We start from the raw sequence: 230,686 nt of genomic DNA, 5'->3' as shown, positions 1-230,686 counted from the left end.
GGCTTCCTCTCGCTGTTGTCCCGGTCCGGTCGTTCCGCCTACCAAGCCGCTATCCACGAAATCCCCCATCGCGTAGAAACGCGGCTTCCTCGCGCGTCGTCTCGCGCCCCAGCATCGGGTTGCGGTGCGGGAAGCGACCGAAGCGGCGGATGATGTCGCGATGTCCCTCGGCATGGGAGAGCCACCGTTCGCCAAGCTTCCCATTCAGCATTACCGATATGTCCTGATCGGCAATCTCTTCCGAATGGGCGTAGGGCAGGCAGAAGAACAGCCGAAGGTCGTGTTCGACGCGCTCCATATGTCCGGCCGCCTGCGCCAGCCTGGCATAGTGCCGGGCAAGCGGATCCGTCGCGTACATGTGGCCAGTGCCGCGAAAGGCGTTGCGCGGGAACTGGTCCGTCAGGATCAGGAGCGCCAGTGCACCATCCGGCGTTTCAGTCCAGCCGTCATGCAGTCGCGCCGCGACCTCCAGATGCAGATCGAGAAACCGGTTGCGAAAGCGCCTGTCGAAATCCTTGTCCTTGGCGAACCATCGACCTTTCCTCCCCGCGTCCTTCCAGAAGCCGATGACGGCATCGATCCGCTCCGTACCGGCAGCCACGGCATCCATCCCGAGCAGAGGCTGCATCATGGCGACGGCTCCGGACGAGGCGCTTTGACGAACAGCATGGGCATGAAGCACCTTTCCAATCTCGCTCGCATTCCATTGGGCCCGCCGCCGGGTGTCGACGGCGGGCCGGGAGCACAATCCAGCGTGCCGCAACTACTTGGTTGTGTACCCGCCATTTACGAGGATCGTCTGGCCCGTCATCCACCAGCCGTCCGTGACGAGGAAGCGGATATAGGGAACGATGTCTTCGATATCGGTTAGGCCGGTCTTGGAGAACTTCGACAGCGCGGCAGCCGTCTTGTGATAGGCAACCGCGTCCTCGCCTTCCGCCGGATAGAAGAAGGAGGTATCCATCGGCCCGGGACCGATGGCCGTCACCGAGATGCCACGCTGCCCGAACTCTTTCGAGGCCGCCCGCGTGAAATGCTCCACCGGTGCCTTGGTGCCGGCATAGGCCGCATAGAAGGGCGTGTAGGCACCGAGCAGCGAGGTGACAAGCGTGCAGATCTTGCCGTTGTCGTTGAGATGCTTGCCGGCTTCCTTGAGGAAGAAGAAGGCGGACTTCGCGTTCACATCCGTCATCTCGTCGTATTCAGCTTCGCTGATCTCGGCGATCGGCTTCTTCAGCACCTTGCCAACGGTGTTGATGGCGATATCAGGCCTGCCGACCGCCGCCACCGCGTCCGCGAAAAGTTTCTCCATCGCGCCAGCCGTGGTGAGGTCGGCCTGGAAGACGGCTGCTTCCGCCCCGCTAGCCCTGACGGCAGCGGCAGTCGCGTCCGCATCCGCCTTCGTGGAGGCGCTGTTGTAGTGGATTGCGATCGCCTTGGCGCCGTGCTCGGCGAGATCGCGTGCGATCAATCCGCCGAGGTTCTTCGCACCGCCGGCGATGATGACGGTTTTTCCCTTGATGCTGTGAGCGGTCATGGCGTCAGCCTCCTTGTTCTTCCACGGCCACGCTATGCAACCGCTTTCGAGAATGGAGGATATCGTCTATGATTAACCTATAAAGGCGATCATTCTGACATCACCTGTCGCAAATTCTGGACAATGAAGGCATCCACCCGCTTGGACCGTATTGATCTCTTCCGCATCTTTGTCCGCGTCGTCGAATGCGCGAGTTTCACCCGCGCGGCGGATACGCTCGGCATGCCGCGCTCGTCGGTATCCGCGGCAGTGCAGGAACTGGAGGGCCGTGTCAGAGCAAGGCTCCTGCACCGGACCACGAGGGTGGTATCGCCGACACACGACGGCACGGCTTTCTATGAGCGCTGCCTGCGGCTGATCGCGGATGTCGAGGAAGCCGAGAACATCTTCCACCAATCCGCGATGCCCTCGGGCAGGCTGCGGATGGATGTTCCGGGCCGCATCGGGCGCCTGATTGTCGCACCGGCTTTGCCGGCCTTTCTCGACGCCTACCCAGAGATCGACATCGATCTCGGCGTCACCGACCGCGCCGTGAACCTCGTCGAGGAAAGCGTGGACTGCGTCCTGCGGGTCGGGCCACTGGCCGATTCCGGCATGATCGCGCGTTCAATCGGTGAGCTTCGGCTGATCAATGTCGCAAGCCCTGCCTATCTGGAGCGCCATGGCCTGCCCCAGTCGCCTGACGATCTGCAAAACCACCTGGCGGTCAACTACGCCTCACCGTCGAGCGGGCGCGTTGAGGCCTGGGAATGGGTCGAGAACGGGGTGTTGCGATCGATGCCGATGCGCGGCCGCGTCGCGGTCAACAGCGCTGAAGCCTATATTGCCTGCTGTCTGGCTGGCATCGGCCTGATCCAGATTCCAGCCTATGACGTCAGACGCCATCTCAAAGCCGGCGAACTCGTCGAGGTGATGCCGTCATACCGCGCGGAGCCGATGCCGATGACGCTGCTCTACCCGCATCGCCACCATCTTTCTCGCCGGGTTCATGTCCTCGCCGACTGGCTGGAGAGTCTTCTGAAGCGCGAGGCTCAATGACCCCTGTATCGGCGGCGAACGCCTTCAGGCAAGGGCTGCAATGTAGCCAGCCGATTGGAAAGCTGCCTGACGCCACTCCTGCCACGGCTATGCCGTACGGGATCGGGAAGGATGGCTCTCTTCGGCCGAGCACGCCTCGAAATCCACGCATTCACTGCTAGATTGCCCCTATGGACAAGTCGGGCCTCATCTTTGTAGCTCTGCTCGGCGCGCTGATTGCCCTCGTGCTCAGCGTGGCTCTGTTCGAGGTCGAGCAACCGAGTACACCGTCCGACGACGGATCGTTGATCCCTCCAGCCATCGGTGAGCCAACTCCCTAGCCCATCAAACCACTGCGCGCTTCCCCGGCTAGTGTTGCCGACCGACACTTAAAGTCCGGCAGGGAACAAACACGGCGCGACCAGGTTGAAGCAGCACCGGCGGGCCTGCACTGAACGGGGGGCCCAGCCGGGCGGCATTCATTCCCAGATCGCATCATCGGAGGATGAAATCGGGAGGTCGTCATGTTCGACTACGACTATGCTCGATACGAGATGATCGAGCTCCACCTTGCACGCCGTGGCATCAAGGACACGCGGGTGCTGAAGGCGATGTGGCTGGTGCCGCGGGAAGCCTTCGTCGAGCACGGCTTCGAGGCGTTTGCCTACGAGGACTCGGCCCTGCCCATCGCCGAAGGGCAAACCATCTCCCAGCCCTATATCGTCGCCCGGATGGCGGAAGCCGTCGAGATCGAAGGGACGGACAGCGTCCTGGAAGTGGGCGCCGGTTCGGGTTATGCCTGCGCGGTGCTGAGCCATCTCGCAGGGCAGGTCTCTGGCATCGAGCGTCATGCCGCGCTTGCCGCCAGAGCCACGGAGCGGCTCTCCGCGCTCGGCCGGCGCAATGTCGAAATCCTCACGGGTGATGGCACAAAGGGATGGCCGGAAAAGGCTCCGTTCGACGCCATCATCGTTTCCGCCGGGGTGCCGGCGGTCCCGACGTCACTGAAAGACCAGCTGAAAGTTGGCGGGCGCCTCGTCATTCCGGTCGAGCATGAAGAGCGATCACAACGGCTGATCCGCGTTACGCGGGTCGCCGCGAACCGCTATGAAGAAGAGGATCTCGGCGGCGTCCTGTTCGTGCCGCTGATCGGCGAAGAGGGGTGGAGCGAGGACCCTGGCCATACCAACCTCTACATCCGCAAAGCCTTCCCGAGCTGATCTGCCCATGGTGCCCTTGCTTCGCCGAGTGGCTCATCATCAGGAATGGCGGGGTGGAGACGCGCCGGCCGACGAGGACCGAAATCAATCGACATCCGCCGAGAAGGCTACGTCTCGCTGGGCCTCGAGCGCCTGGAGCCGCCCGGTGAGCGCAACGCGTATGGACGCATAGGCCGTGCTGCCGAGGGTCAGGCGGAACGGCGGAGTATCGGCAATTGCTGCGGCAATCACCGCCTCGACCGTCCTGCCGGCGTCGCCCTTTACCGCGAACGTGCCTTCGCGGAACGCCCGGCGCACCGCGCCGGCGGGCGTATCGGCATAGGCCTGCATCTCTTCGCCTTGCACAAGCCCTGCGGCAAAGCCTGTCGCTGTCGGGCCGGGTTCGGCAAGGATGAAGTCGATGCCGAAGGGGGCTACTTCCTGTGCGACGCTCTCGATAAAGCCTTCGATCCCCCATTTGGTGGCGTGATAGAGCGAAAAGCCCGGATAGGCGATTTGCCCACCTTCCGAAGAGACCTGGAGGATACGCCCGCCACCCTGACGGCGCAGATGTGGCAACACTGCGCGGATGACCTGGATGGAGCCGGTGAGATTGGTCGCGATCTGATGGTCGATCTGCGCATCGCTGACCTCTTCGGCTGCGCCGAACAGCCCATACCCCGCATTGGACACAACAATGTCGATCCGGCCCGCGCCGGAGAACGCGTCGTCCACAGCCCTGCGGATCGCCGGAATATCCGTCAAATCCAGCTTCAGCACTGTTAGGCGCTCAGCGTGCGTTTTCTGCAGGTCCTGGAGGGCGCCATCGCGTCGCAGCGTTGCGATGACGCGGTCGCCGCATTCCAGCAGTCGTTCCGTCAACAGCCGCCCGAGGCCCGACGATGCGCCGGTGATGAACCATGTCTTGCTCATGAGGGTTCTCCTTTCCTGAGACCCCGGTATCGAGGGTTTCTATTGGAAAGAGAAGTGCGCCATTGTAGTATGACTTGGTGAGAAAGATTCACCAGTCATGAAACCGACCCTTGCCGACCTCGAAGCTTTCACCGTGGTTTCCGCCGAGCGCAGTTTCCGGCGCGCCGCCGATCTTCTCGGCGTGTCCCGCTCCGCGCTCAGCCATCGCATGCGAAAGCTTGAGGAGCAGCTGGGCCTGCGGCTGCTCCATCGCACGACGCGTAGCGTTTCACCCACGGAGGCCGGCAGCAGGTTGCTTGCGAGGATTACACCGACCTTGCGGGACCTCGACATCGCGCTTGATGCTCTGGCGGACGATCGGGGCGTCCCGAACGGTTCGTTGCGGATCACCGCCAGCAAGGGGGCTGCCCGGCTTCTGCTTCGCCACGTCGTGCCCGCCTACACGCAAAAATATCCCGAGGTGGAACTCGATCTCGTCAGCGACGGGCGGTTTGTCGATATCGTGGAGAGCGGCTTTGACGCGGGCGTTCGGCTCGGCGAGGCTGTGCCACAGGATATGATTGCGGCGCGGATTGGCAACGATCACCGCTTCCTCGCCGTCGCCGCACCGGGCTATCTGGACCGTTTCGGTAGACCTGCCGTTCCCGATGACCTGCACCGTCATCGCTGTATTCGCCAGCGCCTGCCGAGCGGCACACGCTATCGCTGGGAGTTCCAGAAACACGGGCAGGAAATCGCCGTAGATGTGCCGGGCGCACTGACCCTCGATGACAACGACCTGATGGTGGAAGCGGCGGTCGATGGTCTCGGCATCGCCTATGTGTCGGAAAATGCGGCAAGCGACCTGCTCGTCTCCGGCCGCCTGGTCACGGTGCTTGAGGATTGGTGCCCGTCCTATCCGGGCCTGATGCTGTACTATCCCGGCCACCGCCATGTGCCATCGCCGCTGCGCGCCTTCATCGACCTGTTGAAGGAACCGCACGTTAGGGATGCTCTTGGGGGTGGATATGGCAGATGAGAAGTGGCTGCAGGCCGCATAAGCAGTGCCCCGCACAAGCCTGGAGAAACGCGATAGCCTCTTGCAACGATAGTTCCGTGTGCAACGACACTTCGCCCTTGACCACGCCTCTCAACCCTCGATAAGCTTTGTTCACGTAACAGGTTCCGTCAGTACGACGGATGAAAAGGGAACGCGGTGAGGATTACCCATCAGGGGCCGAGACCGCGACTGCCCCCGCAACTGTAACCGCCGAGCTTGCCTCATATGCCACTGCGCGAAAGCGTGGGAAGGCGGGGAGAGCGATGACGCGGAAGTCAGGAGACCTGCCTGTTTCGGTCACCCATGCCAGGATACGGGGAGTGTCCGGGCGCGGCCGTCCGTAGCGGTGACATTGTCGAAGATGTCGCCGCGTCGCTGGACGGTTGATGGAAACCTGCGTTCCCGGAAAACCTTGCAAGCCCGCGGTGGAAAACCGTGCAGGCGCGTCCTGCCGTGGGGGAAACATGAAAAACCAACTGGCAGGGGCTTCCCTGCTTGCCATCGTGTTGTGCCAACCTGCTTTCGCACAGGACCCAGCGCCAACCGACCTCGACGAGATCGTCATCACCGACGGCCTGACCGCGGTGGAATTGAAAAAATCCGGCCGCGCCGTCACCGTCATCACGGGCGAAGACATCGAGAAGAACCAGGTCCGGTATGTAGCGGACGCATTGCGGCTCGTGCCAGGCTTTGCCGTTTCCCGAACGGGGTCGGCAGGCGGCTTGACGCAGGTGCGTGTGCGCGGCGCGGAAGGCAACCATGTGCTTGTGGTCATCGACGGCATCGAGGTCAACGACAACGGCCAGGGCGAGTTCGATTTCGGCAGCCTGATCGCGGACGATATCGAGCGCATCGAAATCCTGCGCGGTCCGCAGAGCACTTTCTGGGGATCGAACGCCATGTCCGGCGTCATCAATATCGTCACCAGGAAAGGTGAGCGGAATTCGTCCAGCTCGACGGCCCGCACCGAGTTTGGGACGGACGGCACGGTGATGGGCGCGCTTTCCACCCGCGGCGGCGGCGAGAATTTCGATTATTCGCTGAACGGCACGCTCCGCCGTTCGGAAGGGTACAACATTTCCAGTATCGGCAAGGAGGATGACGGCGACCGCAACGGCACGCTGAACGGCAGGTTCACGGTGGACTTGTCGCCTGAGACGGTCATCGACGGCACGCTGCGATACGTCAATCGCCGCAGCGACCTCGACCCGCAGGACTACAACACCGCGATGACCTATGACGCGGACGACTACACGAAGAGCCGCGAGTTCTTCGGCTCGATCGGTCTCACCAATACCGCACTCGATGGCGCACTGACCCAGAAGGCCCGCATTTCCGGCAACGACATCTACCGCTTCAATCATTCCGGCGCCTTCGGCGACAGCTGGAGTGACGGCAACCGCTACAACGCCACCTACCAGGCCTCCTACCGCTACGATGATCTGGACAACCAGGTTCATCAGTTCACCGCCGGCTACGAATGGCAGCGTGAGGCCTTTTCGCCATCCCACCTCACGGAGACTTTCAGCCGGAGCACCCATTCGCTGATCGGTGAATATCGCGGCGAATTCTTCGACCAGTTGTACCTGACCGGCGGCGTGCGGCAGGATTGGAACGATGCCTTCGCCGATGCCGGGACCTGGACGCTGAGCGCCGCCTGGCAAATCCCGGATGCGGAAACGCGGCTGCACGCCTCCATCGGCACCGCCGTGACCAATCCGACATTCTACGAGCAGTTCGGCTATATTCCCGGCACGTTCAGGGGCAGCCCGAACCTGAAGCCGGAGGAAAGCATCGGCTGGGATATCGGCGTGGAGAAGAGCTTCTTCGACGGCAGCCTCGTTGTCGACGTTACCTATTTCAACCAGAACCTCGAGAACGAGATCGCCACCGTCTACAATGCGGATTTCACCTCGTCGCCGATCAATCGCAGCGGCGAAAGCCGCAGGCACGGCGTCGAGGTTTCCGCGACCGTCGATTTCTTCAACGGCCTAACCATGACCGGCACCTACACATACACCAATGCAAGCGAGCAGATGGTGGCTGGCGGACCGCGCCTTGCGGAAGTGCGCCGGCCGCGCCACACCGGCTCGCTGAACACCGCCTATGTGTTTCACGACGACCGGGCGCGAATCTTCGCCGAGGCGGTGTTCAACGGCAGCATGGTGGACAACGTATTCGCCACACTCGTTCCCCCGCGGGTGACGCTCGGCGGTTACACGGTGGTCAATGTCGGCGGCAGCTACAAGATGAACGAGACAGTCGAGATCTTCGGCCGCATCGACAACCTGTTCGACCGCGATTACCAGGAAGTCTACGGCTTCAACACGCCGGGCCTGACGGCCTTTGCCGGCATGAAGGCGACCTTCTGATGCGCGGCAGGTATTGGCGCGCGATGATCCTCACCGGCCTGCTCTGGCCGGCAGCGGCTGCGGGCGCCGATACCTTTCCACAACGGGTCGTCTCCATGAATGTTTGCACGGACCAGCTGGCCATGCTCGTCGCACGGCCTGGCCAACTGCATTCGGTTTCCTATCTGGCCCGTGACGCCGGCACGTCGGCGATGGCGCGGGAGGCGCGCGCCTTTGTCGTCAATCACGGGCTGGCGGAAGAAATCTTCCTCATGCAGCCGGACCTCGTTCTCGCCGGAACCTATACGACGCGCACCACCGTCTCGCTGCTGCGCCGGCTCGGTTTCCGCGTCGAAGAATTCCATTCCGAGGCTTCCTTCAACGAAGTGCGCTCGAACCTTCGGCGCATGGGCGACCTGCTCGGCAATCCGGAACGGGCAAGAGAGCTGATAGCCGGCATGGACGCGGAAATCGCCATGCTCGAAAGCGCAAGGACGCCGCGGCTGCGCACCGCGCTCTATTTCGCAAACAGCTATACGTCCGGTTCCGGAACGCTTGTCGCTGAAGTGGTGAAACGCGCCGGGCTCGAAAATATCGCCGAAACGCTTGGTATGGCGGGAATTGTCCGCCTGCCGCTTGAACTGCTCGTCCTTTCCAATCCCGATCTGCTGGTGGGCGGCCGTTCGCAGGTCGAAGGACCGGCCCTCGCCGAGCAAAATTTCGCTCATCCCGCCTATCGCGCCCTTGCAGCTGCCTCCGCCGAAGTGTCGCTCGAAAACCGGCTGACCGTCTGCGGCGGTCCATTCACGCTGGAAGGAGCCCGCGTCCTGCAGGACGCAGCGCGCCGGAAAGACGGGGCTGCACCATGACGATCCGCGACCACTATCACGCCACCCTCACCGTCCTTGCGGCGGTGACGCTCGTGCTCTTTCTCCTCTCGCTCACCATCGGCCCGGCCGATGTCGGCTTTTTCGACACCCTTCAGGCATTGTTTGGCGGCGGCGAGGATCTGCTGGTCCTGGTGATGCAGGAAATCCGCCTGCCCCGCGCCCTGCTCGGTCTTCTGGTCGGCGCGACGCTCGGCCTTTCGGGGGCGGCGCTGCAGGGATATCTGCGCAATCCGCTGGCCGAGCCGGGGCTGATTGGCGTCAGCGCCTCGGCCTCGCTCGGCGCGGTCATCGCCATCTATACCGGCCTTTCGGCACTCTTCATGCTCGCCCTGCCGCTCATGGCGCTGGCTGGCGCCATGCTGGCCGTGCTTATCCTCAAAGCGATGGCAAGCGTGGACGGACGACCGCTTACCGTCATTCTCGCCGGCGTTGCAATTTCCAGCCTCGCCGGCGCGATGACCTCGCTGGTTCTGAATCTGTCGCCCAACCCCTTTGCGGCGATGGAAATCATGTTCTGGATGCTCGGCTCGCTCACCGACCGCTCCATGCCGCATGTCTGGCTGATCCTGCCGTTCACGGTGGCCGGCTGGTTCCTGCTGCTACGGCTCGGAAGGGCGCTGGATGCATTGAGCCTCGGCCCCGATGCGGCCGCCAGTATGGGCATCGACCTCAGGCGGGTGCAGTGGCTTGCGGTGCTCGGCACGGCGCTCTCGGTCGGTGCGGCCACCGCCGTCACCGGTGCCATCGGCTTTGTCGGCCTCGTCGTGCCGCATGTGCTGCGCCCCTTCGTCGGCGCGCAGCCCTCGCGGCTGCTTCCGGCCAGCGCCCTCGGCGGCTCGGCGCTGCTGCTTGGCGCGGATATTCTCGTGCGCGTCATCGCCCCGGATCGCGACATCAAGCTCGGCGTCCTGACGGCGATCGTCGGCGCCCCCTTCTTCTTCTGGCTCGTCTGGTCGCACAGGAGGACAGGGCTATGAGTGTGCTCGCCATCGAAAATCTGTCGGCCTCGCTTTCCGGCAGGAGGGTCGTGGACGGTGTATCGCTAACCGTCGGCAAGGGCAGTTTCACCGGCCTCATCGGCCCGAATGGCGCTGGCAAGTCGACTTTCCTGCGTGCCTGCCTCGGCCTGGTTCCTGCAAGCGGCAGGATTCACCTCGACGGCGTTGATCTTGCCGGGCTGCGCGCCGCCGATCGCGCCCGCCACATCGCCTACCTGCCGCAGGAGCGCGAGACTGCCTGGGCGATGAGCGTGGAGGCCGTGGTGGCACTCGGCCGGTTGCCGCATCATGCGCGCTTCGCCGCCCCATCGGACCGCGACCGGGCCGCGGTCGAAGCGGCGCTCGCACGCATGGATCTTTCAGCTTTCCGCAAGCGTGCCGTTACCAGCCTTTCCGGCGGTGAACGGGCACGCGTCCTCATCGCCCGGGCGCTTGCGCAGGAAACGCCGGTGCTGCTTGCAGACGAGCCGCTGGCAGGCCTCGACCCGCAACACCAGATCGCACTCATGCGCCTGTTCAGGGAGTTGGCGGAGGAAGGCAGGATCGTTGTCGCTTCGATGCATGACCTGACACTGGCCGCTCGCTGGTGTGACCGCCTGCTGCTGCTGAATGGCGGCCGCCCGCATGCCGAGGGCCGGCCGGAGGCCGTGCTGACAGCCCAAACCATTGAAGACGTCTACAAGGTCGAAGCGTTCATCGGCACCGCCACCGGCGGCCTCGTCGTTCAGCCGGTCGACCTGTCGCAGAAGAGGAAGGAAGAAGACCATGGCTGATCTGCGGGATATTCTGCAAAGCCACCTCACCGACGAGAAAGCCAGCTGGAGCATGGGCTCCTTCGGCGCCGTCGTGGAATTTCATCAGGACCGGGGCGAATATCTCGAGGCCGACGCGCCGGCCCTCTACGTGCGGGCGACCCGCCGCGGCGCGATCAGGCTCAATGCCGCGACGGTGGACAGCATCGAGCCCGTCGCCTACGAGACGCTAAGCCCCAGGCCGCACCGCTGGAGCCATGCCGTGGCGCTCTGCCTGCCGGTCCAGGATGCCGCCGGAAACAGGCGCGACGCCCTCACCGAACTCGGCCCGGACGAAGAAGCCGTTCGTCCTGCCGACCGCGGTTCGATCCTCTTCGACATGGGCCTTACCCTTGCCCAATGCGATTTTTGCATCCGCACACAGGATGCCGACCTTATCGCGCTCCTGCGTGAAAATGTCGGGCGCAGCCTGTTCGATCCCGCCAATCCGGCTGGCGGCGCTATCCTCAAGGCCCATCCGCACCGCATCGCACTGACGCGCATCGGCCGCGTTGAAGTCTTCCAGAAGATCGGTGGGCCTGATACCGGCGGCGTCTCCCCGCCCGGCCCGCACTCCCACCTCCTGCCGCAGCTCCTGAAGTCGGGCCGCACCCATTCGGCCAATACGCCGATCCCCGACCATCTGGTGCCGCTCGGCTATCTCCACCCGGCCAATCCGGTCACCGACGGCATGGGCGCGGATACGGAGTTCGACCTCGACGATCATGCCCGTTTCCAGGGGCTCTACGAGCAATTTGCTCGCCCAGACCTGCTTCTTCTGCGCAGGGCTGTGCTGGAGGCACTGGGCAGGAAGATCGAGCCGGGCGGGTTCTGCGCGCCGACGGATCGATTCGGCCGTGCGGCGCTGCGTCTCACCCTCCGCCAGCAACATCGTCTCGCCGAGAAATTCCCCAGCGGCACCTATGGCGATCTGGTAGCGCGCTGGCGCGAAGCATTCGACAAGGCTTCCGACACTGCGGCGACCGATGACGACGCACCCGGCCATTGAGCAATCCGGACCACAGACCACATGCACGCCTTTTCGACCCGCCAAGCTTGCCCCTTCCTCATTGCGGAATTTGCCGAACCGCAGAACATGCTGAGCTGGTCGCTGACCCGGCCCGGCTTCGTGGTGGCCCGTTCCGTCGTCTGGCTCGAAGTCCGCGACGGGGACTTGCCTTTGGAGGTCGATCCCGTCGAACTCTTGCATACGCGCATGGACATCGCTGGCCACAGCGAGGCAGTGCATCTCATGACATCGCGCAGCCTCGCCCATTACGATCTAGCGAGCGCCACCGCCGGTGCCATTACTTCCTCTTGCCTTGCCACCGTCGGCCTCTCCAACGCCGGCCGGGTCGGCGAGCCCTTCGACGGAACCGCTCGTCTCGGCACGATCAACCTTCTGGTCCATGTCGGGGCTTCGTTGTCAGAGGCCGCGCGCCTGGAAGCGCTTTCGATTGCCACCGAAGCCCGCACCGCCGCCATCATGGATCTTGGCCTCACCCGCAATGGCCGTGTCGTGACCGGCACGGGAACGGATTGCATCGTTGTTGCATCACCCCGGCTTTGCCCGGAATTGCCCTTCGCCGGACTTCATACTGACGTCGGCGTTTCACTGGGACGAGCGGTCTACGATGCGGTCATGAAAGGCGGCATGCGCTGGGTCGCGGAATGGCATGGAAAAATCTCCCGGGCCTTGTAAGCCGGACATTTCCATCGCACCGCCCAAGAGCGAAAACTGGTCAACCAATTATTGGTTGACCAATTTTCAGCTGAGTGTTAGAACGCACCATCGAAGGGGTGTTTCATACCCTGCCTGGGTTCGGAGGGACGCAAATGCAACGCTTGAAGGGGCTCAACAAGATTGAGGTCACCAGCCCGTCCGACCAGATCATCCAGCAATTGCGCGCCCTCATCGCCCAGGGAGCGATAAACCCCGGCGACCGCCTGCCTTCCGAGCGGGCGCTTGCGGAACAATTCGGCGTCGGACGCAGCGTCGTGCGGGAAGCCCTCCTCAAGCTGGAGTTCTTCGGCATCCTCAAGACCCGGCCGCAGAGCGGAACGACCGTCGAGGACATGACCTCCACTGGCCTTTCGGCACTCATTTCCAATATGCTTTCGCTTGCCGACCCCAAGCCCGCGGACATGGTCGAGGCGCGTCGGGTTCTGGAGGTAGAGACCGCCCGCCTGGCCGCCGAACGCGCCGACCGCGCGGCAATCGCCGCGATCCGCGCTGCGCATGAAAGCCATGTCGCCTCGGTCGCCAACGGCGAAGTGTCGATCGAGTCCGACGTGCTTTTCCACCTGCAGATCGCCGAGGCGGCCGGCAACGACGTGCTGCATTCCATGGTCAGCGTATTCGCGCCGCGCATCATTTCCAGCGCCAAGGAAAGCCGCACCTGCGAGGACGGCCGCGCAGGCCGGGCGGTGGAGGAACATGCAGCCATCCTGCGGGCGATTGAACGGGGCGACCCGGAGGCGGCGGGGCACGCAATGCACCGCCATCTTGTCATGACGGGCACGCGCTACAGCGAGCTCGATACCGAAAGCTAACTCACCGCATTCCGCGGGGAGGCGATCTACCACACTGGGAGGATAAAATGAGGACTGCCACTTTCGTTGGCGGCGCGGGCATCGCGTTGCTTTTGAGTCTGCCGGCCAGCGCCGTTGAACTCAAGCTTGCACATTCGCATCAGGATTCGATGGAATCCGAAATCCACGTAGCGTCCTGGCTTTTCCAGAAATATGCGCAGGATTTCGGCACCAATTTCTCGGTCACGATCCATCCGAACAACCAGCTCGGCCAGGAGCGCGAAGTCTACGAGGCCATGCAGCTCGGCTCCGGCGCGGACTGCATCATCTCCGGAACGGCCATCCTCGGCAATTTCGAGAAGAAGATCGGCGTTCTCGATCTGCCGTTCCTCTGGAAGGACTACGACCATGTCCATCGCGTCCTCGATGGCGAGGTCGGCACGGAACTGGCGACGGAATTGCGCGAGGGCGGCTTCGAGGTCATCGCCTGGCTGGACAGCTGGGGCTACCGAAACGTCGCCACGACCAGCAAGGCGGTGAACACCGCCGAAGACCTGCACGGCCTGAAAATCCGCACGATCCCCACCGACACCTACGTCAAGGCGCTCAACGCCATGGGCGCCAACGCAACGCCGATGGCATTCGGCGAGATCTACACGGCGATGGAAACCGGCGTTCTGGACGGGCTGGAGCACAATGCGTCCATCATCCTGGCCAACAAGTTCAACGAAGTCGCGCACAACTACGCGCTGACCCGCCACCTGTTCGGCCCGCTGGCCTTCGTCTGCTCGAGCACCTTCGTCAGCTCCCTGTCGGAGGCCGACCGGGCGACGCTCGACAAGGCGGCACGGTTTGCGCGCGACGCCCAGCGCGCACTGGCGCCGCTGCGTGAAGGCGAAGCACTGGCGGCGCTTGCCGCTGCCGGCGTCAACGTGACGACGGTCGACACCGCACCGTTCCAGGCAGCGGCAAACGGCGTGCAGGATGAACTCGCCAAATCCTTTGATGCGACGGCGACCCTGGAGAAGATCCGCGCCGCGGCTGCAAACTGACCCCTACCGCGGCGCCCTCCGGGCGCCGCTCCATTCCGGAGCCTACAATGTCCTTTCATATCAGCGCGCACGACAACCAGAACCGCGCCATCGCCGTACCGGGGAAGCATCTTTCCCTTATCTACTTCAATCTGATCCGACTGGAACCGGGCGCGCGCTATCTGCTTGATCAAACCGGCCTCGAAACGCACATCGTGCCGATGCACGGCATGATCGATATCCACGCGGGCGACCATTCCTTCCATCGCGTCGGCGGCCGCGACAGCGTGTGGGCCGGGCGCGCGGACAGCGTCTATGCGGGCAGCGGCGGCGAAGTCGTCATCGAGGCGATCAGCGCCTGCGAAGTGGCTATCGCCGGTGCGGTCTGCGAGGAGACATACCTGCCGTTCCGCGTCACGCCCGACGAGGTCGATCCCGTCGTCGTCGGTTCGAGCGACACGCATTCGAAGCGCGAGATATTCCATCTGCTCGGCCAGAACGGCGAAGGACGCAGCGGTCGTCTGCTCGTCAGCGAGCTCTACTGCGAGCCAGGCTGCTGGTCCGGCTACCCGCCCCACAAGCACGACACCGACCGCGACGGCGAGACCGACCACGAGGAACTGTATCACTACCGGTTCCAGCCCGAGACGGGTTTCGGCGGACAGTTCCTGTACCGCGAGGGCGAGGCGCGGAAAGTCGTCATGACCGAGCATGGAGACACGGTGCTGGTTGCCGAGGGCTACCACCCGACCGTCACTTCGCCGGGGCACGCCGAGTACATCTTTACTATTCTTGCCGGCAGAACGACGCGCGGGCTTCTCCAGCACTTCGAAGAACGTCACGCCCACCTCAAGGACGAGATCCCCGGCATCAAGGACATGCAGGCGAAGTTCCGCTGATCCGCTGACTGCACTGCCTTCGGCCGTTTCGTCCGAAGGAGAATGGCTTCAATTCAACATATCGGAACGGCGCCTGATGCGCGGGTACGCCCGGCATTCCCGCCGTATCCGTGGCACGGGAGGGCCGCGATGCAAACGTCGTCAGAATTCGACGCAATTGGAGAGGAGGTCGCCAGGAAACCGATGACGGTCCTGCGCGGGCCGCTCGGCACGGTATTCTCATCGATACACCGGCTGTTTGAAATCGCCGTGATCGCGCTGTTTGCCGCAATGGTTTTCGTTGCGCTGTGGCAGGTAGTCAACCGCTTCCTGTTGGGCAGTTCGCTCAGCTGGTCGGAAGAATTCCAGCGCTACGCCCATATCTGGCTGATCTTCTTCGCAGTGCCCATCGGCTATCGTCGCGGCGCCCATATCGGCGTCGATATCCTTCAGAACGCGCTCGGTCCCCGCAAGGCGCTCTTCCTCGACTGGATCATCGATCTCGCCTGGCTGCTCCTCGGGGCCGCAATCGTCGTCTCGACCTGGGCGCTGATGTCGGTTGCCTGGCGGCAGACGAGCGCCGGGATCGGCATCACGATGGACAAGGTCTATTTCGGGCTCGTTGTCGGGGGGATATACCTGATATTCACCGCCCTCGACCGGCTCCTGCAGAAAACACTGGGAGCATCGGCAGCATGACAATCTTCCTTCTCTTCGGTGCGCTTCTCGCGCTGGTCGGCTTCGGGTTTCCGGTTCTGCTCGCCATCGGCCTCACCAGTGCTGCCGGCATCTTCCTGATGCCGGGCGTGAACTTCGCGCTCTTTGCCCAGCGCACCTTCGCCATGCTGGATTCGTTCAGCCTGCTCGCCCTGCCCTATTTCATCCTGGCGGGCGCGCTGATGTCCAAGGGCGGGCTTTCCCGCGCTCTCGTCACATTCGCCCAGACGCTGGTCGGGCACCTGCGCGGCAGCCTCGGCCACACCAGCGTGGTGGCCTGCACGGCGATGGCAAACGTATCCGGTTCGTCGGCCGCCGAGGCCGCGTCGATCGGCTCGATCATGATCCCGTCGATGAAACGGCAGGGATACCAGCCGGGCCTGGCGGCAAGCATCGTCGCCGTCGCCTCCATCATCGGCCCGATCATCCCACCTTCGATGACGATGATCGTCTATGGTGCCATGACCGGCGTATCGATCGGCGGCCTGTTCGTCGCCGGCGTCGTGCCGGGCCTGCTTCTGGCCCTGCTGCTGTCGAGTTTCATCCGCGTCCTCGCGATGCTTCCACAATATCCCGCCTTGCGCCACCATACCAAGCGGGCGAGCCTGCGGCAGATCCTCTCCGCCATCCGCGGCGCATGGGTGGCACTTCTGGCCCCCTTCATCATCCTCGGCGGCATCTTTGCCGGCGTGTTCACCGCCACCGAGGCGGGCGTTGCGGCATGCCTTTATTCGATCGTCGTCAGCATGCTGGTCTACCGCGAAATCCGTCCGAAGGATCTGCCGGCGATCTTCCTCGACGCCGCCGTCACCACGGCGATGGTGGTGGGGATCATCGCGGTGGCAGGCGCGCTCGGATGGCTGCTCTCCTTCGTCAACTTCAACCAGAGCGTCCTCGGCCTGCTGCAATCCGTATCGGACGACCGGCATGTCGTGCTTCTGACCCTGCTCGCGATCATCCTCGTGCTGACGATGTTCCTCGAGAGCCTCGCCGTCCTGATCGTCTTCGTCCCGGTCGCGGCATATGTCGGACAGGCGTTCGGCTTCGACCCGCTGCATCTCGGCATCCTGATGATCGTGACGACGCAGCTTGGCGCCGTCACTCCGCCGGTTGCCGTGCTGCTGTTCATCACCAGCGCCATTGCCGAGGCGCGCTTCGTCGATGTGGTCAAGCATGCCCTGCCCTTCATCGGCATCCTGATCGTCTACCTGCTGATCCTCGCCTTCGTGCCGCAGATCAGCACCTCGTTGCCGCGCCTTCTCGGGCACTGAGCAAATGCCGCGCCTGTCTCCGCCCGCCTCGTCCGGCCGGCGGGGACAGACGCTTCAATCCTGTGGAGTGAGCCATGAGCACACATTCGTTATTCACCCTTTCGGGCCGGCGCGCCCTTGTCACCGGATCGAGCCAGGGCATCGGGCTTGCGCTGGCGCGCGGTCTGGCGGAGCACGGCGCTGACGTCATCCTGAACGGCCGCAACCGCGCCACAGTCGACACGGCGGTAGCAGCCCTTCAGAGCGAAGGGCACACGGCCCATGCCTCGATCTTCGACGTCACCGTTTCGGGTGCGGCGCAATCGGAAGTGCGGCGCATCGAGGACGAGATCGGGGCGATCGATATTCTCGTCAACAATGCCGGCATGCAGTTTCGCACGCCGCTGGAAGACTTCCCAGCGGACCGCTGGGAGCAGCTCCTCAAGACCAACATTTCGAGCGTTTTCTACGTCGGCCAGGCGGTCGCCCGCCATATGATCGGCCGTGGCGAGGGCAAGATCATCAACATCGCCTCCGTGCAGAGCGAGCTCGCCCGTCCGGGCATCGCGCCCTACACCGCAACCAAGGGCGCAGTCAAAAACCTCACCCGCGGCATGTGCGCCGACTGGGCGCGGCACGGGCTGCAAGTCAACGCCATCGCCCCCGGTTACTTCAAGACCCCGCTAAACCAGGCGCTGGTCGACGATCCGGAATTCTCCGGCTGGCTGGAGAAGCGCACACCGGCCACCCGCTGGGGCAACGTCGAGGAACTGATCGGCGCCGCCGTCTTCCTGTCAAGCAAGGCCTCCTCTTTCGTGAACGGACACACGCTCTATGTCGATGGCGGCATCACCACCTGTCTCTAAGCCCGCAATGGCCTTCGGAACCATCATCGTGATGGGCGTCTCGGGGTGCGGAAAATCTTCCCTCGGGGCGGCGCTGGCCCATCGATTGGATTGCTCCTTCATTGAAGGCGATGATCTGCATCCGCAGTGCAATGTTGAGAAGATGTCGCGTGGCGTGGCGCTGGAGGATGCGGATCGCTGGCCGTGGCTCGACGCGCTGGGGGAGCGAATTTCCTCTCATGCAGGCGGTTTCGTCGTGCTCTCGTGTTCGGCGCTGCGCCGCGCCTACCGCGACCGTCTTCGCCGCTCCGCAAAAGGCCCCGTCATATTCGTGTTTCTGCAAGGATCCCGAAGTGCGTTGCAGGCGCGACTGGAGCAACGACGCGGCCACTATATGCCGGCGCAGCTCCTCGATAGCCAGCTCGCGACGCTTGAACCACCGACGTGCGAGCCAGACGTCGTTACCATCGACATCGAACAGTCGATTGAATGTGTGGTGACAAATGTGCTCTCGACGCTGGCCAACCGCTCGATATAGGTCGAGCCAGCTTCGCCCCTGCCCCGCAATGACCGCCTCAAGCCAGGATGTCGTACAGAAAGCGCAGGCATACGGTCATGAGAAAGAGACCGAACAGCAGTTCCAGCTGCCGCTTCCCCAGTCCATGGGCCGCCCGGACACCGAAACGTGTGGTGAGGAAGGACGTGGGCAGCATGAGCAGGAAACCGAGAAGCGATACATAGCCGAAAGCATCCGGCGGCAACCCTGCCTTGCCCCAACCTGCAAAGACATATCCGATGGCCCCGGGTATCGATATCAGCACACCGACACCGGCGGACGTGGCGACGGCACGGTGGATCGGCGTGCCGAAGAGCGAAAGGATCAGGTTCGAGATCGCCCCGCCGCCAATGCCCATGAGCGAGGAGAGAAAGCCGATCGCCGCCCCGAAAAGGCGCATGATACCGGCGCCGGGAAGGGCGCTGGCAACGGTCCAGCCCGAGCCACGCAGCATGCGCACCGAAACCACGCCGGCAACACCGATGAAGACGAGCTTGAAAACCCAGGGATCGGAATAGCGCGCTATCACGGAACCGGCGATCACCCCGAACAGGATCGGGAACGCCCATAGCCGAAGCGTCGGCATGTCGATCGCACCGCGCAGATAGTGGCCGCGTGCCGATTGCAGGGACGTCGGCACGATCAAGGCAAGCGAGGTGCCCACCGCAAGCGGCATCCGCACGGAATCGTCGATACCCAGAAGGCCGAATGCCTCGTAGAGCACCGGCACGGACACCGCTCCCCCGCCCACACCGAAAAGCCCGGCCAGGAAGCCGACCGCGGCGCCAGCGACGAGAAGCAGGCCGGCAAGGGCCAAAACAGTTTCCATATCGAACGGCATATAGGGGATCTTCTTGAAATGGAGGGGTCAGTCGCTTGACATTGTTTCTTCGTAGATCGTCAGCGTCATGAGGTATTGGCCTTGAAGGGCTTCCACCGCTCGTTTCGTGTCACCGGCCAGGGCGGCGTCGACGATCGCCTGGTGTTCATCGACGCTGCGGCGGCGAGGATAGCTGTTGGCCATGGAGATGAAACGATACCGCTCGCCGAGCAGCATGAGCTCGTCGGCGAAGCGCAAGAGGTGCCGAGACCCGCAATTGGCAATGAGGGCGCGGTGGAAGGTGCGATGACGCTCCTCCCAATGCGTGTTGTCCGGCGGCGGCATGCCGGGTTCGGTGTGTTCGTAATAGTGGATCGGCGTATTGCGCAGATGATGCGTGGCGAGGATGATAGCATCCTCCCAGTCTTCGGTTCGCGCGCGGATGGATTCTTCCAGCGCCTTCCCCTCGACCCAGCAACGTGTACGCACTATGTCACGGAAGTCCTCGAGCGAGATCGGCGGCACGAAGAAGCCACGCAGGTCCTCACGGTCCACCAGACGCTCGGAAGAGAGCCGATTGAGCGCTTCCCGCACCGGATTTGTGCCGGCCGAATAGCGTTCAGCGATCTGGTCGATCAGGAGCTTGTGACCAGGTTCGAGAACACCGCGAACAATATCCCGTTTCAGGGCGTGGTAGACTGTTGTTGCCGCGGTCTCTTTCTCGGTCCGTCGCGGATTAGCGCGACGGGGTGCAATCGGGCGGGTCGTCATTGGCTTCGACTTCTTCTCAAAACAGATCCCTCAAGGCTAGCGCCGATCATCGATACCGGTGACCGAGCTGCGATGCCAGAAGACCAGTCTGCGCTCGATCAGAACTACAGTCCAGAACACCAGAAAACCGAGCACGCTGAGATAGAGGATCAGGGAGAACACGCGGGGCGTCTGGAGCTGGCTCGCCGCAACGCGGATCAATTCGCCGAAACCCTTGCCGCCGCCCAGAAATTCGGCGGTTATTGCGCCCGCCATGACGCCGACCGCAGCGATCTTGAGGCCCGTGAAGATCTGCGGCAGGCCTGTGGGAATCTTCATGCGGATCAGGGTCTGCCAACGGCTGGCGCCGAGCGTGCGAAAGAGCATCCGGGCGTTCTCGTCCGCGACATGCAGGCCCGCTGCGGTACCGACCACGATCGGGAATGTTGCGATGAAGGCAGCCAGCGCCACCTTGGACGCAATGCCGAAACCGAGCCAGGCAAGAAAGAGCGGCGCGAAGGCCACCTTGGGCATGGTGTCGATTGCCACCAGGTAAGGCAGGACCGCACGTTCGCCGAACGATGTTTCCCCGACCAGGACGCCGAGGGAAAAGCCGATCGCAATGGCAAAAAAGAACCCCCAGAGCACTTCCTTCGTGGTCATCCAGAGTGCCGACAACATGTAGCCGCCAGAGAGCATGTTCTTCCCCACGACGATGATGTCGCCAGCCACTTCCGCCGGGGAAGGCAGGATGATGCGCGAGACCACCTCGAAATAGTGAACGGCCCACCACAGGGAAAGGACGGCGAGCAAAAGCGCCGCCATGGCAATGACACGGGGGACGCGATCGATCCAGGCGACCTGCTCGCTCCAGACCGTTTCGGGGAAGGTACCGGGCTCGACTGTTATCGCCCGCCCCAGCGCCGGGACGGTGGTATCAACGGCTGTAGGTCTCATGCGGTAACGGCCCCTTCGTCCAGGCGGCTGCGGATATAGCGGACATATTTGCCGAATTCCGGTGTCGTCATCATTTCAAGCGTCCGCGGACGCGGCAATTCGATGGGCACCGCCTCGAGGAACCTGCCAGGTCGCGCCGACATGATGTAGACCACGTCCGAAAGCAGCACGGCTTCCGAAATCGAATGCGTGATCAGGAACGCAGTGGCATTGCGCGACAGGCAGATCCGCTGCAGCTCGATATTCATGAAATCGCGCGCAAGCTCGTCGAGGGCCGAGAAAGGCTCGTCCAGCAGCAAGACCTGCGGTTCGGTGATCAGCATCCGGCAGATCGACGTGCGCTGCGCCATGCCTCCGGACAGCTGTCGCGGATAGACCTTGTCGAAACCCTTGAGGCCGACCAGCTCGAGCAGGTCTTGCGCTTCCCTGCGACGGGCTTTCGCCGCCGCCTTGCCGTCACGGATGCTGATCGGCAGCAGCACGTTGTCGATCGCGGTCAACCAGGGAAACAGCGTCGCCTGCTGATACATCATGCCGATCTCGCGCCGCGCGCCGAGAACGGGTTTTCCATCCAGAATGACGCTGCCCGTGCTGGGCGGCGTCACCCCGGCCATGATCTTCAAGAGCGTGGACTTGCCACAGCCCGAAGGGCCGATCACCGAGGAAAAGGAGCCTTCCCGCAGATCGAGATCGACGGGATCAAGCGCTTGTATCTTGCCGAAACCGTAGGATTTGGAAACGTTGCGGAGTTGATAGACAGGCCGGGCGAGAGATCGCCCGGCCGTTTGCTCCGCCACGGGAATGGCGCTCTGCATCATTTACTTGGTCCCGTTCCAAGCTTCGACGAACTGGTTGGTGTAGGCAGCCTCGATATTGTCCAGCGGCTTTTCAAGATCACCGCTCGCGACAAGGCTGTCCTGCCACTTCACCCAGGCGCCCGGCGGCATGTAGCCGAACGGATCCTTGGCATCGACCGGAAGGGTCCGGCCCTGGATTGCGCTGAGCAGCGCATCGGCGAAGGCAGGGTCCTCGCTTTCCTGCGGATTGCCGGTGGCGACATGCTTCAGCGTCGCTTCCCGGTTGGCCGGATCGAGGCCGAATTTCGTACCCTTGACCAGGGCGCGACCGAACCCGGTGACCGTTTCGGGGTTGGCGTCGAGGAATGCCCGCGTGACCGCCCAGCCGTTGCCGAAGTAGTCCAGATAGGGTTCCGGCGTGATCTCGCGCAACGGAATGCCGCGCGACGAGATGATGGCGGCGTCCGCCACCGCAGCCGCATAGCCGCCGACTTCCTTGTTGAGGAATGCCGCTACGGCCGTGCCGCCGTCACCGATAGCCAGAAACTGATAGTCTGTACCGTCCTTCAGCCCCAGATCGTTCATGATACCGCGCGTGAAGCCCACTTCGGCGCCATCTGCCGTACCGACGCCGATCGTCGCTCCCTTGAGATCGGCCGGGACCTTGGCAGGCGAGTCTTCCGGCACGACAAGGCCGAAGACCGAGCGGCTGAAATGATTGTAGATGAAGACGATATCCTCGCCGCGAGCACGTGCGGCCAGAAGCGGCGCCGGGCCCGGCTGGCCGACATGTCCCTGGCCAGAGGCGAGCAACTGCAGCACGGAAGCTGAGCCGTTGACGGCCTCCACCTTCACGTTCAGACCTTCCTCGGCGAAATACCCCTCCCCGATTGCAACATGCAATGGATAGACGTTGATAGCCGAAGGGTTGGGCACGACGATGGTCAGATCCTTGACCTCGGCGGACGCCGGCGCGAATGCGCTCATCGCCACCAGCAGTGCCGCGCCCATGCGCTTTATTCCAATCATATCTTCCTCCCTGAAGGGCTGCACACCCGTAACAATTCTCCAAACCCGCGCAGATTTCGACCGCCGGTCGATCATCAGACCGGCTCCTCTTCCGGCTGACGCGTGAAATCTGGCGCATACCTTATTTGCTGTCAATCGACAAATAATGTATGATTACGATTGATTGCGAAATCATACATGCTACGCTTCGAACCCGGCGCCCGAGGGAGGAAGCCCGGGAGCAAGAACGCCTGAACAGGCACGCAGGAGGAGACCACACCGCATGAGCAATCACGTCATCGATCTACCGAAAGCCGCCGCGATCCCGGTCGTCGGCAGCGACAAGACGTTCCCGGTGCGCCGCATCTATTGCATCGGCCGCAATTACGTCGCCCATGTCGAGGAGATGGGCGGAGACGCGGACCGTGATCCGCCCTTGTTTTTCCAGAAGCCTACGGATGCCGTCGTCACCAGCGGCGCGACGATCCCCTACCCCACGAAGACCTCGAACTATCATCACGAAGTCGAACTGGTCCTGGCAATCGGCAAGGGTGGCCGCAACATTCCCGAGGCCGAGGCTGAATCGCACATCTGGGGCTACGCCGTCGGTCTCGACATGACGCGCCGCGATATCCAGGGCGGTGGACTCCCGTGGGAAATTGCAAAATCCTTTGACCATTCCTTTCCGGTCGGTGCAATCACGCCGATCTCCGAGACCGGCAGGATCGACAAAGGCCGCATCGAACTGAAGGTAAACGGGAAAGTCACGCAGGAATCCGACATCTCGCTGCTGATCTGGCGCATCCCTGAGATCATCTCCCGCCTGTCGGAGTTTTTCGAACTTCAGCCCGGCGATGTCATCCTGACCGGCACGCCGCATGGCGTCGGCCCAGTTGTGCAGGGCGATACGCTGGCAGCGACATTTGCGGGCCTCGCACCGCTCCATGTCACCGTCGGCCCCGCGGCCTGAACCGATGAGGGAGGCCGCCGATCCAGTTCAGATTTCACCGGACCTCCTGGAGGAAGTAGCCGGCTTCGGCACCGCAACCCTCCACGAGGCGGCGGGCAGGATCGGCGCCTTGCCCGGCGCCATCGCCCCCCTTGATCGCGCAATGAGGCTACGAGGAAGGGTGTTGCCGGTCTTTTCGCCGGCCGGCGACAATCTTGCAGTGCATCGTGCAATCGCTCTGGCCCGGCACGGGGACGTGCTGGTGGTCAGCGGCGGCGGCACGCTATCGCATGGGCCCTTTGGCGACATTCTCGCCCTCGCGGCACGAATGCGCGGCATCGCGGGCCTTGTCATGGACGGCGCCGTTCGCGACAGCGATAGCCTCATCGCAATGGACTTCCCTGTCTTCGCACGCGGTTGCTCGATCCAGGGCACGGTCAAGTGCAATCCCGGCACGGTCGGAATGCCGATCCAGATTGGAGACGTCACCGTTCACCCCGGCGACGTGGTGATCGGCGACGCTGACGGCGTCGTCGTCCTGCCGCCCGAGCGGTTGACCGAAATCCACGCCGCCGCCCTCGACCGTCTGGCCGCTGAAGCCGATATGCGCGCGCGGATCGCCAAGGGCGAACTGACCCTCGACCTGCTCGGATTGCGCGGCATGATACCGGCAGACCGATAGCCTGTTTCTTATGGCCTTTTTGTTCTTCGGCTTGCCATGCCCGGCCTCATTCGGCGACCATGAAGTCGAACGGTTTCTCAGAGACGAACTGGCTCGATGCCTCACCGGTAAGGACGCGGCTCATGTCCACCCCGAGATCCAGTTTGCGCACACGCGCGCCTTCAGAGAAGTCGAGCTTCTTCAAATCCACCCAGAAAACGTTGGGTGACGTCGCCGATTCGCCATAGAAAAGCATGCCCTTCTGATCCGCCACCACACGCCAGCGGGTCGTGGAAAGGTTCGGCGCTTCCGGAATGCTCACGCCATAGGGTGCCGAAGCGTTGCGGATAACACTGAACACAGCGGCGGCTGCAATCCGGGGGTCGTCGCTTTGGGTCACCGCGTTGATGTAGAAGCCAGCCCGCACGAAGCGGTCTTCGGAGCGGCCACTGCCGGGCAGAAATTTGAGGGAGTCGACCGCGCTCCAGTATCTCTGGTTGGCGAGCTGGTCGCCATAGGGCGGGTCGTTCGTCACCACCTGGTATGTGCGATCATGATGAATGCTCAGCTGTCCGCCGATCCACTCGAGAACGGCACTGTCGCCGGTGGCATCGGAAAGTGTCAGATGCAGCGGTGCGAGACTGCCTGGGCGGCCGGGCACTTCACCGCTTACCACGTCCACGGGATGACTGCGCGTATACTCGACTGCCTCTGCGACCGATGCGAATTGATCGAGGTAGAACTGCGCCCAGATCGAGAGCGACATGCGAGGTGTCACACCGTCGTCCTCCGGGAACGTTGTGGCGTTGAGCCAAAGCAGGCTGGCGTTGAGGCCGACTTCGTTCATGCCATCGACCGTAGAGATGTCATAACCGGAGACAGCCAGGCTGCCATATTTCGATGTCCATTCCAGCGAACGCGAACCGGCGGCTCCATTGCGCTTCATGCCGCGAGGAAAGACCCAGAAATTGCTGACCATCGGATCCTTGAAATCCATGTTGCGGCCCGTGATGTTCCGCCCGTCAGGCCCTTGATAGACGACCCTTGTGCAGGCTTGGGCTTCGGCGGCCAGCAGCGCCGCGGCGGCAGTCAAGGTGACGAGGAAGCGTGTGAATCGAGACATATTGAACACCAATCCAAAAGAAGACTGCAAGAAACAGATGCGCATCAAAACCGACAGGTCATTCCCACAACCGGGCCGCTGAGGCGCGCGACATAGACGTGACCGTTGTGGTCTCAATCGACCTCGAACACCTTGTAGCCTACGAAGGCGGGAAGGCGAATGCTGAATGCGTATTTGTCGGTAGCCGGCGGCCAGATCGCCTCCGGGTGAACGGGACACATACGCTGTTCACATGGTGTGGGGGCTAGGACGGGAGAATTGCCCGCCCTCTCTGGATGGAACTCAAGCCTTGGGAGCGGCTTTGTCGTATCACGGCTCCTTCCGGTGCCAATTTTCCAGGACCCGACCTAGGTCCTTAGGCTCCCCGGCGCTCGAGCGCCTCACTCACCCGCTCGGCGCAATAGGCTACATATTTGGCCAGAGACTGTATGTCCTCCTCGCCGACGCCGATGTCGAGACAGGATATGCCTATTCCCGCGACCGTCTCACGATGCGGACCATTCGCTGCTACGCGGATGGGGGCCGCAATACCAAGCACACCGCGACGCCAGGAGCCGTTGGTCTTGGCGTAACCGCGCTCGCGTGCCTTTTCCACCAGTTCCATCACCTCGGCAAAAGTCGCCGGGCTGCGCTCGGTCGGGCGGTCGAGGGGGCGGTTCCAGCGTTGCAGGCTCTCATCGTCCAGCGTGCTCATCATGGCGACACCTGTGGCGACGCACTGGGCTGGCGCCCGCCCGCCTATGTCGACCCTCGGCTCCAATATGGTGGGCGCTTCGATACGATCGATATAGACCGCCTCCATGCCCTCCAGCACGGCGAGATGCACTGTCTTCTTGACGACCTCGGCCAGCGCCGCCAGATGGGGCTGCGCGGCGACGCGGACAGGAAAGCCCTCGGTCACATGCATGCCGATCTCCCAGATCTTCAGCGTCGGCACATACTTGGTCGAACCGGAATCAAGACGAACGAAACCGAGCTCGACCAGGGTCTGCAGATGCGAGTGCACGTTGCTCTTGGTGAGATCGAGCTCACGCGCCAGCTCGCTTATGCCCCATGGCCGCGGACGCCGCGCCATAGTTTCCAGCAAGGCGAAAGCCTTGGTGACGCTTGTCGAAACCTTTGCCATTTCAAAATCTCGTATTGACCGCCACTCGGCTACTAGGACCGCTCCTGTGGTAACCCGCAAAACGTCCCTGAGGAAGGGCCCTTCGCGGAGGCGGGATGTTTGCATGCCATATAGTCTGGCCGGAGAACGAAAACGCAAAGGTTGCCTGCCGGACAGCCTGTTGCGGGACGTATCCCTGCACGTTGACGCATATAAATGGTGGTGGGCCAGCCCGAAAAGGGCAAGCCCTGTCTTGCTGGCGGAGGCAAGGGGCCCGGCCGAAGCCGGGTTTCATTTCCTCCGGGCAGAGCCCTTTAGCGGGCTGTCGACGCGGGGCCGACCACCATCGGATTTTCCGGATGCGTGCACCATTCACTCCATGAGCCGGAGTAAATGCGCGATCCTGAAAGTCCTGCATGTTCCATGGCAAGGACATTGTGGCAGCCGGTAACGCCCGAACCACAATGATGGACGACGTCATGGGGCTCACGCCCGTTCAGAAGCTCCAACCATTCCCGCCGCAGCGCATCCGGTGACTTGAAACGACCGTCCGGGGCCATGTTGGCCGGGAACGGCCGGTTGAGCGCACCGGGGATATGACCGGCCACCGCATCCATAGGTTCGACCTCGCCTCTGTAGCGTTCGGCGCCGCGCGCATCGACGACCAGGAAGCCTGGCGTCTCGATATTGGCCCGCACCTGCGCCATGGTTATGACCGGGGACAACGGCTCTCCAGCCGCCGCCATTGCGCTCGCCGCCAGCCTTGCCTGCTCCGGTATTTCTGCGCTTTCCAACTGCAGGCAGGCCTGCTTCCAGGCAGCCATGCCACCATCTAGCAGGGCTGCGCAGTCGAGGCCGAGCCATTTGTTGAGCATCCACCACAGTCGCGCGGCAAAGCCTCCGACATCCTGATCGTAGACGACCACTTGCCGGCTGCCGTCGATGCCAAGCCCTGCGATGAACTGCCGGAACGCCTCGCGCCCAGGAAGCGGATGGCGACCGTTGCTCCCCGTCACCGGCCCCGAAAGGTCGCGGTCGAGATGCACGAACAAAGCGCCTGGAAGATGCCCTTCACGATAGGCCGCCTCTCCCCAGGCCGGGTCGGAAAGCTGGTGGCGGACATCGAGCACGATCAGATCGCCGAGCCGCTCACGCACAAATTCCACATCCACAAGCGTGTTTCGAAGCCCGGTGGCTTTCGACGCCGTTTCCGCCATCTTCATGCCTCCCCGCCGCGATAGCCCAGATAGACCGTCCGCTTCTTCAGATAGGCCTCGAAGCCATAGGGGCCGTCGTCGCCGCCGATGCCGCTCTTGCGGTATCCGCCGTGATAACCATGCACGGATTCCGGCCCGGTCCGGTTGACGAAGATCTCGCCGAAATCGATCTCGTCCATTGCCCGCATGATCCGGTCGAAGTCTTGCGTGTAGAGATAGGCGGACAGCCCGAAATCGCTGTCATTGGCAAAAGCGACCGCCTCGTCGAAGGAAGCAACCTTGACCACTGGCAAGACAGGTCCGAAGATTTCCTCCTGCGTCAGCGATCCGCCATGTGACACGCCGGAAAGCACGGTCGGGCTGAACCAGTGGCCTTGGGCAAAGGCGTCACCTGCCGGCCGGTCGCCGCCGCAGACCACGGAAGCGCCATCCTTTCTGGCCGCCGCGACGACGGCGCGCAACTTTTCCACCTGCGCGGAGGAAATGACCGGCCCCATGTCCGGCGATGTCAACGGATCGCCGAGCTTCAGCGCTGCAGCCAGTTCGGCCACCTTCTTCACGAAAGCGCCGTGAACGGCCTCATGCACATAGACGCGCTCGGCGCAGGTGCAAATCTGCCCGGCATTCTTGAACCGCGCGAAGATGACATCGCGTGCCGCCTGCTCCACATCGGCATCCTCCATGACGATGAAGGGCGCCTTGCCGCCTAGTTCGAGCGATACCACGGTCAGGTTTTCCGCCGCAGCCCGCATCACCGACTGGCCGGCGCCGACCGATCCGGTCAGCGTGACGAGCTGGGTGATCGGGTGAGCGACCAGCGCCCCACCGACTTCCGGCCCCGTGCCGTTCACGATATTGAGGACACCGTCCGGCAAACCGGCATCCTTCAGGACCTCGGCCACGCGGAAGGCTGAAAATGGCGTCATTTCTGATGGCTTGACGACGACGGCGTTGCCCGCCATCAGCGCAGGCGCGATCTTGCGGCACAGGACCGCGACCGGGAAGTTCCACGGCACGATCGCGACCACCACGCCATAGGGATGCTTGGTCGTGAGGATGCGGTTGTTGGGCCGGTCGCTGGGCATGACCGAGCCGGTCATCCGGCGCGCCCACTCCGAATGATATTGCAGGTGTCCGGCACCGCCCTTCACCTCCATTGTGGCATGGTCGAGCGGCTTGCCTTGCTCGAGCGTGATGATGCGCCCGATCTCCGCGGCTCGCTCGACGAGCAATGCCGCCGCCTTCTGCAATACGCCACCGCGCTCGACCGGCGTCTTGCGCGCCCATGCCTTCTGCGCCGCTCTTGCCACGTCGAGCGCCTCGGCCGCGTCAGCGGCCGTGCCCGCCGTCACGCGTCCGACCGGCAAGCCTGTAGCCGGATTTTCCACCGTGATGACTTGCGCGCCGAGTGCGCGCCGTTCGCCACCTATCAGATGACCGTGATCTTGAAGTTCCATTTTATTCACCCTCAGAAGAACGGCCCGTCGAACCAGACTTCGATGCCTTCCTTGTAATTGGTCGTCTCGCCCCATGTGAGCTGGCCATCCGCGGTGCGCACCAGCTCGTCCAGGATCTTGTGCCCAATCTCGACGAGGCCCTTCGGGTTGGCGAGAACGGACGAGCTGTCAAAATCGACCCCGATATCGAGCTTAGCGGCGAGATTGGGGTTGCCGGTCATGAAGAAAAGTGGAGCCACGATGCCAGGATCGATCGCCGGGACTGGCGGATCATCCGGCATGTCGCCGCCGCCGGACTGGAAGATGGTGATCTGCGATCCCGCTGCGGCCAGTCCAGGCATCAGGGCATTGCCGGCCATCCAGCTATCCATGAAGTAGAGACCGTTGCCTTGAGGCTGATGGCCGTAGTCGAGCGCGCCCTGAAGCGGAGACGTGCCGCCCTTTGCGATGGCGCCGAGCGACTTCTCTTCAAGCGTGGTGATGCCGGCCTTGATGTTCGAGGGGATCGGGTTGATCGATCGAATGTCCTCGCCAACCGACCGCGCCTGTGCCTCGGTCTTGGCAACCATCGCAAGCAGCCGCTGGCGCGTCTCTTCATCGACGGCACGCTCGGCCAGAATATGCTCTGCTCCAATCACCTCGGTGGTTTCCGAGATGATGACCGACCCACCGGCCTCCACCAGACGATCCATTGCCTGGCCGAGCGCCGGATTGCCCGAAATCCCGGAAGTCCCGTCGGAGATACCGCATTTGATGCCGACGAGAAGGTCCGACAGCGGGATGTCCTCGCGCTGCTGAAGAGCGGCATCGCGCACCAACTGGCGAGCGATCTTCTGCGCCTTGAGCGTGGTCAGGCCCATGCCGCCGTCGCTCGCCACCTCGACGAACTCGATCGGCTTGCCCACGCCCTCGAGGTGCTCGATCATGCGTGTCGCGCGTGTTTCGGGATAGTTGAAGTCCATGCGCACGCCGATCATCACCACCGAATGCACATTGGGATTGCGGGCAAGCCCGAGCATGACGCGAAACAGGCGCTCGCGGTCCTTGCCATGACGGCCCATGTCGCCGGGATTCTGGAATACCGTGACGCCGGCGACCGTGTTGGCCACCGCCCAGGCGACCTGGTTTGAATAGCGATCGAGCGGCAGGATCAGAACCTTGTTGCGAACGCCTGAACGACCGACCGCACGGCGATATCCTTTGAACGTACGGGTCACTGGCTCACTCCCGAAAGATCGGTCTTCAGACCGGCAAGATTGTGGATATGCACATGCGCGCCGGCAGGGATTGCCTCTGTCGCGCGGCCGATCGGGACGCCGTATTTCTTGACGGCCTCGGCATTGGCCAGCGATCGCAGTGCCAGCTTGTGCCCGAACGGCACGTCGGTCGCCAGCGCCAGCTCCAGCGCGCTGCCATCAGCCAAGGCGACGGAGCAAACGATCCCCTTGCGCCCTTCACTGACCATCACGGCCACGTCATCACCGTCATGCAGGCTAACCGCCGAACACAGGCTGCCCCCGTTGGTTTCCTGAGAAGTCATAGCCACCTCGCGTCCCTCTCCATCCTCATTTCTGCACAGCGACACGGCCCGCATGGCCGCTCTTCTGCGTAGGAGATGTGTTTACATCATCTTTTTTGTTATGTATAGTGATACTCATGTTCTTAAATAGAGAACGTTTTTGAATTTCGGATCTCTTTTCCATGCAAAATGATGTGCATTTCGACGCGGACTTCATCATCGTAGGGGCAGGAAGCGCAGGCTCGCTGCTCGCCGACCGGCTGAGCGCCGATGGACGCCATACCGTGCTCCTGCTGGAGGCCGGCGGTCCAGACAGCTATCCGTGGCTGAGAATTCCGATCGGCTATGCGAAAACCTTCGTGAATCCGCGCTACAACTGGATGTACCAGACCGAGCCGGAGCCGGAACTGAAGAACCGCAGCATCTATTGGCCGCGCGGCAAGGTTCTGGGCGGCTCGGGCGCAATCAACGGGCTGGTATACATTCGCGGAGACAGGCGGGACTACGACGACTGGCAAGTTCCCGGCTGGTCCTTCGACGAGTTGCTCCCCTTCTTCAAGCAGCACGAGGACTATCACGGTGGCGCCAGCGCATGGCATGGTGCCGGCGGCGAGATTTCCGTGGCAAAGCCGGTGGACCGGCCAGAACTTTGCGAAATGATCATCGCCAGCGCGGAAGCTGCGGGGCTCAAGCGCAACGACGATTTCAACGGCCCGGATCAAGATGGTGTCGGTTACTATGATCTGACCACGCGCAACGGGTTCCGCTCGAGCAGCGGCTCCGAAATGCTGCGGCGTGCCAAGTCACGCCCCAACCTGCGGATCCTGACGCATACCCAGGCAACCCGTCTGCTGTTTGCAGCGGATGGACGCCGGGTGATCGGGGTTGAGGCGATGCGCGGCGGCGATGTGGTTCGGTGCAACGCTCGTCGGGAGACCATCCTCACTCTGGGCGCGATCAACACGCCTCAGCTGCTTATGGTTTCCGGGATCGGCCCCGCGCCAGCGCTCAGGCATCAAGGCATCGACGTGCGCCTCGATAGCGCCGGCATTGGCCAGAACCTGCAGGATCACCTGCAGTGCCGCATGGTGCTGCGTGCCAACCGCAAGATCACGCAGAACGACGTGCTGCGCAGCTTGTGGGGTAAGCTCGGCATCGGCCTCGACTATATCGTGCGCCGGCGAGGATTGATGACCTTCGCTGCCGGGCAGGTCGGCGCCTTCTTCCGCTCGCGCCCGGAACTGGAGCGCGTCGACGGCCAACTGCTGCAATTCTCGTTCTCCGCTCCGAAGACCGGAGAGCCCCTGCACCCGTTCTCAGGCTTCACCACAACAGTCAGCCAATTGCGCCCGGAAAGCCGAGGGGAGATCACCCTCGCTTCCGCCGACATGCGCCAGGCGCCGAAGATCGCCGCCAACTATCTGTCTACTCAGACCGACCGTGATTTCTATGTCGATGCCCTGGGCGTTGCGCGTTCCATCTTCGCCAAGGAGCCGATGGCGTCCGAACTGCACAGCGAATACTGGCCCGGGCCGCAGGTCAGCACCCGCGACGAGATGCTGGACTATGTACGCGGCATGGCCAGCACGATCTTCCACCCCTGCGGCACCGTTCGCATGGGCGCCGATGAGGACGCCCCCCTTTATCCCGACCTCAGCCTGCGCGGCGTCGACGGTCTTCGCGTGGCCGATGCCTCGGCCATCCCAACCATCGTCAGCGGCAACATCAATGCGCCGACGCTGATGATCGCCGAGCGCGCAGCGGCAATGGTGCTTGCTGACGCAGCCCGAAGACAGGATTGACGCCAACGGCACCGTTTGCACCACCCGACACCTTTCCAGTCATGTTGTTCAATGGAGGATTTTATGAACATCAAGCTGCTTTTCGCCACGGCGCTCGCCGGTACTCTGCTCGGCATCACCGGCGCCCATGCCGAATACCCGGAGCGCCCGATCCAGATGGTCGTTCCGTGGGGTGCAGGCGGCGGATCGGATGCGGTCGCCCGCATGATCGCCAATCTTATGGAAAAGGAACTCGGCAAACCGATCGCCGTCATCAACAAGACCGGCGGCAGCGGTGCCGTCGGCCACCAGGCCATCGCCTCCGCCAAGCCGGATGGCTACACGATCGGCATGGTGACGCTTGAAATCACCACGATGCACTGGGTTGGCTTCAGCCAGCTTACCTCGGCCGATTTCACCGCATTCGGGCAGGTTAACTTCGACCCGGCGGCCGTCACCGTAGCCGCAGATTCGCCGTTCAACTCGCTGAAGGACTTCCTGGAGGCCGCAAAGGCCGAACCGGGCAAGATGAAGTCTTCCGGCGGCGGCGCCGGCTCCTTCGGCCATATCGCGCTGGCTGGTCTTCTCAAGACCTACGGCGCTGCGCCTGACGCCACGCCGTGGGTGACGATGGATTCGGCCGCCGCAGCGCAGCAGGAACTGATGGCAAGCGGCATTGCAGTCGTAGGTTCGTCGCTGGGCGAAACCCGCGCCCTGGCGGAAGCCGGAAAGGTGAAGTCACTGGCCGTGATGGCTGATGAGCGGCTGTACGGCTTCGACAATGTTCCCACCGTCAAGGAAGAAGGCGTCGACTGGTCTTACGGAACCTGGCGCGGCTTCGCAGGGCCGAAGGATATGCCGCAGGAGGCGGTGGACAAGCTGGGCGCCGCTCTCGAGAAGGCATACCACAGCGAAGAATTCCAGGAATTCATGAAGAACCGGGGCTTTGGCCTGCAGTGGCGTAACGGCGCCGACTTCGCAGCCTTCATGAGCCAAGCCGACAGCGTCAACGGGCAATTGTTGAAAGAAATCGGCCTGGCGCAGTAAGACTGACGACCATCCGGTCCGGCCGGACCGGATGGTTTCCGCTTTTCCTGAGGAGTGGGAAAAGTTGCCGGCGCACGTCGCCAGATTTGCGAATGGGGGGAGACCGCAATGCGGCTCAATGACATTGTCAGCGGCGTCGTGCTGCTCGGATTTTCTATTACTCTTTGGTTTTTCGCTGCGGCCCTGCCTAATCCCGCGGCCCAGGAATACGGCCCTGCCTTCTTTCCGAAGGTGATTGCAGCCTGCCTCGGCCTGTCGGCGATGGTGCTGATCGCCACATCGATGCGACAGTCCGGTACAGTTGCGTTCTTTGCCTTCGATGACTGGATCCGAGATCCCCGCCGGGTGCTCCAGTTCCTGCTCGTGCCGGCCATGGTGATCTTCTACGTCTACTCGGTCGAGGAAATCGGTTTCCTGCTCTGCGCCTGTGCGGTGCTGCTGGTCCTTCAACTGGCCCTGGGCGTCAAGCCGGTACTGTCGCTGGTGGTGGCCGTCGTCATGGTTGCGTTCATCTACGCCATCTTCGACATGCTTCTGGGCGTACCGCTGCCGCGTGGTGAATTGTTCTACACCTGAGAGGCTTCTCGCGCCCCAGCGGACGCAAAGGGCTGAAAGTCAACTATGCAATCGCGGGCGTCGGTATTTTCACGCAACCGCACTTGCCATGAGGAACTGCAAGAATGAGCGACGCCTATCTACTCGCACTTGAGATGGTGTTCACGCCCTATGTTCTGGGTGTAATGGTGCTGTCGGGCATCTATGGCCTGGTCATCGGCTGTATCCCGGGACTTTCAGCCACGATGGCGATCGCCCTTCTGGTGCCTGTCACCTTCTTCATGCCCCCTATCCCGGCTATTGCAGCAATCGTGACGACCAGCGCGATGGCGATTTTTTCGGGCGACATTCCTGGCTGCCTGCTCCGCATTCCGGGCACTCCGGCCTCCGCCGCCTATGTCGATGAGGCCTACCGGATGAACCTCAACGGCCATCCGGAACGCGCGCTCGGGATAGGACTGGTGTTCTCGACCATTGGCGGTATTTTCGGCGCGCTGGTGCTGATGTTCGCCGCTCCCGCCCTCGCCGAGTTCGCTCTCAATTTCTCCACCGTGGAGTTCTTCTGGCTTGTCCTGCTGGGGCTGGGAGGGGCGGTCTTCATTGGTGCGCGGCGGCCGATCAAGGCCGTCCTGATGCTGTTCTTCGGTCTCGCAATCGCCCTTGTCGGCATGCAGAATCCGGCGGGCATGCCGCGTTTCACCTTCGGCAATGTCGAGTTGATGAGCGGCTTTTCCCTGATCCCGGTCATGGTCGGCATGTTCGCGGTATCTGAAGTGCTGCGCTCGATCATTCGCCCCCAGGGCCAGAAGATTCCTGAAACATCGGGAGAAATCGACGGCATCTTCCGGGGTATGGGTGGCTTGATGCGCTGCTACCCCATGGCAACGCTGCGCGGCAGCACGCTCGGCACAATCATTGGCGCACTGCCTGGAGCCGGCGCGGATATCGCTGCCTGGATGTCCTACGCAATCTCCAAAAAATTCTCGAAGACACCCGAAAAATTCGGCACCGGGCACCCCGAGGGACTGGTCGAGGCCGGCGCTTCCAACAACAGCGCGCTGGGGGGCACCTGGATCCCTGCGCTGGTATTCGGCATCCCCGGCGACTCCATCACCGCTATCGCGATCGGTGTTCTCTACATGAAGAACCTCAATCCGGGCCCGACCATCTTCATTCACGCGCCGCAGAACGCCTATGCGATCTTCATCGTTTTCCTGGTGGCGAACCTGCTCATGCTACCGCTCGGCTGGGCCATCATCAAAATCTCGCGCCATGTTCTGAAAGTGCCGCGCAAGGTGCTGATGCCGGTGATCCTGCTGTTCTCCATCGTTGGCGCCTATGCGGTAAACAACTCCTTGTTCGACGTGCTGATCATGCTCGGCTTCGGTTTCCTCGGCTTCGTGCTGGAAGAAAATGAATTCCCCGTCGCCCCCATCATCCTCGGCATCGTGCTCGGACCGATGCTGGAGGCCAACTTCATAGCCTCCATGGTCAAGTCGGACGGTAGCCTCATCGGCTTCGTCAACCGGCCTATCGCGGCAATCCTTGCCACCATAACGGCCGCAATTGTCATCTGGTCGATCGCAGCACCGTTGATCACACGAAAAAGACAGGAAGCGGCGTAACCTGACGCTTGCCCTGGCGATGCTGTAAAGCCGTAGTTTGTCGTGCCGAGAAAGAGAAGGTCCAATGAGCGAGAATATCACGCGGATTCCGCATTGCAGCCATTGGGGTGCCTACACAATCCTCGTTCGGGACGGAAAGCTCATCGGGATCGAAGCGGCCCCCGACGACCCGGCCCCCTCGCCGATCATCCAATCGGTAAAGCAGTGGGCCGATCCCGAATTGCGCGTGCTCAAGCCCATGGTGCGGCGGGGGTGGCTGGAGAAAAAGGAAAACAGCAACCGCTCCCTGCGAGGTGAAGAACCTTTCGTAGCCGTGAGCTGGGAAGAGGCAACCGATCTCGTGGCGGGAGAGATCGATCGTGTCCGGACGGATTTCGGGAATGCTTCGATTTTCGCCGGCTCTTACGGCTGGACCAGCGCGGGACGGTTCCAGCATGCCGCAACGCTCTTGAAGCGCATGCTCAATCTGGTGGGTGGCTTCACCAATCACGTGGACACCTACAGCATTGCCGCAGGCCCGGTCATATTGCGGCATGTTCTTGGTAGCGACGAGGCTTGCTATGGCCAGGGCAGCACGCTCGATACGGTGGCCGAACACACGGAGACGCTGGTCGTCTTTGGATCGATCGCGCCGCGAACAGCCCAGAGCGAAGCCGGCAGCGTCGCACGGCACCTGATCGAAGGATATCTGCGTGACATCGCGCAGCGCGGCGTCAAGGTCGTCCTCGTCTCGCCAGTCCGCGATGACCTTCCCGAGTGGGTGAATGCCGAGTGGTGGCCCATTCGCCCGAATACCGACGCGGCGCTCATGCTGGGCCTGTCGGGTGAAATACTGAAGGCAGGCAAACACGACCGGCCATTTCTCGAACGCTATTGCAGCGGTTCTGAGCGCCTTCTCGGCTATCTTCGCGGCGACCTCGACGGCCGCTGCAAGGATGCGGAATGGGCTGCCGGGATTTGCGGGCTAAGTGCGGCGCAAATCCGGTCGCTGGCGCCGCGGCTGGTGGACACGCGCAGCATGCTGAGCGTGTCCTGGAGCCTTCAAAGGGCTCAACACGGCGAGCAGCCGTACTGGGCGGCATTGGCGCTCGCGGCAACCACCGGGCAGGTTGGCCTTCCCGGTGGTGGGGTCAGCTACGGTTATGGCTCGACTGCCGGCAATGGCGCTCCGATCGGTATTGGTCGCTCTCCGGGCATGTCCCAGCTGCAAAACCCCATAGACAGTTTCATTCCGGTTTCCCGTATCGCGGAGATGCTTCTCAATCCGGGTAAGACCTTCACTTATCAGGGCGAGACGAGGCAATTTCCGGATACGCGCCTGGTCTACTGGGCAGGCGGCAATCCATTCCATCACCATCAGGACCTGAACCGGCTTTCCGAGGCCTGGGCCCGACCGGAAACGATCATCGTGCAAGATCCCGTATGGACCGCCACCGCGCTGCGGGCTGACATTGTGCTGCCGGCCTGTACCTCCATCGAGCGCAACGACCTGGGGGGCAACAAGCGGACCAACTACATCATGGCGATGCGCAAGGCCATCGAGCCACTGGGAGAATCCCGTTCGGATTTCGATATATTCCGGGCGATCTCGAAGCGCCTTGGCGTTGCCGACAAATTCGACGAAGGACGGGACGAAATGGGGTGGGTACGACACCTTTACGATCTCAGCCGGGAACATGCGTCCACTAAACTGGACTTCGAAATGCCGGATTTTGAAACCTTCTGGCAGGTCGGCCGGGCTGAAGTTCCCATGAAGAGCAGCTACACCTATCTTGCGGAATATCGTGCAACCCCTGACCTTCACCCGCTAATGACCGAGAGCGGGCGCATCGTGCTGGGCAGCGAAACGCTCGCACAGCTCGATCATGCGGACTGCGCAAGCCACCCCAGTTGGTTCGAACCGCTGGAATGGCTTGGAAATGCGGACGCGCCGGAAGAACTGCACCTGATTTCAAACCAGCCAGTCGGTCGTCTGCACAGCCAGATCCCGAAGGGTGCTTCCAGCCTTGAGCAGAAGGTTCAAGGCAGGGAAACGGCGCGTCTCAATCCGGCAGACGCAGAACGCCGGGGCATCGTGGCGGGCGACATGGTGAGGCTGTGGAATGATCGCGGTTCATGCCTGGCGTCCATATGCCTGGACGACGCCGTCATGGAAGGCGTCATCGTCCTGCCGACCGGCTCATGGTTTACGCCGTCGACGGGCATGGATATTGCAGGCAATCCCAATGTTCTCACACCGGATATTCCAACATCAGCCTTTGGCCAGGGATGCGCTGCCTATACCTGCCTGGTCAGGATCGAAAGACATGAGGGCGCAATGCCGGACGCCATGGAATTCTATGAGAGCAATATGCGAACTCTAGGCGTTTAAATCGCTTGTTGTCGTGAATGGGCGGACGGGTTACCCGCACCGTCCGTTCATCTTCGTGCGACCTGTCACAGCGCAAGCGGTGCTCGCATCTCACCGCGCAGCGACATGCGCATGGTCGCACCGTCCCTCCCCGAGCAGGAGCTTCCAATGCACGAACCGTCCCTCTCCCCGTCCCACCTTGCCGTCAAGCCGGAGATCGTTGCGTTTTTCGACGAGCCGACCAACACGATCAGCTACATCGTCAAGGACCCCGCGTCCAACGCATGCGCGGTGATCGATTCTGTCATGGATATCGACTATGCGGCCGGCCGCATCACATTTGGTGGCGCCGACAGGATAATTGCCCATATTCGGGACAAGGGCTGGGAACTCGAATGGCTGATCGAGACGCACGTCCATGCCGATCATCTGTCCGCAGGACCATATATTCAGAAGGAGCTGGGCGGCAAGCTTGCCATCGGCGAGAATATCACCGTCGTCCAAGAGACCTTCGGCAAGATATTCAACGAAGGCACCGGGTTCCAGCGCGACGGATCGCAGTTCGACCGGCTGTTCAATGATGGAGACAGCTACAGGATCGGCACGATGGGCGTCCGCGTGCTCCATACGCCGGGCCATACCCCGGCCTGCATGACCCACGTCGTGGGCGATGCGGCCTTTGTCGGAGACACGCTGTTCATGCCGGACGGCGGCTCCGCCCGTGCCGATTTCCCGGGAGGCGACGCTCGCACCCTCTATCGCTCCATACAGCGGATCCTGAGCTTACCCGGCGAAACACGGCTGTTCATGTGCCATGACTACGGTCCGAACGGACGTGACATCCAGTGGGAAACCACGGTCGCCGAAGAGCGTGAACACAATATCCATATCGGCAAGGGCATAAGCGAGGATGAGTTCGTGAAAATGCGTGAAGCACGCGACGCGATGCTCGCCGTTCCAAGGCTCATAATTCCCTCGCTCCAGGTCAACATGCGGGCCGGACAGCTCCCGCCCGCAGACGAGAGCGGCGGCACCTTCCTGAAGGTTCCGGTCAACATCCTCTGAGAGCATGCCCCACTGAAAACAACATGACGCCCCCCGATGAGCGGCTTCACATCGGGACGCTCTACAACCGGAGCTGTCACGGCCGGGCCTAGTTCCTTCGCCTGCAACACGCGATCGCCGAGCAGCCCGCCATTTTCATTCAAAGCACACGTCTGAATGTTCAATACTCGAGCCCAGATGCTCCCCTAGCTTGCCTGACGGCCTTGCCGCAACGAAAGCGGCCCGGTCGAAACGTGCGACATCGCACGTGGTTCAAGGGAGGATCAACATGACACGTAAGATCGATGCGCTTGTCATCGGAGCTGGCGTTGCCGGGCTCTATCAGCTCCACCAGCTGCGACAGGAAGGAATGGAAGTCCATGGGGTGGAGGCGGGATCGAATGTTGGCGGCACGTGGTACTGGAACCGCTATCCCGGCGCAAAATTCGATTCCGAAAGCTACATCTACCAATATCTTTTCGATGAGGAGCTGTACAAGGACTGGACCTGGAGCGAGCGCTTCCCCGCCCAGCCTGAAATCGAACGCTGGATGAACTACATCGCGGACCGGCTCGACCTGCGAAAGGATTTCACCTTCAACGCCCGCGTGACAACGGCACGCTTCGATGACGTGACCGGGCGCTGGCTGGTCGAGACCGACAAGGGTGAAACCTATGACACGCAGTTCCTGATCGGCTGCACCGGCATGCTTTCGGCGCCGCTGGAGGATCGTTTCAAGGGGCAGGCGTCGTTCAACGGGAAAATCGTGCACACGGCCCGCTATCCGAGAGGCGGCCTCAACCTGACAGGCAAGCGGGTCGGCGTCATAGGCATCGGCGCGACCGGCATACAGGTCATCCAGACCATCGCAAGCGAAGTCGGCGAATTGAAGGTCTTCGTGCGCACGCCGCAATACGTGCTGCCGATGAAAAATCCGAAATACGGCCCCGATGAGGAGCAATGGTACAAGAGCCGCTTCGATGAACTGAAGCTGAATCTGCCACACAGCTTTACCGGGTTCGAGTATGATTTCGAGCACCAGTGGGCCAGTCTAACGCCCGCACAACGCCTCGACGTGCTCGAGGAGATTCACTCCGACGGATCGCTCAAGCTCTGGCTGGCGTCCTTCGCCGAGATGTTCTTCGACGAAGATGTCAGCGAGGAAATCTCGGCGTTCGTGCGCGGGAAAATGGCGGCACGGCTGAAGGACCCAGAGTTGATTGACATCCTCGTTCCCAAGAAGGGCGACTACGGTTTCGGCACCCATCGCGTGCCCCTCGAGATGAACTACCTTGAGGTATATCTGCGCGAAAATGTCCAGGCGGTGTCCGTGAAAGACAATGCGATCGCCGAAATCGTGCCCGAGGGCGTGAAGCTAGAAGACGGCACGGTATATCCGCTCGACGTGATCATCATGGCGGTGGGCTTCGATGCAGGCTCCGGCGCACTTTCACGCATCGACATTACCGGCCGCGACGGCATGAAACTGGCGGAAGAATGGCGCCGGGAGATCCGCACCACCCTCGGAATGCAAAAGCACGGCTTCCCGAACCTGTTCATGACCGGCGCGCCTCTCGCACCTTCGGCGGCCCTGTGCAACATGACCACGTGCCTGCAGCAGCAGACCGAGTGGATCACCGATTGCATCAAGGCTCTGCGCGGGTCGAACAAGACGGTGATCGAGCCGACAGCCGAGGGCGAAGAGGCCTGGGTGCGCCATCACGACGAAACCGCCAATGCCACGCTGATCGCCCGCACCAACTCCTGGTATACGGGTTCCAACGTACCCGGCAAACCACGCCGGGTGCTTTCCTATACCGGCGGCGTCGGCGCCTATCGGAAAAGATGTCTGGAAGCCGCTGAAGCCGGTTATGAAGGCTTCGCCACGAGCTGACCGGCCAAGGGCGGCGATGCGACAATGCGGCGCTGCCCTGGAGCATTCGTTCCTTCAGCTTGCCCGTCGCCGGAAGGCGGCGGGCGTTTGCTTGCAGGCCAGGGAAAACACTCGCGTCAGATGGGCCTGATCGGAAAATCCGCACTCGGCGGCAATCGCCTTGATCGGCATCTGGCTGCGCGCCAGAAGGAATTGCGCACGCTTGATCCGGGCCGCGATCACCCACGCATAAGGAGGCTTCCCGAAACTGCTCCGGAACTGACGGGCAAACAGACAGGGTGAAAGGCCGAGCACAGCTCCCATCCCCTTCAGATCCAGCGGCTCCGCCAGATGCGCCTCGATATAATCGGCAATCAGGCGCTGTTGACGTGGCGAGAGCGTTCCGGGCAAGACGGGATCGCGCGAGTGCACCGAGGCATAGCGGCGCAGAAGATGAACGACTAGCGCACGGGCGAGCGATTCCACATAGAGCGCCCCGCCCAGCCCGCGATCACGCGCCTCAGCGGAGATCATCTCCATCGCATAGGTCACCACGGGGTCCTCCGTGCGCAGTACATCGGCAAGCGTAACGTCCTTGACGTGGCAGTCCATTACCTCGCTCGCCACTTCCGAAGCGAAGCCACCATCAAGATACAGATGGGTGACGTCTATCGGCTGATGCCATGTCCAGTTGGCCCGCTGCGCGCGCGTTAGAAGGGAAGTGGCGCCGGGGCCAAGCGTTTCGTTGGTCCAGCGCCCCTCAAAGCGACGCCGCATGGGCGTGGTACCGGCACGATATCCAACCAGCATGAAGTCGCGCATGGCCGGAACGATCACGTCCTGTCCCTCATAGTGATAGGAGCGCAACTGGACATGGCGCCAACCCAGACCGTCGCTTGCAAGCAGAAGCCGGCCCGGCACCCAATCGGGTAGCTCTTCGAATGGTATCAGCCGGTTCATCCCCTCCTCCCAAACGGTGAACGGGCGAGGAGCTCAGCCCCTCGCCATCTTCCTCCGCAAGCTTATGAGGCGACCCTCATCCCGCCATCGCCTTGTAAACCGCACTCTCGAAAGCAAGATATCCCGAGAAGGACGCCGGATCGCCGAAAGGCAGGATCTGGGTTGCCCAGTAGCCTCCGAGATTGGACTGCCGGTCGATCCAGTAGAAGCAGTTGGCCAGTCCCGCCCAGCCGATCGAGCCTGCCGGACGGCCGGTGGGGGCTACCTCCTCATTGGTCATGAAGGTATAGGACCAGCCCTTTTTCTGGCCGGGGAAGAATTCGGCGTCGTTCGAGAGCGATGGGATCACCCCGGGCAGCATGCCCACCGTCTGGTGCGCCTCCAGCCCGTTCTTCACGGCCCAGGCGACCGTTTCCGGCTGCAGCACGCGACCGTTCGGTCCTGCGCCGTCATTGAGCCACATGCGGATGAACTTCATGTATTCGGGCACGGTCGCATAAAGCCCGTGTCCCCCCATATCGATTTCGGGATTGTCAGGCAGGAAGAAGTCATCCATCGGTGCAAGCATCCCGTCTGCGCTGCGCGCATGGATGATGGCCGTTCGGGCCTTCATCGCTTGGGTACGGGTAAAGGCGACCTCACCCATGCCGAGTGGGTCGAAAATGCGTTCGCGCATCACTTCGCCCAGCCGTTTCCCCCGGATGCCCTCCACCACCTGGCCGACCCAGTCGATATTGCTGCCATATTCCCAGCGCGTTCCCGGATCGAAAAGCAGCGGCGTTTCGATGGCAGCCCGTGAGGCCGTGACAACCGAGGGCTGACCATGCTCTTCGGCGAGCCGCTTGTAGTTCTCGGAGAAGAAATCGTATCCAAAGCCGCCAGTATGCAGCATCAACTGGCGTGTAGTGACGTCGGATCTGGGCGCGCGCAGGCGGGGCGCTCCATCTGCGTCGAAACCGTCGATCACCTGCAGCTTGCCGATTGCCGGAGCGTAGGTCTTGGCGGGTGCATCAAGGTCGAGCAATCCGTCCTCAACGCACTGCAGGGCAGCAGTGCCAGCAATCGCCTTGGTCGTCGAGAAGATCGCGAAGACCGTATCCTCAGTCATGGGCGCGCCGCCCAGTCGGCGCTCACCGGCCGCACCGGAATAGATATCGCCTCTGTGATCGGTGATCATCGCCACCACACCCGGCACGCGAGGATCGCCCGCACATACGTCCCGCAGAACAGCGTCGCAGGCCTGTTTCAGGTTGTTCATGATATTCCTCCCATCGCTTTCGCTTGAGCAAGCGTGCCACGTTTCCGCAAACCCGTCTGTCCGGTTTCGGAATGGGTCATTCGACTTCGGAAGCCAAATGCATGCGCACCGCCCTTGCTAAAGCCGAGTTCGCGCCCGTGTCTGCGAGGGCAGCTCGCCAAACCGCTTGCGATAGTACCCGGCCAGCGCGCCGAAATTGACAAAGCCCCATTCACCGGCAATGTCGCTGACCGTTCGGTCGCTGGGCGCGGTCTCCAGCTCGGCGCGCAACCCTTCGAGCCGGCGGGTGGCAAGGAACTCGCGCGGGGTTATGCCGCGGAACCGCCTGAACCCCTCTGAAAGGGTCCGCGCCGAAATGCCCAGCCGTTGCGCCACCTCTCCGATCGTGGGCGGCTCGCGGGCTTCCGCCGACAGGATTTCCTCGGCGCGGCGAACATATCCCGGTGCGGCAGTACGGGCACCTTCCTGCAGGACAACGCCTGCCTCCCTCGCCCATTCGCTCAAGAGCTCCACGCAGATAGTCTCTTCCAGGTGGCGCGCCAATGCGCTCTCTGTGCCACGGAGGACATTTGTACGGGCCGCATAATCGAGCAGACGCAGCCAGGCTGAATCAGGCCCTCCGATCTTCACTCTCCGGGTCCACAGCGCATTGTCGGGAACAAAACTGAACCAGCGCTGTGCAGTTTCCTCCATCAGGAGATGCGGCAGGGTCAGGTTCAGCTGCATGTGGTCGGGATCGCCATCCAGCCAGTAGTCCGTGCGTGAGCAGTCGACGACAAAGCTCTCCCCCACACCTGTCGTTGCGGGCGTTCCGCCGGTTTGATGCTGCAACGCGCCGCGCAGCGTGTTCAGCACAAGAATATTGCCTGCCGCGGGATCGAACCGGTCGAGGTGAATACCGGTACCGTAGGAAAACCGCGTCATGGTGATCCGGCCCACCTTGGCCGGTATCATCGTCGCATCCGGTCGCGACAAGCGCTCCAGCGGCCGCACGCGGTAGGGCATATAGACCCGCCTGCAGAAATCCTGGACTTCCTCCCAGTCGCGCGAACGCGTCCGCGCATCATGGTTTATCGGCGCGCCCGTGGCGTCGACCAGCAGTGCCTCCTCCAACATCCTGCGCTCCCTCGCAAATCCGGAGTATCCCGCAGGCTAGCACGGACCAGGCATGAGCGGATATCCATCTCCGGCTCCCAGCCGCGACCTTAGTCGTAGGGACGATCCGCTATGGCAAACAAGGTTGATACTTCGGACTATTGAAAAGAAGCGGCGGAGAAGCTCCTGACGCCCAGCGCCAGATCCTAAAGTTTTGCTCTTGTTGATCGAGGCGTGGAAAGAAGCAGGCTCGTTTCGCTTCCGGTAATACCGGGCACGAGGCGGATCTTGCGCAAGACGGCGTCGAAGTCGGCAAGGCTCGACGCACCGAGTTCCACCAGAAGATCCCATCGGCCGTTCGTCGTGTGGATCTGCGAGATCTCCGGAAAACCGCCCAGCGTGCGGATTACGCGGTCGGTCACATGGCCTTCGATCTCGATCGTCATGACGCCGCGGACGACATCTTCGAATGCATCGGCGCGCAGCATCACCGTATAGCCGACGATGGTGCCATCCTGCTCCATCCGCTCGATGCGCGCCCGCACGGTGGCCCGCGATGCGCCGGTTTCAAGTGCGAGGTCCGAAACGCTGCGGCGCCCGTTTCCGCGCAGGAGCGTTACGATCTTCCGGTCGAGGTCGTCCATGCCAATTTGGCTCCAAGGTTTTCCATTTTGATCAATATGGCATCTCGAGTTGCCAAAATTCAATATTCAATCTGCCGCTAGGGGCTTCTACAGTTTGAAAAACCAAACGGGAGTACGTCATGGAGTGCACGCTGATCGGCGCCCCTCTGCAAATCGGTGCAGGACAGCTTGGCTGCGAGATGGGGCCGAGCGCTCTTCGCATCGCCGGTCTTCGCGCGGCGCTGGAAGAACTGGGCCATACGGTCAAGGACACCGGCAATATCACCCCGCGCGCCTTTGACGAGATGCCGCATCCGAACAAGGCCGTTCATCACCTCGGCGAAACCGTCGCCTGGGTCGAGGCGCTTTCGGCTGCCGCCTACGAGCACAGCAAGACCGGCATGCCGATCTTCCTCGGCGGCGACCACGCGATATCCGCCGGCACGGTTCCGGGCCTGGCACGCCGCGCCGCCGAACTCGGCCGGCCGCTCTTCGTGCTCTGGCTGGACGCGCACACGGATTTCCATAACCTCGAAACGACCGTCAGCGGCAACCTGCACGGTACGCCGGTCTCCTACTATACCGGCCAGCCCGGCTTCACCGGCTATTTCCCGACGCTCGATCATCCGGTCCCCGCCGAAAATATCTGCATGATCGGCATTCGCAGCGTCGACCCGGCTGAACAGGCCGCCATTCGCAAGACCGGCATCACAGTGCACGATATGCGCGTAATCGACGAGCATGGCGTCGCCGTCCTCGTGCGCAACTTCATCGAGCGGGTGCGCGCTGCAAACGGCCTCCTGCATGTGAGCTTCGACGTCGACTTTCTGGAGCCTGACATTGCACCGGCAGTCGGCACCACGGTCCCGGGCGGCGCGACATTCCGCGAGGCGCACCTGATCATGGAAATGCTTCATGACAGCGACCTGGTGACCAGCCTCGACATCGTCGAGCTCAATCCGTTTCTCGACGAGCGCGGCAAGACCGCAAGGCTGCTTGTCGATCTCGTTGCCAGCCTGATGGGCAAGCGGGTGATGGATCGCCCGACCGTTTCTGGCTGATTTCCGTTGTTCTTTGGTTGGAGGCAAAATGAACACTGATGCGAAACTGAACGTGGTGCCCTTCGTCAGCGTGGACCACATGATGAAGCTGGTCCTGAAGGTCGGCATCGACCGGTTCCTCACGGAACTGGCTGCCGTCATCGAGGAGGACTTCCGCCGCTGGCCGGTCTTCGACAAGACCCCGCGCGTGGCCTCCCATTCCGAAGAAGGCGTCATCGAGCTGATGCCGACCAGCGACGGCACGCTCTACGGCTTCAAATATGTCAACGGCCATCCGAAGAACACGCGTGATGGCCGCCAGACCGTGACAGCCTTCGGCGTCCTGTCGGATGTCGGAAACGGCTACCCGATGCTGCTCACCGAGATGACGATCCTGACGGCGCTACGCACCGCGGCCACCTCGGCCGTCGCGGCCAAGTACCTCGCCCGGCCGAACGCCCGCACCATGGCGATCATCGGCAATGGCGCGCAAAGCGAGTTCCAGGCCCGCGCTTTCAAGTCGCTTCTGGGCGTCGACAAGCTTCGCCTCTACGACATCGACGCATCGGCGACGAAGAAGTGCGCCCGCAACCTCGCCGGCCTCGGCTTCACCATCGTTGAATGCTCTTCCGTCGAGGAAGCTGTCGAAGGTGCCGACATCGTCACCACCGTCACCGCCGACAAGCAGTATGCGACGATCCTGTCCGACAACCATGTCGGCCCCGGCATTCACATCAACGCCGTCGGCGGCGACTGCCCCGGCAAGACCGAACTCAGCAAGGACATCCTGCTGCGCTCGGACATCTTCGTCGAATATCCGCCGCAGACGCGCATTGAAGGCGAAATCCAGCAGCTTCCAGCCGAGCATCCCGTCATCGAACTGTGGCAGGTCATGACCGGCGAGACCGAAGGTCGCAAGAGCGCGGACCAGATCACGCTCTTCGACAGCGTGGGCTTCGCCATCGAGGACTTCTCTGCCTTGCGTTACGTACGGGAGAAGATTTCAGAACACGGCATGTTCACCGAGCTCGACCTCCTCGCCGATCCCGACGAGCCGCGTGATCTCTACGGTATGCTGCTGCGTTGCGAGGCGAAGCTGCACGCTGCCTAGCGCCAAGCCATGTGAATGACCGCCCGGCCCATTTTTCAACGCGCCGGGCGGTCGTCAAATCAATGGATCGCCCGGCAAGAGAGCAGAGCTGCCCCGTTATGCGGGCAATTGCTGAGGCAGAGATCGTCGCTAGATCGCCGGATGATCCGCAGGCAAGAACGAAACGAGACGCAATATATCGCCGTCTGCCATGCGTACGACAACGGCCCTCCGATCAAGAGCCGGTTCATGTCACCGAGCGGGCAACGACGCTCGGCCGTGAGGCCGAGCGGAAGATGGAATCTTCGACTGATAAGTCTACATCGCCCGCGGCACGTGAGCGGCTTCGCTGATCAGGTCGAGAATACGCTTGGCGGCCGAAGGGATCGGCCCCAGAATGGGCCGGTCAAACCGTGGCCGGAGGGCCTTGGCAGCTTCTCCGAGCGGGCCGCCACCGATGATCACCGCCTCGGCTCCGTCCCGTTCGATACAGTCGGCGACCGCACCGGCGAGTGTCTGGATGAGCAGTGCGGGATCGGCGGCCAGCGCTACCGGGTCGCCTTCGGTACAGCGGATACCCGTGTAGAGATGGGCAAGGCCTAGATCGTGCGCCCGCTGGCCAATCGCCTCGGCGAGATCTGGCGTTGAGGTCGCGATACCGAACCGGCGGCCGCCCTGTGAGGCCTCGATCATCGAGGCCTCACAGATGCCGACCACCGGAACTGTCACCTTGCGGCGAAGTTCTGCCAGGCCGGGATCACCGAAGGCGCTGACAATGATCCCTGCACAATCCCGCCCATGCGCGGTGCCAAGCTCAACCACCTCGGCGGCAGATGCCGCGAGCTGCTCGGGCGTGACGATCATGCCTGGTGCGCGGCTGGCGGTCACGGTCTCGACGGCCAGCTTTCGGTCCAAGGCTTTCAGCGCGATGGCGTGCATCATGTCGCTGGTCGACTTGGAACTGTTGGGATTGATCAACAGAACGTGTGGATTCATGCTTAGTTCAAGCTCCTGCTTTTAGAGGGGCCACGGCCACGTCCGGGCTTTCGGTAGTGATTTCGGCAGGTTGGGTAATATCCTCCATCGACATACCGTAGGTTTCCGGCCCGAGGCGAATGCAGACGGCAAAGATCGCATACATGGCCGCCGCCAGACCAAACACGCCCCCCATGCCATAGTTGTCGAACAGCGCGCCGGAAATGGTGGGTACAAATGAGCCGGCCGCAGAGCCCGAGGCCAGGATGAAGGCCACGCCGAAGGCGCGGATGCGCGTAGGGTAGAGTTCCGGCGCATAGATCCAGATCGACGTGTTGAGCAACAGCACGAAGAACTGGAAAAGCGCGCCGAAGAACAGCACCAAGTAGATGGTGGTGCCAAGATACATGATGGCGAGGGCGGCCAGGCAAGCGCAGATGGCGCCCACCGTCAGCACGCGCTTACGCGGGAAATAGTAGCCGAACATCGAGGCCGCGATAGCGCCGAGTACGCTGCCGCTCTGAATGATCATGCTATATAGCAAGCTGCCTTGGAGCGTATAACCCATCGAGACAAAGATGATCGGCATCAGCGTCAAAACGGAAAGCTGTGCGCCGTAGCTCATCAGAATGGCGATCGCTACCGGGATGGTGCGGCCGAGGAACGGTGCGCGGAACAGCTCCTTCCAGGCCCCCTTGGTGACAGGTGCCTCCGCCATGTGGTCCTTCGTCAGATGCTCGCGCACCACAAGGTTGCGCGGCCGTAGCGAACCGGATTCCAGCACAGAGAGCACCTTGTTTGCCTCGTCGATACGACCTTGCGAGGCGAGGAACCGTGGCGTCTCCGGCACGTAGCGCCGGTAGAATACGACGAGAAGCGCCGGAAGTGCCAGTGATGCGAAGAGCCAGCGCCAGCTGTCCTCACCGGGAAAGATGCTGAAGATCATCAGCCCGTAGACAGGTGCCAGAAAGTTTCCGAAGCCACCCGCGCCGACATTGACGAGGCCGGCTGCGGTTCCGCGGAACTTCGGCGAGCAGAATTCAGACAGCATGGTGACTGCCGTGGAAATCTCGCCACCGACACCGAAGCCGACAACGGCACGCGCAATGCACAGGAACATGAAGTCCGGTGCCAAGGCGCACGCTGCCGAGCCCAAAGAGAACAGCAACAGGTTGAAGGTGAGCATGACGCGACGGCCGTAGCGATCACCCAGAATGCCCGAGAGCAACCGGCCGATTGCCGCGCTGCCGAAAGTAATCGTGTTCAGGAAGCCGATATCCGTGCCCGTCAGCCCCCAATGCTCCTTGAGGAGCGGCCCCGACACGCCGATCGTGTTCTGCTCGAAGCTGTCGAACAGGCAGCCGATCAGCACCAATGCGATGATCTGTTTGTGCGCCTTGGTCACTCCAATCCGCGTGAGCGCGCCTTCCAATTGCCGAATGACCGGCGATGATTTGCCGGACTGCACCATACCTTCTGCTGCCATAGTCTCCTCCTTCTGGCATCAGCATGAAAATTTATTTTCCTAGTATGTTCATAAGAAATTTAATTATCAAGAGAAACTTGTGAGCGGCGCGTTCTTCCCGAAATCCGACCAGTTCGTTACAAACATTTCACGGCATGCATGATGGTGGGTCAGATGGGTTCTACGGATCGTTCGTTTCTGTTTCGGGTGAGAGATGCGCTCGATGAACTGCACCCGGCCGAGCGCCGGCTCGGCGAGTTCGTCTGCGACTTTCCGGGCGAGCTTGCGAGCTATTCTGCCTCCGAACTCGCCACGCTCGCGCAGGTCTCCAATGCCACCGTTACCCGCTTCGTGCGTCGGCTCGGCTACGAAAACTACGAGGAGGCCCGCCGCCACGCGCGCGACGAGCGGCAGACGGGCTCGCGGCTGTTTCTCGCCACCTCGACGGATGCCGCAGGTGTCCAGTCGGTCGCGGCCCACGTCGCCCAGGGTATCGCCAATCTTGAAGGCACCTTCGCCACCATTACCGACACGCAGGTGAATGCGGTGGCCGACGCGGTGCTGGAAGCGCGCAAGACCTGGGTCGTCGGTTTTCGCAGCAGCCACCCCTTTGCCGACTACCTGCAATGGCAGATGACGCAGGTCGTCGAGAACATCGTCGCGATTCCTGGCGCTGGCCAGACACTTGGAGAACATCTCGTGAGTGTCACAGAGCGCGACGTCGCCATCGTCTTCGGACTGCGCCGACGCATCGCACAGATGGAAACCATACTGTCGGCCATCGAGAAGAGCGGTGCGAAATTGCTCTACCTGACCGACGAGGGCGTCGCCCACCGGGCAAGTGCGACCTGGCATTTCCGCTGCCAGACGCTGGCGCCCGGTCCTCTCTTCAACCATCTCTCCGTTATGGCCGTCTGCCACCTCCTCACCACACGGGCGATCGAGCGCGCCGGCACAGGGGGCCGGGCCCGCCTTCGCGGCATCGAGCGCTTTGGCGATACGCTGGAGGAACTGTAAGAAGCGTTGGCGAGGAGGTGGTTCTCACCGTCGTGGAGTGTTGGCTGGAGGTGGGTAGCCCCTGAAACGTGATCGTTTCGAAGTATGGCGTATGAACCTCGGAAGGCCATTGAAATGTAGCTTGGCGAGTTCTATTCCTCACACGTAAACCGCAGTTCTGGCGGCTGCACGGCTGGGTCGACGACCGCACCGGCGACTGGTTCGCGGCACGCGGCAGCGCTCTTAGCAACACGATCAAGGCCGACGCCATGTCGCGCAATGGCGTAGTGGAAAGCCGTGGCCGGTGCAACTACCTGAATTTACCGGCAACGTTTTATCCGGTCGCCCACGAAACAAAATGACATCACCCATCCTTTGCAAATCGGGAGCGGATGTGTTCAGACGAGACTTTCTGAAAGCCTTGCCACCTCAACCGCGCTATACCTGTCACGCATGGAAACTGCGAGAATGAACTCATGAAAGGCAGCAGGCCGATCCTTGAAAATCCGCTTCGGCTGATTGTCATAGGCGTTCTGCTGCTCGTTTGCGCAGGAGGCATTCTGGCGATAGTGGAGCGCCAGTCCCTGGTTGCCGAACTGGAACAGCAAAGCGCGATCCTGCACCGCCTTGCATCCCAGCGAGCCGACCAGCATGACGCGCATATGACCGCCTTGTCGGCGATCGCGGTGGCGGCGGATAGCGCACGCCACGAGCTTTTTCTTGACGTCGCGGCGACCATCTCGCGCTTTTATCCGCGCATCGACGAAGTGCAGCTCGTTCCGCTGTTTCATGAGGGCGAAAGCGTCGGCACCGAGAGACTTGATCCGGCACTGGCCGAAACGATCCGTGCGGCAGCGATGACGTCTGATGGCAGCATAGCCCTGTTGCCGCATCCCGGTAAGCCGCATCACTATATCATGGTCAAGCGCAGCCCCAATTCAGCGACGGCGCGCTACGGGCTGATGCTGGGCATAGACGCAAAAAGGCTGCTCGACGAGGAGGGATCGTTCTGGCTGCAGCCCGGCATCGCGCTTGGCCTTTCTCTGCCCGGCCGCCAGAAGCTGACGATCTATGGCGAAACACCACAGACGATCCGCTTTTCAGAGCCGCTCGGCAGTGCGTCGCAGCCTCTCATCCTCCAGACCGGGATGGAGATCGGGCTGGCGGACCTATTTCCGCCCGTCAAGACCGGGCTGGCGCTGCTGGCTGTCACGCTGGCCTATGTCACGACGCTTGTCATGCTACGTCAGCGGGTCCGCACCCGCAGGGCACTGGAGCAGGCGCGGCTCAGCGCGCTGGATTCGCGCCTTGCCCATGCGTCGCGCGTCAATACACTGGGGGAGATGGCGAGCGGCCTTGCCCATGAACTGACGCAGCCTCTAACCGCGATTCTGGCGCAGGCCCAAGCCGGCCGGCGATTGCTGATGCGCGGCGACATGGCCGCGCTCGCGCCCACAATCGACGACACAGTGACACAAGCGCGCCGGGCTTCCGCCATGCTTGAGCGCTTCCGCAACTGGTCGCGGCCGCAGCATGGGTCGGTATCGACTTTCGATCTGCGCGAGGCGGTCGCCAATGTGCAGGCATTGCTGGAGCCGCAGGCGGTTCAGCGGGGCGTACAGCTTGTCTTCGACGTGCCGACAACACCAGTGCCGGTGGCCGCAGATCCCATAGAGATGGAACAGGTCGTCTTCAATCTCGTGCGCAACGCCATTGAAGCCACAGGCAGCGCCGGCAGCGGGGGGCGGGTTTCCATCCACCTGCGGCAGGATGCGTCCCATCCCATGCTCGAGGTGGCCGACAACGGCCCCGGCGTGCCGGAAGACTTGCGGCCACGCCTGTTCACGCCGTTCACCACGACCCGCCCCGACGGCACCGGGCTCGGTCTTGCGCTCAGTCAGCGGCTCGTGGAGCGCGCCAGCGGAGAAATCACGCTGGTCGACAGCGATGCGGGAGCAACCTTCCGGGTATCGTTGCCGCGCCAGCCCGAACCGCTGGAGGTCAAACGATGATCCATCCCGTCTATCTCGTGGATGATGACGAGGCGGTACGCAAGGCCCTTGCCCTGCTGCTATCCACGGTCGGCATCAAGGCGACAGGCTTCGCCGATCCGCAGGTCTTTTTAGGTGAAGCGTCGAAACTTGCCCCTGGCTGCCTGATCCTCGACATCAGAATGCCCTCCATTTCCGGCCTGAAATTGCAGGAGCGGCTGAAAGCGCAGGGGATCGACTGGCCCACCATCGTCATTTCCGGCCATGGCGATATCGAAGCCTGTCGGCGCGCCTTCCGCAATGGCGCGGTCGACTTCCTGTCCAAGCCGGTTGATGAGCAGGACCTGATCGACGCCATTCAACGAGCGCAGGAAGCACTGGCGCGGATGCTTGACCGGCGCGCCGAGCTGGCGGAAACGCTGGCCCTGCTTGCCGCGCTCACGCCGCGCGAGCGCGAGGTATTGGACCGTATTGCCAACGGGTTCACCACTCGCCAGATCGCGGAGGGGCTTGGCCTGTCGCCCCGCACGGTGGAGAGCCACCGCGCCGCCATCGGCGCCAAGCTCGGCACCACTTCGCAGGCCGAGATGACGCGGCTGTGGCTTGAGGGGCGCGAAACTCCGTAGAACTACGGGTGTAGGCCGCAAGGTGTACGAATAGCGGGAAAAGGGGGGAGCGCTTAAATGACGAGCATCAACAGGAAAGGAACCCAAAATGATCCGCACCCTCGTTTTCGCCTCCACGCTTCTTGCTCCGATGGCCGCCTTCGCTCAGGATCTGCCGACGACCCCCTACCTTCCGCTTGAGCTGGCTACCCAGGCGGCCGACGCCGCTCTGAAGGCATGCGCCGCCGAAGGTCACAATGTCAGCGTTGCCATCGTGGCTCGTGACGGCGCGACCAAGGTGCTGCTGAAGGCCGACAATTCCGGCCCGCACACCGCCGCCAGCGCCACCGGAAAGGCCTTCACATCGGCTGCCATGGGTCGCGACACCGCTGGCCTTGCCGAATTCATCGCTTCCAAGCCCGCCAATGAAGGTCTGCGCGACATGGATGCCCGCATGGTCATTCAGGGTGGCGGCCTGCCGATCAAGTTCGACAAGGCGCTGGTTGGCGGTATCGGCGTGGGTGGCGCGCCTTCGGGTGACATCGACGCCGGCTGCGCCGTTGCCGGCCTGAAGGCCATCGGTGCTGCGACCGAGTAATGTCGTTGCGCGCAGCGTGAAAGACCGAACGGCCCGCCTTCGATGCGGGCCGTTTCCTTTCAGCAGCCTGTTTCGGACAGGGCCTCCAGCCGTGAGGCACGGCTTGGACATGGACCTTCGCCGCGAACCGCTATCCTTCTTGGGGCCGGAACAAGATTTGTTGAGCCGGGGCAAGGGCTCACCCGGAATGCGCTACCCTTCAGGACCGCTTGACCGAGCCCCTGGGAGCGTTCAAGCCAGCATCTGCGCAAGACGCCGCGCCGAGCCAAGCGCGAGTGTCCAGCCGAGCATGCCATGCCCGGCATTGACATAGACGCCGCGGATTTGCCGGGATCGCGCGATGATCGGTCGAGAGGACGGGGTCATGGGGCGTTCGCCTGACCAGCGCTGCTCCCATTCGGGCTGGTCAAAACACCCGGGCAGCACGGCGCTTGCCGCCTCCCGCAGCACCGAGAAACGATCCTGCAGGAACCCGGAGCCGGGCACCGCGATATCGGCAAGGCCCGCTACCCGGAACCGGTCGCCGATGGCCGCGAAGGCGAGCTTGCGCTTCACATCCGTCAGGCTGACGCACGGCGCGCCCTCCTGCCACGGCACCGTGAGGGAATAGCCCGCAACGGGTTGAACCTCCCGCGCTTCCGGCAGGGAGGCGGCAAGGGTACGGATCAAAGGCCCGGCCGTGACGACCGCGGCATTGACCGCAAGCGGATCGCGATCTGCAAAGCGGACAGCCGCAAGACGGCCGCCGCGATGTTCGAAGCCGACGACGCGCGCTCCAAAGGCCGCCGTCACTGCATATCTCCGCACAACGAAATCCCCCAGCTGCCGGCAGAACGCCGATGCATCGCCAAGCGCATCATGGGGCGTATATACGGCACCGGCGATTTCCCCCTGATAGGCCTTCAGCGCCGGTTCCACCGCCTCGGCCTCCGGCCGCGACAGCATACGCTGGTCGATGGCCATCTCTCGTTTGCCCTCGACGGTTGACCGCGCGGCCGCAAAGCTTCGCGCGTCCGGATAAAGGTGCAGCTTGCCGGCAACGCGATAGTGGAACGCGATATCCGTTTCGGCCAGAAGCGACGCCATTTCCTGCCGGGATTCCTCGGCAAGCATCAGGATATCCCTGGTGTTGCTCCACCAGCGCCGGGCGGATGCATTGGCGAGGAAGCGCAGCCCCCAGAGCAGGAAGTCCGGATCGAGCCGCATGTGGACGCGGAATGCGGGATCGCGCTTGAGAAGGATCGACGGCAGATGTTTCAGCAGGGCGGGCGAGGCCATGGCATCGCCGTAGGCCCAGGAAAGCTGTGCCGCATTGCCGGCGCTAGCCCCCCTTCCCGGTTCGGCCTCCGCATCGATCAGCGTAACGCGATGGCCGGCCCGCGCCAGCATATAGGCAGAGGACACTCCGACAACCCCTGCCCCGATAACGGCGACATGCATGGTTCAACCCTCCGCTTCGCCGAGCAGCGCCGTCAGTTCGATTTCCACCGGCACGCCGCGCGGCAGCGATCCGACGCCGACCGCGATCCGCGCATGCGGCCAGCAATCCGGGAAGATCTCGCGCAGCAATTCCGACGCGCCGTCGATGACAGCACCATGCTGGGTGAATTCGGGTGTGGCGGCGACATAGCCCGCAAGCCGCACGAACCCCTCGACCCGGTCCAGCCCGCCCGCAATGCACTCGAGCTGCGCAAGCGCATTGAGCAGCGCCCATCGCGCGCAGTCGCGGCCATCTTCGAGGGAAACACCCGCTCCGAGATGACCTGTCTTGAGAACGGCGCCGTCCTTCAGCGGAACCTGACCGGATATGGTCACGATGTTGCCGGCCCTGACCGCACCGACGAAAGCGCCGGGCGACACGGAGGCCTCTGGCAGGTCAAGCCCGCATGCGGCAAGCCGGGCGCGTGCGGAACAGGTCCGGTCTTTCCGCAATGCACCCTCGCCGCTCCGCTCCACGAAGGTCCGGAAGATCGCCCGGTCGAAATCGCTCAGCCGATATTCCGGGTGCCATTGAATGCCGAGGCAGAAACCGGGTGTCTCGCCCTCAAACGCTTCGACGACCCCATCCGGTGCACGGGCCGCGACCCGAAAGCGGCCCGCGCCCGTCAAGGCGTGGCGATGCAGGCTGTTCACCCGGGCCTCGGATCCATCGAGAATGCCGGCGAGAACGCTTCCCGGCTCCACGAGAACGGTATGCGCAACCCGGTCCGGCACGGCACTCGGCAGGTGTTCGACCGCCGGTGAAGCGGGCAGGCTCCTGACGAAAGTGCCGCCGAGCCATTCGCCGATGAGCTGCATGCCGTGGCAGATGCCGAGCAGCGGCTTTCCGGCGTGGACGGCATACTCGATCAGCGCGAGTTCGAACGCACGCCTTTCGGGCCCCGCCTCCGCGCCGGGAAGTGTGCCGGTGATCAGCACGCCATCGGCAAGCTCCAGGGCATTGGCGAGCGCCTGTGTTTCATAGGGCAGGATCAGCGGCAGGCCACCTGCTTCACTGATTGCCTCTGCATAGTTCGCCCGCACCGTATAGATCGCCTCGGTCGGCGCGTCGGTCTGCGCCTCCATGTCGGGGGTCATGAGAATCACCGGCCGGCGGCCCCGGCCGCCTTCCTGTCTTGCAGTCGTCATGGTCTTGTCTTCCGGTTGGTTCAAGGGCGGTTCCGGCGCAAACGTGGGCGGCCGGAGCTGTGTGGAACACCTAGCGGGCAGCGGAAGGCGCGAGCCGCTTGGAAAGGAGCGAGAACGGCCAGGCGATCAGGAAGTAACAGACGCCTACCGCGAGATAGATCTGCAGCGGCAGGAAATATTCCGTCGCCATGGCGCGGCCGGTCAGCACCAGTTCATCCACCGTGATCAGCGATGCAAGGGAGGAATCCTTGAGCAGAGAGACGAAGGTGACGATGAGCGGTGCAATGCTGATGCGCACCACCTGCGGCAATACGATCAGGGTGAAACTCTGGTAGGGCGTGAAGCCGACGGCGAGCGCGGCTTCACGCTGGCCGGGCGGGATAGCCATCAGGCCGGCCCGGAACAGTTCCGCCACCTGGGCGGCAAAGGCGAGCGCCAATCCGATGATGGCGGCGGTGAAGGCATCAAATGTGATGCCGATGCCCGGCAGCCCGAAGTAGAGCAGGAAGAGGATGGCGAGAAGCGGCACGCCGCGGACGGTGGCGACATAGAGCGCCACGCCACGCTCCACCACCCGCCATCGCGAACTGCGGCAAAGCACGAGCAGAAGGCCGAGCACCAGCGACAGGGCAAAGGCCGCGACCGACAGCATCGCCGTCTTTCCCATCGCTTCGAGAAGCGGCGGCAGCCAATCGCCGGCATAGTCCGCATAAGGCTGGAGAAAATCGATCATGCCTTCAGTCTTCCATAGCGGGTTTCGAGCATGCGGACCGCCCACATCAACGGCAGGGCGAGCGCGAGATAGAGCACGGCGACCGTGGTATAGATCAGCGTGGTCTGGAACGAGGACGTGACCAGGGAGCGCGCGTAGAACATGATCTCCGGCGCGGCGATGGCCGAGACGATGGACGTGTCCTTCAGAAGCTGCACCGCATAGTTCCCCAATGAAGGCAGGGCGATGCGCAGCGCTTGCGGCGTGAGGATGTCGATGATCGTCCGGTAGGGTGTGAAACCGACCGCAAATGCTGCCTCCGCCTGCCCCTTCGGCAAGGCTGAAAAGCCCGCACGGAACAGATCGCATGTGACGGCACCGCCGATCAGCCCGAGGCCGAGGATCGCCGCCGGGATGGACGAGAGCCGGAAACCGATGCTGGCCAGGCCGAAATAGAGAATGAAGAGATGCGTCAGCGCCGGAATGTTGCGCATGATCTCGCAATAGGCATCGATCAGCGCATGCAGCACGCGGTTCCTTCCGAACTGCCGTGTAAGGGCAAGGAGAAAACCGAGGGAAACGCTGAGGAGAAGCGAAGCCAACGTGACGACGATGGTGACACCGACACCGGCGAGCAACCCTTCAAGGATCATGAGGAAAGTCGAAAATCCAATCACGGCGCGCCCCTAGTGCCTGATCTGCCGGAGGAAGGCCTGGGTCCTTGGCTCGCGCGGAGAAAGAATCAGCTCGCGGGCGGCCCCCTGCTCGACGATGCGGCCGCCATCGAGAAACAGCACGCGATCGGCGATATCGCGGGCAAAGGCGATCTCATGCGTCACGATCAGCATGGTGCGCCCTTCGGCGGCAAGCTCCTCCATCACCTTCAGCACCTCATGCACCAGCTCCGGATCGAGCGCGGACGTCGGCTCGTCGAACAGCATGAGCTTGGGCTTCTGGGCAAGTGCACGGGCGATGGCGACCCGCTGTTGCTGACCGCCGGAAAGCTCCAGCGGCGAGGCATCGGCGCGGTGCGTCATATGCACCTTGGCCAGCATGTCGAGCGCCAGCTCCCGCGCCTCCCTTGCTGAAAGACCCCGCACCTTGCGTGCGGCGATGGCCACGTTTTCGGTGACGGAGAGATGCGGCCAAAGATTGAAGAGCTGGAAGACCATGCCCATCTCGGCCCGCTGCGGCGCAAGCTGCCGGTCGCTCATCGGCCGGTCGAGGCGCACACCGATCCGCTCGCCATCGAGATGGATCTCGCCGCCGCTCGGCTTTTCCAGAAAGTTCAGGCAGCGCAGGCATGTCGACTTGCCCGATCCCGAAGGGCCGATCAGCGCGATCTTTTCGCCTGCCGCCACCTCGAAATCGATGCCCTTGAGAACCTCCACCGCGCCATAGCTCTTGGTGAGGCCCGTCACGCTGAGAAGCGGGCTCATGGCATTCCCCTTGATTTTGTTGTTTCATCGAGACGATGCCGGGCGACCGAAAACAAGGCCGCCCGGCCGCCGCATCAGCCGCCGGTCGCGCAGGACGGCAGCTCGTAATCCGCCGGACGATCGACGCCGGCGCGGAAATTCTCGCCCGCCGGCGTATACCAGACGTCGGCGGAAAGGCCGTATCGCTCACCGATCGCCTTCATCTCGCAGCTCTTCCACATCTCCGCGAGGATCGCGTCCACCTTCTGGCGCAGGTCGTCGTTCTTCTTGTTGAAGCCGTAGACCACCTGCCCGAGACCCGTCAGCAGCGGGAAATCGGGGTTCGCGTCGGTGAAGGCGAGGAAGTGCATGTTCCAGTCAGGATTCTGCTTGATCGCGTAGGAAACGACCGGTGGGTCGCCGATCACAGCATCAATGCGGCCTGCCATGAGGTCGCGCACAGCAGCATCCGACGTGTCGTAGAGGGAAAGTTCCAGACCCGCGATCTTCTTCAACTCGGGCACGAAGGAGAAGCCGGTGATGGTGCCGACCTTCTTGCCTTCGAGGTCGGAGAGCTTGTCCCAGTTCGTCTTCGAGGACTGCATGACGCCGTTCTTGAAATAGTGGATCGGCTCGGAAAGGCTCATGATCTGGGTGCGCTTTTCCGTCCAGCCCATTGTGCCGAGCATCACGTCGACGCGGCCCGCCTCAACCGAGGCGATGGTGCCCGACCATTCCATCAGCGCCGGCTGCACCTGAAGACCGAGCTTTTCGGCGACCTTCTGCATGATCTCGCCATCATAGCCGATCAGCTTGCCGTCCTGCCAGCCGGAGCCGGGCATGTCGCCGGTGAAGGCGACCGTCAGCTTGCCCTCCTCGGCAAGCTCGAAAGCCTGCGCCGCAGAGGAAAATAGAGAAAAGCTCCCGCCTGCCAGCAGCGCGCACACCACCAGCCTTCTCGAAAGAGAAAGTGTCATCTGTTCGATCCCTAGAGTTGTTTGTTCCCCGGATCCGGTGGTCTCGCCGACCGGATGTTGCATTCAACGGGGAGCATGGTGACATCGAAGATCGCTCATGGATTTCAAGAAACGGACTTTTTCTTTGAAAAAATGACATCACCCTGCCACAGTGCAGGCGATGGAGGACCCGATGACCGCGCAAAACGATGCCGACTATATCCACTGGCTGGACAGCCTCTGGGCCGAGCGGCTGCTTGCGGCGCGCGACCGCAAGCCGGACGTCTCCGTCGGCATTCTGCTATGGCCGACCTTTCCGATGATGTCGCTGACCGGCGTCGTGGAGCCCCTTCGCCATGCGGCGGATTTCGCCGACAATTCCCGGCCGATCCATTGCCGCTGGTCGATCATGGGCAAGCCCGGCTACGAAGCCGTGGCGAGCTGCGGCATCCGCGTGCAGGCGGACGCGCCCTACATCAACCCCACCGATTTCGACTATATCGTCGTGATCGGCGGCCTTCTCCCGCACCTCCAGGCCGCGCCGGCAGCCCACCGGGACTACATCAGGGTCGCCGCATCGGCGGGCATTCCCGTCATCGGCGCCTGCACGGGATCTTTCGTCCTTGCCCAGGAAGGGCTGCTGATGGGGCGCAAGGCCGCCATTCATCCCTTCCATGCCGAGGATTTCCGAATGGCGTTCCCGCGGCACCCGTTCTCCACGCGCGACGACTTCCTCATAGAGGATGGGCGCATCACCGTGCCGGGTGGCGTGTCGGTCCTGTCGCTGATGACCGAACTCATCCGCAACCATTGCGGCCCCGACCGCGCGGCAAAGGCCGTCTACCAGCTCTCCCTGCCGGACCAGAAGAACATGAGCAGCTTCGACCACGAGCGGGCCTCAACGTTCCGGCATGTCGGGGACGCCCGCGTGCAGCGGGCCATTGTGCTGATCGAGAGCCGCAAGGGCCGGGACATCTCGCCGGAACAGATCGCCGCCACCATCGGCCTCTCGCCGCGCCAGTTCACCCGCCTGTTTCAAGCGCATATCGGCATGACGCCGAAACATTTCATCCTGGAAACGCGGCTGCGCTACGTGCGCTTCCTGCTCGACAACAGCGTGCTCGCCGTCACTGCGATCGCCCACGAAACGGGTTTCTCCGACTCCGCCCACCTCGCAACGGCCTTCCGTAAGAAATACCAGAGCTCACCAAGCGAATTCCGGCACAGGCGAAGATGATGTGCCTTGTTTGGCGTCGAATGGAATCGAACCAAAGGCGCACGACCTAAGCGCATAGATGTTTCAATGAAGACATACAGAGCAGGTAGCGTGCCGACTGGGATCAGCCCAAAAGCAGGAAACTCCAGCTTCCGGCGTCCCGAGGTTTGGGCTCAGAGCAGCACCTCAATGTGTGCTACCGCGATCAACGGTTCGCAGCGCCATCGAACTTGTTTCACCACCCCCCTGTTCGTTCTCCCGCATCGCATCTTCAGCGAGACGCACGAGGTGATGTCTGTCGTCGCGGACCGCAAGCTCGCGGACGATAAGCAGCGCAAATCGAATTTGCTCCTGGTGTCTGCGCATCATCAACTCCCCATGGCGCGTTATCGAAATCGTGCCTTCACTTCCACAAAGCTGCAATAGCTAAATCTTGCACGCCGCCACGCACGCTAGCCATCACGGTAGCGTGTGGTAGAGAACAAACAGGCCCTCCGCTTCTTCAAACCATCCTGCGCGGCGTGTGCGAGGCCTTTCAAATCCGGGCAAAACTCGAAATTCTGTCAGCGCCAGATCTACCGCGCATGCTACGGCCTGCTCGTCGTCACCGCGATCAAGCTGCTCTGGGACGGTCTTTCCGGATTCTATGGATAGAGCGGCACTCGTAACCAGGAAGTTTGCAGCAGAACCTTTGCAAGGCGGAGCGACCGGCAAAAGCCGGCCTCACCGACGCGCTACGCGTCATTCAGAGCAAACGACTCTCGGCAGGTTCAATCGTAGCCCATGAAACTGCAAGACACTCTTCGATAGCGAAGGCAAGGGCCGTGATCTCCGCCGGCTGGGTGCTGTGCGATGTCACCAGGCGAGCGGCCTGGCTTCCATCCGGCTGTTTGATCAGATAGTGGCGGAAGCCCTTGTCCGTCAGGATCCGGCTTTGCCCGGAGGTCATCTCGACGAAGACCATGTTGCTCTCGACGGAGTAGAGCGGCCGAATTCCGCGCGCTTGCAACAGCTGGCCGAGCATGGCGGCCATGGCGTTACAGTGCTGTGCCGCACGCAACCAGAACCCGCCATCCAGCCAGGCGTGGATTTGCGCCGAAAGAAACCACATTCGAGCCCCGAGATGGCCGGCCCGCTTCATCATGCGTCGAAAATCACGTGCATCGTCAGGAGAGAAGAAGATGACGGCCTCTGCCCCGATCGCTCCCCCCTTGGTCGCCCCAAGACACAGCACGTCGACTCCGGCCCGCCAGGTCAGATCTGAGGGAGAGGCACCGGTGAACGCCACCGCATTGGCAAACCGGGTGCCGTCCATATGCACGCGCATGCCAGCTGCCTTGGCCTTGCCCGCAAGATGGGAGATCTCGTCGGGGTGATAGACCAATCCGGTCTCTGTGCTCTGGCTCAAGGAAAGGACGGTCGGTTTGCTGCGGTGCACATCCTGGCTGTCCACGAGGAGCGGCAGGCCCTCCGGCAATATTTTGCCGTGGCGGCCGACAACCGGGCAAAGCCGGGCTTGAGAGTGGAACTCGACCGCGCCGCATTCATCGAGAAAAATATGCGAATTGTCGCTGCAGATCACTTCGCCGAAGCGGCCTGACAGCTGGGCAATGGCGAGGGCATTGGCAGCCGTTCCCGTGAAAATCGGGAAGAAATCGACCTCGTGCTGAAAGATCCGGCTGAGACTGTCGCGGGTCTGCGCAGTGATTTCGTCATCCGCATAGGCCGAACCGCCGGCTGCCAATGCGTCCTGCAATCTTGCGAGAACGGCAGGAGCCGGTGGGCATGTATTGTCGGAACGAAAGTCATTCACGTCAGTTTTTCCATGGATTTCAAAATTTCATCGCGGCCCATCTCATCCAGGAGATGGAACAGGCAATCGCCTTCCCGGCTACGCCCCATCGCGCGGATGACGGAAACGATGCCGCCAACCTTGAAGCGCAGTTCCACGGGGGCCTCCAATGGGCTTTCCGGCAGGTGCATGTAGCCGGCAAGCTGGCCTGCCTCTACCATTTCACCCAGCACGACAAGTGGTTCAAGCACCCCGTCCTGGGGCGCGTAGATGAAATGATCCTGGATGTTGAACACGAAACGTGTCGGGATGTCGGCCCGCCATTTCTCTTCCATCGGCAGGATGCCGAGATGGTCCAGCAGCCGGTAGATGCAGCGCTCGGCCACTTCGAGGGCACCGTGATCGAGCCGCCCGCCACCACCGAACTCGCCCGAAAGGTGGATCACACCCTTGCGAAGTGCCGCCCGCCCGGCCACGGGCCCTCTCGGGCAACCGGACTGTGCCCAGGAAAGCGGGGCGTTCATGGCTTCAAGGGCCGCGAATGTTCTTTGCGCCGTCGCCTTATCCGTGCCGAGGTCGGCATAGGAGCACGACAAATGGTTCAGGGAGCTCCCCCCGGAATGCAGATCGAGAACGGCATCGCAATGGGTGAACAGTTCCTCGGCGATGAAGGCGGCAATACAGCCAGTCGGAGTATCGGTGTAGCTCTCGCCGAAGGAGCGGTTCAGGTTCCCTTCATCCAGTGGCGAGGTGCGCTGCCCAGCCGTTACCGCTGGACGGTTTGCGGCCGGCAACACGAGGATCCGGCCGCGGATCCGATCCACATCAAGCTCGCGGATCAGGCGGGTCAGGGCAAGCTGTCCTTCATATTCATCACCGTGGGATCCCGCCATCAGGAGAAGGGTCGGTCCTACTCCATTGGCAAAGACTGCCAGGGGGATCGGAATCGTTCCATATGCCGAACGATGCACCGAGTGCTCGACCCGAATGAAGCCTATTTGTCGACCCGGGGCCTCCAGGTCGACATCGGTCCAGGCTGCTGACAGTGACATGCAATATCTCCGCTGGAAAACGGGTTGGTGGCCGCGCGCTTACTCTTCAATCCAGACGCGTTCGATGACCCTGTCGCCAGACAGGTCGGATACGCCGCTCGGCTCGAAACCCTTGACCCGGATGGATTTGGCATCGAGGAAATCCGCGAAGATCGGAATCACGCTCGGGCCTTCCTCGTGCAGGATTTTCTGCAGCTCGCCATAGATTTCCTTGCGCTTGTCGAAATCGAGCGTCGCCTTGCCCTCGGCAAGAAGCTTGTCGAAGCGCTCGTTGGACCAGTAGCTTTCATTCCAGGCAGAACCCGTGCCGTAGATCAGGGAAAAGGTCTGGTCGATCGGTCGGTTCAGCCAGCTCGAAACCGCGAATGGCTTCTTCATCCAGGTATCGGACCAATAGCCGTCCGCCGGGCGCCGGATGACATTGAGATTGATGCCGGCAGCGCCGGCCTTGCTCTGATAGACCTCCGACAGGCTGACCGCCTCGGGCAAGGCGGCATCCGAAGTGTAAAGTTCAAGCGACAACGTCTCGATCCCGGCCTCCTTGAGATGGAACCTGGCGCGGTCCGGGTCGAAACCGCGCTGTTCCAGCGCGCCATTGTAATAGGGGTTGTCCGGCGAGATTGGGTGGTCATTGCCGAGCGATCCGAGCCCGCCCATGACGACATCCAGCATGAGCTTGCGGTCGCAGCCATATTTCAACGCCTCGCGGATATGGTTGTCATCGGTCGGCTTTGCATTGAAGGCGCAAATGAATGTCCAGTGCACCGCTCCGGGGGAGCGCACCAGTTCCAGCGCGTCGTTCCGGTTTATGAAGGCGGCAACCTTGCGATCCAGCTGGTTTATGATATCCGCCTTGCCACTCTGAAGCGCCGCCACGCGTGCGGTCGGATCATTGACGACCGTGATTTCGACGCGCTCGACATGGGCGCGATCCGTCTTCCAGTAATCTGGATTGCGCTTCAGCGTCGCCCGGATTCCGGGCTCGAAGCTCTCGAGAATGTAGCCGCCGGTGCCGGTGAGATTTGCCCAGTCCTCAAAGCCCTTCGGAACGATCATGGCGTGGTAGTCGGCGAAGGTCCGCATGAACTCTGCATTGGCGCTGTCTAGCTTGAGGGTGACCTCATGACTGCCCGTGGCGGTCAACTCGGCGATCACCCCGAAAAGCGACTTGGCCCCGGAGGTCGAGTCCTCGCTGCGATGAAGGTTCACCGAATATACGACGTCCTCGGCATCCAGCGATTTGCCGTTGTGGAACAAGACATCCTTGCGGATACGGAGGATCCAGTTGATCGCATCGGTGCTTTCCCAGCTTTCGGCAAGCTCGGGGACGAGCGTTCCATCCGGAAGGATTTCGACAAGCTGGTTGCAAACCGCCACGCCGACGACCCGCTGCATCTGCTGGGTGAAGGCGCGCGGGTCGAGGGAATTGTCCGAACTGCCGCCTGCCATCGCGATGCGCAGTTCACCACCCTTTCGCGGTTCTGCAGCCCAGCTCACACCGAGGGGTAACAGCAGTCCCGCAGCGGTGCTTCCCGCCAGAAAACCGCGTCTGGTAAGCGACGATATGCAATTCGACATGGTTGGATCGCCTTCTATTGCTCGTGTTGTCCGGATAGATTGTTCTGCAGATCCTGCATGTCGTCGTGCAGGCTGCGCTGTGTATGGATGCGCATGGCACTCGCCGCAGCATCTCCGTCCCGGGCGAGGATCGCCTCGAAGATCGGCTTGTGCCATTCCAGCAGGTTGATGCGTCGCGGCCAGTTTTTTTCCGACCACCTGTAAAGCCACTCGGTCAGCCCGGAGATGCCGTCATATTGACGGAGAAGCAGCTTGTTGCCGCTGGCCCGGACGATATTCGCATGGAAGCCCAGGTCCGCCTGGAGGCGCTCTTCAGCGCCCCGTGAGGCCTCGGCAACGACAAGCCGCTCGTAGGAAGCGACCAGCTTCATCCGCTCGTCGTCATCCAGGCGCTCCGAAAGAAGGCGCACCGATAGCTCCTCGAGGGCACCGCGGACCTGATAGTTCTCACGAAGGATTTCTTCGTCGACGGTTTGCACCGCCCAACCCGAGTAAGGCCACCGCACGACCAGATTCTCGGTCGCCATGGCGGACAGGGCCGCCCTGATCGTACCGCGCGCAACCTGCATCTTGTCTGACAGGTCCTGCTCGGTGAGCCGCAAGCCGGGGGGCAGCGTGGCGCCGATGATCATTTCGCGCAGTTGTTGAGCGGCGCGATCCACCAGACTGAGTTTCTCAAGTTCCATCGCCCTTCTCCTTCGGGGTGTATCATTGTTAATTGTCAACAATTGTCAATATGGGTATTTAGGATGCATCGCTATAAGTGCGGCGCACTTGAGTGCCATCGATCGTTTGGCCGTAAACGCGGATTTCGGCGCACCTTTTCATTGGTTTGCCGGTGATGGAGCCAGCATCCCAATGGAGACTGCGGACGCAATGACAATTGATGAAAGAGAGAATACGGAACCGCTGCGTGTGGTGCGGGTTCTTAGCGACGGGAAGCGGCGCTATGCTCGACCGCGAAGGCTCCGCTGATCGAAGCATGCCTTGATCCGGGCGTGTCGATCGCGGGATTGGGGGTCCAGTCACCGAGCTTCACTCCAGTGCATAATCGTGAACGGAATGTCTTTATTTTTTGGGAGCCTTCCTCTACGGGTGATTTGATATGAATCGCAGTACAGGGCATGTGACTATAAGTTGAAATAAAGATTATTTTCCGCACTGGCTGTATCCGTGATTGATGACTACTTGTAGTAACTGACGCCTCTCTACATTAGACAAAAATTAATTTCATTTCTGATCGTCGGGATTTGCGTTTGCAGATTTCGCCGCAAATTTTCCAGGTTTTGTAAGTGCCTCACATTACTAGGGTCGCCGCCGCCTGCCTTTTCAAGGCAGTGGGTACCATCGGATTCGTCTGTCTGTTCGCCGTCTCGACGGCCTATGCCCAGGTCAATGGCGGCTGGACGCTGAATATCGACAATTCGGGATACAACCCGATTCCGGCTGGTGGCCTGCTGCCCTATGCGGTGAGGATCGACAACAACGACAATGCGTCGACACCATCGACGACGGTCGAGTTCACGATCCCGGCGACGACGGTGTTTGTCGGTGTCGACGGCCTGCAAAACTGCACCCCGTTGCCGGACGCGAGCCAGCTGACAGCACCACTGCAGGTGACCTGCGATGTTCCCACGCTGTCGCCGGGGAGCGGCCTCAACGCCACAGTCAATCTGCGCCCAATGGCGATGGGCAACATCTCTCTCGCGGCCAAGATAGCCGATCCCGGGCCGAGCTTCACCCGCATGACCACCGTCGAGCTAGGCGCCGACCTTTCGGTGGCTCTTCAACTCGATCCGGCGACGGTGCAGGCGGGGTCGAATGCCAAGTTCAAGGCTACGGTGACCAATGAAGGTCCGTATCCGGCAAGTGGTGCGACGCTGACTATCCCACTGCCGACGGGCCTGTCATCCAACGTCACCCTTCCGCCTGGCTGTTCCTATGCCGCTCCCGACATCAAGTGCGAAATCCCCGGCCCGATCGCCTCCGGTGCATCGGTCGCCCTCGATTTCGAGAGCCAAGTGACGACTGAAAACGCCTCGACGATCACAGTAGCGGCCGGGATATCGAGCAAGGGGCCGCGCGATCCGATCCCGACGAACAATGACGTGACGGCCGACATAGCCGTCCTTCCGGGAACCGATGTCAGCATAGGCAAAACGCGCAGCCCGCAGGGGCTGATCCTCGTGGGCGATGAAGTCAGCTTTACCCTCCAGCCCCGCCATGCCGGGGTGAAGCCGACGCAGGCGACGATTGCGGATGTCCTGCCGGCCAACTACCAGTTTGTCAGCGTCAACGCTGTTGCCGGCAGCGGCTGGTCATGTTCGGCAAGCGGCCAGAGCATCGACTGTGGCTACACAGCGGCCGCGGGGACAGACTACAGCAAGCCGATCACCATCACTGCGCGCGCGACTGCCGCGACGGCCGCGGGCGTTGGCGTCACCAACGTCGCGACGATCAGTTCTCCCAACGAGAACACCGATGCTGGCGCCAACAACTCCGGCAATGACGGCGCAGCCTTCATTGCCGAACCTGTTATCGACCTCGTCGCGCAGAAGTCCGGCCCGCCCCGCGGGCTCGTCACGGTCGGCAATTCCTATGATTTCCGCCTGAGCACACGCAACGACGGCAACGCCGGATTTCAGGGGCCGCTGACGATCACCGACCATCTGCCGGCTGGCTTGACCGTGACTGCGATCGCTGCGCCGGCCGGCTGGACTTGCCCGGCCGTCCCGATCACAGGCGCCATGGACGTCGTCTGCACGACCAACATGTACACGCAGGCCTCGCCTCTCGGCCCGACACAGCAAACCGAGACCATCGTGTTGACGACGAAGGTCACGGCAGCCGGCTCGATCACCAACAGCATGACGGTATCGTTCGACGACTATCCGAACGGCGATGAGCACCCCGGCAACAACACGACGTCAGCGGGTGTGGAGAGTGCCGACGGTCTCAATTGGGCCGATATCAGCGTCATCAAGACGCGCAATCCCGTGCCCGCCCAGATTTTCGCCGGCGAGCCGATCACGTTCAACATCGAGGTGGTGAACGCCGGACCGGCAATCGCAAACAATGTGGTGCTCGACGACAGGCTGAACGATATCGTCGCAGCAGCCGGCGGCGGCGAGCCGGGACCCGGCGATGTCGGGATCAGCATCGTACCGGGCCTGGCGGCGGGAATGAGTTGCCAGACGCCGACCAGCAGCGGCTATTCGCGCGACCTGCAGTGCATCTTGCCGTCACTGCCGGTCTGCGTCGCGGGAAGCGGCGATTGCCCGGTCGTTTCAGTCACGGTCCGGCCAGGCAGCCAGGGTGCCAAACAGAACACGGCCGTCGCCTTCTCGACGACCGTTCCCGACAACGACACCGGCAACAACAGCCACAGCGTCAACTACACCGTCGACCCGCGCACGGACGTGACCGTAACCAAGGTCAGCCCCTCGTCGGCGGCCGGCGCGGCGGCGGGCCAGGAGCTGGTCTATGTGCTGACCGCAAGCGTCCCGCGCAATGGGCTGAGCGGAGCGGACAACGTTGTGCTCACCGATACGCTGCCGCTCGGCCTGCGTTTTCTCAGCGCCGTGCCGAGCTCCGGCGCATGCACGACGTCTCCTGCTGCCGGGACTGTCACAGTTCCGAGCTCGCAGATGCTGATCTGCAATCTGGGCACGATCGCGAACGGATCGCAGCAGACGGTAACGGTCCGCGCCGTTCCCACGACGCCGCTTACCAACACATCGATAACCAACAAGGTGGTTGTCTCGACCACCACCCCCGAGGTGGTTCCAAACAACAACGAAGCCGACCTGACGATCGCGATTCTGCCCCCCCAGCTGGACCTCATCATCACCAAGACCGACGGCCCGGACCCGGTCCTCATCACGGAAAACACGAGCTACACAGTCAAAGTCCGCAACAGCGGGCCGTCTGATGCGACAAATGTCAGGGTCGTCGACACGCTTCCTGTTTCCGGTCTGGCCGACCCGAAAATCGCGATAGCGCCGATCGGCGGAACCTGCACATTGGCCGGCGCCAGCGCCATGACACCGGGCGGCAGCGTCACCTGCGACATCCCTTATCTGGCCAGCAACAGCTCCGAGACCTTTGTGATCAACATGAAGGCAATCGCCCGGGGCCGGCATACCAACAATGTCTCCGTCACCTCAGACGAGACGGCGCTTGGCTATGAAGCACCGACCGACAACAACAAGTCTTATGAGGACACCACGGTTCGGGTGAAGGCCGACCTCGCGGTGACGAAGGTGCCAAGTGTCGGAACCGTTGACCTTCGCAAGGAATTTTCCTGGACCATAACCGTTACGAATAAGACGGGCTCGGGCCTCGACTTCGCCGAAGAGGTCACCCTCGTCGACAACCTGCCGGATGGCATGGAGTTGACGGCCCTGCCCGCCCCATCGGCCGGCACCTGCACGGGCGCCATCGGGCAACGCAACATCAGCTGCGCATTGGGCGATATCGCTCCGGGCGGTACGGTGACGATCACCCTGAAGACGAAGATCACCAAGATGTCGGCGCAGGCCGCCGAGAATTCGGCGACGGCCACCACGCAGTCCCACGATCAGGACCTGTCCGACAACACCGGCACCGGCAAGGTGACCACCGTCGAGGGCAGCAGCATCAAAGGTACGCTCTATCGCGACTTCAACGCCGACAATGCCAAGGATGCGGTCGATACCGGAATTCCCGGTGTCATCATCCATGTGGAAGGCACGGCCGTCCACGACAATGCCGCGATTTTGCAAACTGTGACGACTGACGAGCACGGCAACTACAGCTTCGATGACCTGCCGCCCGGCACCTACAGCGTCTACTACGGCACCATTTCCGAAAAGCATCTGGTTGACGGCAAGGCGTTGCCTGGCCCCAGCGCCGGGACGGCGACCGCAAGTGGCGTCGGCCGGATCAACAACATCGTCATCACCAATGCCATCAGCGGCATCAACCAAAACTTCACCCGCGTGCCGCTCGCGCGCATTGGCGTCGGCAAGGTGGCGAGAGCCCCGGTTATCCTGGCCGATGGCAGCTACATCATCAACTACTCGCTGACGATCAAGAACTTCAGCCTCGAACCCATGACGGGCATCGCCCTTTCGGACGTTCTCAATGGGGCATCGCAGAATTTCGGCACCAATAGCGGCAGCGCAACGCCGGCCGAGGGGCAATATCGGATAAATTCGGTTTCCGGGAACTTCGGATCGCTCAATGCGGGTTTCAACGGGGCAACCAACACCAACATTGTGACGGGAGGAACACTGGCTGCCGGCGCGACCGGCACGGTGACCTACGCCGTTCAAGTCAATCCTGTGGTTCCGCGCGTCGTACCTGCACTTGTCCATACCAATCAGGCAGGGGCCACCGGCCACGGCCAGCATTCGGGCCAGAATCCCACGGACCTGTCGCACAACAATGCCGACCCGGATCCGGACGGCAACGGCATCCCCAACGAAAACGGGAACAACACCCCGACCACGGTGACGCCTGCGGCCTCGGCGGCCATCACGCTCGACAAGACGGCGGCCTTCAGCCCGGCCGGCAGCACAGCGGTGCCCGGAGAGTTGGTGACCTACACCTTCAAGGTCACGAACACCGGCAAAACGCCACTGCTCAACGTTACTGTGACCGACCCCCTGAGCGGTCTGAACTGGGCCTCGAATACGCCGATTGCACGTCTCAACCCGGGCGAGTCGAACAATACGGCATTCAAGGCCACCTATGCACTGACCCAGGCTGACATCGATCGCGGTACACTTCCCAACACGGCAACGGCGACCGGCCAATGGGGTGTCGACGGCGGTGCGCCTGTCAACGTCACCAACACCGGCAGTGCAACCGTACCGGCGCTCAGCATGCCTGGTCTCACCATCGTCAAGGAAGTTCATGATGCGAGCGCCGTTGCCAACCCCACGGTGGTCGGGAACACAATCCGCTACAAGTTCACGGTCACCAACACTGGCAACACCACCCTGCGCAAAGTCAAGGTGATCGACGCCTTGGCCGGCATCGTGACCGATCCTGCTGGCGCGTTCACAATCGGCACGTTGGTGCCGCAGGCCTCGACGGTCGTCTATGCCGACTATGCCGTGCAGTTGAAGGACATCAACGCCGGCAAGGTTGACAACAGCGCCACCGCCAGCGGGGTACACGGCCCGACCGATACGCCGATCACGACACCGCCGAGCACCACCTCTGTGCTGCTCCACCAGAAGCCCGGCCTGAGCTTGACCAAGGTGCTGAGCAGCACCATTCCAACTGTGCCGCGCGCAGGAGACGTGCTGACCTGGACGGTGACCGCCCAAAACACCGGCAACGTCACGCTGACCAATCTGGTGGCGAGCGACCCGTTCCCCGATGCGACGGTGACGCCCGCCAGCGTTACCAGCCTGGCGCCGGGCGCCACAGTCGACTTCACCGTCAAGGCACCACTGACACAGGCCGACATCAATGCCGGCCAGGTAACGAACAAGGCAAAGATCGAATTCGATAGTCAGACAGGTCCGCAGACCTCCACGGATTCGAACGTCGTCACGACGCCGTTGCCGACGCATTCGCCGTCGATAGCCCTGACCAAGATTGGCGACGTCTCCGGTCTTTCCAACCCGCCGCAACCGGGCGAGGAGATCACCTACAAGATTGTTGTCCGAAATACCGGCAACGTCCCACTCGACAACATCACGCTGGTCGATCTGCTGCCCGGCGTGGTGATCGACCCCGCTGACGCGCTGGCCCTGTCGAGCGTCGTCCTGCAGCCCCAGAACGCGGCAGGCAATGCCTCTGGTACGGAGATCGAAGTCAACGCGATCTACCCGCTCATGAAGAAGGACATCGATGCAGGTTCGGTGATCAACACGGCTGTCACCACGGGCAAGTCGACCGTTGATTCCAGCCAGACCGTTACCGATCGTGGCGGCACGACCTTTGAAACGGACGATCCGACAACGACAATCATACCGCAGGCGCCGGAGATCCGGTTGGTGAAGTCGATCACCACCGCGGCGCTAAGCACGCCGCCCAAGGCTGGCGATGTGATCACCTACGGCTTTGCCATCCACAACACTGGCAACGTGACGATGCAAGGTATCGCGCTGGCAGAGCTGGTCGCTGATGTCGCCGTTCACAATCCGTCGGGTTGGGCCGGGCCGTTGGCGGCGGGTGAGATCAATACGGATGCCTTCACCGCCACCTACGCCCTCAAGCAGGCCGACATCGATCGGGGCAGCTTTGCCAATACGGCGCTGGTTTCCGGAACGGCTCCCGGGACCGGTGGTGTCCCGATGACCGTGACGGATACCTCGGGTACCGACACGACAAACGACACGCCCGTCGAGCTGCTGCTGACCAAGATATCGGCACTCGACATCGAAAAGTCCTACACTGCCACTCTGAGCACACCGCCCAAGCCTGGCGACGTGGTGACCTACAGCTTCGTCGTCACCAACACGGGCAACGTGACTTTGACAGACGTCGAAGTCAGCGATCCGCTGGCCGATCTGGCCATGCCTGTGACGACGATACCAACGCTTCTGCCGGGTCCGGAAAATGCCGTGACACTGACGGCGACCTATGAGCTCAAGCTATCGGATATCCATGCGGGCGAGGTGCGCAACACAGCCACGGTCGAGGGTATCTACACGGATCCGGTCACGGGCATTGCAACCCCGGTACCGCCGGTCAGTTCCGATGAAGTCGTGATTCCGATTGCACAGGCGCCTTCGATCGCGCTGGTGAAGTCGGCGGTGTCGGGCCTCAACGAGCCCGCAACGGCGGGCGAGACCATCACCTACACCTTCGTGGTGACCAACACCGGCAACCTGGGCCTCACCGATGTCAAGATCGTCGATCCGTTGCCGGGGATTGTGCCATCGTCGTTCAATGTTGGAAATCTCGCCCCGGGAGCATCGCAGAGCGTCACAGCGACTTATGCCATCGTCGCCGCAGATATCGACGCCGGGAAGGTCGAAAACCAGGCGTTGGTAACCGCCAACTATCTCGACGGCACGGTTACAAAGCCGGTGCAAGATTTGTCGGGCTCGACGAAGGAGACGGACGACCCGGTTGTCGTTCCGATCGTGCCGCCGGCTCCGGCTCTGGAAATCGTCAAGTCGGGCTCCTTCGAGGATACCGATGGCAGCGGTGCGCCCACGGTGGGCGACCGGCTGGTCTACACCTTCAAGGTGACGAATACCGGCAATATTGTGCTCGATCAGGTAACCCCGGTCGATGCCGGTCCTACCTTCAACGGCCTGCCGGCCGGTGCCAGCCTGTCGGCGATGACGCCGGCGGCGCTGACGCTTGCCCCCGGCCAGGACGCGACCTTCGAGGCGACGTACTCCCTGACCCAGGGAGACATCAACAATGCCGCCGGCATTGTCGATGGCACAGACAACACTGCCCGGGCGCAAGGATACCGCGACGGCAAGGTGATTTCGTCGAACCTGGTGGTATCGAATAGCAGCAACGCCCTGATTCAGCTGCCGGCGGTTGCGCCTGCGGATATCAGCCTCACCAAGCAGGCCGGGTTGCGCTACATCCGCATTGGCGAGAAGGCGCCCTACACGATCACGGTGACCAACAATGCCGTATCAAAGGTCAGCGGCCTCATCATAAAGGACGTGATGCCCGCCGGCTTCCGCTTCGTCGAGGGTTCGGCAGCGATTGACGATGTGGCGGTGACGCCCAACGTCAACGGACGCAACATCGTGTTCGAAAACCTGACGCTACCCGCTGGTGGCAAGGCAGTCATTCGACTTCAGCTGACCGCGCTGAGCTCTGCCGGTCCGGGCAAGCACGTCAACACAGCCATCGCTACGAACAAGGATGGCGGCAAGGTCGCGCCGGATGCCAAGGCATCCATCGAAATCCTGGCCGAGCCGGTCTTCGACTGCGGCGAGATCATAGGCAAGGTCTTCGATGACGAGAACGGCAACGGGTATCAGGACAAGGGCGAACTGGGTCTGCCCGGTGTGAGGCTTGCTACGGTCAAGGGCGTGCTGGTGACCACGGACGCGCATGGCCGCTTCCACGTCGCCTGTGCCGACCTGCCTGACCAGCGTATCGGCTCGAACTTCATCATGAAACTCGACACGCGCACGCTGCCGTCCGGCTACAGCCTGACCACCGAGAACCCGCGCGTCGTACGGCTCACCGCCGGCAAGATGACCAAGCTCAACTTTGGCGCCGCGATTGGCCGTGTCGTCAAACTCGACCTCAAGGACGAGGCATTCGTTGCAGGCACGCCGGCCCTGCGCGCGGAATGGATCAAGGGCCTCGATCAACTCGTGGAGCTGCTCGGCAAGGAGCCGTCGATCCTGCGTATCCACTACCTCGCGACTGCCGACGGCAAGCCGCTTGCCGACGCGCGAATGCAGGCCTTGAAAACTGAAATCGCCAGGCGCTGGCGGGCGGCAGGCCACAGCAAGTCGCTCGATGTCGAAACGCGCGTGGAGGCAAGCAAGTGAGATTCGATGTGAAAGTCCGCCTCCTCAACGCGAACTCGGCCTTGCGTGCAGCTCTCCTCGCCGGCAGTGCGATTGCGCTGGTCGGCTCGGCCAGCATTGCCTGGTCTGCCGAGAATGGCGACATCCCGTTTGCAATCAGCGTCGACGGGGAACCCGTCGCCGAGGGGGCCAAGCGGACGGAAGATGACGTCGCCCGCAAGGCGGATGTCGATCTGTCCAAGGTCGACATCCAGGTCAAGTTCGACGGGTTGGAGGCCAAGCCCCTGCTCAATGTCTCGACCGTGCCGATCCGCCGAACATACAAAGCCGGCGAGGCAGTCGATTTCCTTGCAACCTCCAACTATCCCGCTTTCATCGATCGGGCCGAAATTCGCATCTATCCCGAGGACGGGAAGGATGTGGCCGCGCCGCTTGCGGTGGTGCCGGTAACGATCAACGGCGAGGCTTCCTGGAGGATGCCGGCCAGGAATGCTGGCGAGGACGAGAGCGACTTCGTCTATGTACTGCGCGTCTATGACGCCAAAGGCCGCTATGACGAGACGGTGCCGCTGACCATGGCACGCGCTACACGCGATCTGGCAGTGGATGCCAGGCAGGCGGCTGTCGCGCCCGGCATGGGTGAGGACCGCACCGGATCGCGAAACATCCCGATCAGCGGCGGCGCCGTCACCGTATTTGGACGCAACTTGCCTGAAGGCCACCGGGTCGTTGCGTTGGGCGAGAATGTGCCGCTCGACGGCGAACGCGACTTTGTGATGCAACGCATCCTGCCCCCCGGCGACCATCAGGTCGATGTTGCGGTCCAGAGTCTATCCAAGCCAAGTGCGCTCGACTTCAATCGCCGCATCAAGATCCCCGACAACGACTGGTTCTATGTCGCGCTCGCCGATCTCACCGTCGGCAAGCGCATTGGCGACGCCGACATCGAGAGCGTCCGCCCCGGAGAATATGACGACATCTACACCAACGGCCGGCTTGCCTTCTATGTGAAGGGCAAGGTCAAGGGAAAATACCTGCTGACCGCTGCCGGTGACACCGGCGAAGACAAGATCGAGAACATGTTCCGCGGCCTTGATAGCAAGGACCCACGGCAATTGCTGAGGCGTCTCGATCCTGACGACTACTATCCGGTCTATGGCGACGACTCGACCATGGTCGAGGACGCGCCGACCAATGGCAAGTTCTTCGTCCGTCTCGAACGCGGCGACAGTCATGTCATGTGGGGCAATTACAAGACCCGCATCACGGGCACTGAGTTCATGCGCTCCGAGCGCGCGCTCTATGGCGCGAGCGCTGTCTACCGCTCCGAGGAGACGACCTCCTTTGGCGAGCGCAAGGGCGAAGTCACTCTGTATGCGGCCCAGCCCGATACGCTGCCGCAGCGCGACGAGTTCCTCGGCACCGGCGGCTCGGCCTACTTCCTGAAGCGGCAGGACATAACCGTCGGCTCCGAAACGGTGACCGTCGAGATCCGCGATGCCGTTTCCGGCCGCATCGTCGAGCGCCGCACCCTCGTCTATGGCGAGGACTACAGCTTCGACTACATGCAGGGCGTGATGATCCTCAAGCGGCCGTTGTCGTCCTCGACGGGCACCAACGGCCCGGTGCGCGACGGCGCGCTCGGCGGCAACAAGGTCTACGTTCTCGCCCAGTACGAATACACGCCTCTTGTCACCGATGTCGACGGCTATGTCTTTGGCGGCCGTGGCCAGCAATGGCTGAATGACAAGGTGCGCGTCGGCGTTACCGGCATGAGCGAGACCACCGGCGAGGCGGACCAGCAAGCCTATGGCGCCGATATCCAATTGCGGCATTCCGAGAAGACCTTCCTAGAGGCCGAGGTCTCGCGCTCACGGGGACCCGGATTCGGCGCCTCGCGTTCGTATGACGGTGGCCTGACCCTCAGTGATGTAGACAGTATCGGCGACCCCGATCGCTCGGCCAACGCCTGGCGCGTGCGCGGCCAGCTCGATTTGGAGGACATCGCGAAGGGCGGTGTGAAGGGCACGATCGGCGGCTCCTACGAGGAGAAGCAGAGAGGCTTCGCGACACTATCTGACCAGACAAACATCGATCAGCGCATCTGGAACGCCCATGCCGACCTCGAACTCAGCGATCGCACGGGGCTGTCCCTTGTCTACGAAGGCATCTCCGACGACGACGGCAGGAAGGAAAGCAAGGGCAAGGCCAGCCTGAGCTACCAGCTCGACGAATATTGGAAGGCCTCCTTCGGCATCAGCTACACCGAGGTAATGTCCCCCCGCGCCATCGCCGCGAGCAAGCACGGCTATGACGGCTCGCGGCTCGATTCCGGCGTTAGACTGGAATACGAGCCGAACGACGACTGGAAAGCCTATCTCTTCGGGCAAGGCACGCTCAGTCGCTCGGGCGATATCCGCAGAAACGATCGCGTCGGTGTCGGCGGCGAGACAAGGCTCACCGACAAGGTTGGCGTGAGCGGCGAGGTCTCCTACGGCATCGGTGGCGTCGGCGCACTCGCCGCCGTCACCTACGATCCCAACGCCGACGACCACTACTACCTCGGCTACCGCCTGGATCCCGATCGCGCCTTCGATCTCGACCGCAGCTACGATCTCGTCGGCACGGATCGTGGCGCAATCGTCAGCGGCACGCGGCGCAAACTCGGCGAGTCCACTTCCGCCTATGCCGAGAACAGCTACGACATGTTCGGGCGGCGCCAATCGCTGACCCAGACCTACGGCGTTGTCTATACGCCCGACGCCGTTTGGACTGTCGATACCGGCTTCGAAGCCGGTTCCGTCGGCGACGACACCATCGACCCGGCGACAGGCCTGCAGCGCTCGGACTTCGACCGCACGGGCGTCTCGCTGTCGGTCGGATACAACGACGAGGAGGCAGGGATCAGCGCCCGCAGCCGCGGCGAAGCGCGCTTCGACGATTCCGAAGATGGCAGCCGCGATGCACGCTCCTATATGTTCGCCACCGGCGTGTCGTGGAAGACCAGCAATGACTGGCGCCTACTCGCCAACGTCGATGCGGTGCTCTCCGATTCAACCGCTGGCGCATTCCACGACGGGGACTATGTCGAGGCTTCGCTCGGCTATGCCTACCGGCCCGTCGACAATGACAGGCTCAATATGCTTTTCAAATACACCTGGCTTTATGACCTGCCGGGTGTCGATCAGATCGGCGTCAGTGGCAGCGTGGCCAGCCCCAAGCAGCGTAGCCATATTCTGTCGGCGGACCTGAGTTACGACCTGTTTCCGTGGTTGACGGTGGGCGGCAAATACGGCTTCCGTATTGGCGAGGTGCAACAGCGCACCAGCGACGGCTCGGAGACTTTCGGCAGCTGGGATCGCTCCTCTGCCCATCTCGGCATTCTGCGCGCCGACCTGCACATCGTGAAGGAGTGGGACCTGTTGCTCGAAGGCCGGGCTCTCTACATGCCGTCTGCCGAGACAACCGACTTCGGCGCGCTTGCAGCGGTCTACCGACACGTTGGCGACAACTTCAAAGTTGGCGTCGGCTTCAATTTCGGCGTCTTCTCCGACGATTTGCGCGACCTGACGCTGGACGACAGGGGGGCTTTTTTCAATATCGTTGGAAAATTCTGAAGATAACGAATAGCCCAACGCGAAGCCTTCGTTCGGCGGTGGTTTTTTCATCGCCGGCATCGCCATCGAGATGGCTGTCGTCACGCTCGCCTTCGTCGGCCTCTGGTTCGCCGGCGGGGCCGATGTGACGGCCCGCCCGCGTTCGAAACCAAAGGCGGTCGTGGCGGGCGGCATGGTGGCGCTGATGGCGATCCGCCGCCTCGCCAGTCCGAACGCCGGGCAGTCGTTTTCAAGATTGCGCTGCCCGTCATCCCATGCAACTATTCACTCGTCAGTTCATCCTAAATCACGGCGCATCGAACGCTGTGGCGAACAAGCTGTGTTTGCCGCGGAGCAGTCACGCCGTGCGCGCAGCAAGGAGACGGCCGTGACAGTTCTCAACGCCATCATCGATTTCCTCAACACCATCTTCTGGGGTTATATCCTCATCTATGGCCTGATCGCGGTCGGCATCTATTTTACCTTGCGCCTCCGCTTCATCCAGATCCTGCATTTCCCGGAACTGTTCCGCTCGGTAATGACCGCGCCCGCCAATGATACCAGTGGCATCACGCCGTTCCAGGCGCTGTGCACCAGCCTCGCCTCGCGCGTCGGCACGGGCAATCTCGCCGGCGTCGCCGTCGCCCTCTTCCTCGGCGGCCCCGGCGCGCTGTTCTGGATGTGGGTAGTCGCCGCCGTCGGCATGGCGACAGCCTACTCAGAAAGTGCGCTCGCCCAGCTCTACAAGATCACCGATCATGACGGGCAATATCGCGGAGGACCGGCCTTCTACATTTCCCGGGGGCTGAACGCGCCCTGGGCGGGCGTCATCTTCTCGGTCTGCCTCATCATCGCCTTCGGTCTCGTCTTCAACGCCGTCCAGGCGAACTCGATCGCCGATGCGATGCAGGGCGCCTTCGGCATCAACAAGATCTGGGTCGGCGTCGGGCTTGCGGTGCTGACGGCGGTGGTGATCTTCGGCGGCATCCGGCAGATCGCGCAGGTGGCCGAATATGTCGTGCCCTTCATGGCCGTCGCCTATCTCGGCATGGCCGTCTATGTCGTGCTGGCCAACATCAGCGAAGTGCCTGCGGTTCTTGCCCTCATCGTCAAGAGCGCCTTCGGCATCGAGCAGGCGGCAGGCGGGGTGGCGGGCGCTATGCTGAACGGCGTCAAGCGCGGCCTGTTCTCCAACGAGGCGGGCATGGGCTCCGCGCCGAACATCGCGGCCGTCGCCACGCCTTCGCCGCATCATCCGGCCAGCCAGGGCTTCGTACAGGCGCTCGGCGTGTTCATCGACACGATTCTGATCTGCACGGCAACCGGCATCATGATCCTGCTCTCGGGCGTCATGGCACCCGGCTCGGAGCTTACGGGAACGCCGCTGACACAGGAGGCCATGGTGGCCCATATCGGCGAGGCAGGCCGCTACTTCATCGCCATCGCCATCTTCTTCTTCGCCTTCACCTCGATCATCGGCAACTATGCCTATTCGGAAAACGCAATGGTCTTCCTGAAGCTTGACAACAAAGGCTTCATCGCCGCCCTGCGCGTCGCCGTGCTGCTGATGGTCATCTGGGGCGCCTATACGACGGTCGCGGTCGTCTTCAACATGGCCGACGCGGCAATGGGCCTGATGGCTTCAGTCAATCTCGTCGCTATCGTGCTGCTCTCCGGCACCGTCGCGAAGCTGACCAGGGATTATTTCGACCAGAAGAAGACGGGAGAGCCACGTTTCGACCCCGATGCCTATCCCGAGCTCAGGGGCAAGATCGAACATGCCATCTGGGCGCGAAACCCGGCACCTGCCGCCGACACGACCGGCACCGGCCAGGGAGAGCGCCCGATATTGTCGTGACGGCAATGGAAAGATATCGCGCCTGTCACGACGGGCCCAAATAACATGATTGTAAAATTCATGTTTTATGGCTATCACCCTTCCGGGGTCTAGTGCGCGAAACGGAACCTTAGACCGTGACGGAAAGCGCTTGGCGGGCAGATGGGCATTCAGGGAAACGACACGCGCTACGAAACCTATGTGGCCTATCGCGCCGACCTGGTGCGGTATGCCACGCCGATCATCGGTTCGCGCGAGGATGCAGAGGATATCGTGCAGGAGGCGTTCGTGCGCTTCGTGCCGGAGGCGGCGCAATCGCCCTCGCGCCTGAAGTCCTATCTCTACCGCATCGTGCGCAATCTCGCCTTCGATACGCGGCGCCGGCGCCGGCTCGAAGCGCGGGGACATCCCGACGACACGCCCTGGTGGGGCCTTCCGCAAGACCATGAGACACCGGAGCAGCAGGCCTTGCTCTGCGATCACATCCGGCAGGTCGAGGCCATCCTCGCGACGATGCCCGCGCAAAAGCGCATTGCCCTCGAAATGCACCGCTTCGGCGGCTATCGCATCGAGGAAATCGCCCGGCATCTCGGTGTTTCGACGTCAGGCGCCCACCGGCTGATACAGTCCGGACTGGCGGAACTACTTGCAAGGATGCCTTGAAACAGGAACCCTCATCGAATCCTGAGAAAATCGGGAGAGCTATTCGTCTTGTATGTGACGAACACATTCGGGCGGGCGGCTTCTCCGGGCACCGGCAGAACGAAAGCTATCACCAGCATGCGCGACAACGGAACGAACATTTCCCAGAAGATTGCCGACGAGGCGGCCGGCTGGATGATTGCGCTTCAGGAGGAGCCGGGCGACCCCCGGTGTCATGAACGCTTCGAGCATTGGCTGGAACAATCCCCCCAGCACCGCCACGCCTGGGAGCGCCTGCAGACGGTCTGGCAGGCCTTCGGTGCGTCGGCCCCGGCCTTCGAGGAGACGTGGAAGGACGCGCCGCACGATCTTGCACAGGTGCGCTCGTATCGTCCCCGCCGCGCGGGCTTGCTGCGCCGCGCCGGCATGTTCGGGGCAGCGGCAGCGACGATGCTCTGTCTCGCAGTCATCATCGGCCCTTCGCTGATCCTGCGCATGGAGGCCGACCACAGGACCGGCACGGCCGAAAGCCGGACGGTGACGCTCGAAGACGGCAGTCTCGTTCATCTCGCCGGTGCCAGCGCTATCGCGACGGATTTCGAAAAGGGCCGCCGGGCTGTGCGCCTGCTCGCGGGCGAGGCCTTTTTCGAGGTGACGCCAGACAAGAGCCGTCCCTTCACGGTCGACGCGAACGGCGTCGAGGTTGTGGTCCTCGGCACCAGGTTCGATGTCCAGACGGATGGTGACGTCACCGTCGTCGCGCTGGCGGAAGGCTCCGTGAAAGCGCTGGTCGAAGACGGAACGGAAGTCCTTGCGCCCGGCGACCTCCTGGCAGCCAACCGGGCTACGGGCGAAATCTCCCGCACGACCATCCCGATCGACGATATCGCCACCTGGCGCAACGGGCAGATCTTCGTGGTCAACGCCACGATCGGCTCGGTGGTGGAGCAGATCCGCCGCTATCACCCAGCCTGGCTCTCCCTACCGGATGGCACATTGGCGGGCCAGCGGGTGACGGGCTTCTACGACCTTCGCCATCCCGACCAGGCCCTGGAAACGCTCGTGGCGCCTTTTGGCGGCAAGGTGCGGCGCGTCTCGCCGGTGGCGCGCCTCATCAGCCGCCTGTGACGTAAAAATATGATTGAAATAATCAAGATTTAGCGCATAGCCGCTGGAATCCTGGGAAAAAATCCGGAGCTGTCCGTCTTTTCGTTTGAGCGCCGCATGGCACATCGCTGCACAGAAGAGACGAAGATCATGCATTCCAGATATCCGGCCAGCCGGACAGTATTTCTCGCCACGACGGCCCTTGCCCTACTGTGCGCAGGCACGCAGGTCCTGCCGCAGGCCGCCCTGGCACAGGAAAACGCCACCGGCAATTCCCTGACGGAAGCGGCCCGTATTCCGTTCAACATTCCGGCGCAGGCGCTTGCGAGCGCCATCAGCGCCTTCGGCCGGCAGTCGGGCCTTCAGGTCACGCTCTCGGCGGCGCAGGCGGGCGACATCCACACCAGTGCGGTCGTCGGCAGCTTCACGCCGTCGGAAGCCCTCGCCCGCATGCTGACCGGCACGGGCATGCGCGGCGGCGTCAATGGCAGCTCCGCCGTCATCCGCCTCGGCGCCGCAAATGCCTCGGATCTGTCGATCGCCGACGGATCGACGGCGCTGGAGACGATCACCGTGGAAAGGGGCGCGCGCAATGCCGCGACAGGTGCTGGTTTCCAGGGCACGCCGGATTGGGTCTACGAGACGCCAGCTAGCGTGAGCGTGGTCTCGCGCCAGGCCATCGAGAAGAAGCAGGCCCGCAACGCCTATGACCTGTTCTCCGGCGTCTCGGGCGTCTCCGTCGCCGGCGCCGCGCAGAATCCCGGCGTCGCGATCAATGTGCGCGGTTTGCAGGACCAGACCCGCGTGACGACGACGATCGACGGCGCGCGCCAGAACTTCCAGCAGGCGGGGCACGGCTATACCTCGAACGTCTATATCGACCCGTTGCTCGTCAGGACCATCGAGGTGGAGAAGAATACCGCGGCCGGCGTCGGCAGCGGCGGCTCGCATGGCAGCGTGGTCGGCTTCCGCACGCTGACCGCCGACGACATCCTTCTTCCGGGCAGGAATGGCGGCGGCTGGATCGACGCAACCCGGGGCACGAACGCCTACGACTTCTACGGCTCGGCCGCGCTTGCCGCCCGCACGTCCGACAATATCGACATCGTCGCCGCCATCAGCCGCAAAAATCTCGGCGAATACGCCATCGGCGGAAACGGTACGCTGGTGGGCAATCCCGGCGGCGACAAGCCGGTCTTCACCGGCTCGGACATCACGTCGGGCCTGTTCAAGGCCGGCCTCGACCTCGAAAACGACCAGCGCGTGGAATTCGGCTTCATCCGCTACGACGCGAGTTTCACGACCAGCACGGCGCTCGCGACGCTGCAGAACACCAACCATGTGCGCAACCTCACGGGCACGCTGACCTATACCTATAAGCCGGACGATCCGCTCTTCGACCTGAAGGGGCAGCTCTGGTGGAACGAGACCCAGAACCGGCAGTGGCGTTCCGGCCGCAACGACTATGGCGAGTTCGACGTCAGCTACGGCCTGAACACCTATGGCTTCAACCTCGAGAACACCAGCAAGGTCGACCTTCCCGCCGGCGTTCTCTCCTTGCACTACGGAACGGAACTCTTCCTCGACCGGGCCGGGACGGAGGCGCTCAATCGCGAAGCGGGCGACACGGACAATACCTGGTGGTTCACCGGCCCCAACCCGACGGGCGACCGCTGGCTTTCCAGCACCTTCGCCTCGGTGAAATACGAGCATCAGGAATGGCTCGAGGCGTCGATCGGCGGACGCTACGACTACTACAAGATCAAGGGCTCTTCCACGATCGACGGCGGCTCGGAGAGCTATCTCGTCACGCCGGGCGTTTGCCGGATCTACTGGACGACAGGCCCGAACATCGGAACGTGCCGCATCTGGACCACGCGGCCCGTCTTCGGACAACGCGACATCATCCATGAGATCGACCTCGACCAGTCCGGCGGACGGTTCTCCCCGGAGGTCCTGATTGCGGTGAAGCCGTTGGACGGCGTACAGATCTTCGGCAAATATTCCGAGGGCTTCCGCCCCGGCACGCTCGGCGAAATGCTGCTCGGCGGCTCGCATATCGGCAACCTCATGGACTATGCGCCGAATGCCTACCTCAAGCCCGAGACCTCGCAGACCTGGGAAATCGGCCTCAACCTCACGGCCGACGACCTATTGACGGGCGGCGACAGCCTGCGCGTGAAAGCGGCCTATTTCGACAAGACGGTCGACAACTACATCGCGCTCGGCACCGTAAGCGGCACGCCCGCGACCGGCGGACAGGTCGGCGGCTACTATGCCTATACGAACCTTCTCGGCGATTCCCGGCTTCGCGGCGTCGAGGTCGAAGCGAACTACGATGCCGGTCCCTACTATGCCGGCGGTTCCTTCACCTACACCAAGGGCGACTTCGCGAACACCTACAGCGACGACCCCTGGGGCAACGCGACATCCACGGGCAGCGGCGCGATCCTCTATGTCTCCGTCGCGCCGAAATACCGCTTCACGGCCGATGTCGGCGTGCGGTTCTTCGACGACCGGCTGAACATCGGCGCGCGGGCGAACCGCATCGTTCCTTCCGAGCAACTCGGTCTGTTTTCGACCGTCTACCGCGCGAAGCCCTATACGACCTTCGACATCTACGGTTCCTGGGACTTCAACGAGAACGCATCGCTGCGCTTTGCCGTCAACAACCTGACGGACGTGGCCTACATCGATCCCATGAACAGCTCGGATTTCCCCGCTCCCGGCCGCACGGCGACCCTGTCGCTCAAGGTCCGGTTCTGAGCATCCATCGCGCCAGGGTCCTTCCAGGTCCGAAGCGTGAGAACAACTGTGTCCGGATACCGGATGCAGCCAACCCCAGAAAGGAAAGCAAATGGCAACGATCGACCTTAACGACGCCAACAACGATGGCGTGGGCGTCGACTTCCTCGACTATCTGACGGCCTGGGATGCCAGCTTCGCGCCCGGCTATTATGGGTTCTTTTCCAACAACCCGGCCGATTTCGTCGGCAACCAGTTCGCCGTCGCCGACAGCAGCAGCGCGACCGTGGGCGGCGTGGGCAGCGCCGATACGGTGGTGATCGATTCCGGCGCCGCCGGCGATCTCTACTACGACATGACGTCCCACGTTCTTGCCGGCGCTGTCGACGGTGCGACCTTCGGCCAGGGCCTCGCCTACAATGCGGGCACGGACACGTTCTCCCAGTCCGCCTGGGACATCGACATCAACGGCCTCGGCCTTACGGGCACGGGCGCGGCAAACCCCGTGCACAACTTCGTCTACGGCATCATGCAGGGCAATCCGGCCAACCTGCTGAGCGTGCTGAACAGCCAGAACAACACGTTTAACGGCAGCTCGGGCGCCGATACGCTCTACAGCTTCAACGGGAACGACATCCTGACCGGCAATGGCGGGTCCGACGTCTTCGTCTTCCAGGGCACTGACGGCAACGACGTCATCACGGACTTCGACGCCGCGCTGGACCTCATCGACGTCACGGCATGGGGAACCGTTTCCGTAAGCTACGCCTACGACGCCGTCAGCGGCCTCTACGACGCCACCGTCACCGACGGCGTCAACGGCAGCATCTCCGTCCAGGACATTGCGAACAATTCGCTCGTCTCGGGCGTCAACCTGCTCGCCTGAGAAATTTGCTGTAGTGTTGGTAGCCCCACAGCAGGCACCGTCGCAGTCTCTGACTGCGGCGGTCGCTTCACCCCTCAGACGAGCATTCCTTGGAATAGCTCTCATCAGCGGTGTGGTCAACGTTCTGGCGCTGACCTCCCCGCTCTTCATGCTGCAGGTCTATGACCGCGTACTGGCGAGCGGCAGCGTGCCGACCCTCGTCGGCCTCTGCGTGCTGGCGGCCGGGCTCTATCTCTTCCAGGCCGGGCTCGACATCATCCGCGCCCGTGTCCTTCTGCGTGTCGGCGAGCATTTCGATGGCGCGCTCAGCGGCCGGGTACACGATGCTGTCGTGCGCCTGCCGCTTCTCTCGCGCATGCCTGGCGACGGTCTCCAGCCGCTTCGCGACCTCGACAATGTCCGCGGTTTCCTTTCGGGCCAGGGGCCGACCGCCCTCTTCGACCTGCCCTGGATGCCGCTCTATCTCGGCATCTGCTTCCTCTTCCATTTCTGGATCGGCATGACGGCGCTCGTCGGCGCGGCCGTCCTCGTCCTCCTGACCCTGCTTGCCAACGCGCTGTCCCAACGGCCTGTCCGCGACAGCATCGCCCACAACATGGCCCGCAACGGCCTCCTGGAAGCTTCGCGCCGCAATGCCGAAGTCGTGCAGGCCCTCGGTTTCGGGGCGCGGCTCGAAGCGCGCTGGCGACGGGCGAATGCGGACTACCTTCACGCCAACCGCCGGGCCGGCGACATAGCCGGCGGCCTCGGCGGCCTGTCGAAGACGCTTCGCGTGATGCTGCAATCGGCGGTGCTCGGCGTCGGCGCCTGGCTGGTGATCGAGCAGCAGGCGACCGGCGGCGTGATGATCGCAAGTTCCATCATGGTGGGGCGGGCACTCGCCCCGGTCGATCTGGCGATCGCGAGCTGGAAACCCTTCCTTATGGCACGGCATAGCTGGAAGCGCCTGCAGGACCTGCTCGGCAGGATACCGCCCCTGCCGGAAACGATGCCCCTGCCTGCGCCCTGCAAGGAACTGCGCGTCGAAAACGTCACCATCCTGCCGCCCGGCGAGAAGTGGCCCACCGTGAGCGGCATCGGCTTTGTGATCGGGGCCGGCAGCGCGCTCGGCGTCATCGGGCCGTCCGGCTCCGGTAAATCGACGCTTTCCCGCGCCCTCGTCGGCGCATGGCCAGCCGCCGGCGGCAAGGTGCGGCTCGACGGCGCCAGCCTCGACCAGTGGGACCGCGAAGCCCTCGGCCGCCATATCGGCTACCTGCCGCAGGGCGTCGAGTTGTTCGACGGCAGCATTGCCGACAACATCGCCCGCTTCGAGGAGGACGCCGATCCCGACGCCGTCGTCGCGGCCGCGCAGGCCGCCGGCGCGCACGAACTGATCCTGCGCTTCGAGGATGGATACAGATCGCGCATCGGCGAAGGCGGCTCTTCGCTCTCGGCCGGGCAGCGCCAGCGCATCGGGCTGGCGCGGGCGCTCTATCGCGACCCCTTCTTCGTGGTGCTGGACGAACCCAATGCCAATCTCGATGCCGAGGGCGAGGCGGCGGTGGTGCGCGCCATCGCCTCGGTGCGCGAACGCGGCGGCATCGCCGTGGTGGTCGCGCACCGGCCGAGCGCCATTGGCGCGGTCGATCAGGTGCTGATGATGGAGGGCGGACGCCAGAAGGCGTTCGGTCCGCGCGACGCGGTTCTCGGACAGGTGCTCAAGCCCTCGCCCGCCGCAAGAAGCGGCAACGGTTTTGCGGTGACCGGCCAGGGCGTCATGCCGCTGCGCGTGGTCGCCAATCCCGCGAAGACCGAAAGCGACGGCGAACCGGAAGAAAAAGATGCCAAGCACTGACGTGACGCCCGTGACCCGTTCCATCCGCCGCCACCTTGCGGCGGGCCTCGCGCTCGCCGTGCTGCTGGCCGGCGGCGTCGGGGGATGGGCGGCGACCACGCAGCTTGCCGGCGCCGTGGTGGCCTCCGGCCATTTCGTCGTCGATTCCTATGCCAAGAAGGTGCAGCATTCCAAGGGCGGCATCGTCGGGGCCATTCTCGTGCAGGAAGGCGATACTGTAAAAGCCGGCGACGTCGTCCTGCGGCTCGATTCCACGCAGACGCGCGCGGGCCTCGCCATCGTCACGAAGCGGCTCAACGAGCTGCACGCCCGCCTCGCGCGCCTTGAAGCCGAGCGCGACGACCGCGATACCATCGACTTCCCGCCAGGGCTCGACGACGGCAGCACCGACGCCGACATCGCCTCGGCGGTGCGCAGCGAGACGCGGCTGTTCGAATTCCGCAGGGAGGCGCGCAATGCCCGCAAGGCGCAGTTGACGGAGCGCATCGCCCAGTACGAGCACGAGATCGAGGGGCTGAAGGCGCAGGAGACGGCCTATGCCGGCGGGCTGGCGGTGCTGCGCTCGGAAATCGCCTCGCAGGAGGCGCTGCACGACAAGGGCGTCGTCTCGGTCCAGCGCCTCAACAGCCTCAAGACCCAGGCTGCGACCTATGAGGGCGAGCGTGGGGAGAAGGTCGCCTATCAGGCGCAGACGCGCGGCAAGATCACCGAGACACGGCTCCAGATCCTCTCCATCGATCAGGACATGAAAACCGAAGTCGGGCGTGAACTGCGCGAAATCCAGGGACAGCTCGGCGAATATGTCGAGCGAGAGGTGGCAGCGAAGGACGATCTCAAGCGGATCGATATCCTAGCCCCGCAGGCAGGCACCGTGCACCAGCTTTCGGTGCACACGGTCGGCGGCGTCGTCAATCCCGCCGAAACGATCATGCTGGTCATACCGGAGGGCGACGACCTTGCGCTGGAAGTGCGCATCGCCCCCAAGGATATCGACCAGATCCTGCCCGGCCACCGCGCGGTGCTGCGCCTTTCGGCCTTCAACCAGCGCACGACGCCGGAACTGTCCGGCAATGTCGCGCGCATCGCCGCGGACCTCACCACCGAAGAGAGGACCGGCTTTTCCTTCTACCTGGTGCGCATAACCGTGCCGCGCACGGAGCTCGAAAAGCTCGGCGGCCTCTCCCTCGTTCCCGGCATGCCGGCCGAAGCGATGATCCAGACCAGCGATCGAACCGCCCTCTCCTACCTCGTCAAACCCCTCACCGACCAGATCACCCGCGCCTTCCGCGAGGAGTGAGGGCAGGCGCCGGCAACCTGATAGCGTACAGCCGGTATCAAGTCCGGCCCTCCTATCCACTTGTCAGATTGGCTGACGAACTCGGCAAGCAGGTTTCCCACTGTGCGACTAGAGATGAAAATCACCGGCCGATTCCGGTTGGTAGATCACCCTCTCGATCAGAATGCGTCGAGTACGATCTGCAACCATCCACTCGATGGCATCGCCCTCCTGATAGCCCAGGATCGCAGTGCCGACGTCGGACAGGACCGATAGTTTCCCGGAGCGTTCGTCGGCTTCTTCCGGATAGACAAGGGCCAGTTCCGTTTGTTCGTCGTCCAGTTGCAGCACGACCTTGGAGTTCATTGTCACGACATCGCGCGCGACGTGCTGAGGATCGACAACAATGGCCCTCTCGATCTCGTGTTCAAGCTCGACCATCGCCGCCCCCTCCTCGAACTCAATCAGGCTCTGAAGACGAGCTTTGTCTATCTCCGTGACGTAAATCTCGGCAGAAACCGCGATGGCGCCTTCGCGCAGGAGCTGGAGATACCGGCCAGCGGTCATCGGCAGGGAATTGAGCGTTGGCGTTGCGTGCTTGAGAAGAAAACCGCAGCGCTCAAAACCCTTCAGCGAGCGCGTGTTGCTCGGCTGAATCTTGGCGATGACGCTCTCGGCTCGCATGTCGAGGAAGGCGAGCTTCAATCCTTCGCGGATGGTGCTGGCGCCAAGTCCGCGCCCTGCTTACTTGCTCGCGCCCGCCTTCGGCAAGGCCTCCCATTCGGCGAGGAAGGCATCGCGGCTGCGGGCAGCCTCTTCCTCGTCGATCTTGAAGACCTTGATCGTAGACAGTTCGGGCAGCTTCACGTAGTCGGAGACCTTGACGTCGGTGCGGCTCGGGCGGCGGAAGGCTACTTTCAGCAGCTCGATCTGCGCTTCCTTTGAGAGGAGTGCGTCGATCACTTTCTTGGCGTCTTCCCCGGCCGGCGCACCCTTGACGAGAGCTGCAAATTCCGGCGTCGTGAACGTGCCGGAAGTGGGATAGACGATGCTGATCTCGCTCTGGCCGCCATCGACATAACTGTAGCTGTTCGTCTCGAAGGTGAGGCCGACGGCATATTCACCCATCGCAACCCCTTTCGGCACGGCCGAGGACGACGAGGAAGCGACGAGATTGCCGACGAGCGCCTTGTAGGTCGCCTCGTCGAGCAGTTTCGAAAGGCCCCAGACGATCGTATAGCCGGTCGAACTGTTCGCCGGATCAGGCAGGATGATGCGGCCCTTCCAGGCCGGATCGGCAAGGTCCTTCCAGTCGGTGGGCGCGGCAGAGCCGTTCAACTGGTCGGTGTTGACCATGACGGTGACGACATGGACGTTGGCCGGCTGGAAGTAGTCGTCAGGAACGCGCAGATCCGCAGGCATCGCGGCCAGCTCCGGCGAAGCATAAGGTTCCAGCACTTCCTTAAAGGCGCCCATCGTGTTGGCCGAGGAAGACCAGAAGACATCACCTTGCGGAGCGACCTTCTCCGCCTCGATGCGGCGGAGCAGCACACCGCTGCCGCCAGTGATAATGCCGGTCGCGAGGCCCGTCTTTTCCTTGATGACGGCCTGCACGGCTTCGACGGCCGGAACCGGATTGGTGGTGTAAACGACGGGATCGGCAGCGTGCGTGCCAGCGGCAAGGCCGGTGAGCAGCAGGGTGGTTGCAGCAAGTTTCTTCATGGCAGTTCCTCTCTGTTGGTATTCTGCTCGGTCGCGTCCCCCACACGACCGACTTTCTCTTCATTTGGACGCAAACAGGTCCACCTTGAACACGGTCGTGGCGATGATGACCGGCAGCAGGATCACGGCGACGAGCACAAGGCCATAGGCCGATGCATAGGCCATCAAACCGGAGTCGATGAGCCGGAAGATCTGGATCGGCAAGGTTTCGCGGCCGCCGGAATAGACGAGCAACGAGGCCGAGAGTTCGGAAACGGTGGTCGTCCAGGTCAGGATCGCGGCGGAGGTGACAGCCGGCAACATCATCGGCAGCACGACACGCAGGAAGGTTCTGAATGGTGGCGAGCCGAGGCTGATCGAGGCTTCTTCGATCGAGTTTGGGATGTTGTGCAGGATCGCCTGGCCGTTGCGCATGCCGAAGGGCATTCGGCGGATGACGTAGGCGAGCACGATGATGGTCGAGGTGCCGGTCAGCGACAGCCAGCCGCCGTTGAACGAGGCGAGCAATCCGACGCCGAGAACGGTGCCCGAAAGGGCGAGCGGGATAGCCGAGACGTAGTCGATCAACGGCGTGACAAGGTTCGGCTTCTTGACGACGAGGTAGCTGACCAGCGTACTGAAGGCGACCGAGATGACAGTGGCGATGCCTGCGTAGAGGATCGAATTGACGAGCGGGCCGGGCGCGGTGATGAAGACGCGCGCCAGGTTGTCGAGCGTCCATTCGCCCCAGCGCATGACCGGACCGCGCGAGACCGTGAAGGCGCCGATCGCGATCGTGACGAGCGGCAGTAGCGAGATGGCGACAACGATACCGGCCGCTCCGCTGACGAGCACCCCCTGCGCGCCGCTCAAAGGCTTCGGCTTTGCGCCCCTGCCCTGCACGGTCTCGTAGCGGCCCTTGGCGATGATGCGGCGGTTGAGGAAGAGTACGGTCATGACGATCAGCACCGAGACACTGGCAAGCGTACTCTGCATGGTGAGGTTGCTTGCGCCCTCCGCCACGGCCGCCTGGTAGATCGCCACCGACAGCAGCGGCACGTTGTGGCCAAGAATGGTCGAGATGGCGAAATTGCCGATGACCATGGTGAAGACAAGCAGCGCGGAGGCGAGGATCGCCGGGCGGATGACGGGCAGCATGACGTTGAGGCGCGAACGAACCGGCGCCGTGCCGAGACTCTGGGCGGCTTCTTCCAGTTGCGCATCGAATTTGCCGATCGCCGCCACGGTGCCGATATAGACATAGGTGTAATAGATGAAGCTCATCGAGGTGATGAGGCCGAACCAGCCATAGAAGCTCGGCAGGAGAATGCCATAGCCCTTCAGGAAGCGGGTGATGACACCGTTGTTGCCGAGGATCATCAGCCAGGTTTGCGCCGTCACGACTTCTGGAATTACCAGCGTCACGAGCGGCAATAGCGTAATGAACAGCTTGCCACGAAAGCGGAAGCGCGCCGAAACATAGGCGAGCGGCACGCCGATCAGCGTGGAAACCAGCGTCACGACTGAGGCGAGCACCAGCGTGTTGCCGATGGCCGCGAGGCTGCGTCCGTCTTCCATGAGTTGGAGCCAGCCCGAGCGACCTTCGCCGAGAAAGCTCGCGGTGAAGATATAGAGCAGTGGATAGAGGACGAATGCCCCAAGAAGAGCGAGGGCCAGGGCGGACAGCCAGGGCCAGGGGGATCGGAGAGCAGAGCCATTCATGACTGGATCACCCGTGCCGCTGCGGGGTCGAACCCGAGGTGGACATGGGCGCCCGGCAGAAAGGCATCATGCCCCGCGCCGTGCATTTCGGCATTGAGCACGAGGCCGCCAGCGCATTCGACGCTGTAGCTGGTGCGCGCGCCGAGATATTGCCGGCCGCGGACGGTCGCCGGCAGCGACTGCCGGCCGGCGACCGGTTCGGCGGAAATCTTCAGGTCTTCTGGCCGCAGCACCAGCAGGCCGCGGTCGGCCGGGCCGTCCAACGCATCGGTAGCGATGAGCCAATTGCCGGCAACCTCGACCTCGACACGGCTGGTGGAGGCCGGCCGTACGGAAACCTCGATGCGGTTGGCTGCGCCGACGAAATCGGCGACGTAGCCGGTACGCGGTGTCGCGTAGATCTGCTGCGGCGAACCGAGTTGCTCGACCTTGCCCTTGTTCATCACACCGATCAGGTCGGACATGGACAGGGCCTCTTCCTGGTCGTGCGTCACGAAGACCGTTGTGATGTTCGCCTCGCGCTGCAATTCGATGATCGTCTCACGGATCTGCACACGCAGTTTCGCATCGAGGTTGGAAAGCGGCTCATCCATCAACAGCACCTGCGGCTTGATCACCAGCGCACGGGCAAGTGCCACGCGCTGGCGCTGGCCGCCGGACAGGGCGGCCGGATGGCGCAAGAGCAAATGACCGAGACCGACACGATCGAGCGCGGCCTTGACCTTGTGGTCGACGCCCTCTCCCCTCTCGCCCCGCGCACGCAAGCCGTAGGCAACGTTGTCAGCCACCGTCTTGTCGGGGAAGAGCGCGTAGTCCTGGAAGACCATACCGATGGCGCGCTTGTGCGGCGGAAGCTCGGTGACGTCGCGGCCGCCGAAGCGGATCTGGCCGCCGCTTGCCGGCGCAAAACCAGCGATTGTGCGCAGGAGCGTGGTTTTGCCGCAACCCGAAGGTCCGAGCAGTGTGAAGAAACAGCCTTCCGGAATATCGAGGGAGAGGCCGGATATGACGGTCTCGGCCCCGTATCTCACCGAGAGATTGGAAATCGCTATGCCCATGGGTTCCCTCCCCTTCTTCGTTCTTGCGACTATGCGCTGGCCGTGACGGTCGGCGCGATCCTCAGGTCTGTGATGAGATCGAGCGCCTGACGGTGCACCTTGACATCGCCCGCGCCGAGCAGTTGGCCGGAGCTTTCCAGCGTCAGCGGCGCGCCAGCCCAGTCAGTAACAATGCCGCCGGCTCCCTCCACGATGGGTCGGAACGGCGCGAAATCGAAGACCTTCTGCCCACCGTCGAGCGCAAGGTCGGTACGTCCGTCTGAAAGCAGGCCGTAGTTGAGGCTTACCCCGCCATAGACGCGCGCGCTGGTGGCGGCGCGCAGCCGGTCGAGCGCCGGGCGCTCCGAAGGGGCGAGGTAATCCTGGTTGCTGTTGGTCATAATCGCCTGGGCGAGCGAGGGGCAGGAGCGGACGCGTACCGGAGTACCGTTGCGTGTCGTCTGCCGCCCCTCGGCGCCGATCCAGCGGGAATCGATGGCGGGAATGTCGATGATACCGAGGCGCGGCACCCCGCCGACGGCCAGCGCAATCAGCGTGCCGTAGACCGGCATGCCGGCAATGAACGCCGTGGTACCGTCGATGGGGTCCAGCACCCAGACATGCTCGCTGCCCGGACGCACCCAGTCACGCTCCTCGCCGATGATGCCGTGCAAGGAATAGCGTGCGGCGATCATCGCGCGCAGCCGGTCCTCGATGAGGATATCCATGGCCGTGACGAGGCTGCGGTCCGGCTTCACGCTGACATTGATGCGCGCCACGTCGTTTTCCCGCAGCACGGCCCGGGCGATGTCTGCCAGTTCCACGGCAAATGCCACATGCTCGTCTAGGATGATGGCGGCACTGGTCATTCTCTCTTCGACGCTTTCCCGGCCCAGAGCGGCCGCCATCGCTCCCGCAGGCCGTGCAGGTTGACGTGACGGCCGTGCTTGCGGCCGATTGAAGGAACGGATCGAGCCATCACCGGCTCTTGTGATCTTGGTACAGCCTTTTGGCATTTGTGGCAATATGTGTTTTTCGTGGCGATATGAGTTTTTATGCGGCAAGCCACATGCCGCTTGTGGCGATACGAGGCGTCACGTATCAAGGCATGGGCAATGGAGGCACCGCGATGTGGCAAGAAGAGCGTCAGCAGAAAATCCGATCGCTGCTTGCAGCTTATGGCCAGGTGTCGATCGACCGCGTCGTCGATGACTTCGGCGTTTCGCGGGAGACCATCCGCCGCGACCTGATGGAGATGGAGCTTGCCGGCGAACTGCGCCGCGTGCGTGGCGGCGCCGTGCCTGTTGCTCGCGAGGACACGACCTTCGGCGTGCGCATTACGCTGCGCCTGCAGGAAAAGCGCACGATCTGCGCCACCGCACTAGGCTTTCTCGAAAGCGGCCAGACGATCTTCATGGATGCCGGTTCGACCAGCTCGGCCATGGCAGAGGCGCTGGCCGGCCCGACCGGTCTTACCAACCTCACCATCATCACCAATTCCATTGATGTCGCGAGCCAGCTGGCGGAAAAACCCGGCGAGCTTTCCCGTGGCACGCGCATCATCATGCTTGCTGGAAATGTGAAGCAGGATCCGATGGAGACCTATGGCGAGGCGACGATCAACGATATCCAGCGCTACCGGGCAGACCTTGCATTGCTCGCCCCCTGGGGCGTCGACGCCACGATGGGCGCGATGAACTATTTTTTGCACGGAGCCGAGATCGCCCGCGCCATGGTCCGCAATTCCGCAAAGACGATCATTCTCGCCGATCACTCCAAGATGGGTGTCGTCAGCCGATCGGTCTTCTGCGAAACCGGCGAGATGGCCCACCTGATCACCGATGCAAAAGCCCGCCAGAAGCCGGGGTTCGAGGCGCTTGCAGCCGCCGTGCCAGGGCTCGTGGTCGCGGGCGAATAAGGAACATTCCGCGGCCAGTCCTTCGCGTGGGCTGCCCATCGCGAATGTAGCTTTCCTACAAACATTTTGACAAATGTAGATTCTCTCGCTACGAGGAATACTACCCACGGTGAGTGAGACCTGAGAGCCCAAAGGAAGGCTTTCACAGGGGGCCGTGGCGACACCTGGAGGGAAAATCGATATGTCACGCCGTTTCACGCTGGCTTCAGCGTTCGCAGTCCTATGCTCGCACGTCTTTTCGGCCGGTAGCGCCGATGCTGCGGGAATGACCGTCTATTGCCCGATGTCGGAAGACGATTGCGGCGCCGTGCTGAGAGCCTTCAAGGACGATACCGGCATCGAAGCGCAGTTCGTGCGCATCGGCGCCGGTGAGATTCTCGCCCGTATCCGGGCGGAAAAGAACAACCCGCAGGCCGGCCTCTGGCTGGCGGGCGCTGCCGACAACTTCATCCAGGCCGCCGGCGAAGGACTGCTTGCCACGCACAAAGCCGCCGGCATCGACAAGGTCGACCCGCGCTATACCGACAAGGAAGCCCGCTGGACGCCGATCTCGCTGTCACCGATCGTCTTCGCCTACAGCCAGCAGGTGCTGGACGAAACTGGCGCCAAGGCCCCGACGAGTTGGAAGTCCTTCGCCGATCCGGTCTTCAAGGAAAGCGTGGCGCTCGCCCATCCGGCTTCGTCCGGCACGGCCTATGTCGCGCTCGCCTCAATGGTCCAGCTCCTCGGCGAGGAGCCGGCCTTCGAGACGATGAAGGACATCGACAAGAACGTCGTGCAGTATACCCGCTCCGGTATCGCCCCCTCCCGCATGGTCGCCAACAACGAGATAGCGCTTGCAATGGCCTACTCGCAGGATATCGAGGCGGCACTCGCCCAGGGCTATCCGGTCGGCTATTCCTTCCCGGAGGAAGGCACGGGCTTCGAGGTGAATGCCGCAGCAGCCATCGCCAATGCTCCAGAAGACCAGGCAAAGGGCGCCAGCGCCTTTCTGGACTGGGTGTTGACGGACAAGGGCCAGGCCGCTATCGGCGCCACCTTCCGCGGTCCGATCGTTCCGGGCTACAAGAATCCGGATGCCAAGATCGACCTCTCCAACGTCAAGATGATCGACTACAACTTCACCTGGGCCGGGGAGAACCGCGCGCGCCTGCTGGAGCGTTACGAAAACGACGTGCGCCGCAAGGCCGACGCCAAGTAACGCCCTCGACCGTTGACCGGCCGCCGCTGCCACCAGCTGCGGCGGCCCCTGCTCCTGCCCTCTTCCCACATTAAGAGGCGCCGCGCGGCGGACAAGGGGCTTGTCAACACGCGAAAGGCTCGCCTTCTTTGTCCCCCTGCGGTTCCACGCGGAATTGCTCAAGGAGCCCCATCATGACCCTCGCCTCGCAAGCGGCTCCGTCCGGCCGGATGGGCGCAGCGCCGGCCTTCCTGCGCAACATCGTCGTCGATCCGTGGCTGTTCGGCCTCTTCGCCGTCACCACACTGTCAGTGCTTGTCTTCGCCGCCCTGCCGATCTTCATCGTCATGAAGCAGGCAATCGTCACTGAGCACGGTTTCGACTTTGCCGTCCTCCTCGACACGCTCTCCCAGGCCTTCGTCTGGGAATCGCTGCTCAACACGCTGCTGCTCGGCGCAACCTCGGCGATCATCGCCACCGCCGCCGGCTTCCTGCTTGCCTTCTCCGCAACGCGCACCACCATGCCGGGCAAGACCCTCGTACATGGCGTGGCGCTGCTGCCGATCATCTCGCCGCCCTTCGTCATGGCGCTGGCGGTGGTCATCCTGTTCGGCCGTTCCGGCCTCATCACCCGCGAACTGCTCGGCATCCGCAACGCCAATGTCTACGGTTTCCATAGCCTGGTGCTGATCCAGTCGCTCGCCTTCACGCCGATTGCCTATCTCAACATCCGCGGCATGCTGCAATCCATCGACAGCGCGCTGGAGGATGCCTCCGCCTCGCTCGGTGCCTCGCGCTGGACGACCTTTTCACGCGTGACCTTGCCTTTGGTGACGCCGGCGATCCTGTCGTCCACGCTGCTCGTTTTCGTCAAGTCGGTGGAGGATTTCGGCAATCCGATGCTGATCGGCGGCAATTACAACACGCTTGCCGTCGAAGCCTATTCGCAGATGGTCGGCTACTTCAACCTGCAGGCCGGCGCGCTGCTTGCCAGCCTCATGCTGGTGCCGTCAATGACCGCATTCCTCATCCACCGCTATTGGGTGAGCAAGCGCAGCTACGTCACCGTCACGGGAAAACCCTCCGCCCAGACGATCCGCATTTCCGGCGCGGTCGTCGCGCCGCTGACGATTGCCTGCTACGCCATCGTCTTCGCCATCCTGCTGTTCTACCTGACGGTGATCTACGTCTCCTTCACCAAGCTGCCGGGCGTCGACAACACACTGACCACGGCCCACTACACGACCGTCTTCACCGCAGGCTTCGAAACGCTCAGCAACTCGCTGCTGCTGGCGGGCATCGCCACCCCGGTCACCGCGATTGCCGGCATGCTGATCGCCTATCTCCTGATCCGCAAGGCCTTCCCGGGCAGCTTCCTCTTGCGCTGGGGCACGCTTCTCTCCTTCGCCGCCCCCGGCACCATTCTCGGCATCGGCTATGTCAGCACCTTCAACACGCCGCCGCTGCTATTGACCGGCACGGCGTTCATCGTCGTCGCCGCCATGGTGGTGAAGAACCTGCAGGTGGGCATCGAGGCCGGCTCCAACCAGTTGCGCCAGATCGACAGGTCGATCGAGGAGGCATCGGCCATTCTCGGCGCCTCCAACACCCGGACCTTCTTCCAGATCACCCTGCCGCTGCTGAAACCCGCACTGTTCACCTCGCTCTCCTATGCCTTGACGCGCTCGCTGACGACACTTTCGGCTGTGATTTTCCTCGTCTCGGCCAACTGGACGCTGATCACCGTCACCATCCTGTCGCAGGTGGAAACGCTGAAGCTCGGCGTCGCCGCCGCCTATTGCAGCATCCTCGTCTTCGTCGTGCTCGCCATCCTGGCTCTCATGCAGCTCGTTCTCAATTCGACATCGAAGAGGTAAGTCCCATGTCGAAAGTCGTCTTCTCCAACATCACCAAGCGCTTTGCCGGCGTCGCCGGCGCCACCGCCGTCGATGGGCTGAACCTGACCATCGAGGAAGGCACGCTCGTCACCCTGCTCGGTCCCTCGGGCTGCGGTAAGACGACGACGCTGCGCATGCTCGCCGGCTTCGAAACGCCGAGCGAAGGCACCATCACCATCGGCGGACGCGACATTACCAACGTGCCCGTCAATGCCCGCAATGTCGGCATGGTGTTCCAGAGCTACGCGCTCTTCCCGCATATGAACGTGCGCGAAAACATCGAATACGGCGTGCGCCTCCTCAACCTGCCGAAGGCCGAGATGAAGGACCGCGTCGGCTCCATCCTCGACACGATGGCGCTTACCCAATATGCCGACCGCTCGCCGGCCCGCCTCTCGGGCGGCCAGCAGCAGCGCGTGGCGCTCGCCCGCGCCGTCGTCACCCAGCCGAAGGTGCTGCTCTTCGACGAACCGCTCTCCAACCTCGACGCGCAGTTGCGCGAGCGCATGCGCGACGAGCTGCGCGCCATCCAGTTGCGCCTCGGCATTACCAGCCTCTACGTCACCCACGACCAGAGCGAGGCTATGGCGATCTCCGACCGGGTAGTGGTGATGCGGGGCGGTGTCATCGAGCAGAACGACACGCCGCTGAACGTCTATGCGCGCCCCGGCACCGGCTTCGTCGCCGAGTTCATGGGCAAGGCGAACATTCTTCGCGGCAGGGTGGAAACCGTGGACGAGACGACGGTGAGCGTGCGCATCAGCACGACGGTCAGCCTCACGCTGGCGCGCGGCGTCCGGGCCTTCCGGCCGGGCGAGGCGGTGCGCTGCGTCGTGCGGCCGGAGCATATCCGTGTCGATCCCGAGGGCACGATGCAGGCGACGGTGCGCCGCGTCGTCTTCCAGGGCGCCTATGTCGAGTATCTCACGGAGATCGACGGCCAGGAATGCGTCTTCCTTGACAGCACCTATTACCGGACGGGCGTTGCCGAAGTCGGCCAGACGCTGCGCCTTTCCATCGACAGCCGGCCAGTCTGGATCCTGCCGGAGACTGAAGCTACCACCATGGAAAAAGCCGCATGACCCTCGACAAGCCTATCATCTACGACCTTATCGCAGCCGTCGCCCGCGAGGCGGCGCTGGCCGCCGGCGCGGTGGCGCTCAAGGGTTTTGTCGATGCCAGCCCGCAAACCCTTCAGACTGAACAGAAGGCCGGTTTCTTCGATATCGTGACGGCATCGGACAAGGCGGCGGAAAAGGCTGCCTGCAATACGATCTGGTCGCGCCTGCCGGCCTCGCGCATTCTGGGCGAGGAAGGCGGCTGGCAGGGCGAAGGCGAGACGACGTGGATCATCGACCCGATCGACGGCACCAGCAATTTTGCCTCGGGCCTGCCTTTCTTCTGCGTCTCGATCGCCGCCTACCATGCCGACAAGGCGGTCTGCGGCGTGATCTACGACCCGGTTCGCGAGGAACTGTTCATGGCGAGCGGCGGCCGGCTGACATTGAACGGCAAGCCGGTAACACCGTTCCTGCGTGGACGCACCGACCGCGAGGTCGAGGTGCTGACCAACGCGCCCTACGAGGGCGAACGCCCCTCGCGCGCCGCGCAGGAGGCCCATGCCGACCTCGTCAACGCCTTCCGCGCCGTGCGCCGGCTCGGCTCCTGCGCCCTGCATCTTGCCTATGTCGCCGCTGGACGCGTGGCGGTCGCCTACGAATCGAAGTTCAACGCCTGGGACATCGCGGCCGGCATTCTGCTCGTCGAGGCCGCGGGCGGGCAGGTCATCGCCCAGGATGCCGGCGGACGGCGCATCGAACCATACGAGGATGCGCTGGCATCGGTGAAAAGGCTCGTTGTGGCCCAGGCCGGTTTTGACTATCAATCGTCCTGCTTGTCGCGGTTGATGGCCGACGGCACGTTTTAGCCCTCACACGCGAAACCAACTTCATGCTCGACCTGATCAGGCAATCGCTGTCGCAGTTCACACCCGCCGAGCGCAGGATCGCCGAGGCGATCCTCGACACGCCGAGCACCGCGATCACATGGTCGATCACCGATGCGGCCCGCATTGCCAAGGTCAGTGAACCATCGGTCATCCGCTTCTGCCGGCGGCTCGACTGCGACGGCTTTCCGGATTTCCGCCTGAAGCTCGCCCAGCAACTGGCCGTGCGCCAGGCGCCGGCGAGCCCGGTGGAAAGTGGCGCCGATCCGTTCACCGGCCTCGTCGACGACGTCTTCAACCGCGCTGCGGAATCGCTGCGCGAGGCGCGGCACGACCTCGACCTGGCGTCACTCCGCCGTGCCGTTGATCTGCTCGCGGGCGCCCGTCGCATCGACGTCTACGGCTATGGCGGCTCCGGGTTTCTGGCGGGCGAAGCCCAGCATCGCCTCGCCTCGCTCGGCATGGCCAGCGTCGCCTATTCCGACCCGACCCTGCAGATGGTCTCTGCCCCGCGCCTGACCGGGCAGGACGTGCTCTTCGTGCTCTCTTTTTCTGGACGTACGAGCTACCTGATTTCCAACTTGGAAATCGCCAAGAAGGCCGGCGCGCGCATCCTGTCCATCTCGCCCGGCGGCTCGGTCGTCGCGTCGCTCGCCGACGAAAACATCAACCTCAACGCTTACCGCGCCTCCAGCCATCCGCTCATCGTACCGACCGGCCGAGCACCGATGTATGTCATGCTCGACGTGCTTTTCGCCCTTCTGGCGCGAAATTGCGATAGTGCAGTGGTGCAAGATCCCTGAACCGGTCGCATTGAACCTACTTCTGCCTCCAAGGGCAACGCGTCGCTGTCACAGACACGAAAACGGCACCGGGTACTGAATGCGATAGCGCCCCGTTTGGCAGGCGGTTGCGGGGAGACAGCGGAAGCGTTATAAGGGTTTTGTGGTTTCCTTATAACTGCCCATTATAAGACGCTAGATCATTCCTTATAACGAGGGAAAGTCTTGATGAAGACGAAGGGCTGGCAAGCGAATTCTTCAAGAAACCGACGACCGACATTGCTGTCGAATATCTCTTTGACGGGCCAGCGAATTGGACGTCCGAGATCGATATGATGGAAGAGGCGACGGCGCGATATCGGGCAGCAGGGAGACCGAGACAGATGAAGCCAATCGACCTGGTGTATCGCACGGCGTTCGCAGAACTCGCGCAACGGACTTTCGACGCCCAGTTCGAGGCGGATTTCCCTCTGGATGGGCGGTTCGTCTCGGTTCCGGTGAAGTCTCGCAATTACTGGTATTTCGAATACCCGACGGACAAGGGCGACAAGCGGCGCTATGTCGGGCCGGAATCCGACGATGAAATCACGGCCCGAGTGAAGGCGCACAAAGAAATCAAGGATGACATCCGCGAGCGACGGCGTCTGGTCAGCATGCTCCAGCGTAGCGGTGGCATGGCTTCACCGGATCGCTTTGCGGGCAAGGTCACAAAGGCCCTTGCCGACGCCGGCCTCTTCCGCCTCCGGGCGGTCCTGATCGGCTCGGTGGCGTTCGGCTGCTATTCGGGTCTGCTCGGTGTTCGTCTCCCCAACACTGCCATCCAGACTGGTGACGCGGATTTCGCGCAGGACTTCGCGATCCCGGCCGAGGTCGAGGACAGTCTGCCTCCCATTCTCGAGGTCTTGCATTCGGTCGATGAGACCTTCCGGGCGGTTCCGCACCAAGCCGACAAGGCAAAGGTTGCGGTCTTCACAAACTCGGTCAACTACCGCGTCGAGTTCCCCACGGGCAACCGGGGATCAGACGAATACACGGGCAAGCCCTCGCCCATGCCCGCACTCGGCGGCGCGTCGGCGGAAAATCTCCGGTTTTTGGATTACCTGATCTACGATCCTGTCAGGACAGTGCTGCTGCACCGGGAGGGAGTGAGCGTCAATGTCCCCGCTCCCGAACGCTATGCCGTCCACAAGCTGATCGTGTCGTCCAGGCGGCTCAACGATACCCCGGGACGGGCGAAGCGCGACAAGGACCTTCTGCAAGCCTCCATTCTGTCAGAGGCTCTCGTGGAGACAAGGCAGGGCTACGTGCTGGCCGATGCTTACCGGGAGGCATGGGATCGCGGGCCATCGTGGCAGGAAGGGATCGTGGCAGGCCTCGCCATGACGCCAGACAACGGCAAGGCAGCGCTGGCCGCCGCCCTCGGCGTAAAACCTGACGAACTCGGCAAGATATAGGGTGTGAGCGCGGGCCGTGCCGGCGTTGCGCGCTGCCCGAAGGCCATGTCATGCGCCGTCACGCAGTGGTATCCGCTCGGTTCAGGCGGCCGCCTCAGGCACAACGGCGACGACCTTCACTTCGGCAAGAAGCCGATGATCTGAAAGTTCGGATACGCCAACCCTTGTCCAAGCACACGTTCCGCGAGGAAACATCCTGTTCTTCACAGTCCGAAAGAGGTCCATGTGCTCGCTCATCCTAACGTGATACGAGGTCATCTCGACAACATCGTTGAAGCTGCATCCTGCGGCGGCCAATACCTCCTCCAGGTTCCTCCAACACGCGATGAACTGCTCCTCCGGATCTTCGATAACCTCCAGGTCCGCAGTCCTGCCTATTTGGCCTGCGCAGAATACCAACCTGTCCACTCGAACCGCAGGTGCATATCCCCTGCGCTCGATGATTGAACGCATGGCGTCCGGGATGATAATTTGGCGGTCAACCATCTTTTCGATGCCCCGTTGCGCTGATGTCAGACCGCGGCGTAGGCATGCAGTCCCTTCGAGAGTGCATGCATCGTCTTTTCAATGTCCGCGTCCGTATGCGCAGCCGAAAGGTACATGAGGCCGCGCGGCAGCGGCATCAGGCCGTTGAGCAGAAGCTTCTCGGTCAATTTGACGATCTTACCCCTGTCTGCGCCGGCAAGATCACCGATCCGCGCCATCTGACGGACACCGGTAAATATCTGTATCGCGGAGCCGACTTGATTGGCGCAGACATCCAGATCGAGAGCCGCCGCCTCCGCGTTGATGTGGGCCTGGATCGCTGCCGCATGCGCGTTCATGCGAGGGTAGATCTCCGCCGCGCCCCGCTGCAGGCTTTCCACGCAGGCGATGGCCGCGCTGACCGACAACGGGTTGCCGTTGAACGTGCCGCGATGCATCACGCTGCCATTCACCAGCGCCTCCATGACCGCCCTGTTTCCGGTCACGGCACTGACCGGCATCCCCGCGCCGATTGCCTTGCCGAGAACCGTCAGGTCAGGCACGACGCCGAACATTTCCTGGGCGCCGCCCAGAGCCAGCCGGTAACCGGTTATAACCTCGTCGAAGATCAGGACGACGCCGTGCCGGCTCGTCAGGTCCCGCACGCTTTCCAGGAAACCCTCCGGCGGCGCGAAGCAGCCTGCATTGATCGCCGCCGCCTCGAGAATGACAGCCGCGTAGTCGCTCGAGATCGCCGCCGCAAATGCTGCAGCATCGCCCCAATCGACCACCGTGATGTTCTCGACCGCCTTTGGGTCCTGTCCACCGGAACTCGGACCGTCATTGCCGGGCGCGTTGGCGATATGAACGCTGTCGAACCAGCCGTGGTAATTGGCCCGGAACTTGATGATGCGCGTGCGCCCGGTCGCAGCCCGGGCGATGCGCAGGGCAAGCTGCACAGCCTCGGTCCCAGTGCTGACGAAGGACGAGATTTCACCGCAAGGCACCGTTTCGGCGATAAGTTCGGCCAGACGCCCCTCGCCCGGATGAACGCTCGCGGTGCGAAAGCCCTTGTCGATCTCCGCCTTCAGGGCCGCGACCACCTCCGGCGGATTATGGCCGAGGATCAGCGGACCATAACCCATCGTGTAGTCGATATAATCGTTGCCGTCGACGTCGGTGAGGACGACGCCGCGGGCATGATCCATTGCGACCGGCACCGGAAGCTGCGCGGTGCGCGGCGTGGAGGAAACGCCGTTGGCCAGATGGCGCACGGCAAAGTCCCTATATTGCCTGGAGTTGGAGAATGCGGGCATATCGCGCTGCGTGGTCTGCATGAGTATCTTCCTTGATGGACGGTCGTCCGCCCCTGTTTTCCAGGCATTGCGCGGCGGGTGGACCGCCGCGTGAGAATCTTCAGTGGTCGCCCGCCCAGAAGACGATGCGGCGCTTGGCGATGCCGACGATCGAATGCATCGTCATGCCGATAGCGGCGAGGACGATCAGGATCGCGAACATGCCGGCGATGTTGAACTGCTCGTTGAATTGCAGGATCATCTTGCCGAGCCCCTTCTGCGCACCGACGAATTCGGCGACGATGGCACCTACGAGCGCGAAGACGACGCCGAGCCCAAGACCTGCGAAGACATAAGGCAGCGAATTGGGCACGCGTACCTTCATGAGTATCTGGAGCCGGCTGGCGCCGAAGGCCTTGAGCATTTGCACTTCTTCGCGGCCCGAAGCCTGAAGGCCGGCGATGACGTTGACCAGCATCGGGAAGAAGGCGATCAGCCCCGCCATCACGATCTTCGAGGCGAGGCCGTAGCCGAACCATTGCAGGAAGATCGGCGCCAGAGCGACGCTCGGGATGGTCTGGAAGGCGACGATGTAGGGCATCAGGCCGAGATCGAGCAAGCGGACTTGCGAGATCAGCACGCCGAGCACGACGGCAATGGCGATGCCGAGGATATAGCCCATCAGCACCTCGTACATCGTTACCCAGAAATTGTCCCAGAACAGCGGATTTCCGAGCAGCGAGATGAGCTGCTTGCCCACCACGCTCGGCGCGGGCAGCACGAAGGCCGGCGTTTCGCTGGCCCAGACATAGAATTCCCAGCCCCCCGTTACGAGGAAGAAGACCAGGACGACCAGGACGGCCTGAAGCAGCTTGGAACTATCACGATGCATGGGACGGTCTCCCGGAAATGAACGGCAGGTTGGGGGCGGTGGGGCGGCTGGTCATCAGTCGATCATCGAGCTGTCGGCAAAGTGACCGCGGATGCGGGCGAGCACGTCGCCGGCTTCGCTGAGGTCGCCGAGCTTGCGCTCACGCGGCAGGTCGACCGGCACGATCTCGCTGATGCGGCCGGGGCGCGGGCTCATCACCACCACCCGGTCGGCCAGGAACACGGCTTCGGGAATGGAATGGGTGACGAAGACCACCGTCTTGCCGGAGCGCAGCCAGATCCGCTGCAGCTCCGCATTGAGAAATTCGCGCGTCATGGCGTCGAGCGCGCCGAAGGGTTCGTCCATCAGCAGCACCTTCGGATCGCGCACCAGCGCCCGGCAGATGCCGGCGCGCTGGCGCATACCCCCGGAAAGCTCCCGGGGGTACTTTTTCTCGAAGCCCTTGAGGCCGATCATCTCCATCAGCTCCAGGGCCCGCTTGGTGTAGACCTTGGTGTCCATGCGAACCAGCTCGACCGGCAGCATGATGTTTTCGAGGATCGTGCGCCACGGCAGCAGCGTCGGTTCCTGAAAGACGACCCCGACATCTAGAGACGGCTTGGTGATGGCGACATTGCCGAGCCGAGCCTCCCCGGAAAAACCGCCTTCAAGTCCGGCGAGGATTTTCAGGAGGGTGGTCTTGCCGCAACCGGAGGGACCGACCAGGGCGATGAACTCGCCATCGGCAATATCCAGGTTGACCCGGTCGAGTGCCACCGTATCCCCGCTACGCGTGGGGTAGGTCTTGCACAGGCCGTTGATACGGATCAGCGGTTGGGAAATGCTATCCATCGTCATCTCTTTCCGTCGGGGCAGCCCGCTCATTTCTTCTCGACGATCGCCTTCACGTCGAACTTGTAGATTTCAGGCATCAGGGATGCATCCCAAACCTGGGAAACGGTGAGCTTCTTCTCCGTCTGGCCGGTTTCATTCGCGAAGGTCAGCAGGGCTTCCCAGCGCTCTTCCGGCAGGTTGAGCCATTCGCCCCACTTGGCCGGGTCCTGCTCGTCGGGCATCGAGTCGCCGAGCGCGATCTTCATGGCCTCGGCGGTGTTCTTCGCGTCCTGGCTGGCGGGATCGGCGGCGCCGGCAAGCTGCGGGAACTCGGCGAAGGCGAGCTTCAGGGCGCTGTCGGGATAGAGCTGCGTGTAGACGATGCCCTTGTAGGCGGCGCGCGCGAACCCGGCGAGTTCCTTGCCGCGGGTCTCGAGCGTCTTCTGGCTGGTAACCATCGTCACGCTGAACAGCTTTTCCATCTCCGCGGGACGCTCCAGGAGATCGAGATCAACGCCGTTCTGGCGCATCACAGTGAAGCTGTCCGAATAGCTGTCGACGGCATCCACCTGGTCCGCGCTGAGGGCAGCTGCGGCACGGGCGCCGGCGCCGACCGGAACGATCGTCACGTCGGCTTCGGTGAGGCCGGCGATCTTAAGATTGGCGCGAAGGTCCGCATAGGAGGCGGAAGCGAGGCTGATGACGCCGATGCGCTTGCCCTTGAGATCGGCGATCGTCTTGATGGCCGAGCCCTTGGGAACGCCGATGAAATAGGGCCACTTCACGGTGATGCCGGCAAAGGCCTTCAGACCGACGCCCTTGTCGATGGCGGCGGCGATGGCGGCGGAAGAGGCATAGCCGATGTCGGCGGAGCCGGAGGCAACTGCCTGCAACGCCGCGGTGGAGCCGTCGGTCTGGAGGATCGCCGGGCTCAGGCCCTCTTCGGTGAAGTAGCCGAGCTGCTTCGGAATGGCATAGGTGAAGGTTTCTTCGGCGGCCGTCAGCGTGTTGCGCGCGAGCGCCAGCGTGAAGTTGTCCTCCGCCTGCGCGGAAGCGGCGAAGCCAAGGCCGACGCACAGCGCCAGAGCGTTCAGAAATTTGCGTTTCATTCGTATCCCCTATGGTTTCAGGTTTCGTCAGTTTCGGTTCGCCGCTCATGCGGCCGGGGCTTTAGACCCTTCTGTTCAAACCCCGCTCCGATCGAGCGGGGCCTGTTTTTTCACGTCAGGCCAGGAGGCCGGCTGGCGTCACCGCGCGCATCCAGGCGGAGGCCGGTCCCCAATCGCGGGTCAGACTCCAGACGCTGCAGATGTTGGAGGCGAGCACCGGGGCCGGGATTCTCGCCGCCGTCGTCGCCAGCATGTCGATGGTGCGCATGCCGGTGCCGCTGAGGATGATCGCGCCGTCCTTTGCCACGTCCATACGCTTGAGGGCGTTGCCGATCTCCTCCGGCGTCACGCGGTAGGCCACGAGGTCGTCCTCGAACTGGCTGACGCTGTGGACGCGGTAGCCGGCCTCCTTCCAGTAGCCGATGGCAAGCTGCGTTTGGATGTTCGGATAGGGCGACATCAGGCTTACAGTATCGATGCCGAGCGCCTTCAGCATCCGGTCGATGGCAATGGTGCCGGTTTCCACCGGAATGCCGGCCTGGTCGGACAGCCGGTCGCAAAGCTCGCGGTCGCCCGTCGGCGAGAGGCGGTATTGCGAGCCGGTGAGCGCGATGGCGATGGCATCGAGCTTCAGCGAGCCGAAACCCTTGATCATCTGCGAAAAGCTTTCGACATAGCCGCGGTTGCGGTCGTCGAGCGTGCCCGGCAGCACCGGCAAGCGCATGGTGTGGAGCGCGACATCCCCCGGCAGCAGCACCGGATATTCGATCTCGACGGTCGGATTGGCCGGCGGCACGAGTGCGCCGAAGCGGAATTTCGGGGCCGGCAAGGGCGGAAGATGAGCAGTCATAGATACGTTCCCCTTGAACTAAGCGCGCGCCGGAAGGGCGACCATGTCCAGCATCGCGGTCTGCGCGAGATAGGCGGCGGCCTTTTCCTTGTCGCAGAGCAGGCCGTTGACCTTTTCGATCCAGGCTTTTTCCTGCGAAACCATGGTGTCGGTGCGCGGCAATAGCATTTCCCTGGCGACCCGGTGGCGCTCGGCGGCGGCCGTTTCGAGCCCACCCGCATCGCCCTTCACCAGCGCCTCCACCATGGCATTGGCGATGACGAAACCGTCATGGATGCCGCAATTCATGTTCATGCCGCCGCGCGTATTGGTCAGATGCAGCGCATCGCCGGCGAGGTAGACATTGCCGCTGCGCGGCGCGGAGGCGAGGCACTTGCGGGCCGCATAGCAATCCTTGTCGACGACGTTCGGCATGCGGAAACCGGGAAGGAGAGCGTCGAGCCGCTCCACCGCCCATTCGTCGGTCAGTGCGGTCTCCTCGGAAATGCCCTCGGGCACGCGCAGGATGACGCGCCAGTTGTCCGGCATGTGCAGGAAGCTGACGGAATGGGTTTTTCCCACCAGATAGGTGACAGGCCCGAGATCCGGCACGACATCGCGGATGCTGTCGTCGGTGCGGATGCGCAGCTGGAAGCCAGGATAGGCCGCGCCGTCGAAGGCAATGCCGACCGACTGGCGAACCGCGCTGTGCGCGCCGTCGGCGCCCAAGAGCAGCCGGGCGGAGAGGCTCTGCCGCCGGCCGCCCTGCTCCAGCGTCACGGTGACGCCGTCGCCGTGGTCCTCGACGCCGACATATTCGGCGTCGAAGCTGAAATCGACGTTCGGATAGGTCTTCAGCCGTTCCAGGAGGAGCGGCGTCAGCAGGGACTGTTCCAGATGCTTGCGGAATGGATAGGGCGTTGCGTCTTCGAGCAGGTTGAAGGTGAGTTCGCCGAGAACGCCGCCCTCCACCGTGCGGTATTGCAGGCGGTCGATATGCAGCGCCTGGCGGCTGAAGTCGTCGTAGACGCCGACGCGGTCGAGAATATCCAGCGTCGGGGCATGGAAGGTCGAGGCCTTCGACACCTGGTTCAATTGGTCGCGCTTTTCGAAGACGGCGATCTTCAATCCGGCCTTGGCCAGAACCAGCGCGGCCACCAGACCGACCGGCCCGGCCCCTACGACGATGACGTCACGATCCAACATGATCTGATCCTTCACGGGTTCCAGTGGTTCAGCGGCGAACGAAGGGATTGGGAATGTTGGTCTCGGTGGAAATCCACACGCTCTTCACTTCCATGTATTCCTTCATGCCGGCGATGCCGCATTCGCGCCCGATGCCGCTCATCTTGAAGCCACCAAAGGGCGAGGTGACGCTGGTGGAGCGGTAGTTGTTGATCCAGATCGTACCGGCGCGGACGCGGTTGGACATGTTGATGGCGCGGCCGATGGACTGGGTCCAGATGCCGGCGGCAAGGCCGAATTCGATATCGTTGGCGATGCGCACGGCATCGTCCTCGTCCTTGAAGCGGATGATCGAGAGGATCGGGCCGAACACCTCCTCCTGCGCGATGCGCATGCCGTTGTCGACATCGACGAAGACGGTCGGCTCGAAGAACAGGCCGTTCGGGCAGCCGGGAACCTCGGCGGGCTTGCCGCCCAGTGCCAGCTTCGCACCATCGGCAAGGGCGACGTCCACATAGGACTTCACCTTCTCAAACTGCGGACGGGTGGAGATCGGCGCAATCTGCGAATCGGGATCGGCGGGGTGGCCGAACTTCGCCTGTTTCACCATCTCCAGAAGGCGCTCGACGAAGACGTCGTGGATGCTCTCCTGCACCAGCAGGCGCGAACCGGCGACGCAGGTCTGGCCCGAGGCGGCGAAGATGCCCGCGATGGCGCCCTTCAGCGCATTGTCCATGTCAGCGTCTTCGAAGACGATGTTGGGCGACTTGCCGCCAAGCTCCAGCGTCACCCGCTTCATGTGCTTGGCCGCCGTCTCGTTGATGATCCGGCCGGCGATCGGGCCGCCGGTGAAGGCGATGCGCTCGACATGGCGATGGCTGACCAACGCATCGCCGACCTCGCCGCCAAGGCCGGTGATCACGTTGACGACGCCCTTGGGAAGCCCGGCGCGGTCAAAGATCTTCATCAGCTCGATCAGCGAGGCGGAGGTGAACTCCGACGGCTTCAGCACCACGGTATTGCCGGCGGCGAGCGCAGGCGCGATCTTCATGCTGGCGAGCGGCAGCGGCGAATTCCACGGCGTGATGCAGGCGACGACGCCGAGCGGCTCGTATTTGGTATAGTTCAGCACGCCCGGCTTGTCGGTCGGGATGACCGAGCCCTCGATCTTGTCGGCGAGGCCGCCGTAATAATAGTAGTAGTTCGCCATGTAGCGCATCTGCATCGACAGTTCGGCGATCAGCTTTCCGTTGTCACGCTGCTCGACATAGGCGAGCCAGTCGGCATTCTCCGAAACGAGATCGCCGATGCGGCGCAGGAGCGCGCCACGCTGACTGGGATTGAACTTCGGCCATTCACCCTCGGTGAAGGCGCGGTGGGCGGCGTTGGCGGCGCGATCCACGTCTTCCACCGAACCGCGGGTGATGCGCGCCCAGACCTCGTTCGTGACGGGATCGACGGAATCGATCAGGTCGCGTCCGTCCGTCGCGGTGAATTCGCCGTCGATATACATGCCGTAGAGACGCACGCCCCCGGCGTCGACAGGGGTCTGCGACAGGGTGGTTTCGGGCGCCTTGGGCGTGGTGAGGATCGTGTTCATCGGTCGTATCTTCCAGTGCCGGGGGACGGTTGAAGGCGCGGCTTAGCGGCGCGGCTCGCGGATGGGCTGGGCCTGCAGGTATTCGGCGACATCCGCCTGCGGAATGACGTCGGCATATTTGCAGTTTAGGTCGAACAGGTTGATCGCATGGCTCGCCTCGAAGCGGTCGAAGGCGGTTTCCTCCGGTATGATCACCTTGAAATTGAAGGAATAGGCGTCGACGGCGGTGGCGCGCAGGCAGCCCGAGGTAGTGCAGCCGACGAGGATCAGCGTGTCGACGTCGAGGAAGTTCAGTTGGCTCATGAAGGTGGTGCCGAAGAAGCAGGACGGCTTCTGCTTGGAGATCAGCATGTCCTGCGGGCGCGGCGCAATCGGCTCCACCGTGCGGGTGTCGTGTGTGCCGGCCACCACGGTCTTCTCGCCGCCGCGATGGTTCTTGCCGACCTGCACGCCCGAATCCAGAAGATCGGGACGGCGGCCGCTTTCGGTGTAGAACACCGGCAGGTTCTTCTCACGCGCCAGTTCCAGGAGCGGCACGATGTGCTCGACCGCCGCCCAGGCCTCACGGCCGCAATGGGTGCGATATTGCTTCAGGCCTTCCAGAATGTCCTCGGGCTTGTCGCCGCAGAAATTGTATTGCACGTCGATGATGAACAGCGCCGGGCGCGTGCCGAATCCGCCACGCTTGCCGTAGCCGGCGGCCTTCAGCACCTGTTGATCACGCTCAGTCAGAAAACGATCCCAGATTCTCGTGTTTTCGGTCATTTCAAGCTCGTTTCTGTTCAGGATTTGGCGAAAGGCGGTTGAGGTAGCGCCCCCAGGGAACGGCGCGCGCCGCGTCGGTGATGCGGCCGTCGAGCATGACGGTGCGGCCGCGCACCAGCGTGCGCACCGGCCAGCCCTTGAGCGTCATGCCCTGATAGGGCGAATAGTCGGAATAAGACTCCGACGCGGCGTGATCGACGGTCCGCTCCAGATCGGGATCGACGATGAGCAGGTCCGCATCCTTGCCGACCGCGATCGCCCCCTTCGACGGCATATTGTAGATCTTGGATGCGTTCGAGGCGGTCAGTTCCACGATCCTGTCCAGCGACAGGCCGCGGCGATGGTACCCCTCGTGCAGCAGCAGCGGCAGAACGAGGCCGGACCCTGGAAAACCGGCGCTTGCGCCCCAGATGTCCTTGTCCTTGGTCTCGCGCTTGCGGGCGACGTGATCCGAACCGATCGTCGTGACGGAGCCGTCGAAGACGCCTTCCCACAGGGCCTCGATATCGGCGCGGCCGCGAACGGGCGGGTTGACCTTGGCCAGCACGCCAGCCGGCCACGCGTCGTCGATGCAAAGATAATGCGAGCAGGTTTCGACATGGATCGGCGGGCCGCCTCGGCCGCGCATCTTGCGCTGCAAGCGCACGATCTCCAGCGAATCGCCGCTGCTCATATGCACGATATTGACGGGCGTGCCGGTCTGGGCCGCGAAATAGCAGACGCGGAAAACGTTCTCGGCTTCGAGAAAACCGGGGCTCTGCTCGTTCCAGGCCGCAAGGTCGTTGCGCCCCGCTGCCTTCAGCGGCTGGCGCAGGACCGGGATCACCTCGACATTCTCGCAGTGGACGCCCATGACCGCGCCGGGAATGGCGGCCGTTGCGCGCAGCGCGGTGAAAAGCAGCGCGTCGTCGATTTCCGTAAAACCCTTGGCCGCGCCGGCCGCGCCCTTGTACATCATGTAGAGCTTGAAGGAGGAGACGCCGAAGCGGCGTGCGACTTCCTCGAGCGTCTCGACATGCAACTGGCTCGTCAGGCCGAAATGCAGGCCGAAATCTATGCAGCTCTGCATCTCCGCCCGCTCCTTCACAACCGGGAAGGACTCGCGGATATCCTTCGAGCGGTGGAAGGACAGGATGGAGGTTGTGCCGCCGAGCGCGGCGGCGCGCGATTCCGTCTGGAAATCGGTTTCCGGATTGCCGAAATCGAAATGTACATGCGGATCAATCACGCCGGGAAGCAGCCACAGGCCACCGCAATCCACGGTCTCGCGCGCGGCGAGATCGGCGGCGGCTTCAGCGACGACGGCGATGCGACCGTCCTTCACGCCGACCGCGCCCGGCGTCAGGCCGCCGCCCGGCAGGGCGATCCGCGCATTCTTGAGAACCAGATCGAGTGTCATTTTCCAATCCCATTGCTATCGCCGGCGGCCGGCGCGAATTCGTCGAGGACGTGCATCAGGATGCCACCGGAGGCGATCAGCACCCGCTCGGCCTCGGTCAACAGTTGGGGCATGGCCTCGAAGGTGATGACCTCCCCATCCCGCTCCGCCACCACCCGCACCGGCGTACCGTCGCGCACGGCCTGTTCGATGCCGGAAAAGGAGAACAGTTCGCTGCCGGTCAAACCGAGCTGACGCCACCCCTCCCCCGGCCGGAAGGCCAGCGGCAACACGCCCATGCCGACGAGATTGGCGCGGTGGATGCGCTCGAAGCTTTCGGCCAACACGGCGCGGATACCGAGAAGCGCGGTGCCCTTCGCCGCCCAGTCGCGGCTGGAGCCTGTGCCATAATCCTTGCCGCCGAGAACGATGGCGGCGACGCCCTCCTGCCGGTAGCGGCGCGCCGCGTCGAAGATCGTCATGGTTCCGCCGTCGGGGAAATGGCGGGTGAAGCCGCCTTCCACATCCGGCAGCAGGGCGTTCTTGATGCGGATATTGGCGAAGGTGGCCCGCGTCATCACCTCGAAATTGCCACGCCGCCCGACATAGGTGTTGAAATCCTTCTGAGCGATCCCGGCATCGGCAAGATAGCGGCCCGCCGGCGTATCGATCGGAATCTCGCCACTCGGCGAAATATGGTCGGTCGTCAGCGAATCCCCAAAGGCGGCAAGCACCCGCGCCTGGGCCAGCCCGCGCGCGAGGTCCGCAACGGGTTCGCGCCCGGCGGCGTCAGAGAAGAAGGGCGGCTCCACGAGATAATGCGACTGGCGATCCCACGGGAAAAGCTGCCCGTCCGGCGCATCGAGCGCCTCCCAGGCCGCCGCACCCGCGGCCTCGCGGCCGTAGACCGCCGAGAACAGGTCCGGATCGCGGGCCTGCGGCAGAAGTGCCTCGATCTCCTCCTGCGTGGGCCAGAGGTCGCGCGCATGAACGGGCGCGCCGGCCGTGCCGTAACCGACCGGCTCGCGATCGAAATCGATGTCGATGCGTCCGGCAAGCGCATAGAGCACGACGAGCGGCGGGGCGCCGATATAGTTGGCGCGGATGAGCTTGTGGATGCGCCCTTCGAAATTGCGGTTGCCCGACAGCACCGCCGCCGCCACCAGCCCGCGCTGCTCGATGGCATGCGCCACATTTTCGGGGAGCGGACCGGACTTGCCGCCGCACGTTGTGCAGCCATAGCCGATGATGTCGAAGCCGAGCGTTTCAAGGAAGGGTAGCAGCCCCGCCTTTTCCAGATAGCGCGTGACGACGCGCGAGCCCGGTGCCATCGAGGTCTTGACCCAGGCGGGAACCGTGAGGCCCCGCTCCACCGCGCGGCGCGCGACGAGGCCGGCAGCCATCATGACCGCGGGATTGGAGGTGTTCGTGCAGGAGGTGATCGCAGCGAGCGCGACGAAGCCGTGACCGGGCAGCGCATCCGCCGGATCGGGCTCGGCAGCCTCGACCCCGAAACCGCCATCCGACATCGGCAGGGCGAGTTTATCGCGGAAATCCTCGGCCACGCGGGCGAGCGGCATTCGATCCTGCGGGCGGCGGGGGCCGGCAAGGCTCGGCTCGGCCTCGGCAAGGTCGATATCGACGATGCGGTCGTAATCCGGGCATTCGCCGGCATCGGCGCGCCAGAGGTGGTTGGCCTTGCAATAGGCCTCCACCAAGCCGATCCGCGCTTCGTCGCGGCCGGTCTGCCGCAGATAGGCAAGGCTCTGGTCGTCGACCGGGAAGAAACCGCAGGTCGCGCCGTATTCGGGCGCCATGTTTGCGATGGTCGCGCGCTCGGCCACCGTCAGATGCGGGATGGCCGGGCCAAAATACTCCACCATGCAGCCGGTGACGCCCGCGTCGCGCAGCTTCTGCGTGACGAGAAGTGCGGCGTCCGTTGTCATGGCCGGCGGGCGGATGCGCCCTGAAAGGCGAACGCCGACGACCTGAGGGCGCGGAAAGATATAGGCCTGGCCCAGCAAAGCCGCTTCAGCATCGATGCCGCCGACGCCCCAGCCGAGAACGCCGAGGCCACCGACCATGGGCGTATGGGAATCGCCGCCGATTACGAAATCCGGAAAGGCCCAGTCCTCGCCCTGCAGCGTCTCCAGCACAACCACGGGAGCGATGCTCTCTATATTGACCTGATGGATGATGCCGGTGCCCGGTGGATGGATGCGCAGCCGGCGGAACGCCTGCTGGGCCCACTTCAGGAAGCGGTAACGCTCGGCATTGCGCTCCAGCTCACGCACCAGATTGCGCTGCTCGGCCTTTGCATCGCCCCAGAAATCAACCTGCAGCGAATGGTCGACGACGAGATCGACCGGAACAAGGGCATCGACGGCAGCCACATCGCCGCCGACGCGATCAACCGCGCTGCGCAGCGCCGCCAGGTCCTGGAGCGCCGGCAGACCGGAGGAGTCCGGCAGGATGACGCGACTGACATAGAGCGGAAGCTCGGCAGTATCGACCTTTCGGAGAAGGGCGGCAATATCGCCTTCATCGACAGGACGACCAACAAGGCGACTGCGGCAAAGATTTTCGAGAAGAATCCGGTGCACATAGGGCAGGCTATCAATGGACCGGCCGCCCGCCAGCGCGGCTTCAGCCACGTCTGCGTAGCGGATCGTGCGACCCATCCAATGAAGTTCCTGCTGCATTGCCCTTCGTTCCCTGCGGCTCTTGTCCGTCGTTGGCGCAACTAAAGCAATCACCACCTCAAAATGTCAACACTTAATGGCGCAAAATTTGGAATACCCCTATTTATCCCAAAAACTGTTGACATTAAACGCGGCACAGCCTAAAAAGTTGACACTTTCCCGGCCTCTACCCATGGTGGATAAAGTCAGACGGGAGGCTGAGGACATGACGTTGGACGCGCAGTTCGAAACGATCGAGGCAACAAGCGAGACCGGAACGCCACGTTCCGACGTGGTCTATCGGGCGATCCTCGATGCGATCTACCAGGGCCGCATGCCGCCCGGCAGCGTCATCAACGAGGCGGCGCTTGCGCAGGAATTCGGCGTAAGCCGCGGCCCCGTCCGCGAGGCGATCCGCCGCCTGCAGGGCATCCAGCTCATTACACGCGAGCCCTATATCAAGTCCCGCGTCGTCACGCTCGACGCGACAACCGCCCGCGAGCTTTTCGAATTGCGCATGGCGCTGGAGGGCATGGCGTGCCACATCGATGCGCGGCGCATGAGCGAAACGGAGATCGACACGCTGATTTCCGAGCTGGAGCGCAGCCGCCACAGCTATGTGTCGGATGCACCGGGCGATGGCGCCGTCTTCGATTTTCACGAGCGCATCGTGCGCGCCTGCGGCAATGCCCGCATCATAAGCCTTCTGTGCGGCGACCTCTATCACCTGCTGCGCATTTACCGCCGTCATTCCGGCGCCATCGTAGAGCGCAAGGAAGAGGCCTATGATGAACATTGGCAGATCCTGCGCGCCATCAAGGCGCGCGATCCGCAACTGGCGGAATCGCTGATGCGCTCGCATGTACGCCGCGCCGCCCGCAATCTGTTCGATCATCTCGACGGCGAAAACCTACCCGACATTTGACCCATAGCCAGACCTGGAGTGCAGCCTTCATGACCACCGGTGCCAAGAAATTCCGTGAGATCCTGAGGTCGGGCGAGTTCATCGTCTCGCCCGGTGTTTATGACGGCTACACTATCCGCCTCGTCGAGGACGCCGGTTTCAAGACCGCCTGCACCAGCGGCGCGGCGATCTCCAACGCGCTGCTCGGCATTGCCGATATCGGCGTGATGGGGCTGACGGAAAACGTCAACCATTGCCGCAACCTCGCCCGCTCCGTCTCCATTCCGCTGACGGCCGATGCCGACAATGGCTATGGCAATCCCGTCAACGTCTATCACACTGTCAGGATGTTCGAGGAGGCCGGCGTTGCCGGCATCAACATCGAGGACCAGGTCAGCCCCAAGCGCTGCGGCCATATGCCCGGCAAGGCCGTAGTGACGCCAGCCGAGATGGTCAAGAAGATCGAGGCCGCCTGCATGGCCCGCCGCGACGACGACTTTGCCATCATCGCGCGTACCGATTCGCTGGCCATGGAGGGGATCGAGGGCGCCGTGAAGCGCGTGCGCGCCTATGCCAAGGCCGGCGCCGACATGATCTTTCCCGATGCGGTGCGCAATGAGGACGACATCAAGCGCATCGTCGATGCCGCCGGCATCCCCGTGACGATCAACATGGGCTTCGGCATCCGCCATCGCCCTACGACCCCGCTCATTCCGCTGCCGCGGCTCAAGGAAATCGGCGTGCGGCGCATCAGCCTTCCGCGCATGCTGCCCGCTGCCGCCATCCACGCCGTCCAGGCTGCGCTCCGCGCCATGCGCGACGTCATGGAAACGGGCGTACCGGTAAACCGTGAAGACCTTTTGGTCGGCATCGAGGACATCATGAAGGTGATGGACTACGAGGAAATGCGGGCACTGGAAAAAAAGCTGACGACTTTCGACGTCGACGCCCTATTCGAGTAAGCCTCCAAACCTCCCCAGTGGCGGTCTCGGCAGGACCGCCACCGCGGCTTTTTCGACGCGCGGCGGTCTATGCTGTATCCGCGCGGCGGAATGGGCTAAACTCGACAGATCTGGAAATGATGCGGAAAGCGAGTCACTCCCATGCAAACCCTCAGCGCGCCCTACAAGCTGACCATCGATGATGTCACCGTCGATACGTCGCGCATCCCGGCACAACTTAATGTGCATTACGAGGGCCAGCACGGTCCGGCGACGATCAGCCAGTCCCTTGACGGGGTCGATATTCCCGACCTGATGAAGGCTTGCGAAGCCGCCGCCGACCGCATCTTCCACGCCGAGTTCCGGCTGAACAACGCGGTGGAGATGTCCTTCTCCCTACGCGACGAGCAGGGCCTCTCCCTCTGGCACACCCAGCCGACCCTCTACATGCAGTGCCCGCTGACCATGTCGATGAAGTGGTCCTGCCTTCACCTCAGCAACACCTACAAGACCATGACCACCCTCGGCCTGATCGAGCTTCCCTCCACCGTTCCGCTAGACGGGAACCGCATCGACGCGAATAGAACCGCACGCGTCATCATGGATTCCATGGCCAACGGCGTGGAATTCATGGGCAGCCTGATGCGGATGCGCAATACGCTGGACCACGACGCGGCCAAATCAGGAGCGATCAATCCAACCTCCAGCCAACACGCCCCCTTCGTGGAAGTGGCAAGATAGAGCTCCAAATCAAGGAATTGAACACTCGACGGGTATTTTCGGCATGGCAGTACTGACAGAACGGCTATTTAGCTCGAAACCGGTCAGGATCAACCAGTCACTCCACCTGGAGGCGGTCCACCATCGAAAATTGGGTTCGGGTCGCTGAAAATCAGAGCGCCGGAGCAATCAATGAGACACCGGACAACAGCAGCAGCCCGAACGCTGCAAAGCGCAGGGTACGCGCAGACAATGCCGGGGGCCAGCGACGGGCCAGATAGGTCGAGACCAGGACGGCCGGCAACCCGGCGGCGGCCCACAGAAGCGCGTGATTGTGCCAGTCACCGTGCACCGCCACGAGGCCGAGCCGGAACAGGGAGTTGAGCGAGAAAATCGCCACGAGCGTCTCGCGGATCACCCGGTGCGGCAGGGGCTGGCGGTAGAACTGGAAGACCAGCGGCGGCCCCGCCGTGGAAAAGAGTCCGCCCATCACGCCGCCGAGCCCGCCGAAGAACACAAATGCCGGCCCTCCGGACGGCTGTGCCAGCGGCGACGGTCGCCGGATCAGTTGGAGGCTCGACACGATGATGGCAAGCCCCAGAATGAGACGCAGCATCGACAGCGACGATGACGCCAGCAGCGTCAGCAAGGCATAGCCGGCGACGACCATAGGCAGGCCGCCGGCAAGCGACAGGAGAAACGGTCGTGCGGCGATATCCCGCCAGCCCCTCGCCAGCACCACCACGGCGTTGGCAAGCGTGAGCAGGCTGACGACGATGGCCGCCTCGGGCAACGGTACAAGGCCCGTGAGCGCCAGCCCCCCCATCAGCAACAGACCGAAAGCAAAGCCTGTCAAGGTCTGCACATAGGCAGCGACGAAGGCGAGCGCGACAAAGACGGCGACGTCAGATGCACCGATCATATCGAGGGGCCAGAAGCCAGGCGGAGAGTTCGGAAGGGTTCGAGCCGGTCCATGTCCGGCACGATACCGATGCCTGTTCCGTCCGGCAACCCGACGACGCCCTTGTCCACCACCGGCCATGCCGGCACGACTGCGTCGCGTAGCGGGTTCGGATTAACGTCGATTTCCAGCAGACCATCCCCGCCGACAGCCGCAAGGATATGGGCCGAGGCCGCAAGACCGATACCGGCGCCGAGAAAATGCGGGCAGTAGCGCCGACCGGCGGCGATTGCCGCCCGCGCGACCGCACGACATCCCGTCGGCCCACCCCATTTTGCCGCATCCGGCTGGATGACGGAAAGGTGACCGGCGCCGATCACGGACCGGAAGGCCCGCAGGCCCGCCATGTTTTCCCCGCCAGCCAGCGGCGTTGCGGTCAGCCGTGCAAGTTCACCCCATATGGCGGGACCGGTATCGACGCGAACCGGTTCCTCCAACCAGCCAAGCCCGAGATCGGCGGTCGCCAGCAGGAAGGCGCGCGCCGCATCTGGCGTGAATGCCTGATTGGCGTCGGCATGCAGCGTTTCACCCGGTTGCAGGCTTCCGGCAAGCGCGCGGATCATTGCCAGATCGTGATCGAAATCGAAGCCGACCTTCACCTTAAAATCGCGATAGCCTGCCGCGCGCGACTGCGCCACGACCGCTTCGGCATCGCGGATATGAATGCCACTGGCATAGGCACGCACCGCTCCCGCAGCATCAGGCGAAAGTGGGGCGGAAAGCGGCACGCCGCGGCGGCGGGCAACGAGATCCCAATAGGCCATGTCGAAGCCGGCGATCACTTGTGCATAGGGGCCTGCCTCCCCGGTTTGCAGAACGAGTATGTGGGTTGCCGCCGTCAGTTCCTTCCAGAGGTCCGCCGGCTCCGGAAGCGGCCTGCCGAGAACACGTGGTGCGATGTCCGAGATAAGCAGCCGGGCGCGATGCTCCGCTCCACAAGCCGGCCAGTTGCACCAGATCTCGCCCCAGCCGACGAGGCCGGCATCGTCTTCCAGCCGCACCAACACCGCAGGCCGATCTCTCATCGTACCGAAGGATGTCGAAACAGGCTTTTCGAGCGGCACGCGAAATACATGCGCCTGGACAGATCTGATTACACAGGAGCCAGCGGAGCTTGCCTTGCTCATTGCGCCCTCACCCCGCAAGGAAGCCGCCATCGACGGCATAGACCGTGCCGGTGGCATAGCGCGCGGCCGGCATGGTGAGAAAGACCACGGCTCCCGCAACCTCTTCCGGCTGACCCCAGCGCTTCAATGCCGTGCGCGCGGCAATCCGGTCGCGATGCGCGATGTCCTTGCGCCCCTCGCTGTTGATCGCCGTCTCGATATAACCGGGCGCGACCGCGTTGACGCGGATCCCTTCCTCGGCCCAGGCGAGCGCGAGCGCCTTGGTCAGCATCACGACCCCGCCCTTGCTGGCGCAATAGGCCGGAAGGCGGGGCAGTGCGGCAAAGGCGTTCATGGAGGCGATATTGACGATCGAACCACGGCTTGCGGCAAGATGCGCACGAAAGGCCATGGAGGTGCGAAAGGTGCCGGTGAGGTTGACGTCGAGCACGCGCTGGAAGGTCTCTATCCGGAACTCTTCGTCGCGGGCGAGGATGCCCGCGCAATTGACAAGCGCATCGACCCGGTTGAAGCGGGCGGCGAATGCTTCCACCGCCTCGTCGGAGGTGACGTCCAGCACATCGAGGTCTATGGCTGGCAGGGTCGTCAGGTGCGACCGGTCGAGCGCGGCGCGATCGTGACCGGTTGCCGTGACCTTCACACCCCGGGCGTGGAACAGATCGGCAATCGCCGAGCCGATACCGCCTGCACCGCCGACAATGACGGCATGGAAGTCAGGCGGAAAGGAAAAGGGATCCTTCATCTCGGTCATCAGATACCCGCCACGGCGACGTATTTCAGTTCGAGAAAGCCCTCTATGCCGTAGGACGAGCCTTCGCGCCCCATGCCCGACTGCTTGACACCGCCGAAAGGCGCCATTTCGTTGGCCAGCATGCCGGTATTGACGCCGACCATGCCCGCCTCCAGCGCCTCGGCGACCCGCCAGACACGGCCGAGATCACGCGCGTAAAAGTAGGATGCGAGGCCGAATTCGCTGTCGTTCGCCATGGCGATGACCTCGTCCTCGTCGCGGAAGGTAATAATGGGTGCAAGCGGCGCGAAGGTCTCCTCCTTCGCCACTTTCATATCCTGCGTTATGCCGCTCATGACCGTCGGCTCGAAGAAGGTGCCGCCGAGCGCGCTGCGCTTGCCGCCGGCCAGAACCCTGCCGCCCTTTGCGAGTGCGTCGCCGACATGCTCCTCCATCTTGGCGACGGCCTTTTCGTCGATCAGCGGACCCTGACTTACACCCGCCTCCGTGCCCCGGCCGAGGGTGATGCCCGAGACCTTTTCCAGGAGCTTCACCGTGAACGCCTCCGCGACGGCTTCCTGGACATAGATGCGGTTGGCACACACGCAGGTCTGGCCGGCATTGCGGAACTTGGAGATCATCGCACCTTCGACCGCCGCATCGATGTCCGCATCATCGAAGACGATGAAGGGCGCATTGCCGCCGAGTTCGAGCGAGAGGCGCTTGATGCCATCCGCTGCCTCCTTCATCAGCCAGCGCCCGACATTGGTCGAACCTGTGAAGGTGATTTTCGCGACCTTCGGGTTGTGGCAGAATTCCATGCCGATCGGCCGCGCCTCGCCGGTGACGACCGAGAACACGCCTGGCGGCACGCCCGCACGCTCCGCCAGAACGGCGAGCGCAAAAGCCGAAAGCGGCGTCTGGGCCGCAGGCTTCAGGATCATCGAGCAGCCGGCAGCAAGGGCCGGCCCCGCCTTCCGGGTGATCATCCCGTTCGGGAAATTCCACGGCGTGATAGCCGCGCAAACGCCGACAGGCTGCTTCAGCACCATGACGCGCTGGCTCCGGTTGGGGCCGGGAATGATGTCGCCGTCGATGCGCTTTGCTTCCTCCCCGAACCATTCAAGATATGCCGCATTGGAGAGAATCTCGCCCTTGGCCTCACCGAGGGGCTTGCCCTGCTCGGCGGTCAGGATCTGGGCGAGATCGTCGGCGTTCTCGACGATAAGGTCATACCAGCGCCTGAGTACAGCGGCCCGCTCCTTGGCCGACCGCCGCGCCCATTCGACCTGTGCGACGGCCGCCGCGTCGATTGCTTCGCGAACCACCTCCACACCGAAATCCGGCACATGGACGATGACCGATCCGTCGAACGGGTCCGTGACCGCAATAGTCTTGCCCCCCTCGGCGCCCCGCCAGCGTCCGCCCACATAGGCCTTGTCAGTCAGCAGAGAGCGGTCCTTCAGGGCGGCAACCGGCCGCATCGATCGATCGTCCATGGTCGTTCCTTCCGTCAATGGTTCGCGTCAGGCAGCGGCATAGCTGCTGGCGAAGTCGCCTTCGTTCTGGATCTCCTGGAAGGCCGGCGCGGGCGCCGTCCAGCGCGGCGCCTTGGCTGCAGTGAGCGCACTCAGGGCATCCACCACGGCCACGCCTTCTTCCGCCAGTGCCTTGGCGACGGCCGCCGTATCGGGGAAATGCGAGCGGATCGCGCTGAGCCAGATGGTGCGGCCTGCCAGGAAGCCACCCGCACCGGCCGCATAGGCGTAATCAAGCACGCGCTCAAATTTCTCCGTTGCCGCACCGCCCGAAAGCAGCACCCACGGAATGCCCGCATCGGCGCAGATCTTGCCGATCGCATCGAACTCCCGCTGAGCGGCAAGCGCAGCCTCACTGCCATCGCGCGCCGGCAGGCTGTTGGCAGCAAGCGGGCTCTCGAGCTTCAACAGATCGACACCATATTCAGGTTTTGCGAATTCGCGCACGCTTTCAATGACGAGTTCCGGCAGCTTGGTCGGCGACTCGACATAATCAGCCGTGTGTCCAGCCGTCCCGAGGAAGGGGAACACGAGCAGTTCAAGCACATAGGCGATGTCGTGGCGGCGGCAGTCCTCGCCGATCTTGCGCACGAACTCCTTCTGGTGCTCGAGAACGTCAGCAGATGCGTCCGGCCGGTACCAGGCAAGCACCTTGACCGCATCCCCGCCGAGGCGACGGATCTTCTCGACGCTCCAGTCGGCGATCACCTTGGACATGCGACCGCCCTCGGTTTCCTCCGTGCGGTGATCTTCCAGCGTGACGATCAGCCCGCATTCCGGCGGCAACACGTCGATGGCGGCGGGAATAGCGTAGTTCGGATCGAACAGCATCGAACTGCAATGGGGGGCAAGATTTTCGACGAGAAGCCGCTTTGCCGTGACCATGTCGGAGAAGGAGACTTGCGACTTGTCGATCCCGCGCGCAGCAGCAAGCGCCTCGAAAAGCGGCGGGCGCTGGTCGAGCGCCACCATGCAGAAATGACCGTTCTTGTTGGCCAGGCGGGCGAGACCACGGGTTTTACCAAGTGTAAGCATGACGTTTCCTTTCAGGATGACTTCAAATCGTCGAGGGAGGGGATAGCGGAGCGGCCGCCGGGTCGGGTGCATTTCAGGGCGGCGACGGAACTGGCGAAGCCGAGCGCATCGGCAATCTCGAGCTTTGTGCCGAGCGCGAAAGCATAAGCGCCGTGGAAGACGTCGCCGGCAGCCGTGGTATCGACGGCACGGACAGCGGGCGCCGGCATGTCGTGCCGGCCCGAGCCGTCCTGCCAGACAAGACCGTTGCTGCCGCGGGTGACGGCAACCATCCGGCAACCGAAGCGGGCCGCCCGGGCAAGCGCGGTGTCAATACTCTCCCCGGCAAAGCCTCGCAGGCCGGGTTCGGAGAAGATGGCGTGATCGGTCAACGGAAGCAGGCGCTCGAAGACATCGCTATCGGCGACGTCACCATCGAGAATCGTAGGAATGCCGCGGCGGCGCGCTTCGGTGAAAAGCGCAGCCGCACCTTCCGGCCAGCGCGGATCCGCCAGCACGCAGTCGGCAGACAGGTCACCAAGGGGCAACCAGGCGGGATCATCCGGATAGTGGCCGCGGAAATTGACAATCTGCCGCTCGCCGCACGCATCAACGATGATGCCCGAGACGGAGGACGCCCCGTCCTCGAAGAGGCGGAACTGGCTGATATCGATGCCTTCTGCGCGAAAATCCGCGGCCATGAGGCGGCCTGCCTCGTCCTCACCTGCCCTGCCCCAGAAAGAAACCCTCCCGCCAAGCCGCGCAATCGCTACCGCAGCGTTTGCCGCCATGCCGCCCGGTTCAGTCAGGTGCTCGCCAGCGCGGATTTTCTCGCTACCGCCGGAAAACGGTGTTTCGACACGCCAGATGCGATCGAGCGCGGAAAGCCCAAGGCAGATGACCGACGGTGCAGCACCCTCTGGTATGTTCCATCGGCAGATCATCGGATGGCCTTTCCATCCGCGCTGTCGAAGAGATGCGCCTTGCCGGCTTGTGCAGCAAGAGCCAGTCTGTCGCCGACCTTAGGCCGCAGTTCGGGATTGACGCGGGCAACGGTTCGCACGCCCGCAAGATCGAAATGTGCAAGCGTGTCGGAGCCAAGCGGCTCGACAAGGTCGATCGTGACAGGCAGCCCACCAGCTTCACCATCGACGGGAATGAAATGCTCCGGCCGGATGCCGAGCACCGCCCCAGTCCTCGCACCGAGCGCGAATTTCAGCGCCTCCGGCACGGGTGCGGACAGATGCGGCGCGCCGTCGAAGACAAAGCCATCACCCGAACGACGGATGTTGAAGAAATTCATCGCGGGCGAACCGATGAACCCGGCGACGAACTGGTTCGCAGGCGTCTCGTAGACCTCTTCCGGCCGGCCGAACTGCTGGATCTCGCCGCCTTTCAGAACGACGATGCGGTCTGCCATGGTCATCGCCTCCACCTGGTCGTGGGTGACGAAAATCATGGTGGTCTTCAGCTCCTGCGACAGCGCCTTGATCTCGGTACGGACCTGGCCGCGCAGCTTGGCGTCGAGGTTGGAGAGCGGTTCGTCGAACAGGAAGACCTTCGGGTCGCGGACGATCGCGCGGCCCATGGCGACGCGCTGGCGCTGCCCGCCGGAAAGGGCCTTGGGCTTACGCTCCAGGAACGGCTCGATATGCAGGAGACCGGCGGCCCGGCGCACGCGCTGGTCGATCTCCGCCTTGGTCATGCCGCGCAGTTCGAGCGCAAAGGCCATGTTGTCGTAGACGGTCATGTGCGGATAGAGCGCGTAGTCCTGGAAGACCATGGCGATATCGCGCTTTGCCGGCGGGACGTCGTTGACCTTTGTGTCCCCGATGAAGAGCTCACCCGACGTGGACGGTTCAAGGCCGGCGATGATGCGCAGCAACGTTGACTTGCCGCAACCGGACGGGCCGACGAAGACGACGAATTCCTCGTCGGCAATCTCTAGGTCGAGGCCGGGGATGATGGTGAATTCGCCGAATTTCTTGGCGATGTTCCTGATGCTGATCGAGGCCATGATGTCACCCAAACGAAAGGACGGGCTTGATGAGCTTGCCTTCGGCGAAGCGGGCGAAATTCTCCGGCAGGTCGTCGAGACCGAAAGCGGCATCGACGAGCCGGCGATAGCGCTCCTTGTTGGCGCGCAGCAACTCGACATTCGGCGCAAAGTCGCCGACCGGGAAATAGAATGTGCGGATCATGTAGAAGTCCTTGCGGCGGAAGATCTTGCCTTCCTCGATGGTCCAGGGCGCAGCATTCTCGCCAACCAGCATCAACGCCCCGCGCGGCAGAACCAGTTCGATGCCGAGATTGCGGGCGGCATGGGCACCGGAGCATTCAAAGATCAGTTTGAAGCGCTTGTCGCGCGTGCCGACCGGATGGGGTTTCGCGCCGAAGGAGACGGCAATGGCGAGCCGCTCCTCGTTCGGGTCGCTGACATGGATGTCCTCGTAGCCGAGACTGGAAAGTGCCAGCACCACGCCGAGCCCGACCGGGCCTGCGCCGGTCACGAGGACCGGCACAGACCCTTGGGGAGGAACCAGCGGCATGGCGAAACGGACGGCGTGGGCAGACGTGCCGATCGTGTCGAGCAACAACGGCGCAAGATCGTCCTCGATGTCATCGGGGACGGGCAGCAGGCAGTTTTCCGGAACCGGCACATATTCGGCATAGCCTCCCGGCCGGTTCCAGCCGATCAGGCTCGATACTTCCAGGCACATCTGCGTGTCGCCCGCGGCGCAGGCATCGCAGTGACCGCAATGGACCGGGATATAGACCGCGCAGCGCTCGCCGTGGCGCGGATGGCCGGGTTGTTCGACCACACCGAAGATTTCGTGGCCGGCAGTGAATTCCGCCCCCTTGTACCAGAGTTTGAAATCCGAGCCACAGAGTGCGGTGCGCAATACCTTGACCAGAACCTCACCGTCCCCGACAGGCGGCAGGTCCTGCGTCTCGATGGTGATCCTGCGATCGCCGTGAAAGACGGAAGCGCGCATGCGGGCATTTTTTCTGTCAGTCATCCTGGTCATCCCTTGACGGCACCGAGGGTCAGCCCTGCAACGAGCCAACGCTGGACGAGGATCGCGAGCGCGAGCGGCGGCAGCGCGATGAGCGTGGCGGCCGCCATCAGCGAACCCCACTGGGTCGAGCCTTCACCGACGAAGTTGAAGGCGGCAGCAATCAGCGTCTTCGTGTCGGAATTCGACAGGATCAGCGAAAAGAGGAAGAAGTTCCACGAGAAGACGAAGGCGAGGATCGACGCGACCGCGACGCCGGAGCCGACGAGCGGCATGGCGATGCGCCAGAGAATACGGGTCACCGAGCAGCCATCCATTTGCGCTGCCTCGAAGACACTGCGCGGGATATTGTCGAAGAATGGCAGCAGCACCCAGGTGACGATCGGCATGGTGATGACCGCGTGGCTGAGGATCAGCGCCGTGTACGAGCCGATCAACCCGACCTCGCGGAACATGATGTACCAGGGCAGCAGGAAAAGCGTGCCGGGCGCCATGCGGGCGGCAAGCGTCAGGATAGCCGGCCAGGTGACACGCGACCAGGAGACGGCGAAGGCAGCCGGAATGCCGAAGACAAGTCCGAGCAGTGTCGAGCCGATGGTCACGACGAAGCTGTTGACCGCATAGGATAGGAACGGCGTCGTCTGCCAAAGCGTGACGTAGTTCTCGAAGGTCGGCTGGAAGAACAGCGTCGGCGGATAGGCCGTGACCTCGAAGGACGGCTTGAAGGAGGAGAGCACCATCCAGACAGTCGGCGCCAGGATCAGAATGCCCGCGATTGTCAGTTGGATCGTGTTCAGCCAATGGAGCCAGCGGCCCGGATTTGCATGATCGTTCATCGTCATCTCCTTACCAGGCGACCGCATTGCGCAGGCGGTTGAGCACGAGTACGGCGGCCAGCACGATGGCCGAAAGCGTGATCATGAGCGCGCTGGCATAGCCGATGTTGAAGAACTCGAAGCCCACCCGAAAACCATAGATATTGAGCGTGTTCGAGGCATTGCCCGGCCCACCCTGGGTGGTGATGTAAATGATGTCGAAGAAGCGCAGCAGATCGACGCTCCGCAGCACGGCGGCCGTGACGATAGTCGGCAAAAGCAGGGGCAGCGTGATGCGACGGAAGATGCGGAACGGCGTGGCACCGTCGATCTGGGCGGCTTCGTAGACACTCGGCGGCAGGGACTGCAGCCCGCCGAGCACGATCAGCGCGACATAGGGCGCCCACTGCCAAGTGTCGATCAGGGCGATGGTCGGGATCACCCAGGTCGGCGAGGCCAGCCACTCCGAAGCCGGAAGGCCAAGGCACTCCAGGAGATAATTTGCGGCACCCAAGGATGGGTCGAGAATGACGAGCCACATCATTCCGGCCACCACCGGCGGCATCATGAAGGGCGAGATCAGCAGCGAACGCAGCAGACCCGACAGGCGCTTGGAATGAAACAGCAGCATGGCGAGATAGATGCCGGCGACAAGCTGCAGGACCATGGACAGAAAATAGAGCGCGAAAGTGACGTAGAGTCCGTTCCAGAATTCACCGTCGGCAACGAGCGTCGAGTAGTTCGCGACACCCGAGAAACTTGCCTCACCCGTCGATGAGAACGAATGAAAGCCGAGCCAGATCGTGTAGACCACCGGGAAGGCGATCATCGCGACGGTGAAGATGACCGCCGGTGCGGACAGGGCAGCAAGCTGCCGTCTCTGGCTGTTGGTCGAGCCTGGAGTCATTGTCGGTCTTTCCATTGAACGATATCGCCGCATACCGGGCCCGACCGAAGCAGGGCCCGGCGGATGCGTCACTTGCGTGCGATCAGCCCATCGAGCGCGCTATCGGCGGCAGCACACGCCTCTTCGACGGACCGCTGCCCGAGAAGCACGTCCTGCACGGCCTGGCCAATATAGTCGCGCGATTCCGGGTTCGCGATGATCGGGTAACCGACCTCGGACGACCCATCGGAAGCCAGAACGCCAAGAGCCGCCTGCCAGCTTGCCCGCACCGGAGCCTCCGCGATCCAGGCCTTGTATTCCTCCTCGGAGGCGACCGAGGTGCGTGGCGAGGCAACGCCCTGCAGCGCCAGGCGTTTCTGCATTTCGGGGCTGGAAGCCCATTGCACGAAGTACCAGGCCGCATCCTGCTTGGTGCTCCGGCTGGAAATCGCCAGACCCCAGCCGATCGCCGTCGGGACGGTGCCCGCTTCTCCAGCCGGCAGCGGAACGACGGACGTGTCGTTCAAACGCTCACCCCCCTCCATGATGGTGCGCAACTCGTTGGAGGATTCGAAAGCCATGGCAGCGCGGCCGCTGCGATAGAGCGCCGAGATCTGGTAAAAACTATAGTTCGCCGCGCCCGGGGGACCGTATTCGCGCATCAGATCGCCGTAGTAGGCGATCGCCTTCTGACCAGCCGGCGAGCAAAGCGCCGACTTGCCATCGACAATGTAGGTACCGCCCATATTGTGCAGCACGTTGCTGAACGTATAGGCGATCGCCGGCTTGAGGCCGCGCGAGGCGAAAGGCGTGACGCCCGCGTCGCACGTCTTGATCTTCTCGGCCGCAGCACGCACATCATCGAGCGATGCAGGCTTGGCAAGGCCGCATTTTTCGAAAATATCGGTCCGGTAGTAGAGCAGAGGCCCTTCGAGATTTAGCGGAACACTGGTCAGTTTTCCGTCAAACGTCGCAGCTTTCACAAGCGCGGGGCTGATGCCGGCAAAATCGTACTCCGGAGCCACCGCACCTTGCGTGTAGGCTGACAGATCGGCATACCACCCGGACGCGGCGAATTGCTGCCCCTCGCGCGAGGCCAAGGTCATAAACACATCGACCTCGTCACTTCCGGAATTCAGCACCGTCACGAGGCGCTGGCGCATCTGCTGCTCCTGATAGGAGTCGACCTTCAGGTTAATCCCGGTCAGCGCCGTGAACTCATCCTTATAAGACAGCACCGCCTGAGACCAAGGATTGTTGTTCGCCAGGAATGAAACTGTTTCACCCTCATGCGCCTTCCAATCGAAAGCAGAGGCTTGCGTTGCCACCCCGGCAAGGAGCAACGACAGAACTGTGACATGGATAGAACGGCTTTTCGGCATGTCTTCCTCCCAGAAACCGCTCGGCGGCGGTGGATCGCGCACCTTCCCTGAGCACGACCTTCATGTAACCGGTTACATATTCCGCATTCAAGCATGCTGTCAACACCTGACGGGAAGGAAATTAATGCTGCATTGCAAGGCATTTTCCGTTTGACATCAGCCAAGCGATCGTCCCAGAACACATGTAACGTTACATGACACGGGCGATCGAATGAACAACGAAAAGGAAAAGACAGGCATCCGGGCGGTTGCAAAACTATCCGGCGTCTCGACAGCCACCGTCTCGCGCGCCCTCAACAATCCGCACAGCGTGAGCGAAGATCTTCGCTCACGCATCCAGCGCGTGATCGACGAGACCGGTTACGTGCCGCACGGGATGGCACGAGCCTTGTCCAGCAACAGGACCCGCACGATCGGCGCCATCATCCCGACCATCGACAACGCCATGTTCGCCCGCGGGATCGAGTCGCTGCAAAAGTTCCTCTCCTCCCGCGGCTACATGCTCATCCTCTCGACGAATGGCTATGATATCGACGTGGAACTGGAGCAGGCGCGCAACCTCCTCAGTCGCGGCGTCGATGGCCTGATCCTGCGCGGCGACTGTCACCATCAGGCTCTTCGCGACCTTCTGGCCGCCCGCGACGTACCGTTCATCAATGTCGGCATCTACAATCCGAACCAGCCGCATGCGAGCATCGGCGTCGACAACGAGGCGGCCGCACACCGCGCCATGATGCATCTCATCGAGATCGGCCACCGCCGCATCGGCGTGGTCGGCGCCCTCCAACGCAACAATGACCGCGCCAGCGCACGAATGCGCGGGTTCCGGCGCGCGCTCGCCGAAAACGGGCTGGACCTACCGGAAGCGTGGCACATCGAGGTTCGCTACACGCTCGATGACGCCCGGGAAGCCGCGCGGCAGCTCCTGACCGGTCGGAACGTTCCGACGGCTATCGCATGCGGCAACGACGTCCTCGCCTATGGCGTCATGCTGGAAGCGGAGCGAAAGGGCCTGAAGGTTCCGTCAGACCTCTCCGTCGTCGGGTTCGACGACCTGGAGTGGAGCCGTCATCTGCGCCCAGCATTGACAACCCTTCATGTTCCGACGGACCTGACCTGGAAAGGGGCCGGCGAATACATTCTCGCCCGCCTCGATGGCCACAAGGTACCCACACACTACGAAGTTGACTATGCACTGGTGATCCGGGAATCTACAGCACCACCAGCCAGCAATGAACAATAGGCTTTACTTGGGCGGTGAATTCACAAAATACTCTGTGCGTCTCAATGGGTGTTACCGCGATCAACGATTCGCTGCACCATCGAACTGGCTTCACCACTCCTGCCCCGAAAGCGCATATCGAACTTCTTAAATGGACCAGCACGATGCGCTCCTCTGGTCGTTTCAGGGTACCTTTGCCCCTTGGCACGCTGCTCGGCGCTGGCGCCTCTGCCTTTTCGACCCAGCCGACCTTGCAGCGTAGAGCTGCGAGGCAGCCCGCTCCATCAAGTCAAGGTCAATGCGTCAACCTCCGATCCGAGGCCCTGAAAACAGGGCGCTTGGCCCACAGACGCCGATCCAGGGTCTTCTCGTAGCCAAGGCGATACACCGAGCGCATGTAGTCAGCGCTTAGCGGATCCAGCATGGAGTATGGAACCTGTTCATCGATCGATGCGATATCGAGGTCCATGCCCGCTCGTTGCGCGAAATTATACAGCGCGATAAGGCCGTGTTTCGATTGTGATTTCAAAAGTATGCCGTAGGCCCTACCCATGATCGGCAAGGCCCGCTCACGTGACATGGAGAACTCAGGAATGAGGGCGTTGTTTACGATCACATAGATATGCAGGCTCTGGCCTCTCGCACGATCATTATTTGCAACGAGCAATTGTTCAGGCACGGTAAAGAACTGCGCGGAGCTGCCCCCATCTGAATGCAGTTCCTCAATCTGTTTTCCATCGACCACTGCTCTTATCGATACAGGTGGAAGAATACCGGGCACACTTGCCGATGCGATCAATACTTGCCGAACCAGCGAAAGAGCATCCGGCCTACGGCTGTCAGCAATCGCTCCGATGTTCCAGATGACGGCCCGCTGGGTATCGAGATTTGTCGTCATCACCAGGAGCCGGCGACCGGCGCGATGCTCGGCTGCGATACGACCTAGTATTTCACTCGTGATGGACTGCTCCACGCTGCCGCGCAGAGCATTTCCCTTGAGAAGGCCTGGAGAGAAGATACCGGCTCCCTTCCATTCGATATCGATGAGGCCCTTTGTCTCTCCCGATAAATAGAGTCGTCGGAGTTGGTCATCATAATCAGAACCAAGGAATGCAAAGGGCGCTATCAGGGCTCCCGTACTCACTCCCGTCACCACCTCGAACCGCGGACGGGTTCCAAGTTCACTCCAGGCGGACAATATGCCCACTGCAAATGCTCCACCTGCGCCACCCCCGGAAATGGCAAGCATTGTGGCGTTATCTTTCACAATGACCGGTTTCCAGGGGTCATTGATTGATGCGGAAGGTCGGGGATCATCCACGTGCGCCCGGATATTCTCAAATCCGGCAATCTGCGCGCGACGCGCTTCAGTTGCATTGTATGTAGGGCGCTCCGGTGCCACGCAGCCACTTGAAATGGCCAGAACCATAATCAGGATGCCGGCGAGCGCGCCTCCAAAAGGTGTCTTCGCGAAGTTTCGCTGAGTTTCCGCTCGCGCAGAGAGCTTCATCCATATGACTCCATGAGATATCGGGAACCGGAGCCATCATCACGCTGGCAATCCGGAGTGTCTCGGCTGTCAAACGGCGGCTTTGTTTAGGATTTCTGCGTTTCCGGATCAGTTGAGGGTAGTCTCATGATCGCCAATACCGCGCCTATGGTAGCGACCACGATCGCCACACCGATCCAGACGCCATAGAGTTTATGACCCAGAATGAATCCGCCAATCAGAGGGGAGACGATATCTGTCAGGGCGCCAAGAGATTGCGCGGATCCCATGACGACGCCCTGACGGTTTCCCGGCACATGGACGGATAGAGCCGCAAGGTAAGTCGGTTTTGCCATCGCGTCGCCTGTGCTCACGCAAAGTACCGCCAATGCGAGAAGTGGGATGGTTGTCGCGAGGCTCGCGATGAGAAAGCCGGTGCAGATCAATCCAAAAATCAAGACAATCAACTGACGTTCGGAAAATCGCCGGCCAAGCCAGCCCAAGAGGAAGAGCTGCACCAGAATGTTGATTACGCCATCGGCAGCGACGATGTAGCTGAGGTGCTGTGGGCCGAAAGCCTGTCCGTTCCAGATGAATGTCTCCGCGAGGAAGACCGGCATTTGCGAGCTGTAGATGCCGTATGCCAGGAAATGGCATGTCATCACGATGATAAGGATCCGGATGAGCGGCGATGAAACGATGGCGCGAAACGAGATTTTCTCACGTTCGTATGATCCGGAATGCGGTGTTGAAACCTGGTCGGCCTTCAACGCAAACAGAGTAAGGGCCATCGCAACGATTGAGAGGAAAAAGGCTGCAAAGATCGGCAACGTTAGCGAAGTATCTGAAAGAGATCCGGACAAGCCAGCGCCGGCAATTCCGCCTAAACCGACACCACCCGTCAGGAAACCAATTGCCTGCCTGCGATCCTCAGGTGCAGTGTGGTCAGCAACATAACCTGCTGCCGCTGAGAAATTGCCGCCCGTCAGACCAAAGAGCACACGAGCTACTATCACCATGAACACATTTGGCGCGACCGCCAGCAGGAAAAGACTTCCTGCGGCCATCGCCTGGCTTGCAAGCAGAACCCGCTTCCTGCCGAAGCGATCCGACAACTGGCCAAGGGTGGGTGCGGCAACAAAATGAGTGAACGCCTCCGTAGCCAGAACGAGGCCGAAGATCAGCGGGGTTGCCCCCATGTCTCGGAGGTAGAAAGGCAGGATAGGCAGCACCGAAGCCATTCCGGCAGAATAAATGCAAACGACCAGGAAGAGTGGCACCACGATGCGCCAGTTCCGACGCAAGGCCTCACGGGAAGCCGGTTTCGAGTAGGCAGCTTCAGCCATCTTCACATTGCTCCCTGGCTGAGGTCGAAAACAATTCGCGAGGTGCTATCGTTCTTCGGCCATGCAGCATCAAAGTCAGCGAACCGGACCTTCCTGAAACTGATATCCAGATTGGCCGGCATTGTAGCTCGCAACACTTCGCCTGTGATTTCGATGAGCCTGCCTGCAGACACGCTACTGTTCCCGCTGCCCATCAATTCGATTGTTGACGCCCGTAGTACAGCGCTTGGCAGTGAAATTTCCGAACCAGAGATAGAGCCCACCTGAACAAAGCGCATTGGGGATACGCCGGAGCCAGCTTTGGCAGCGGCAATCAGGAGGCGCTCGGCACTCCTGCCCCAGAGGTAGTCGATGACGATATCGACGCCTTCGGCAAACTCCTTCATCAAGCGTTTGTCGAGAATTTCCGGTTCGGCCCCAAGCGAGATGATTTCGTCTGCGCCGCTCTGTCTTATCTCTTCAAGCGCGATGGGGTTTCTGCCCGTTGCCAGGACCTTCCCGGCGCCAAGCCATTTCGCGATCTGCACCGCGAGGCGGCCGGAGGTGCCAGTAGCCCCGTTGATCAAGACGGTTTCCCCTCTTTGCAGACGGGCGCGTTCTGTCAACGCCGCCCAGGACGACATTCCCGGATTAGCGATGGCTGCCGCAGTAAAATCATCGAGGTCGTCCGGGAGGGGTATGCAAAGGCGGGCATCTGCAACCGCAAACTCCGCCATACTGCCAAAGGGCGAACGGGGAAGCGCAAAATACACGCGACTGCCGTCATCGAGCCTGCCCACGCCATCAACACCGACAACAAACGGAAACTCGTCATTTGCGCTGTAGTGGACCCCGGAAGCGCGAGCCTTGGTGACGTGGCTGATTGCTGCGGTGGCAACCTTGATCCGCTGCTCACCGCCCAGCGGAACAGGAAGACCCATCTCGCCTAGGGTTGGCGCAACACCCATCGCTGACACGATTGCTGCTCTCATTTGCAATCTCCGTTGACAGGAAGCAAACCTACCTCTGCTAGATACACTTCGATCTCGTGAGTTCGATCGGCGTCAAAGATTGCGCCGACATACCCATCCGGGCGGATCAGGATGCTGTCGCCAGATTTCAGCGCATATGCGTCTTTGAAATACCCCCACTCGTCAGAGAATTCCCCGTGAGACCCAATCCGGTGGGTATGCAGGCCTTCGCGCAGCTCAAATGCTTGCTGCCCGGCCTCGTATACCAGCAAAGTCCAATGGACGCCCTTGAACAGACTGAAAAGACGTACAGCTTGCCCTCCTGCGCCTCGCAATGGCGCATCGGGAGCGCGGTCGCCAGCGGAGAGGCGACCACGGGCCCCGGTGCAGTTTAGAGAGAGCGGTGACAGCGGATAGCCAATGTCGAGTTGGCGCACTTCACGACCGCGCCGCATTTCCCCTTCCTTCTGGGCACCCAACAACTTGGTTGCAAGTCCAAGCATGGCGCCGGCAACAGGGCGCCGTTCTTCCTCGTAGCTGTATAGCAACCGATCAGAGGCGCCACGCACAACCGCGGCAAGCTTCCATCCGAGATTGTAGGCATCCTGCACGCTGGTATTCAGGCCCTGTCCTCCCGTCGGTGGGTGGACATGGGCGGCATCGCCGACCAGAAAGATGCGCCCCAACCGATAGCTCTCGGCAAGACGGGCATTCATCTCGTAGTCTGACGCCCAACTAACGGTGCGGACAATGACGTCGTTCCGGCCCGTTCGGTCGGCTAGGAACTTCGTCAGTCCGAAAGCGGAGAGATTGACGAAGGCGTCTTTTGCGACCGGCCCCTGGATCTGGAACAGATCCGTGCCGACGAGCGGACCGATCCATACTTGCCGGCTCATGTCACCGCCTCTGGCGAAGCGATGGGCGACCTCACCCGAAAGCCCTGAGAGCGTGACATCTGCGACGATTGCACGAGCATCAAGCGTCGTGCCTGGAAAACCGACCCCGAGAGAACGTCTAACAAAGCTTTTCCCGCCGTCGGCACCGATCAGCCAGCGTACCCGCACGATCTCTTCGCCCTCGTTGTGAGCAATACGTGCGGTCACCCCATCTCTGTCCTGCTCGAAGCCCTTCAATTCACGTCCGAATTCAGCCAGGCCGCCCAGTTCGGCCAAGCGCGATCGCAAGATGCGTTCGGTTACGAACTGTGGCACCATGAGCGCCAGATGGTATGGCTCCGCCGGCGTGGACTGAATAATCTCCGCCATATCAGCATCAGTGTGGCTTCCGTCATCGCGATAGGTCCGTTGGCGTGGGTAGATGCCACCGGCTGCCACCGCCTTGTCCAAAATACCGAGGTCCTCGAAGATTTCCTGTGTTCTGGGCTGAATCCCCTTGCCGCGTGACCCGTGGAAGGGCGTTTCCAACCGGTCAATCAATCGGAAGGAGATACCGCGCCGCGCAAGCTCGATGGCGAGCGTCAGGCCAGCCGCCCCCGCTCCGCAGATGAGTGCATCTGCAGTGAAATCATTTGTCATTTCCGCCTCCGTGTGTGTATTATGCACATAATAGGAGAGGGGCTCGATGTCAAACAATAATGTGCAAAATACACACAACTCCCTAATGATGAGAGATCTGCATGGAGCATTGATCGATATTGTCAGCGCGATGAACCGGCCGCAGCGGGACGACGAACTGGTACGGGAGGCGGGGATTTCGCTGGATCGCGCCCTGTTTCGGCTCCTTGTCGCTGTCGAGCGACTGGGGCCCATCGGCGTCGTTGAACTCGCCGAGCGGATCGGGCTGGACTATACAACCGTCAGCCGCCAAGTCGCCAAGCTTGACAGTCTGGGTCTTGTCACCCGCCAGGGCAGCGCTGCCGACCGCCGGGTTCGCGAAGCGGTTATCACGACCGACGGAAAGCTCATGACGGACAAGCTCGATGCAGCCCGTGAGCGGATGAGCCGGGCGATCTTCGAGACATGGGACGAAAGGGACATTGCCGACCTGGTGCGATTGATGCGCCGCTTTGCCGATGCATTCAGCCCCGATAGAAATGAGGGCCTGAAAAATGGGCCGCAGCCGTGTCCGAGCACGAAGAGATGATCGTTGCACTCAAAACCCGCAACAGGCAGGCGCTCTCCGAAGTGCTCGGCCGTCACCTCTCGAACGCTTGGGAACGCGTGCGTAGCGCGCTCTGACTTAGGTGAGAGCGGCGGTGCAAAATCCACCCACGGCATGGAGCGCGGGAGGCAGGGATTTCACTGGACCGTGCTCTGTTTCAGTGCATGCCCGATCTGGTGGCCACGCCCGGCGTTGACGCGGGCCGGCTTGCGGCGCTGGAGCTCCTGAAGGGGCTCTGAAAACGCTTCGCCGTGGAAAAACGCAACCATATCGGTCATCATCGGCCCTGTGGCATCTCCGTCGCGGAAGGATACCGGCTGATGCGGTACGCATGCAGGGCGCTTCTCCGCTGGCCTTCATGCCTGAATCTTTGCTAGGGTGTGCTTTCCAATATTCAACACTGACCCGAAAGAACCAGCACGGCAGCGACCGTGACAGGCTTTCATTCTTGCGACCAAGGTGGCGAAGATGAACAAGCCTTTTGTTTCGTTGCGTCCGGAAATTACTCGGACACACGCACTGATCCTGATGGATTGGCTAGAAGATGAACGCGTCACCCGCTATCTGAGCGATTCGCACAGTGTGTCTCGGTTCATCGAACAGGCCGTCAATCGAGCCCAGATGCCGATCCTGACACATCTGTTCAATCAAGGCGGCCGCTTCTTTATGGCCTACGACCGAAACGATACCCCTGTCGGCTTCGTCCGTCTGGTCAAGACAGGCGCCGAGTGTGAAATAGTCCTGGTCATCGGAGACCATGACAACTGGGGGCGCGGACTTGGCGCCAGCACCATTCGCGAAGGCATGAAGCTCGCCTTCCTCGACATGCGAGCCGAGAGCGTCATCGCCAAGATTAAGCCGAGCAACACGCGCTCGCTGAAGGGCTTTGAGCGCTGCGGCTTTCTTCTCAAGCACGCAACGCCAACGCTCAATTCCCTGTCCATGACCTCTGGCCGGTATCTCCAGCTCCTACGCGAAGGCGCCATCGCAGTTTCTGCCGAGATTTACGTCACGGAGATAGACAAAGCTCGTCTTCAGAGCCTGATTGAGTTCGAAGAAGGGGCGGCGATGGTCGAACTTGAACACGAGATCGAGAGAGCCATTGTTGTCGATCCTCAGCAGGTCGCGCGCGATGTCGTGACAATGAATTCGAAGGTCGTGCTGCAGCTGGACGACGAACAAAGGGAACTGGCTCTTGTCTATCCGGAAGAAGCCGACGAGCGCTCTGGGAAACTATCGGTCCTGTCCGATGTCGGCACCGCGATCCTGGGCTATCAGGAGGGTGATGCCATCGAGTGGATGATCGCAGATCGTACCCGGCGCATTCGAATCGAGAGGGTGATCTACCAACCGGAATCGTCCGGTGATTTTCATCTCTAGTCGCACCGTGGGAAACCCGCTTGCCGAGTTCGTCAGCCAATCTGACAATCTATGCCAGACCCGGGACTTTGGGTTGGATCTCGTCGGAAACGCTACAAATTCGGCTAGCGTCGCAAAATCAGGAGTTGCACGGCATCGTCAGCTCGCCCGAATGTTTCGCATGTTCCCGCTCCAGCCGCACTGCGTTTTCACGCCAGCTGATGGAGATGCCGGCCTGAAGCTTACCGGCTTCGCGCCGCCCCATTATGTCATGCGCCCGCGCATCAGCCAGTCCACGGCGACAGCGAGTCCGCCAGCGTCGCAGGACGGGGCGACGAAATCCGCAATGCGCTTCAGTTCATCGATGCCGGATGCGACCGTCAGCCGCATACCGGCCCATTGCAGCATTTCCAGATCGTTTTCCGCGTCACCAGCCGCGACGGTGGATGCCTGATCGGCGCCAAGATGCCGGGCGACCCACTCGACGGCGACACGCTTCGATATGTCCCGCGGCCCGATTTCGAGCAGACGCGGATGCGAGCCCGCGACGGCGAGGCTCGCGGCAAAACGCAGCCGTAATACCGCAAATCCGGTGTCGTCGTCGGGATCAGCGCGAACGCACATGATCGCCGCTCAAGGGATCGAGCGAGTCCCACATGAATGGTTTACGCTGCTGTTCGCAAAAATACCCCGTCGCCCCATCCGGAGAAAAAGCAGATGCCATTCGGGATGGTCATGCCACGGTAAAGCAGGCGTGCGCCCGCCGAGCTTAAACCACGGCACATCAGAGCGAGCACTTTCTCCTGCCAATAGCTCCAGCGAACCCCTCAGGTTGCCGAAGTTCCTATAGTGTGGCGCAATGCCAGGTCGCGCTTGAATCCCGGCGACGGACGCACCAACCGGCGCCGAGAATCGGCATGTGCCCTGGCGAAAAGCCGTCCGGCGCTCACGGTTCGATATATTCGGTCATTTTAAATGACTTCACATTCGAGGCGACTGTGTTCAGTTAGTCACCAACAACTGTCAGGACGCGTGCCCTACACCCCTTTTTTGAAGAACTGAAGACATGGAAAACCCGATCGCACTGGAATGTATCTCCGAGAACACCGTGTTCCGTAAGGGCGACGTCTTCGTTCTGTTTGGCGAACTGTTCGGACGTGGCTACGCGACCGGCCTGCTCGACCAGGCCAGGAAAGCCGGAATGCACATCGTGGGCATCACGGTCGGACGGCGTGACGAGAACAACGCGCTGCGGGCCCTTACCGACGACGAACTTGCAGAAGCAGAAGCTCGCCTGGGCGGAACGATCATCAACGTTCCCCTGATGGCTGGCTTCGATGCCGACGCGCCAGTGAACGGCCCCACCCCTACCGACCTGCTGGCCGGTATGACGCTAGAGAGCTGGGAGCATAGCAAGCTCGACTGGGATTACATCGAACGTTGCCAGGCCATCGCTACCGCACGGTTCACCACTTCGCTGTCGCAGGTCATGGCCATCCTGGACGGCATGATCGCCGACGGCCGTAATGTCTTCTTCGCCCATACGATGGCTGGTGGCATTCCCAAAGCAAAGGTCTTCCTGGTCCTGGCCAACAGAATCTACAAGGGGACGGGCGCCCGTCATATGTCGTCACAGACCCTCCTCGACAGCGACATGGGCAAGTTGATCCTTCGGAATTTCGACGAGGTCTCGGCGAATACCTTCCGTCACCTCATCGATTTCAGCGCGGCGATCCGCGAGCGCATCGAAGCGTCCGGCGGCCAAGTCAGGTATACGGCCTACGGCTACCACGGCACGGGAATCCTGATCGACGGCGAATACCGCTGGCAAACCTACACGAACTACACCCAGGGCTACGCCAAGATGCGGCTCGAGAGCATCGCCGAGGAAGCATGGTCGAAGGGCGTGATGGCGACCGTCTATAACTGCCCCGAAATCCGGACCAACTCTTCGGACGTGTTTACCGGTATTGAATTGCCACTCATACCCCTTCTGCTGGCGTTGAAGAAGGAAGACGGCGGACGATGGGCCGCCGAACAGTGGCGGGCATGCGAGGCGCTTCTGGCGGACGGTTTTACGCTCGATGACGTGATCGGCAAGATCAGGGACTTGCAGGCGAGCGACGTGATGATCCCGTTTTACGATTTCTCCGCATGGCCAATGCCCAACAGCCAGGCACAGGCCGATTTGACGATCAGCACATCCCACGAAATCACCGGAATGCACCGTGACAGCAAAGTCATGATCAGCGACCTTCTGAGCGCGCTGGTGGTGGAAGCCACCGGGCAGCTGATTTTCGGCGCATCCTCCTCCCCCACCGGTCCGGTGCGGTGGCTCAACCACGATGTCGTCGCCCGCCGCCTCAATGCTACCCACGCGGAGCGCGAGACAGGGTCACGATCCGAAGCTGGGGAACCCGGTACCGCGTCGTCGAATCTGGAAGTCGCCTGACGGTGCTGTCATCCGTGCTGTCGAGTTCTTCAGCCCCGACATAGGCAAGTCCGCAACGCACGCATTTGCGAACCCGGCCTACTCGGTATTTTCGCCTCCAAATACGACATCAGCTCAATGGACAGACAGGCAGCCAAAACACGCCCTCTAACCTGAAAAGAGATCGTTGGTGCAGCCAGCGAGGTTGTTCAGGTTTTCAAACCGGGCACACTTGTCGCGATCGCTTCACGGCTGGCCAGCCTCGCTACTGAACAGCGCCCGCTTGCAATGCCTGGATAAAACTTGAACGCGCTCCCCTGGGCAGCAAAGTGGTAGCCCGCATCAACCACTCTTGAACCTCCTGATCCGGGGCAGGCTCATCCATCCCCGCACCAGCACTAAAGGAGGGAATGGCGCCAGGGTAACGTTTCAGGGCAACGGCGACGCCACCGGTGAAGAAGCCCGCGTCTTCTACCTGCGGAAACCAGATGCCACCATCCTTGTTTTCTGATCTCGCCAGTTCGGCGCGATCGGCAAGAAGACTTGCCCATTGTCGACCGAGGCGGCTGGCCTGATTGTGTGCCAACATGGCCGATGCATAACGTTGCAGGGCCTTGCGACCACCCAAACTGCTTTGCAGTTCGTTCGCGACACCACGAGGATCGGTCTCGACCATCAGCGCCAGCGCATCGAGCTTGGCCGCATCGATCTCACCGGCAGCCTCGATAAAAGCGCCTGTTGAGGTGTTGGCGGCAGCAACCGGTGGCACATGTGTTGTACAGACTGCAGCGATGGCCACAGGGATCAGCAATGCGCGCAGGATCAAGTCCGCCTCCATTTTCAAGCTACACGTCCGGCCAATCGCGCTCGACGCGTCGACACATCGCGTCACACTAGAGACCGTCGCTCAAATTGTCTTTGCCCACACGGGCCTGCCTGTCTCAAAACCAGGAAGAAGGCACCTGCAAATCCCAGGACTATTCCTGCGAACCTTATCTGGCAGCAAAACCAGCGGCTGTTAGTTCGATTGACCGAAGATTCACACCGGCTTCATTCGAAAAGCGTGCAACGGCAGCCGCACTGAGCTGGCGCAGCAGATCCTTATCCTCGGCGGTGACCGCTTGGCTGTACACGGCCTGTTGAACGAGGAAGTTCATCATCAGCACCTCCGAAAGTTCCTGCCGCTGCGCTTCACTCAATCTGGTGAACCGAGGACTGCCAACCAGCGCTGCGCGCACCTGATCCAGGACAGGCCCGGTCGAAAACTCCTGATCATGCGCCTGATTGGCGATAATCCAGTTGAGAATCCAATATCCCGCAACAGCGTCTACGGCATCGCCGGCCTTCAGACCGTCTTTTGAAACCATACTGGCCCATAACTCGACCGGGCTACGCTTGGCGAATTCCGCCTTGACGGTCGCGGCGCCTGCAGGTCCGCTGGTTTTGTGAATGAAATCAAGAAATTGACGTTCTGCCCTTTCAGTAACTCGGGGATCGCGATCATATCGAGAGCGACCTGCCTTGCCAGGTGCATCATCGTTCGCTTCCGTTTCGCCATGTGAATGCAAAGTAGCGTTCAGCAAGGTGTTGTGAAGGGTGTTCACGGCGATGTCAGCCGCCAAGCCTTGAAACGGATAATCCTGCGCAAGACCGGGCGAAGAAATGCTTAAAAGCGCAAATACAGCAAAAATTCTAATCATCAGACCCTCCACATATTACTGATATGAACCATGCCAAAAATTCGCCTAAACTGTGGCGCCCTGCAGCAGTTGGCTGCAGGCGCCAGGCTCAGGGCCTATTAATGTGTTTCCAAGCATCTTCACTGTGCTGGCCGGTGGAGACTCCAGGCCCGAGCGCATCATGATCGACCAACGCAACCCGGCACGACCGCTGCGCCCATACCTTCTTCTCACAACAAGCCCTCCCCGGCTCGTTTATTTTGTCGCGATCCTTCAAGACAGAAAACGGACGGTTCGCTACGACACTGGAATGACCGGATAGGGAGCTTTCCATGATTTTCAGGTACACTATTCTCTATGTCGATGACGTCGCGGCTTCGATCGTTTTTTACGAGCGTGCCTTTGCTCTCAACCGCAGCTTCCTTCATGGATCCGGCGACTATGGTGAGCTTGCAACCGGTGAAACGCGCTTGGCATTCTCTTCCTCCGCGCTCATGCATCAACTTGGGAAATACCCCTCCAAGGCGAACGCAAGATCACCCGTTTTCGAACTGGCATTTGAGACTGAGGATGTATCTGCCGCACTTCAGCGAGCATTGTCAGCAGGCGCCATCCTTGTGCAGGATGTGCGTGAAGAGCCCTGGGGGCAAACCACTTCCTATGTAAGCGATCCCAACGGCTACTTGGTCGAAATCTGCTCACCGGTCCAGTTGCCAAGCCCCGGCTGAGACAGAAGGTTGCAGGCGAGGACATCACGACGTATTCGCGCCGGACTCTGCTGGAACCACCTGAGGGTTTCACGAGTCATATGGGCCTGGTCACTATATCCGCAATCGCTTGCTACATCCGCCAAAGATACGTTTGATCGCAAGGCGCCAACTGCCCCCCTTGCCCGGGCGAGCAGACGCCAAAAATCCGGAGGAGGCAACCCGGCCGCTCGAAATCGCCGCTGCATTGTTCGCGCCGACACTCCAAGATTCCCACAGATCGAACGAAAGCCACTCAATGGCAGCGCATAAGCATCAATCATTTCCTGTAGTTCACACGGCAAAGCGGTAATTTCGATGAGGATGGATGGCGCCTTCTCTGGTGCGAGAGAGATTGCGCGCAATACATTACCATCAACCGTAGAGCCGGGTCGAAGTCGATAGCCGACTACTTCTGTCCCTGCCGCCAGACTGACAGTACGAGATCGAAAATCGAGTTGGGTAAGGACGGCTCTGGGCGCTTCTCCAGTTGCCCTCACCACCAGGACGTCGCGGCAACCATCGGGGTATACCGCCGTTGCGCTTCCGCCCGCGGATAGATGATACCATTTATGAAAGCCGATACATCCTGCCATTGTTCGCATGATAGCAAAGCCAAGTGCGTAGCGCGACGATGATTGATACGGGCATGGAGGTTGAAGGAGGTAAAAGCGGCGCTACCGTTCCGGTCAGAAGAGCACAGTCACGCCGACCTCGGCTGCCACCGAGGATGAAAACTTCGACGTTCGATCTTCAGATCGGTCGATCAAGAGGTCGGGATGTGCAAGCCTCCGATCCTGCTGCACTGTCCCGGTGGCGACTCCAGCCGGCCATTGTGACGAGAGCCGGGAAACTCCAGCTTCCGGCGGCCTAAAGTTTGGAGGCGACGTTTTTATTTGACATCACCTCATCCTTTGAGGAGGGCGGAAAATCGCGGATCGAAGGCACGGCTGATCGGCTCGGCCGCAGCCCCCAAAGCCACCGACCATGGATCGGTCATGCCGAGCTGCAGGCGCGGTAGCGGCCTGTCCCGCCGTTCGGCGATCGACGGCAACAGCGGCTGCATGGCCTCGATCAAACGTCTCGCCAGCATCGGCGGGGTCCCGCCGCACAGGATCACCGTTTGCGGGTCGAAGATGGTCTCGATCAAGTGCACCCCCCATCGCAAATCCTCGGCTGCCGCCTGGATCCAGGTTGCGACCTTGGGATCGTCCGAAGATGCAAGAGCGGTGACTTTTGCGTAGACGTCCATATCAGCCGGATCAATTTCCATGTGCTGGTAGAAGGATGCCAGCGAAGCGCGGTGTTCGAGCGGTGTTCGCGTACCACCCACGCCGTGCAGCAACGCCATGCCTATTTCGCCGGCATTGCCATGGGCGCCGTTGTAGAGTTCGCCGCCAAGGATAAGACCGGCGCCGATGCCATAGCCGAGGAACAGGCAGACAGCGTGGTCTAGACCATGCGCCGCACCGACCATGCGCTCCGCCGTGGCGCAGGCCGTCGCGTCATTTTGCAGCCCGACATCAAGGCCGGTGCCTGACGCCAGCATCTCAAGCAACGGGAATTTCTGCCAGGCTTCCATCATCCAGGGGTCGTCGCCCGCTCCCTCGATTCCAAACGGTCCGGGCATGGCAGCACCAAGCCCGACAAGACGCTGTTCGGATTGCGAGGCAACCCTGGCAAGATCACCGCGAACCTTGGCGATGATATCGAGGATCACCGTTATGCCTGTGGCGGGGCCGCCCGGAGGCAGGTTGACCTCCGCGCGCGTCAGGATATTGCCGACCAGATCCACCGCGATGGCGCGCGTTACGTGCCGGTCGATCTGCATGCCAATCGCAAACGCCCCTTCAGGCACCAGCCGATAGGGAGTCGAGGGCTGCCCTCGCCCCTTGCGGACGACATCTTCGGATATCACCAGGCCGTCACGCGCCAGCTCCTCGATAATGTTCGATACCGTCTGCTTGGTCAGCCGCGTCGCCCGCGCCAGATCGGCGCGCGACAACGCACCGTTGATCCGCAGAGCATCGATCATCACCCGCCTGTTATGAGCACTCGTGCCTTCGTGATTGGTGCCGCTCTTGGCCCGGATTTCTCTCATGCGCAATTCCCTCTTGACTCCAGTAGAATATTGAACACAAATAAGTCAATACATTTGACTTAATAGGAACCGAAGAGTTCCGGGGAGCCTGAGAGACGCTTTCATGCGGCTCTCGACGCAATCAGCGCATGGCGTTGTCCGTGTGCCTGTTCGACAACCGATGGCGATGCCGCCAGCGGATATGCGCAAACGTAAACGGGAGGAATCAATGTTGAAATCCATAACGAAGTCGCTGCTTGGTGCAGCGCTGGTCAGTGCCGCTTTCGTATCGCACGCTTTGGCGGAAACCAAGATCAATGCGCTGTTCATGGCGCAGGCAGCCTATAGCGAAGCCGATGTACGGGCGATGACCGAGGCCTTCACCAAGGCCAATCCCGATGTCTCGGTCAATCTCGAATTTGTTCCCTATGAAGGCCTGCACGACAAGACGGTGCTGGCCCAGGGCTCCGGCGGCGGCTACGACGTCGTGTTGTTCGACGTGATCTGGCCGGCCGAATATGCCAGCAACAACGTGCTCGTCGATGTGTCCGGAAAGATCACCGACGACATGAAGAGCGGCGTGCTGCCCGGCGCGTGGACCACGGTCCAGTATGACGGCAAATATTATGGCATGCCGTGGATTCTCGACACCAAATACCTGTTCTACAACAAGGAAATTCTCGAGAAGGCCGGCATCGCCAACCCGCCCAAGACCTGGGAAGAGCTGAACGCACAGGCCAAGATCATTCAGGACAAGGGCCTGCTCAAGACACCGATCGCCTGGAGCTGGTCGCAGGCCGAAGCCGCGATCTGCGATTACACGACCCTCGTCAGCGCCTACAAGGGTGATTTCCTCAAGGATGGCAAGCCCGACTTCCAGAATGGCGGCGGCCTCGATGCATTGAAATACATGGTTGCCAGCTACACTTCCGGCCTGACCAACCCGAATTCGAAGGAATTCCTGGAAGAAGACGTTCGCAAGGTCTTCCAGAACGGCGATGCCGCCTTCGCCCTGAACTGGACCTATATGTACAACATGGCCAACAACCCTGCGGACAGCAAGGTTGCCGGCAAGGTCGGGGTCGTTGCCGCTCCGGGCGTCGAAGGCAAGAGCGAAGTCTCCGCCGTCAACGGGTCGATGGGCCTTGGCGTTACCACGGCCAGCAAACATCCCGACGAAGCCTGGAAGTACGTCACCTTCATGACCTCGCAGGCGACGCAGAATGCCTATGCCAAGCTCAGCCTGCCGATCTGGGCCTCGTCCTACGACGATCCTGCCGTGACCCAGGGTCAGGAAGAACTGGTTGCCGCCGCCAAGCTGGGCCTGGCTGCCATGTACGCCCGCCCCACCACGCCAAAGTACCAGGAGCTTTCCACGGCCCTGCAACAGGCAATCCAGGAATCGCTTCTGGGCCAATCGACGCCGGAAGACGCGCTGAAGTCGGCTGCCGACAACAGCGGCCTCTGAGCGCGATCTAACAACCGGGCGGCGTCACGCCGCCCGGACGCTTCCCTAGCCGATGAACGAAGAAGGGCTGCCCATGTCCGGCACCTCAATGACAACGCGCGCGTGGCTTTTGATGCTGCCGCTCCTGATCGTCATGATCGCCGTCATCGGATGGCCCTTGTTCGATACCGTGCGCCTCTCCTTCACTGATGCCAAGCTTGTCGGCACCGAAGGCGATTTCGTCGGTCTGGCCAACTATGCCAAGATGCTGTCCAATTCGAATTTCCAGCGCACGCTGATCACCACCACCTGGTTTGCGGTTGTGTCGGTCACCGCGGAAATGGTGATCGGCGTCTTGGCGGCGCTCCTGCTCAATCAGAATTTTCGCGGCCGGTTTTTGCTGCGCGCCATGATGATCCTTCCCTGGGCGCTGCCCACCGTGGTCAATGCAACATTGTGGCGGCTGATCTACAATCCCGAATATGGCGCACTGAATGCCGCCCTGACCCAGATCGGCATGCTCGACGCCTATCGATCCTGGCTCGGCGAACCCGGCAGTGCGCTGATCGCATTGATCGTCGCCGATTGCTGGAAGAATTTCCCCCTCGTGGCATTGATCGCGCTGGCCGCCCTCCAGGCTGTACCGCGCGATGTCATCGCCGCGTCGCTGGTGGATGGCGCCGGTGCGTTCAACCGTTTCCGCTTCGTGATCCTGCCCTATCTCGCCGGTCCCCTGATGGTGGCGCTGGTGCTTCGCACCATCGAGGCTTTCAAAGTCTTCGACATCATCTGGGTTATGACGCGCGGTGGACCTGCCAACAGTACGCGCACGCTGTCGATCCTCGTCTATCAGGAAGCGTTTTCCTTCCAGCGGGCCGGGTCCGGCGCGTCGCTGGCCCTGATCGTCACGCTTCTGGTGGCGGTGCTGGCCCTCGGCTATTCCATATTAGTGCGAAAGACCGCGGGGAGCGCCACCTGATGGAACGTCGAAGCCCGCTGTTCACCGTCTTCATCTATCTCTCGGCGCTACTGCTTGCGGCCGTCATCCTTGCACCGGTCGCCTGGCTGTTCATCATGAGCATTTCGCCGGCTGCCGATCTCGCGGCAAAGCCGCTGCGCTGGTGGCCGCAGCAGATGGATTTTTCCCGATACCAGCTGCTGTTGTCGACGATCGAAAACAGCGCCGGCGCGGCGTTCACGGCCTCGCTGGTCAACAGCATCGTCGTTGCCGGCATGGCGACGATCGCGGCCATCGCCCTTGCCATTCCCGCCGGGTGGGCCGTGTCGCGCACGCCTTCCGTCGGTTGGTCACTGTCGATGGTGATTGCCACCTATATGCTGCCGCCGGTCGCGCTTGCCGTTCCGCTCTACATGGGTCTCGCTCATCTCGGCATGCTCAACAACGTCTTCGGGCTGGCGCTGGTTTATCTGACGATCCTCGCCCCGTTCACCACCTGGTTGATGAAATCCGGTTTCGATTCCATCCCAAAGGAGATCGAGGCGGCGGCGATGATCGATGGCGCCAACCTGTTCCAGACGCTGCGTATCATTACCTTGCCGCTGGCGGCCCCGGTGATGGCGACATCGGCCCTGTTCGCCTTCCTGCTGGCCTGGGACGAGTTCTTCTATGCGCTGCTGTTCACATCGGACCTGCGCGCCAAGACACTGACCGTCGCCATTGCCGATCTGGCAGGCGGCCGGGTTTCCGACTACGGGCTGATTGCCACCGCCGGCGTGCTTGCCGCCCTGCCGCCGGTGCTGATCGGGTTACTGACACAACGCGCCCTGATTTCGGGCCTGACCAGCGGCGGCGTCAAGGGGTGACAATGAGCTTGAATGAAAATCGCCCGGCGGGTCTACTCGCCATAGACCGTGAGATGGCACGCCAGCACGCCGACGCGCTGGCGTCGTTCGAAGCGGCGCAGGAGATGGCGGGCAAGGCCGCTGCGTCCCTCGGGAAAACCGGCCGGATGCTGTTGCTCGGCATGGGTGGTTCGCACGCCGTCAACCGCGCGGTCGAGCCGCTCTATCGCGCCCTCGGCATCGATGCCATCGCCATCCCCCTCTCCGAGCAGCTTGGTCAGCCGCTGCCGCTGGAAGGCAGGACGGTTTTCGTCACCTCGCAATCCGGCGAGAGCGCCGAGGTGATCCGATGGTTCGACGAGACAGGCGGCACGGCCGATACGTTCGGCCTGACGCTCGAGGGCGGATCGTTCCTTGCCCGCACTGCGCCGTCGATGATCGGCGTAGGGGGAACGGAGCTTGCATTCGCCGCAACCCGCAGCCTGATGGTAACGCTTGGTCTGCATCTGGCCGTCTTTGCCGCCCTCGGCGACGACGTTTCCGAAGCGCTTGCTGCTCTCAACAATCCTGAAGAGCCGGAAATAGACGCCGCGCTCGCCGCGCTCGGCGGTGTCGCGACCGTCGTCACATCGGGCAGGCGCCTTCAGGGCGTGGCAGAGGTGCTGGCATTGGGCTTGACGGAGCTTTCGCGGCTCCCCTGCTTTTCGCTCGAAGGCGGCCAGCTTCGCCATGGGCCGATGGAAATGCTCGGCGAACACATCGGCGTCGTGCTGTTTCGCGATGCGCATGCGACAGCCGACCTCGTGACGGCGATGGCTCGATCGGTTGCCGAGACCGGCGCGCCGGTGGTTCTCTTCGATGCCTCCGGCCAGGAGGCCATGGCCGGGGCCGTGACGATATCCTTCAAGCCCGCGACCGGATTGGCTGCAATCTTTGCCATGCTGCCGGCCGCGCAACGACTGATGATCGCATTTGCAAACGAGCGCGTGGACAATGCCGGCACGCCGGTGCGCTCCACCAAGATTACGCGGAGCGAATGATGCGACCGCTTGCAGTCATCGGCAATGTCAATGTCGACCTCATCCTGGGGCCTGCGGATCCTTGGCCCAAGGCCGGCACCGAGGTGATGGTCGATCACGACGAACTGCGTGTCGGCGGCCAGGCGGGTAACAGCGCGCTCGCCTGGGACGGAATGGGCATCGAATACGAAATCGCTGCAAACGTCGGCGACGACCAGTTCGGGCGTTGGCTGGCGGATGCGTTCGGCGATCACGGCAGGAAGTGGCCGGTCCGTCCCGAAGGTACCACGCTATCGGTCGGCATCACCCATCCCGATGGCGAGCGCACCTTCTTCACCACGCGCGGACACCTGCCGCGGCTCAACCTCGCCGATGTCCTCGGCATCTTGAATGGCGAAGCGCTGGCAGGCGGTTATGCGCTTCTGACCGGCGCTTTCCTGACCGACGACCTGACCAAAGACTATTTGCTGCTTTTCGACTGGGCGGACACGCACGGAATCAGCGTTGCACTCGACACCGGCTGGCCGATCGACGGCTGGACGGAGCAGAACTGCGCCTCGGCGCGCCAATGGCTTTCGCGTTGCAGAATAGCACTTTTGAATGACATCGAGACCACGACGCTCGCCGACAGGGCCGACCCGATTGAAGCGGCAAGAGAACTTGCCTCGCATATGCCGGAAGGCGCAATCGTCGTCGTCAAGCGGGGGCCGGACGGCGCCATTGCGATCGGGCCGGATGGCGAAATAGCAATGGCTGCGGCACCAGCCGTCAAGGTGATCGACACGATCGGCGCAGGCGATGTGTTCAATGCCGCTTTCCTTGCCGCGCTGGCCTGTGAAAAACCGCTTGCCGAGTGCCTTTCTGCGGGAACGATCGTGGCGTCTCACGCGATCTCAACACTTCCCCGCAGCTATGGCGCACAGACATCTTCCGAGGAGACCACGCGATGAGCGCGCTCGAAATCCAGGACATTCACAAGACCTACGGCCAACTCGAGACGCTGAAAGGCATCAATATCTCGCTTGAAAGCGGCGAGTTCCTTGTGCTCCTTGGCTCTTCCGGCTGCGGCAAGTCGACCTTGCTCAACATCATCGCCGGGCTTGCCGAAGCATCGGGCGGCGACATCCGCATCGGCGGTCGTTCCATTGTCGGCGTCCACCCCAAGGACCGCGACATCGCCATGGTATTTCAGTCCTACGCGCTCTATCCGAACCTGACGGTCCACCGCAACATCGGCTTTGGCCTGGAAATGCGCAAGGTAGCGGCCGATGTCCGCGAAAAATCGGTGCGCGAGGCAGCAAAGCTGCTGCAGATCGAAAACCTGCTCGACCGCAAGCCAAGCCAGCTTTCCGGCGGCCAGCGCCAGCGTGTGGCAATCGGCCGGGCACTGGTGCGAAATCCGCAAGTATTCCTGTTCGACGAGCCGCTGTCCAATCTCGATGCCAAGCTTCGCATGGAGATGCGCACCGAACTCAAGCGCCTGCATCAGATGCTGAAGACCACGGTCGTCTACGTGACCCACGATCAGATCGAGGCGATGACGCTTGCGACCCGCATTGCCGTGATGCGCGACGGCCGCATCGAGCAGCTCGGCACGCCGGAGGAAATCTACAACCACCCTGCAACGCTCTACGTGGCGACTTTCGTCGGCGCGCCGCCGATGAACCTGCTGCGTGCGAAACGACGGGGTGCCGCATTTGTATTGGAGGGCAGCACAACGTCGCTGCCGCTTCCCGAGGGCCTGCAAAAGACGCCTGCGGAAGGCCAGGAGATTACCATCGGTATTCGTCCCGAATCCTTCCGACTGAATGACGACGCCGGCCTTTCCCTCACAGTCCGCTGCGACGTCGTCGAGCTCACAGGTCCGGAATTGATCGTCACCGGAAGCGTGGACGGCCAACGCATACTCGCGTCCGTACCACCGCGCACCCGGTTCAGCGAAGGTGACTATGTCAAGCTGGCGTTCGACGAGGACGCCATGCATCTGTTCGACGCAAACGGCATGCGGATACACACCTGATCTTTGCGTGTTCTCCGGCGCGGTGGCGCCGCCTTGGCGGACCGGGAGCACGGTCTGCTCTGATCCCCAATTCCCAGAGACCTTGCCCCCAAGTTTTATCCAGTTTGAGTTCGCCTTGGAGTGCCCCCTCGGGCTGGATCAGCGAGGTGCATCCAACTATGCCGCCGGTGCTGTCACGTAAACGCGGTGAAGGCACGCATTTTTGATTCTCAGTTGCTCCTCCCATAGCCTCCGCAGTGAATGGCGATCGCCGTCAACGGGTTAAAGAAGCAGTGGGTTGATTTCACGTCCCTTTTTGACCCTGCCTGCGGTGGTAGCAGTGTATTCGGCCGAGCGCAGCCAACTGAAGAAAATTCCCGATTGTTCTTCCGGATGCGGGATCGTGCGTCGAGCACTGCAACAGGCCTGTTGACTAGGGTCCGGGCTCGTCAATGCCCGTTTCCGGTTCGGGGCCACGGCGTCAGTAACCGCAGTCGCTAGTCGGAGAAGCTCCCGTTAGCCGACAATCATCTGGAACCAGGCATCGAGGAATTTGCTGCGCTTGATCATGTCACGGAAAACAAGAAGTTCCGGTCCCAGCTCGATCTTCTGAAGCCCCTCGAAACGGGTCGGCTGCACGGGCGGAACGAAGCCCGCAGCGGAGAGAGCCGCCCGACCATCCGGGGCAAGAAGCATCTGGAGGAGGATACGCGTCTCATGCAGGTTTCGGGCGCCCTTCGGTATCAGCGCCGTCCACGGTACGGCCAGCACATAGTCTTGCGGAACAAGGATCTCCATGCCCTTCGGCAGCACACCGCCAGCATGGAGCGCCGAAAGCGGCACATTGTACACGACGTCAAGCTCACCGGCCTGCAGTGCCTCCAGAAGGTCGTCCGTCGTGTCGTATATACGCGCCTTCGCCCCGCCAAACGCCCGGACCAGTCGCCAGTAGAGCGATGTCCGGATCGAATCCTGCGAGGCCAGCAGGTAGCCGATATCGTCTATGCCTACATTGACGACCCCGACGCGGCGGGCAAACCGCACACTGTCCTGCTCCAATAGGCGCACCAGCTCGATGCGCGTCTGCGGCAGGCGACCCTCGAAGGCCGCGCGACGCACTACGATGACGGCGGGGTCGGACCAGAAGCTGAAGACCTCGCCCCGCCATTGACGGTCGGCCATGGCACCGGCCACCTCATCCATAACGGCATGGCCTTCGTTTGCGATGGAAACGGCGATATCTGGCGAGGACAGGAATGCAAGATCGAAGGGGACATCGTTCCCGCGCGCGGCGGCGGCGGCGACCTGTGCAGAGGTAAGCCTTTCGTAGACGAGCCGCGTCCCCGGCAGGTTAACAGATAGCGCTTCGATCAGCGGCAGCATCCGCGCTTCCGAGATGACGCCTGCCAGTCGTACGACACGCTCCTGCGCCAGGCCGAGGCCGGGCATCACAAGGAGGAGGAAGAATAGAACGGCACCGGCATTCCTCATACTTCCCCCCTTACTTCCGACACGATAGGCAGAACGACCTCGACCACGAGCCCTCCCCCGTCGCGATCGGCCACAGCGATCGTCCCGCCGAAGGCAACTGCCACATCTTTTGCGATAGCAAGACCAAGGCCTGAGCCGGAAGTGCTGCGATCAGTCCGCGCAAAGCGCTGGAAAACCAGGCCCTTGGCGCTGTCAGGTATGCCCGGCCCCCGGTCCATGACCCTCAGCACGGCGCTCCCCTCTCGCTCGAAGAGGCTCAGCACGGTCTCACCGGGTGCATGGATGAAGGCATTCTCGACGATGTTGCGCACCATTTCCCGCAGTGCGATCGGTTCAGCCATGACGCAGATAGCGCCCTGCTGCCTGTCTTGGATGAGCAACTGCATAGGGCCGGCATAGGCACTTTCCGCGTTCAACATCTGCAAGGCGTCGTGGACGGCCTGCCCGACATCCACGACTTGCCGGTCCTGTGTTTCGAGGCGATGAAGCGTTGTCGCTTCAGAAAGCAGACGATTGGCGAGCATGCCCGCCTCTCGTGCATTGTGATGGATACGGGTAAGCCGCCGTCGTACCCGCTCGCTTTCCACTTCCTCCAACGCCACCTCCGCCTGGGCCTGAATAGCGGCAAGCGGTGTGCGCAGTTGGTGGGCCGCATCCGCCGTAACGCGCTTGACGCCATCGAGCACCGAGCAGAAGCGGTCCATGAAATCGTTCAGCGCGGAAACAAGCGCGGAGACCTCGACCGGCACTTCGTTCTCGATGCGGCTAAGATCGGAAGGACGCCGGCCCCGCAGGTTGCTTTCAATGAGACGCAGCGGCGAAAACGCCGAGCGCACCGAAGCCAGGATGAGACCGCCGGCAAGCAGCGCGATCGCCACTGCCGGCAGCATGCCGTTTAGTGTCAGTTCGCCGGCTAGTTCCCGGCGTGCCTCCCGCGTCTCGGCCACCTGGATACCGATCCAGCCTCCGGTTCCCGTCACCGTGTCGGCGCGGTAGCGCTGCACGGCGGCGATACGCACCGGTTCGCCGCGATAGAGCGCATCGTGCAGCTGCAGCGTCTCGTCCCTGAGGGCCGGGATATCGAGGCCGAGCGTGGGCGACCCCGTGACCAGACTGCCGTCCGGTGCGGTGATGCGATAGAAGACCCGATTCAGGCGGGACGTGCCGAGAATGGCGAAGGCCGAATAGGGTATGTCGACGGCGACGGTGCCCTCCTCGATGGCAACCGTATCGGCAATCGAGAGCGCTGAAGCCGTCAATACCCGGTCGAAAGCCTCGTCTGCCGCCTGGCGCGCATAGGTGCGCACCGTCAGCACCAGCACACTGCCGATGACGAGGAAGAGACAGGCCGTCGTGATCAGAAGACGTCGCTCTATCGACAGTCTTGCCATCAGTTTACCGCATCGACCTTGCTGCGTAACACGTAGCCGGCACCGCGATGGGTGACGATCTCCACATCCTGCGATTCCAGCTTCTTGCGAACGCGCGAGACAAGGAGCTCGACGGCATTGGGCGTTCCGACGTCGTCGTGCCCGAAGAGCTTCATGTAGAGCCGCTCCTTGCTCACCGTGCTGCCGGCATGTGCCGCCAGCGTTTCCAGCACCTCGAACTCCCTCCGCCCCAATTCCAGGGGCCGGCCGGCAAGCCGAGCGGCACGGGCGGACATGTCGACCTCGAGCGGACCAATGCGCAGCAGTGAACGCGCGAGCCCCTGGTGCCGCCGTGTGACTGCCCTCAGCCGCGCCTCAAGCTCACCGAGGTCGAACGGCTTGACGATATAGTCGTCGGCGCCGAGATCGAGCAGACTGATCTTGTCGTCGAGCTGGTTGCGCGCCGTGATGACGAGCACGGGGGTGGGCAAATTGCGCGAGCGCATATGTGCCATGACCTCGAACCCGCTGCGACCGGGAAGATTGATGTCGAGGACCACCACGTCGAATTCGCCATGGATCGCCAATTCCTCGCCGGAAATGCCATCCTGTGCCAAAGTCACATGGTGCCCGGCACGCGAAAGCTTCGCTTCGATCGCCTCGGCGATGTCGATGGTGTCTTCGATGACAAGAATACGCATGATGCTGACAGGACTCTGACAGGAAGTTTGGGCTATTGCCTCATCCTATAGCAAGGGCTTTGCCGAACGCGAGACGGTAAATCCCTCGGGAGGAGAAAATGAACCGCTTCCATGCCATCGCGGCCTGCGCGATCCTGGCCTGCCTTCTGGCAGCCGGTGGCGCCGTGGCCCGCGCCGAAACGTGCCAGAAACGGACAGGCCTCGATGAGGCCTATTGCGACGCCGACGGAGACCTGGTGGCGGACCCGCCGTCGGATCCGGCCAAGTGGCGCAATCCAGATACGCTCGTCTGGGCCTTCGCGCCCATTGAGGATCCCGCGGTCTACGCCCAGCTGTTCCGGCCGTTTACGCAGCACCTCTCGCGCTGCCTCGATCGCCAGATCGTCTACTATCCCGTGCAGTCGAGCGCTGCCGAAATCAGCGCGATGCGCACCGGCCGTCTGCATTTTGCCGGCTTTTCCACCGGCCCGACGGTCGAGGCCGTCAACAAGGCGGGAGCTGTGCCCTTCGCCGGCAAGGGCGAGAACGGCGCGGTGCGCGGCTATCATCTCGTCGCCATCGTGCGGGCGGATTCGCCCTATCACTCGCTCGCCGACCTCAAGGGCAAGCGCGTCGCCCATGTCTCCGCGGCGTCGAATTCCGGCAATCTCGCGCCCCGGGCGCTCTTTCCAGTCGAAGGTCTCGTGCCCGATACGGACTACCGGCCAATCCTTTCCGGCGCGCACGACAAGTCGGTGATGGGCGTACTTGCCGGCGACTACGACATGGCAGCCGTCGCCTCCGACGTTCTCGAACGCCTCGTGGAGCGTGGCGCCGTCGACCGCAATGCTCTGAGGGTGCTGTACGAGAGCCCGCTCTTCCCCACCTCCTCCTTCGTTCACGCCCATGATCTAGACCCCGAGCTGGCGAAGAAACTGACGGCCTGCTTCTTCGCCTTCCGGTTCCCGCCTGACATGACGGCGGCTTTCAACGGCGACGAACAATTCGTGCCGCTGCGCTACGATACGGCCTGGCGGGCGGTCCGTGATGTCGCCGCCGCGGTCGGCGCCCTGCCGGACTGATACACCACCGCCCCTCTTTCTTTCGCACGACAAAGTGAGCCCATGACCCTGCAAACCATTTTGCCGGACGACCTTTCGCGTCCCGAGCCGGCCTCTCCCTGGACGCGCTTCTCCTATCTGATGCGTGTCAACAGCGCCGATCCGACGCTCCTGCTCGGTCTCACCCTGCTGGCAGTCTTCGGCTACTTCATCCTTGCCCCGGTCGCCCTGCTGCTCGTCGACGCCGTGACGGTACATTTTCCCGATATCGCGCGCAGCAAGCAGGAGCTCGGCGCGTTCACGTTCTACTATCTGAACCGCGTCCTCTTCTCGCCCATCGCGCGGGACCTGTTCTGGTGGCCGCTCGCCAACACGGCGATCGTCTCCGCTCTTGCCATCGCGATAGCCTTCCTCGTCGGCGGCCCGATCGGCTGGCTGCTTGCCCGAACGGATCTCATAGGCAAAAAGTGGCTCTCCACTGCGCTGCTCCTGCCCTACATGTTGCCGTCCTGGACCTTCGCCCTTGCCTGGCTCACGCTCTTCAAGAACCGTACGACGGGTGGGCTTCCCGGCTGGATGGAGACCTTCGGCTTCACGCCGCCGGACTGGTTCGCCTATGGCGCGCTGCCGATCTCGCTCATCCTCGCGCTGCACTACGCTCCCTTCGTCATCCTACTGTTCGGCAATGCGCTGAAGCAGTTCGACACGCAGCTGGAAGATTCCGCCCGCAGCCTCGGCGCAAGCCCCGTCGATGTGGCGCGCCGGATTATCCTGCCGCTGATGATGCCTTCACTTATCTCCGCCGCCACGCTGATCTTCGCCAAGTGCCTCGGCGATTTCGGTGTCGCCTATGTGCTTGGCGTGCCCGTGGGCTTCGATGTGCTGGCAACCTCCCTGTTCCGCGCGATCTCAACCAGCCAGGCCGGCGCTTCCGCCGTCATCGCCAGCGTCATCGTGTTGCTCGGCCTCTTCTCCATCCTCATCGACATGCGCCTGCTGAAGGAAGCCAAGCGCTTCGTCACTATCGGTTCGAAGGGCGCGATGATCCGTCCAGCGCCGCTCGGCAAGTGGCAGGTGCCGGCCTTCTCCTGGGCGCTCGCCGTCTTCATCTTCAGCGCGGGCATTCCGCTCATCGCGCTGGCGCTGACGACGGTCATGCGGGTGCCGGGCTCCTTCAGCCTCGACAACTTCACCCTCGACTACTGGATCGGCACGGATCTCGGCACGACGGCACTGCACCAGGGCATCCTGCTGACCGGAGAATTCTGGCTGGCGCTGTGGAACACCGTCTGGATGGTGGGTTTAGCCGCCCTCGGCGCGGGCCTACTCGGTCTCCTCGTCGGCTATGCCGTCGTGCGTTCGCCGGTCCGCTTCGTTTCCGTCGCGCTGCGGCAGATCACCTTCCTGCCCTATCTGGTACCGGGCATAGCCTTCGCCGCCGCCTATCTGTCGATGTTCGCCGTCGCCCGCCCGCCGCTGCCGGCGCTCTACGGCACGCCGATCATCCTTGTGCTTGCCATCCTCGCGGACCAGATGCCCTTCGCATCGCGCGCCGGCATCTCCTCGATGATGCAGCTCGGCCGCGAGCCGGAGGAGGCCGGGCAGATCGTCGGTGCGGGCTGGTTCCGCCGCATGGTCTCCATCGTTCTGCCGATCCAGCGCGGCGCGCTTGTCTCGGCGATCCTCCTGCCCTTCATCTCCGGCATCAAGGGTCTCAGCCTCGTCGTGGTCCTTGCCGTTCCCGGCACGGACCTGCTCACCACCTACGCAATCCGTCTCGTCGATTACGGCTACAGCCAGGCCGCCAATGCAGTGGTCCTGATGCTCTGCGTCGTCGCCTTCACCGGCACGATGCTCGTCCAGAAGATCGGTCGGGCCAACCTCTCAGACGGCATGGGAAGCAAGTAATGTCCAGCATCACCTTGGAAAACATCCGCAAATCCTATGGCCGCGGCAGCCCCGCCGCCATCGGCAACCTCAACATGGAAATCGGCAAGTCGGAATTCCTCTGCCTGCTCGGCCCTTCCGGCTGCGGCAAGACGACGACGCTTCGCATGATCGCCGGGCTGGAGCACCCGACCGGCGGACGCATCCTCGTCGATGGAAAGCCAATCGTCTCTGTCGCCGATGGCGTCTTCACCGTGCCGGAGAAGCGCAATATGGGCCTCGTCTTCCAAAACTATGCCCTCTGGCCGCACATGACGATCCGCGACAACGTCGCCTTCGGCCTAAAGCTACGCAAGACGCCTGCCGCCGAGCGCGACGCCATTGTCGACCGCGTCATGACCAAGCTCGGCATCGCCCGCTATGCCGACCGGTATCCGGCGCAGCTTTCCGGCGGCCAGCAGCAGCGCGTGGCGCTCGCCCGCATGCTGGCGCTCGGCCCCTCCATCATCCTGCTCGACGAACCGCTCTCCAATCTCGACGCCAAGCTCCGGCTGGAGATGCGTGCGGAACTCAAGCGCATCCACGCGGAAGCCGGCTCCACCATCGTCTTCGTCACCCATGACCAGTGGGAGGCCATGACGCTTGCGACGACCATCGCCGTGATGAGCGAAGGCGAATTGCAGCAGGTTGGTACGCCCGACGACATCTACGAGCGCCCGGCCAACCGCTTCGTCGCGGAATTCGTCGGCAGCCTGCCGATCAACATTATCGAACGCGGCGAAGGACAGACCCGCCCGTTGCACAGCTGGCTTGACGGCGTGCTTTCCCGTTTCGCGCTGGATGACGACCCCGTCGCTTCCGCAGGCATCCGGCCGGAGGCCGTGCGCCTCGGCACGCTCAGCGATATGGACGCGGCCGACCGCGCCGCTGGACGGGGAACCATCGTCGACATCGTACCGACGGGCGGAAGCTGGATCGTCGAACTCGACATCGAGGGCAGCCGCTTCTTCGCCATCGCGACAGAGAACCCGCAGAAGGCCGCGGGCGACACTACTCATTTCTGGGTCGAAAGGCAGCATCTGCACCTTTTCGACCGGGACAAGAATCGCATCGCCTTCTGAGCGGCATGCGACACCAAGGCAACGGAGGAAAATGATGCCTAAGACATTGATCTGCCTGCTTACGAGCGCATCCGTTCTGGCTTTCGGCCTGACGGGTGCCATTGCGCAAGACGCCAAGGAAATCGGCATTCCCGACAGCGACTATTCGCTGGAAGCGCTGATCGAAGCGGCCAAAAAGGAAGAGCCTATCACGGTCATCGACGCCACCGGCAAGATCGTCTCTATGGCCGAGAATTTCTCGGCGAAATACGGCCTGAAGGCAACGGGCGTGAAGATGAGCGGGCAGGACCAGGAGCAGGTCATCGCCCGGGAAGCGGCCGCTGGCAACGTGCGCACCGACGTCTTCAACATGAGCAACCTGCCCTCGGTGACGAGCCAGATCCTGCCGCAGGGCCATGGCGTCTCGTGGCTTGCACCCGATCTCAAGGACAAGATCCCGGCCGAATACCAGAGCCCGGCGATCACCAGCAACAACCCCTGGGTCTTCGCCTATAACACGGACGTCTACGGCGACACCTGCCCGGTCGACAACCTCTGGGCGCTGACGACGGAAGAATGGAAGGGCCGCGTCGCCATTCCCGATCCGCTGCTGCGTAACGAGACCATGTTTTGGTTCAACCAGCTTGCGACCCACGAGGACGCCGCGATGCGCGAGGCCTACAAGGCCGAGTTCGGCGAGGAGTTGAAGACCGAGGAAGCGAGTGCAACGGCCGAATGGGTCAAGCGCCTTGCCCAGAACAAGCCGAAGGTCACGCGCAGCGACACTGATGTCGGCCCGATCGTCGGCGCCAAGGAAGAAAAGCCTCCAATCGGCTTCCTCAGCGCTGCCATCTTCCGCGACGCCAAGAAAGACGGCTACGGCATGGGCATTTGCAAGGAGATGAAGCCGTGGGTCGGGCAACTCACACCACGCGTCGCGGTCATCGCCGCCGGCACGAAGAGCCCGAATACTGCCAAGCTCTTCGTCCGCTTCATGATGACCGAGGAAGGCATGGCCCCGCAGCTGGGTGACGGCAAAATCTCGACCAACACCGAGGCGATGATGCCCGAAGGCGAGGCCTCTGGTATCGCCGCCCATGTCAGCAAGCTGTATGTGAACCACTCGGAAACCGGCCAGGACGACTTTGCCAAGCTTCAGGACTGGCAGGACTTCTGGCTGCAGAACTCCCGCTAAGAAAATGCCCCGCGCGCTCGAGCGCGCGGGGCATTTGTCGTCATACACTTTAGGTCAGTGCCAGGGCGCCGGCTCATAGACGTTGCCCCCATATTCTTGCTGCGGTGAGCTTTACGGCGGCGAGGTCGTTCCGGATGCTTGTCGTAGCGAGTTGCGATGCCTCGGAACTGTCTGATCCGGGTGAAGTACCGCTCCACGGGGTTCCGCTGCCGATAGACCCGTCGCGAGAAAACGAACGAGCACCTTCAGTAGCGTCCTGCTGTCAACGACGACGGGGTGTTTTGGTGCGGGCCTACCTCTCATCGGATTGCCTTGTAGCTGTGCCAGGTGCCGTGGCCGAGCAGCGGGAAGATGACGATGAGCCCCAAAAACCCTGTCGCGATACCGAGCACGGTGAGGGCAAGCACGATGGCGCCCCAGGCGAGCATGACCGGCAGGTTGCGGTAGACGAGCGAGATGCTCGTACCCATGGCGGTGAAGGCGTCCGTCCGCTCCGCCAGCAGCATTGGAATGGCGAAGGTGCTGATGGCGAAGGAGAAGGCGGCGAAGAGCCCGCCGACCACGGTGCCAACGACGATCATGCCCAGCCCTTCGGGCGTCGAGAGCAGCATGGCCACGACATGATCAAGACCGGGGAAGGGTCGCAGCCCGACGAAGAGCGCATAGATGATGACAGCGGCGCGCATCCAGACCAACATCAGCAGGCAGAGGATCGCGCCGGTGTACCAGACCTGCGCGCCGGATTCGGTCTTGACGAAGATCATGCGCGACAGGCTCGGGGCAATGCCTTCCTCCAGGTCCTGGCTCTTGCGGTAGAGGCCGATCGCCACCAGCGGGCCGACCACCATGAAGCCGGCAAGTGCCGGAAAGAGGATGTAGTCCAGCTCCATGCGGAAGAGACACCAGACCACCGCAACCGACAGCAGGAAGACGGCAAGGCCGTAGAACAGGCTTGGCAGCGGATTGCGCCAGAGGTCGCGCCAGCCTTCTCCAAGCCAGCCGATTGCGGCGCTTGCCGGCAGGTTGCGGCGGCGCTGCTCGGCGAGCGGCAGGTGCGTGTTGCCGGTCTTTTCCGTCGTTCCCATAATATCCTTCCTCCGTTCAGCAGGACGGCCGCGCGGCGCGATACGCACCATTTTTGTCTGCCGTCTTGAGGTGATCCACGCAATCGGGCTGCGAGGAGAATGCGACATGGATCAGATGCGCATTGGCGACGATGAACACAAGCGCACCGGCCCCGACGAGCAACACGGAGACAAGCCGCCAGTTGAGACGCGGCTTGCCGGTGAGCGCGGTCATCGGGCCGCCTCATCAAGCGTGCCGACATAGAGCGCCAGCAGTTTGACATCGACGGGCGAGAGGCGGTCTTCCCAGTGGGGCATATGGCCCTGCCGCCCGGAATAGACCGAAGTGAAGACCGCTTGCGCGCTGCTTCCGTAGATCCAGGCGGCGTCGGTGAGATCAGGCGCGCCGACGTCGGTGCTTCCGCGGGCATCATCGCCGTGGCAGGCGACGCAATTGGCGTCGAAGACTTCCTTGCCCGCCGCGATGCGCGCCTTGTCGTCGGCCCGCATCGGCAGGTCGGAAAGTGAGCGCACATAGGCGGCCACCGCTCGGACCTGGCCGGCATCCAGCACGCCGTCGCGGCCGAAAGCCATCATCTGCGAGATGCGCGTGTCCTCGTTGGTGGAGTTGATGCCAATGCGGATTGTCTCGGCAATGGTGTCCGGGTCGCCGCCCCAGAGCCAGGCCTTTGCGGCAAGGTCGGGGAAACCGGGGCCGCCTGTGCCGCGGATACCATGGCAGGCGGCGCAATTGTCGATGAAGAGCGTGCGGCCCGTCTCGCGCACCTGGTTCATCAGGTCCGGATCGGCGGCAATCTCCTGAAGGCTCGCCGTCGCGATGCGGTCCGTCCATGCGGCGCGGGCGGCTGCGGCGTCCTCCACCTGCTTCGTCACGACGGCGCGCTGGTCAATGCCGAGGAGCCCCTTGGTATAGGTGACGCCAAGCGGCCAGGCCGGCATCAGGATCCAGTAGCCGATGGAGAAAAGCGTGGTCACGGCGAGGAAAAAAATAACGACGCGCGGGATCGGCGTCTCCAGTTCCTCGATGCCGTTCCATTCATGACCGGTGGTCGTCCGCCCAGTGACGGGGTCTTTTTTTTCGATTGCCATACCCTAGTCCCTCGGCCGATCGTCTTTGTCGAGAATGCTCGTCTTGGCACGGTTGAAGCGCTTGCGGTTGCCCGGCCAGAGGGCATAGATCAGAACGCCCACGGCCATCGCGATGAGATAAAAGAGGCCCCAGCTCTTGGCGAAGGCGACGGTGCTGTCGTAGTCAACGTCCATGCCTACTCCTCCTTCGCCACGGTTTCCTGATGCGCGGCCTGCGTGAGCTGGCCGACGATCTGGAGATAAGCGACCAGCGCGTCCATTTCCGTCAAGAGGCCCGGATTGCCGTCGAAGACGCGCACATTCGTCGCTTCGCCGTAGCGCTCGCTGACGCCGGAGGCTCCCGCGCCGTCAGGGTTGGCTTGCCCACGGGCATCCGCCGTGGCGTTCTCGATCATCGCATCCGTATAGGGCACACCGACGGCGCGCTGAGCGGCAAGATGTTCGCCAAGATCGTCGACCCTCAGCGCATTGCGTTGCAGCCAGCCGTAGCGCGGCATCACCGATTCCGGCACGACATCGCGAGGGTTGATCAGGTGAGCGACATGCCAGGCATCGGAATACTTGCCGCCGAGGCGGGCAAGGTCCGGCCCGGTGCGCTTGGAGCCCCAAAGCATGGGATGGTCGTATTTCGATTCAACGGCCAGCGAGTAGGGTCCGTAGCGCTCCACCTCGTCGCGCAGCGTGCGGATCATCTGCGAATGGCAGGCGTAGCAGCCCTCGCGGATGTAGAGATTGCGGCCGGCAAGCTCCAGCGGTGTATAGAGCCGCATATCCGGCACCTCCTCCACCGTCTCGTGGATGGTGAAGAGCGGGGCAATCTCGACGATGCCGCCGATGGAAGCGACGCCGACGATGGCCAGCACGAAGCCGATGGCATTGCGCTCGAGCTTGCGATGGAAGAACTCCTTCATGGTCATTCTCCTACCTGCGGCTGGCCGTAGAGCGGTACGTCGCCTGCCGTCCCGGCCTTGCGGGTATGGCGCGCCATGCGGATCGTCATGCCGACATTGATGCAGCAGACGACGGCGCCGGCGAGGAACAGGAGCCCCCCGAAGGCGCGGGCGATATAATAGGGATGCATGGCGATAAGGCTGTCTATGAAGGAATAGGCGAGTGTGCCGCTGTCGTTGTAGGTGCGCCACATCAGGCCCTGGATGATACCCGAATTCCACATCGCGAAGACGTAGACGACGGTACCGGCAAGCGCGAGCCAGAAATGCACCTCGACGAGCTTCGGCGAATACATGCGCTCCGTCTTCCACATCCACGGCACGAGGGCGTAGAACGAGCCGAAGGTGATCATCGCCACCCAGCCGAGCGCGCCGGCATGGACATGGCCAACGGTCCAATCGGTATAGTGCGAGAGCGAATTGACCGCGCGGATGGCCATGAACGAACCCTCGAAGGTAGAAAGACCGTAAAAGACCGCGGCCACCATCATAAAGCGTAGCGTGGCGTCGTCGCGCACCTTGTTCCAGGCACCGTTCAGCGTGGCGAGCGCGTTGCCAGCCGAGGCCCAGGAGGGCACCAGCAGCACGATGGAGAAGGTCACGCCGAGCGTCTGCACCCATTGCGGCAGGGCCGTGTAGTGCAGGTGGTGCGCACCGGCCCACATATACATGAAGGTGATACCCCAGAAGCTGATGATGGAGAGCCGATAGGAGAAGATCGGCCGTTCCGCGCGCTTCGGCAGGTAGTAGTACATCATGCCGAGGAAGCCGGCAGTCAGGAAGAAGGCGACCGCGTTATGGCCGTACCACCATTGCGTCATGGCGTCCTGCACGCCCGAGAACAGCGAATAGCTCTTGGCATGACCGAAGGAGACGGGCACGGCGAGGTTATTAACGATGTGCAGCACCGCCACGACCAGGATGAAGGCCATATAGTACCAGTTTGCCACATAGATATGCGGCTCCTTGCGGCGCTGGAGCGTGCGGATGTAGATCAGGAAATAGACGACCCAGACGACGACCAGCCAGATATCGGCATACCATTCCGGCTCGGCATATTCCTTCGACTGGGTGAGGCCCATCAGGTAGCCCGTTGCGGCGACGAGACAGAAGAGGTTGTAACCGATCAGCACGAACCACGGGCTGAACTGGTCCGGCAGCCGGGCGCGACAGGTACGCTGGAGCACATGGAAGGATGTGGCGATCAGCGCATTCCCGCCGAAGCCGAAGATGACACCCGATGTATGCACTGGCCTGAGCCGCCCGAAGCTCGCCCAGGCGGAATCGACGAATGTCAGCTCCGGCCACGCCAGCAGCGCCGCCACCCAGACGCCGATGAACATGCCGACGACCGCCCAGGCGAGCGACAGAATGATGCCGACCCGTGTCGGGTCGTCGTAATACTCCGAAAACCAGCTTTCCGAAGGCTCCGGTGCAAATAGCGCGGAAAGCACGGTGAAGCCGAGGCCGACGCTGATGGCGAGCACGATGTAGCCGTGCACGGCGAGCGGATCGCCCTGCCCGGCGACCGCCATGGCAAGGCCGGCGAGCGCTAGCGCACTGAGCACAAAGAGCGCAACGTAGCGCTCCGACACAGTCAATCCCGAGACCATCGATCTTCCCTCCGCTTCCATGCTACCACGGTGTCCGTACCGAGCAGCGGGCCGAGCGAAACTCGGTTCTGCACGATGTCGGCGAGCGTGTATTTGTCGAGAACCGCCAGGAAGGCGGCGAGCGCCTCATGCCCGCCCTCCCGCCTGCATGCATTCGGCCAGTGAAAATTCCTCCCCGGTCGCCCGCAACCGTGCGCCGTCTCGACGAGACCGAGGTCACGCAGCATCTTCGCCACCTTGGCGAGTTGGTTGCGTGAGAACCTGTAGGCCTGCGCGACATCATTGACCGTGCACACGTGGTCCGGCCGCATTGCGACATGGATCAGCATGCGCATGGCGTAGTCCGTGTGAAACGTCAGTCGCATCGGCAAATCCCGGCCCCTCGAAGGCGACAATAAGAGGTATTTCAAATGCCTCTTTTAGAGCAAGACTTCGCCGCTTGAAAGAGCAATAGCGTCGCAGGTGATATCCGACACACTCGGAACGCTGCTTTGTCCGAAGACCAGGCCATCCTGATGGTCGATATGACGAGGTGGCCGCGCTTTGTGCGTGGTAGAAAAGATGCAGCCCTGCCGCGGACAATGATCGCCCACGGCAGGTCAAAGTCGGGATGCATGGCCGGCGGCCAGCTATGACGTGACGACTAGATCGTCACGTAGAGATCGCCGTTTCTCATTGTCGGGAAAGCGCGGCAAGTGCGCTCCCGGCGAGACGCTCCTCGAACGTGCGTTGAACGCGGGTATATGGATCGAGAGTTCATGCCAGCGGGGCGTTTGCGGAAGCTGCAAGGTCAAGCTGGCACCGGGAAACATCGACATGGACGATCTCGGTGGATTGGCTGACGACGAAGGGGCGGAGGGATACATCCTGGCCTGCTGCAGCCGACCAAGAGGGGCGACCTCGCTTGAGGCCTGATCTCGTTGATCGGACTTCGAACGCCAGAGTTGTTCTGCTGCACGAAGCAAAGGACATCACCGGTACCAACCGTCACAGCGACAGCGGCCACGCTGCAAGGCAGAATTGAGTTGAGGCCGTTGTCAACGGTCCATCGGATTGGGGAGCGTCGACGACAGCTGAACAATTGTACACGGCCTACGAAGAGGACACGAAAGGATTCATGCTGGTCGACCCGGGCTCAGTGGCGAGACTTGATGGTTCCATCGCCAAGAACTATGAGCGCAAAATCGGATGGTTAGGCTATTATTGGTCGCCAACATCGTTGCTCGGCAGCATCCGGTGAGGATGCGGCCAGATATTTTCTGAAAAACCACCCTCAGATTTGGACAGAGTGGCTTTCTCCTGAAATCGCAGAGAAGGTGAATGCGTCACTCCAATAGGGCATCGCCCATCATATGGCAGGGGGCGGAATCCTCATCCACACAGCAAGCATCGGCTTTCCTATGGACGGCCCCTGCCAGAACGACGCCTCGTCGATGCGTTTTGGCGCCAGCGGTTCTCTGAAGGATTTGCTGGCGCATTGACCTCATCACTGGCGGTGTAGCCCGTGACCTGCGGTAGGGTGGTGACCGCGGTCACCACCGGAAACTCACGCCCACACCCTAAAACGCGACTACTCTGGTTCACACTCCGTCATAGGCTACCCGGAAACCGGTGTTGCCGGACGAAGTGTCGGCCGGACGACCGGAGCGGGCGGCGATCCGGTAACGATAGCAATAACTTGGATGACAAAGGTATGAGCCGCCTTTCATCACGTACTCAGAGGCGTCCCTTGCTACCGCATTGCGCAGCCGCGCATCCCTGGAAACGGACCGGACACGGAAAACGTCGGAACTCCATTCCCAGACATTTCCGACCATATTGTAGAGGCCGTAGCCGTTCGGCTCGAAGCTCTGTACCGGCGCCGTGCCGACATAGCCATCCGCCGCTGTATTCGAGTGCGGGAAACTGCCCTGCCAGATATTGCAGCGGATGACGCTGTCCGTTGGTTCCTCATCCCCCCAGGGAAATCTTGGTTCTTCGAGCCCTCCACGGGCGGCGAATTCCCACTCAGCCTCGGTCGGAAGCCTCCCGCCGCACCATGCGGCATAGGCGTTCGCGTCTGCCCATGAAATATGGGTGACCGGATGCTCCTCTCGTCCGTCCAGGTTCGTGCCTGGTCCCTCGGGCCGTAACCAGCAGGCGCCGTCGACCTTCCTCCACCACAAAGTATCGACTGGCGCCTGGTACCGTTCGGCATCCTCAAGAAGAAGATGGAAAACGAAGCTCCAGCCGTATCTTTCAGCCTCGGTGACATAACCGGTTTCGCGCACGAAATCCCGATATCGCGCACCACTGACTGCGTGCGGATCGATCAGGAACGGCTTGAGCCGCACTTTCCGCGCGGGCCCTTCGCCATCAGCCGCGATCACCGGAGCATCGGTTCCTACGTGCGAAATCCCGCCCGGCAGGCTGATTGCCTTCGACACGAACGAACGTGACGGTGAGTTGGTCAAAGAGGCAGGGATGGGCTGATGGGGCAACGGCGACCTTGCACGAGACGATGCCGCACAACATCCGCGAATTGCAGTCGACTGGCCTTCTGGTTCCTTTGTCATCACATTTCGCAGCCTTGTCTAGAAAGTCTCCCCGACCGCGTCGCGGCGCCGGCGGTCAAGCTCCTCGCTGTAACGCCTGAGCGTATGGCTTTCGCTCAGCTGGCCGATGACGCGACGCCCGATCAGTCCGTCCACGACGGCAAGCGCTTCGCCCTGGCTCCTGTCGAAGATTTCAGCCGCCTGCTTCGCGTTCATCTGAGGTTGGAGGAAGTCGTTCTTGTGCCTCAGGAAATCCGGAAACGAGAAGTTAGATGCGTCTGTTTCCGGCGCGTGGATTTCCGGGACGCTGACAATGCCCTGATACCTGTCGCCGTCATCGACCACGATCACGCGCTGAGTGGAACCGATCGGGTAGCTCTCCTTGAACGCATCCAGTGAAATATCCGATCGGACGGTGCGGATGTCGGCGCGCATCAGCTTCTCGACCGTAAGGTTGCGGATCCACCCGACGTCGTGGGCGCTGCGGATGCTTTCGCCGCGAAGATGGAAACGCCAAGTCGCGAACGAGTATCCGAAGGTCGAGCGAACGACGACTGAGGACGTGATGACCGCCGCCAGAACCAGCACGGTCATCGGAAAATTGCCTGTCATTTCCAGGGCCAGAAAGGTCATCGTCATGGGGCCGCCGATGATCGCCACAGCCAGCGCGCTCATGCCGACGATTGCCAGCACCGATACCGGCAGCATGCCTGTCAGTGACGGATCGACGCCCAATGCAAAGGCCTTCCCGAGCAATGCGCCCATGAAAAGCGACGCGAAGAAAAGGCCGCCCCTGAAACCGGAGCCGATGGAGACAGCGGAAGCCATCACCTTGAGCAGGAAAAGCCCGGCCAGGGTTTGAACCGCTACATCGCCTTCGAGATTGAGGTGCAGCGCGCCGTGACCTGCAGACAGTACCTGCGGCGTGACGAGGGCGAGCAATCCGACGACGATGCCGCCAATTGCCGGACGCATGTGAATTGGAACGGAGCTTTTGCGCGCCACTTCCTCCACCTTTGCGACCGTCATCATGATGAGGATGCCAACGATGGCGCAAAGGGCGCCGAGCAAGACCGCGGGAATGAAATCGCTGGCGGAGAACGTCGCAAGATCGCCGGCCGTTATGGTCAGACCACCGCTCGAGACGAGGCGCGCGATGAGCGCGGCAACGATCGCAGCGACCATGACAGGTGCCAGCGCGACGATGCTGTAGGCGCCGATGATGAGCTCGAAGGCATAGAAGGCACCGGTTATCGGCGCGTTGAATGCCGCCGCGATGGCGCCGGCAGCGCCGCTGCCGACGAGGATGCGCAAATCGGCCCGGCGCAATTTCAGCTTCATGCCGAACTTGGAGGCGATGCCGGAAGCGAGCTGCGTGTAGCCGGCCTCAAGGCCGACGGACGCTCCAAAACCGTTCGAGATCAGGTTCTGGACCGCCACAACGATACTGCTCGTCAACGACATCTGACCGCCATAGAGGGCATTGGCCTCGATCGGGTCCACGATGGCCCGCGGCTTCCGCTTCGCGAGCAGGTAGAAGAGGGCGCCGAGCACGACGCCCCCGGCGACGGGCGCGCCCATCGTGACCAGCGGGTCGAGTATCGGCGTGGCGCTGAGCCAATCGGCCATCCCGATGCCGAAGACAACGCTGTGCATGCCTTTCGAGATCCAGCTCATCGCGCTCACGACAAGGCCTGCCACAACGCCCACGAGCGCCGCGATGACAATGAGAAGGATCTCGCTTCCGCGCGAAGCGAACTTCTTTTTGAAGAGTCGGAGCCTGGCCCGCATCTCCATGCGCAGGGTTATGGTGGCCGGGCCGTTGCCTCCGAAGACGGACATGAGACGGGGCATGAAACGGAACTACGAGTGCGATACGTGCGGGGCGGTCTGGGGCGTCGACCTCATCACTCAGCCATCACGATCTGCAACTTGACGTCCGTCGGCCGGGCTTCGACCGCCCGATCAAAGGCCTTGATGGAATCTTCGAACGTGAAGGTCTCGGAGATCAGCGGCTTGAGGTCGACGCGGCCGGAGCCAAGCAGCGCGATAGAGCGCTCGTATTGATGCGCATAGCGGAACACCGTCTCGATGCGGATTTCCTTCGTCGTTGCGCTCGAGACGTCGAAGCCGATCGGATCGACCGGCAGGCCGACCGCGACGATGGCCCCGCCCGGCCGTGGCAGTTCCATGATCGTCTCCCAGGCCTTCGGGGAGCCGGAGCATTCGAAGATCACGTCCGCGCCCCAGCCGTCAGTCAGCCGGGCAACCTCTTCTGCTAGGTTCTGCTCGCGGATATTGACGGGGATGACGCCCTGGTACTGGGCGGCGATATCGAGCTTCGGCTGGGCGAGATCTGCGACGATGGCACGTGCACAGCCGCCTGCAAGCGCCGCGATTGCCACCATGGTCCCGATCGGGCCGGCGCCAAGCACGACGGCCGTATCGCCCGGAGCGATGCGCGCCTTCGAGGCAGCTTGCATGCCTACAGCGAAGGGCTCGACCATAGCGCCTTCGGCAAAACTCACATTGTCCGGCAGCTTGAAGGTGTAGTTGGCCGGATGCACGACTTCCGGAGCCAGCACCCCGTGCACCGGCGGCGTCGCCCAGAAGGTAACGGCCGGATCGACATTGTACATGCCAAGGCGGCTTGCCCTGGAATTGGGATCAGGAATGCCGGGCTCCATGCAAACCCGGTCGCCGACCTTCAGATGATTGACGCCTTCACCGATCTCGATCACCGTGCCGGCGGCCTCGTGCCCGAGCACCATCGGCTCGTTGACGACAAAGGGGCCGATCTTGCCATGCGTGTAGTAGTGCACGTCGGAACCGCAGACGCCCACCGTGTGTATCTTGATCTTCACCTGGCCCGGACCGGTCTGCGACGGCAAGTCGATGTCGCGAATGTTCAATTCGCCCATGCGCTCCAGCACCAGTGCTCGTTGTTTCGACATAGCTGAATTCCTGTCCTTGGGACCGAGAGCAATTCACCAGAACGGCTCGATTGCATTGTTTTTAAAGCGATCTCTGATTGTGGGCGGTTGGAAGTACCCTAGTGTTTTGGGTCCACCCGCAGGCCATCGCGGAAGACGTGCAGCTTCTCGCGCGGCGCGGAGAGATAGACGTCCGAGCCAATCAGCTCCGAGATCTGCCGCCCCCCACGCACGATCATTTCGCCGACGAGATCGGTCGATATGTGGGCCAGCGTGTCGCTGCCGAGTTGCTCGATCAGCTTGACGCGCCCCTTCCACCCGCCGCTCTCGCGGCTCATGACGATATCCTCCGGGCGAATACCGATGAGGTCGCCGCCGAATTCCTGCGCGATAGCGCCATCGACGAAGTTCATCTTCGGGGTGCCAATGAAGCCGGCGACGAAAGGTGTGTTCGGCCTATCGAAGAGCTCGAGCGGCGAGCCGACCTGTTCGATCGTGCCCTTGTTGAGCACGACGATCTGATCAGCCATGGTCATGGCCTCGACCTGGTCGTGCGTGACGTAGATCATCGTTGCACCCAGCTGGCGGTGCAGCTCCATCAACTCGACCCGCATCTGCCCTCGCAGCGCCGCGTCAAGGTTGGAGAGCGGCTCGTCGAACAGAAAGACTTTCGGTTCGCGGACAATGGCGCGCCCGATAGCGACACGCTGTCTCTGACCGCCGGAAAGGTGCGCCGGCCGCCTGTCGAGATAGTCCTCGAGCTGGAGGATGGCGGCGGCGCGCTGTACCCGTCTGTCGATCTCGTCCTTCGGCGCTTTTGCAAGTTCCAGCGCGAAGCTGATGTTCCGGCGCACCGTCATATGCGGATAGAGCGCGTAGGACTGGAACACCATGGCGATGCTGCGGTCGGCTGGATGGCTGTGCGTGACATCCTCCCCATCGATGGAGATCTTGCCCCCGGAGACATCCTCCAGTCCCGAGATCATCCGCAACAGGGTCGACTTGCCGCATCCCGACGGCCCGACAAGCACCGTGAAGGACCCTTCGGGAATATCGAGGGAGAGCTGGGGAATTACCGTCGTCCCGCCGAACACCTTCGACAAGTTTGATATTTTCACTTCTGCCATATTGTCCTCCTGGAACGGCCGCCGTCATTGCTCACAACGGCTGCATCCGGTCTTTCTTTCCTAGAAGTCTGCGATCCGTTCCGGCCCGATGCCACTGACCATCATCATTGCCGAAAAATGCCGTTGCATCAGCTCGCTCTTGATTGCGGCATAATCCGGGTCGAGCCATCGGTCCTCGAATTCATTCGGGTCCTCAAGCAAGTCGAAGAGTTCGCCAGCTGCCGCATCGTGATAGACGTTCAGCTTGTAGCGCCCATCGAAATACATGCTTCCCCGGGATCCCAGGCTGCCTGGAAATTTCAGGGCATCGTAGTATTCCGACAGAACATAGGGCTTGTGCTCGTGAAGCGGGCTTTCTCCCTTGAGAAGCCGCAGCAGGGAACGCCCCTGGTTCTGGTGCGGAATTTCGAGCCCGGCAGCCTCCAGCAGCGTTGAAGGCAGGTCGACAAGTTCGACCAGTGCATCCGACACCGCATCTTCCGTGATCACTCCCGGCAGGGAGACGATCATCGGCACATGCACGAGGCCTTCGTAGAAACGGCACCCCTTGTAGAGCAGACCATGGTCTGCGAGCATCTCGCCATGATCGCTCATGAAGAGCACGAGCGTGTCCCGCGCCTGCCCGGTCTCCTCGAGCGAAGCCATCAGCTCACCGACCATGTCATCGATCAGGCTGATCATCGCGAAATAGGCGGCGCGAATGCGCGGCGCATCATATTGCTCCGGCGGTGTATCGTGGCTGGCGCCCGAAAGGTTGGCGGCGGCCGACGGGTCGTGGCGTATCGTTGGATCAACGGGTTTGCGCGCCTGCTGGTCGACGCCGCTGAAGCGCTCCTGGTGCTTCAGGTCGCCTGGCACGAAGATTGCCGGGGGCATTGCGGCCGGATCGAAGCGATCCATGTATTCCTTCGGCGGATCGAAGGGCGGATGCGGGTCGAACAGGTTGATCGACAGGAACCAGGGTTTGCCTTTGCCACGCTCGATAAAAGACAGCGCGCGTTCCTTCGCCCATGTCGTTTGGTGGAATTCGGTCGGCACGCCGTCATAGACCGCACCCTCCGCAGGCGCATAGAGCGCCTTTGGATCCTGTCCCTTCTCGACCAACCATTGGTGATAGTCGTGCCCCTCAGGCCAGTCGGGCTGCGGGTGCTGGCTCCAGTAAAACTCGTTGTATCCGTCGTCAGCACGAGGCTCGATGCGGTTCTGGGCAGCAGAAAGATGCAGCTTGCCGATCAGACCCGTATGATAGCCGGCAGTCTGAAATATCTTTGGCACCAGTTTCAGATGGGAAGGGAAATAGTCGTTGCCGTTGCGTTGGACCTGATGTGCCGACGGATACATGCCGGTGAGGAAGGTCGTGCGGCTCGGCGTGCAGATGGGGCTTTGGGTGTAGGCATTGCGAAAGGCCACGCCCTTCTTTGCAAGCCGGTCGATATTGGGCGTACGCGCACCAGGAAAGCCGAGACAGGAAAGCGTGTCCCAGCGCTGTTGGTCGGTGCAAATCCATAGGATATTTGGCTTGGTCATAAACAAAGTCCCATTGTTGATCCGCCGCATTTGCGGCGGATCCTGCGACAGTTTCGTTGGTGGTATGCTGGCTTACTTGAGGTAGCCGGCGCGCTTCATAATGGTCGTGACGTCGGCCTGGGCGTCATCCAGAGCCTGCTGCGCCGTCTTCTTTCCGACCGCTGCCTCCTGCAGCGCCAAACCGACGCGATCGGCCATCGGGCGGAATTCGGCGAAGGGCAGGCGGTAATCCTTCGCGCCCACGGCGAGCGTCGCCGCGTAGGCCTTGGTGAAGGAACCATAGCCGAAGTCGTAGCCATGCTTGGCCTCGAACGCAGCGTCGGCCCAGATCGAATTGCGCGTCACGGCCAGGAAGGAACTGTTTGTGGAGATATCCTTGACTATCTCCTTGCTGGTCGCCCACAGGATGAAGGCAGCCGCAGCTTCCTTGTTGCGCGACGCAGCGTTGACGTTCCAGCCCTGGGCGCTGAATGGCGCGAAGACGCCTGCCGGTCCGCCCGGCGTGACGGCAAAGCCGAGTTCGCCGCTGACCTTGGAGAGCTTCGGATCGAGAATGCGGCCGGCAAGCGGAGCCCCCTCTATCGCGATGGCCACGTTCGCCTGCTGCATGGCGACGACGACCTCGTCATATCCGGCCGAAGCCGACCCCGGAATGCTGTAGTCCTGCAGCAGCTTCACATAGGCTTCCGCAGCCTTGACCGCCTCCGGCGAGTTGATCGTCGGCGTCATGTCATTGGGGAAATCCTTCACCCAGTGGCCGCCGTAACCGTAGAGGATCTGCGTCCAGTACCAGATGTTCTCGCTCGTGTTGGCCTTGCCGCGCAGGGCCGTGCACGGCATGTCCTGCGTCTGGAGCTTGCCGCACATGCTGATGAGCTCCTCGAAGGTCTTCGGCGGCGCATCGAAACCCGCGGCCTTGAGGACGTCGCCGCGATAGTACATCAGCTGCGTCGCCGCAAAGTACGGGATACCGTAGAGTTTGCCATCGACGGTTTCCGCAGCGATCGTTGAAGGAATGAAGTCGTCTATATCGAACTTCGCCGTCTCGACGTAGCCGTCAAGCGGCTCCAGGAAGCCGCCGGGCACAAAGCGCGGCACGTCGGATGCTTCCAGGAACACGACGTCATAGGCCGGCGATTTCGACGTCAGCTCGACGGCGACCTTCTGAACCGTCTGGCCGAACGCGTAAAGGTCGAACTCGACGGTCGCTCCGGTCTTTTCCTCGAATTGCGCGACCCGCTTCTGGACTTCCGCGTCCCAGGGCTGCTGGGTGCTGAGAACACGGAGCGTCACGCCATCGAAAGGCTTGTCGGCGCCAAAGGCCGGAACAGCGACGCTAGCCGCCAATATCGTCGTTGCAAACAGTGTACTTTTCACAATCATTCCTCCGTATTGTGATGCATCAGCCTTTGACGCCGCCAGCGGTCGTCTGGATCATGTATTTGCGAATGAAGAGCGCGAAGACCAGGACGGGCAGCAGGATCAGGATCCCGGCCGCGGCGATCTTGCCCCACTCCGTCCCCTCGTAGGCCATGTAGTTGAGGATCGCGACGGCCGCCGTCTTGGCGTCGAAACGGGTCAGCGTCAGCGCGAACAGGAACTCGTTCCAGGCGAAGATGAAGACCAGGATGGCGGTTGAGGCGATGCCCGGTGCGGCCATGGGAATGGCGACCTTGGTCAAGATCTGCAGACGCGTGGCGCCATCAATGACCGCCGCTTCCTCGATCTCGTAGGGAATGGAATCGAAGAAGGAAATGAGGATCCAGATGGCGAGCGGCACCGTGAAGACCGTATTGATCAGGACAAGGCCGATCTTGGTGTCCACGAGCCCGGTCTGCTGGAAGGCGACATAATAGGGAATAACGTAGATCATCCCCGGCGCGGCGCGCACGAGAAGCACCCAGGACAGAAGCCCCGCCTTGACGCGCGAGCGCAGCCGCGAGAGGCCGTAGGCAGCCGGCACCGCAAGGAGCATCGAAAACAGCACCGTTGCCGACGACACGATCACGGAGTTCCAGAACGACTGCACGAACTTCCGGTCGCCAAGTACCGAGGCGTAGTTGTCGAGCGTCGGCGCGGTCAGCAGGGCCGGCGGCTTCTGGAAGATGGCAAGCTCGCCCTTGAAGGAGGTCGACAGCATCCACACGACCGGCGCCAGCAGGAAGAGAATGAAGAGGTAGGCGATCGCGTAGCATGCGATCTTTTCCGATCGGCGCATTCTCATGCGGTTGCCCCCCGGGCCGAGCGAGCGATCCGCACCAGGAAAGGCGCGCAGAAGCTCATCATGATCATGAAGAAGAAGAAGATGAGTGTCGCCGCGTAATCTATCTTCAGATAGTCGAAGCCGGTGACATAGGCGTAGTAATTGACTGGCTCCGTAGCGCCCGCGGGTCCGCCGCCGGTCAGGATGAAGATGATCGGGAAGATCGCCAGCGCCTCGAGAATCCGGAAGACGACAACCGTCGTTATGACGGGCCGAATGGCCGGGATGGAGATATGCCAATGGCTTTGCAGCCAGCTGGCGCCGTCGATGGTTGCCGCTTCATACTGCTCGCTTCCGACCGTTTCCAGCGCCGAAAGAAAGAGGAGAGCGACAAAGGGCGTCCCGACCCACACCGACGCCGTGATGACCACGATCAGCGCTGGCAGTGGCAGATTGAGCAGATCGGGCTGCAGATCCACTCCGGCAAGGCTTCCCATATAGGTCAGGCCACCCGCGCCAGGAATGATGAACAGCTTCCAGAGGAGGCCGCTTACGGCTGGCGGGATAACCGCCGGCAGAATGAAGACCAGCCGCATCCAGCGGGTTCCGAGCAATTTTTCCTTCAGCACGATCGCCAGGGCAAGCCCGATCAGAACCTGCAATACTACCGGAAATACGATCAGCTGCGCCATCACGACGAGCGAATTGATGAAGCGCTCATCCGAGAAAAGCGCGAAATAATTCGCAAATCCCTGGAATTGGGCCGGGTTTGGCGATGTCGGATCGACAAAGTAGAGGCTTATAACGAAAGTGAATACGATCGGCAAAACCGTCACCGCCGCCAGAAGGGCGAATGGCGGCAATATCAACGGCCAGAGCCCGTCTCTACGATGCTTTTTCACGGTAAATACTCCCATTGGCCGGACAAATAGACTAAAGCAAATTCACAAGGCAAATGCCTAGATTGGATAGGGCATTCAATAAATGGATGAGTCGTAGTGGAAGGTTTCAAACGTTTTCTTGCCGTGGCGAATAGCTTGAGCATCTCGCGCGCCGCCGAGCGTCTTCACGTTTCCCAGCCGGCCTTGTCCCGGACGATCGCGCTTCTGGAGGAGCGTTTTGGCACCGAGCTCTTCCACCGAACGGCAGCCGGCGTCGAACTCACGCAAGCCGGTATCGTGCTCTACGAACATGCGAGCCGCGCCATGAGCGCAATTGCCAGTGCGGAGGAGGAGATCAACCACGCACAGCGCCAGGGGCGCCTCAGCGTCTCGATCGGGGCGGGTGATAGCTGGGGCTATGGCATATTGCCAGCGATCATCCGCGACTTCACCGCCGAAAATCCCCAAATCTCGGTCAGGGTCGATATCGTCGACCACGAGACGCGCATGGAGGGCCTGCGCAATGGAACATATGAAATGGTCTTCGGCGTCGCCTCTCCCAAGATTGAATCGGCGCCTACGCATACCTTCATCCCGCTCGTCGAGGCGCCTTACGACATCTATTGCGATGCGCGGCATCCCCTCCTGGGATTGAAGAGCGCCCGCCATGAAGACCTGGTCGGCTATCCCTGGATCAACCACAAGTTCGAGTACGACTTTGATGCTTCACAATGGCAGAAGACCGGCCGGAACTACATCCTGCGAACGAACACCATGCTGAACACCATGGAGATCGTTCGTGAATCGACCTACCTCATCTCGACGGCAAAGACCTTCCGGAGCATTTTTGAAAGAAATGGCATCGTGAAGCTCATGGAGGACCCGATGAGCCGGGTTTTCGTTTCTGGTGCGGTCTATCTAAGCCGCTCCCCTCTGCGCCTCGCCGCGCGAACGCTTCTCGGCAAGGTGACCAGTCATTGCAAGGATCGTTTCAAGCCTTCTTGACTGCGCTCTGGCTTGGGCGCTCTATCAGGCGCACTCGCGGTTCATCTGCCAAGGCAGCGAGGAGGCTCACCGAGGACATAGACCAGCCGAGGCCGGCGGTCCAGCAGCCAGCACGCGCTCCACCCTATCGGGTATCTCGACGACGCGCCCGGCGGCGTCCGTGATGCTGCGCGCCGCCACGGGCAAAGAAGATAACAGTAAGGCTACAAGGGCGGCGAAGCCACGTAAGGTCGGCATGAAATGGCAACATCAAGTCAGTGTCGTCAGGTTAGCCGGCGATGACGTTTTCGGCAGGTAGTTGCCTGTCATGCCCTAGGCTATCGTCTACTAAAAACGCCATCGTTTCCCACCGCTGTGCACAGATAGTCGTGAGTTCATCTCAGCCGGACTACCCCTTAACCGCTAAGCTGCCGGCAACATGACATCGCCCTACGCACTCACTTTTTTTCGAGCAGAAAATACGCGTACCTTTCATCACCCACCAATTCATCCTTCGGACGCAAAGTGACCGAGAATGGGGAGAAACCAGCTTGCTCTGCTATCAACCAAAAGTCTTCGATCGTGTAAGTCGTCATGTTTGCAAGATTTCTTTCGTAGCTCCATCTACGTGGCCTCGTTCGACGCTCGTGCGTTCCATATTTTATTTGTATTATAGCAAATCCTGATGGCCGAAGTAACCGATACGCCAAATTCACAATGCGCTGACCATATTCAGGCGTCGGGAAGAGTTCGAAAACGTAGGTACAGAGGAAAACGTCACATGTACCTATCAGATGCTCTACTGCTTTGTCTGGATTATCAACGGTAATCTGTATTGGCAGGTAGTTGAAGAAACCCATATCCTGGAGTCTGCGGCCACATTCCGTCAGCGAATTGGATGATACATCGACGCCAACGAACTCCTCGCCTTCGGTCGCGAAATGGATGGCATTCGCGCCACCTCCGCATCCCCACTCCACGATCCGATGCGTCGGTCGATTCAAGCTTTTGAGTGCCAGGTAGTTGCGGAACAGATCAAGATGCCGTTTGCCCAGCTCGCGCCAGATTGTGTCGTCAATACCCGTGTCACCACACCAGTGAGAATTCGACCGGTGGTTTTTGCTGTAGGAGTCTTGCCAGTAGATTTGTGCGTCCCTTACGAGCACTTTCTCTTCATCTCGAAGAATGCGCGTGCCTGCCAATTGTTCAACGGTGGTGCGTGCGACATTTCGAAGGAGATTTTTCATGTTCTCGCTCCAATGCAGATCAAAGAAGACGACCGGAATAGCCTCGTAGCTTGTCTCAGAGATAATCCCTGACGTTCGGATGCCCTTCCGAACGGATGCTAAATGCAGCTTAGGTACTTTGCGGCGATTGAAGACAGCCCAGTTGCCCGCCAGAGCTTTGGGCCTTTGGCCCGGCGCAGCTACGAAAAACAACGGCTGAGGCCACTGCGGCCGTGACTATTCTGGAAAACAGGCACTTCATTTTGAAACCGCCTACATTTGTCATCAATACCAAGTCTACACGGTGGGATGGAAGTTGGCATTGAGCCGAAAGAGGTAGAGCACCCCCTTTGCCTCGCTCCTTTTGTTGTCGGGACGGCGACGGGCAGGAAGTTCACGTTTGAAGATTTGAACAGATGGAATGGCCATGTGACCAGCCATCGCTTGGCAGCTTTGGTATCGCGGCGGGCTTGGATGATCTCGTCGAGAACGCAACCGTGCTGATCAACGGCACGCCAAAGCCAGTGTTTTCAGCCGCTGATGGAAATCACGACCTCGTCCAAGTGCCAGATATCCGGACAGCTGCACCAATGCCATTGGCGGGGCTAAAGCCCGCCAATGGCCGTGACTATCCGCTGGATGGCCATGTCTACGGTCGAACGCGGGCAGCCAAGGTTCATCCGCATATAGCCTCGGCCTTCCTCGCCAAAGGCCAGGCCGTTGATCATTTCGACCCGGGCCGTGGTCAGCATGAATTTCTCAAGCTCCGCTGCATCCATGCCGAGGCCGCGACAGTCGAGCCATGCCAGATAAAGCGCATCGGCGGGAATGACGCGGATCGTCTCTCCCAGAGCCTGCATTCCGCTCGCCAGATGCAGGTGGTTCGCGCGGACATAGGCGACCATCTCGTCGACCCATGACGCGCCATGGCGATAGGCAGCTTCGCAGGCGATCATGCCAAGGCTGTTGACCAGTGGCGTGGTGTTGCGTTCGTATTGCCGTGAAAGTTCGGCACGCAATCTGGCGTTCGGCACGATGATATTGGCACATTGCAGGCCCGGCAGGTTGAAGGTTTTGCCCGGGGCGGTGCAGGTGATGCTGTTGGCCGCGAAGTCCTCACCAAGAGAGGCAAATGGCGTGTGCCGCAACGCCGGGTTCATGATCAGATCCTGATGGATCTCGTCCGAGACCACCAGAATACCATGGCGCAAGCAGATTTCGCCCATGGACCGCAACTCGGCCGGCGACCAGACGGTGCCTGTGGGGTTGTGCGGGTTGCTGAGGATGAAAAGCCTGGTGTTGTGCTGGATAGCCGCCTCAAACACCCCCGCATCGAAGCCGTAGCCGGTTTCGGTGCGCTGCAGCGGTGCGGGGGTCGGATGGCGGCCATTGACCAGCACGTCATTGCGGAAATGCGGATAGACCGGCGACTGAATCAACACCGTATCACCCGGCGAGGTGAAGGCCTGAACGGCAGATTTCAGAATCGGAACGACCCCGGCGGACAACAGCAGCCAGTCGGGATCGACCTCCCAGCCAAAACGACGTGACTGCCAGTTAGTCACCGCATCCAGATAGCCTTGGCTTGCGCCGGTCGGATAGCCAAAGATGCCATGGCGCACAGCCTCGCTCAGTGCGTCCAGCACGGGCTGCGGCGCGCGGAAATCGCAATCCGCCACCGACATCGGCAAGGGATGCATCGCCATCGCGCCCGCAGCCGCGGACGCTGCGACACAGGACCATTTCGCCGAATTGCTAGCGCTGCGGTCGATCACCTCATCGAAAAGAGCAGACGTCACAGGCGGCAGGGCGCTTTGCTTGCGCATAGGGTTCTCCAATTGGCGGGTTGGTCCGTTAGCGGGGGGCCGTGGCTCATACAGAAAGGGTCCCGGGGCTGAAGTCCCGTCCCCCCCTGCCGCATTGGCCGGAGTTCTGGTCATCTCTATACTTTAGTCAGCCGGAAGTCCGCCAGGTTAAGGTTCCACTGCCATCAGGTGGCCGACCAAGCCGCGCCGAGGACGAGGAGGCGAGAATGGTTTCGAGGGCGCTTTCCTGCGCCAGCCCGGCACCGACCGCGCACCTCCGACTTCAGCCTCCGGCCCCGGCCGGAACCGAGGCAAGTGCCACCACCGGCGCCGACTGTCAGGCGCCGGAGGGAAGGTATGGTAGACTGGCCACCTGAGCCGCAGAACCAGCGTCCAAGTGTCGAGCGACACTGTGCGGCCAGGTGAGAGCCTGCGCGCTTAGAGCCGGCCCTTGGCCTTCAGCGCACGCACCGCGTCGCGCATCACATCCAGCGTTTCGGCCAGCAAGGCATCGTTGTGCTCACTGGAGAGGAACCAGGCCCCGCGCTCAAGCGGGCGCACGCCGCGCTGGATTAAAGCCGTGGTCAGCGCGACATAGGCCGGCTTGTCGATCTGCAGCAGGTCACGGTAGCTGCGCGCCGGCGCCTCAAGCCCGAGCGCAACATGGAAGACCTGACCAAATCCGTTGACCTGAGCGGTGATGCCCTCGCTGGCAAAGATCTCGCGGAATCCTTCCATGAGGATCTCTCCGGCGCGGCCGATCTTGGCATAAAGCGCAGGTGTCAGGGATTTCAGCGTGGCAACGGTGGCAGCCATTGCCACCGGCTGGGCATTGTAGGTGCCACCATGCAAGACGCCGCCCGAGCTGAACAGGCCCATCAGATCGGCGCGCCCCGCAAGAGCGGCCACCGGGAAACCATTTGCGATCGCCTTGCCGAAGGTGGAAAGGTCCGGAGTGACCCCGAACAGCTCCTGCGCGCCACCTGCCCCAAGCCGGAAGCCGGTAATCACCTCATCGAAGATCAGGATGGTGCCATGGCGATCGCAAGCTGCGCGCACGCCTTCCAGATAGCCTTCAGCCGGCTGGATTGCCCCCTGATTGCACATCGCAGCTTCCATGATCACGGCGGCGACGTCATTGGCCTTCAGATATGCCTCGAGGATCTCGAGATTGTTCCAGGGCAATACAGTCAGGGTTTCCGAAGTTTCCGGCAGTTGCCCCTTCGATCCGCCAACGAGCAGCGGCGCGTCCGCGGGGCCGACCACATCGGCGCCGGGGGCGGTGGACCACAACACATTGTCGAACCAGCCATGGTAGTGGCCTTCGAACTTGATCACCTTGCGGCGGCCAGTGGCGGCGCGGGCAAGGCGCAGGGCCGCCTGGTCAACCTCCGAACCCGAGGAGCCGAAGCGGACCTGCTCGGCCGAAGGCACCATTTCGCAGACCAGCCGCGCCGCCTCGGCTTCGACATCGGTCTGACCGGCAAAAAGAATGCCGCGCTCCAGCTGGGCTGTGACGGCATCAACGACGGCCTGCGGCCGGTGCCCCAGGATCATCGGGCCCATGCCGAGGTAGTAGTCGATCAGCCGGTTGCCGTCGATGTCATGAAGGCAGGCGCCCTCACCGCGGTCGAAAACCAGCGGCGTGGGGGCAATGCCCAACCTGAAGCTGCTGTTGACGCCGCCCGGGATCCAGCGCGAATTCTGCTCAATTGCTTGGGCAGACTTGCTGAAATCCATCAGGCGGTCAGAGGGTGCGGCAATCGGTGCTGTTATGGAAGAAGGGGACAATGTGAACTCCTTGGTTGTTGGAGTTACAGTTGCCCTAGGCGCCATTTGTGTAAATCAGTCGCTGTTCCATGTCGCGAAAGAATTGCCGCCCATCGTCACCTAGCCGGTTTGGCAACCGCAATACATTCGATTTCATAGCGCAATTGCACTGGCAGGCAGTTGGTGATTGTGGTGCGCGCCGGATAGGGGTTTGGAAAATATTCCGGGTATATCTTGTTGAAGAGCTGAACTTCTTCGGCATCACGCACATAGTTGCGGGTCTGGACCACATGCGCCAGATCGCTGCCCGCAGCCTCCAGCACCCTGCGCAGGTTCTCGATCGAGCGGCGCATTTCCCCCTCGAATGTATCCGAGACGATCTTGCCGGTCTCATCGACCGATGCTTGGCCGGAAACGAAGATCAAATCGCCCACCTTGGTATAGGGGCTGAAGGGTAGATGCGAACGCGGCATGGCCGAAGCATCGGGATATTCGATCATTGGGATCTCCTGGTTGGATGGTCTCGGGGAGTGAGAATGGGCGGCGGCACGCGATCAGCTGACCGGATAGACAGGGCGGCGCAGCCTGCGATAGGGCAGGCTGGCCAGATCCGAGGTGCAAGGCCCCGGCGTCGTCACCGTGAAGCTGCGCCGCGCGATCGGATCATAGGCGCGCCGATGCGCCACCGCCGCCTTGATGCCGATGACCGAGAGGTCTTCGGGGATGATGCCTTGCGAGCGGAACTGGCCAAGATCGAAGGGAGGTGTTTTGCGGCTGTTCAGCAGGATGCGGATGCCCTGATGCTCGACCACGGCTGAGGGGCCCATGTCGATATGGATGCCCTGCATGCCGGCCAGATGGCTCTGGCAATCCTCAAGCGTGAAGCGGCCATCGCTGCGCGAGAGAAATCGGACTTCAAGCTGAAGCGGGCCGGGGTCAAGGCGGCTGCCCTTGCCGCCGATTGAAAGGTGACGGATCTCACCCGGGGCGGCATCGGCCAAGGCGGCCACCGCAGCCGGATCGGCGATCGCCACAGCCGCATTGGCCAGCCCATGGCGTAGAAAGCCACGCAGCACCGAAGTGCCATCGCCCGGCGCGCCGCCACCGATATTATCGGCTGGCTCGACAATCAGGTTCGGGCCCTGCGGGTCTTGTTTAACCTGCTCCAAAGCTTCATCAAGCAGCCATTCATCAGGCAGACCTGCATCCCGCAATGCAAGTGCCAGCGCCTCCAGCCGGTCAAGCGCCTGCTGTGCCGCCGCCTCGGGGCCGGTGGTCGCCACGGTCACAGCGACCCCGGCATGGAATATATCGGCAAAGGAATAGCCGGCGATGATATTCACACACCAGAAATCGGGGTTCTCTGCCTCCAGCGCGCGAGCCATCGCCTCCAGATCGCGCATCGGCCGGTCGGCGGTGGCTGTCCCGGTCGGCGGCCAGATCACCGCAATATTGCGCACAAAGCAGCGCGGCAGCACGGGCGCCTTCAGCGCGCGGGCCAGCAGATCCGCCGAGCGGACGGCGGATTCGAATGTGTCGGTATGCGGGTTCTCGCGATAGCCGACCAAGCAGTTGGAATGGGCGGCCATCAGCGGCGTGAAACAGGCGTGCAGATCGAAAACGCCAAATACCGGCAAATACTCAGCCCCCGGCACGCTGCGGATCAGTGCCAGCAGCACGCCTTCGGGATCTTCGCATTGGGTGGTGACCATGGCGCCATGAAGCGCCAGCCAGATACCATCAAGTCCTCCATCGGCCAGAGCCGCGCGCAATCCGGCCTCGAACTCGATGCAGAAGCTAGTAAAAACCGCATGATCGGTTGTGCCCGAAGGTAAGGCGCAGAAATCGCAAACCGGCACCAGCTCCCATTTCTCCCGCTCGGCCACCGAAAGGAAACCGTCGATGTTCGATCCGTCACCACGATGGCCGAGGATCTCGGCCCCGCGCAGCAGGGTGAAATCGGCAAGCTGGGTGACTTCCTCCACGAAAGTATGGGTTTCATGGTAAAGCGCGGCGAGAAGGATGCGTTTGGAAGTCATTGGGCTTGGCCGGAAGTTGGAGTGGAACGCGGAAGATCTTCAGTCAATTTGGCCAGACTCGTGACAAGCAGCTGGCCAAGCCGTTCGATGGTTTCGGTGTCGAAGCGGCTTGAGGGGCCGGCGATGCTTACCGAGGCGATGGCTTCGCCTTCATGGTTGAAGATCGGTGCGGCGACACAGGCGCTGCCGGGCTCGTTCTCTTCGAATTCGACGATCCAGCCACGCATGCGGCATTGCGCAAGCAGGCGCTCCAGCTCCTCCGGCTTGGTCAATGTGGCAGGGGTGGCGGCCGGCAACGGGCCAGAGGAATAGAGCATGCGGCGGAAGGCTTCGGATTGATGGGCCAGAAGTGCCCGGCCGCATGCTGTGGAATGATAAGGCGCGCGGGTGCCGGAATATGAGGTGACCCGCAGCGCTTGACTGCCCTCGAAACTGTCGATGATCAGCGTATCGGCCGGCCTCGGCACGGCAAGGTTCAGCGTCTCGCGTGTGGTGGCGCAAAGCCGCAGTAGATGCGGCCTGGCGATAGCGGCAATGTCGATCCGCCGCTCCACCGCCTTGCCATAGATCAGATGCTGCAAGCCAAGCCGGTATTCCCCGCCCGCAACATTGCGCTCGGCCAGCCCGACATCGACCAATGCGCCGACCAAATTGAAGGCACTGGTCTTCGCTAGGCCGGTGCAACTGCTGAGTTGCTTGAGGCTGACCCATTCGCCGCCCGCCATAGCATCAAGCAGATCCTTGGCGCGGGCAATCGATTGGATGCGGGCCTTGCTTGTCGGGGTCGTCATGTCTCTTCGCGCCGCCTGTTCCTGTATTGCGTGATGGGTCCCATTTGCATCTGTCCGCCAGTGGCCCCGACATGCAGGAGATGACATGCCGCATGACCTATATTCCATAATGTAGAACGATATTGACGGATCAGTCGATGCGGTCAAAAATAGGGAAGCATCAGGATATTGCAACATTTTATTGGATAAAATGCGGTTTTCTCTGAAATTCCTTTGACAGCCAAACCCCAAGCTATCTTGAAATGCAGAAAGAATGAAGCTACCGTTCCATAAAGTGGAATAACAAGGGTCGGATCACCGGCCCAACCCAGACGTCGGCCGGCTTGGGCTCCGTTGCAGCAGTGACAACCACCCCGACCGCCTGGCAGGAGAAGCTTTGATGATCGCGCGACTTGATGCAGAAAAACTGGCGGCACTCAAAGTTCCGCCGCTGACCAAGGGGATGCCCTTCGACGTCCCCGAGCTCCGCCTTGACGAGATTGGCGCGCAGGGCTGGAACCTGCTTGCGGGTGACCTGCCCCTGCCCATCGCCGTCGTCCGCGAACAGGTCTTACACGCGAATTCGGCATGGATGAGCCAGTTCACCGGCCTCAACGGCCTGGTCATCGCCCCCCATGGCAAGACCACGATGTCTCCACAGCTTTTCGACCTGCAGATTGCCGACGGAGCCTGGGCGATTACGGTCGCCACGGTACAGCAGCTACAGGTTTGCATCACCTTCGGGCTGCGAAGGGTCCTGCTCGCCAACCAGCTGATCGGGCGGGCTGAAATCGACTTCTGCCTTCGGGCATTGCAGGATCCCGGGCTTGAGATCTACTGCCTGCTCGACAGCGCCGCCGGGCTGGCCGCGCTGGCCGAAGGCGCAAAACGGTTGCCGCCACCGACAGGGAACCCGCTGAGAATTCTGATCGAGGTCGGCTTTGCCGGTGGCCGCGCCGGCAGCCGAAGCCGTGACGATGCGCTGGCGCTGGCACGGGCGGTCGCCGGAACCCCAGGCCTGGAACTGGCCGGTTTCGAATGTTTTGAGGGCCTGCTGCCGACCGTGGATGCAGCGCAGGGCCTGATCGACGATGTGACTGCCCTGGCGCAGGCGGCAATGAACGAAAATCTCTACAACCAGAGACGGCCGGTGGTGATCACGGCCGGCGGCACCGCCTTCTTTGACCGCGTGGGCGAGCGCTTCAACGCCGTCGCCTTTGACTGCCCCGTGATCAAGGTGCTGCGCTCGGGTTGCTATCTGACACATGATTCCACCGTTTACGCACAGGCTTTCGAAGCGATCCTTGCCCGAACCGCGCTTAACCTGCCGCCGGGAGGGTTGAAGCCCGCACTCGAGGTCTGGGCCCATGTGCAGTCGCGCCCCGAACCAGGCCGAGCCATCCTTGCCATGGGCAAGCGCGATGCCGGCTTCGATGCCGGATTGCCGGTGCCTTTGCACTGGTACCGGCCGGACGCCGGTCAGGAGGCCCCCCTCTCCATCCCGGCCGAGCACCGGCTGGTGGCGATGAACGACCAGCATGCCCATATGGAGCTGCCCGAGACCAGCCCGCTGGCACCGGGCGACATGGTCGGCTTCGGCATCGGCCACCCCTGCACCACATTCGACAAGTGGCAGCTCCTGATGCTGGTGGATGAAAGCTATGCCGTGACCGGCGCGCTGAAGACCTTTTTCTGAAACGTTTCCATTGGCCCGTGCGGGGTCATGATGCAAGAAAATGGAGAGGCTCATGGCAAGACTCGACGGCGACTATATCGTGCAGCCCGTGGCCAAAGCGCTGGATGTGCTGGACTACATCGTGCGACATGGCCATATGGTTTCGTTGAGCGAGATCGTTAATGCGCTGCGGTTGCCCAAAACCACGGTATTTCGCTATCTGCAGACGTTGGCGGCCACAGGTTTTGTCGCCCATGACATCTATCGTGACCGTTATGGGACCGGGCCCCGCCTGCGAGAGCTGGCGCAGATCGACCAGACCTTGAATTGCCTGCGTGAAAGCGCGCTGCCCGAGATGCGCTTTCTGGTCGAAACGTTTAACGAGACAGTCAATCTGGGGGTCCTGTCCGACCGGCAGGTGGTTTATATCGACATGATCGAGCCGGGCCGCCCGCTGCGGGCTCAGGCACGGATCGGGCATCGCAATCCGCTGCATTCCACCTCGCTTGGCAAGGCCATCCTTGCCCATCTTCCGGAATCCGAAGCCCTGTTCCCGAGCGACAATGAATTGCCGCAACGGACCATCAACACGGTGACCGATATACGCAAGCTGAATCGCCAGACTGCGGATGTGCGCCGTCGTGGCTATGCGATCGAGCGCGGCGAAAATGAGGATGGGCTGATGTGTATCGGTGTACCGATCCTTGACGCCTCGGGCTATCCCCGGGCCGCGATCAGCCTGTCGGCGCCCGAGCGGCGGATGTCCTCGCTCTTGACCGACAATGCCGCCGATGCGCTGAAAGGCGCGGCCTGGAGAATTGCCGCCCGTCTCGATCAGCGCGAACCCTCAGCGGTAAGGGGCTGAGCTCCGGCTCAATCTTGGTTACGTTCGGCCAGCTTGTGTCCGGGCCAGCCCATCAGCAATTGCGTATCGGCTTCGGCGGCTCGGGCCTTGGCGGCATCCTTGTAGATCTGCAGCGTGCAGCGCGGCTCGGTGCGGCTGATCACGTCATAGACCATGTGATAGCCGGATTTGTCCATGATCGGCCCGATCCATCCGGCACAATGGTCGCAGTAGCGATGAGCGGGAGTTGCATCATTGTCCAGAATCTTGCTCAGGCTGGGGCAAAGGTTCATCCTCAGTTCGATCCGGTCCGCGTTGCGATCGATATCCATATCGCAATTTTCTTCGACCTTGATCATGTTCCAATAGGCTTCCATTCCCTCCAGACCCTCAGTCTGGATCAGGTTCAGGATGTGTTTTTCATGGTTCTTCGAGGTCACCAGGAAAAAGGACTCCAGCGCGGCATCCCCCTTGGCGTCAAGGAATTTGAGGATCTCGTTGTAAAATCTGCCGAAATGGTCCGAAGGGATCATGGCACCCGCCGCTTCAGCACCTGGCGGCAACTGCCCGGCCCGGTGATCACTGTTTCAAGGGAGAAGGGTGAGCCGGCAGCCATGGCCCGGTTGGTGCTGATGGTCTGGTCGCAAAAATGCGGCGAGGGAGAGCCCACCAGCTTTGCGACATGGTGCCAGGCGGTGCAACGCAGCACCGTCAGCACAATCTCGTCCTGGCCGATCTCGATGTCGTAATCGCATTGCTCGCGGTCGAAGAAATGCCGCCAATGCGCCACCAGCTGGGCGCTGTCTCCACGCTCAAGATCCTCACGGATCGCGCGGTAGACATCATGGCCGACTTTGCGGAAAATCTCTTCCAGAGCCTCGGCGCCATAGGTCTTCAGCACATAGTCGATGGTGGTATTGTTGGCGCCATGGAAGTCGAGATGAAGTTCGCCCTCCTCGGCATAGCGCAGTCGCGTGGTCATGCCTCGATGCTCCAGACTTCGCGGCCGCCGACCCATGTGGCGTTGGGGGTCAGGCTGGCCCGGTCGAGCAGCGTGAAATCGGCCAGCTTTCCAGGCTCCAGACTGCCCAGATCCGTTTCCATGCCCAGAAGACGGGCGGGCACCAGACTTGCCGCATGGGCGGCGCGCACCAGTGGCTGACCGGAATAGGCCAAATAGTTACGGACCGCTTCATCCGAGGTGAGGCAGGATCCGCAAAGCCCCCCGCTGTCCTCCTCTCGCACGGCCCGGCCGGGCATGCTGGTCACCCGATATCCGGGAAAAAACTCGAATGTCGCGCCGGCAGTGCCGGTGAATTTCATGGCATCGGTTTCGAGGAAAAGGCGGTTCTCGGGCAGTTGCCCCAGCAACCGCACCAGTTGCGGATCGACATGGATGCCATCGCAGATCAGGCCAAGTGCAAGGCCCGGCTCAGCCAGAAGGGCATCGCTGAGCGAGACGACATGCACGCCCATATCGCCCGGCGGATAGGTCGGCATCACATTGAACATATGTGTGACGGCATCTATCCCCCAGCCGACATAACGCGGAATATCCTTGGGACGGGCGCGCGAATGCCCCAAATGCACCGAGATGCCTTCGGCCTTCAGCCGGCGGATGAAACCCTCGGCACCAGGCATTTCCGGTGCCACCGTCACTGTCTTCAGGCGGCCCTCTGCGGCGGCGATCATCCGGTCCGCCAGCCCGACCGAGGGAAGCTGTATATTTTCCGGGTTGTGGGCCCCGGGCGAGCCGAAGACAGGGCCTTCGGAATGCAGTCCAAGCGCGCGGGCGCCGCCGGTGCCACCGGCTTTGGCAATCTGATCCGCCAGCCGGCAAAGGGTCGGCTCCAAGGCCTTCGGTGGCAGGCAAGAGATCGAGGGCATAAAACCAGTCACGCCATTGCGCAGCAGCAGCCGACCATTGTCCGCCACCGCTCCCGCTTCCGCATCGTTGTAAAGATGCGCGCCGTAGCCGTGCTGCAAAAGATCGATCATGCCGGGAAACAGGATCGCACCGCCACCGTCCAGCACCCGCCAGAAACTGCTACTGACAGCGTCAGCGCCGCTGCCAGCCGGCACGATCGCAGCGATGCGCTCGCCGTCGATCAATAGATCGGCGGTTTCCTCTGCCCGGGGCGTTACCACCGTGACATTGGTCCAACGGGTTTTCATGGATCGACTCTCCGGTCTTTGGGATACAGGCTTTCGAATCCGGCTCAGGCCTGCGGATCCCAGCTCATCTGCTGGGCAAGGATGCCGCCATCGATGTACAGCATCTGCCCCGTGATATAGCGCGCCCCTTCCGAGGCTAGGAACACCGCCGCCGCGCCGATATCTTCGGGCTGACCGATGCGGCCCAGCGGGATCTGGCGCTGCAAGGTGTTCACAACGCCCGGCTGGGTCAGACCTTTGGCAGTCAGTGGGGTGTGGATGATGCCCGGACCGATGCCGTTGACACGGATACCCTGCCCGGCCAGCGTCACCGCCAGCGAGCGAATCATCATAAGCACTGCGCCTTTCGAACTGTCATAGATCACGCTGTTCAGCTCGGCCGCCTTCGAATTGGTCGAACCGATGCAAACGATGCTGGCCCCCGGCTGACCGGCCGGCACCATCCTGGCAAAGGCCTGCGATGCAAAGAGATAGCCGCGCACATTCAGCGCCATGGTGCGCTCGAACGCCTCTTCCTCCACCTCGGTGAAGGGGACATCGAAATAGCCGCCGGCATTGTTGATCAGGGTATCAAGCCGACCAAAGCGGTCATGGGCCGCCTCGATGAAGCCGCGCGCGCCAGCCACCGTCGCAAGGTCGGCTTGAATGAAGACGCATTCGCCCAGTTCGGAAAGCCCTGCGGCAGCACCGCCGTCATCGGCTAGGTGCGCATTGATCACGACCCGCGCACCGGCGCGCAAAAAGCTTTCGGCAATGGCATAGCCGATACCGGTGGTCGATCCGGTGATGGCGACAACAGGACCACTCATGTCAGCGCCACCCCCGCCAGGCCGGCTTCGACGGTCAGCACCGCCCCCACCAGGTTGCGCGTGGCTTCCGCCTGCGGATTTCTGAACAGATCCATCGGCTTGCCCGCCTCCACGATACGCCCAGCCGACATGACATAGACCTTGCTCGTGGTATAGGCCACCACCGAAAGGTCATGCGCAATGAAGACCAGCGACAGGCCGAGATCGCGCACCAGATCCTTCAGCAGGTTCAGAACCTGGGCCTGGATCGACACGTCCAGCGCCGAGACCGGCTCGTCGGCGATCAGGACCCGCGGACTGGACATCAGGGCGCGGGCGATGGCAATGCGCTGCAACTGCCCGCCCGAGAATTCATGTGGGTAACGTTCAAGCGCTGCCTTCTGCAGGCCGACCTGATCCAGCACTTCATGCACCCGGGCCAGATGGTTACCCTCGATACCAAGGCTCCTGAGCGGCTCAAGTAGCGAATGGCCCACCCGCATGCGCGGATCGAAAGAAGAGCGCGGGTTTTGCATCACCATCTGCACCGAGCGGCGGAACCGGCGGTGATGGGCGTGCCCCGCGCGACGGACATCCTGCCCGTCATAGAACACACCGCCCTCGCCCGGGGCTTCAACCCCGGTGAGCATCCGTGTCAGGGTGGTCTTGCCCGATCCCGATTCACCGACCAGCCCGACCGCCTGTCCGGGCTGGACAGAAAATTCGATCCCGTCGAGAACCCGTAATTTGGGGCGTGGTCCAAAAAGGCTCTGCCGCGCAAGCCGATAGGTCTGGCTCACATTGCGCAGTTCAAGAATGCCGCACGCCGCGGCGGTGGCGGGAACAAGCTCGGTCATTGCGTCGTCAGGTCCTGCGCGGGGGAAATGGGGTTCCAGCAGGCGGCACGGATCGTGCCGCCGCCGAGTTCGGGCATCAGAGAGCGGCATTTTTCGGTGGCGGCGGCGCAGCGCGGATGGAAGGCACAGCCCGGCGGCATGCTTCCAAGCGGCGGCACGACACCCGGAATCGAGCTGAGCCGAGACGAGCCGTCCAGCGCAATATTGTCCAGCGTCGGCTGGCTGTCGATCAGACCGCGGGTATAGTGATGGCGTGGATTGCGGAACACCTCAGCCACCGGTCCGCATTCGACGATGCGTCCAGCATACATCACCGCTACAGTATCGCACATGGCCGCGATGATCGGCAGGTCGTGGGTGATCATCAGCAGTGCCGAGCCGCGCTCCTGCACTGCCGTGCTCAACAGGCCCAGGACCTGCTTTTGCACCGTCACATCCAAGGCCGTGGTCGGTTCATCGGCGATGATCAATTGCGGATAGCAGGCCAGCGCCATGGCGATCATGATGCGCTGCCGCTGCCCGCCCGAAATCTCGTGCGGATAGGCGCGGGCGATCTGGTCGGGACGCGGCAGATTTATCTTCGTGATCAAATCGATGGCCTGGCGCTCTACCTCCCGGCGCGAGGCGCCGGTATGGCGGCGGATTACCCAGCTGATCTGATCGCCGACCCGACGCACCGGATTGAGCGAACTCAGCGGATCCTGGAACACCATCGAAAGGGTGCGGCCTCGCCGTTTCGACAGCGCCCGGTCGCTTTGGGTCAGAAGATCGACGCCGTCATGCAGAACGCGTCCGCTGACGTTCCAGCCGACCGGCAGCAAGCCCATCAGCGCCATCGCGGTCATCGATTTCCCGGAACCGCTTTCACCAACCAGTCCCATGCGCTGACCGGCGGCAATGGTGAAACTGAGGTCGCGCACCGCACTGATCGACCCGTTGGAGACGACCAGGTTCTCGACCTGGATCGCATTGCCCGATCGGACCGGGATAGCACCCGGATCGGCTGCGGTGGGCTCTGTCCTTTGTGCAATGCTCATCATGCATTCCTCCGCTTCAGCTTCGGATCAAGGATGTCGCGCAGCCCGTCTCCGGTCAGATTCAGCCCGAAAACCACCAGCATGATCACAAGTCCGGGCCAGAGCGCGAGCGGCGACGAGATGCCAACGCTTTGCTGCGCCTCATTGAGCATCATCCCCCAGGAAACGGACGGACGGGTCACCCCCACGCCCAGATAGGACAGTCCGGCCTCGGCCAGAATGCCGGCAGCAAAGTATAGGGTGAACTGCACGATCATCACGCCGGATATGTTGGGGATCACATGCCGCGCCAAGATGAAGAAGCGTCCGCGACCATAGAGTCTTGATGCAGTGATGAAATCCTCCTGCAAAACGGAGATTGCTGCGGCGCGGATGATGCGGGCAAAGGAAGGGATGAAATAGGCCGACAGACCGACGATTGTGGTTACAACCCCCGAACCCATCGTGGCGGCCAGCACCAGAACCGTCACCATGCCGGGGATGGCGATCATGATGTCCATGCTGCGCGAGACGATCTCGTCGGTGACCCGTCCATAGGCCGCCGCGGCGATACCAAGTAGGGTACCGACAACCAGCGAAAGCGTGGCCCCGCCGGCCCCGACCACGATCGAGGTGCGGGCACCAGCCAGCAACTGCGAGACCACATCGCGGCCAAGCGCATCGGTTCCAAGCCAATGCCCTGTCGAGAACGGCGGCGTCAGCCGCATCGTCATATTGGGGATGTTGGGATTGTGCGGCAACCAGATGAAGGCAAGGAGCGCCAGAGCCAGAAACCCGGTCGTCAGGATGATGCCAACCACCAGCGAGATGTTCAGCGGCAACCGGCGTCGCCGGAATATTGCGGGGCGCTGGGGCACTGCGACGGGCGCAACAGTGGAATCGGGGGCGGTTTTGGTCATCTGACCCTCTTTACACTGCATGGCGGACCCGGGGGTCGAGCAGGCCATAAAGCATGTCGACGATGAAATTTACGAAGATCACGAAAACGATGACCATCATCACCGTCGACTGGACCACGATCACCTCGCGGGCGGCTACATTGGTGACGATCAGCCGGCCGATGCCGGGCAGCGAGAAGACCATTTCAATCACCACCGCCCCGCCGATCAGCTCGGCGACCTGCAGGCCAACGACAGTGACGATGGGCAGCGCCGCATTGCGCAGTCCCACCTGCAACAGCGCCTCGCTTCGGGTCATTCCGAAAGCGCGGGCAGTACGTACATAGTCATGATTCATCACGTCCAGTACGGCCGAGCGCACAAAGCGGATCAGGCCCGCGGACAGGATCAGCCCAAGTGCCAGAACCGGCAGCACCATCGAGCGCAAGGCGCCAATCCAGTCATCTGACCATGCGACCCACCCACCCGTCGGCAGCCAGCCCAGCTTGACCCCGAACAGAACCGACAACAGCATCCCGGCCCAGAACACCGGCACCGCAATGCCGATCTGACTAATCAGCGTCAACAGCGTGCCAAACGGTGTACCGACATCCCGCGCCGCATAGGTGCCCATCGGAATAGCAATCAGCAAGGCCAGAAGCAGTCCGCCCAAGGCCAGCGGAACCGAAACCGCCAGCCGGTCAAGCACCATGTCCAGCACCGGTTCCTTGGTCAGGAAGGACTTGCCAAAATCGCCTTGGAACAGACCGCCGATCCAATCGAAATACTGAGTCCGCAGCGGCCGGTCGAAACCGAACTCGGCCATCAAGGCCTCCGTCGCCTCAAGGGTGGCATTCTTGCCCAGGATAACCGAGGCGACATTGCCCCCTGCCGCACGGATCAGCAGGAAGATCAGGATCGAAGCCAGAAGGACCGCCAGGACGAAGAAGATAAATTTGCGTAGCGCATAGAATGCCATAAGGGCGCGGGACTCCACAGATTGTCGGCGCTAGGGCCATCCACCAAAGCGGGGACCACCGATCCTCTCGGTGGCCCCCAAAGGTCGGGAAGCGGCGGCGGCTTTACCAGCTCAGCTTGGAAAGCTCTACCGCGACATGGACACGCGGGGGGGTAAAGCCCTTCAGCGTCGGGTCAAGCAGCGCGAAGCCCTGCTGGTCAAGAAGCGGCACAATGACTGCGTCATCGCGCAGGATCGCGGTAGCTTCCTTCATCTTGGCCAGATACTCCGCATCATCCAAGGCGGAATCCGCTGCCACCAGGGCCTCGGAATAGGGCTGGCTGCAATAGGTCGACCAACCGGCCTTGTCGGCGGCATCACAGGACCATTGTGCCGGATCATCCGGTCCTTGCATCACGGTGATGTCGAATTGTGGCGGCCGCCCCTGGAAAATCGTCTGGCTATAACGCGCCAGGTCCATGGTGTTGCGGGTAATGTCGAAACCGGCAGCCTGCAGGCTGGGAATCGCCAGATCGGCAAACCAGGACATCGAGTTCAGCACCGCAAATTCCAGCTTCTGGTCGCTGAAATGCTGTGCACCCGCCATTGCCGCGTCGAAATCGAGCCCATAGGGGCAGCTCTCGGCGCTTTCGGGTTCATACCACAGACGGTTGGGCATGGCGAAGGTGCAGGTGGTTTCCACACCCGCGCTGTCACCGAAAGCCGCCTTATAGGCTGCGCGGTCAACGGTTTTTGCCATGGCCTTGCGCAGTTCGGGATCAAGCTTCTGGTTCAGGACCAGATAGGTCGGCTCGCCCATCTGGGAATAGGGAGCAAGCGTGAATTTTTCCTGCAGCCCACGCATCCCAACCTGTTCAAGCAGTTCGGAGGTTGCCGCCGGCATGCCAGACGCCTCGCCCGCATCCAACGCGTTCAAAATGGTGGTGGCATCGGAAACGATACGTACGGTCACCGCCTCGATTGCGGGCTTGCCGGCCCAGTAGTCGGGGTTCGCAACCAGCTCAATGCTGGAGTTGGACGTGTAGGACTTCATCACGTAGGGGCCGGTGCCGATCGGATTGGTCGCCCGGGTTTCGGCCCCGTGTTCGGGCTGGATCAACCCGGTCACACCGCCCATGCCGCGCCAGAACGACTGGCTTGGTCGCGACAGCGTCACGCGGACGGTCGACTCATCCACCTTCTCGATACCGCTGACGGCGGCATAGGTCCCCGCATAGACCGAGATCGGTGACGTCTTCATCGCATTCAGCGAATAGATCACATCCTCGACCCTGACCGGCGTGCCGTCAGAGAAGTTGACCTTGCGGATCTTGAATTCATAGGTCAGCCGGTCGTCGCTGATGCTCCAGGATTCCGCGACGCCGGGCTGCGCCTGGCCTGCTTCGTCGAAATAAACCAGCGGCTCGACGATATTCGTCGGCACCCAGAGCAGCATCGAGGTCAGGATGCTGCTGACATAATCGAACGAACCCGGATCCTGCTTCGCGATTAGTACCAGCTTTTTATCGGCCTCGCCGGCGAATGCAGCATCAGCAAAGCTGTGTGCAAAACCGAATGTCGAAACCATCATGATCGCGGCGGCGGCGCAACTGACGCTGCCGGAGAGTTTGCCTTTCAGCTGCATGGATTGCTTGTCCTCCCAGTTGCCTTATGTGTTGCACCGAGTTTTATCCCGTTGCTGGAGCCAAATGCCCAATTTTTATATGTATTTCTAGTCGTATGCTTGGCTTATCACCCGGCGCCACAAGACCAGATCAACATCGCTCAAGCCTGACTGCACTCTCGCACAAACAAAAGCGGGCAGCGTTTCGCTGCATGGAAAAATGCGCGGCCAGGAGCAGGGCGTGGAGCCTCAAGCTGAGCGCAGCGGGGACAAATAGTTGAAGGTTTCCGCTGCAAAACGCCTGATTGCGTTTTACCGGCGACGACTAGGATGGGGGCACTCCATAGCCGGCTCATGCATGTATGTCCCTGTTTATGCAAGTTTTTCTTTGAGCGGTTTGAACGTGTGATTGGGTGCGGTCATGTATCAGGCCTTTGAACAACGTGACATCGCCAAAACATGAGGAATTTTCTCCAGTAATTTGATCTAGAGCAAAGCACTCAAGTTTTATTCTCTGTATGGTCCGCCATCGAAACGTCAGGAAAGCAGGGCGGGGGCCAGAGGGTTGATGACAGGCGGGGAGCTATCGCAGCATTTTGCCAACGGCAATGGCTTGATTCCGCTGCGGGATGCATTTTCCCGCCGCAGTGCGGTGATGCCGTTCAGAGGCAAGCAGCGACTTCCATCCGACAGTTTCCAATCCGCATGGCAAGAGCTCCTGTCATCTCCCTGCCCTCCGCGCAAACGGCTCGCCTACATCCACGTCCCCTTCTGTGCCAACCACTGCCTGTTCTGCGGCTTCTATCGCAATGCTTACGTTCCCGACGCAGGGGCGGATTACACCGACCTTGTCGTGGAGGAGATCCAGCACGACGCTCGGTCTCCTGCGCTGCGCAGCAATCCCATCCAAGCGGTCTATCTCGGCGGCGGAACACCGACTGCACTGAGTGCCACCGAGCTTTCTCGCATCATCACGACGGTCAGAGCCGAGCTTCCGCTTGCCGCCGATTGCGAAATCACCGTCGAGGGTCGCATCATCCACTTTGATGCGGAAAAGATCGATGCATGCCTGGAAGCCGGCGCGAACCGGTTTTCAATCGGCGTCCAGAGCTTCGACACAACGGTTCGCCGCAGGCAGGGCCGTCGTGCCAGCCGCGAGGAGGCCATTCGCTTTCTCGAAGACCTGCGGGACCGCGACCGCGCCGCCCTAGTGATCGATCTTATCTATGGGCTTCCAGGCCAGACACCGGAAATCTGGCAGCAGGATCTCCATACGGCGGCCGGTATCGGGCCGGACGGGATTGACCTCTACGGGCTGAACCTCATTCCCGGCACCCCGCTTTCGGCGGCCATTGCAGCGGGCAAATTCCCCTCCACTCCCGCCCTTGCGGAAATAGGCGGCTTCTATGATGCCGGCGCGGATTTCTTCCGGCGCAGGAACTGGCGGCAGATCAGCAACAACCATTGGGGCCGCACCACGCGGGAACGAAACCTCTACAATCTCCTCATCAAGGAGGGGGCGGATTGCATCGCCTTTGGCTCCGGTGCGGGCGGCTCCATCGGAGAGGTCAGCTACGGGCTCACCAGCGATCTGGCGCAGTATCGGGAAGACCTGCGCGCCGATCGCAAACCCCTCGGAATGGTCACGACGTCCGACGCCTTGCAGCCCTTGCGCAACCTCGTCACGGCGAGCTTCGAGATCGGCCGTTTCGACCTGGCTCGCCTTGGTGCACTTGCCGGCGGCGAAACTGTCGCCTCTCTCACAGAGCTTCTCCGTCAATGGGAAGGAGCTGGCCTCCTGTCCCTCAACGACAACCTTGTCGATCTCACCGTCGCAGGCCGGTTCTGGTACGCGAACCTGATCTCCGCCTTCCACGACATTCTCGAAAACCGGCTGCATTCCGCGGTGAATGCCGCCTGAGTGAAATCATTTCCAGAAGGAGCCTCCGTCATGCAGGACATGAGCCACGCGAAAAAAATCGAACAGATCAGGCAGGCCATTGCCGAGAAACCCGACGGCATTCTTGAGGCTCTCGCAACACAGTTTGCGGTCCCCGTCCAGACGGTGATCGAATGCGTACCCGGCAATCGCGTGGCGCGCATCGATGGCAGCCGCTTCGTCGATGTACTGACCGATATCGCCACGTGGGGCGACATCACTTTCATCGTCCATACCAAGGATGCCGTCGTTGAGTTCTGCGGGCCGATGCCGACCGGCAGGATCGGCCACGGCATGTACAACCTTCAGGGCGGCAAGATCGGCCTTTCCGGCCATCTGCGCCCGGAAAACTGCAAGTCCATCTTTCTTGTCCGTCGCCCCTTCATGGGCGTGGAAACGATGTCGGTGCAGTTCTTCAACGCCGAGGGCGAGACTATCTTCAGGATCTATGTCGGGCGCGACGAGGCGCGAAATCTGAAGGCCGACCAGATCGAACGCTTCAACCGGCTGGAAACGCTGTTCGTGGAAACCGCCGGTGATGCCTGACATTCGCCCCCTCCTGATTTTCGGTGCAAGCCGGGGTGTCGGACTGGAACTCGTGCGGCTGGAATGCGCTGCGGGAAGGCATGTCATCGCCCCGGTCCGCCCACAATCGGATGCCACGGCGCTGGAAGACACCGGAGCGGTCATCCTGCGCGGCGACGCCCTCTCGCGAGACGACGTCACGAGCGTCCTGGCGCGGATCATCGGGGACTTCGATCTTGTGTCGACGCTCGGCGGTCAAGCCGATGACGGACGCCGGGCCGATGACGAAGGCAACATCAACGTCATCGAGGCGGCCATGGCAACGGGACGAACAAGGCGTTTCCTGCTTGTAACGTCCATCGGCTGCGGGGAGATGGCGCCCTTCCGCTCGGCACGTGCGATTGCGGCATTCGGCGCTGCGGTGGACGCCAAGACCCGGGCAGAAGAGCGGCTGAAATCCAGCGGTCTCGACTGGACGATCCTGAGGCCCGGCGGCCTCGTTTCCGAGCCTGCGACCCGGCGTGGCATCCTCATACAGGACCCGGAAATGCACGGCTTCATCCATCGGGCGGACGTAGCGCAGCTCGCATTCCGCGCACTGCGTGATCCGGCAACTATCGGTCGCGCCTTCGCCGTGGTGGATGCGCAGCGGATGAACAGCGTCAACACCATCCCCCCTTTCCTCTGGCACAACAGGGCCTTCCGGCATGAATACCGGCATAGTCATGATCATTCTTATGTTGCTACCGGGTGGAGATTTCTCCTCGAGCTTCGTCAACACGGACACGCTTGAGGAATGCGAGCAGCGCCTCGGGCGCATACGCCCGATCCTCGAGAGCGGCAAGGTAGAGCTGAAGCAAGCCGGCTGCTTCCAGAGCACTGCAGAATTCGACGACTTCGATCACGACCCGCCGGCAGGCGCGCCACGCCACACCTATCTCGTCGACCTGAAGGATGGCTTGGCAACGGTGCGCAAGTTGCAAACCGCCGGTGAATGCCGCGCAGCACTGGAAGAGGCGGAAAGGCAGACAAGTTACTGCGCCACGTCGACCCAGGACATGACCGAAGGCGGCAACTGACCGCATGAAGAGGCGCCGGCAAAGCGCCCAGGATGGAGACAGTTTCATGAGAGGGATTTCAATGATCAGGGATTGGCGGCATCCGCTGGCGGTGATGCTTCTTTCCGCATCGCCGATGGCGCTTCACCCGGCGCTGGCGCAGGAGAAGGGCGGAACCTGGCTTGACACGGTCACCGTCGTCGGCACGCGCACGGAACTTGCCGTGCGGGACAACCCGCGCTCTGTCGCCGTGATCACCAGGGAAGATATCGAGAAACGCTCCGCCGACAGCATCGCGGAACTGCTACGGGATGTCCCCGGCGTCGATGTGGCCGATGAATCGGTTGCCGGTATGAAACGCCTGCGTATCCGCGGGGAAAGCTCGCGCCGCGTGACTATCCTCGTGGATGGTCAGGAAATCACCGATCACAGCACCTATGGCACACCGCTCCTGGTCGATCCCGCAACGGTCGAGCGGATCGAGGTCGTCAAGGGGCCATCGTCCGTCCTCTACGGGGCGAAGGCCATCGGCGGTGTCGTGAACATCATCACCCGGAAAGGCGCCGACAAGCCTATCCAGCTTGAAGCCGGTGGCAGCTATCACTCGGGCTCCGCCGGCTGGCAAAGCTGGGCCGCAGTTTCGGGCAGCAAGGACGGTTTCGACTATCGCCTTTCCGCGACAACGGACCGGCATGGCGACAGGCGCGTATCCAAGGGGCAGTATTCCGCGACAGGCAGGCTGGACGATACCTCGTTCAACAACAAGAACCTCTATGCGCATCTCGGCTATCGCTTCGGCGAGAGCGACAACCATTATCTCGCGTTGAAATACGAGCAGCATTTCCTCGAAAGCGAGGGATGGCCGGGGCCGCCGGGTTCGCTTGCCGGCGTAGACCGGTTCAAGATCAACCTACCGCAGCGGGACCGCCGCAAGATTGGCGTCTACTACGACGGCGAAAACATCAGCGATATCGTGCAGAAAATTCACGTCGATCTCTACTACCAGACCATCGACCGGCTTTTTGAAAACCAGGTGCGCACGGCCGCAGGCCCGGGTCGGACGATCGACGTGACGTCCACCTCGGACGACCGTATCACCGACTATGGCATGAATGCCCAGGTAGACCTTGACCTGTGGGACGGTCATCAGACAATCGTCGGAGCACAATACCTTTCGGACAGCCTGTTGACCGGCAAGACTTCCAGGACGACAAGGACCGGTTTCGCACCCTTCCCCGTCACGACGAATTCCTCATCGCGCGACAAGGCGCACATCGATACCTACTCCCTGTATGCGCAGGACGAATGGAGCCTGACGGACGGCCTGAAACTGATCTCCGGTCTTCGATTGAACCACACGCGTACCGCACTAGACGAGACGACCGTCGCTTCGCGCGCAGGCTTCCAGGGAGCGGACGATACGCGCCTTCTCTCCTCGCTTGGTCTCACTTGGGAGCCGACAGACAGCCTCGTGCTGCGTGCGAGCTATTCGGAAGGCTACATTTCCCCTACCCTGCTCCAGCTTTTCAGCTCTACTACCGCCGGCGGCCAGGGCACCACCTATGGCAATCCGGAGCTGGCCTCGGAACTGGCGCGCAATTTCGAGATCGGCGGCCGATACGAGGACGCTGGCCTCGCACTGGATGTCGCAGCCTTCTACACGAGGGCAAGAGACTACATCACGACCACACGCTGCGTGGCTGTGACCGCCTATTGCCAGACAACGGGAACGCCAGGTTCACCCTCCTCGCTGTATTTCAACGCCGACAGCGCAACGACATTCGGGATGGAATTCCTTGCAGAGTATGAGTTGGCTGCAGGGTTTTCGCCCTACATTGGCGGAAGTTGGATTCGCCGCGAATTACAGCACGCGACCTATTCTACCTTCAACAGCGATACGCCTGCCCTGTCGGGGCGGATCGGTATCAAATATGAAGGAGAACTAGGGGACACACCGATCTGGGCCGATCTTTCCCTGCGCGGTTCAACCGGCAGCAAGCAGACCTATCTCAACGGCACAGATCTTGTGACGGAACGATTGCCCGGCTGGGGTACCTTAAACTTCGCCTTCGGCGGCAGTTACGGGGAAAATGACCGCCTTACATTCTCTGTCAATCTCAACAATATCCTTGACAAGCAATACCGTTCCACCTTTGGGGAACTTCCGGGCGTAAGGCGAAGCATAGAGATAAGTGCGCGCGTGAAGTTCTGAAGCGGACGTGGAAGAACCACGCAGATATCTTTGAGCGGGCACAACGAGAAGGCATACAAATCGCGCGATGATATCGGCGTGGCGCGGTATCCCCCTTGCCATAGCGCGTTTCGCGTTTCCTGGGACAAGAGGAAAAAATGGACACTACCACACTTTCCGCCTCAGATATCCGCGAGCTAGAGGTACTCCATCAGGACCTGCTCGACCAATGCCTGCAGTTGGAAGAAGTGGCGGGCGAACCGGGTATGATTGGAGAACTGCAGGAAATTACTGACGCAATTCTCCCTCTTCTGGCTGCGCTGCACGACCGTGAAGAGCGTTTGCTTTTTCCCGATTTCGACCGTCATGCAGGCTCCTGTTTTGCCGCTACGATGATCGAGCGCCTGAAAGCGGAGCACCGATGTGATCGGCTGGCCGCAGAAGAGCTGTCCTTGACGTTGAAGGCGGTTGCCGATGATCGATGCGCACTCTCCCATGAAGCGGTTACCCGAATGATCGTTGGCTTCCAGGAAGCGCTTAGGCGCCACGTTTTCTCCGAAAAGATCGTTCTGGAGGCCTTGCTTTCCGCCAAAGCCGAAACGCGTACCGTATTTTCCTGAGAGATCACCAGATTCCTTGCTGTCGTTGGACCAAGCTTCCGTCGACAAGGACCGGCGCAGCAAACGAGCGCCGACCCAAACTTTATATTGGCATGGCATATGGCCGCCAATGAGCGTGACCGCAGCCGGCAGTCGGATTTAACCCGGAGCAAGAAAGAGCGAAGAGAACCCGCTTGCGGGATAAACCGCACGGACAGGCTTGGATCCGGAAAACAGCGCAAAGGGCTCGAGACCATCGAGCAGTTCGTCCAGCACGACACGCAATTGCATCCTTGCCAGTTGCGCTCCCGGGCAGACATGGATGCCCGCGCCATACAATAGACTCTGGGATTGGTCACGCTCCAGGTTAAACCGCTTTGCATCGGCGAAAGCCGCATCGTCGCGGTTTGCCGAGGCCCATATCACCGTTATTCGATCCCCCGCCTCGAACATCCGCCCGCCCATCGCCACCTTGCGCGTGACGACGCGCCGATTGGAGATCAACGGCCCGTCCAGCCGCAAGATTTCTTCGATTGCCTGCGGGCGCAGGCTCCGGTCTCGTCGAAGTCGGTCCTGGACATCACGGTGTTCGGCGAGGAAGTGCAGGATAATACCGACACAGGCGGCGATGGTCCCGAGTTCACCCACTGTCCAGTTGCGCAGGATGCTGACGATCCTCGAATGGTCCAGCCGATGCCCCTCGACCCTCTGGCGAAGCAGACATGTGGTGAGATCGTCGCTGGCGTCGACGCCTGCCCGTTCACGCAGCTCAAGCTGCGACCGGATATGGCCGTCAAACTCGAGAGCAACGGCTGCCATCGCTTGCGTATTGCGGGCGAGTGTTGCCTCGCGGTTTCTGTAAACCCATTGCAGCAAGGGGATATGCAGCGTCCGGGGCCAGCCGAGAAAACCGCATTGGATACGTACGGCATATGGCTCGGCAAAATCCCCGATGACGTCACAGGATGGGTTCCTGCGAAGATCGCTCACGAGCTCGCTCGCAATTCGCCGAAAGACCGGTTCGAACGCCGCGACACGCTCCGGGGCGAAGTAGGGCTCGATCATGTTGCGATAGAGCGTGTGGTCCGGCGGGTCCATTCCGTTGGGCACCGAGGGGTGACGGGAGACGATATTGCTGAAGGTTTCGTGATCACCCAGAACCTGCAGAACATCTCCATGACGGAAGAGAGACCACCCGAGATAGTCGCTATGAGCGACAGGACAGGCTTTGCGCATCCGGTCATATGCGCCGATCTGATCAGCCAAGACCTCCGGGCTGCGCGGGTCCCAGTCAATGGGGTTCCCGCCCAGGATTTGATCTGATCCTGAATTCTCCGAAGCGTTCCGTTCCATAAGCACCTCCTGCGTCCACTACTAAAGCGCAGGAGATGCACAATCGTTCTTTGTTTCTCAGCAAAGAGCTTTTGGAGAGGCGTCGCAGACCCGCTGAAGCGGGAAAAATCAGTTCCCCAGAAAATCCGCCATCTCGGCATTGTAGAACGTCTTGGTACGCGGGCCGGCAAGTATCGGATCGATACGGCGCACACATTCCTGATAGTGCGGGGTCTTGCGATGTTCGTCGAGCGCTGCCGAAGACTTGAAGACTTCGTAGATCGTGAAGCTGTGGTCGTCTTCCGGATTGCGTAGCACATCGAAGCGCAGGTTGCCCGGCTCCTGTCGTGTACCTTCATAGTTGATGCGGAATGCCTCCAGAAATTCGGCGGCATGGCCCTGCTTGACGCTGATGCTGACCATTTGGATGAGCATGTCTTGATCCCTGCTGTGTTAAATCTCGGATGAAAAGGTTAGAGGCCCGGCGCTTTCCACATCGCCGTGGTGACGCCCTCATCGACGAGCTGGCGTTGCAGCGCATAGGCCCGCGCCCAGCGTTCCCCGGCTTCGTCGTAAATCGCCTTGTGTTCGAAATCCGGCTCGAAACGCTTGTCCCAACGCACCCAGCCTTCCGCTGCCTCGACGAAGTCACGGCGAAGGCCGATGCCGATCGCGGCCGCGGCGGCGCAACCGAGCGCGGTTGCTTCCTTGACGACGGGCGTAACGACCGGAAGGCCGGTGGCGCTCGACAGGATCTGCGACCAGTGGGCCGACTTCGATGCGCCGGCGGCAAATACGATCTTGTCCGGTGTCTTGCCGGAAAGCTTGAAGATGGCCGAAAGGTTACGAGCCGCGACGATGGCTGCATTTTCCTGCAGCGCGCGGAAGATCGCGGCCTTGCCGGATTTTTCCGGGTCGATGGAAAGGTTCAGCAACGACGGTGCGGCGTGATACCAGTTGCCGTAGTGCATGACGTCGGAAAACACCGGTATGATGCCGTGGGCGCCAACGGGCACGCCGGCCGCCTTTTCCTCGAGGAGGCGATAGGCATCGCCACCCGGCCCGGCCGCTGCCACTTCTTCTGCGCCAAAACTGTCGCGGAACCAGCGCATGACGATACCGACGAAGAAACTGATCGCCTCGGCCTGGTTGAGACCGGTGACGACATGCGGGTTGATGCGCAGATCCATCGAGGGGTCGGAAACGGATGGACCGACATTCACCACCTGCTGCCAGAAGGTACCGCCGAGCACGGCGCAGTCGCCTTCGTTGACGACGCCGATAGCCGCAGCGCCGCTCTGGCAGTCGCCACCGCCCATCACGACAGGAGTGCCAGCGGCAAGACCCGTCTCATCCGCGGCCTTTTCTGTGACGCGGCCGATGACGGTGCCTGGCTCGACGCTCTCAGGAAAGATATCGTCGCGCATGCCGGCCCTGCCCATCGCCTCCGGCAGCCAGTCGCGTTTCAAGAGGCTGTAGAGGCCGGTCGTGCCAGCATTGGAAGGCTCGCTGGCGATAACACCGGAAAGGCGCGCCAGAACCCAGTCGGAAAGCATGCTGATCCTGTCGATGCGGGCATAGACTTCAGGCAGATTGCGCTTCAACCAGAGAAGGCGCGGCAGGGCGCCGAGCGCGAAGGTCTGGCCGCTTTGCGCATAGAGATCACGTTCAAGTTCGGGAAAATCCCGTTTCAGGTCACGCACCTCGCTGACTGCGCGGCTGTCGACATTGGCGCAGGCCCAGATTTCCCGGCCGGCACGATCATAGGCGACGATGGCCTCGCGCATGCTGGTGGCGCTGACGGCGCGAATGTCGGCGGCGCTGATGCCGGCCTCGGATATCGCCTGCCGGATGGCGCGTGCGAGCAGCGACCAGTTACCCTCCACATCGAAATCCATGGAGCCGGGAAACCGCGGATCGGCCTTGTGCCACCATTCGTGCTGGGCGCTGGCGATCTGGTTGCCGTTCTCATCGAAGATGACGGCGCGGCCGCTGCCGGTGCCGGCATCGACGGCCAGCAGGTAGGAAGTCGTCATGGGTTCAGTCCTTGATCTCGATGAGGCCGGCGGCCGTCGTCTCGTCAGTAATGAGGATACCGACGAACTTTCCTCGCAGCGCCGCATGGATGGCTTGCACCTTGTGGATGCCACCCGCTGCCGCCACGACCTTTTCCGCGCGCGACAGCACCGCCAGCTTCACGCCGATCACCCGGTCGTGCAGCGGCAGGTCGAGCGGCTCGCCGCGCTCGTTATAGAACTGGCAAAGGATGTCACCGACCGCACCCTTGCGCCGCAACGGCTCCACCTCGTCCGGGCTGACATAGCCGGAACGCACTACCGTCGAGGTGGCGGAAAGTTCACCAATGCCCACAAGCTGGTAGGTGGCATTGAGTGCCATGTCGAGGAGGTTGGCGACAGCGGGCTCAGAGGAGAGGTTGCGGGCCACGTCCGGATCGCGCACGACGAGCGGCGCTGGAACCAGATGCACGCCGCTGCCCCAGTTTGCGGTGCGCATGCCGTCGACATACGTACCGACGCCACCGGTCAGGCTGACGAGGCCGATATTTCGCTCGTTGGCGAGGTGGCCGAGCCGCTGGATCGTGTTCGAGACGGTGGCGCCCCAACCAACAGCCAGAAGATCGTCCGTCTGCAGCCGCTGCATGAGGAACTGCGCAGCCGCCTGCCCGAGCCGGTCACTCGGGTCCTGATCGGGCAACTGCGGAACGACGTAGGCCTCAAGCAGCCCATAGCGCTCCTTGATCTGCCGCTCCAGCGCAAGGCAACCCTGGTAGCGCGAGTTGATGCGCACCTGAATGATGCCCGAGCGGCGACCGCTTTCGAGCAGACGCGAGACCTTGATGCGCGACATGTTGAGCTTTTCGCCGATCTCGTTCTGCGTCAGCCCGTCGTTGTAGTAATACCACGCGATGCGGGTGAGGATTTCCTCGTCCGTATCGGCGTAGCTCCATTCCCCGTTATCCGACGCCATGCAAGCGGCTCCTTCGGTCTATCTCTGATCATTTGAATAGCAAAAAAACTTTTGATACGTCAACGTATCCGTGTGATGAAAATTTCTTTGCGTCCGCAATCCATTGTTTTTGGGCAAGAAATCCTATTTTTCTGTGCGACATGAAGGCTTTTAAGATACCAAGAACAATTTGAGCATATTGACGACGTCCAATCACTATGATCACATGATAGACATGAATTACATATGAACAGGTGCGGAATGACGGATAGCCCGGCGGCCGGGAGGGTCGCGAAGCTGACGGACATCTGGAAATCCTACGGTGCCGTTCCGGTGCTGAAGGGTGTCTCACTCGCCTTGCAGGCCGGAGAAGCGCATGCGCTTCTCGGCGGCAACGGCGCCGGCAAGTCAAGCCTCATGAAGATCATGTCGGGCGTCATCCCGGCCAACTCCGGCGCGATCGAAATAAACGGCCGGGCACTCGCCCATGCCTCGCCCGCCCATGCCCAGGAACTCGGCCTCTACCTGGTGCCGCAGGAGGCGCATATCCTGCCCAACCAGAGCGTTCTGGAAAACATCTGCCTCGGCCTTCCCGCCTCACCTCGAGCGTTGCGTCCGCGCGTCGAACAGCTTGTCGCCGACCTCTCCGTCTCGCTCGACCTCGATGCACAGGCAGCAGCCCTCGAAATCGCAGAGCGACAGATCGTCGAGATCCTACGCGGCCTCGTGCGCGACGCACGCGTGCTGATCCTCGACGAACCCACCTCCGCCCTCACCCCATTCGAGACGAGCTCCCTCTTCCAGCGCATGCGCAAACTGCAGGCACAGGGCGTCGGCATTTTCTTCATCTCGCACAAGCTGCGCGAAATCCGTGAGATTTGCGGCACGATCAGCGTGCTGCGCGACGGCGTCATCGTGCTTTCCGGCCCGCTTGAGAACTACAGCGACGCCGAGATCATCGACGCTATGAGCCGCGTGCAGATAACGGAGGATTCAGGGAAAGACCGCAACGGCCGCAAGGTCTCGCAGATCGGCAAGCCGCGCCTCAGCGTGCATGGTCTCAGCGGCGAAGGCTTCCGCAACATCAGCCTCGATGTGCGGGCTGGCGAAATCCTCGGTCTTGCCGGCGTCGTCGGCGCCGGCCGCACGGAACTGGCCGAAACGCTTTTCGGCCTGCGGTCCCAGAAGGCGGGCAGCGTCGTCTTCGACGGTGCGGAACTGCAGAAGCGCTCACCGCGCCTCTGCATCGACCGCGGCCTCGTCTATCTTCCGGAGGACCGCCAGCAGCACGGCCTCTTCCTTGAAGCCCCTCTTTTCTGGAATGTCTCGTCCTATCTCGTGCACCGCCTGCCCTTCTTCCTGAGGCCCGGTACGGAACGGAAGATTTTCGACGAATTCCGCGCGAGCATGGGTATCAAATGCACCGGCTCCGGCCAGGAGGCGCGCGGTCTTTCGGGCGGCAACCAGCAGAAGGTCCTTCTGGCAAAGTGCCTTTCAGCGCGACCGAAAGTACTGATCCTCGACGAACCGACGCGCGGCGTCGACGTCGCTGCCCGCAACGATATCTACGACCTCATTCGCAAGCTCGCGGCCGATGGCGTCGCCATCATCCTCATCTCCTCGGACTTCGACGAGATCGAGCAACTCGCTGACCGCGTCGAGGTCATGGCCTTCGGCCAGTCCGGCGGAGAACTGACAGACGACATATCGGTGGACGCCATCGCCCGCCTTGCCTTCGGCGCTTCGGAGGCCCGCCATGCTTGACCTTTTCGCACGCAACCGCGTCGCAACACTCATCTTCGTTCTCCTCACCGCCTATGCCGCCATCGGCGCTGCCGCCCCCGGCTATCTTTCCGGCACCACAGCCTCTGTCGTCGTCTCCAACAGCCTCGTGCTCATGCTGATCTCGCTCGGCACGATGATCGTCATCCTGACGCGCAACATCGACGTTTCCAGCGGCTCCGTGCTGGGCCTCAGCGCCGCCGTGCTGGGCCTTTCGCTCAATGCCGGCGTCGGCCTTCCGCTCGCCATCGTCTTCTGCCTTGCCACGGGAGCTGCGGCCGGGGCCTTCAACGGGCTGATGGTCGCCTATCTCGGCATTCCCTCCATCGTTGCCACGCTCGGCACGCTCGGCCTTTATCGTGGCATCATGCTCGTTCTGACGGGCGGGCGCTGGATCGAAGACCTGCCGCAGAACCTCAAGGCGCTCGCCAGCAATCTCGGCCCCGGCTTCTCCGCGCTCACCGTCGTCGTGCTCGTTCTTGTCGTGTTCGCATGGCTCGTGCTGCGCAAGACGCGCTTCGGCCGCTATTTTTACGCTGTCGGCGACAACCGCGCCGCCGCGCACCATCTCGGTGTGCCGGTGAAGCGCGTGCAGTTCGCTGCCTTCGTCGCGACGGGCCTGTGCGCCGCGCTCGCAGGTCTCGTCTTCGCCGCGCAGATCGGCTTCATTCCCAACCAGGCCGGCAACGGTATCGAATTGAAGGCGATCGCCGTCAACGTGCTCGGTGGGGTCAGCCTGCTCGGCGGCACCGGCTCGGTCGCGGGCGTTTTTGCCGCCGTCATCTTCATCACCTCCATAGACAGCGCGCTCGTGTTCCTGAAGATCCCCGCTTACTGGAACGACTTCATTGCCGGCGCGATCCTGCTGTCGGTACTGCTGCTCGACGGGCGTATCCGCCAGATTATCGACCGCCGCATCCGCGCCAGACGCTACGCCGTGCACGAACGTGGCCCCGCCCAATCCACTGAAACGACAACGGTGCGCACTGTGGAGGCAAGCCGATGAAAAAGCTGATCTTCCGCTGGGAGACCGCCCTCCTTGCCATGCTCGTCGCCGAACTCATCATCTTCGGCATCGTCAACCCGCGCTTCCTCAATGTCGCGAACCTGATCTACGGAACGTCGGATTTCGTTCAGATCGGCATCGTTGCCCTGCCGTTGACCCTCGTCATCATCGCCGGCGGCATCGACGTCTCCTTCGCGTCGGTGATCGGCCTTGCCGCCATCGTCTTCGGCGTCGCTACCTTCTACGGCGTTCCGCTGCCGCTTTCGATCACGCTGGCGCTCGTCTCCGGCGCACTCTGCGGGCTTCTGAACGCCACCGTCATCCATTTGTCGAAGATCCAGCCGCTCGTCGTAACGCTTGGCAGTCTCTACCTCTTCCAGGGGACAGCGACGGTCGCCTCAGGTCTTGTCGGCGCAGGCGGCTACGAAGGCATCGGCAATTTTCCGGAAGCCTTCAACGCATTCGGCTATGCCGAAGTCCTCGGCCTGCCGGCGCCACTCGCGCTGTTCCTTGCACTCGCGCTCGCACTGATCGTGCTGCTGCACTTCACCCGTTTTGGCCGTGCCGTCTTCCTATCGGGCCAGTCGGAGAGCGCGGCGCGCTTCGCCGGCATCCCGGTCGGCCGCATACAGACGCTCACTTATGTGATCACCGGCGTCTCGGCCGCCATCGCGGGCCTCGTCATGTCGGCCTATTTCGGGTCCGCGCGTGTCGACCTCGGTTCGGCAACGCTGCTTCCGTCCGTCACGGCGGCCGTGCTTGGCGGCGCCTCCATCTACGGCGGTCAAGGGTCCATCCTTGGCACCCTGATTGCCACCTTTGTCATCGGCTTCCTGCAGCAGGGCCTACAGGCAGCCGGCGTCCCCAGCCAGATTTCCAGCGCGCTTTCGGGAGGGTTGCTGGTTGTCGCGGTCGCATTGCGCCATGGAAGCGCAATGCTGGCCGATTTCATCGCCGTCGCCCGGCAAAAGAAACAGACCCGGGCGGCTATCACTTCAGGAGGAGAATGAGAATGATCAAATCAATCATGAAATCCGGCGCCCTCGCCGCGGCACTCGTTGCCGGCACCATGCTCGCTTCGGGCACGGCCCATGCCGAAAACCAGATCGCCTTCATCCCCAAGCTGGTGGGTGTCGGCTTCTTCACCTCCGGCGGCGCCGGTGCGGTGAAGGCCGGCGAAGAAGTCGGCGCTAAGGTCACCTATGACGGCCCGACCGAACCCAGCGTTTCCGGTCAGGTTCAGTTCATCAACAACTTCGTCAACCAGGGCTTCAACGCACTGATCGTCTCCTCCGTCTCGCCGGACGGCCTGTGCCCGGCGCTGAAGCGCGCTATGGAACGCGGCGTGCTCGTCATGACGTGGGACAGTGACGTCAACCCGGATTGCCGCAGCTACTACATCAACCAGGGCACGCCCGAGCAGCTCGGCAGCCTCCTGGTCGACATGGCGGCAGAAGGCGTGACGAAGGAAAAGGCCAAGGTCGCCTTCTTCTATTCCAGCCCGACCGTAACCGACCAGAATGCTTGGGCGGAAGCCGCCAAGGCGAAGATCGCCAAGGAACATCCCGGCTGGGAAATCGTCACCACCCAGTACGGCTACAACGATGCGCAGAAATCGTTGCAGACGGCTGAAAGCATCCTGCAGACCTATCCGGACCTCGACGCGATCATCGCGCCCGATGCCAACGCCCTGCCGGCTGCCGCCCAGGCTGCAGAAAATCTCAAGCGTGCCGAAGGCGTCACCATCGTCGGCTTCTCCACGCCGAACGTCATGCGCCCCTATATCGAACGCGGCACGATCCAGCGCTTCGGCCTGTGGGACGTCACGCAGCAGGGCAAGATCTCGGTCTTCGTGGCCGACCACGTCTTGAAGAACGGCCCGATGAAGGTTGGCGACAAGCTCGAGATCCCCGGCATCGGCACCGTCGAGGTTTCCGCCAACAAGGTGCAGGGCTACGACTACGAAGCCGACGGCAACGGCATCATCCTGCTGCCTGAACGCACTGTCTTCACCAAGGACAACATCGCCAACTTCGACTTCTGATCACGCACGGACGGCGGGCGGTACCGGCTGCCCGCCGAACTCACATTCAAGGACGGAACCATTCGCATGAAAAGCCGCTGGAACGACAAGGACGCAGCCCGCTACGTGGAGGCCGCGCGCACTTTGGGACAAAGCGAGGCCCTCGGCCTTCGCATCTACACGTCCCGCATCATCGGCGGAGATCCGGACCTCGTCCTGCACGGCGGCGGTAACACCTCCGTCAAGGTGAGGTCGGCCGATGGCGAAGCGCTGATGCATATCAAGGGCAGCGGATGGGACCTTGACACGATCGAGGCGCCGGGCCTTCCGGCCGTGCGCCTCGCACCCTTGCTCGACGTCAGGAACGGCACGAAACTCTCCGACCCCGACATGGTGGCTCTCCTGCGCGCAAACCTCATCGAGGCAGATGCACCCAACCCATCTGTCGAGGCGCTGCTGCACGCCTTCCTGCCCTTCGCCTTCGTCGATCACACACATGCGACGGCGATTTTGGCGCTTGCCGACCAGCCCGACATGCGCGAAGCAATCCAGCGCATCTATGGCGACCGCCTCGCCTATGTACCCTATGTCATGCCCGGCTTCGATCTCTCCATCGTCGCTGACCGCATCTATCGCAAGCACACGGGCTGCCAGGGCCTCTGGCTCGAAAACCACGGCCTCTTCACCTTCGCTGACGATGCCCGCACCTCCTATGAGCTGATGATCGAATTCGTCACCATGGCAGAAGCCGAGCTTGCGCGCGCCGGCGTCACGCTTTCCGGCCCCCAGCCGAGCGACGGCGAAGAAGAGGTTGCACTGAGGGCGCGCCTGGAAAAGGCTCTCATGCGCGACGGCTCCCCCTTTGCAAAGGGCGTCTTCCTCGACTACCGTTCCACCGCAGCGATCCGCGAGCACGCAGCCAAGGAAAATGTGGAGGAAATCGGCCTGCGCGGCACCGTCACGCCCGATCACGTCATCCGCATCAAGCCCTGGCCGATGATCGTCGCGGCAGATGCTGACGAAGCTGCAATCGAGGCGGCACTTGCCGCCTATGCCGAGCGCTACCACGCCTATTTCACGCGCAATGCCGCCCGCAGCAGCGAGCCGAAGCACATGCTGGATGTTTATCCCCGCGTCGTGCTGGTGCGCGGCAAAGGAACCTACGCCCTCGGTGCCAATACCAAGGCAGCAAGGATCGGCGGCGATCTTTGCGAACAGGCTACGCGTGCAATCAATGCCGCCGAAGCTTATGGCCGTTTCACGCCCATAAGCGAATCCGACCTATTCGACATGGAATATTGGGCGCTCGAACAGGCCAAGCTGAAGGTTGCGGCTCAATAGCGACCGCGTAAATTAACCTAGCGCTCTTAATGGGATTTGAACCGAAAACCCTACAACAATTCTGATGGGTAAGCGGTTACCATACTGCGGCGAAGCAGGAAGGCGTGGATTTCGGCACCAAATGGTGCTATTGATGCCGCCTTAATGCGGGAGTTTTTTCATGCGATCCACTATCAATCTCGACGACAACCTCATGGAACGAGCAAGATCACTAACCGGAACCAAGGAAACGGCTGCGCTTGTCCGCCAAGCATTGGAAACGCTCGTACGAGTCGAGTCTGGAAGGCGACTGCTCGCGCTCGGAGGCTCCATGCCCGATGCAGAAGCAGCTCCCCGCCGAAGGAGCGAAGCGGCAAAGTGATCCTTGTAGACACCTCCATCTGGATTGATCATTTTCGCTACGGAGACTCGGAGCTACGCAAAATCATCGAAGACGACCGCCTACTTTGCCACCCTGCGATTATCGGCGAATTGGCACTTGGCAGTCTGCGGGACCGTGAGGTCGTATTGGTGTATTTAGCAGCACAGCGCGAAGCATTCGTCGCCACACACGTTGAGGTCATGACGATGATAGATCGTCATTCGATTTTCAGCATGGGAATCGGCTACACGGACGCACACTTGTTAGCTTCGACACTGCTTGACGGGCGATCGAGCTTGTGGACCAGAGACAAACGCCTAACAGCAGCTGCTCAAAAGGCATGCGCCGTGCTGCATACACCTATGATCTCACCGAGTTAGTCGGCGGAGGCGTGAGCACCGGACAAATTCATAACTTAAAGGCTCTTGAACGGATTTGAAACGACAACCCAATACCAGCACGGGTTAAGTGCCTGATACAACGGATGTCGAGTCATGTCGCGGTTTACGGAACCTAGTTCTGGCAAGTGTCCCTTCACAGGGTCATATCTACGCAAGAGACCCATCCGGCCCCATAATCGAGGGCGAGCACTGGCTCACTCAATGTTTTAAAGTTTCTTAATAAATTCGAGCTTCTCTGCGTTCAGTATGCTTACCATAAAGTAAAAGTAACCGAGTTCATTGAGAAGGATTAGTGATCCTTCTCAGCAGGCGATCAAAGCCTTCGACGAAATGCGCCAATTGGACGCGCGTACCAGCAGGGCCGGTTCGCAGGACGGAACCAACGGCAATGATAGATGGACCGATGGCGATGATGTCTCCATCACTGGAAACACAGTTCTTCTTTGAAACCGCTCAATAGCATCGCTTCGGGGCCAATGCTCACGGGGTTGATGAATCGGACACCGGCTTGGAGGCCGATATCTTCCGCTCGTCAGGAATAGCGATTTCGCGCCGCATGGCGCGATGAATTTTTAAAGCTTCACTTTCCGGTATGCCGGCTTGGTCCGCGTAGGTCAGCCAGTTCTCCATATGGCCGTGTATGTCGCGGATGATCACCTCGGCCTTCTTCGGCTTCAGTCCACAAAACTCGCCGAAGGCGACGAGGTCCACTAGCTCGAAATGGTCTCGCTTGCCGTTGAGGCTCATCTGATGCTTGTTGGTCCAAGCTCCGCTTGGATTATACTGATGCACGGCCCCATTTTCGAAATTGTATAGACAACACGAGAGTAAGACTTCTCGAGCGTCGAACCCATTCCGGTACGTTTTTGCAGTTCCATCTGCACCCAAATGAGAAAAGCTTATTCGGGAAAAACCAAACAGCTTTGTATACACCTGCAGAAGGCCCAGCTGATAAGCGGCGCTCATGTGCGCATGAAACCTACTTATTTGCGCCTTTGCATGTCGCAACATAGGCTTTTCCCATAGCCCGCAAGCAAGACGGGCATTGCGACGGGTACATGACATCTGTCTCCAGAGAGGATTTTCAATGTTCAGAAAAACGATGTTTCTGGCGGCGACGACGCTCGCCTATGGCTTGGCGTTCGGGGCATCTCTCGCCGCCGAACCGCTTTCCGTTATGAGTTTCGGCGGCGCGTATCAGGAAGCGCAGCGCAAGGCGGTTTTCAGAGCTTATGCGGAAGAGAGGGGACGCCAAGTATCCGAACAGGAATACGGCGGCGAGATCGCCAAGATCAAGGCGATGATCGACAGCGGAAACACGACGATCGACGTGGTCGACGTCGATGCGCCGACGCTGCTGCAGGGTTGTGACGAAGGTATTTTCGAGCCGATCGACTGGGAGAAGATCGGGCCGAAATCGGAATGGCTGGCCGGCACAACATCGGATTGCGGCGTCGGGACGATCGTCTATGCGACCATCCTCTCCTATGACGAAGAAAAGCTCGACAAGCCGCCTACGAAGCTCGCTGATCTCTTCGATCTTGCCAGTTTCCCCGGCAAGCGTGGCCTTTGGAAAAACCCCGCAACCAATCTCGAGTTCGCGCTGCTGGCCGACGGCGTAGCGTCCGCAGACGTTTATGCTACGCTTGCGACAGCCGATGGCCTCGATCGCGCCTTCGCCAAGCTCGACACGATCAAGGACGAGATCGTCTGGTGGGAAGCGGGCGCGCAGGCGCCGCAACTGCTGGCCTCCGGCGAGGTAGTCATGACCACGGCCTGGAATGGCCGCATCTTCAACGCCAACAAGGAGGGGCGCAATTTCGGTATTGTCTGGGACAACCAGATCCTCGATTCCAACTATTGGGTCATCCCCAAGGGCGCCAAGGACATGGTGGGCTCGCTCGACTTCATCCGCTTCGCGGTCGAACCGAAGATCCTGGCCGGTATTGCGAAATACATTCCATACGGCCCTGTCCGCACGACGGCCACGGCGGAAGTAGCACCGGAAGACGCCAAAAGCCTTCCGACAAGTCCCGAAAACCTGACCAGCTCACTGACGCTCGACAATGCCTTCTGGGCGGATCACGGCGACGAAATTCGCAAACGCTTCACCACCTGGCTTTCCAACTGAGGAGCGGCGGATGAACACGATCACACTGGAAAGGAGGCGCCCCGAACAGGCGCCTCGGGCCGCCTCGGAAGCCATGGTGGCGTTCGAACATGTGCAAAAGACCTATGATGGCCGCACGCTCGTCGTCCAAAACCTCAATCTTTCCGTAAGGCGCGGCGAGTTCCTGACCATGCTTGGACCTTCGGGCTCGGGCAAGACCACGACCCTCATGATGCTCGGCGGCTTCGAACAACCGACAAGTGGACGCATCCTGCTTGAAGGTCAGGCGGTAGAGCGCCTACCGCCGGAGCGGCGAGACATCGGCTTCGTCTTCCAGAATTACGCGCTCTTCCCGCATATGACGGTTGCGGAGAATGTCGGCTTTCCGCTGCGCTATCGCGGCGTCAGGGGCGCTCAGGCTGGCAGGCGCGTCGAAGACGCGCTGGACCTGGTTAAGCTCACCGGCCTCGGCGGGCGCCGTCCAGCGCAACTCTCCGGCGGACAGCAGCAGCGCGTAGCGCTCGCCCGGGCCATGGTGTTCAATCCGAAGCTCATTCTCATGGACGAACCGCTCGGCGCACTCGACAAGCAACTGCGCGAGCATATGCAGGTCGAGATCCGGAAAATCCAGCAACGCCTCGGCATCACCATGGTCTATGTCACGCATGATCAGTCGGAGGCGCTGACGATGTCCGACCGCATCGCCGTATTTCATGAAGGCCGCATTCAGCAGCTCTCCGATCCGGTTACCCTCTATAACCGGCCGGAGAACCGCTTCGTTGCCGGTTTCATCGGTGACAACAACACGCTTTCCTGCGAATTCGCAGGCGCGGAAAGCGGCTATGGCGTCGTACGCATGGCGGACGGAACGCAGCTCAAAACAACAGGTCCCGCCGGTCAGGCACAGAAGGACTTCAGCGTATCCGTGCGCCCCGAACGTCTGTGCCTGGACGATCCGCAAAGAGAAGGAGCAGAAAACCGCTTTCCCGCGCAGGTCCTGGAAAGAACCTTCCTCGGAGACCGGGTCCGACTCACACTGGAGGCCTTCGGGGCCGAGCGTCTGATCGCCTGCCTGCCTGCCGCGGAAGGCGCGGCGATCATTCCGGGAAGCCGCATCGGCATGGCCTGCTTTGCCGCCGACTGCCAAACGCTGACGAGGTAGCCATGGCCGAGACGATGTCCCTGATCACCCCCTCCTCCAGCAGCAAGCTCCGCGCCGCGCTAAGGCGGGCCGAGCGGCCGGGTCGTCTCAGAGCATTTGCACTGGCGCTACCAGCCTTGCTTTTCCTGATCCTCACCTTCGCCGCGCCGATCGGCCTCTTCCTCACTACGGCCGTTCGCAACCCGGAAGTGCGCGAGGTTCTGCCACAAACCCTTACCGCGCTCGAGGATTGGGATGGACAATCCATTCCCGGCGAGGCGGCCTTCGTTGCGCTTGCTGCCGATCTTGCCCGCGCGAAGGAAAACAACACCGCCGCCGTTCTCGGTAAACGCCTCAACTACGAGAGCGCCGGCATGCGCAGCCGCATCATGTCTGTGGTGCGCCATCTTGACAGTTTCGAGGGTGGCGCTTGCGCACCGCAATTCAGCGCACTCGATCCCGTCTGGGCAAATCCGGACCTGTGGGCGATCCTGAAGCGAAATGCCCGTTCTGTGACGCCCTACTATCTGCTAACGGCCATCGATCTCGGGCAGGATGCATCCGGCAGCCTCGTGAAAGTGCCGGCGGATCAAGCCGTGTTCCTCGATATTCTCGGGCGCACGCTCTGGATTGCAGGGCTCGTGACCTTCGCGACGCTGCTTCTAGGTTTTCCGACCGCCTATGTCATCTCCCTCGCGCCCGCGCGCATCGCCGGCTTCCTGCTGCTGATGGTGCTTCTGCCGCTGTGGACCTCGCTTCTCGTGCGCACCACCGCCTGGGTCGTCCTGCTGCAGACCGATGGCGTCATCAATCAGGCGCTTCTGGCACTCGGCCTCACAACGGAGAGGCTGCAACTGATGCTGACCCGTTTCGGTACGGTGACGGCCATGACCCACATTCAGCTTCCCTTCACGATCCTGCCGATTCTCAGCGTCATGAAGTCCATCCCTGAAGGGCAGATGCGAGCGGCGCGATCCTTGGGCGCTCCTCCACTTTTCGCCTTCTGGCGGGTCTATGCGCCGCAGACACTTCCGGGCGTTGCTGCCGGATGCCTGATGACGTTCATCCTCTCGCTCGGCTATTACATCACACCTGCCCTGGTCGGCGGCCCACGCGACCAAATGATGTCGAACTTCATCGCCACCTATATCAACCGCGATCTGAACTGGGGCATGGCAGCTGCGCTCGCCTTCCTGCTCCTTGTGATTACGCTTACCATCTATCTCCTGTTCCTGCGTCTCGTCGGCGCGGAGCGCATCAAGCTTGGATGAGAACCATGTGGCTACCTGCTTACGCGACCCGCAGCGAACGGCTATGCCGCCTCGCCGTCGTCACCTTCGCCCTGATCGTGCTTGTCTTTCTGATCGGACCGCTTTTCGTCGTGTTCCCGCTCTCGATCTCGAAGGATCCCTTCTTCACCTTCCCCATTCAGGAATATTCATGGCGGTGGTATGCGGATTTCTTCGAGAATCCTCGCTGGACTCAGAGCCTCTTCAACAGCCTTTTCGCTGCTCTACTCAGCACGGCGCTCGCCACGCTCTTCGGGACGCTTGCCGCACTCGGCATCAGCCGCCCCGGTTTTCCTGCGCGCAAGGCGGTCATGGCGCTGATGATTTCCCCGATGATCATGCCCGTCGTCATCATCGCCGTGGGCGCCTATATGTTCTTCGGCACGCTTGGGCTGACCAACACGCGGACCGGCCTCGTGCTTGCCCATGCGGCCCTTTCCATCCCCTTTGTCGTCGTCACGGTGCTTTCGGCACTTTCAACCTATGATTCCAATCTCACGCGAGCGGGTGCTAGCCTCGGCGCCGGGCCGGTCAGTGTCTTCTTTTCGGTCACGCTGCCGCTCATTCTACCGGGAATCGTCTCCGGTGCGCTGCTGGCCTTTGCAGTGTCCTTCGACGAAGTAATCATCGCTTTGTTCCTGACAGGCGCTGAGCAGCGCACACTGCCGGTACAGATGTTCTCCGGCATCCGCGACCAGATCAACCCGACGATCATGGCTGCGGCGAGCCTACTGACCACAGTATCCATTGCGCTTTTCGTGGTGCTGAACCTCTTCCGTAGCCTGCGTCGCGCCTGACAATCCGCCGCTGCCTCTAAAAAGAGCGTTTTCCGCTACAGGAGAACGCTCTCTTCATTTCCGGCGATGTCTGCGAAGCAGCTTCGCTGCTCCGGTGATTTTGCCCTAATCGTCCCGAGAGCCCGCGAGAAAAGCATCGGCGAAATGCGCCGCAAAACTTTCCGCAACTGGCGAGCGCTTTCGATCCGAACTGAGATAGATGCCCACGACGACGTCCGTGAGCCTTGGCAGCCCAAGCACATCATCAAGCCTTGCGAGCTTGGCAGGAACGATGCGGCGCGCGAGCACGGTGTTGCCGAAGCCGGAGCCGACTGCCGCTTCCAGACCTGCCAAGCTGGGGCTGGTATAGACGATATCGTAGCTGCGTCCGTCGCGCTGCAAGGCCGTCAGCATTGCCCGCCGATACAGACAGCCCTCCGGGTAGCAGACGATACGCAAGCCGGCATTCCTATCCGCTACCACGGAGGTCGCGCTATCGCCGACCCAGGTCAGCGGCTCCTTCCATGTCATGAACGCGCCTTCGGCCGGCCCATCCGGCGTCATCGCCACGACCAGGTCATAGAGACCGTTGCGAAGGCCTTGCAGAAGCACATGCGAAAGATCGCAAACGACTTCGAAGCGAAAATCATGGCCGCTGCGAGCAAGGCGCGGCATCAGTTTGGGCAGGAAATGATCGGCATAATCGTTGGGAATGCCAAGGCGGATCTTGCCCTGTTGGTCGCGCTTGGACAACCGCAGTACCATCTCGTCATTCAGTGTCAGCATTTGACGGGCGTAACTGGCGACGAGCTCGCCTGCTTCGGTCGGCTGGGCGCCGGCGTCCTTGACGAAGAGGGGAACGTTCAAAAGCTCCTGCAGTTTCTTCATTTGCAGACTGATGGCGGGTTGAGTGCGGCCCAGCTGCTCGGCGGCGCGTGTGTGACTGCGCAAGTCGATGACCGCAAGGAAGGTGCGAAGAAGATCGGTCGGGATGTTTCTCACAGGCAGCATCACTTCCAAAGGGAAACGGGCCGCTTGGACGGCCCGTTTCAAGTTGCCCGCAGACGGGTCAGGCGGGGAGGATATTATGCTCCGGGCCGAAGGGGAAGCCCGTGATGTTTTCCGAGCCGTTTTCCGTCATGACAAGGATATCGTGCTCACGGTAGCCACCGGCGCCCGGCATGCCATCTGGGATGGTCAGCATCGGCTCCATTGAGACCACCATACCCGGCTGGAGAATGGTATTGATATCCTCGCGCAGTTCCACACCCGCTTCACGGCCGTAATAGTGGGACAGCACGCCAAAGGAATGACCGTAGCCGAACGAGCGATAGCCGAGAAGACCATTCTCTCGATAGATCTCGTTCAACTCCGTCGCCACGTCGCCACAGCGCGCGCCAGGCTTCAGCAGCTCGAGGCCACGCCGATGGACGGCGCAATTGATCTCCCATATGCGCAGGTGCTCGTCGCTGGCATGATCAAGGAACAGCGTGCGCTCCAGGGCCGTGTAGTAACCAGCGATCATCGGGAAGCAGTTCAGCGAGAGAATATCGCCCTTCTCCACCCGGCGCGAGGTGACCGGATTGTGCGCTCCGTCCGTGTTGATACCCGACTGGAACCAGACCCACGTGTCCATCAATTCGGCATTGGGAAAACGATCCGCGATATGACGCACCATGGCCTGTGTACCGGCGAGCGCCACTTCATATTCCGGTACATTTTCATGCACGGCCTTCGCCACAGCTGCGCCGCCGATATCGGCAGTCGCAGCTCCTTCCTTGATGAGCGCGATCTCTTCGGCCGACTTGATCGTGCGCAACCACATGGTGGGCGAACCGATATCAACGAACTCTACATTCGGAAATGCTTCTTCCAGCAAGCCGCGCAGCTCGAGGTTCACCTGGTCAAACTCGATACCGATGCGCGAGACATTCGGCAGAAGCTGCTGCAGGGCATGGAAGAAATTGTCTCGCTGCCAATCGGTATAGGTGATGTTGTCGCCAAAAGTGCGTCGCCAAGGCTGGCCGGCATCGATACCGGCGGAGACCGAGGTTGCCCTTTCCGGCGTGATGACGAAGGCATAGCGTCGGCCGAAGGAGCAATAGAGGAAATCGGAGAAATAGCAGATATTGTGGTAGGACGTGAGGATCGCAGCTTCGAGCTTCAATTCCTCCAAAATACGGCGCATCGCATTCTGTCGCCGCTCCATCTCAGTTGCTGAGAAGGTCGGCTGCACCTTCTCGCCATTGTGCATTTCCTGCAACCGTAGGAGCTGGTTCGGCATCCCTCGCGCAAACATGTTCATATGAAAAACTCCTTCTCCGCGGCCAATCGCGCTGTTTGACGAGACTGAGGGTAGGAACCTTCACGGCCGCTGGAAAATTAGAAGTTCCAATGCGGGCATAAGGGATTCGAACTTCGTGCAGATTGCTAATGGCGGCATTTGCGATCGAAATTTCCGTCGCAGCTTCCCCTTCTGTAGTTTTCGAGCAGGACTGGATCGTGGTCGATGTCCTTCGAGAGCAAGGAGAGCCTATGCTGGAGCGTGGAATTGGATATGTCGTCGCTGGAAGCGGCAGGAACCACGGTGGCGGATCGGGAAAACGGCTGAGGGTCGGCTTCCTTCTCGCCAGGCAATTCACCATGAGCGCCTTTGCGTTGTTCGTTGACACGTTGCGGCTTGCCAGCGACGTGGAGGACAAGTCGGGCCGCCGCCTGTGCGACTGGGATGTCTTGAGCCCGAACACACACATGATCCGGTCAAGCTGCGGTGTGCAGCTCGTTCCGACCACGGGACTGGGCGACCCGGAGCGCTTCGACTATATCGTAGTTATCGGCGGTCTTCTGGACGTCGAGGAGCAGCTATCTTACGAATCGATCGGCTTCCTTCGACGCGCCATCCAGAAGGGCGTCAGGCTGGTCGGCGCCTGCACGGGCAGCTTCGTCCTCGCCGATGCGGGATTGCTTGACGGCAAGACGGCTTGTGTCAGTTGGCTGCATCACTCCGAATTCAAAGCGCGTTTTCCGGAGATTCGATTGACCTCGCAGAGGCTCTTTGTGGAGGACGGCAACGTGACGACCTGTGCCGGTGGCAGCGCCGTAGCCGATCTCGCCGCATTGCTGGTCCGGCGGCATGTCGGCGAAGGTGCAGAACGCAATGCCATGGAAATCCTTCAACTTGATCGCCGAAGAGAGGGGTCGGATCTGCAGAGCCGCATGCCGATCGCCTTGCCCATACACTGCGACGAACGCATTCGTGCTGCGCTGCTCTACATGGAGGAGAACATCGACGACAGACTGGAAATAGAGAAGATCGCAGACCGTGTCGGTCTTTCCAGACGCCAACTGGAACGGATATTCAAGACCAAAACAGGTTTCTCACCCGCGACTGCCTACGAGAAAATCTGCATGAAAAAAGCCGCGCAGTTGGTCGAGAGAACATCCAAGACAATGATCGACATCGCTCTCGATGTCGGATTTGCAAGCAGCTCGCACTTTTGCAGGCGGTTCCGGGCAAATTTCGGCATGACACCACACAAGCTACGAGAGAAAATGCGAAACCGAAATCAACAGATCACTGAAAGCCACTGACGCGCCGGTTTTGCCTGACGCGATCTCCCGCGAGCCAGTTGATCAGGCCGAAACGAACAACCTACGAACTCGCGGCATTTTCTTGGGCATTGATGTCGACGGTACCGATATCAGTTGATTTACTTTGGCGAGAAGGGCCAGCCTTCTCGCCGCTGTTGTGTTTGACCACGTACGATATGTCGTTGGTTTCAGATTTCTGCCAATTTCATAATAACTGCGTACACGTTGAAACCCGGATCGTCAGACGGGACACTGTATCTCACCCTGCCCGCGAGTAAAGGCGAGAAGGCGAACGAGCCTTTCAGGATCGAGATTGTGGAAGTCACCGTCGAAGCTAATGCCGGTGCCGACGATGAAGCAGTCGACCAGCGGTGCGAACACCGGCGCATTTTCCGGTGTGATTCCCGAGGCAAGGGCCAGTGCGGCGTTGCCGATGCCACGTCTGAAGGCCTCGATCTTGTCCAGTTCCGGCGCATGGCCGGTGGCGATACCCGAAGTGGTCACCACGTCCATCCAAGAAACCGCAATTTGAGCGGAAACTTCGTAGTGTTCTGGAGCGACCTCGCGCTGCTTCTTGAAGCAAGTGCCGCCCATATAGAGACCTTCCCAGCCCGACGTCCTGCGGATCGCCTCGATTTCGGCTGCATCCTTCTGGTTGCCTACCGGTTCCAGCTCGTTCAGGCAGGCGTCATCGGCCCAGTAGGCATCCACCGCGATGCCTTCGCGCTGCAGGTCTCCGAGGATCGGAAACGCTGCCTTGCCCGTCACCGCCAGGAAGTTCACCCCGATCCAGGCCGAGGGGAACCTGGCGCGGGCGCTGCGAATGATCGGCAGAAACGCCTCTACGCTGATGTCGTGGTTGATCAGGAGGACGCCCGGTGCGCCGGCCTGCATTGCGATGCGGAGGTTGCGCTCCGTCTGCTCGATGTCCAGTACATGGATGACCGGCAGGACGACCGGTCCCGGCGATTTGAAGAGCTTATGGAAGTCTTGCCTTTGCATATCGAATCCGTTCTTGGCAATGGTTATTTTGGCATGCCGCCTCAGCGCCGCCGGATGGGTCCGGCGACTTGGTTGCGTCAATCGCAGTGCTTTCTGTGTGGCTAGGCTTGAACGACCTGCAGGGCTTGCGCCGTCCAGCCGAGCTGAACAAGGTCGCCGATGGCCGGCAGCCTCGGTTCGGCAAAGAAGTTCTGCTTCACCGTGAAGTGGGAGGTACCGGGAAAATCGAGCCGGAGCCGCGTATGATCGCCCTGGAAGATCGTGTCCACGATCCGTGCCTCGACGCGGTTTTCGCAATTGACCGCCGCCGCACCGATCGAGGCGCGCTCCGGGCGGACATAGAGAAGCACCTTTTCCCCGATCCGCACCTGAGGGCTGAGCTTTGACGCGACCATGATGCCCGCATCCGTCCGGATCGAACCCCGCCCTTCGTCGCGCGACACCAGGGTTCCGGACAACCGGTTGTTCTCGCCGACAAATTCCGCGACGAAGGCGCTTTCCGGCTCGTCGTATAGCTGTTTTGGCGCTGCGCATTGCAGCAGGTCGCCGTCGTGGAACACCGCGACCCGGTCGGACATGGTCATCGCCTCGCCCTGATCGTGCGTGACGTAGATCATGGTCACCGAGGTCTCGCTGTGCAGTTGCTTAAGCTCCAGCTGCATGGTCTCGCGCAACTGGCGATCGAGTGCGCCCAACGGCTCATCGAGCAGTACGACGCTCGGCTCGAACACCAGAGCTCGTGCGAGCGCCACCCGCTGCTGCTGGCCGCCGGACAGCTGCGCCGGACGGCGCTCGCTGAGGCTCGCGAGCTTGACCATTTCAAGCGCACGCTTGACGCGCTTGCCGATCTCCGGCTTCGCCATGCGCCGGGCCTTCAACGGATAGGCCAGATTTTCCGCGACCGTCATGTGCGGGAACAGGGCGTAATTCTGAAAGACCACACCGATGTTGCGTCGGTGCGGCGGTATGCCCTCAATAGGCACGTCATCGAGCAGGATGCGGCCGCTGGTCGGTGTCTCCAGGCCCGCGAGCATCATCAGCGTGGTCGTCTTGCCCGAGCCGGACGGACCGAGCAGCGAAAGAAATTCGCCGCGCTTGACCTCCAAGTTTAGGCCTTTGACCACGGTCAGCGCACCATAGCTCTTAACGACATTCTCGTAGCGGGTGATTATATCGCCGACCATCAAACGATCCCTTCATGGTTGACTGCCGTGCGGCAGGCGAGCCGGAGGCGGTCGGCGAACGCGACCCAGCCGCCCCGGCCCTCGCTTTCGCCCGCCCTACGGCGCTCGGCGACGTAGAAATAGGAGGCCGGCCCGCGCAGACCGAAAGCCGCCGCGTGCCAGATGCCCGGTGCCATTACCAGCGCCGTTCCAGGCTTCAGGACGAATGCGCGCGCCTTCAAAGCATCGGGCCTCTGGAGGCCGGTCGCGTCATCCGTGCCGGTCGCAACCAGCTGTACCAGCTCGCCCACGACCGGAATGACGATCTCTGTCCCCGGTTCGCGCTCCATCTCGCGGATTTCCTGACTGCCGCCCTCCGTCTGGACGAAGCCGACCCACTGCCTGCCCGCGCTCAGCTCGGCACATCCTTCCCAGCATCGCCACCACTCGCCGGAATTGCTGGCCGCATGTCCGTCAAACACGAGCACACTGCCGAAGTCCGCAGCCGTTTCGGGCCTGAGTGCTTCTGTCTCGATCTCGCGCAGGATGCTCATTAGATTGGGCTCCGGCGCGGCGCTGGCGAGAAGGCCAGTCCGGCCACGATAACCAGGTTGCAATAGGGAATGCATTCCCCGGTCCTGATGATGCCCTTCACCGACTTTGCGTGTTCCTTGAAGGTGACGTGCGGTTCGTTGTCGACCTCGATCGGCTCACCCGATGCAGCCGCGGCTCCGGCAATGATGCGATGGACCTCACTGTAGACCTCCGGGCCATGGTTCTGCATTTCGGAATCGATGATCACCTTCTCGATCGACAGCTCTTCGGCGACTACCGAAAAGACGTCGGTCAGACGCGGGATGCCGTGCGTGAGGCAGATATCGTAACGCAGGTCCTTGGGGATCGGCCAGCCGGCGTCGACGATCATGATCTTGTCCGAATGCCCGAGATCACCGATCAGGGCCGTAAGGGGTCCATTCAAAAGCGCGCCATGCCGCATGTTGTCTCGTCTTTCCTGTTGGGATGGCCTGGCCATCCTATCGTCGTTGTTGGTCAGGTTGATTTCTCGGCGTAGCTTTCGGCGCGACGCCGCAGGAACTCGCCCAGGATCAGAATGAGCACGGCAAATCCGACCAGCATCGTTGCGACTGCCAGAATGGCAGGGCTGAGATGCTCGCGAAGCCCGATGAGCATTTCGCGCGGGATGGTCTTCTGCTCGTAGCCGCCGATGAACTGGATCACCACCACCTCATCGAGCGAGGCTGCAAAGGAGAAGATGGCCCCCGCAAGAATGGCGGGCCGGATCAGCGGCAGGGTGACGTTCCAGAATGTGTAGAGAGGACCGGCGCCCAGCGTTGCGGACGCGGAGACGAGACGCCAGTCGAAGCGCTGTAGGCTCGCCCGTATCGTGATGACGGCAACCGGCGCCGCCAGCACCGTGTGCGCAACGATGACCGCCGTATAGGTACCGATCATCTTGAGATCGGAGAAGGCGGAATAGAGCCCGCCGGCAATGATGACGATCGGCACGATCTGCGGCAGAAGGATGAGCGCCGCCCAGAAGGCCTTGAGCGGTGTGCCGCTTCGCGAAAGGCCAAGCGCGGCAAGGGTTCCGAGCACGGTCGATAGCGCCGCCGCCGAAAGCCCGATGAAGACGCTGTTTTTCAGCGCCAGCATCCATTCGCGGTCGCCCATGACCGCGGTATACCAGCGTGTCGAAAAGGCGTCAGGCTCCAGCGCGAGCATCTCGGGCGTGTAGTAGAGATACTGGCCCGACGTAAAGGACAGTGGAATGATTACGAGCAGCGGCAAAGCCAGGAAGACCAGACCGAGCAGAGCCCATATTTTGACAGAAAGTCTCATCGTCGCATCCATTTCGCTCAGATTTTCTGCTCGGTTTTCGGCGACACCGCGCGCAGCACCAGGGCGGCAGCCGCGATGACCAGGAGCAACATCGTCGCCAATGCGCCTGCAAGGCCCCAGTTGAGGGACTTGGAGAAATTGTAGGCGATGAGGTTGCCGATCAGGCTGCCGCTCGGTCCGCCCACGAGTTCCGGCGTCAGATAGAAGCCGAAGGACAGGACGAAGATCAGGATTCCTCCCGCCAGAACGCCGGGAAGGGTCTGTGGCAGGTAAACGGTCAGGAAGGCGCGCAAGGGTGTAGCGCCGAGCGTCAGGGCGGCCTTGAACAGTGTCGGTTGCACGCGGTTCATCACGGCATAGGTCGGCAGTACCGCATAGGGCAGCAAGACATAGGACATCACCACCACGGTTGCGAATAAGTTGTGCAGGATTTGCGGCCGGTTCGCGTCATCGACAAGACCGAACGCCACGAGAACGCCGTTGATGATGCCGCCCGACTCCAGCAGGACGATCCAGCTGGCGATCCGTGCCAAAAGCGGTGTCCAGAAGGGCAGCAGAACCATGCCCATGGAGATGGCGAATGCAATGCCACGGGCATTGGCGAGATAATAGGCGATAGGATAGCCGATGGCGGTGCACACACAGACCACAAGAAGCGCGACCAGAACCGTGCGCATCCAAAGGCGCATGTAGACTTGTTGTGCTTCCGGCTTAACCTCGACTGACACCGAGGCCGTCGGATTGCCGGTCCTCAGATCAAGAGCATTGAAATAATACTCGGGTATGACCCGTTTGGTCGCCAGCTTTATGGCGCGCCAGGTCTTCAGGTCGCCCCAGCGCTTGTCCACCTGTACGAATGCCGCGCCGGTCGGCTCCAGATCAGCGGAGCGGGCGGTGGTCTTGCGGATGAGGCTGTTCATCCCGCCCTGGAAGAAGTTGAGCCGCGCGCCGAGCTTCGCGATAGTGCCCTTTTCGGTTTCCCGAACCAGATCTCGGCCGAAGGCGGCGAATACGGCGTCGCCCGGCACCTCCGCCCCCTGCCATGTCTCGAGCGCAGCGGCGGTTTCCGACAGGGACTGGGCAATTTCGCGATTGTCGACGCTGAGGACGACGAAACGGAACAATGGCAAGATCAGGAACAGAACGATCAGCAGTGCGAGCGGCGCCATCAGCATCAGGCCGACGACAGACGTCCGCCGCATCCGCCAGGTCGATCGGGCGGGCAAAATTGTCAGGGGAGGTGCGGTAGTGGCCATGAGTGCGCGTTCACCAGATCGTTCGGAGGGGGTAGGCCCCGGAAATCATCCCGAGGCCCATGGGAGGATCGATCAAAGGCGGGACTTCCAAGCAATCCAGCGTTCGTTGACCTCATCCTGGTGGTTCTGCCAATAGTCAGAACCCATTTCGAGGTAGTTGGTCATGTTGGCAGGCGCGGTGGACAGATAGGGGCCAACTGCCGTCTTACCGTCTTCGGACCAGGGCTCGTTCGCCATGATCTTGTCGCCCGCCGACTTTCTCCACGGAGCGTAGGGAATGTAGCGGACGGTTTCGGCAATATTGTCAGTAGCGGTGGCGAACCGCAGGAAATCCTTCGCCGCATCGAGGTGCGGAGCGCCCTTCAGCACGACGAAATTCTGGAAATCCATGATCTGGCCGTCCCAAACCTGCTCGATGGGCGCGCCTTCCTTGACGACCGCATCATAGAAGCGACCACTCCAGCCGGTCGACATGACGACTTCGCCCTTCGCCAGCAATTCCGGCGGCTCCGCACCGCCGTTCCAGAATACCAGGCCGCCGTTCTTGTCTTCGTGCAGCGTCTTGAGCTTGGCAAGCGCGCGGTCCACTGCCTCCTCGCCGTTTTCCTCGAGATAGCTGTAGATCTGGTTGGCCGGCACGCCGTCGGCCATAAGGGCCATCTCGATCGCCTGCGTCGGACTGCTCCAAACCCCACGCTTGCCGGGGAATTTCGCGGTGTCGAAATAGTCCGCAACGACGGTCGGCCGCGCTCCGGAGAACGTGTTCTTGTTGTAGGCGTAAGTCCAGGAGTAGGTCACCGTGCCGACGGCGCAATCATTCGGGCGTTCGATCAGGTAGTCGTCGACACCGGCGCCGTTCGGGGCCGCTTCGGTTACCTCCGCGAGATCTATCTTCTCGAAGATGCCTTCCGCGCAGCCGATGTTGGAATCGGCATTGTTCATGTCGACAACATCCCAGATGACATTGCCGGATGCGACCTGCGAGCGCACTTCGCCGAGACCACCGGAATAGACATTCCAGTTGATCTTGTTGCCGGCCTTTTCATAGGCTTGGCCGTAACCGAGTTCCTGGCTGCGCTGATAGGCGCCCCCGATTGAAGTCACGTTGACTTCGGCCGCAAACACCCAGCCGGCGCTCATTGCCAGAATGCCTGCGCTGACACCACTCAACAACATATTCCTGATCATCTGTATCCCCCTCGATTTGATCAACGTCTGTTGTGCTTGCCTATAGTCACGCCAGGACAGCAGCGGCAGCATCTGACTGCCCTGACATTTGAATGAAACTCTCGATTTCTGAGACGGATGCCCGCCCGCTGCGTGGGCCGACGAGTGTGGTCGAGCGTGCCGCTGCGGCGTTTGCGAAATGCGCAGATCGCTCGACGGACCATCCTGCAGCGCGGCCGTAGAGATAGCTCGAATTGAACGTGTCGCCGGCCCCGAGCGGATCGACCGCCGATACCACATGCCCGGCTATGTGGACGCTCCTGTTCGGCAGGTAAATCTCGCACCCCTCCTTTCCGAGGGTCAGAACAACTTCGCCGCGCGTACTTTCGAGCAATTCGCCGATTGCCTCTTCGGTGGAAGAACCACCACGGAACTTGCCAATGCTCTCGTCATTGAACGAGACGAAATCTGCCGTGGAAAAGGCCCACCAGTCCTCCTTCGCGGAACGGAACGATTCCGCCTCGACATCGATGAACAGCCTGGCACCATTGGTCCGCGCTTGCGCAAGTACGTCCGTGACGTTGGCGATACGCCGCAGATGGGCGATCGTGGAATAGATGTACTTCGCGCCCGTGAAGACCCTGTGCTCCTCGGCCGACAGGGCGAAATCGTAACCGGGATCGATGATGATCAGCGTCTTCTCGCTCGCATTGCGTTCGCTCAGAAAATTGTAGGCGTAGGAATTGGTGAATTGCGGCGAGCGACGCACCAGACGCGTATCGATACCATTCGACGCCATCTCGGCCAGGATCGGGTCGGCGTCCTCGTTGTCCTGCAGCGGCCCCATCAACGTCGGCGGCAAGCCGTATCCCGCATAGATGGACGCTGCGTTCGGGATCATGCCACCATAAACCCGGCCGGCTGGCACCGCATTGATCTTCTGGCCCTCGCTCGGCCAGTATTGGCAGCGGACATAGTGGTCAACCGCATGGCTGCCGAAAAAGACCACAGTGTTATCGCTGATGACGGCTTCGGACATGGCATCCTTCTTCATTGAATATTTTCTGAAGATCGTTTCCCGGCTTTCGCCGCCGGCTCAAGGAAGGCTTGGCAAGTGGACATTGGCAGCGGGGTGGGCACTGAACAAGCGGTAAGACCTAACGGATTGCGTTAGCCTATCTTACGCCCAAAGCCGCAACGCGTGGTATTTCGGTTCCATGCACCACTATTTTCGGCTGCAAACGATGCACTTGCAGGCAAGCTCGAAAGTTTTTTTTGACAGACATGAGCCGGCATGCTCTCTGAATCGCGCATCCGCAGGTCATGTCCGGGCCCGGCGCGGACACGGCTGAGGAACGCGACACAGGATGGCACTCACTCACTTCTCGCTGACCGCACTGCGTTCCTTCGAGGTTGCCTCGCGCCACCTCAGCTTCACAAAGGCCGCAGAAGAGCTTTTCCTGACGCGGAGCGCCATCAGCCAACAGATCAGCCTTCTCGAAGGCCAGATCGGGGTGAAGCTGTTTCACCGTATCCATAGCAAACTCGTCCTGTCCCGCGAAGGCGAGCTTCTCGCCAGCGTCGTTCGCAAGTCCCTGTTTAATATCGAGAGCGCGCTCGACAGCATCCGGTCGAGCGACATCACCGGCAAGCTGGTCGTCGGCTCACTGCCGTCCTTCGGCGCGAAATGGCTGGCACCGCGCATATCGCAGTTCGGTGAACTCTATCCGAACATCGAGATCAGGCTTTTGTCTTACGTCAGCCTCGACGATGTCATTTCCAACGGTGTCGACATCGCGGTCAGTTTCGCCCGTGAGAAACAACCAGGCATTCGGCAGGAAATCCTCCTGCAGGACGAGATCTGGCCGATCTGCGCGCCATCGATCCTTCGTGCCGGGCAGCCCGTCACAACCTCCGCCGATCTCGGGCACTATCCCATCCTGCACACCACGCTGGAAGGGCTGGATTTTGGCGCAAGCTGGGACAGCTGGCTTGCCGAGCTGGGCCTGCCCCCCTTCCCGACCCACCGCGCCATCTCGTTCTCACGGGCATACATGATGATCGAGGCCGCAACATGCGGCCAGGGTATAGGCATCGCTATGCGCTCCTTGGTGGAGCAGGACGTCAACAGCGGCAAACTGTTCCGGCTGTTCGACTTTCGCGTCGAAGCCAGCAAGCTGATCGCATTGTTTTACCCGGAGGCGGCTGAGCATAGGCCTGCGGTAAGAGCATTCACGGAGTGGATACACGAAGAGATCGGAAGAGGAGGATAGGCCAATTTGTCCGTCAAACAGCTTCTCGTGGGTCTGCTAGGATTGGCTACGACGCCGTTTGCCAAATTGAAACTCTCAGCTCACGCGAGAATGCATGAAGACTGGTCATGAAGTTCAGCGCACTTGGCGCCCGAGGTTTCGCGATTCCACTCGACTGCCACCGCATACTGGAAGCCCATCAATTGCTCTAAGGGAACAAATGTTTCCAACCACCACCTCGAGCTTGCAGATCTCTGCCGAGCGAGTGTTGATTTGCACTGAGAGCTGACCCGGGATTGCGGGAAATTATCACTGAGATTTGACCCATGTTTCAATCATCCCTCGCGAGGTTTCAGCGGGGGCTCTGGAGTGATCGACATGGCGTTACTGAG

The 230,686-nt window shown here is 61.8% G+C and carries 204 protein-coding genes, 5 pseudogenes and 1 riboswitch; of the genes and pseudogenes, 92 read left to right on the top strand and 117 right to left on the bottom strand.

The window, feature by feature from the left end:
* Positions 1-49 precede the first annotated feature (49 nt).
* On the bottom strand, positions 50-631 hold the full coding sequence (locus WA950_RS18420) for a DUF924 family protein (protein ID WP_424553174.1): 582 nt from the start codon (positions 629-631) through the stop codon (positions 50-52).
* A 132-nt stretch (positions 632-763) separates the two neighbouring features.
* On the bottom strand, positions 764-1,537 hold the full coding sequence (locus tag WA950_RS18415; protein ID WP_424553173.1) for an SDR family oxidoreductase: 774 nt from the start codon (positions 1,535-1,537) through the stop codon (positions 764-766).
* 141 nt (positions 1,538-1,678) lie between these two features.
* On the opposite strand from WA950_RS18415, the gene WA950_RS18410 reads away from it, so the two are divergent.
* Both WA950_RS18410 and WA950_RS18405 read left to right on the top strand, forming a co-directional pair.
* A complete protein-coding gene (locus WA950_RS18410) occupies positions 1,679-2,575 on the top strand; it encodes a LysR family transcriptional regulator (RefSeq protein ID WP_424553594.1) in 897 nt (298 codons plus the stop codon).
* Between the two features lie 503 nt (positions 2,576-3,078).
* A complete protein-coding gene (locus tag WA950_RS18405; protein ID WP_424553172.1) occupies positions 3,079-3,774 on the top strand; it encodes a protein-L-isoaspartate(D-aspartate) O-methyltransferase in 696 nt (231 codons plus the stop codon).
* Between the two features lie 84 nt (positions 3,775-3,858).
* Here the strand turns inward: WA950_RS18405 and WA950_RS18400 are convergent, their stop codons facing one another.
* A complete protein-coding gene (locus tag WA950_RS18400) occupies positions 3,859-4,686 on the bottom strand; it encodes an SDR family oxidoreductase (RefSeq protein WP_424553171.1) in 828 nt (275 codons plus the stop codon).
* Between the two features lie 97 nt (positions 4,687-4,783).
* Here WA950_RS18400 and WA950_RS18395 point away from each other — a divergent pair, with 97 nt between their 5' ends.
* The 14 genes from WA950_RS18395 to WA950_RS18330 all read left to right on the top strand — a co-directional run bounded on the left by WA950_RS18395 (position 4,784) and on the right by WA950_RS18330 (position 18,546).
* Positions 4,784-5,704 (top strand): LysR family transcriptional regulator, encoded by a 921-nt coding sequence (locus tag WA950_RS18395; protein ID WP_424553170.1) that lies wholly within the window; start codon positions 4,784-4,786, stop codon positions 5,702-5,704.
* Positions 5,705-5,828: 124 nt separating this feature from the next.
* A riboswitch (cobalamin riboswitch) is annotated at positions 5,829-6,031 on the top strand.
* Between the two features lie 158 nt (positions 6,032-6,189).
* Positions 6,190-8,097: a TonB-dependent receptor plug domain-containing protein gene (locus tag WA950_RS18390; protein ID WP_424553169.1), complete on the top strand. Its 1,908-nt coding sequence runs from the start codon at positions 6,190-6,192 to the stop codon at positions 8,095-8,097.
* Complete coding sequence (locus WA950_RS18385; protein ID WP_424553168.1) at positions 8,097-8,945, top strand: ABC transporter substrate-binding protein; 849 nt, start codon at positions 8,097-8,099, stop codon at positions 8,943-8,945. The genes WA950_RS18390 and WA950_RS18385 overlap by 1 nt, the downstream gene beginning before the upstream one ends.
* Complete coding sequence (locus WA950_RS18380) at positions 8,942-9,943, top strand: FecCD family ABC transporter permease (protein WP_424553167.1); 1,002 nt, start codon at positions 8,942-8,944, stop codon at positions 9,941-9,943. Before WA950_RS18385 ends, WA950_RS18380 begins: the two co-directional genes overlap by 4 nt.
* Positions 9,940-10,737 (top strand): ABC transporter ATP-binding protein, encoded by a 798-nt coding sequence (locus WA950_RS18375; protein ID WP_424553166.1) that lies wholly within the window; start codon positions 9,940-9,942, stop codon positions 10,735-10,737. The genes WA950_RS18380 and WA950_RS18375 overlap by 4 nt, the downstream gene beginning before the upstream one ends.
* Complete coding sequence (locus WA950_RS18370) at positions 10,730-11,764, top strand: DUF6925 family protein (RefSeq protein ID WP_424553165.1); 1,035 nt, start codon at positions 10,730-10,732, stop codon at positions 11,762-11,764. Before WA950_RS18375 ends, WA950_RS18370 begins: the two co-directional genes overlap by 8 nt.
* Positions 11,765-11,785: 21 nt before the next feature.
* A complete protein-coding gene (locus WA950_RS18365) occupies positions 11,786-12,457 on the top strand; it encodes an adenosylcobinamide amidohydrolase (protein WP_424553164.1) in 672 nt (223 codons plus the stop codon).
* Between the two features lie 134 nt (positions 12,458-12,591).
* Positions 12,592-13,308 (top strand): FadR/GntR family transcriptional regulator, encoded by a 717-nt coding sequence (locus WA950_RS18360; protein ID WP_424553163.1) that lies wholly within the window; start codon positions 12,592-12,594, stop codon positions 13,306-13,308.
* A gap of 47 nt (positions 13,309-13,355) precedes the next feature.
* Positions 13,356-14,339 (top strand): TRAP transporter substrate-binding protein, encoded by a 984-nt coding sequence (locus WA950_RS18355; RefSeq protein WP_424553162.1) that lies wholly within the window; start codon positions 13,356-13,358, stop codon positions 14,337-14,339.
* Positions 14,340-14,386: 47 nt separating this feature from the next.
* The gene (locus WA950_RS18350; RefSeq protein ID WP_424553161.1) at positions 14,387-15,217 is read left to right on the top strand and encodes a 5-deoxy-glucuronate isomerase; all 831 of its coding nucleotides are present in this window, start codon (positions 14,387-14,389) and stop codon (positions 15,215-15,217) included.
* Positions 15,218-15,346: 129 nt separating this feature from the next.
* The gene (locus WA950_RS18345) at positions 15,347-15,895 is read left to right on the top strand and encodes a TRAP transporter small permease (RefSeq protein WP_424553160.1); all 549 of its coding nucleotides are present in this window, start codon (positions 15,347-15,349) and stop codon (positions 15,893-15,895) included.
* The gene (locus WA950_RS18340) at positions 15,892-17,184 is read left to right on the top strand and encodes a TRAP transporter large permease (RefSeq protein WP_424553159.1); all 1,293 of its coding nucleotides are present in this window, start codon (positions 15,892-15,894) and stop codon (positions 17,182-17,184) included. The genes WA950_RS18345 and WA950_RS18340 overlap by 4 nt, the downstream gene beginning before the upstream one ends.
* A 74-nt stretch (positions 17,185-17,258) precedes the next feature.
* Entirely contained in the window at positions 17,259-18,029 is a 771-nt protein-coding gene (locus tag WA950_RS18335) for an SDR family oxidoreductase (RefSeq protein WP_424553158.1), read from the top strand.
* Positions 18,030-18,036: 7 nt separating this feature from the next.
* Positions 18,037-18,546 (top strand): gluconokinase, encoded by a 510-nt coding sequence (locus tag WA950_RS18330; RefSeq protein WP_424553157.1) that lies wholly within the window; start codon positions 18,037-18,039, stop codon positions 18,544-18,546.
* A gap of 37 nt (positions 18,547-18,583) precedes the next feature.
* On the opposite strand, the gene WA950_RS18325 is transcribed toward WA950_RS18330, so the two are convergent.
* The 5 genes from WA950_RS18325 to WA950_RS18305 are packed head-to-tail and all read right to left on the bottom strand — an operon-like array spanning position 18,584 to position 22,917.
* Positions 18,584-19,405 carry a sulfite exporter TauE/SafE family protein gene (locus WA950_RS18325; protein ID WP_424553156.1) on the bottom strand — a complete coding sequence of 274 codons (822 nt, stop codon included), beginning with the start codon at positions 19,403-19,405 and terminating at the stop codon, positions 18,584-18,586.
* A gap of 27 nt (positions 19,406-19,432) precedes the next feature.
* Positions 19,433-20,155 carry a GntR family transcriptional regulator gene (locus WA950_RS18320; protein ID WP_424553155.1) on the bottom strand — a complete coding sequence of 241 codons (723 nt, stop codon included), beginning with the start codon at positions 20,153-20,155 and terminating at the stop codon, positions 19,433-19,435.
* Between the two features lie 36 nt (positions 20,156-20,191).
* Positions 20,192-21,091 carry an ABC transporter permease gene (locus WA950_RS18315; RefSeq protein ID WP_424553154.1) on the bottom strand — a complete coding sequence of 300 codons (900 nt, stop codon included), beginning with the start codon at positions 21,089-21,091 and terminating at the stop codon, positions 20,192-20,194.
* Positions 21,088-21,909, bottom strand: a complete 822-nt coding sequence (locus tag WA950_RS18310; RefSeq protein ID WP_424553153.1) for an ABC transporter ATP-binding protein — start codon at positions 21,907-21,909, stop codon at positions 21,088-21,090. The genes WA950_RS18315 and WA950_RS18310 overlap by 4 nt, the downstream gene beginning before the upstream one ends.
* Positions 21,910-22,917 (bottom strand): ABC transporter substrate-binding protein, encoded by a 1,008-nt coding sequence (locus WA950_RS18305; RefSeq protein ID WP_424553152.1) that lies wholly within the window; start codon positions 22,915-22,917, stop codon positions 21,910-21,912.
* Between the two features lie 262 nt (positions 22,918-23,179).
* On the opposite strand from WA950_RS18305, the gene WA950_RS18300 reads away from it, so the two are divergent.
* Entirely contained in the window at positions 23,180-23,866 is a 687-nt protein-coding gene (locus WA950_RS18300; protein WP_424553151.1) for a fumarylacetoacetate hydrolase family protein, read from the top strand.
* Positions 23,775-24,527: a 4-carboxy-4-hydroxy-2-oxoadipate aldolase/oxaloacetate decarboxylase gene (locus tag WA950_RS18295; RefSeq protein ID WP_424553150.1), complete on the top strand. Its 753-nt coding sequence runs from the start codon at positions 23,775-23,777 to the stop codon at positions 24,525-24,527. Before WA950_RS18300 ends, WA950_RS18295 begins: the two co-directional genes overlap by 92 nt.
* Before the next feature lie 46 nt (positions 24,528-24,573).
* On the opposite strand, the gene WA950_RS18290 is transcribed toward WA950_RS18295, so the two are convergent.
* From WA950_RS18290 to WA950_RS18265, 6 genes are all read right to left on the bottom strand, one after another.
* Entirely contained in the window at positions 24,574-25,629 is a 1,056-nt protein-coding gene (locus WA950_RS18290; RefSeq protein WP_424553149.1) for a linear amide C-N hydrolase, read from the bottom strand.
* A gap of 355 nt (positions 25,630-25,984) precedes the next feature.
* A complete protein-coding gene (locus WA950_RS18285) occupies positions 25,985-26,755 on the bottom strand; it encodes an IclR family transcriptional regulator (protein WP_424553148.1) in 771 nt (256 codons plus the stop codon).
* A gap of 293 nt (positions 26,756-27,048) precedes the next feature.
* Positions 27,049-27,957 (bottom strand): sulfurtransferase, encoded by a 909-nt coding sequence (locus WA950_RS18280; protein WP_424553147.1) that lies wholly within the window; start codon positions 27,955-27,957, stop codon positions 27,049-27,051.
* On the bottom strand, positions 27,954-29,408 hold the full coding sequence (aldA, locus tag WA950_RS18275; RefSeq protein WP_424553146.1) for an aldehyde dehydrogenase: 1,455 nt from the start codon (positions 29,406-29,408) through the stop codon (positions 27,954-27,956). The genes WA950_RS18280 and aldA overlap by 4 nt, the downstream gene beginning before the upstream one ends.
* Before the next feature lie 11 nt (positions 29,409-29,419).
* Positions 29,420-30,625 carry a UxaA family hydrolase gene (locus tag WA950_RS18270; protein ID WP_424553145.1) on the bottom strand — a complete coding sequence of 402 codons (1,206 nt, stop codon included), beginning with the start codon at positions 30,623-30,625 and terminating at the stop codon, positions 29,420-29,422.
* The gene (locus WA950_RS18265; protein ID WP_424553144.1) at positions 30,622-30,948 is read right to left on the bottom strand and encodes a UxaA family hydrolase; all 327 of its coding nucleotides are present in this window, start codon (positions 30,946-30,948) and stop codon (positions 30,622-30,624) included. Before WA950_RS18265 ends, WA950_RS18270 begins: the two co-directional genes overlap by 4 nt.
* Before the next feature lie 173 nt (positions 30,949-31,121).
* Here WA950_RS18265 and WA950_RS18260 point away from each other — a divergent pair, with 173 nt between their 5' ends.
* The 7 genes from WA950_RS18260 to WA950_RS18230 all read left to right on the top strand — a co-directional run bounded on the left by WA950_RS18260 (position 31,122) and on the right by WA950_RS18230 (position 41,223).
* The gene (locus WA950_RS18260) at positions 31,122-32,729 is read left to right on the top strand and encodes a GMC family oxidoreductase (RefSeq protein WP_424553143.1); all 1,608 of its coding nucleotides are present in this window, start codon (positions 31,122-31,124) and stop codon (positions 32,727-32,729) included.
* 63 nt (positions 32,730-32,792) lie between these two features.
* The gene (locus WA950_RS18255; protein ID WP_424553142.1) at positions 32,793-33,755 is read left to right on the top strand and encodes a tripartite tricarboxylate transporter substrate binding protein; all 963 of its coding nucleotides are present in this window, start codon (positions 32,793-32,795) and stop codon (positions 33,753-33,755) included.
* Between the two features lie 108 nt (positions 33,756-33,863).
* Complete coding sequence (locus WA950_RS18250; protein WP_424553141.1) at positions 33,864-34,331, top strand: tripartite tricarboxylate transporter TctB family protein; 468 nt, start codon at positions 33,864-33,866, stop codon at positions 34,329-34,331.
* Between the two features lie 104 nt (positions 34,332-34,435).
* Positions 34,436-35,935: a tripartite tricarboxylate transporter permease gene (locus WA950_RS18245; RefSeq protein WP_424553140.1), complete on the top strand. Its 1,500-nt coding sequence runs from the start codon at positions 34,436-34,438 to the stop codon at positions 35,933-35,935.
* A 64-nt stretch (positions 35,936-35,999) separates the two neighbouring features.
* Entirely contained in the window at positions 36,000-38,306 is a 2,307-nt protein-coding gene (locus WA950_RS18240) for a molybdopterin-dependent oxidoreductase (RefSeq protein ID WP_424553139.1), read from the top strand.
* A gap of 147 nt (positions 38,307-38,453) precedes the next feature.
* Positions 38,454-39,350: an MBL fold metallo-hydrolase gene (locus WA950_RS18235; protein ID WP_424553138.1), complete on the top strand. Its 897-nt coding sequence runs from the start codon at positions 38,454-38,456 to the stop codon at positions 39,348-39,350.
* A gap of 268 nt (positions 39,351-39,618) precedes the next feature.
* Positions 39,619-41,223, top strand: coding sequence for a flavin-containing monooxygenase (locus tag WA950_RS18230; protein ID WP_424553137.1), 1,605 nt, complete (start codon positions 39,619-39,621; stop codon positions 41,221-41,223).
* A 54-nt stretch (positions 41,224-41,277) separates the two neighbouring features.
* Here WA950_RS18230 and WA950_RS18225 read toward each other — a convergent pair whose 3' ends face one another.
* The 4 genes from WA950_RS18225 to WA950_RS18210 all read right to left on the bottom strand — a co-directional run bounded on the left by WA950_RS18225 (position 41,278) and on the right by WA950_RS18210 (position 45,159).
* Entirely contained in the window at positions 41,278-42,162 is an 885-nt protein-coding gene (locus tag WA950_RS18225) for a helix-turn-helix domain-containing protein (protein ID WP_424553136.1), read from the bottom strand.
* 76 nt (positions 42,163-42,238) lie between these two features.
* Positions 42,239-43,423 carry a serine hydrolase domain-containing protein gene (locus WA950_RS18220; protein ID WP_424553593.1) on the bottom strand — a complete coding sequence of 395 codons (1,185 nt, stop codon included), beginning with the start codon at positions 43,421-43,423 and terminating at the stop codon, positions 42,239-42,241.
* A gap of 114 nt (positions 43,424-43,537) precedes the next feature.
* Positions 43,538-44,536: an AraC family transcriptional regulator gene (locus WA950_RS18215; RefSeq protein ID WP_424553135.1), complete on the bottom strand. Its 999-nt coding sequence runs from the start codon at positions 44,534-44,536 to the stop codon at positions 43,538-43,540.
* Between the two features lie 185 nt (positions 44,537-44,721).
* Positions 44,722-45,159, bottom strand: a complete 438-nt coding sequence (locus WA950_RS18210) for an Lrp/AsnC family transcriptional regulator (RefSeq protein WP_424553134.1) — start codon at positions 45,157-45,159, stop codon at positions 44,722-44,724.
* Between the two features lie 119 nt (positions 45,160-45,278).
* On the opposite strand from WA950_RS18210, the gene rocF reads away from it, so the two are divergent.
* On the top strand, positions 45,279-46,199 hold the full coding sequence (gene rocF / locus WA950_RS18205; RefSeq protein WP_424553133.1) for an arginase: 921 nt from the start codon (positions 45,279-45,281) through the stop codon (positions 46,197-46,199).
* A 28-nt stretch (positions 46,200-46,227) separates the two neighbouring features.
* Positions 46,228-47,289: an ornithine cyclodeaminase gene (ocd, locus tag WA950_RS18200; protein WP_424553132.1), complete on the top strand. Its 1,062-nt coding sequence runs from the start codon at positions 46,228-46,230 to the stop codon at positions 47,287-47,289.
* Positions 47,290-47,586: 297 nt separating this feature from the next.
* Here the strand turns inward: ocd and WA950_RS18195 are convergent, their stop codons facing one another.
* Together WA950_RS18195 and WA950_RS18190 are read right to left on the bottom strand one after the other, a co-directional pair.
* Positions 47,587-48,264: an aspartate/glutamate racemase family protein gene (locus WA950_RS18195; protein ID WP_424553131.1), complete on the bottom strand. Its 678-nt coding sequence runs from the start codon at positions 48,262-48,264 to the stop codon at positions 47,587-47,589.
* A 7-nt stretch (positions 48,265-48,271) separates the two neighbouring features.
* Positions 48,272-49,729 (bottom strand): MFS transporter, encoded by a 1,458-nt coding sequence (locus WA950_RS18190; RefSeq protein WP_424553130.1) that lies wholly within the window; start codon positions 49,727-49,729, stop codon positions 48,272-48,274.
* A gap of 153 nt (positions 49,730-49,882) precedes the next feature.
* Between WA950_RS18190 and WA950_RS18185 the strand changes: the two genes are divergently transcribed.
* The 4 genes from WA950_RS18185 (at position 49,883) to WA950_RS18170 (ending at position 53,898) form a co-directional block, all read left to right on the top strand.
* Positions 49,883-50,725 carry a MurR/RpiR family transcriptional regulator gene (locus tag WA950_RS18185; protein WP_424553129.1) on the top strand — a complete coding sequence of 281 codons (843 nt, stop codon included), beginning with the start codon at positions 49,883-49,885 and terminating at the stop codon, positions 50,723-50,725.
* Between the two features lie 455 nt (positions 50,726-51,180).
* The gene (locus WA950_RS18180) at positions 51,181-52,716 is read left to right on the top strand and encodes a sensor histidine kinase (protein WP_424553128.1); all 1,536 of its coding nucleotides are present in this window, start codon (positions 51,181-51,183) and stop codon (positions 52,714-52,716) included.
* Positions 52,713-53,321: a response regulator transcription factor gene (locus WA950_RS18175; protein ID WP_424553127.1), complete on the top strand. Its 609-nt coding sequence runs from the start codon at positions 52,713-52,715 to the stop codon at positions 53,319-53,321. The genes WA950_RS18180 and WA950_RS18175 overlap by 4 nt, the downstream gene beginning before the upstream one ends.
* A gap of 88 nt (positions 53,322-53,409) precedes the next feature.
* Positions 53,410-53,898, top strand: coding sequence for a GlcG/HbpS family heme-binding protein (locus WA950_RS18170; protein WP_424553126.1), 489 nt, complete (start codon positions 53,410-53,412; stop codon positions 53,896-53,898).
* 231 nt (positions 53,899-54,129) lie between these two features.
* On the opposite strand, the gene WA950_RS18165 is transcribed toward WA950_RS18170, so the two are convergent.
* From WA950_RS18165 to WA950_RS18140, 6 genes are all read right to left on the bottom strand, one after another.
* Entirely contained in the window at positions 54,130-55,338 is a 1,209-nt protein-coding gene (locus tag WA950_RS18165) for an FAD-dependent oxidoreductase (RefSeq protein ID WP_424553125.1), read from the bottom strand.
* A gap of 3 nt (positions 55,339-55,341) precedes the next feature.
* Positions 55,342-56,526 carry an Atu1372/SO_1960 family protein gene (locus WA950_RS18160; protein ID WP_424553124.1) on the bottom strand — a complete coding sequence of 395 codons (1,185 nt, stop codon included), beginning with the start codon at positions 56,524-56,526 and terminating at the stop codon, positions 55,342-55,344.
* Positions 56,527-56,596: 70 nt separating this feature from the next.
* On the bottom strand, positions 56,597-57,259 hold the full coding sequence (locus tag WA950_RS18155) for an amino acid ABC transporter permease (RefSeq protein ID WP_424553123.1): 663 nt from the start codon (positions 57,257-57,259) through the stop codon (positions 56,597-56,599).
* Positions 57,256-57,915, bottom strand: a complete 660-nt coding sequence (locus WA950_RS18150; RefSeq protein ID WP_424553122.1) for an amino acid ABC transporter permease — start codon at positions 57,913-57,915, stop codon at positions 57,256-57,258. Before WA950_RS18150 ends, WA950_RS18155 begins: the two co-directional genes overlap by 4 nt.
* 9 nt (positions 57,916-57,924) lie before the next feature.
* Complete coding sequence (locus WA950_RS18145; RefSeq protein WP_424553121.1) at positions 57,925-58,677, bottom strand: amino acid ABC transporter ATP-binding protein; 753 nt, start codon at positions 58,675-58,677, stop codon at positions 57,925-57,927.
* 74 nt (positions 58,678-58,751) lie between these two features.
* Entirely contained in the window at positions 58,752-59,633 is an 882-nt protein-coding gene (locus WA950_RS18140; protein ID WP_424553120.1) for an ABC transporter substrate-binding protein, read from the bottom strand.
* A gap of 172 nt (positions 59,634-59,805) precedes the next feature.
* On the opposite strand from WA950_RS18140, the gene WA950_RS18135 reads away from it, so the two are divergent.
* Both WA950_RS18135 and WA950_RS18130 read left to right on the top strand, forming a co-directional pair.
* Positions 59,806-60,849, top strand: a complete 1,044-nt coding sequence (locus WA950_RS18135) for a GlxA family transcriptional regulator (RefSeq protein WP_424553119.1) — start codon at positions 59,806-59,808, stop codon at positions 60,847-60,849.
* 543 nt (positions 60,850-61,392) lie between these two features.
* Positions 61,393-61,482 (top strand): annotated as a pseudogene (locus WA950_RS18130) (sulfite exporter TauE/SafE family protein); the annotation flags it as partial.
* 91 nt (positions 61,483-61,573) lie between these two features.
* Here WA950_RS18130 and WA950_RS18125 read toward each other — a convergent pair.
* Genes WA950_RS18125 through WA950_RS18110 form a run of 4 tightly spaced genes read right to left on the bottom strand, consistent with a single transcriptional unit; the run spans position 61,574 to position 65,936 of the window.
* Complete coding sequence (locus tag WA950_RS18125; RefSeq protein WP_424553118.1) at positions 61,574-62,641, bottom strand: threonine aldolase family protein; 1,068 nt, start codon at positions 62,639-62,641, stop codon at positions 61,574-61,576.
* Positions 62,638-63,672 carry a succinylglutamate desuccinylase/aspartoacylase family protein gene (locus WA950_RS18120; protein ID WP_424553117.1) on the bottom strand — a complete coding sequence of 345 codons (1,035 nt, stop codon included), beginning with the start codon at positions 63,670-63,672 and terminating at the stop codon, positions 62,638-62,640. The genes WA950_RS18125 and WA950_RS18120 overlap by 4 nt, the downstream gene beginning before the upstream one ends.
* A 39-nt stretch (positions 63,673-63,711) precedes the next feature.
* The gene (locus WA950_RS18115; RefSeq protein WP_424553116.1) at positions 63,712-65,250 is read right to left on the bottom strand and encodes an ABC transporter substrate-binding protein; all 1,539 of its coding nucleotides are present in this window, start codon (positions 65,248-65,250) and stop codon (positions 63,712-63,714) included.
* A 14-nt stretch (positions 65,251-65,264) separates the two neighbouring features.
* Positions 65,265-65,936, bottom strand: a complete 672-nt coding sequence (locus tag WA950_RS18110) for a GntR family transcriptional regulator (protein WP_424553115.1) — start codon at positions 65,934-65,936, stop codon at positions 65,265-65,267.
* A 606-nt stretch (positions 65,937-66,542) separates the two neighbouring features.
* Here WA950_RS18110 and WA950_RS18105 point away from each other — a divergent pair.
* The 9 genes from WA950_RS18105 (at position 66,543) to WA950_RS18065 (ending at position 88,652) form a co-directional block, all read left to right on the top strand.
* Positions 66,543-74,726: a DUF7507 domain-containing protein gene (locus WA950_RS18105; protein WP_424553114.1), complete on the top strand. Its 8,184-nt coding sequence runs from the start codon at positions 66,543-66,545 to the stop codon at positions 74,724-74,726.
* Positions 74,723-78,322, top strand: coding sequence for a TonB-dependent receptor (locus WA950_RS18100; protein WP_424553113.1), 3,600 nt, complete (start codon positions 74,723-74,725; stop codon positions 78,320-78,322). The genes WA950_RS18105 and WA950_RS18100 overlap by 4 nt, the downstream gene beginning before the upstream one ends.
* A gap of 367 nt (positions 78,323-78,689) precedes the next feature.
* A complete protein-coding gene (locus WA950_RS18095) occupies positions 78,690-80,159 on the top strand; it encodes an alanine/glycine:cation symporter family protein (protein ID WP_424553112.1) in 1,470 nt (489 codons plus the stop codon).
* 141 nt (positions 80,160-80,300) lie between these two features.
* Positions 80,301-80,801: an RNA polymerase sigma factor gene (locus WA950_RS18090; protein WP_424553111.1), complete on the top strand. Its 501-nt coding sequence runs from the start codon at positions 80,301-80,303 to the stop codon at positions 80,799-80,801.
* A 117-nt stretch (positions 80,802-80,918) separates the two neighbouring features.
* Positions 80,919-81,908, top strand: coding sequence for a FecR family protein (locus WA950_RS18085; protein WP_424553110.1), 990 nt, complete (start codon positions 80,919-80,921; stop codon positions 81,906-81,908).
* A 129-nt stretch (positions 81,909-82,037) separates the two neighbouring features.
* Entirely contained in the window at positions 82,038-84,653 is a 2,616-nt protein-coding gene (locus WA950_RS18080; RefSeq protein WP_424553109.1) for a TonB-dependent hemoglobin/transferrin/lactoferrin family receptor, read from the top strand.
* Positions 84,654-84,744: 91 nt separating this feature from the next.
* Positions 84,745-85,518 (top strand): heme acquisition protein HasA, encoded by a 774-nt coding sequence (locus WA950_RS18075; RefSeq protein ID WP_424553108.1) that lies wholly within the window; start codon positions 84,745-84,747, stop codon positions 85,516-85,518.
* Positions 85,519-85,531: 13 nt separating this feature from the next.
* Positions 85,532-87,355, top strand: coding sequence for a type I secretion system permease/ATPase (locus WA950_RS18070; RefSeq protein WP_424553107.1), 1,824 nt, complete (start codon positions 85,532-85,534; stop codon positions 87,353-87,355).
* Positions 87,342-88,652, top strand: coding sequence for an HlyD family type I secretion periplasmic adaptor subunit (locus WA950_RS18065; RefSeq protein WP_424553106.1), 1,311 nt, complete (start codon positions 87,342-87,344; stop codon positions 88,650-88,652). Before WA950_RS18070 ends, WA950_RS18065 begins: the two co-directional genes overlap by 14 nt.
* 108 nt (positions 88,653-88,760) lie before the next feature.
* Here the strand turns inward: WA950_RS18065 and WA950_RS18060 are convergent, their stop codons facing one another.
* Genes WA950_RS18060 through WA950_RS18040 form a run of 5 tightly spaced genes read right to left on the bottom strand, consistent with a single transcriptional unit; the run spans position 88,761 to position 93,960 of the window.
* Entirely contained in the window at positions 88,761-89,336 is a 576-nt protein-coding gene (locus WA950_RS18060; protein ID WP_424553105.1) for a GreA/GreB family elongation factor, read from the bottom strand.
* A 39-nt stretch (positions 89,337-89,375) separates the two neighbouring features.
* A complete protein-coding gene (locus tag WA950_RS18055; protein ID WP_424553104.1) occupies positions 89,376-90,353 on the bottom strand; it encodes an extracellular solute-binding protein in 978 nt (325 codons plus the stop codon).
* A gap of 60 nt (positions 90,354-90,413) precedes the next feature.
* A complete protein-coding gene (locus tag WA950_RS18050; RefSeq protein ID WP_424553103.1) occupies positions 90,414-92,054 on the bottom strand; it encodes an ABC transporter permease in 1,641 nt (546 codons plus the stop codon).
* Complete coding sequence (locus tag WA950_RS18045) at positions 92,051-93,112, bottom strand: ABC transporter ATP-binding protein (RefSeq protein ID WP_424553102.1); 1,062 nt, start codon at positions 93,110-93,112, stop codon at positions 92,051-92,053. The genes WA950_RS18050 and WA950_RS18045 overlap by 4 nt, the downstream gene beginning before the upstream one ends.
* A gap of 29 nt (positions 93,113-93,141) precedes the next feature.
* A complete protein-coding gene (locus tag WA950_RS18040; protein WP_424553101.1) occupies positions 93,142-93,960 on the bottom strand; it encodes an inositol monophosphatase family protein in 819 nt (272 codons plus the stop codon).
* A gap of 260 nt (positions 93,961-94,220) precedes the next feature.
* On the opposite strand from WA950_RS18040, the gene WA950_RS18035 reads away from it, so the two are divergent.
* The 7 genes from WA950_RS18035 to WA950_RS18005 all read left to right on the top strand — a co-directional run bounded on the left by WA950_RS18035 (position 94,221) and on the right by WA950_RS18005 (position 102,268).
* The gene (locus tag WA950_RS18035; RefSeq protein ID WP_424553100.1) at positions 94,221-95,009 is read left to right on the top strand and encodes a DeoR/GlpR family DNA-binding transcription regulator; all 789 of its coding nucleotides are present in this window, start codon (positions 94,221-94,223) and stop codon (positions 95,007-95,009) included.
* 265 nt (positions 95,010-95,274) lie between these two features.
* Positions 95,275-96,210, top strand: a complete 936-nt coding sequence (locus tag WA950_RS18030) for an ABC transporter substrate-binding protein (protein WP_424553099.1) — start codon at positions 95,275-95,277, stop codon at positions 96,208-96,210.
* 173 nt (positions 96,211-96,383) lie between these two features.
* Positions 96,384-98,066: an ABC transporter permease gene (locus tag WA950_RS18025; protein ID WP_424553098.1), complete on the top strand. Its 1,683-nt coding sequence runs from the start codon at positions 96,384-96,386 to the stop codon at positions 98,064-98,066.
* 5 nt (positions 98,067-98,071) lie between these two features.
* Positions 98,072-99,169: an ABC transporter ATP-binding protein gene (locus WA950_RS18020; protein WP_424553097.1), complete on the top strand. Its 1,098-nt coding sequence runs from the start codon at positions 98,072-98,074 to the stop codon at positions 99,167-99,169.
* Entirely contained in the window at positions 99,166-100,014 is an 849-nt protein-coding gene (locus tag WA950_RS18015; protein WP_424553096.1) for an inositol monophosphatase family protein, read from the top strand. Before WA950_RS18020 ends, WA950_RS18015 begins: the two co-directional genes overlap by 4 nt.
* Positions 100,015-100,037: 23 nt before the next feature.
* Positions 100,038-100,835 carry a MurR/RpiR family transcriptional regulator gene (locus WA950_RS18010; RefSeq protein ID WP_424553095.1) on the top strand — a complete coding sequence of 266 codons (798 nt, stop codon included), beginning with the start codon at positions 100,038-100,040 and terminating at the stop codon, positions 100,833-100,835.
* Between the two features lie 362 nt (positions 100,836-101,197).
* On the top strand, positions 101,198-102,268 hold the full coding sequence (locus tag WA950_RS18005; protein ID WP_424553094.1) for a nucleotidyltransferase family protein: 1,071 nt from the start codon (positions 101,198-101,200) through the stop codon (positions 102,266-102,268).
* 81 nt (positions 102,269-102,349) lie between these two features.
* Here the strand turns inward: WA950_RS18005 and WA950_RS18000 are convergent, their stop codons facing one another.
* From WA950_RS18000 to acnA, 11 genes are all read right to left on the bottom strand, one after another.
* Positions 102,350-102,754 carry a RidA family protein gene (locus WA950_RS18000; protein ID WP_424553093.1) on the bottom strand — a complete coding sequence of 135 codons (405 nt, stop codon included), beginning with the start codon at positions 102,752-102,754 and terminating at the stop codon, positions 102,350-102,352.
* Positions 102,755-102,780: 26 nt separating this feature from the next.
* Complete coding sequence (locus WA950_RS17995; protein WP_424553092.1) at positions 102,781-104,070, bottom strand: aspartate aminotransferase family protein; 1,290 nt, start codon at positions 104,068-104,070, stop codon at positions 102,781-102,783.
* A 79-nt stretch (positions 104,071-104,149) separates the two neighbouring features.
* Positions 104,150-104,920, bottom strand: coding sequence for an ABC transporter permease (locus WA950_RS17990; RefSeq protein ID WP_424553091.1), 771 nt, complete (start codon positions 104,918-104,920; stop codon positions 104,150-104,152).
* Positions 104,921-104,974: 54 nt separating this feature from the next.
* On the bottom strand, positions 104,975-105,751 hold the full coding sequence (locus tag WA950_RS17985) for an ABC transporter ATP-binding protein (RefSeq protein WP_424553090.1): 777 nt from the start codon (positions 105,749-105,751) through the stop codon (positions 104,975-104,977).
* 29 nt (positions 105,752-105,780) lie between these two features.
* Positions 105,781-106,842: an ABC transporter substrate-binding protein gene (locus tag WA950_RS17980; RefSeq protein WP_424553089.1), complete on the bottom strand. Its 1,062-nt coding sequence runs from the start codon at positions 106,840-106,842 to the stop codon at positions 105,781-105,783.
* Between the two features lie 115 nt (positions 106,843-106,957).
* The gene (locus WA950_RS17975) at positions 106,958-107,692 is read right to left on the bottom strand and encodes a maleate cis-trans isomerase family protein (protein ID WP_424553088.1); all 735 of its coding nucleotides are present in this window, start codon (positions 107,690-107,692) and stop codon (positions 106,958-106,960) included.
* Between the two features lie 18 nt (positions 107,693-107,710).
* Positions 107,711-108,877 (bottom strand): FAD-dependent oxidoreductase, encoded by a 1,167-nt coding sequence (locus WA950_RS17970; RefSeq protein ID WP_424553087.1) that lies wholly within the window; start codon positions 108,875-108,877, stop codon positions 107,711-107,713.
* Between the two features lie 28 nt (positions 108,878-108,905).
* Entirely contained in the window at positions 108,906-110,369 is a 1,464-nt protein-coding gene (locus WA950_RS17965) for an aldehyde dehydrogenase (protein ID WP_424553592.1), read from the bottom strand.
* Positions 110,370-110,498: 129 nt separating this feature from the next.
* Positions 110,499-111,221, bottom strand: coding sequence for an isochorismatase family protein (locus WA950_RS17960; protein ID WP_424553086.1), 723 nt, complete (start codon positions 111,219-111,221; stop codon positions 110,499-110,501).
* 1 nt (position 111,222) lies between these two features.
* A complete protein-coding gene (locus tag WA950_RS17955) occupies positions 111,223-112,620 on the bottom strand; it encodes a dihydroorotase (protein ID WP_424553085.1) in 1,398 nt (465 codons plus the stop codon).
* Positions 112,617-115,301, bottom strand: a complete 2,685-nt coding sequence (gene acnA / locus WA950_RS17950; RefSeq protein WP_424553084.1) for an aconitate hydratase AcnA — start codon at positions 115,299-115,301, stop codon at positions 112,617-112,619. Before acnA ends, WA950_RS17955 begins: the two co-directional genes overlap by 4 nt.
* A gap of 205 nt (positions 115,302-115,506) precedes the next feature.
* On the opposite strand from acnA, the gene WA950_RS17945 reads away from it, so the two are divergent.
* From WA950_RS17945 to WA950_RS17935, 3 genes are all read left to right on the top strand, one after another.
* A complete protein-coding gene (locus tag WA950_RS17945; protein ID WP_424553083.1) occupies positions 115,507-116,205 on the top strand; it encodes a GntR family transcriptional regulator in 699 nt (232 codons plus the stop codon).
* 29 nt (positions 116,206-116,234) lie between these two features.
* Entirely contained in the window at positions 116,235-117,146 is a 912-nt protein-coding gene (locus WA950_RS17940; RefSeq protein ID WP_424553082.1) for an isocitrate lyase/PEP mutase family protein, read from the top strand.
* A gap of 141 nt (positions 117,147-117,287) precedes the next feature.
* Positions 117,288-117,866, top strand: coding sequence for a hypothetical protein (locus WA950_RS17935; RefSeq protein WP_424553081.1), 579 nt, complete (start codon positions 117,288-117,290; stop codon positions 117,864-117,866).
* A gap of 151 nt (positions 117,867-118,017) precedes the next feature.
* On the opposite strand, the gene WA950_RS17930 is transcribed toward WA950_RS17935, so the two are convergent.
* From WA950_RS17930 to WA950_RS17880, 11 genes are all read right to left on the bottom strand, one after another.
* Complete coding sequence (locus tag WA950_RS17930) at positions 118,018-118,767, bottom strand: TSUP family transporter (protein WP_424553080.1); 750 nt, start codon at positions 118,765-118,767, stop codon at positions 118,018-118,020.
* Complete coding sequence (locus WA950_RS17925; RefSeq protein ID WP_424553079.1) at positions 118,764-119,933, bottom strand: mandelate racemase/muconate lactonizing enzyme family protein; 1,170 nt, start codon at positions 119,931-119,933, stop codon at positions 118,764-118,766. Before WA950_RS17925 ends, WA950_RS17930 begins: the two co-directional genes overlap by 4 nt.
* Before the next feature lie 7 nt (positions 119,934-119,940).
* Positions 119,941-120,675 carry an SDR family NAD(P)-dependent oxidoreductase gene (locus tag WA950_RS17920; protein ID WP_424553591.1) on the bottom strand — a complete coding sequence of 245 codons (735 nt, stop codon included), beginning with the start codon at positions 120,673-120,675 and terminating at the stop codon, positions 119,941-119,943.
* 8 nt (positions 120,676-120,683) lie between these two features.
* Positions 120,684-122,162 carry an NAD-dependent succinate-semialdehyde dehydrogenase gene (locus tag WA950_RS17915; RefSeq protein ID WP_424553078.1) on the bottom strand — a complete coding sequence of 493 codons (1,479 nt, stop codon included), beginning with the start codon at positions 122,160-122,162 and terminating at the stop codon, positions 120,684-120,686.
* Positions 122,163-122,189: 27 nt separating this feature from the next.
* Positions 122,190-123,236, bottom strand: coding sequence for a tagatose 1,6-diphosphate aldolase (locus WA950_RS17910; protein ID WP_424553077.1), 1,047 nt, complete (start codon positions 123,234-123,236; stop codon positions 122,190-122,192).
* Between the two features lie 11 nt (positions 123,237-123,247).
* Positions 123,248-124,159, bottom strand: coding sequence for a sugar kinase (locus WA950_RS17905; RefSeq protein ID WP_424553076.1), 912 nt, complete (start codon positions 124,157-124,159; stop codon positions 123,248-123,250).
* Positions 124,156-125,232 (bottom strand): ABC transporter ATP-binding protein, encoded by a 1,077-nt coding sequence (locus WA950_RS17900; protein WP_424553075.1) that lies wholly within the window; start codon positions 125,230-125,232, stop codon positions 124,156-124,158. Before WA950_RS17900 ends, WA950_RS17905 begins: the two co-directional genes overlap by 4 nt.
* Before the next feature lie 4 nt (positions 125,233-125,236).
* On the bottom strand, positions 125,237-126,235 hold the full coding sequence (locus WA950_RS17895; RefSeq protein ID WP_424553074.1) for an alcohol dehydrogenase catalytic domain-containing protein: 999 nt from the start codon (positions 126,233-126,235) through the stop codon (positions 125,237-125,239).
* Between the two features lie 5 nt (positions 126,236-126,240).
* Positions 126,241-127,068: a carbohydrate ABC transporter permease gene (locus WA950_RS17890; RefSeq protein ID WP_424553073.1), complete on the bottom strand. Its 828-nt coding sequence runs from the start codon at positions 127,066-127,068 to the stop codon at positions 126,241-126,243.
* A 10-nt stretch (positions 127,069-127,078) separates the two neighbouring features.
* Positions 127,079-127,954 (bottom strand): carbohydrate ABC transporter permease, encoded by an 876-nt coding sequence (locus WA950_RS17885; RefSeq protein ID WP_424553072.1) that lies wholly within the window; start codon positions 127,952-127,954, stop codon positions 127,079-127,081.
* A gap of 68 nt (positions 127,955-128,022) precedes the next feature.
* Positions 128,023-129,315 carry an ABC transporter substrate-binding protein gene (locus WA950_RS17880; protein ID WP_424553071.1) on the bottom strand — a complete coding sequence of 431 codons (1,293 nt, stop codon included), beginning with the start codon at positions 129,313-129,315 and terminating at the stop codon, positions 128,023-128,025.
* A 211-nt stretch (positions 129,316-129,526) separates the two neighbouring features.
* On the opposite strand from WA950_RS17880, the gene WA950_RS17875 reads away from it, so the two are divergent.
* Complete coding sequence (locus WA950_RS17875; RefSeq protein ID WP_424553070.1) at positions 129,527-130,558, top strand: LacI family DNA-binding transcriptional regulator; 1,032 nt, start codon at positions 129,527-129,529, stop codon at positions 130,556-130,558.
* Between the two features lie 274 nt (positions 130,559-130,832).
* Here WA950_RS17875 and WA950_RS17870 read toward each other — a convergent pair whose 3' ends face one another.
* The 4 genes from WA950_RS17870 to WA950_RS17855 form a co-directional block, all read right to left on the bottom strand.
* Positions 130,833-132,047 (bottom strand): patatin-like phospholipase family protein, encoded by a 1,215-nt coding sequence (locus tag WA950_RS17870; protein WP_424553069.1) that lies wholly within the window; start codon positions 132,045-132,047, stop codon positions 130,833-130,835.
* Positions 132,048-132,133: 86 nt separating this feature from the next.
* A complete protein-coding gene (locus WA950_RS17865; RefSeq protein ID WP_424553068.1) occupies positions 132,134-133,372 on the bottom strand; it encodes an MFS transporter in 1,239 nt (412 codons plus the stop codon).
* Between the two features lie 2 nt (positions 133,373-133,374).
* Positions 133,375-134,343 carry a quinone oxidoreductase family protein gene (locus WA950_RS17860; RefSeq protein WP_424553067.1) on the bottom strand — a complete coding sequence of 323 codons (969 nt, stop codon included), beginning with the start codon at positions 134,341-134,343 and terminating at the stop codon, positions 133,375-133,377.
* On the bottom strand, positions 134,340-135,857 hold the full coding sequence (locus WA950_RS17855) for an FAD-dependent oxidoreductase (RefSeq protein WP_424553066.1): 1,518 nt from the start codon (positions 135,855-135,857) through the stop codon (positions 134,340-134,342). Before WA950_RS17855 ends, WA950_RS17860 begins: the two co-directional genes overlap by 4 nt.
* 46 nt (positions 135,858-135,903) lie before the next feature.
* Between WA950_RS17855 and WA950_RS17850 the strand changes: the two genes are divergently transcribed.
* Positions 135,904-136,425, top strand: a complete 522-nt coding sequence (locus tag WA950_RS17850) for a MarR family winged helix-turn-helix transcriptional regulator (protein ID WP_424553065.1) — start codon at positions 135,904-135,906, stop codon at positions 136,423-136,425.
* Positions 136,380-136,520: pseudogene (locus tag WA950_RS17845) on the top strand (GntR family transcriptional regulator); the annotation flags it as partial. The gene WA950_RS17850 and the pseudogene WA950_RS17845, both read left to right, overlap by 46 nt.
* 60 nt (positions 136,521-136,580) lie before the next feature.
* Here WA950_RS17845 and WA950_RS17840 read toward each other — a convergent pair.
* Positions 136,581-136,724, bottom strand: coding sequence for a hypothetical protein (locus WA950_RS17840; protein ID WP_424553064.1), 144 nt, complete (start codon positions 136,722-136,724; stop codon positions 136,581-136,583).
* A 187-nt stretch (positions 136,725-136,911) separates the two neighbouring features.
* On the opposite strand from WA950_RS17840, the gene WA950_RS17835 reads away from it, so the two are divergent.
* On the top strand, positions 136,912-137,823 hold the full coding sequence (locus tag WA950_RS17835; RefSeq protein WP_424553063.1) for a GNAT family N-acetyltransferase: 912 nt from the start codon (positions 136,912-136,914) through the stop codon (positions 137,821-137,823).
* A 243-nt stretch (positions 137,824-138,066) separates the two neighbouring features.
* Here WA950_RS17835 and WA950_RS17830 read toward each other — a convergent pair whose 3' ends face one another.
* Positions 138,067-138,426, bottom strand: a complete 360-nt coding sequence (locus tag WA950_RS17830) for an HAD-IIB family hydrolase (RefSeq protein WP_424553062.1) — start codon at positions 138,424-138,426, stop codon at positions 138,067-138,069.
* Between the two features lie 442 nt (positions 138,427-138,868).
* Between WA950_RS17830 and WA950_RS17825 the strand changes: the two genes are divergently transcribed.
* Complete coding sequence (locus WA950_RS17825) at positions 138,869-140,254, top strand: enoyl ACP reductase FabMG family protein (RefSeq protein ID WP_424553061.1); 1,386 nt, start codon at positions 138,869-138,871, stop codon at positions 140,252-140,254.
* A gap of 244 nt (positions 140,255-140,498) precedes the next feature.
* Here the strand turns inward: WA950_RS17825 and WA950_RS17820 are convergent, their stop codons facing one another.
* A complete protein-coding gene (locus WA950_RS17820; protein WP_424553060.1) occupies positions 140,499-141,059 on the bottom strand; it encodes a hypothetical protein in 561 nt (186 codons plus the stop codon).
* Positions 141,060-141,225: 166 nt separating this feature from the next.
* Positions 141,226-141,933 carry a DUF6683 family protein gene (locus WA950_RS17815; RefSeq protein ID WP_424553059.1) on the bottom strand — a complete coding sequence of 236 codons (708 nt, stop codon included), beginning with the start codon at positions 141,931-141,933 and terminating at the stop codon, positions 141,226-141,228.
* A 311-nt stretch (positions 141,934-142,244) separates the two neighbouring features.
* On the opposite strand from WA950_RS17815, the gene WA950_RS17810 reads away from it, so the two are divergent.
* A complete protein-coding gene (locus WA950_RS17810) occupies positions 142,245-142,640 on the top strand; it encodes a VOC family protein (RefSeq protein ID WP_424553058.1) in 396 nt (131 codons plus the stop codon).
* On the opposite strand, the gene WA950_RS17805 is transcribed toward WA950_RS17810, so the two are convergent.
* Together WA950_RS17805 and WA950_RS17800 are read right to left on the bottom strand one after the other, a co-directional pair.
* The gene (locus WA950_RS17805) at positions 142,592-142,942 is read right to left on the bottom strand and encodes a helix-turn-helix domain-containing protein (protein WP_424553057.1); all 351 of its coding nucleotides are present in this window, start codon (positions 142,940-142,942) and stop codon (positions 142,592-142,594) included. The genes WA950_RS17810 and WA950_RS17805 overlap by 49 nt on opposite strands.
* 623 nt (positions 142,943-143,565) lie before the next feature.
* Positions 143,566-144,759, bottom strand: coding sequence for an ROK family protein (locus tag WA950_RS17800; protein ID WP_424553056.1), 1,194 nt, complete (start codon positions 144,757-144,759; stop codon positions 143,566-143,568).
* 208 nt (positions 144,760-144,967) lie between these two features.
* Here WA950_RS17800 and WA950_RS17795 point away from each other — a divergent pair, with 208 nt between their 5' ends.
* From WA950_RS17795 to WA950_RS17770, 6 genes are all read left to right on the top strand, one after another.
* On the top strand, positions 144,968-146,206 hold the full coding sequence (locus WA950_RS17795) for an extracellular solute-binding protein (RefSeq protein ID WP_424553055.1): 1,239 nt from the start codon (positions 144,968-144,970) through the stop codon (positions 146,204-146,206).
* A 73-nt stretch (positions 146,207-146,279) separates the two neighbouring features.
* Complete coding sequence (locus WA950_RS17790; RefSeq protein ID WP_424553054.1) at positions 146,280-147,164, top strand: carbohydrate ABC transporter permease; 885 nt, start codon at positions 146,280-146,282, stop codon at positions 147,162-147,164.
* Complete coding sequence (locus WA950_RS17785) at positions 147,164-148,009, top strand: carbohydrate ABC transporter permease (protein ID WP_424553053.1); 846 nt, start codon at positions 147,164-147,166, stop codon at positions 148,007-148,009. Before WA950_RS17790 ends, WA950_RS17785 begins: the two co-directional genes overlap by 1 nt.
* A gap of 2 nt (positions 148,010-148,011) precedes the next feature.
* Entirely contained in the window at positions 148,012-149,028 is a 1,017-nt protein-coding gene (locus WA950_RS17780) for an SIS domain-containing protein (protein ID WP_424553052.1), read from the top strand.
* Positions 149,028-149,957 (top strand): PfkB family carbohydrate kinase, encoded by a 930-nt coding sequence (locus WA950_RS17775; RefSeq protein ID WP_424553051.1) that lies wholly within the window; start codon positions 149,028-149,030, stop codon positions 149,955-149,957. The genes WA950_RS17780 and WA950_RS17775 overlap by 1 nt, the downstream gene beginning before the upstream one ends.
* Entirely contained in the window at positions 149,954-151,027 is a 1,074-nt protein-coding gene (locus WA950_RS17770) for an ABC transporter ATP-binding protein (protein ID WP_424553050.1), read from the top strand. The genes WA950_RS17775 and WA950_RS17770 overlap by 4 nt, the downstream gene beginning before the upstream one ends.
* A 495-nt stretch (positions 151,028-151,522) precedes the next feature.
* Here WA950_RS17770 and WA950_RS17765 read toward each other — a convergent pair whose 3' ends face one another.
* From WA950_RS17765 to WA950_RS17755, 3 genes are read right to left on the bottom strand one after another with little or no spacing between them, the layout of a single operon-like run.
* A complete protein-coding gene (locus WA950_RS17765; protein WP_424553049.1) occupies positions 151,523-152,497 on the bottom strand; it encodes an ABC transporter substrate-binding protein in 975 nt (324 codons plus the stop codon).
* Positions 152,494-153,888 (bottom strand): sensor histidine kinase, encoded by a 1,395-nt coding sequence (locus WA950_RS17760; protein WP_424553048.1) that lies wholly within the window; start codon positions 153,886-153,888, stop codon positions 152,494-152,496. Before WA950_RS17760 ends, WA950_RS17765 begins: the two co-directional genes overlap by 4 nt.
* Positions 153,888-154,568 (bottom strand): response regulator transcription factor, encoded by a 681-nt coding sequence (locus WA950_RS17755; RefSeq protein ID WP_424553047.1) that lies wholly within the window; start codon positions 154,566-154,568, stop codon positions 153,888-153,890. Before WA950_RS17755 ends, WA950_RS17760 begins: the two co-directional genes overlap by 1 nt.
* Before the next feature lie 98 nt (positions 154,569-154,666).
* Between WA950_RS17755 and phnD the strand changes: the two genes are divergently transcribed.
* The 4 genes from phnD to WA950_RS17735 are packed head-to-tail and all read left to right on the top strand — an operon-like array spanning position 154,667 to position 159,790.
* Positions 154,667-155,629 carry a phosphate/phosphite/phosphonate ABC transporter substrate-binding protein gene (gene phnD, locus WA950_RS17750; RefSeq protein ID WP_424553046.1) on the top strand — a complete coding sequence of 321 codons (963 nt, stop codon included), beginning with the start codon at positions 154,667-154,669 and terminating at the stop codon, positions 155,627-155,629.
* 42 nt (positions 155,630-155,671) lie between these two features.
* A complete protein-coding gene (locus WA950_RS17745; RefSeq protein ID WP_424553045.1) occupies positions 155,672-157,516 on the top strand; it encodes an ABC transporter permease in 1,845 nt (614 codons plus the stop codon).
* Entirely contained in the window at positions 157,516-158,616 is a 1,101-nt protein-coding gene (locus WA950_RS17740; protein ID WP_424553044.1) for an ABC transporter ATP-binding protein, read from the top strand. The genes WA950_RS17745 and WA950_RS17740 overlap by 1 nt, the downstream gene beginning before the upstream one ends.
* A 34-nt stretch (positions 158,617-158,650) precedes the next feature.
* Positions 158,651-159,790 carry an ABC transporter substrate-binding protein gene (locus WA950_RS17735; protein WP_424553043.1) on the top strand — a complete coding sequence of 380 codons (1,140 nt, stop codon included), beginning with the start codon at positions 158,651-158,653 and terminating at the stop codon, positions 159,788-159,790.
* Between the two features lie 73 nt (positions 159,791-159,863).
* Here the strand turns inward: WA950_RS17735 and WA950_RS17730 are convergent.
* The 8 genes and pseudogenes from WA950_RS17730 to WA950_RS17695 all read right to left on the bottom strand — a co-directional run.
* Positions 159,864-160,029, bottom strand: a pseudogene (locus WA950_RS17730) (IS5/IS1182 family transposase); the annotation flags it as partial.
* Between the two features lie 60 nt (positions 160,030-160,089).
* Positions 160,090-160,875, bottom strand: a complete 786-nt coding sequence (locus tag WA950_RS17725) for a DUF2189 domain-containing protein (RefSeq protein ID WP_424553042.1) — start codon at positions 160,873-160,875, stop codon at positions 160,090-160,092.
* Between the two features lie 16 nt (positions 160,876-160,891).
* On the bottom strand, positions 160,892-161,089 hold the full coding sequence (locus WA950_RS17720; protein WP_424553041.1) for a hypothetical protein: 198 nt from the start codon (positions 161,087-161,089) through the stop codon (positions 160,892-160,894).
* Complete coding sequence (gene ccoP / locus WA950_RS17715) at positions 161,086-161,964, bottom strand: cytochrome-c oxidase, cbb3-type subunit III (protein WP_424553040.1); 879 nt, start codon at positions 161,962-161,964, stop codon at positions 161,086-161,088. The genes WA950_RS17720 and ccoP overlap by 4 nt, the downstream gene beginning before the upstream one ends.
* A 3-nt stretch (positions 161,965-161,967) precedes the next feature.
* On the bottom strand, positions 161,968-162,138 hold the full coding sequence (locus tag WA950_RS17710; RefSeq protein WP_424553039.1) for a cbb3-type cytochrome c oxidase subunit 3: 171 nt from the start codon (positions 162,136-162,138) through the stop codon (positions 161,968-161,970).
* A 2-nt stretch (positions 162,139-162,140) separates the two neighbouring features.
* A complete protein-coding gene (ccoO, locus tag WA950_RS17705) occupies positions 162,141-162,875 on the bottom strand; it encodes a cytochrome-c oxidase, cbb3-type subunit II (RefSeq protein WP_424553038.1) in 735 nt (244 codons plus the stop codon).
* 2 nt (positions 162,876-162,877) lie between these two features.
* Positions 162,878-164,527 carry a cytochrome-c oxidase, cbb3-type subunit I gene (ccoN, locus tag WA950_RS17700; protein ID WP_424553037.1) on the bottom strand — a complete coding sequence of 550 codons (1,650 nt, stop codon included), beginning with the start codon at positions 164,525-164,527 and terminating at the stop codon, positions 162,878-162,880.
* A complete protein-coding gene (locus WA950_RS17695) occupies positions 164,512-164,892 on the bottom strand; it encodes an Rrf2 family transcriptional regulator (RefSeq protein WP_424553036.1) in 381 nt (126 codons plus the stop codon). The genes ccoN and WA950_RS17695 overlap by 16 nt, the downstream gene beginning before the upstream one ends.
* Before the next feature lie 271 nt (positions 164,893-165,163).
* Here WA950_RS17695 and WA950_RS17690 point away from each other — a divergent pair, with 271 nt between their 5' ends.
* Both WA950_RS17690 and WA950_RS17685 read left to right on the top strand, forming a co-directional pair.
* A complete protein-coding gene (locus tag WA950_RS17690) occupies positions 165,164-165,442 on the top strand; it encodes a 2Fe-2S iron-sulfur cluster-binding protein (protein ID WP_424553035.1) in 279 nt (92 codons plus the stop codon).
* Between the two features lie 115 nt (positions 165,443-165,557).
* A pseudogene (locus WA950_RS17685) lies at positions 165,558-165,864 on the top strand (glycine betaine ABC transporter substrate-binding protein); the annotation flags it as partial.
* 243 nt (positions 165,865-166,107) lie between these two features.
* Here the strand turns inward: WA950_RS17685 and WA950_RS17680 are convergent.
* The 8 genes from WA950_RS17680 to WA950_RS17645 all read right to left on the bottom strand — a co-directional run bounded on the left by WA950_RS17680 (position 166,108) and on the right by WA950_RS17645 (position 175,753).
* The gene (locus tag WA950_RS17680; protein ID WP_424553034.1) at positions 166,108-166,953 is read right to left on the bottom strand and encodes a formylglycine-generating enzyme family protein; all 846 of its coding nucleotides are present in this window, start codon (positions 166,951-166,953) and stop codon (positions 166,108-166,110) included.
* A gap of 147 nt (positions 166,954-167,100) precedes the next feature.
* Positions 167,101-168,858 (bottom strand): chloride channel protein, encoded by a 1,758-nt coding sequence (locus WA950_RS17675; RefSeq protein WP_424553590.1) that lies wholly within the window; start codon positions 168,856-168,858, stop codon positions 167,101-167,103.
* Between the two features lie 110 nt (positions 168,859-168,968).
* A complete protein-coding gene (locus tag WA950_RS17670) occupies positions 168,969-170,015 on the bottom strand; it encodes an NAD(P)-dependent alcohol dehydrogenase (protein WP_424553033.1) in 1,047 nt (348 codons plus the stop codon).
* 98 nt (positions 170,016-170,113) lie between these two features.
* A complete protein-coding gene (locus tag WA950_RS17665; RefSeq protein WP_424553032.1) occupies positions 170,114-171,121 on the bottom strand; it encodes an ABC transporter ATP-binding protein in 1,008 nt (335 codons plus the stop codon).
* Positions 171,122-171,181: 60 nt separating this feature from the next.
* Positions 171,182-172,678 (bottom strand): sulfatase family protein, encoded by a 1,497-nt coding sequence (locus WA950_RS17660; RefSeq protein WP_424553031.1) that lies wholly within the window; start codon positions 172,676-172,678, stop codon positions 171,182-171,184.
* A gap of 42 nt (positions 172,679-172,720) precedes the next feature.
* Positions 172,721-174,025, bottom strand: a complete 1,305-nt coding sequence (locus WA950_RS17655) for an ABC transporter substrate-binding protein (protein WP_424553030.1) — start codon at positions 174,023-174,025, stop codon at positions 172,721-172,723.
* Between the two features lie 25 nt (positions 174,026-174,050).
* A complete protein-coding gene (locus WA950_RS17650) occupies positions 174,051-174,872 on the bottom strand; it encodes a carbohydrate ABC transporter permease (protein ID WP_424553029.1) in 822 nt (273 codons plus the stop codon).
* Complete coding sequence (locus tag WA950_RS17645) at positions 174,869-175,753, bottom strand: carbohydrate ABC transporter permease (protein WP_424553028.1); 885 nt, start codon at positions 175,751-175,753, stop codon at positions 174,869-174,871. The genes WA950_RS17650 and WA950_RS17645 overlap by 4 nt, the downstream gene beginning before the upstream one ends.
* Before the next feature lie 96 nt (positions 175,754-175,849).
* Between WA950_RS17645 and WA950_RS17640 the strand changes: the two genes are divergently transcribed.
* A complete protein-coding gene (locus WA950_RS17640; protein WP_424553027.1) occupies positions 175,850-176,737 on the top strand; it encodes a LysR family transcriptional regulator in 888 nt (295 codons plus the stop codon).
* A 437-nt stretch (positions 176,738-177,174) separates the two neighbouring features.
* Here the strand turns inward: WA950_RS17640 and WA950_RS17635 are convergent, their stop codons facing one another.
* From WA950_RS17635 to WA950_RS17605, 7 genes and pseudogenes are all read right to left on the bottom strand, one after another.
* Positions 177,175-177,963 (bottom strand): class I SAM-dependent methyltransferase, encoded by a 789-nt coding sequence (locus tag WA950_RS17635; RefSeq protein WP_424553026.1) that lies wholly within the window; start codon positions 177,961-177,963, stop codon positions 177,175-177,177.
* A gap of 413 nt (positions 177,964-178,376) precedes the next feature.
* Positions 178,377-178,517, bottom strand: a pseudogene (locus tag WA950_RS17630) (DDE-type integrase/transposase/recombinase); the annotation flags it as partial.
* Between the two features lie 30 nt (positions 178,518-178,547).
* Positions 178,548-179,768: a MalY/PatB family protein gene (locus WA950_RS17625; RefSeq protein ID WP_424553025.1), complete on the bottom strand. Its 1,221-nt coding sequence runs from the start codon at positions 179,766-179,768 to the stop codon at positions 178,548-178,550.
* Positions 179,769-180,185: 417 nt separating this feature from the next.
* A complete protein-coding gene (locus WA950_RS17620; RefSeq protein ID WP_424553024.1) occupies positions 180,186-181,487 on the bottom strand; it encodes an aspartate aminotransferase family protein in 1,302 nt (433 codons plus the stop codon).
* A gap of 146 nt (positions 181,488-181,633) precedes the next feature.
* Positions 181,634-182,017, bottom strand: a complete 384-nt coding sequence (locus WA950_RS17615; protein WP_424553023.1) for a RidA family protein — start codon at positions 182,015-182,017, stop codon at positions 181,634-181,636.
* Between the two features lie 54 nt (positions 182,018-182,071).
* Positions 182,072-183,556, bottom strand: coding sequence for a M81 family metallopeptidase (locus WA950_RS17610; protein WP_424553022.1), 1,485 nt, complete (start codon positions 183,554-183,556; stop codon positions 182,072-182,074).
* A complete protein-coding gene (locus WA950_RS17605) occupies positions 183,553-184,347 on the bottom strand; it encodes an IclR family transcriptional regulator (RefSeq protein WP_424553021.1) in 795 nt (264 codons plus the stop codon). The genes WA950_RS17610 and WA950_RS17605 overlap by 4 nt, the downstream gene beginning before the upstream one ends.
* A 379-nt stretch (positions 184,348-184,726) precedes the next feature.
* Here WA950_RS17605 and WA950_RS17600 point away from each other — a divergent pair, with 379 nt between their 5' ends.
* Both WA950_RS17600 and WA950_RS17595 read left to right on the top strand, forming a co-directional pair.
* Entirely contained in the window at positions 184,727-186,022 is a 1,296-nt protein-coding gene (locus WA950_RS17600) for an amino acid aldolase (protein ID WP_424553020.1), read from the top strand.
* A 52-nt stretch (positions 186,023-186,074) separates the two neighbouring features.
* Positions 186,075-186,866: an IclR family transcriptional regulator gene (locus WA950_RS17595; protein WP_424553019.1), complete on the top strand. Its 792-nt coding sequence runs from the start codon at positions 186,075-186,077 to the stop codon at positions 186,864-186,866.
* Positions 186,867-186,874: 8 nt separating this feature from the next.
* On the opposite strand, the gene WA950_RS17590 is transcribed toward WA950_RS17595, so the two are convergent.
* The 9 genes from WA950_RS17590 to WA950_RS17550 all read right to left on the bottom strand — a co-directional run bounded on the left by WA950_RS17590 (position 186,875) and on the right by WA950_RS17550 (position 195,183).
* Positions 186,875-187,378 carry a hypothetical protein gene (locus tag WA950_RS17590; RefSeq protein ID WP_424553018.1) on the bottom strand — a complete coding sequence of 168 codons (504 nt, stop codon included), beginning with the start codon at positions 187,376-187,378 and terminating at the stop codon, positions 186,875-186,877.
* Entirely contained in the window at positions 187,375-187,827 is a 453-nt protein-coding gene (locus WA950_RS17585; RefSeq protein WP_424553017.1) for a hypothetical protein, read from the bottom strand. Before WA950_RS17585 ends, WA950_RS17590 begins: the two co-directional genes overlap by 4 nt.
* On the bottom strand, positions 187,824-188,957 hold the full coding sequence (locus tag WA950_RS17580) for an N-acetylglucosamine-6-phosphate deacetylase (RefSeq protein WP_424553016.1): 1,134 nt from the start codon (positions 188,955-188,957) through the stop codon (positions 187,824-187,826). The genes WA950_RS17585 and WA950_RS17580 overlap by 4 nt, the downstream gene beginning before the upstream one ends.
* Before the next feature lie 107 nt (positions 188,958-189,064).
* Positions 189,065-189,829, bottom strand: coding sequence for an SDR family NAD(P)-dependent oxidoreductase (locus WA950_RS17575; protein ID WP_424553015.1), 765 nt, complete (start codon positions 189,827-189,829; stop codon positions 189,065-189,067).
* Entirely contained in the window at positions 189,826-190,665 is an 840-nt protein-coding gene (locus tag WA950_RS17570; RefSeq protein WP_424553014.1) for an ABC transporter ATP-binding protein, read from the bottom strand. Before WA950_RS17570 ends, WA950_RS17575 begins: the two co-directional genes overlap by 4 nt.
* Positions 190,662-191,702 (bottom strand): ABC transporter ATP-binding protein, encoded by a 1,041-nt coding sequence (locus WA950_RS17565; protein WP_424553013.1) that lies wholly within the window; start codon positions 191,700-191,702, stop codon positions 190,662-190,664. Before WA950_RS17565 ends, WA950_RS17570 begins: the two co-directional genes overlap by 4 nt.
* Positions 191,702-192,601, bottom strand: a complete 900-nt coding sequence (locus WA950_RS17560) for an ABC transporter permease (protein ID WP_424553012.1) — start codon at positions 192,599-192,601, stop codon at positions 191,702-191,704. The genes WA950_RS17565 and WA950_RS17560 overlap by 1 nt, the downstream gene beginning before the upstream one ends.
* Positions 192,602-192,611: 10 nt before the next feature.
* Positions 192,612-193,559 carry an ABC transporter permease gene (locus WA950_RS17555; protein ID WP_424553011.1) on the bottom strand — a complete coding sequence of 316 codons (948 nt, stop codon included), beginning with the start codon at positions 193,557-193,559 and terminating at the stop codon, positions 192,612-192,614.
* A 103-nt stretch (positions 193,560-193,662) separates the two neighbouring features.
* Positions 193,663-195,183 carry an ABC transporter substrate-binding protein gene (locus tag WA950_RS17550; protein ID WP_424553010.1) on the bottom strand — a complete coding sequence of 507 codons (1,521 nt, stop codon included), beginning with the start codon at positions 195,181-195,183 and terminating at the stop codon, positions 193,663-193,665.
* A gap of 547 nt (positions 195,184-195,730) precedes the next feature.
* Between WA950_RS17550 and hutW the strand changes: the two genes are divergently transcribed.
* From hutW to WA950_RS17520, 6 genes are all read left to right on the top strand, one after another.
* Complete coding sequence (gene hutW, locus WA950_RS17545) at positions 195,731-197,083, top strand: heme anaerobic degradation radical SAM methyltransferase ChuW/HutW (RefSeq protein ID WP_424553009.1); 1,353 nt, start codon at positions 195,731-195,733, stop codon at positions 197,081-197,083.
* 30 nt (positions 197,084-197,113) lie between these two features.
* A complete protein-coding gene (gene hutX, locus WA950_RS17540) occupies positions 197,114-197,647 on the top strand; it encodes a heme utilization cystosolic carrier protein HutX (RefSeq protein ID WP_424553008.1) in 534 nt (177 codons plus the stop codon).
* Entirely contained in the window at positions 197,640-198,419 is a 780-nt protein-coding gene (locus tag WA950_RS17535; RefSeq protein WP_424553007.1) for an SDR family oxidoreductase, read from the top strand. Before hutX ends, WA950_RS17535 begins: the two co-directional genes overlap by 8 nt.
* Positions 198,364-198,705, top strand: coding sequence for a hypothetical protein (locus WA950_RS17530; protein ID WP_424553006.1), 342 nt, complete (start codon positions 198,364-198,366; stop codon positions 198,703-198,705). Before WA950_RS17535 ends, WA950_RS17530 begins: the two co-directional genes overlap by 56 nt.
* Positions 198,706-198,751: 46 nt before the next feature.
* The gene (locus tag WA950_RS17525; RefSeq protein ID WP_424553005.1) at positions 198,752-200,896 is read left to right on the top strand and encodes a TonB-dependent receptor; all 2,145 of its coding nucleotides are present in this window, start codon (positions 198,752-198,754) and stop codon (positions 200,894-200,896) included.
* Positions 200,897-201,033: 137 nt separating this feature from the next.
* Positions 201,034-201,495 carry a hemerythrin domain-containing protein gene (locus tag WA950_RS17520; protein WP_424553004.1) on the top strand — a complete coding sequence of 154 codons (462 nt, stop codon included), beginning with the start codon at positions 201,034-201,036 and terminating at the stop codon, positions 201,493-201,495.
* 138 nt (positions 201,496-201,633) lie between these two features.
* On the opposite strand, the gene WA950_RS17515 is transcribed toward WA950_RS17520, so the two are convergent.
* The 4 genes from WA950_RS17515 to WA950_RS17500 all read right to left on the bottom strand — a co-directional run bounded on the left by WA950_RS17515 (position 201,634) and on the right by WA950_RS17500 (position 205,794).
* A complete protein-coding gene (locus tag WA950_RS17515; RefSeq protein ID WP_424553003.1) occupies positions 201,634-202,827 on the bottom strand; it encodes a cytochrome P450 in 1,194 nt (397 codons plus the stop codon).
* Between the two features lie 108 nt (positions 202,828-202,935).
* Positions 202,936-203,241: an antibiotic biosynthesis monooxygenase gene (locus WA950_RS17510; protein ID WP_424553002.1), complete on the bottom strand. Its 306-nt coding sequence runs from the start codon at positions 203,239-203,241 to the stop codon at positions 202,936-202,938.
* A gap of 38 nt (positions 203,242-203,279) precedes the next feature.
* Complete coding sequence (gene lsrK / locus WA950_RS17505) at positions 203,280-204,842, bottom strand: autoinducer-2 kinase (protein ID WP_424553001.1); 1,563 nt, start codon at positions 204,840-204,842, stop codon at positions 203,280-203,282.
* 4 nt (positions 204,843-204,846) lie between these two features.
* Positions 204,847-205,794 carry a sugar-binding transcriptional regulator gene (locus WA950_RS17500; protein WP_424553000.1) on the bottom strand — a complete coding sequence of 316 codons (948 nt, stop codon included), beginning with the start codon at positions 205,792-205,794 and terminating at the stop codon, positions 204,847-204,849.
* 240 nt (positions 205,795-206,034) lie between these two features.
* On the opposite strand from WA950_RS17500, the gene lsrA reads away from it, so the two are divergent.
* The 7 genes from lsrA (at position 206,035) to WA950_RS17465 (ending at position 212,666) form a co-directional block, all read left to right on the top strand.
* Complete coding sequence (gene lsrA, locus WA950_RS17495; RefSeq protein WP_424552999.1) at positions 206,035-207,537, top strand: autoinducer 2 ABC transporter ATP-binding protein LsrA; 1,503 nt, start codon at positions 206,035-206,037, stop codon at positions 207,535-207,537.
* Positions 207,530-208,561: an autoinducer 2 ABC transporter permease LsrC gene (lsrC, locus tag WA950_RS17490; RefSeq protein ID WP_424552998.1), complete on the top strand. Its 1,032-nt coding sequence runs from the start codon at positions 207,530-207,532 to the stop codon at positions 208,559-208,561. Before lsrA ends, lsrC begins: the two co-directional genes overlap by 8 nt.
* Entirely contained in the window at positions 208,558-209,571 is a 1,014-nt protein-coding gene (locus WA950_RS17485) for an ABC transporter permease subunit (protein ID WP_424552997.1), read from the top strand. Before lsrC ends, WA950_RS17485 begins: the two co-directional genes overlap by 4 nt.
* Before the next feature lie 2 nt (positions 209,572-209,573).
* A complete protein-coding gene (gene lsrB, locus WA950_RS17480) occupies positions 209,574-210,605 on the top strand; it encodes an autoinducer 2 ABC transporter substrate-binding protein LsrB (protein ID WP_424552996.1) in 1,032 nt (343 codons plus the stop codon).
* A gap of 66 nt (positions 210,606-210,671) precedes the next feature.
* On the top strand, positions 210,672-211,925 hold the full coding sequence (locus tag WA950_RS17475; protein ID WP_424552995.1) for a class II aldolase/adducin family protein: 1,254 nt from the start codon (positions 210,672-210,674) through the stop codon (positions 211,923-211,925).
* Positions 211,926-212,085: 160 nt separating this feature from the next.
* Positions 212,086-212,286, top strand: coding sequence for a type II toxin-antitoxin system VapB family antitoxin (locus WA950_RS17470; RefSeq protein ID WP_046797786.1), 201 nt, complete (start codon positions 212,086-212,088; stop codon positions 212,284-212,286).
* The gene (locus WA950_RS17465) at positions 212,283-212,666 is read left to right on the top strand and encodes a PIN domain-containing protein (protein WP_424552994.1); all 384 of its coding nucleotides are present in this window, start codon (positions 212,283-212,285) and stop codon (positions 212,664-212,666) included. Before WA950_RS17470 ends, WA950_RS17465 begins: the two co-directional genes overlap by 4 nt.
* Before the next feature lie 501 nt (positions 212,667-213,167).
* Here the strand turns inward: WA950_RS17465 and WA950_RS17460 are convergent.
* The gene (locus WA950_RS17460) at positions 213,168-213,434 is read right to left on the bottom strand and encodes a hypothetical protein (protein ID WP_424552993.1); all 267 of its coding nucleotides are present in this window, start codon (positions 213,432-213,434) and stop codon (positions 213,168-213,170) included.
* Positions 213,435-213,774: 340 nt separating this feature from the next.
* On the opposite strand from WA950_RS17460, the gene WA950_RS17455 reads away from it, so the two are divergent.
* The 4 genes from WA950_RS17455 to WA950_RS17440 are packed head-to-tail and all read left to right on the top strand — an operon-like array spanning position 213,775 to position 218,024.
* On the top strand, positions 213,775-214,818 hold the full coding sequence (locus WA950_RS17455) for an ABC transporter substrate-binding protein (protein WP_424552992.1): 1,044 nt from the start codon (positions 213,775-213,777) through the stop codon (positions 214,816-214,818).
* Between the two features lie 10 nt (positions 214,819-214,828).
* Positions 214,829-215,959 carry an ABC transporter ATP-binding protein gene (locus WA950_RS17450; protein ID WP_424552991.1) on the top strand — a complete coding sequence of 377 codons (1,131 nt, stop codon included), beginning with the start codon at positions 214,829-214,831 and terminating at the stop codon, positions 215,957-215,959.
* Between the two features lie 2 nt (positions 215,960-215,961).
* Entirely contained in the window at positions 215,962-217,209 is a 1,248-nt protein-coding gene (locus WA950_RS17445) for an ABC transporter permease (RefSeq protein ID WP_424552990.1), read from the top strand.
* Between the two features lie 5 nt (positions 217,210-217,214).
* A complete protein-coding gene (locus WA950_RS17440; protein ID WP_424552989.1) occupies positions 217,215-218,024 on the top strand; it encodes an ABC transporter permease in 810 nt (269 codons plus the stop codon).
* A gap of 105 nt (positions 218,025-218,129) precedes the next feature.
* Here WA950_RS17440 and WA950_RS17435 read toward each other — a convergent pair whose 3' ends face one another.
* Both WA950_RS17435 and WA950_RS17430 read right to left on the bottom strand, forming a co-directional pair.
* Entirely contained in the window at positions 218,130-219,056 is a 927-nt protein-coding gene (locus tag WA950_RS17435) for a LysR family transcriptional regulator (RefSeq protein WP_424552988.1), read from the bottom strand.
* A gap of 16 nt (positions 219,057-219,072) precedes the next feature.
* Complete coding sequence (locus WA950_RS17430) at positions 219,073-220,287, bottom strand: M24 family metallopeptidase (RefSeq protein WP_424553589.1); 1,215 nt, start codon at positions 220,285-220,287, stop codon at positions 219,073-219,075.
* A 251-nt stretch (positions 220,288-220,538) separates the two neighbouring features.
* Here WA950_RS17430 and WA950_RS17425 point away from each other — a divergent pair, with 251 nt between their 5' ends.
* Positions 220,539-221,594: a GlxA family transcriptional regulator gene (locus WA950_RS17425; RefSeq protein WP_424553588.1), complete on the top strand. Its 1,056-nt coding sequence runs from the start codon at positions 220,539-220,541 to the stop codon at positions 221,592-221,594.
* A gap of 240 nt (positions 221,595-221,834) precedes the next feature.
* Here WA950_RS17425 and WA950_RS17420 read toward each other — a convergent pair whose 3' ends face one another.
* From WA950_RS17420 to WA950_RS17385, 8 genes are all read right to left on the bottom strand, one after another.
* The gene (locus WA950_RS17420) at positions 221,835-222,677 is read right to left on the bottom strand and encodes a hypothetical protein (protein WP_424552987.1); all 843 of its coding nucleotides are present in this window, start codon (positions 222,675-222,677) and stop codon (positions 221,835-221,837) included.
* Positions 222,678-222,697: 20 nt separating this feature from the next.
* A complete protein-coding gene (locus WA950_RS17415; RefSeq protein WP_424552986.1) occupies positions 222,698-223,780 on the bottom strand; it encodes an ABC transporter ATP-binding protein in 1,083 nt (360 codons plus the stop codon).
* Positions 223,780-224,313: an ureidoglycolate lyase gene (locus WA950_RS17410; protein ID WP_424552985.1), complete on the bottom strand. Its 534-nt coding sequence runs from the start codon at positions 224,311-224,313 to the stop codon at positions 223,780-223,782. The genes WA950_RS17415 and WA950_RS17410 overlap by 1 nt, the downstream gene beginning before the upstream one ends.
* Complete coding sequence (gene rbsD, locus WA950_RS17405; protein WP_424552984.1) at positions 224,313-224,756, bottom strand: D-ribose pyranase; 444 nt, start codon at positions 224,754-224,756, stop codon at positions 224,313-224,315. The genes WA950_RS17410 and rbsD overlap by 1 nt, the downstream gene beginning before the upstream one ends.
* A gap of 53 nt (positions 224,757-224,809) precedes the next feature.
* The gene (locus WA950_RS17400; RefSeq protein ID WP_424552983.1) at positions 224,810-225,619 is read right to left on the bottom strand and encodes an ABC transporter permease; all 810 of its coding nucleotides are present in this window, start codon (positions 225,617-225,619) and stop codon (positions 224,810-224,812) included.
* A 17-nt stretch (positions 225,620-225,636) separates the two neighbouring features.
* Entirely contained in the window at positions 225,637-226,821 is a 1,185-nt protein-coding gene (locus WA950_RS17395; RefSeq protein WP_424552982.1) for an ABC transporter permease, read from the bottom strand.
* 126 nt (positions 226,822-226,947) lie between these two features.
* On the bottom strand, positions 226,948-228,045 hold the full coding sequence (locus WA950_RS17390) for an extracellular solute-binding protein (protein WP_424552981.1): 1,098 nt from the start codon (positions 228,043-228,045) through the stop codon (positions 226,948-226,950).
* A 64-nt stretch (positions 228,046-228,109) separates the two neighbouring features.
* Complete coding sequence (locus tag WA950_RS17385) at positions 228,110-229,096, bottom strand: carbohydrate kinase family protein (RefSeq protein ID WP_424552980.1); 987 nt, start codon at positions 229,094-229,096, stop codon at positions 228,110-228,112.
* 313 nt (positions 229,097-229,409) lie between these two features.
* Here WA950_RS17385 and WA950_RS17380 point away from each other — a divergent pair, with 313 nt between their 5' ends.
* Positions 229,410-230,315: a LysR substrate-binding domain-containing protein gene (locus WA950_RS17380; RefSeq protein ID WP_424552979.1), complete on the top strand. Its 906-nt coding sequence runs from the start codon at positions 229,410-229,412 to the stop codon at positions 230,313-230,315.
* The last annotated feature ends 371 nt before the right edge of the window (positions 230,316-230,686 follow it).

Origin of the sequence: Shinella sp. (assembly GCF_049651085.1) — a bacterium.
Taxonomy (GTDB): Bacteria; Pseudomonadota; Alphaproteobacteria; order Rhizobiales; family Rhizobiaceae; genus Shinella.
This window is presented reverse-complemented; position numbering and strand designations above follow the sequence as displayed.

Coding starts and splice junctions, on each gene's coding strand:
- WA950_RS18420 (WP_424553174.1), bottom strand. CDS start 631: ATGATGCAGCCTCTGCTCGGGATGGATGCCGTGGCTGCCGGTACGGAG.
- WA950_RS18415 (WP_424553173.1), bottom strand. CDS start 1,537: ATGACCGCTCACAGCATCAAGGGAAAAACCGTCATCATCGCCGGCGGT.
- WA950_RS18405 (WP_424553172.1), top strand. CDS start 3,079: ATGTTCGACTACGACTATGCTCGATACGAGATGATCGAGCTCCACCTT.
- WA950_RS18400 (WP_424553171.1), bottom strand. CDS start 4,686: ATGAGCAAGACATGGTTCATCACCGGCGCATCGTCGGGCCTCGGGCGG.
- WA950_RS18395 (WP_424553170.1), top strand. CDS start 4,784: ATGAAACCGACCCTTGCCGACCTCGAAGCTTTCACCGTGGTTTCCGCC.
- WA950_RS18390 (WP_424553169.1), top strand. CDS start 6,190: ATGAAAAACCAACTGGCAGGGGCTTCCCTGCTTGCCATCGTGTTGTGC.
- WA950_RS18385 (WP_424553168.1), top strand. CDS start 8,097: ATGCGCGGCAGGTATTGGCGCGCGATGATCCTCACCGGCCTGCTCTGG.
- WA950_RS18380 (WP_424553167.1), top strand. CDS start 8,942: ATGACGATCCGCGACCACTATCACGCCACCCTCACCGTCCTTGCGGCG.
- WA950_RS18375 (WP_424553166.1), top strand. CDS start 9,940: ATGAGTGTGCTCGCCATCGAAAATCTGTCGGCCTCGCTTTCCGGCAGG.
- WA950_RS18370 (WP_424553165.1), top strand. CDS start 10,730: ATGGCTGATCTGCGGGATATTCTGCAAAGCCACCTCACCGACGAGAAA.
- WA950_RS18365 (WP_424553164.1), top strand. CDS start 11,786: ATGCACGCCTTTTCGACCCGCCAAGCTTGCCCCTTCCTCATTGCGGAA.
- WA950_RS18360 (WP_424553163.1), top strand. CDS start 12,592: ATGCAACGCTTGAAGGGGCTCAACAAGATTGAGGTCACCAGCCCGTCC.
- WA950_RS18355 (WP_424553162.1), top strand. CDS start 13,356: ATGAGGACTGCCACTTTCGTTGGCGGCGCGGGCATCGCGTTGCTTTTG.
- WA950_RS18350 (WP_424553161.1), top strand. CDS start 14,387: ATGTCCTTTCATATCAGCGCGCACGACAACCAGAACCGCGCCATCGCC.
- WA950_RS18345 (WP_424553160.1), top strand. CDS start 15,347: ATGCAAACGTCGTCAGAATTCGACGCAATTGGAGAGGAGGTCGCCAGG.
- WA950_RS18340 (WP_424553159.1), top strand. CDS start 15,892: ATGACAATCTTCCTTCTCTTCGGTGCGCTTCTCGCGCTGGTCGGCTTC.
- WA950_RS18335 (WP_424553158.1), top strand. CDS start 17,259: ATGAGCACACATTCGTTATTCACCCTTTCGGGCCGGCGCGCCCTTGTC.
- WA950_RS18330 (WP_424553157.1), top strand. CDS start 18,037: ATGGCCTTCGGAACCATCATCGTGATGGGCGTCTCGGGGTGCGGAAAA.
- WA950_RS18325 (WP_424553156.1), bottom strand. CDS start 19,405: ATGCCGTTCGATATGGAAACTGTTTTGGCCCTTGCCGGCCTGCTTCTC.
- WA950_RS18320 (WP_424553155.1), bottom strand. CDS start 20,155: ATGACGACCCGCCCGATTGCACCCCGTCGCGCTAATCCGCGACGGACC.
- WA950_RS18315 (WP_424553154.1), bottom strand. CDS start 21,091: ATGAGACCTACAGCCGTTGATACCACCGTCCCGGCGCTGGGGCGGGCG.
- WA950_RS18310 (WP_424553153.1), bottom strand. CDS start 21,909: ATGATGCAGAGCGCCATTCCCGTGGCGGAGCAAACGGCCGGGCGATCT.
- WA950_RS18305 (WP_424553152.1), bottom strand. CDS start 22,917: ATGATTGGAATAAAGCGCATGGGCGCGGCACTGCTGGTGGCGATGAGC.
- WA950_RS18300 (WP_424553151.1), top strand. CDS start 23,180: ATGAGCAATCACGTCATCGATCTACCGAAAGCCGCCGCGATCCCGGTC.
- WA950_RS18295 (WP_424553150.1), top strand. CDS start 23,775: ATGGCGTCGGCCCAGTTGTGCAGGGCGATACGCTGGCAGCGACATTTG.
- WA950_RS18290 (WP_424553149.1), bottom strand. CDS start 25,629: ATGTCTCGATTCACACGCTTCCTCGTCACCTTGACTGCCGCCGCGGCG.
- WA950_RS18285 (WP_424553148.1), bottom strand. CDS start 26,755: ATGGCAAAGGTTTCGACAAGCGTCACCAAGGCTTTCGCCTTGCTGGAA.
- WA950_RS18280 (WP_424553147.1), bottom strand. CDS start 27,957: ATGAAGATGGCGGAAACGGCGTCGAAAGCCACCGGGCTTCGAAACACG.
- aldA (WP_424553146.1), bottom strand. CDS start 29,408: ATGGAACTTCAAGATCACGGTCATCTGATAGGTGGCGAACGGCGCGCA.
- WA950_RS18265 (WP_424553144.1), bottom strand. CDS start 30,948: ATGACTTCTCAGGAAACCAACGGGGGCAGCCTGTGTTCGGCGGTTAGC.
- WA950_RS18255 (WP_424553142.1), top strand. CDS start 32,793: ATGAACATCAAGCTGCTTTTCGCCACGGCGCTCGCCGGTACTCTGCTC.
- WA950_RS18250 (WP_424553141.1), top strand. CDS start 33,864: ATGCGGCTCAATGACATTGTCAGCGGCGTCGTGCTGCTCGGATTTTCT.
- WA950_RS18245 (WP_424553140.1), top strand. CDS start 34,436: ATGAGCGACGCCTATCTACTCGCACTTGAGATGGTGTTCACGCCCTAT.
- WA950_RS18240 (WP_424553139.1), top strand. CDS start 36,000: ATGAGCGAGAATATCACGCGGATTCCGCATTGCAGCCATTGGGGTGCC.
- WA950_RS18235 (WP_424553138.1), top strand. CDS start 38,454: ATGCACGAACCGTCCCTCTCCCCGTCCCACCTTGCCGTCAAGCCGGAG.
- WA950_RS18230 (WP_424553137.1), top strand. CDS start 39,619: ATGACACGTAAGATCGATGCGCTTGTCATCGGAGCTGGCGTTGCCGGG.
- WA950_RS18225 (WP_424553136.1), bottom strand. CDS start 42,162: ATGAACCGGCTGATACCATTCGAAGAGCTACCCGATTGGGTGCCGGGC.
- WA950_RS18215 (WP_424553135.1), bottom strand. CDS start 44,536: ATGTTGGAGGAGGCACTGCTGGTCGACGCCACGGGCGCGCCGATAAAC.
- WA950_RS18210 (WP_424553134.1), bottom strand. CDS start 45,159: ATGGACGACCTCGACCGGAAGATCGTAACGCTCCTGCGCGGAAACGGG.
- rocF (WP_424553133.1), top strand. CDS start 45,279: ATGGAGTGCACGCTGATCGGCGCCCCTCTGCAAATCGGTGCAGGACAG.
- ocd (WP_424553132.1), top strand. CDS start 46,228: ATGAACACTGATGCGAAACTGAACGTGGTGCCCTTCGTCAGCGTGGAC.
- WA950_RS18195 (WP_424553131.1), bottom strand. CDS start 48,264: ATGAATCCACACGTTCTGTTGATCAATCCCAACAGTTCCAAGTCGACC.
- WA950_RS18190 (WP_424553130.1), bottom strand. CDS start 49,729: ATGGCAGCAGAAGGTATGGTGCAGTCCGGCAAATCATCGCCGGTCATT.
- WA950_RS18185 (WP_424553129.1), top strand. CDS start 49,883: ATGGGTTCTACGGATCGTTCGTTTCTGTTTCGGGTGAGAGATGCGCTC.
- WA950_RS18180 (WP_424553128.1), top strand. CDS start 51,181: ATGAAAGGCAGCAGGCCGATCCTTGAAAATCCGCTTCGGCTGATTGTC.
- WA950_RS18175 (WP_424553127.1), top strand. CDS start 52,713: ATGATCCATCCCGTCTATCTCGTGGATGATGACGAGGCGGTACGCAAG.
- WA950_RS18170 (WP_424553126.1), top strand. CDS start 53,410: ATGATCCGCACCCTCGTTTTCGCCTCCACGCTTCTTGCTCCGATGGCC.
- WA950_RS18165 (WP_424553125.1), bottom strand. CDS start 55,338: ATGCATGTCGCCGTTATCGGGGCAGGGGTTGTCGGAGTGTCCTCTGCC.
- WA950_RS18160 (WP_424553124.1), bottom strand. CDS start 56,526: ATGACGACTGCAAGACAGGAAGGCGGCCGGGGCCGCCGGCCGGTGATT.
- WA950_RS18155 (WP_424553123.1), bottom strand. CDS start 57,259: ATGATCGATTTTCTCCAGCCTTATGCGGACTATGCCGGCGATTGGCTG.
- WA950_RS18145 (WP_424553121.1), bottom strand. CDS start 58,677: ATGAGCCCGCTTCTCAGCGTGACGGGCCTCACCAAGAGCTATGGCGCG.
- WA950_RS18140 (WP_424553120.1), bottom strand. CDS start 59,633: ATGACACTTTCTCTTTCGAGAAGGCTGGTGGTGTGCGCGCTGCTGGCA.
- WA950_RS18135 (WP_424553119.1), top strand. CDS start 59,806: ATGACCGCGCAAAACGATGCCGACTATATCCACTGGCTGGACAGCCTC.
- WA950_RS18120 (WP_424553117.1), bottom strand. CDS start 63,672: ATGTCACTGTCAGCAGCCTGGACCGATGTCGACCTGGAGGCCCCGGGT.
- WA950_RS18115 (WP_424553116.1), bottom strand. CDS start 65,250: ATGTCGAATTGCATATCGTCGCTTACCAGACGCGGTTTTCTGGCGGGA.
- WA950_RS18110 (WP_424553115.1), bottom strand. CDS start 65,936: ATGGAACTTGAGAAACTCAGTCTGGTGGATCGCGCCGCTCAACAACTG.
- WA950_RS18090 (WP_424553111.1), top strand. CDS start 80,301: ATGGGCATTCAGGGAAACGACACGCGCTACGAAACCTATGTGGCCTAT.
- WA950_RS18085 (WP_424553110.1), top strand. CDS start 80,919: ATGCGCGACAACGGAACGAACATTTCCCAGAAGATTGCCGACGAGGCG.
- WA950_RS18080 (WP_424553109.1), top strand. CDS start 82,038: ATGCATTCCAGATATCCGGCCAGCCGGACAGTATTTCTCGCCACGACG.
- WA950_RS18075 (WP_424553108.1), top strand. CDS start 84,745: ATGGCAACGATCGACCTTAACGACGCCAACAACGATGGCGTGGGCGTC.
- WA950_RS18065 (WP_424553106.1), top strand. CDS start 87,342: ATGCCAAGCACTGACGTGACGCCCGTGACCCGTTCCATCCGCCGCCAC.
- WA950_RS18055 (WP_424553104.1), bottom strand. CDS start 90,353: ATGAAGAAACTTGCTGCAACCACCCTGCTGCTCACCGGCCTTGCCGCT.
- WA950_RS18050 (WP_424553103.1), bottom strand. CDS start 92,054: ATGAATGGCTCTGCTCTCCGATCCCCCTGGCCCTGGCTGTCCGCCCTG.
- WA950_RS18045 (WP_424553102.1), bottom strand. CDS start 93,112: ATGGGCATAGCGATTTCCAATCTCTCGGTGAGATACGGGGCCGAGACC.
- WA950_RS18040 (WP_424553101.1), bottom strand. CDS start 93,960: ATGACCAGTGCCGCCATCATCCTAGACGAGCATGTGGCATTTGCCGTG.
- WA950_RS18035 (WP_424553100.1), top strand. CDS start 94,221: ATGTGGCAAGAAGAGCGTCAGCAGAAAATCCGATCGCTGCTTGCAGCT.
- WA950_RS18030 (WP_424553099.1), top strand. CDS start 95,275: ATGACCGTCTATTGCCCGATGTCGGAAGACGATTGCGGCGCCGTGCTG.
- WA950_RS18025 (WP_424553098.1), top strand. CDS start 96,384: ATGACCCTCGCCTCGCAAGCGGCTCCGTCCGGCCGGATGGGCGCAGCG.
- WA950_RS18020 (WP_424553097.1), top strand. CDS start 98,072: ATGTCGAAAGTCGTCTTCTCCAACATCACCAAGCGCTTTGCCGGCGTC.
- WA950_RS18015 (WP_424553096.1), top strand. CDS start 99,166: ATGACCCTCGACAAGCCTATCATCTACGACCTTATCGCAGCCGTCGCC.
- WA950_RS18010 (WP_424553095.1), top strand. CDS start 100,038: ATGCTCGACCTGATCAGGCAATCGCTGTCGCAGTTCACACCCGCCGAG.
- WA950_RS18005 (WP_424553094.1), top strand. CDS start 101,198: ATGAAGCCAATCGACCTGGTGTATCGCACGGCGTTCGCAGAACTCGCG.
- WA950_RS18000 (WP_424553093.1), bottom strand. CDS start 102,754: ATGGTTGACCGCCAAATTATCATCCCGGACGCCATGCGTTCAATCATC.
- WA950_RS17995 (WP_424553092.1), bottom strand. CDS start 104,070: ATGCAGACCACGCAGCGCGATATGCCCGCATTCTCCAACTCCAGGCAA.
- WA950_RS17990 (WP_424553091.1), bottom strand. CDS start 104,920: ATGCATCGTGATAGTTCCAAGCTGCTTCAGGCCGTCCTGGTCGTCCTG.
- WA950_RS17985 (WP_424553090.1), bottom strand. CDS start 105,751: ATGGATAGCATTTCCCAACCGCTGATCCGTATCAACGGCCTGTGCAAG.
- WA950_RS17980 (WP_424553089.1), bottom strand. CDS start 106,842: ATGAAACGCAAATTTCTGAACGCTCTGGCGCTGTGCGTCGGCCTTGGC.
- WA950_RS17975 (WP_424553088.1), bottom strand. CDS start 107,692: ATGACTGCTCATCTTCCGCCCTTGCCGGCCCCGAAATTCCGCTTCGGC.
- WA950_RS17970 (WP_424553087.1), bottom strand. CDS start 108,877: ATGTTGGATCGTGACGTCATCGTCGTAGGGGCCGGGCCGGTCGGTCTG.
- WA950_RS17965 (WP_424553592.1), bottom strand. CDS start 110,369: ATGTATATCGACGGCGAATTCACCGCGACGGACGGACGCGACCTGATC.
- WA950_RS17960 (WP_424553086.1), bottom strand. CDS start 111,221: ATGACCGAAAACACGAGAATCTGGGATCGTTTTCTGACTGAGCGTGAT.
- WA950_RS17955 (WP_424553085.1), bottom strand. CDS start 112,620: ATGACACTCGATCTGGTTCTCAAGAATGCGCGGATCGCCCTGCCGGGC.
- acnA (WP_424553084.1), bottom strand. CDS start 115,301: ATGCAGCAGGAACTTCATTGGATGGGTCGCACGATCCGCTACGCAGAC.
- WA950_RS17945 (WP_424553083.1), top strand. CDS start 115,507: ATGACGTTGGACGCGCAGTTCGAAACGATCGAGGCAACAAGCGAGACC.
- WA950_RS17940 (WP_424553082.1), top strand. CDS start 116,235: ATGACCACCGGTGCCAAGAAATTCCGTGAGATCCTGAGGTCGGGCGAG.
- WA950_RS17935 (WP_424553081.1), top strand. CDS start 117,288: ATGCAAACCCTCAGCGCGCCCTACAAGCTGACCATCGATGATGTCACC.
- WA950_RS17930 (WP_424553080.1), bottom strand. CDS start 118,767: ATGATCGGTGCATCTGACGTCGCCGTCTTTGTCGCGCTCGCCTTCGTC.
- WA950_RS17925 (WP_424553079.1), bottom strand. CDS start 119,933: ATGAGCAAGGCAAGCTCCGCTGGCTCCTGTGTAATCAGATCTGTCCAG.
- WA950_RS17920 (WP_424553591.1), bottom strand. CDS start 120,675: ATGAAGGATCCCTTTTCCTTTCCGCCTGACTTCCATGCCGTCATTGTC.
- WA950_RS17915 (WP_424553078.1), bottom strand. CDS start 122,162: ATGGACGATCGATCGATGCGGCCGGTTGCCGCCCTGAAGGACCGCTCT.
- WA950_RS17910 (WP_424553077.1), bottom strand. CDS start 123,236: ATGCTTACACTTGGTAAAACCCGTGGTCTCGCCCGCCTGGCCAACAAG.
- WA950_RS17905 (WP_424553076.1), bottom strand. CDS start 124,159: ATGATCTGCCGATGGAACATACCAGAGGGTGCTGCACCGTCGGTCATC.
- WA950_RS17900 (WP_424553075.1), bottom strand. CDS start 125,232: ATGGCCTCGATCAGCATCAGGAACATCGCCAAGAAATTCGGCGAATTC.
- WA950_RS17895 (WP_424553074.1), bottom strand. CDS start 126,235: ATGACTGACAGAAAAAATGCCCGCATGCGCGCTTCCGTCTTTCACGGC.
- WA950_RS17890 (WP_424553073.1), bottom strand. CDS start 127,068: ATGAACGATCATGCAAATCCGGGCCGCTGGCTCCATTGGCTGAACACG.
- WA950_RS17885 (WP_424553072.1), bottom strand. CDS start 127,954: ATGACTCCAGGCTCGACCAACAGCCAGAGACGGCAGCTTGCTGCCCTG.
- WA950_RS17880 (WP_424553071.1), bottom strand. CDS start 129,315: ATGCCGAAAAGCCGTTCTATCCATGTCACAGTTCTGTCGTTGCTCCTT.
- WA950_RS17875 (WP_424553070.1), top strand. CDS start 129,527: ATGAACAACGAAAAGGAAAAGACAGGCATCCGGGCGGTTGCAAAACTA.
- WA950_RS17870 (WP_424553069.1), bottom strand. CDS start 132,047: ATGAAGCTCTCTGCGCGAGCGGAAACTCAGCGAAACTTCGCGAAGACA.
- WA950_RS17865 (WP_424553068.1), bottom strand. CDS start 133,372: ATGGCTGAAGCTGCCTACTCGAAACCGGCTTCCCGTGAGGCCTTGCGT.
- WA950_RS17860 (WP_424553067.1), bottom strand. CDS start 134,343: ATGAGAGCAGCAATCGTGTCAGCGATGGGTGTTGCGCCAACCCTAGGC.
- WA950_RS17855 (WP_424553066.1), bottom strand. CDS start 135,857: ATGACAAATGATTTCACTGCAGATGCACTCATCTGCGGAGCGGGGGCG.
- WA950_RS17850 (WP_424553065.1), top strand. CDS start 135,904: ATGTCAAACAATAATGTGCAAAATACACACAACTCCCTAATGATGAGA.
- WA950_RS17840 (WP_424553064.1), bottom strand. CDS start 136,724: ATGATGACCGATATGGTTGCGTTTTTCCACGGCGAAGCGTTTTCAGAG.
- WA950_RS17835 (WP_424553063.1), top strand. CDS start 136,912: ATGAACAAGCCTTTTGTTTCGTTGCGTCCGGAAATTACTCGGACACAC.
- WA950_RS17830 (WP_424553062.1), bottom strand. CDS start 138,426: ATGTGCGTTCGCGCTGATCCCGACGACGACACCGGATTTGCGGTATTA.
- WA950_RS17825 (WP_424553061.1), top strand. CDS start 138,869: ATGGAAAACCCGATCGCACTGGAATGTATCTCCGAGAACACCGTGTTC.
- WA950_RS17815 (WP_424553059.1), bottom strand. CDS start 141,933: ATGATTAGAATTTTTGCTGTATTTGCGCTTTTAAGCATTTCTTCGCCC.
- WA950_RS17810 (WP_424553058.1), top strand. CDS start 142,245: ATGATTTTCAGGTACACTATTCTCTATGTCGATGACGTCGCGGCTTCG.
- WA950_RS17805 (WP_424553057.1), bottom strand. CDS start 142,942: ATGATTGATGCTTATGCGCTGCCATTGAGTGGCTTTCGTTCGATCTGT.
- WA950_RS17800 (WP_424553056.1), bottom strand. CDS start 144,759: ATGAGAGAAATCCGGGCCAAGAGCGGCACCAATCACGAAGGCACGAGT.
- WA950_RS17795 (WP_424553055.1), top strand. CDS start 144,968: ATGTTGAAATCCATAACGAAGTCGCTGCTTGGTGCAGCGCTGGTCAGT.
- WA950_RS17790 (WP_424553054.1), top strand. CDS start 146,280: ATGTCCGGCACCTCAATGACAACGCGCGCGTGGCTTTTGATGCTGCCG.
- WA950_RS17785 (WP_424553053.1), top strand. CDS start 147,164: ATGGAACGTCGAAGCCCGCTGTTCACCGTCTTCATCTATCTCTCGGCG.
- WA950_RS17780 (WP_424553052.1), top strand. CDS start 148,012: ATGAGCTTGAATGAAAATCGCCCGGCGGGTCTACTCGCCATAGACCGT.
- WA950_RS17775 (WP_424553051.1), top strand. CDS start 149,028: ATGCGACCGCTTGCAGTCATCGGCAATGTCAATGTCGACCTCATCCTG.
- WA950_RS17770 (WP_424553050.1), top strand. CDS start 149,954: ATGAGCGCGCTCGAAATCCAGGACATTCACAAGACCTACGGCCAACTC.
- WA950_RS17765 (WP_424553049.1), bottom strand. CDS start 152,497: ATGAGGAATGCCGGTGCCGTTCTATTCTTCCTCCTCCTTGTGATGCCC.
- WA950_RS17760 (WP_424553048.1), bottom strand. CDS start 153,888: ATGGCAAGACTGTCGATAGAGCGACGTCTTCTGATCACGACGGCCTGT.
- WA950_RS17755 (WP_424553047.1), bottom strand. CDS start 154,568: ATGCGTATTCTTGTCATCGAAGACACCATCGACATCGCCGAGGCGATC.
- phnD (WP_424553046.1), top strand. CDS start 154,667: ATGAACCGCTTCCATGCCATCGCGGCCTGCGCGATCCTGGCCTGCCTT.
- WA950_RS17745 (WP_424553045.1), top strand. CDS start 155,672: ATGACCCTGCAAACCATTTTGCCGGACGACCTTTCGCGTCCCGAGCCG.
- WA950_RS17740 (WP_424553044.1), top strand. CDS start 157,516: ATGTCCAGCATCACCTTGGAAAACATCCGCAAATCCTATGGCCGCGGC.
- WA950_RS17735 (WP_424553043.1), top strand. CDS start 158,651: ATGCCTAAGACATTGATCTGCCTGCTTACGAGCGCATCCGTTCTGGCT.
- WA950_RS17725 (WP_424553042.1), bottom strand. CDS start 160,875: ATGGGAACGACGGAAAAGACCGGCAACACGCACCTGCCGCTCGCCGAG.
- WA950_RS17720 (WP_424553041.1), bottom strand. CDS start 161,089: ATGACCGCGCTCACCGGCAAGCCGCGTCTCAACTGGCGGCTTGTCTCC.
- ccoP (WP_424553040.1), bottom strand. CDS start 161,964: ATGGCAATCGAAAAAAAAGACCCCGTCACTGGGCGGACGACCACCGGT.
- WA950_RS17710 (WP_424553039.1), bottom strand. CDS start 162,138: ATGGACGTTGACTACGACAGCACCGTCGCCTTCGCCAAGAGCTGGGGC.
- ccoO (WP_424553038.1), bottom strand. CDS start 162,875: ATGAAGGAGTTCTTCCATCGCAAGCTCGAGCGCAATGCCATCGGCTTC.
- ccoN (WP_424553037.1), bottom strand. CDS start 164,527: ATGGTCTCGGGATTGACTGTGTCGGAGCGCTACGTTGCGCTCTTTGTG.
- WA950_RS17695 (WP_424553036.1), bottom strand. CDS start 164,892: ATGCGACTGACGTTTCACACGGACTACGCCATGCGCATGCTGATCCAT.
- WA950_RS17675 (WP_424553590.1), bottom strand. CDS start 168,858: ATGGAGATGCGGGCCAGGCTCCGACTCTTCAAAAAGAAGTTCGCTTCG.
- WA950_RS17670 (WP_424553033.1), bottom strand. CDS start 170,015: ATGTCGAAACAACGAGCACTGGTGCTGGAGCGCATGGGCGAATTGAAC.
- WA950_RS17665 (WP_424553032.1), bottom strand. CDS start 171,121: ATGGCAGAAGTGAAAATATCAAACTTGTCGAAGGTGTTCGGCGGGACG.
- WA950_RS17660 (WP_424553031.1), bottom strand. CDS start 172,678: ATGCGGCGGATCAACAATGGGACTTTGTTTATGACCAAGCCAAATATC.
- WA950_RS17650 (WP_424553029.1), bottom strand. CDS start 174,872: ATGAGAATGCGCCGATCGGAAAAGATCGCATGCTACGCGATCGCCTAC.
- WA950_RS17635 (WP_424553026.1), bottom strand. CDS start 177,963: ATGAAAAATCTCCTTCGAAATGTCGCACGCACCACCGTTGAACAATTG.
- WA950_RS17625 (WP_424553025.1), bottom strand. CDS start 179,768: ATGCGCAAGCAAAGCGCCCTGCCGCCTGTGACGTCTGCTCTTTTCGAT.
- WA950_RS17620 (WP_424553024.1), bottom strand. CDS start 181,487: ATGGATTTCAGCAAGTCTGCCCAAGCAATTGAGCAGAATTCGCGCTGG.
- WA950_RS17615 (WP_424553023.1), bottom strand. CDS start 182,017: ATGATCGAATATCCCGATGCTTCGGCCATGCCGCGTTCGCATCTACCC.
- WA950_RS17610 (WP_424553022.1), bottom strand. CDS start 183,556: ATGACTTCCAAACGCATCCTTCTCGCCGCGCTTTACCATGAAACCCAT.
- WA950_RS17605 (WP_424553021.1), bottom strand. CDS start 184,347: ATGACGACCCCGACAAGCAAGGCCCGCATCCAATCGATTGCCCGCGCC.
- WA950_RS17600 (WP_424553020.1), top strand. CDS start 184,727: ATGATCGCGCGACTTGATGCAGAAAAACTGGCGGCACTCAAAGTTCCG.
- WA950_RS17595 (WP_424553019.1), top strand. CDS start 186,075: ATGGCAAGACTCGACGGCGACTATATCGTGCAGCCCGTGGCCAAAGCG.
- WA950_RS17590 (WP_424553018.1), bottom strand. CDS start 187,378: ATGATCCCTTCGGACCATTTCGGCAGATTTTACAACGAGATCCTCAAA.
- WA950_RS17585 (WP_424553017.1), bottom strand. CDS start 187,827: ATGACCACGCGACTGCGCTATGCCGAGGAGGGCGAACTTCATCTCGAC.
- WA950_RS17575 (WP_424553015.1), bottom strand. CDS start 189,829: ATGAGTGGTCCTGTTGTCGCCATCACCGGATCGACCACCGGTATCGGC.
- WA950_RS17570 (WP_424553014.1), bottom strand. CDS start 190,665: ATGACCGAGCTTGTTCCCGCCACCGCCGCGGCGTGCGGCATTCTTGAA.
- WA950_RS17565 (WP_424553013.1), bottom strand. CDS start 191,702: ATGAGCATTGCACAAAGGACAGAGCCCACCGCAGCCGATCCGGGTGCT.
- WA950_RS17560 (WP_424553012.1), bottom strand. CDS start 192,601: ATGACCAAAACCGCCCCCGATTCCACTGTTGCGCCCGTCGCAGTGCCC.
- WA950_RS17555 (WP_424553011.1), bottom strand. CDS start 193,559: ATGGCATTCTATGCGCTACGCAAATTTATCTTCTTCGTCCTGGCGGTC.
- WA950_RS17550 (WP_424553010.1), bottom strand. CDS start 195,183: ATGCAGCTGAAAGGCAAACTCTCCGGCAGCGTCAGTTGCGCCGCCGCC.
- hutW (WP_424553009.1), top strand. CDS start 195,731: ATGACAGGCGGGGAGCTATCGCAGCATTTTGCCAACGGCAATGGCTTG.
- hutX (WP_424553008.1), top strand. CDS start 197,114: ATGCAGGACATGAGCCACGCGAAAAAAATCGAACAGATCAGGCAGGCC.
- WA950_RS17535 (WP_424553007.1), top strand. CDS start 197,640: ATGCCTGACATTCGCCCCCTCCTGATTTTCGGTGCAAGCCGGGGTGTC.
- WA950_RS17530 (WP_424553006.1), top strand. CDS start 198,364: ATGTTGCTACCGGGTGGAGATTTCTCCTCGAGCTTCGTCAACACGGAC.
- WA950_RS17525 (WP_424553005.1), top strand. CDS start 198,752: ATGAGAGGGATTTCAATGATCAGGGATTGGCGGCATCCGCTGGCGGTG.
- WA950_RS17520 (WP_424553004.1), top strand. CDS start 201,034: ATGGACACTACCACACTTTCCGCCTCAGATATCCGCGAGCTAGAGGTA.
- WA950_RS17515 (WP_424553003.1), bottom strand. CDS start 202,827: ATGGAACGGAACGCTTCGGAGAATTCAGGATCAGATCAAATCCTGGGC.
- WA950_RS17510 (WP_424553002.1), bottom strand. CDS start 203,241: ATGCTCATCCAAATGGTCAGCATCAGCGTCAAGCAGGGCCATGCCGCC.
- lsrK (WP_424553001.1), bottom strand. CDS start 204,842: ATGACGACTTCCTACCTGCTGGCCGTCGATGCCGGCACCGGCAGCGGC.
- WA950_RS17500 (WP_424553000.1), bottom strand. CDS start 205,794: ATGGCGTCGGATAACGGGGAATGGAGCTACGCCGATACGGACGAGGAA.
- lsrA (WP_424552999.1), top strand. CDS start 206,035: ATGACGGATAGCCCGGCGGCCGGGAGGGTCGCGAAGCTGACGGACATC.
- lsrC (WP_424552998.1), top strand. CDS start 207,530: ATGCTTGACCTTTTCGCACGCAACCGCGTCGCAACACTCATCTTCGTT.
- WA950_RS17485 (WP_424552997.1), top strand. CDS start 208,558: ATGAAAAAGCTGATCTTCCGCTGGGAGACCGCCCTCCTTGCCATGCTC.
- lsrB (WP_424552996.1), top strand. CDS start 209,574: ATGATCAAATCAATCATGAAATCCGGCGCCCTCGCCGCGGCACTCGTT.
- WA950_RS17475 (WP_424552995.1), top strand. CDS start 210,672: ATGAAAAGCCGCTGGAACGACAAGGACGCAGCCCGCTACGTGGAGGCC.
- WA950_RS17470 (WP_046797786.1), top strand. CDS start 212,086: ATGCGATCCACTATCAATCTCGACGACAACCTCATGGAACGAGCAAGA.
- WA950_RS17460 (WP_424552993.1), bottom strand. CDS start 213,434: ATGAGCCTCAACGGCAAGCGAGACCATTTCGAGCTAGTGGACCTCGTC.
- WA950_RS17455 (WP_424552992.1), top strand. CDS start 213,775: ATGTTCAGAAAAACGATGTTTCTGGCGGCGACGACGCTCGCCTATGGC.
- WA950_RS17450 (WP_424552991.1), top strand. CDS start 214,829: ATGAACACGATCACACTGGAAAGGAGGCGCCCCGAACAGGCGCCTCGG.
- WA950_RS17445 (WP_424552990.1), top strand. CDS start 215,962: ATGGCCGAGACGATGTCCCTGATCACCCCCTCCTCCAGCAGCAAGCTC.
- WA950_RS17440 (WP_424552989.1), top strand. CDS start 217,215: ATGTGGCTACCTGCTTACGCGACCCGCAGCGAACGGCTATGCCGCCTC.
- WA950_RS17430 (WP_424553589.1), bottom strand. CDS start 220,287: ATGCCGAACCAGCTCCTACGGTTGCAGGAAATGCACAATGGCGAGAAG.
- WA950_RS17425 (WP_424553588.1), top strand. CDS start 220,539: ATGCTGGAGCGTGGAATTGGATATGTCGTCGCTGGAAGCGGCAGGAAC.
- WA950_RS17415 (WP_424552986.1), bottom strand. CDS start 223,780: ATGGTCGGCGATATAATCACCCGCTACGAGAATGTCGTTAAGAGCTAT.
- WA950_RS17410 (WP_424552985.1), bottom strand. CDS start 224,313: ATGAGCATCCTGCGCGAGATCGAGACAGAAGCACTCAGGCCCGAAACG.
- rbsD (WP_424552984.1), bottom strand. CDS start 224,756: ATGCGGCATGGCGCGCTTTTGAATGGACCCCTTACGGCCCTGATCGGT.
- WA950_RS17400 (WP_424552983.1), bottom strand. CDS start 225,619: ATGAGACTTTCTGTCAAAATATGGGCTCTGCTCGGTCTGGTCTTCCTG.
- WA950_RS17395 (WP_424552982.1), bottom strand. CDS start 226,821: ATGCGGCGGACGTCTGTCGTCGGCCTGATGCTGATGGCGCCGCTCGCA.
- WA950_RS17385 (WP_424552980.1), bottom strand. CDS start 229,096: ATGAAGAAGGATGCCATGTCCGAAGCCGTCATCAGCGATAACACTGTG.
- WA950_RS17380 (WP_424552979.1), top strand. CDS start 229,410: ATGGCACTCACTCACTTCTCGCTGACCGCACTGCGTTCCTTCGAGGTT.